Origin of the sequence: Streptomyces sp. NPDC050732 (genome assembly GCF_040654255.1) — a bacterium.
Taxonomy (GTDB): Bacteria; Actinomycetota; Actinomycetes; order Streptomycetales; family Streptomycetaceae; genus Streptomyces.
Genome location: NZ_JBFAHP010000003.1, coordinates 1 through 230,686, shown reverse-complemented (window position 1 = coordinate 230,686; position 230,686 = coordinate 1). Strand labels below are relative to the sequence as shown.

General features: G+C 70.3%; 186 protein-coding genes and 8 pseudogenes (1 of these 194 cut by a window edge). 87 read left to right on the top strand and 107 right to left on the bottom strand.

Annotated features, from left to right (window positions below):
- The 3 genes from AB0H82_RS04475 to AB0H82_RS04465 form a co-directional block, all read left to right on the top strand.
- On the top strand, positions 1-418 hold the final stretch of the coding sequence (locus AB0H82_RS04475; RefSeq protein WP_362988676.1) for a histidine kinase. It extends 794 nt beyond the left edge of the window; 418 of the gene's 1,212 nt are visible here — the last part of the coding sequence; the start codon falls outside the window, past its left edge; it ends in the stop codon at positions 416-418.
- 14 nt (positions 419-432) lie between these two features.
- Positions 433-1,095, top strand: coding sequence for a response regulator transcription factor (locus tag AB0H82_RS04470; protein ID WP_362988674.1), 663 nt, complete (start codon positions 433-435; stop codon positions 1,093-1,095).
- A 129-nt stretch (positions 1,096-1,224) separates the two neighbouring features.
- Positions 1,225-2,382 (top strand): ROK family transcriptional regulator, encoded by a 1,158-nt coding sequence (locus AB0H82_RS04465; RefSeq protein ID WP_362988672.1) that lies wholly within the window; start codon positions 1,225-1,227, stop codon positions 2,380-2,382.
- A 35-nt stretch (positions 2,383-2,417) separates the two neighbouring features.
- Here the strand turns inward: AB0H82_RS04465 and AB0H82_RS04460 are convergent, their stop codons facing one another.
- Together AB0H82_RS04460 and AB0H82_RS04455 are read right to left on the bottom strand one after the other, a co-directional pair.
- Positions 2,418-3,179, bottom strand: a complete 762-nt coding sequence (locus AB0H82_RS04460) for a GntR family transcriptional regulator (RefSeq protein ID WP_362988670.1) — start codon at positions 3,177-3,179, stop codon at positions 2,418-2,420.
- Between the two features lie 308 nt (positions 3,180-3,487).
- Positions 3,488-4,378: an RNA polymerase sigma-70 factor gene (locus AB0H82_RS04455; protein WP_362988668.1), complete on the bottom strand. Its 891-nt coding sequence runs from the start codon at positions 4,376-4,378 to the stop codon at positions 3,488-3,490.
- Positions 4,379-4,538: 160 nt separating this feature from the next.
- Between AB0H82_RS04455 and AB0H82_RS04450 the strand changes: the two genes are divergently transcribed.
- A complete protein-coding gene (locus AB0H82_RS04450; RefSeq protein ID WP_362988666.1) occupies positions 4,539-5,372 on the top strand; it encodes an alpha/beta hydrolase in 834 nt (277 codons plus the stop codon).
- Positions 5,373-5,411: 39 nt separating this feature from the next.
- On the opposite strand, the pseudogene AB0H82_RS04445 reads toward AB0H82_RS04450, so the two are convergent.
- A pseudogene (locus tag AB0H82_RS04445) lies at positions 5,412-6,248 on the bottom strand (DMT family transporter); the annotation flags it as partial.
- Positions 6,249-6,447: 199 nt separating this feature from the next.
- Between AB0H82_RS04445 and AB0H82_RS04440 the strand changes: the two are divergent.
- The gene (locus AB0H82_RS04440) at positions 6,448-7,908 is read left to right on the top strand and encodes a PLP-dependent aminotransferase family protein (protein ID WP_362988838.1); all 1,461 of its coding nucleotides are present in this window, start codon (positions 6,448-6,450) and stop codon (positions 7,906-7,908) included.
- Here the strand turns inward: AB0H82_RS04440 and AB0H82_RS04435 are convergent.
- Positions 7,866-8,276 (bottom strand): VOC family protein, encoded by a 411-nt coding sequence (locus AB0H82_RS04435; RefSeq protein ID WP_362988664.1) that lies wholly within the window; start codon positions 8,274-8,276, stop codon positions 7,866-7,868. The two genes, AB0H82_RS04440 and AB0H82_RS04435, sit on opposite strands and share 43 nt — an antisense overlap.
- 284 nt (positions 8,277-8,560) lie before the next feature.
- On the opposite strand from AB0H82_RS04435, the gene AB0H82_RS04430 reads away from it, so the two are divergent.
- Complete coding sequence (locus AB0H82_RS04430; protein WP_362988662.1) at positions 8,561-10,141, top strand: alkaline phosphatase D family protein; 1,581 nt, start codon at positions 8,561-8,563, stop codon at positions 10,139-10,141.
- 109 nt (positions 10,142-10,250) lie between these two features.
- Positions 10,251-11,699 carry a GNAT family N-acetyltransferase gene (locus AB0H82_RS04425; RefSeq protein ID WP_362988660.1) on the top strand — a complete coding sequence of 483 codons (1,449 nt, stop codon included), beginning with the start codon at positions 10,251-10,253 and terminating at the stop codon, positions 11,697-11,699.
- On the opposite strand, the gene AB0H82_RS04420 is transcribed toward AB0H82_RS04425, so the two are convergent.
- Positions 11,659-12,933, bottom strand: a complete 1,275-nt coding sequence (locus AB0H82_RS04420; protein WP_362988658.1) for a PLP-dependent transferase — start codon at positions 12,931-12,933, stop codon at positions 11,659-11,661. The two genes, AB0H82_RS04425 and AB0H82_RS04420, sit on opposite strands and share 41 nt — an antisense overlap.
- A 60-nt stretch (positions 12,934-12,993) precedes the next feature.
- Here AB0H82_RS04420 and AB0H82_RS04415 point away from each other — a divergent pair, with 60 nt between their 5' ends.
- From AB0H82_RS04415 to AB0H82_RS04405, 3 genes are read left to right on the top strand one after another with little or no spacing between them, the layout of a single operon-like run.
- Entirely contained in the window at positions 12,994-13,497 is a 504-nt protein-coding gene (locus AB0H82_RS04415; RefSeq protein WP_362988656.1) for an Lrp/AsnC family transcriptional regulator, read from the top strand.
- A 32-nt stretch (positions 13,498-13,529) separates the two neighbouring features.
- Positions 13,530-15,248, top strand: coding sequence for a DUF885 domain-containing protein (locus tag AB0H82_RS04410; RefSeq protein WP_362988654.1), 1,719 nt, complete (start codon positions 13,530-13,532; stop codon positions 15,246-15,248).
- On the top strand, positions 15,245-16,171 hold the full coding sequence (locus AB0H82_RS04405; RefSeq protein WP_362988652.1) for an ATP-grasp domain-containing protein: 927 nt from the start codon (positions 15,245-15,247) through the stop codon (positions 16,169-16,171). Before AB0H82_RS04410 ends, AB0H82_RS04405 begins: the two co-directional genes overlap by 4 nt.
- Positions 16,172-16,238: 67 nt before the next feature.
- Here the strand turns inward: AB0H82_RS04405 and AB0H82_RS04400 are convergent, their stop codons facing one another.
- From AB0H82_RS04400 to AB0H82_RS04385, 4 genes are all read right to left on the bottom strand, one after another.
- Positions 16,239-16,838 carry a YdcF family protein gene (locus AB0H82_RS04400; protein ID WP_362988650.1) on the bottom strand — a complete coding sequence of 200 codons (600 nt, stop codon included), beginning with the start codon at positions 16,836-16,838 and terminating at the stop codon, positions 16,239-16,241.
- 101 nt (positions 16,839-16,939) lie between these two features.
- Positions 16,940-17,581: a hypothetical protein gene (locus tag AB0H82_RS04395; protein WP_362988648.1), complete on the bottom strand. Its 642-nt coding sequence runs from the start codon at positions 17,579-17,581 to the stop codon at positions 16,940-16,942.
- Positions 17,582-18,074: 493 nt separating this feature from the next.
- On the bottom strand, positions 18,075-18,626 hold the full coding sequence (locus AB0H82_RS04390) for a hypothetical protein (RefSeq protein ID WP_362988646.1): 552 nt from the start codon (positions 18,624-18,626) through the stop codon (positions 18,075-18,077).
- A 324-nt stretch (positions 18,627-18,950) separates the two neighbouring features.
- On the bottom strand, positions 18,951-19,085 hold the full coding sequence (locus AB0H82_RS04385) for a hypothetical protein (RefSeq protein WP_362988644.1): 135 nt from the start codon (positions 19,083-19,085) through the stop codon (positions 18,951-18,953).
- A 135-nt stretch (positions 19,086-19,220) separates the two neighbouring features.
- On the opposite strand from AB0H82_RS04385, the gene AB0H82_RS04380 reads away from it, so the two are divergent.
- Positions 19,221-19,439 (top strand): hypothetical protein, encoded by a 219-nt coding sequence (locus AB0H82_RS04380; RefSeq protein ID WP_362988642.1) that lies wholly within the window; start codon positions 19,221-19,223, stop codon positions 19,437-19,439.
- 178 nt (positions 19,440-19,617) lie between these two features.
- Positions 19,618-20,349, top strand: a complete 732-nt coding sequence (locus tag AB0H82_RS04375) for a maleylpyruvate isomerase family mycothiol-dependent enzyme (RefSeq protein ID WP_362988641.1) — start codon at positions 19,618-19,620, stop codon at positions 20,347-20,349.
- Positions 20,350-20,400: 51 nt separating this feature from the next.
- Here AB0H82_RS04375 and AB0H82_RS04370 read toward each other — a convergent pair whose 3' ends face one another.
- The 15 genes from AB0H82_RS04370 to AB0H82_RS04300 form a co-directional block, all read right to left on the bottom strand.
- Positions 20,401-20,871 (bottom strand): YbaK/EbsC family protein, encoded by a 471-nt coding sequence (locus AB0H82_RS04370; RefSeq protein WP_362988639.1) that lies wholly within the window; start codon positions 20,869-20,871, stop codon positions 20,401-20,403.
- An 83-nt stretch (positions 20,872-20,954) separates the two neighbouring features.
- Entirely contained in the window at positions 20,955-21,767 is an 813-nt protein-coding gene (locus AB0H82_RS04365; RefSeq protein ID WP_362988637.1) for a hypothetical protein, read from the bottom strand.
- A complete protein-coding gene (locus AB0H82_RS04360; RefSeq protein WP_362988636.1) occupies positions 21,757-22,491 on the bottom strand; it encodes a hypothetical protein in 735 nt (244 codons plus the stop codon). Before AB0H82_RS04360 ends, AB0H82_RS04365 begins: the two co-directional genes overlap by 11 nt.
- Positions 22,422-23,765: an ATP-grasp domain-containing protein gene (locus AB0H82_RS04355; protein WP_362988634.1), complete on the bottom strand. Its 1,344-nt coding sequence runs from the start codon at positions 23,763-23,765 to the stop codon at positions 22,422-22,424. The genes AB0H82_RS04360 and AB0H82_RS04355 overlap by 70 nt, the downstream gene beginning before the upstream one ends.
- Before the next feature lie 3 nt (positions 23,766-23,768).
- Positions 23,769-25,298, bottom strand: a complete 1,530-nt coding sequence (locus tag AB0H82_RS04350) for a PqqD family protein (protein WP_362988632.1) — start codon at positions 25,296-25,298, stop codon at positions 23,769-23,771.
- Positions 25,277-27,907, bottom strand: a complete 2,631-nt coding sequence (locus tag AB0H82_RS04345; RefSeq protein WP_362988630.1) for a lantibiotic dehydratase — start codon at positions 27,905-27,907, stop codon at positions 25,277-25,279. Before AB0H82_RS04345 ends, AB0H82_RS04350 begins: the two co-directional genes overlap by 22 nt.
- A gap of 39 nt (positions 27,908-27,946) precedes the next feature.
- Positions 27,947-29,179 (bottom strand): MFS transporter, encoded by a 1,233-nt coding sequence (locus AB0H82_RS04340; protein ID WP_362988628.1) that lies wholly within the window; start codon positions 29,177-29,179, stop codon positions 27,947-27,949.
- 28 nt (positions 29,180-29,207) lie between these two features.
- A complete protein-coding gene (locus AB0H82_RS04335; protein WP_362988626.1) occupies positions 29,208-30,533 on the bottom strand; it encodes a hypothetical protein in 1,326 nt (441 codons plus the stop codon).
- A gap of 30 nt (positions 30,534-30,563) precedes the next feature.
- The gene (locus tag AB0H82_RS04330; protein ID WP_362988624.1) at positions 30,564-31,391 is read right to left on the bottom strand and encodes a methyltransferase domain-containing protein; all 828 of its coding nucleotides are present in this window, start codon (positions 31,389-31,391) and stop codon (positions 30,564-30,566) included.
- The gene (locus tag AB0H82_RS04325; protein WP_362988621.1) at positions 31,388-32,509 is read right to left on the bottom strand and encodes a hypothetical protein; all 1,122 of its coding nucleotides are present in this window, start codon (positions 32,507-32,509) and stop codon (positions 31,388-31,390) included. The genes AB0H82_RS04330 and AB0H82_RS04325 overlap by 4 nt, the downstream gene beginning before the upstream one ends.
- Positions 32,506-33,717: a GNAT family N-acetyltransferase gene (locus tag AB0H82_RS04320; RefSeq protein ID WP_362988619.1), complete on the bottom strand. Its 1,212-nt coding sequence runs from the start codon at positions 33,715-33,717 to the stop codon at positions 32,506-32,508. Before AB0H82_RS04320 ends, AB0H82_RS04325 begins: the two co-directional genes overlap by 4 nt.
- 33 nt (positions 33,718-33,750) lie before the next feature.
- A complete protein-coding gene (locus AB0H82_RS04315; RefSeq protein ID WP_362988617.1) occupies positions 33,751-35,124 on the bottom strand; it encodes a DUF6002 family protein in 1,374 nt (457 codons plus the stop codon).
- Positions 35,121-35,543: an aspartate 1-decarboxylase gene (gene panD / locus AB0H82_RS04310; protein ID WP_362988615.1), complete on the bottom strand. Its 423-nt coding sequence runs from the start codon at positions 35,541-35,543 to the stop codon at positions 35,121-35,123. The genes AB0H82_RS04315 and panD overlap by 4 nt, the downstream gene beginning before the upstream one ends.
- Positions 35,544-35,563: 20 nt before the next feature.
- Positions 35,564-36,304 (bottom strand): TauD/TfdA family dioxygenase, encoded by a 741-nt coding sequence (locus tag AB0H82_RS04305; protein WP_362988613.1) that lies wholly within the window; start codon positions 36,302-36,304, stop codon positions 35,564-35,566.
- A gap of 698 nt (positions 36,305-37,002) precedes the next feature.
- On the bottom strand, positions 37,003-38,247 hold the full coding sequence (locus AB0H82_RS04300; RefSeq protein ID WP_362988611.1) for an aminotransferase class III-fold pyridoxal phosphate-dependent enzyme: 1,245 nt from the start codon (positions 38,245-38,247) through the stop codon (positions 37,003-37,005).
- Positions 38,248-38,569: 322 nt separating this feature from the next.
- On the opposite strand from AB0H82_RS04300, the gene AB0H82_RS04295 reads away from it, so the two are divergent.
- The gene (locus AB0H82_RS04295; RefSeq protein ID WP_362988609.1) at positions 38,570-39,760 is read left to right on the top strand and encodes an MFS transporter; all 1,191 of its coding nucleotides are present in this window, start codon (positions 38,570-38,572) and stop codon (positions 39,758-39,760) included.
- Between the two features lie 17 nt (positions 39,761-39,777).
- Here AB0H82_RS04295 and AB0H82_RS04290 read toward each other — a convergent pair whose 3' ends face one another.
- A complete protein-coding gene (locus tag AB0H82_RS04290; protein ID WP_362988608.1) occupies positions 39,778-40,110 on the bottom strand; it encodes a type II toxin-antitoxin system PemK/MazF family toxin in 333 nt (110 codons plus the stop codon).
- Between the two features lie 177 nt (positions 40,111-40,287).
- Positions 40,288-40,593 (bottom strand): DUF1330 domain-containing protein, encoded by a 306-nt coding sequence (locus AB0H82_RS04285; protein ID WP_362988606.1) that lies wholly within the window; start codon positions 40,591-40,593, stop codon positions 40,288-40,290.
- Positions 40,594-40,781: 188 nt separating this feature from the next.
- On the opposite strand from AB0H82_RS04285, the gene AB0H82_RS04280 reads away from it, so the two are divergent.
- Positions 40,782-41,684, top strand: coding sequence for a LysR family transcriptional regulator (locus AB0H82_RS04280; protein WP_362988604.1), 903 nt, complete (start codon positions 40,782-40,784; stop codon positions 41,682-41,684).
- A 74-nt stretch (positions 41,685-41,758) separates the two neighbouring features.
- Here the strand turns inward: AB0H82_RS04280 and AB0H82_RS04275 are convergent, their stop codons facing one another.
- Both AB0H82_RS04275 and AB0H82_RS04270 read right to left on the bottom strand, forming a co-directional pair.
- Entirely contained in the window at positions 41,759-42,715 is a 957-nt protein-coding gene (locus AB0H82_RS04275; RefSeq protein WP_362988602.1) for a DUF4232 domain-containing protein, read from the bottom strand.
- A gap of 46 nt (positions 42,716-42,761) precedes the next feature.
- Positions 42,762-43,265: a MarR family transcriptional regulator gene (locus tag AB0H82_RS04270; RefSeq protein ID WP_362988600.1), complete on the bottom strand. Its 504-nt coding sequence runs from the start codon at positions 43,263-43,265 to the stop codon at positions 42,762-42,764.
- A gap of 259 nt (positions 43,266-43,524) precedes the next feature.
- On the opposite strand from AB0H82_RS04270, the gene AB0H82_RS04265 reads away from it, so the two are divergent.
- Positions 43,525-44,349, top strand: coding sequence for an SDR family NAD(P)-dependent oxidoreductase (locus tag AB0H82_RS04265; protein WP_362988598.1), 825 nt, complete (start codon positions 43,525-43,527; stop codon positions 44,347-44,349).
- 156 nt (positions 44,350-44,505) lie between these two features.
- On the opposite strand, the gene AB0H82_RS04260 is transcribed toward AB0H82_RS04265, so the two are convergent.
- From AB0H82_RS04260 to AB0H82_RS04235, 6 genes are all read right to left on the bottom strand, one after another.
- Complete coding sequence (locus AB0H82_RS04260) at positions 44,506-44,865, bottom strand: hypothetical protein (RefSeq protein ID WP_362988596.1); 360 nt, start codon at positions 44,863-44,865, stop codon at positions 44,506-44,508.
- Between the two features lie 93 nt (positions 44,866-44,958).
- On the bottom strand, positions 44,959-46,410 hold the full coding sequence (gene dctA, locus AB0H82_RS04255; RefSeq protein WP_362988594.1) for a C4-dicarboxylate transporter DctA: 1,452 nt from the start codon (positions 46,408-46,410) through the stop codon (positions 44,959-44,961).
- 127 nt (positions 46,411-46,537) lie between these two features.
- Positions 46,538-47,596 (bottom strand): tartrate dehydrogenase, encoded by a 1,059-nt coding sequence (locus AB0H82_RS04250; protein WP_362988592.1) that lies wholly within the window; start codon positions 47,594-47,596, stop codon positions 46,538-46,540.
- Between the two features lie 91 nt (positions 47,597-47,687).
- Positions 47,688-48,590 (bottom strand): LysR substrate-binding domain-containing protein, encoded by a 903-nt coding sequence (locus AB0H82_RS04245; RefSeq protein WP_362988590.1) that lies wholly within the window; start codon positions 48,588-48,590, stop codon positions 47,688-47,690.
- Positions 48,591-48,768: 178 nt separating this feature from the next.
- Positions 48,769-49,614, bottom strand: coding sequence for an SDR family oxidoreductase (locus AB0H82_RS04240; protein WP_362988588.1), 846 nt, complete (start codon positions 49,612-49,614; stop codon positions 48,769-48,771).
- A 99-nt stretch (positions 49,615-49,713) separates the two neighbouring features.
- Positions 49,714-50,235 carry a rhodanese-like domain-containing protein gene (locus tag AB0H82_RS04235; RefSeq protein WP_362988837.1) on the bottom strand — a complete coding sequence of 174 codons (522 nt, stop codon included), beginning with the start codon at positions 50,233-50,235 and terminating at the stop codon, positions 49,714-49,716.
- Positions 50,236-50,767: 532 nt separating this feature from the next.
- On the opposite strand from AB0H82_RS04235, the gene AB0H82_RS04230 reads away from it, so the two are divergent.
- The 3 genes from AB0H82_RS04230 to AB0H82_RS04220 all read left to right on the top strand — a co-directional run bounded on the left by AB0H82_RS04230 (position 50,768) and on the right by AB0H82_RS04220 (position 52,882).
- Positions 50,768-51,505 (top strand): trypsin-like serine protease, encoded by a 738-nt coding sequence (locus AB0H82_RS04230; RefSeq protein ID WP_362988586.1) that lies wholly within the window; start codon positions 50,768-50,770, stop codon positions 51,503-51,505.
- 121 nt (positions 51,506-51,626) lie between these two features.
- A complete protein-coding gene (locus AB0H82_RS04225; protein ID WP_362988584.1) occupies positions 51,627-52,073 on the top strand; it encodes an Lrp/AsnC family transcriptional regulator in 447 nt (148 codons plus the stop codon).
- A 131-nt stretch (positions 52,074-52,204) separates the two neighbouring features.
- Positions 52,205-52,882 (top strand): hypothetical protein, encoded by a 678-nt coding sequence (locus AB0H82_RS04220; RefSeq protein WP_362988582.1) that lies wholly within the window; start codon positions 52,205-52,207, stop codon positions 52,880-52,882.
- A 74-nt stretch (positions 52,883-52,956) separates the two neighbouring features.
- On the opposite strand, the gene AB0H82_RS04215 is transcribed toward AB0H82_RS04220, so the two are convergent.
- The 4 genes from AB0H82_RS04215 to AB0H82_RS04200 all read right to left on the bottom strand — a co-directional run bounded on the left by AB0H82_RS04215 (position 52,957) and on the right by AB0H82_RS04200 (position 58,516).
- The gene (locus AB0H82_RS04215; protein ID WP_362988580.1) at positions 52,957-53,505 is read right to left on the bottom strand and encodes a YciI family protein; all 549 of its coding nucleotides are present in this window, start codon (positions 53,503-53,505) and stop codon (positions 52,957-52,959) included.
- 60 nt (positions 53,506-53,565) lie between these two features.
- On the bottom strand, positions 53,566-56,658 hold the full coding sequence (locus AB0H82_RS04210) for an SMC family ATPase (protein ID WP_362988578.1): 3,093 nt from the start codon (positions 56,656-56,658) through the stop codon (positions 53,566-53,568).
- Complete coding sequence (locus AB0H82_RS04205; protein WP_362988577.1) at positions 56,655-57,818, bottom strand: exonuclease SbcCD subunit D; 1,164 nt, start codon at positions 57,816-57,818, stop codon at positions 56,655-56,657. The genes AB0H82_RS04210 and AB0H82_RS04205 overlap by 4 nt, the downstream gene beginning before the upstream one ends.
- Before the next feature lie 71 nt (positions 57,819-57,889).
- The gene (locus AB0H82_RS04200; protein ID WP_362988575.1) at positions 57,890-58,516 is read right to left on the bottom strand and encodes a YigZ family protein; all 627 of its coding nucleotides are present in this window, start codon (positions 58,514-58,516) and stop codon (positions 57,890-57,892) included.
- Between the two features lie 160 nt (positions 58,517-58,676).
- Here AB0H82_RS04200 and AB0H82_RS04195 point away from each other — a divergent pair, with 160 nt between their 5' ends.
- Entirely contained in the window at positions 58,677-59,330 is a 654-nt protein-coding gene (locus tag AB0H82_RS04195; protein ID WP_362988835.1) for a 4'-phosphopantetheinyl transferase superfamily protein, read from the top strand.
- Between the two features lie 109 nt (positions 59,331-59,439).
- Here the strand turns inward: AB0H82_RS04195 and AB0H82_RS04190 are convergent, their stop codons facing one another.
- The gene (locus AB0H82_RS04190) at positions 59,440-60,132 is read right to left on the bottom strand and encodes a transcriptional regulator (RefSeq protein ID WP_362988573.1); all 693 of its coding nucleotides are present in this window, start codon (positions 60,130-60,132) and stop codon (positions 59,440-59,442) included.
- Positions 60,133-60,281: 149 nt separating this feature from the next.
- Between AB0H82_RS04190 and AB0H82_RS04185 the strand changes: the two genes are divergently transcribed.
- Positions 60,282-60,737: a TerB family tellurite resistance protein gene (locus tag AB0H82_RS04185; RefSeq protein ID WP_362988570.1), complete on the top strand. Its 456-nt coding sequence runs from the start codon at positions 60,282-60,284 to the stop codon at positions 60,735-60,737.
- An 84-nt stretch (positions 60,738-60,821) separates the two neighbouring features.
- Here AB0H82_RS04185 and AB0H82_RS04180 read toward each other — a convergent pair whose 3' ends face one another.
- Both AB0H82_RS04180 and AB0H82_RS04175 read right to left on the bottom strand, forming a co-directional pair.
- Positions 60,822-61,754 carry a M56 family metallopeptidase gene (locus AB0H82_RS04180; protein WP_362988568.1) on the bottom strand — a complete coding sequence of 311 codons (933 nt, stop codon included), beginning with the start codon at positions 61,752-61,754 and terminating at the stop codon, positions 60,822-60,824.
- A 23-nt stretch (positions 61,755-61,777) separates the two neighbouring features.
- Positions 61,778-62,194 (bottom strand): BlaI/MecI/CopY family transcriptional regulator, encoded by a 417-nt coding sequence (locus tag AB0H82_RS04175; protein ID WP_362988566.1) that lies wholly within the window; start codon positions 62,192-62,194, stop codon positions 61,778-61,780.
- A gap of 166 nt (positions 62,195-62,360) precedes the next feature.
- Between AB0H82_RS04175 and AB0H82_RS04170 the strand changes: the two genes are divergently transcribed.
- Together AB0H82_RS04170 and AB0H82_RS04165 are read left to right on the top strand one after the other, a co-directional pair.
- Positions 62,361-62,936 (top strand): TerD family protein, encoded by a 576-nt coding sequence (locus AB0H82_RS04170; protein ID WP_362988564.1) that lies wholly within the window; start codon positions 62,361-62,363, stop codon positions 62,934-62,936.
- A 50-nt stretch (positions 62,937-62,986) separates the two neighbouring features.
- Positions 62,987-63,394, top strand: a complete 408-nt coding sequence (locus AB0H82_RS04165; protein WP_362988562.1) for a CoA-binding protein — start codon at positions 62,987-62,989, stop codon at positions 63,392-63,394.
- Between the two features lie 14 nt (positions 63,395-63,408).
- Here AB0H82_RS04165 and AB0H82_RS04160 read toward each other — a convergent pair whose 3' ends face one another.
- A complete protein-coding gene (locus AB0H82_RS04160) occupies positions 63,409-64,488 on the bottom strand; it encodes a helix-turn-helix domain-containing protein (protein WP_362988560.1) in 1,080 nt (359 codons plus the stop codon).
- Positions 64,489-64,628: 140 nt separating this feature from the next.
- On the opposite strand from AB0H82_RS04160, the gene AB0H82_RS04155 reads away from it, so the two are divergent.
- Entirely contained in the window at positions 64,629-65,069 is a 441-nt protein-coding gene (locus AB0H82_RS04155; RefSeq protein WP_362988558.1) for a nitroreductase family deazaflavin-dependent oxidoreductase, read from the top strand.
- Between the two features lie 61 nt (positions 65,070-65,130).
- On the opposite strand, the gene AB0H82_RS04150 is transcribed toward AB0H82_RS04155, so the two are convergent.
- From AB0H82_RS04150 to AB0H82_RS04140, 3 genes are all read right to left on the bottom strand, one after another.
- Positions 65,131-66,192, bottom strand: coding sequence for an LLM class flavin-dependent oxidoreductase (locus AB0H82_RS04150; protein ID WP_362988556.1), 1,062 nt, complete (start codon positions 66,190-66,192; stop codon positions 65,131-65,133).
- Positions 66,192-66,737, bottom strand: a complete 546-nt coding sequence (locus AB0H82_RS04145; protein ID WP_362988553.1) for an SRPBCC family protein — start codon at positions 66,735-66,737, stop codon at positions 66,192-66,194. Before AB0H82_RS04145 ends, AB0H82_RS04150 begins: the two co-directional genes overlap by 1 nt.
- Positions 66,738-66,855: 118 nt before the next feature.
- Positions 66,856-67,353, bottom strand: coding sequence for a helix-turn-helix domain-containing protein (locus AB0H82_RS04140; protein ID WP_362988550.1), 498 nt, complete (start codon positions 67,351-67,353; stop codon positions 66,856-66,858).
- 180 nt (positions 67,354-67,533) lie between these two features.
- On the opposite strand from AB0H82_RS04140, the gene AB0H82_RS04135 reads away from it, so the two are divergent.
- The gene (locus tag AB0H82_RS04135) at positions 67,534-68,403 is read left to right on the top strand and encodes a MoxR family ATPase (protein ID WP_362988548.1); all 870 of its coding nucleotides are present in this window, start codon (positions 67,534-67,536) and stop codon (positions 68,401-68,403) included.
- Positions 68,404-68,438: 35 nt separating this feature from the next.
- Positions 68,439-69,881, top strand: coding sequence for a VWA domain-containing protein (locus AB0H82_RS04130; protein WP_362988833.1), 1,443 nt, complete (start codon positions 68,439-68,441; stop codon positions 69,879-69,881).
- On the opposite strand, the gene AB0H82_RS04125 is transcribed toward AB0H82_RS04130, so the two are convergent.
- Positions 69,847-70,815: a tellurite resistance/C4-dicarboxylate transporter family protein gene (locus tag AB0H82_RS04125; RefSeq protein ID WP_362988546.1), complete on the bottom strand. Its 969-nt coding sequence runs from the start codon at positions 70,813-70,815 to the stop codon at positions 69,847-69,849. The genes AB0H82_RS04130 and AB0H82_RS04125 overlap by 35 nt on opposite strands.
- Before the next feature lie 135 nt (positions 70,816-70,950).
- Between AB0H82_RS04125 and AB0H82_RS04120 the strand changes: the two genes are divergently transcribed.
- From AB0H82_RS04120 to AB0H82_RS04110, 3 genes are all read left to right on the top strand, one after another.
- The gene (locus AB0H82_RS04120; RefSeq protein WP_362988544.1) at positions 70,951-72,264 is read left to right on the top strand and encodes an ATP-grasp domain-containing protein; all 1,314 of its coding nucleotides are present in this window, start codon (positions 70,951-70,953) and stop codon (positions 72,262-72,264) included.
- Between the two features lie 72 nt (positions 72,265-72,336).
- Positions 72,337-74,361 (top strand): CocE/NonD family hydrolase, encoded by a 2,025-nt coding sequence (locus AB0H82_RS04115; protein ID WP_362988541.1) that lies wholly within the window; start codon positions 72,337-72,339, stop codon positions 74,359-74,361.
- A gap of 167 nt (positions 74,362-74,528) precedes the next feature.
- A complete protein-coding gene (locus AB0H82_RS04110) occupies positions 74,529-76,082 on the top strand; it encodes an FAD-dependent oxidoreductase (RefSeq protein ID WP_362988539.1) in 1,554 nt (517 codons plus the stop codon).
- Here AB0H82_RS04110 and AB0H82_RS04105 read toward each other — a convergent pair.
- From AB0H82_RS04105 to AB0H82_RS04075, 7 genes are all read right to left on the bottom strand, one after another.
- Positions 76,077-77,306, bottom strand: a complete 1,230-nt coding sequence (locus AB0H82_RS04105) for a carboxylesterase family protein (protein WP_362988537.1) — start codon at positions 77,304-77,306, stop codon at positions 76,077-76,079. The two genes, AB0H82_RS04110 and AB0H82_RS04105, sit on opposite strands and share 6 nt — an antisense overlap.
- 91 nt (positions 77,307-77,397) lie before the next feature.
- Complete coding sequence (locus AB0H82_RS04100; protein WP_362988535.1) at positions 77,398-78,366, bottom strand: sensor histidine kinase; 969 nt, start codon at positions 78,364-78,366, stop codon at positions 77,398-77,400.
- Complete coding sequence (locus AB0H82_RS04095) at positions 78,363-79,256, bottom strand: MEDS domain-containing protein (protein ID WP_362988533.1); 894 nt, start codon at positions 79,254-79,256, stop codon at positions 78,363-78,365. The genes AB0H82_RS04100 and AB0H82_RS04095 overlap by 4 nt, the downstream gene beginning before the upstream one ends.
- Before the next feature lie 64 nt (positions 79,257-79,320).
- A complete protein-coding gene (locus AB0H82_RS04090) occupies positions 79,321-80,517 on the bottom strand; it encodes an XdhC/CoxI family protein (RefSeq protein WP_362988531.1) in 1,197 nt (398 codons plus the stop codon).
- Positions 80,510-82,639, bottom strand: coding sequence for a xanthine dehydrogenase family protein molybdopterin-binding subunit (locus AB0H82_RS04085; RefSeq protein WP_362988529.1), 2,130 nt, complete (start codon positions 82,637-82,639; stop codon positions 80,510-80,512). The genes AB0H82_RS04090 and AB0H82_RS04085 overlap by 8 nt, the downstream gene beginning before the upstream one ends.
- Positions 82,636-83,628 (bottom strand): xanthine dehydrogenase family protein subunit M, encoded by a 993-nt coding sequence (locus tag AB0H82_RS04080; RefSeq protein ID WP_362988527.1) that lies wholly within the window; start codon positions 83,626-83,628, stop codon positions 82,636-82,638. Before AB0H82_RS04080 ends, AB0H82_RS04085 begins: the two co-directional genes overlap by 4 nt.
- The gene (locus tag AB0H82_RS04075) at positions 83,625-84,170 is read right to left on the bottom strand and encodes a 2Fe-2S iron-sulfur cluster-binding protein (protein ID WP_362988525.1); all 546 of its coding nucleotides are present in this window, start codon (positions 84,168-84,170) and stop codon (positions 83,625-83,627) included. The genes AB0H82_RS04080 and AB0H82_RS04075 overlap by 4 nt, the downstream gene beginning before the upstream one ends.
- A 247-nt stretch (positions 84,171-84,417) precedes the next feature.
- Between AB0H82_RS04075 and AB0H82_RS04070 the strand changes: the two genes are divergently transcribed.
- The 4 genes from AB0H82_RS04070 to AB0H82_RS04055 all read left to right on the top strand — a co-directional run bounded on the left by AB0H82_RS04070 (position 84,418) and on the right by AB0H82_RS04055 (position 87,852).
- Positions 84,418-84,996: a TetR/AcrR family transcriptional regulator gene (locus AB0H82_RS04070; protein ID WP_362988523.1), complete on the top strand. Its 579-nt coding sequence runs from the start codon at positions 84,418-84,420 to the stop codon at positions 84,994-84,996.
- 174 nt (positions 84,997-85,170) lie between these two features.
- A complete protein-coding gene (locus AB0H82_RS04065) occupies positions 85,171-85,866 on the top strand; it encodes a type 1 glutamine amidotransferase domain-containing protein (protein WP_362988521.1) in 696 nt (231 codons plus the stop codon).
- A 4-nt stretch (positions 85,867-85,870) separates the two neighbouring features.
- Positions 85,871-86,431 (top strand): helix-turn-helix domain-containing protein, encoded by a 561-nt coding sequence (locus AB0H82_RS04060; protein ID WP_362988519.1) that lies wholly within the window; start codon positions 85,871-85,873, stop codon positions 86,429-86,431.
- A 77-nt stretch (positions 86,432-86,508) separates the two neighbouring features.
- On the top strand, positions 86,509-87,852 hold the full coding sequence (locus tag AB0H82_RS04055; protein ID WP_362988517.1) for an aldehyde dehydrogenase family protein: 1,344 nt from the start codon (positions 86,509-86,511) through the stop codon (positions 87,850-87,852).
- Here the strand turns inward: AB0H82_RS04055 and AB0H82_RS04050 are convergent.
- A complete protein-coding gene (locus tag AB0H82_RS04050) occupies positions 87,849-88,508 on the bottom strand; it encodes a M15 family metallopeptidase (RefSeq protein ID WP_362988514.1) in 660 nt (219 codons plus the stop codon). The two genes, AB0H82_RS04055 and AB0H82_RS04050, sit on opposite strands and share 4 nt — an antisense overlap.
- A 323-nt stretch (positions 88,509-88,831) precedes the next feature.
- Positions 88,832-91,960 (bottom strand): BTAD domain-containing putative transcriptional regulator, encoded by a 3,129-nt coding sequence (locus tag AB0H82_RS04045; RefSeq protein ID WP_362988512.1) that lies wholly within the window; start codon positions 91,958-91,960, stop codon positions 88,832-88,834.
- 235 nt (positions 91,961-92,195) lie between these two features.
- Between AB0H82_RS04045 and AB0H82_RS04040 the strand changes: the two genes are divergently transcribed.
- On the top strand, positions 92,196-92,822 hold the full coding sequence (locus AB0H82_RS04040) for a histidine phosphatase family protein (protein ID WP_362988510.1): 627 nt from the start codon (positions 92,196-92,198) through the stop codon (positions 92,820-92,822).
- 27 nt (positions 92,823-92,849) lie between these two features.
- On the opposite strand, the gene AB0H82_RS04035 is transcribed toward AB0H82_RS04040, so the two are convergent.
- The 3 genes from AB0H82_RS04035 to katG all read right to left on the bottom strand — a co-directional run bounded on the left by AB0H82_RS04035 (position 92,850) and on the right by katG (position 97,402).
- Positions 92,850-94,214, bottom strand: coding sequence for an FAD-dependent oxidoreductase (locus AB0H82_RS04035; protein ID WP_362988508.1), 1,365 nt, complete (start codon positions 94,212-94,214; stop codon positions 92,850-92,852).
- Positions 94,215-94,386: 172 nt separating this feature from the next.
- The gene (locus AB0H82_RS04030; protein ID WP_362988506.1) at positions 94,387-95,016 is read right to left on the bottom strand and encodes a TOPRIM nucleotidyl transferase/hydrolase domain-containing protein; all 630 of its coding nucleotides are present in this window, start codon (positions 95,014-95,016) and stop codon (positions 94,387-94,389) included.
- 160 nt (positions 95,017-95,176) lie between these two features.
- Complete coding sequence (gene katG / locus AB0H82_RS04025) at positions 95,177-97,402, bottom strand: catalase/peroxidase HPI (RefSeq protein WP_362988504.1); 2,226 nt, start codon at positions 97,400-97,402, stop codon at positions 95,177-95,179.
- Positions 97,403-97,697: 295 nt separating this feature from the next.
- Between katG and AB0H82_RS04020 the strand changes: the two genes are divergently transcribed.
- Positions 97,698-98,114, top strand: a complete 417-nt coding sequence (locus tag AB0H82_RS04020; protein ID WP_362988502.1) for a transcriptional repressor — start codon at positions 97,698-97,700, stop codon at positions 98,112-98,114.
- A gap of 19 nt (positions 98,115-98,133) precedes the next feature.
- Here AB0H82_RS04020 and AB0H82_RS04015 read toward each other — a convergent pair whose 3' ends face one another.
- On the bottom strand, positions 98,134-99,288 hold the full coding sequence (locus tag AB0H82_RS04015; protein WP_362988500.1) for an acyl-CoA dehydrogenase family protein: 1,155 nt from the start codon (positions 99,286-99,288) through the stop codon (positions 98,134-98,136).
- Between the two features lie 414 nt (positions 99,289-99,702).
- On the opposite strand from AB0H82_RS04015, the gene AB0H82_RS04010 reads away from it, so the two are divergent.
- From AB0H82_RS04010 to AB0H82_RS03990, 5 genes are all read left to right on the top strand, one after another.
- Positions 99,703-100,752, top strand: a complete 1,050-nt coding sequence (locus AB0H82_RS04010) for a cytochrome P450 (protein WP_362988498.1) — start codon at positions 99,703-99,705, stop codon at positions 100,750-100,752.
- A 99-nt stretch (positions 100,753-100,851) separates the two neighbouring features.
- Positions 100,852-101,919, top strand: coding sequence for a polyprenyl synthetase family protein (locus AB0H82_RS04005; protein WP_362988496.1), 1,068 nt, complete (start codon positions 100,852-100,854; stop codon positions 101,917-101,919).
- On the top strand, positions 101,916-102,851 hold the full coding sequence (locus AB0H82_RS04000) for a terpene synthase family protein (protein WP_362988494.1): 936 nt from the start codon (positions 101,916-101,918) through the stop codon (positions 102,849-102,851). Before AB0H82_RS04005 ends, AB0H82_RS04000 begins: the two co-directional genes overlap by 4 nt.
- Before the next feature lie 10 nt (positions 102,852-102,861).
- A complete protein-coding gene (locus AB0H82_RS03995; RefSeq protein ID WP_362988492.1) occupies positions 102,862-104,253 on the top strand; it encodes a cytochrome P450 in 1,392 nt (463 codons plus the stop codon).
- 55 nt (positions 104,254-104,308) lie between these two features.
- The gene (locus AB0H82_RS03990; RefSeq protein ID WP_362988490.1) at positions 104,309-105,664 is read left to right on the top strand and encodes a cytochrome P450; all 1,356 of its coding nucleotides are present in this window, start codon (positions 104,309-104,311) and stop codon (positions 105,662-105,664) included.
- 46 nt (positions 105,665-105,710) lie between these two features.
- On the opposite strand, the gene AB0H82_RS03985 is transcribed toward AB0H82_RS03990, so the two are convergent.
- Entirely contained in the window at positions 105,711-106,898 is a 1,188-nt protein-coding gene (locus AB0H82_RS03985; protein ID WP_362988488.1) for a cytochrome P450, read from the bottom strand.
- A 132-nt stretch (positions 106,899-107,030) separates the two neighbouring features.
- Between AB0H82_RS03985 and AB0H82_RS03980 the strand changes: the two genes are divergently transcribed.
- Together AB0H82_RS03980 and AB0H82_RS03975 are read left to right on the top strand one after the other, a co-directional pair.
- On the top strand, positions 107,031-107,738 hold the full coding sequence (locus tag AB0H82_RS03980; RefSeq protein WP_362988486.1) for a helix-turn-helix domain-containing protein: 708 nt from the start codon (positions 107,031-107,033) through the stop codon (positions 107,736-107,738).
- Entirely contained in the window at positions 107,735-109,015 is a 1,281-nt protein-coding gene (locus AB0H82_RS03975; RefSeq protein ID WP_362988484.1) for a condensation domain-containing protein, read from the top strand. The genes AB0H82_RS03980 and AB0H82_RS03975 overlap by 4 nt, the downstream gene beginning before the upstream one ends.
- A 38-nt stretch (positions 109,016-109,053) precedes the next feature.
- On the opposite strand, the gene AB0H82_RS03970 is transcribed toward AB0H82_RS03975, so the two are convergent.
- Entirely contained in the window at positions 109,054-109,476 is a 423-nt protein-coding gene (locus AB0H82_RS03970) for a secondary thiamine-phosphate synthase enzyme YjbQ (RefSeq protein ID WP_362988482.1), read from the bottom strand.
- A 102-nt stretch (positions 109,477-109,578) separates the two neighbouring features.
- Here AB0H82_RS03970 and AB0H82_RS03965 point away from each other — a divergent pair, with 102 nt between their 5' ends.
- From AB0H82_RS03965 to AB0H82_RS03940, 6 genes are all read left to right on the top strand, one after another.
- On the top strand, positions 109,579-109,662 hold the full coding sequence (locus AB0H82_RS03965; RefSeq protein ID WP_355809829.1) for a putative leader peptide: 84 nt from the start codon (positions 109,579-109,581) through the stop codon (positions 109,660-109,662).
- A gap of 179 nt (positions 109,663-109,841) precedes the next feature.
- The gene (locus tag AB0H82_RS03960) at positions 109,842-110,726 is read left to right on the top strand and encodes an ABC transporter permease (protein WP_362988479.1); all 885 of its coding nucleotides are present in this window, start codon (positions 109,842-109,844) and stop codon (positions 110,724-110,726) included.
- A complete protein-coding gene (locus AB0H82_RS03955) occupies positions 110,699-111,466 on the top strand; it encodes an ABC transporter ATP-binding protein (RefSeq protein ID WP_362988477.1) in 768 nt (255 codons plus the stop codon). Before AB0H82_RS03960 ends, AB0H82_RS03955 begins: the two co-directional genes overlap by 28 nt.
- Positions 111,467-111,548: 82 nt before the next feature.
- Complete coding sequence (locus tag AB0H82_RS03950; protein ID WP_362988475.1) at positions 111,549-112,610, top strand: ABC transporter substrate-binding protein; 1,062 nt, start codon at positions 111,549-111,551, stop codon at positions 112,608-112,610.
- 2 nt (positions 112,611-112,612) lie between these two features.
- Positions 112,613-113,821 (top strand): LLM class flavin-dependent oxidoreductase, encoded by a 1,209-nt coding sequence (locus AB0H82_RS03945; protein ID WP_362988473.1) that lies wholly within the window; start codon positions 112,613-112,615, stop codon positions 113,819-113,821.
- Between the two features lie 129 nt (positions 113,822-113,950).
- Positions 113,951-115,018: an NAD(P)-binding domain-containing protein gene (locus AB0H82_RS03940; protein WP_362988831.1), complete on the top strand. Its 1,068-nt coding sequence runs from the start codon at positions 113,951-113,953 to the stop codon at positions 115,016-115,018.
- A gap of 24 nt (positions 115,019-115,042) precedes the next feature.
- On the opposite strand, the gene AB0H82_RS03935 is transcribed toward AB0H82_RS03940, so the two are convergent.
- The 4 genes from AB0H82_RS03935 to AB0H82_RS03920 all read right to left on the bottom strand — a co-directional run bounded on the left by AB0H82_RS03935 (position 115,043) and on the right by AB0H82_RS03920 (position 119,972).
- Entirely contained in the window at positions 115,043-116,398 is a 1,356-nt protein-coding gene (locus AB0H82_RS03935) for a S8 family peptidase (RefSeq protein ID WP_362988471.1), read from the bottom strand.
- 157 nt (positions 116,399-116,555) lie between these two features.
- Positions 116,556-117,257, bottom strand: a complete 702-nt coding sequence (locus AB0H82_RS03930) for an antibiotic biosynthesis monooxygenase (protein ID WP_362988469.1) — start codon at positions 117,255-117,257, stop codon at positions 116,556-116,558.
- 119 nt (positions 117,258-117,376) lie between these two features.
- The gene (gene mltG, locus AB0H82_RS03925) at positions 117,377-118,189 is read right to left on the bottom strand and encodes an endolytic transglycosylase MltG (protein WP_362988467.1); all 813 of its coding nucleotides are present in this window, start codon (positions 118,187-118,189) and stop codon (positions 117,377-117,379) included.
- A 43-nt stretch (positions 118,190-118,232) separates the two neighbouring features.
- Positions 118,233-119,972 carry an ABC transporter ATP-binding protein gene (locus AB0H82_RS03920; RefSeq protein ID WP_362988828.1) on the bottom strand — a complete coding sequence of 580 codons (1,740 nt, stop codon included), beginning with the start codon at positions 119,970-119,972 and terminating at the stop codon, positions 118,233-118,235.
- A 163-nt stretch (positions 119,973-120,135) separates the two neighbouring features.
- Between AB0H82_RS03920 and AB0H82_RS03915 the strand changes: the two genes are divergently transcribed.
- The 3 genes from AB0H82_RS03915 to AB0H82_RS03905 all read left to right on the top strand — a co-directional run bounded on the left by AB0H82_RS03915 (position 120,136) and on the right by AB0H82_RS03905 (position 125,216).
- On the top strand, positions 120,136-120,579 hold the full coding sequence (locus tag AB0H82_RS03915) for a MarR family transcriptional regulator (protein ID WP_362988465.1): 444 nt from the start codon (positions 120,136-120,138) through the stop codon (positions 120,577-120,579).
- 71 nt (positions 120,580-120,650) lie between these two features.
- Positions 120,651-123,569, top strand: coding sequence for an FAD-binding and (Fe-S)-binding domain-containing protein (locus AB0H82_RS03910; protein WP_362988463.1), 2,919 nt, complete (start codon positions 120,651-120,653; stop codon positions 123,567-123,569).
- 165 nt (positions 123,570-123,734) lie between these two features.
- On the top strand, positions 123,735-125,216 hold the full coding sequence (locus AB0H82_RS03905; RefSeq protein ID WP_362988461.1) for a Gfo/Idh/MocA family oxidoreductase: 1,482 nt from the start codon (positions 123,735-123,737) through the stop codon (positions 125,214-125,216).
- A 71-nt stretch (positions 125,217-125,287) separates the two neighbouring features.
- Here the strand turns inward: AB0H82_RS03905 and AB0H82_RS03900 are convergent, their stop codons facing one another.
- A complete protein-coding gene (locus tag AB0H82_RS03900) occupies positions 125,288-126,901 on the bottom strand; it encodes a peptide-N4-asparagine amidase (protein WP_362988459.1) in 1,614 nt (537 codons plus the stop codon).
- A gap of 112 nt (positions 126,902-127,013) precedes the next feature.
- Positions 127,014-127,730 carry a L,D-transpeptidase family protein gene (locus AB0H82_RS03895; protein WP_362988825.1) on the bottom strand — a complete coding sequence of 239 codons (717 nt, stop codon included), beginning with the start codon at positions 127,728-127,730 and terminating at the stop codon, positions 127,014-127,016.
- 235 nt (positions 127,731-127,965) lie between these two features.
- On the opposite strand from AB0H82_RS03895, the gene AB0H82_RS03890 reads away from it, so the two are divergent.
- Genes AB0H82_RS03890 through AB0H82_RS03875 form a run of 4 tightly spaced genes read left to right on the top strand, consistent with a single transcriptional unit; the run spans position 127,966 to position 135,367 of the window.
- Positions 127,966-129,873 (top strand): ABC transporter ATP-binding protein, encoded by a 1,908-nt coding sequence (locus AB0H82_RS03890; protein WP_362988457.1) that lies wholly within the window; start codon positions 127,966-127,968, stop codon positions 129,871-129,873.
- On the top strand, positions 129,870-131,651 hold the full coding sequence (locus AB0H82_RS03885) for an ABC transporter ATP-binding protein (protein WP_362988455.1): 1,782 nt from the start codon (positions 129,870-129,872) through the stop codon (positions 131,649-131,651). The genes AB0H82_RS03890 and AB0H82_RS03885 overlap by 4 nt, the downstream gene beginning before the upstream one ends.
- A gap of 45 nt (positions 131,652-131,696) precedes the next feature.
- Complete coding sequence (locus AB0H82_RS03880; RefSeq protein ID WP_362988453.1) at positions 131,697-133,571, top strand: ABC transporter ATP-binding protein; 1,875 nt, start codon at positions 131,697-131,699, stop codon at positions 133,569-133,571.
- Positions 133,568-135,367: an ABC transporter ATP-binding protein gene (locus AB0H82_RS03875; RefSeq protein ID WP_362988451.1), complete on the top strand. Its 1,800-nt coding sequence runs from the start codon at positions 133,568-133,570 to the stop codon at positions 135,365-135,367. Before AB0H82_RS03880 ends, AB0H82_RS03875 begins: the two co-directional genes overlap by 4 nt.
- 41 nt (positions 135,368-135,408) lie before the next feature.
- On the opposite strand, the gene AB0H82_RS03870 is transcribed toward AB0H82_RS03875, so the two are convergent.
- Positions 135,409-136,203: a metal-dependent hydrolase gene (locus tag AB0H82_RS03870; protein ID WP_362988449.1), complete on the bottom strand. Its 795-nt coding sequence runs from the start codon at positions 136,201-136,203 to the stop codon at positions 135,409-135,411.
- Positions 136,204-136,264: 61 nt separating this feature from the next.
- On the opposite strand from AB0H82_RS03870, the gene AB0H82_RS03865 reads away from it, so the two are divergent.
- The 4 genes from AB0H82_RS03865 (at position 136,265) to AB0H82_RS03850 (ending at position 141,614) form a co-directional block, all read left to right on the top strand.
- Positions 136,265-138,838: a DUF3516 domain-containing protein gene (locus AB0H82_RS03865; RefSeq protein WP_362988447.1), complete on the top strand. Its 2,574-nt coding sequence runs from the start codon at positions 136,265-136,267 to the stop codon at positions 138,836-138,838.
- Positions 138,839-138,884: 46 nt separating this feature from the next.
- A complete protein-coding gene (locus tag AB0H82_RS03860; RefSeq protein WP_362988445.1) occupies positions 138,885-139,787 on the top strand; it encodes an acyl-CoA thioesterase II in 903 nt (300 codons plus the stop codon).
- A 37-nt stretch (positions 139,788-139,824) separates the two neighbouring features.
- A complete protein-coding gene (locus tag AB0H82_RS03855) occupies positions 139,825-141,006 on the top strand; it encodes a winged helix DNA-binding domain-containing protein (RefSeq protein ID WP_362988822.1) in 1,182 nt (393 codons plus the stop codon).
- Between the two features lie 134 nt (positions 141,007-141,140).
- Positions 141,141-141,614: a tetratricopeptide repeat protein gene (locus AB0H82_RS03850; protein WP_362988443.1), complete on the top strand. Its 474-nt coding sequence runs from the start codon at positions 141,141-141,143 to the stop codon at positions 141,612-141,614.
- 51 nt (positions 141,615-141,665) lie between these two features.
- On the opposite strand, the gene AB0H82_RS03845 is transcribed toward AB0H82_RS03850, so the two are convergent.
- Both AB0H82_RS03845 and AB0H82_RS03840 read right to left on the bottom strand, forming a co-directional pair.
- Positions 141,666-142,622 (bottom strand): DUF6397 family protein, encoded by a 957-nt coding sequence (locus AB0H82_RS03845; protein WP_362988441.1) that lies wholly within the window; start codon positions 142,620-142,622, stop codon positions 141,666-141,668.
- 112 nt (positions 142,623-142,734) lie between these two features.
- Entirely contained in the window at positions 142,735-143,148 is a 414-nt protein-coding gene (locus AB0H82_RS03840) for a roadblock/LC7 domain-containing protein (protein ID WP_362988439.1), read from the bottom strand.
- A 92-nt stretch (positions 143,149-143,240) separates the two neighbouring features.
- Here AB0H82_RS03840 and AB0H82_RS03835 point away from each other — a divergent pair, with 92 nt between their 5' ends.
- Complete coding sequence (locus tag AB0H82_RS03835) at positions 143,241-143,669, top strand: PPOX class F420-dependent oxidoreductase (RefSeq protein WP_362988437.1); 429 nt, start codon at positions 143,241-143,243, stop codon at positions 143,667-143,669.
- Positions 143,670-143,741: 72 nt separating this feature from the next.
- Here the strand turns inward: AB0H82_RS03835 and AB0H82_RS03830 are convergent, their stop codons facing one another.
- From AB0H82_RS03830 to AB0H82_RS03810, 5 genes are read right to left on the bottom strand one after another with little or no spacing between them, the layout of a single operon-like run.
- Positions 143,742-144,347, bottom strand: coding sequence for an ATP/GTP-binding protein (locus AB0H82_RS03830; RefSeq protein WP_362988434.1), 606 nt, complete (start codon positions 144,345-144,347; stop codon positions 143,742-143,744).
- Positions 144,328-144,741 (bottom strand): DUF742 domain-containing protein, encoded by a 414-nt coding sequence (locus tag AB0H82_RS03825; protein ID WP_362988432.1) that lies wholly within the window; start codon positions 144,739-144,741, stop codon positions 144,328-144,330. Before AB0H82_RS03825 ends, AB0H82_RS03830 begins: the two co-directional genes overlap by 20 nt.
- A gap of 18 nt (positions 144,742-144,759) precedes the next feature.
- Positions 144,760-145,194, bottom strand: coding sequence for a roadblock/LC7 domain-containing protein (locus AB0H82_RS03820; protein ID WP_362988430.1), 435 nt, complete (start codon positions 145,192-145,194; stop codon positions 144,760-144,762).
- Complete coding sequence (locus AB0H82_RS03815; protein WP_362988428.1) at positions 145,191-147,797, bottom strand: nitrate- and nitrite sensing domain-containing protein; 2,607 nt, start codon at positions 147,795-147,797, stop codon at positions 145,191-145,193. The genes AB0H82_RS03820 and AB0H82_RS03815 overlap by 4 nt, the downstream gene beginning before the upstream one ends.
- Positions 147,798-147,852: 55 nt before the next feature.
- Positions 147,853-148,626 (bottom strand): MHYT domain-containing protein, encoded by a 774-nt coding sequence (locus AB0H82_RS03810; RefSeq protein ID WP_362988426.1) that lies wholly within the window; start codon positions 148,624-148,626, stop codon positions 147,853-147,855.
- 152 nt (positions 148,627-148,778) lie between these two features.
- Here AB0H82_RS03810 and AB0H82_RS03805 point away from each other — a divergent pair, with 152 nt between their 5' ends.
- Complete coding sequence (locus AB0H82_RS03805; protein ID WP_362988424.1) at positions 148,779-149,378, top strand: methyltransferase domain-containing protein; 600 nt, start codon at positions 148,779-148,781, stop codon at positions 149,376-149,378.
- 28 nt (positions 149,379-149,406) lie between these two features.
- Here the strand turns inward: AB0H82_RS03805 and AB0H82_RS03800 are convergent, their stop codons facing one another.
- Positions 149,407-150,165: an alpha/beta hydrolase gene (locus AB0H82_RS03800; RefSeq protein ID WP_362988422.1), complete on the bottom strand. Its 759-nt coding sequence runs from the start codon at positions 150,163-150,165 to the stop codon at positions 149,407-149,409.
- Positions 150,166-150,300: 135 nt separating this feature from the next.
- Here AB0H82_RS03800 and AB0H82_RS03795 point away from each other — a divergent pair, with 135 nt between their 5' ends.
- Complete coding sequence (locus tag AB0H82_RS03795) at positions 150,301-150,834, top strand: PadR family transcriptional regulator (RefSeq protein ID WP_362988420.1); 534 nt, start codon at positions 150,301-150,303, stop codon at positions 150,832-150,834.
- On the opposite strand, the gene AB0H82_RS03790 is transcribed toward AB0H82_RS03795, so the two are convergent.
- Complete coding sequence (locus AB0H82_RS03790; RefSeq protein WP_362988820.1) at positions 150,811-151,716, bottom strand: oxygenase MpaB family protein; 906 nt, start codon at positions 151,714-151,716, stop codon at positions 150,811-150,813. The two genes, AB0H82_RS03795 and AB0H82_RS03790, sit on opposite strands and share 24 nt — an antisense overlap.
- A gap of 100 nt (positions 151,717-151,816) precedes the next feature.
- Between AB0H82_RS03790 and AB0H82_RS03785 the strand changes: the two genes are divergently transcribed.
- A complete protein-coding gene (locus AB0H82_RS03785) occupies positions 151,817-152,122 on the top strand; it encodes a hypothetical protein (protein ID WP_362988418.1) in 306 nt (101 codons plus the stop codon).
- A gap of 129 nt (positions 152,123-152,251) precedes the next feature.
- On the top strand, positions 152,252-153,070 hold the full coding sequence (locus AB0H82_RS03780; protein WP_362988416.1) for a hypothetical protein: 819 nt from the start codon (positions 152,252-152,254) through the stop codon (positions 153,068-153,070).
- A 40-nt stretch (positions 153,071-153,110) separates the two neighbouring features.
- Here AB0H82_RS03780 and AB0H82_RS03775 read toward each other — a convergent pair whose 3' ends face one another.
- Together AB0H82_RS03775 and AB0H82_RS03770 are read right to left on the bottom strand one after the other, a co-directional pair.
- The gene (locus tag AB0H82_RS03775; protein ID WP_362988414.1) at positions 153,111-153,293 is read right to left on the bottom strand and encodes a hypothetical protein; all 183 of its coding nucleotides are present in this window, start codon (positions 153,291-153,293) and stop codon (positions 153,111-153,113) included.
- Positions 153,294-153,451: 158 nt separating this feature from the next.
- A complete protein-coding gene (locus AB0H82_RS03770) occupies positions 153,452-154,504 on the bottom strand; it encodes an acyl-CoA desaturase (RefSeq protein WP_362988412.1) in 1,053 nt (350 codons plus the stop codon).
- Positions 154,505-154,805: 301 nt separating this feature from the next.
- Between AB0H82_RS03770 and AB0H82_RS03765 the strand changes: the two genes are divergently transcribed.
- The 3 genes from AB0H82_RS03765 (at position 154,806) to AB0H82_RS03755 (ending at position 160,447) form a co-directional block, all read left to right on the top strand.
- Entirely contained in the window at positions 154,806-157,619 is a 2,814-nt protein-coding gene (locus AB0H82_RS03765; protein WP_362988818.1) for a DEAD/DEAH box helicase, read from the top strand.
- On the top strand, positions 157,616-158,938 hold the full coding sequence (locus AB0H82_RS03760) for an SWF or SNF family helicase (protein WP_362988410.1): 1,323 nt from the start codon (positions 157,616-157,618) through the stop codon (positions 158,936-158,938). The genes AB0H82_RS03765 and AB0H82_RS03760 overlap by 4 nt, the downstream gene beginning before the upstream one ends.
- A gap of 156 nt (positions 158,939-159,094) precedes the next feature.
- The gene (locus tag AB0H82_RS03755) at positions 159,095-160,447 is read left to right on the top strand and encodes an esterase-like activity of phytase family protein (RefSeq protein WP_362988408.1); all 1,353 of its coding nucleotides are present in this window, start codon (positions 159,095-159,097) and stop codon (positions 160,445-160,447) included.
- Between the two features lie 20 nt (positions 160,448-160,467).
- On the opposite strand, the gene AB0H82_RS03750 is transcribed toward AB0H82_RS03755, so the two are convergent.
- Positions 160,468-160,749, bottom strand: a complete 282-nt coding sequence (locus AB0H82_RS03750) for a hypothetical protein (protein ID WP_362988406.1) — start codon at positions 160,747-160,749, stop codon at positions 160,468-160,470.
- A gap of 279 nt (positions 160,750-161,028) precedes the next feature.
- Positions 161,029-162,195 (bottom strand): xylose isomerase, encoded by a 1,167-nt coding sequence (xylA, locus tag AB0H82_RS03745; protein ID WP_362988404.1) that lies wholly within the window; start codon positions 162,193-162,195, stop codon positions 161,029-161,031.
- Between the two features lie 126 nt (positions 162,196-162,321).
- Between xylA and xylB the strand changes: the two genes are divergently transcribed.
- From xylB to adh, 6 genes and pseudogenes are all read left to right on the top strand, one after another.
- Entirely contained in the window at positions 162,322-163,776 is a 1,455-nt protein-coding gene (gene xylB / locus AB0H82_RS03740) for a xylulokinase (protein WP_362988402.1), read from the top strand.
- 14 nt (positions 163,777-163,790) lie between these two features.
- Positions 163,791-165,029 carry an ROK family transcriptional regulator gene (locus AB0H82_RS03735; protein WP_362988400.1) on the top strand — a complete coding sequence of 413 codons (1,239 nt, stop codon included), beginning with the start codon at positions 163,791-163,793 and terminating at the stop codon, positions 165,027-165,029.
- Between the two features lie 268 nt (positions 165,030-165,297).
- Positions 165,298-165,501: pseudogene (locus tag AB0H82_RS03730) on the top strand (hypothetical protein); the annotation flags it as partial.
- A gap of 145 nt (positions 165,502-165,646) precedes the next feature.
- Positions 165,647-166,246: a peptidoglycan recognition family protein gene (locus AB0H82_RS03725; protein ID WP_362988398.1), complete on the top strand. Its 600-nt coding sequence runs from the start codon at positions 165,647-165,649 to the stop codon at positions 166,244-166,246.
- Between the two features lie 74 nt (positions 166,247-166,320).
- Positions 166,321-167,601 (top strand): GAF domain-containing protein, encoded by a 1,281-nt coding sequence (locus AB0H82_RS03720; protein WP_362988396.1) that lies wholly within the window; start codon positions 166,321-166,323, stop codon positions 167,599-167,601.
- 189 nt (positions 167,602-167,790) lie between these two features.
- Entirely contained in the window at positions 167,791-169,314 is a 1,524-nt protein-coding gene (gene adh / locus AB0H82_RS03715) for an aldehyde dehydrogenase (protein ID WP_362988394.1), read from the top strand.
- A 161-nt stretch (positions 169,315-169,475) separates the two neighbouring features.
- Here the strand turns inward: adh and AB0H82_RS03710 are convergent, their stop codons facing one another.
- Together AB0H82_RS03710 and AB0H82_RS03705 are read right to left on the bottom strand one after the other, a co-directional pair.
- Positions 169,476-170,939 carry an integrase gene (locus AB0H82_RS03710; RefSeq protein ID WP_362988392.1) on the bottom strand — a complete coding sequence of 488 codons (1,464 nt, stop codon included), beginning with the start codon at positions 170,937-170,939 and terminating at the stop codon, positions 169,476-169,478.
- Positions 170,860-171,057, bottom strand: coding sequence for a helix-turn-helix domain-containing protein (locus tag AB0H82_RS03705; RefSeq protein ID WP_172387188.1), 198 nt, complete (start codon positions 171,055-171,057; stop codon positions 170,860-170,862). The genes AB0H82_RS03710 and AB0H82_RS03705 overlap by 80 nt, the downstream gene beginning before the upstream one ends.
- Before the next feature lie 439 nt (positions 171,058-171,496).
- Here AB0H82_RS03705 and AB0H82_RS03700 point away from each other — a divergent pair, with 439 nt between their 5' ends.
- A complete protein-coding gene (locus AB0H82_RS03700) occupies positions 171,497-172,036 on the top strand; it encodes a winged helix-turn-helix domain-containing protein (RefSeq protein WP_362988389.1) in 540 nt (179 codons plus the stop codon).
- Positions 172,033-172,581 carry a transposase gene (locus AB0H82_RS03695; RefSeq protein ID WP_362988816.1) on the top strand — a complete coding sequence of 183 codons (549 nt, stop codon included), beginning with the start codon at positions 172,033-172,035 and terminating at the stop codon, positions 172,579-172,581. The genes AB0H82_RS03700 and AB0H82_RS03695 overlap by 4 nt, the downstream gene beginning before the upstream one ends.
- Positions 172,582-174,294: 1,713 nt before the next feature.
- Here AB0H82_RS03695 and cas7c read toward each other — a convergent pair.
- The 3 genes from cas7c to cas5c all read right to left on the bottom strand — a co-directional run bounded on the left by cas7c (position 174,295) and on the right by cas5c (position 177,834).
- The gene (cas7c, locus tag AB0H82_RS03690; RefSeq protein WP_362988387.1) at positions 174,295-175,164 is read right to left on the bottom strand and encodes a type I-C CRISPR-associated protein Cas7/Csd2; all 870 of its coding nucleotides are present in this window, start codon (positions 175,162-175,164) and stop codon (positions 174,295-174,297) included.
- A 62-nt stretch (positions 175,165-175,226) separates the two neighbouring features.
- On the bottom strand, positions 175,227-177,059 hold the full coding sequence (cas8c, locus tag AB0H82_RS03685) for a type I-C CRISPR-associated protein Cas8c/Csd1 (RefSeq protein ID WP_362988385.1): 1,833 nt from the start codon (positions 177,057-177,059) through the stop codon (positions 175,227-175,229).
- 1 nt (position 177,060) lies between these two features.
- Positions 177,061-177,834, bottom strand: a complete 774-nt coding sequence (cas5c, locus tag AB0H82_RS03680) for a type I-C CRISPR-associated protein Cas5c (protein ID WP_362988383.1) — start codon at positions 177,832-177,834, stop codon at positions 177,061-177,063.
- Between the two features lie 155 nt (positions 177,835-177,989).
- Between cas5c and AB0H82_RS03675 the strand changes: the two genes are divergently transcribed.
- Together AB0H82_RS03675 and AB0H82_RS03670 are read left to right on the top strand one after the other, a co-directional pair.
- The gene (locus tag AB0H82_RS03675; protein WP_362988381.1) at positions 177,990-180,317 is read left to right on the top strand and encodes a CRISPR-associated endonuclease Cas3''; all 2,328 of its coding nucleotides are present in this window, start codon (positions 177,990-177,992) and stop codon (positions 180,315-180,317) included.
- Between the two features lie 3,937 nt (positions 180,318-184,254).
- Positions 184,255-185,595 carry a hypothetical protein gene (locus AB0H82_RS03670; protein ID WP_362988379.1) on the top strand — a complete coding sequence of 447 codons (1,341 nt, stop codon included), beginning with the start codon at positions 184,255-184,257 and terminating at the stop codon, positions 185,593-185,595.
- Positions 185,596-185,747: 152 nt separating this feature from the next.
- Here AB0H82_RS03670 and AB0H82_RS03665 read toward each other — a convergent pair whose 3' ends face one another.
- From AB0H82_RS03665 to AB0H82_RS03655, 3 genes are read right to left on the bottom strand one after another with little or no spacing between them, the layout of a single operon-like run.
- Positions 185,748-188,477: a TerD family protein gene (locus AB0H82_RS03665; RefSeq protein ID WP_362988377.1), complete on the bottom strand. Its 2,730-nt coding sequence runs from the start codon at positions 188,475-188,477 to the stop codon at positions 185,748-185,750.
- Positions 188,467-190,536, bottom strand: coding sequence for a DEAD/DEAH box helicase family protein (locus tag AB0H82_RS03660; protein ID WP_362988375.1), 2,070 nt, complete (start codon positions 190,534-190,536; stop codon positions 188,467-188,469). Before AB0H82_RS03660 ends, AB0H82_RS03665 begins: the two co-directional genes overlap by 11 nt.
- The gene (locus AB0H82_RS03655) at positions 190,533-191,129 is read right to left on the bottom strand and encodes a hypothetical protein (protein WP_362988373.1); all 597 of its coding nucleotides are present in this window, start codon (positions 191,127-191,129) and stop codon (positions 190,533-190,535) included. Before AB0H82_RS03655 ends, AB0H82_RS03660 begins: the two co-directional genes overlap by 4 nt.
- A 395-nt stretch (positions 191,130-191,524) precedes the next feature.
- Between AB0H82_RS03655 and AB0H82_RS03650 the strand changes: the two genes are divergently transcribed.
- Genes AB0H82_RS03650 through AB0H82_RS03640 form a run of 3 tightly spaced genes read left to right on the top strand, consistent with a single transcriptional unit; the run spans position 191,525 to position 197,374 of the window.
- Positions 191,525-191,956: a hypothetical protein gene (locus tag AB0H82_RS03650; protein ID WP_362988371.1), complete on the top strand. Its 432-nt coding sequence runs from the start codon at positions 191,525-191,527 to the stop codon at positions 191,954-191,956.
- A 2-nt stretch (positions 191,957-191,958) separates the two neighbouring features.
- Positions 191,959-195,834, top strand: a complete 3,876-nt coding sequence (locus AB0H82_RS03645; protein ID WP_362988369.1) for an AAA domain-containing protein — start codon at positions 191,959-191,961, stop codon at positions 195,832-195,834.
- A 55-nt stretch (positions 195,835-195,889) separates the two neighbouring features.
- Entirely contained in the window at positions 195,890-197,374 is a 1,485-nt protein-coding gene (locus AB0H82_RS03640) for a hypothetical protein (protein WP_362988367.1), read from the top strand.
- 142 nt (positions 197,375-197,516) lie between these two features.
- On the opposite strand, the gene AB0H82_RS03635 is transcribed toward AB0H82_RS03640, so the two are convergent.
- The 7 genes and pseudogenes from AB0H82_RS03635 to AB0H82_RS03605 form a co-directional block, all read right to left on the bottom strand.
- Complete coding sequence (locus AB0H82_RS03635; protein ID WP_362988365.1) at positions 197,517-198,491, bottom strand: hypothetical protein; 975 nt, start codon at positions 198,489-198,491, stop codon at positions 197,517-197,519.
- A 321-nt stretch (positions 198,492-198,812) separates the two neighbouring features.
- Entirely contained in the window at positions 198,813-200,132 is a 1,320-nt protein-coding gene (locus AB0H82_RS03630) for a nucleotidyltransferase (protein ID WP_362988363.1), read from the bottom strand.
- The gene (locus AB0H82_RS03625; protein WP_362988361.1) at positions 200,129-200,725 is read right to left on the bottom strand and encodes an SLATT domain-containing protein; all 597 of its coding nucleotides are present in this window, start codon (positions 200,723-200,725) and stop codon (positions 200,129-200,131) included. The genes AB0H82_RS03630 and AB0H82_RS03625 overlap by 4 nt, the downstream gene beginning before the upstream one ends.
- A gap of 405 nt (positions 200,726-201,130) precedes the next feature.
- Positions 201,131-201,517, bottom strand: a pseudogene (locus tag AB0H82_RS03620) (IS5 family transposase); the annotation flags it as partial.
- A gap of 135 nt (positions 201,518-201,652) precedes the next feature.
- Entirely contained in the window at positions 201,653-205,300 is a 3,648-nt protein-coding gene (locus AB0H82_RS03615; RefSeq protein ID WP_362988359.1) for a Z1 domain-containing protein, read from the bottom strand.
- A gap of 1,430 nt (positions 205,301-206,730) precedes the next feature.
- A complete protein-coding gene (locus AB0H82_RS03610; protein WP_362988357.1) occupies positions 206,731-207,171 on the bottom strand; it encodes an OsmC family protein in 441 nt (146 codons plus the stop codon).
- Between the two features lie 49 nt (positions 207,172-207,220).
- Positions 207,221-208,477: a DUF6777 domain-containing protein gene (locus AB0H82_RS03605; RefSeq protein WP_362988355.1), complete on the bottom strand. Its 1,257-nt coding sequence runs from the start codon at positions 208,475-208,477 to the stop codon at positions 207,221-207,223.
- A gap of 173 nt (positions 208,478-208,650) precedes the next feature.
- Between AB0H82_RS03605 and AB0H82_RS03600 the strand changes: the two genes are divergently transcribed.
- On the top strand, positions 208,651-209,949 hold the full coding sequence (locus AB0H82_RS03600; RefSeq protein ID WP_362988353.1) for a streptophobe family protein: 1,299 nt from the start codon (positions 208,651-208,653) through the stop codon (positions 209,947-209,949).
- Positions 209,950-210,006: 57 nt separating this feature from the next.
- Here AB0H82_RS03600 and AB0H82_RS03595 read toward each other — a convergent pair whose 3' ends face one another.
- Genes AB0H82_RS03595 through AB0H82_RS03585 form a run of 3 tightly spaced genes read right to left on the bottom strand, consistent with a single transcriptional unit; the run spans position 210,007 to position 214,267 of the window.
- Entirely contained in the window at positions 210,007-211,023 is a 1,017-nt protein-coding gene (locus AB0H82_RS03595; RefSeq protein WP_362988351.1) for a serine/threonine-protein kinase, read from the bottom strand.
- On the bottom strand, positions 211,023-211,889 hold the full coding sequence (locus AB0H82_RS03590; protein WP_362988349.1) for a hypothetical protein: 867 nt from the start codon (positions 211,887-211,889) through the stop codon (positions 211,023-211,025). The genes AB0H82_RS03595 and AB0H82_RS03590 overlap by 1 nt, the downstream gene beginning before the upstream one ends.
- 11 nt (positions 211,890-211,900) lie before the next feature.
- Positions 211,901-214,267, bottom strand: a complete 2,367-nt coding sequence (locus AB0H82_RS03585; RefSeq protein WP_362988347.1) for an FHA domain-containing protein — start codon at positions 214,265-214,267, stop codon at positions 211,901-211,903.
- Positions 214,268-214,492: 225 nt separating this feature from the next.
- Between AB0H82_RS03585 and AB0H82_RS03580 the strand changes: the two genes are divergently transcribed.
- A complete protein-coding gene (locus AB0H82_RS03580; protein ID WP_362988814.1) occupies positions 214,493-215,353 on the top strand; it encodes an alpha/beta hydrolase in 861 nt (286 codons plus the stop codon).
- Here AB0H82_RS03580 and AB0H82_RS03575 read toward each other — a convergent pair.
- Positions 215,347-215,588 (bottom strand): annotated as a pseudogene (locus AB0H82_RS03575) (endoglucanase); the annotation flags it as partial. The gene AB0H82_RS03580 and the pseudogene AB0H82_RS03575 sit on opposite strands and share 7 nt — an antisense overlap.
- Before the next feature lie 29 nt (positions 215,589-215,617).
- Here AB0H82_RS03575 and AB0H82_RS03570 point away from each other — a divergent pair.
- Positions 215,618-215,719: pseudogene (locus AB0H82_RS03570) on the top strand (integrase); the annotation flags it as partial.
- Between the two features lie 215 nt (positions 215,720-215,934).
- Here AB0H82_RS03570 and AB0H82_RS03565 read toward each other — a convergent pair.
- A complete protein-coding gene (locus AB0H82_RS03565; RefSeq protein WP_362988345.1) occupies positions 215,935-216,516 on the bottom strand; it encodes a snapalysin family zinc-dependent metalloprotease in 582 nt (193 codons plus the stop codon).
- A 359-nt stretch (positions 216,517-216,875) separates the two neighbouring features.
- On the opposite strand from AB0H82_RS03565, the pseudogene AB0H82_RS03560 reads away from it, so the two are divergent.
- From AB0H82_RS03560 to AB0H82_RS03545, 4 genes and pseudogenes are all read left to right on the top strand, one after another.
- Positions 216,876-217,064: pseudogene (locus AB0H82_RS03560) on the top strand (transposase); the annotation flags it as partial.
- Positions 217,065-217,560: 496 nt separating this feature from the next.
- Positions 217,561-222,144 carry a DUF6531 domain-containing protein gene (locus tag AB0H82_RS03555; protein WP_362988344.1) on the top strand — a complete coding sequence of 1,528 codons (4,584 nt, stop codon included), beginning with the start codon at positions 217,561-217,563 and terminating at the stop codon, positions 222,142-222,144.
- 24 nt (positions 222,145-222,168) lie between these two features.
- Positions 222,169-222,639: a hypothetical protein gene (locus AB0H82_RS03550; protein WP_362988342.1), complete on the top strand. Its 471-nt coding sequence runs from the start codon at positions 222,169-222,171 to the stop codon at positions 222,637-222,639.
- Positions 222,640-222,655: 16 nt separating this feature from the next.
- A complete protein-coding gene (locus AB0H82_RS03545; RefSeq protein WP_362988340.1) occupies positions 222,656-223,141 on the top strand; it encodes a hypothetical protein in 486 nt (161 codons plus the stop codon).
- 580 nt (positions 223,142-223,721) lie between these two features.
- On the opposite strand, the gene AB0H82_RS03540 is transcribed toward AB0H82_RS03545, so the two are convergent.
- The 5 genes from AB0H82_RS03540 to AB0H82_RS03520 all read right to left on the bottom strand — a co-directional run bounded on the left by AB0H82_RS03540 (position 223,722) and on the right by AB0H82_RS03520 (position 229,846).
- Entirely contained in the window at positions 223,722-224,369 is a 648-nt protein-coding gene (locus AB0H82_RS03540) for a response regulator transcription factor (RefSeq protein ID WP_362988338.1), read from the bottom strand.
- A complete protein-coding gene (locus tag AB0H82_RS03535) occupies positions 224,357-225,595 on the bottom strand; it encodes a sensor domain-containing protein (RefSeq protein WP_362988336.1) in 1,239 nt (412 codons plus the stop codon). Before AB0H82_RS03535 ends, AB0H82_RS03540 begins: the two co-directional genes overlap by 13 nt.
- Positions 225,596-225,666: 71 nt before the next feature.
- The gene (locus tag AB0H82_RS03530) at positions 225,667-228,186 is read right to left on the bottom strand and encodes an FtsX-like permease family protein (RefSeq protein WP_362988334.1); all 2,520 of its coding nucleotides are present in this window, start codon (positions 228,184-228,186) and stop codon (positions 225,667-225,669) included.
- Positions 228,183-228,929, bottom strand: a complete 747-nt coding sequence (locus tag AB0H82_RS03525) for an ABC transporter ATP-binding protein (protein WP_362988332.1) — start codon at positions 228,927-228,929, stop codon at positions 228,183-228,185. The genes AB0H82_RS03530 and AB0H82_RS03525 overlap by 4 nt, the downstream gene beginning before the upstream one ends.
- 269 nt (positions 228,930-229,198) lie before the next feature.
- A complete protein-coding gene (locus AB0H82_RS03520) occupies positions 229,199-229,846 on the bottom strand; it encodes a hypothetical protein (protein WP_362988330.1) in 648 nt (215 codons plus the stop codon).
- Positions 229,847-230,335: 489 nt separating this feature from the next.
- On the opposite strand from AB0H82_RS03520, the pseudogene AB0H82_RS03515 reads away from it, so the two are divergent.
- Positions 230,336-230,490 (top strand): annotated as a pseudogene (locus AB0H82_RS03515) (IS5/IS1182 family transposase); the annotation flags it as partial.
- Between the two features lie 101 nt (positions 230,491-230,591).
- Here AB0H82_RS03515 and AB0H82_RS03510 read toward each other — a convergent pair.
- Positions 230,592-230,686 (bottom strand): annotated as a pseudogene (locus AB0H82_RS03510) (IS5/IS1182 family transposase); the annotation flags it as partial.

Here is a 230,686-nt window from a genome sequence, read left to right as displayed (position 1 = left end):
GCGCGTGCTGCGGGAGGACGGGCGGCCCGCGAGCGCCCGGCCCACCCTCGCCGACGCCGAGCGCCTGCTGGACTCCGCCCGCGCCTCGGGGGCGAAGGTCGACGTCGAGGTGACGGGCCCGGTGGAGCGGGTGCCGGGGCCGGTGTCCCGCGAGGGTTACCGCATGCTCCAGGAGGCGTTGACGAACGTCCTGCGTCACTCGGGTCCGGTGCCGGTGCGCCTGCGGATAGCCGTCGACGACGTCCGTCTGGTCATGAACGTACGCAATGCGCTCCCTCCGAAGTCGGCGGGTGTCACCGGACGCGGCGGCAGCGGGCTGCGCGGTATCAGGGAGCGGGCCACCCTGCTCGGCGGGCGGGCCACGACGGGACCGCACGACGATGAATGGCAGGTGCACGTCGAACTGCCCCTGAAATGATCTACGCTGACCGGATGCCGGTCACAGTGCTCCTCGTCGACGACGAACCCCTCGTGCGCGCGGGCCTGCGCGCCGTCCTGGAGGCGCAGCCCGACATCCGGGTGGTCGGCGAGGCGGCGGACGGCGCGGCGGTCATCCCCCTCGTCCGCGAACTGCGCCCCGACGTGGTCGCCATGGACGTCCGCATGCCGCTGCTCGACGGCATCGAGGCCACGCGCGCGGTGCTGCGCACGGTGCAGGATCCGCCGAAGATCCTGGTGGTGACGACGTTCGAGAACGACGAGTACGTGTACGAGGCGCTGCGCGCGGGCGCCGACGGGTTCCTGCTGAAGCGGGCCAGACCCGCGGAGATCGTGCACGCGGTGCGGCTGGTCGCGGAGGGCGAGTCGCTGCTCTTCCCGCAGGCCGTGCGGCAGCTGGCCGGCGAGTACGGCGGGGAGCGCGGCAATCCGCAGGCGCGGGCCGCCCTGGAGAAGGCGGCGCTGACCGAGCGCGAGGCGGACGTGCTGCGCCTGATGGCGCGCGGGCTGTCGAACGCAGAGATAGCGGCCCGTCTGGTCGTCGGCACGGAGACGGTCAAGTCGCACGTCAGTGCCGTGCTCGCGAAGCTGGGCGCGCGGGACCGGACGCAGGCGGTCATCACCGCGTACGAATCCGGTTTCGTCTCTCCGGGGTGACGGGATGGGAGACGGGATCGGTCACGGGATGAGGGAGTCACGCGGTCCGCGGGCGGGCCCGGCACTCGCCGTCGAACCGTCGTGCGAGTACGATCCGGCCATCATGCGCACGAGCTGGGAGGACGGACGTTGGGGCGGCTGACCGGCGGGGACCCCTCTCTGTTGCGGCGGATCAACTCCGCGGTGGTGCTGCACGCGCTGCGCGCCGCGGACTTGGCGACGCTCACGGAGATCACCCGCGTGACCGGGCTCTCCCGGCCCACCGTCGAGGGGGTCGTCGAGGGGCTCATCGAGGCCGGGCTCGTGGTGGAGTCCGCGGCCGAGGAGGTCGGTGCCCGGCGCCAGGGACGGCCCGCGCGGAAGTTCCGGTTCCGTGCGGAGGCGGGTCATCTGCTCGGTCTGGAGATCGGTCCGCACCGGGTGGCCGCCGTCCTCTCCGATCTGGACGGCAAGGTTCTCGGCACGGCGTCGAAGGGCGTCTCCGAAGAGGCCTCCGCGGACGACCGGCTGGAACGGCTGCGGACCGCGGTCGCCGATCTGCTGCGCCGGGCGGGGATCGCCCGCAGTTCGCTGCGCGCCGTCGGGGTGGGCAGCCCCGGCATCCTGGACGCGGACGGCACGGTGCGGCTGAGCACGGCGCTGCCGGAGTGGACGGGGCTCCAGCTGGGCGAGCGGCTGCGCCGGTCGTTCAAATGCCCTGTCCTGGTGGAGAACGACGCCAACGCCGCCGCTGTGGCCGAGCACTGGAAGGGTGCGGCGACCGACACGGACGACGTGGTGTTCGTCCTGGCGGGGCTGAGCCCGGGTGCGGGGTCGTTGATCGGCGGTCGGCTCCACCGGGGCTTCGGCGGTGCCGCGGGTGAGATCGGCGCGCTGCACCTGCTGGGGCGGGAGGTCACTCCGGAGACGTTGCTCTCCACCACGGGCGAGCCACTGCACCCCCTGGACGAGCCGGCCGTCGCCGAGGTCTTCGCCCACGCGCGTGAGGGCGACGAGCGCGCGCAGGCGGCCGTCGAGCGCTTCATCCAGCGGCTCGTGCACGACGTGGCGGCGCTGGTGCTCGCGCTCGATCCCGAGCTGGTCGTGGTGGGCGGCTGGGCGGCGGGCCTGGACGGCGTCCTGGAACCCCTGCACCGGGAGCTGGCGCGCTACTGTCTGCGGCCTCCGCGGGTCGCCCTGTCCCTGCTCGGCGAGGCTGCGGTGTCGACCGGCGCGCTGAGGCTGGCGCTCGACCACGTCGAGGAGCAGCTTTTCGCCGTCGAGGGGACCGTCACCGCGCGGCGGTGAGGATCCCCTCGAAGGCGGCGGCCGGCGGCCGGACGTCAGGAGGCGTCGTGCTCCGACTCGTGGTGTATCTCCACGCCGCCGGTGTCTCCGAAGGTGAGCCTGCAGGTGTCGGCGCGGTACGTGGCGACGGACACCGCTGCCGTGCGCCCTTCGGCGAAGAAGCGGGTCGTCACGACGAGCACCGGCGCTCCGGGCAGGCGGTCGAGCGCCTTGGCGTCGTCGGCGCGGGCGGAGCCGAGTTCCACGGCCCGGTCCTGACCTTCGAGGCCGTGCCTGGCCAGCTCGCGCAGGACCACACGCGCGCGTGCCGCGCCGGACGGGGCGTCCATGCCGGTCAGTTCGGCGACCGATGACATGGGCACGTACAGCAGCTCGGCGGCTACCGGCTGACCGTTCGAGACGCGGGTGCGGCGCACCACGTGCACCTGCTCGTCCGCGGGGAGCCCCAGCATGCGGGCCACCTCCGCGGGCGGGGCCGCCGGGGCGCAGTCGGCGGGCTGCCAGGCGTCGCCGACCGCGCCCGGCCAGGTGCCCTGCGCGGATCCGACGGCCACACCCATCCGCGGCGGAGCGACGGTTGTGCCCACTCCACGGCGGCGCTGCAGCCTGCCTTCGAGTTCCAGCTGTTCCAGTGCCTGCCGGAGCGTGGCGCGGGCGACACCGAACCGGGCCGCGAGATCGCGCTCGTTCGGCAGGATCTCCCCCACGGCGAATTCGGAGTCGAGCGCCTCACTGAGCACCGTCTTCAGGTGCCAGTACTTCGGCTCCGGCGCCGTTTCGAGCTGCGTGGTCCCCACCCTGTCCTCCGCAATCGCCGTCGACCGGCGGCGTTTTAGCGCCCTTGTTTATTAAAGGTTCCTGCACTATCCCTGCGACCATAGGCCTGCACCCATCCTTGGTCAAGACCAATCCTCGATCCGTTACAGCCTGCACAGGGGTGATGCCACAGAGCATTCATGCGGAGTTCGCACGGGGCCAAGCAGGCGTAATCGGCCACGCGCGCGTGAACGGCCGGCGAAGAGCGCGCGACAGAGCCCCCGCCCTTGCCGGGCGGGGGCTCTGTACTGCGCGAATACGCTTCTGAGGGCGCTCCGGAACCCGGGTTCTACGGAGCGAGCGCCGTGAGCTTGTCCGGATTACGGACGATGTAGACGTCCTGGATGCGACCGTCGGCGACAGCGAACTGGAAGACGCTGTCGGGCTTGCCGTCGATGAGGACGAACAGGGACTCGGCGCCATTGACCTCGATGAAGCGGAATTCCAGCTCGGCCGCGTCCCTGAGCACCCGGGCCGCGGTGTGGTGCAGGAACCTGCCCACCTTGTCGGCGGTCTCCAGGACGCGCAGCGGAGCCTTCGTCTTGCCGCCGCTGTCGCCGACCAGCCGGACGTCCGGCGCGAGGAGGGACAGCAGCCCGTCCAGGTCTCCCTCGGTCGCCGCGGCGAGGAACCGTTCCGTCAGGTCGCGGCGCTCGGCGGGGTCCACCTTGTAGCGGGGCCGGCCCGCGTCGACGTGCTTGCGGGCCCGCCCGGCGAGCTGGCGCACGGAGGCCTCGCCGCGGTCGAGCGTGGCCGCGATCTCGGCGTACGGGAATCCGAAGGCCTCGCGGAGCACGAACACCGCACGCTCCAGCGGCGACAGGGACTCCAGGACCACGAGGACGGCAAGCGAGACGGACTCGGCGAGCACGGCCCGCTCCGCGGTGTCGGGGACCGTCGGCCCGAACTCGGTGACGCAGGGCTCGGGCAGCCACGGCCCCACGTACGCCTCGCGCCGGGACTGCAGGTGGCGCAGCCGGTCGATGGCGAGCCGGGTGGTGACGCGCACCAAGAAGGCGCGGGGTTCGCGCACTTGGTCGTGGTCGGACGCCGACCAGCGCAGCCACGCCTCCTGGACGACGTCCTCCGCGTCGACCACCCGGCCGAGCATGCGGTAGGCGACGCCCATCAGGACTGGTCGGTGCTCTTCAAAGACGTCGGTCATGCTGTCGGTAGCCACCCTCCCATCCCAGCTCACGGGAGCGCGCCTGTCCAGGCACCGCCTTCTCGAACCGGAGCCTCCTGCCTCTTGAACCCGGGGCTACCGAACGGTAATTGTTGCTGACAACGTGTCTAACGCATTCAGGGGCCGTCGCCCGGCGGCGGGAACAGGAGCAATCATGGCCACAGAGGTCTCCTTCGGCGTCGCGTCGCCCGACGGCCCGCACACCGCGACCATCTCCTACGAACGCGCGGGCGCGGGCGAGCCGTTGCTGCTGCTCCACGGCATCGGCCACCACCGGCAGGCCTGGGACCCGGTGTTCGAGATCCTGGCCGCCGAGTACGACGTGATCGCGGTGGATCTGCCGGGGTTCGGCCGCTCGCCCGTTCTGCCGGACGGGCTGGCGTACGGGCTCGCCACGATGGTCCCCGCGCTCGGTGCGATGTGCGAAGCGCTGGGGGTGGAGCGTCCGCACGTGGCGGGCAACTCCCTGGGCGGGCTGCTCGCCCTCGAAATGGCCCGCGAGAAGCTGGTCCGCTCCGTCACCGCCCTCTCCCCCGGCGGCTTCTGGTCACCCGCCGAGCGCCGGTACGCGTTCGCCACGCTCCTCGCCATGCGGCGGGGCGCGCGCATGCTGCCGGTTCCCGCGATAGAGCGGCTGTCGCGCAGCGCGGCCGGGCGCACCGCGCTCACGAGCACCATCTACGCCCGCCCTTGGCGCCGTTCACCGGAGGCCGTCGTCGCCGAGACGCTCGCACTGCGCGAGGCCGCGGGGTTCGCGGCGACACTGACGGCCGGGCGGGACGTCCTCCTCCAGAACGATGTGACGGGCCTGCCGATCACCATCGCCTGGGGCACACGGGACCGGCTGCTCCTGCGCCGGCAGGGAATCCGTGCCAAGCACGCCATCCCCGCCGCGCGGCTGGTCCGGCTCCCCGGCTGCGGACATGTCCCGATGCACGACGACCCGGCCCTCGTCGCCCGCGTCATCCTCGACACCTGCCGCCGCTGACCGGCGCCCGCCGACCACTCCGGAGCCCAGGGCCACCCCGGCACCGACCAGCACACTCCCGGCTGCCTGGGGCATCCCGTACGTGCCGGTGCCGACCAGCGGGGCAGTGCAGGCCGCCGCGACGGGAATGAGGCCGGAGAAGAGCGTGGCCCGCTCGGCACCGATGCGCTGGACTCCCGAGTACCAGAGCACGAATCCGACGACGGTCACGATGACCGCCTGCCACAACAGGGCCGCGCCCTCGGTGCGGTCCGGCCACCGCACGAAGCCGCCGCCGTCGACGGCGAGCCCCAGCACAGCCGATTCGACGGCGGCGACGGCACACACCGTGGTCGCGAGCAGCCTGGGCCCGAGGGGCCGCAGCACGGGGACGGCGAGCACCGCGAAACCGACCTCTCCGAGGAGCGCGCCCACCGAGAACAGGAGCCCCACCGCGTCCGTGCGGCCCCAGCCCTGCACGGTGAACGCCCCTGCGGCCACGAGCAGCGCGCCGTGCAGGACCACCCGCTGGGGCGTGCGCCCTTCCAGGAGCGGCATCAGGAGGGCGACGACGACTGGGGCGCATCCTACGAAGACACCCGGTACGGCAGGTTCCGCCGACCGTTCCGCGGCGAGGATCGCCAGGTTGAAGCCGACCATCCCCACGGCCGCGAGCAGTGCGAGGCGCCCCCACTGGGGACGCGACAGTCGGCGCAGCGCGGCGGTGCCGCGCTTGCCGAGCCAGGGCAGCAGGAGCAGGCAGGCCAGTCCGTAGCGCAGGAACTGGCCGCCCGCGTACGGGTAGTCGCCCAGCAGGCTGTTGGCGGTGAAGGAGCCGCCGACGAGAAGACAGGCGAGGGCCGCGAGGAGCGCCCCGCGTGAGGAGTTCGCGTTCATCCCCCGACGCTAGGAAGCGGGGGCGGTCCCCTTTAAGGTCCACTTCTGCGGCTGGTTAGGGGACCACTTCCGCGACCACCCCCGTGGACCACCTTCATAGACAGCGCTTCCGGAGAGGTGCATCGCACTGACACCAAAGACCCCACGGACAGCACAAGGCACCGACGACGACCGCGCGCCGTGGAGCGCTGCCTGGGAGCTGCTGCTGCCCGCCGCGTCCGCCCCCGCGCGCAGCCGTGGCCGCAGCCTGGCGTCGGCCCTGCGCGAGGCCGTCAGGTCGGGCCGGCTCACGGCGGGGACCCGGCTGCCCTCCAGCCGCGAGCTCGCCGCCGACCTGGGTGTCTCCCGTGGCCTGATCACGGAGGCGTACGAGCAGTTGACGGCGGAGGGCTATCTGCGCAGCGGGCGCGGGGCGGGGACGTGGGTGGGCGACGCGGCGCGGGCCGCCGTGCCCACGGTCCGCGACCTCGCGCCCCGGGACGGCCACGCGCGCGTGGACTTCCTGCCCGGCGTCCCGGACCTGTCCCTCTTCCCCCGCTCCGCGTGGTCCGCCGCCCACCGCCAGGTGCTCGCCGAACTGCCGCACCACGCGCTGGGCTACCCGGACCCGCGCGGCCTGCCGAGGCTGCGTACGGTCCTCGCGGACCTCCTGGCGCGGCGCCGCGGTGTGGTCGCCGATCCGGAGCGCGTCATCGTCTGCTCCGGAGTGGCTCAGGCCATGACGCTGCTGGCGCTGGCGCTCCGCGCGCGTGGGCACACGGCGATCGGTGTCGAGGACCCCGGCAGCCCCGAGCACGCCACGCTGCTCGCCGCGGCGGGCATCACACCGGTGGGCATACCGGTGGACGACGAGGGCGCGGATCCCGTGGCACTGCGGGAGCGGGGCGTACGCGCGGTCGTCACCACCCCCGCCCACCAGTTCCCCTCGGGCATCGGCTACTCGGCCGGGCGCCGTACCGATCTCCTGGAGTGGGCACGGTCCGTCGACGGGCTGATCATCGAGGACGACTACGACGGGGACTTCCGTTACGACCGCGCCCCGGTGGGTGCCCTGCAGGGACTCGACCCCGTACGTGTCGCCTACACCGGGTCGGTCAGCAAATCGCTCGCTCCGGGGCTGCGGCTCGGCTGGCTGCTGGTGCCGGACGGTCTCGCCGCCGAGGTCGTCGAGCGCAAGCGGGTGATGGACCTGGGCAATCCGGCCCTCGACCAGGAGCTCCTTGCCCGGTTCGTGGAACGGGGCGACTACGACCGGCAGTTGCGCCGCTGCCAGCGCGCCTACCGGGAGCGCCGGGACACCCTGGTGGCCGCCCTGCACGAGCACTTCCCCGGTGTGCGGGTCACCGGCATCGCCGCCGGCCTGCATGTCATCGCCCGGCTGCCGGGCCGCTGGGGGCCGCAGGACGCCTTCCTGGCGCGGGCGGCGGCGGCCGGCGTCGCGGTCCGGCCCCTGAGCGACTACGGCATGCCGACCCCCTCCCTCGACGGAGGCGGAGTCCCCGAAGGCGCCCCTGTCGACGGGATCCACCTGGTCCTCGGTTACGCGCACCTCTCACCGGCCCGGATCGCCGACGGGGTGCGCCTGCTGGCGGAGGCGGTCGGGAAGGCTCAGGGAGCTCAGGAGTTGGACCACGCGCGCGTGCAGAGCACCAGGCGGTAGCCGTCCGGGTCCTCGACGGTGACGCCCCACTCGTTCCAGTAGGGGTTGGGCGACAGGACCCGCTTTCCGCCCTGCTCCTCAAGGCTCGCCACCAGCTCGTCGGGAACCTCCCCGTCGACGTACACGACGAGCAGGTCCTCCTCGGTGGGGCTCGGCTGCACGGGAGCTGCCGCCTCGTGGACGAGTTCGAGGTGCCAGGACGCGTCGGGCCACCCCACCATGAGCAGGTCGTGCTCGCCAGGAGCGCCGCCGCCCTCCGCCCGGTACACCACGCTCAGCCCCAGCCCGTCGACCCAGAACCGCTCGGCGGCCGCCAGGTCACGGGACGGACGGGCGATACGGATGTGGCTCTGACCGTTGACCGGCACGGCACTCCCCCTTCGCTACGGCACGCCCGGTGACGTGCTCAGGTGCCGAGCGTAGGCAGTCGTGGATCTTGCGGCCATCGGTCGTACGTCCCGGCCCTCCGTCCCCGCGACGTACGACCGCGGCCCTAGGCCGAGACACCCCCCGCCTCGGTTCGTACCGTCTCCGCGCGGCGGTTCCCCTCCGCCCGTGGGGAGTTGTTCACTTGTGGTTCGCGTGGACGCTGTGGCGCGGTACCGGCCGGGCTCCCGCACACTGGTCGCACCCGTCAACTGGAGGCGCATTCATGTCGCAACGTCAGCCGAGCCCGTCCCCCCGCCGCCGCAGCGTGCTGCGCGGTTCGCTCGCCGTACCGGCGGCGCTCGCCGTGCCCGCACTGGCCGGGGCGGCTCCCTCGCTCGCGCTCTCGGGACGCCCGAAGGCCGCGTGGGGTGTGCAGGCAGGCGACGTGAGCGCTCACTCGGGACTCGTGTGGGTCCGCTCCGACCGTCCGGCGCGGATGATCGTGGAGACGTCGGCCACCGAGTCGTTCCGCAACCCCCGCCGATGGCACGGCCCGCTGCTCGGCCCGGACACGGACTTCACGGGGACGACACCGCTGCGCGGCCTGCCCGCGGGCGAGCAGATCCACTACCGGGTGCTGCTCACCGACCCCGACGACCCGCGTCGTGCGGGCAAGCCCGTCGAGGGCACGTTCCGCACGGCGCCCAGGAGCCGCAAGGAGGACGTGCGCTTCCTGTGGTCGGGCGACATCGCGGGCCAGGGCTGGGGCATCAACCCCGACCGGGGCGGCTTCCGCGTCTTCGAGGAGATGCGCGGGCGGCACCCGGACTTCTTCCTGTGCAGCGGCGACAACATCTACGCCGACGGCCCCATCCTGCCGAGCGTCACGCTGCCCGACGGCACCGTGTGGCGGAACGTCACGACGGAGGAGAAGTCCAAGGTCGCCGAGTCCCTGGCGGAGTTCCGCGGCGCGTTCCGCTACAACCTGCTCGACGAGAACGTCAGACGGTTCAACGCCCAGGTACCGTCCATCATCCAGTGGGACGACCACGAGGTGCGCAACAACTGGTACCCGGGGCAGATCCTGGACGACCCCCGGTACACGGAGAAGAACGTGGACGTCCTCGCGGGCCGCTCCTTGCGGGCCTTCAGCGAGTACTTCCCGATCTCGACCCTGCCGCCGGGCGACGAGGACGGCCGGGTGTACCGGGTGCGGCGGCACGGCCCGCTCCTGGACGTGTTCGTGCTCGACATGCGCACCTACCGCAACGCCAACTCGCCCAACCGGCAGCCCGACGACGCCACCGGCATCCTCGGCGCCCGCCAGCTGGCCTGGCTCAAGCGCGAGCTGTCCCGCTCCCGGGCGGTGTGGAAGGTCATCGCCTCCGACATGCCGCTGGGCATCGTCGTGCCCGACGGCAGGACGAACTTCGAGGCCGTGGCGCAGGGCGATCCCGGCGCGCCGCTGGGCCGCGAGCTGCAGATCGCCGACCTGCTGCGGCACATCAAGCACCGTAAGATCACGGGCACGCTGTGGCTGACGGCCGACGTGCACTACACCTCCGCGCAGCACTACGACCCGTCGCGTGCGGCGTTCAAGGACTTCGCGCCGTTCTGGGAGTTCGTGTCCGGGCCGCTCGCCGCGGGCGGTTTCCCCGCCACGAAACTCGACGCGACGTTCGGCCCCGAGCAGAAGTTCCGCAAGGCTCCGAGCCGGGCGAACACCTCGCCGGCCGAGACCCCGCAGTACTTCGGCGAGGTCGACATCGACGGCGGCAGCGGCGAGTTGACGGTGCGGCTGCGGCAGGAGGGCGGCGGCGTGCTGTTCAGCAAGGTGCTGCAGCCGGGTCGGGTGGGGCAGTAGCGCTGGCCCAATTGCCGCCAAAGGGGCAGATGACCTCTTTACCCATCAGTCACAGAGCGTTCGTGATCACGAAACACCGGTCCAGCACAGTGAACATATGAGAGCTGACATGCCTGACGTGACACGGACCAAGCACGGCCGCCCCGTCCATCACTGGCGGCGCGACGTGGTCGAGCTGGCGGCCCTGTTCACCGCCGTCGCGGTCGCCGACGCCGTGGCGAACATGGTGGGGCACGGGCCCGACGGCCCCGCCCTGCTGCTCGTGTCGGCCGTGGTGCTGCTCGCCACGGCCGGCTTCCACATCTGGTGGGCGCGACGCCACAACCACGCGCCGCCGCCGGCGCACGATACCGTCGCCCGGCCGCCCGCGGACGCGGAGCAGGCCGGGCGCACGACGACCACCCCGGCGCCTGCCATCGCACCATCCGCGGAACCGGTGCAGCCGGGCGAGACCATCCTGTGGCGCATGCGTACGACCGTGCGGGACGAGCCGGGCTCGCTGGCCTCGCTGTGCGTGACCCTCGCCGACCGCCGCATCGACATCCTCAGCCTGCAGGCCCACCCGCTGGCCGAGGGCACCGTCGACGAGTTCCTGCTGCGTGCGCCCGCCGAGCTGGCCGCCGCCGAGATCACGCGGTCGATCGCCGGGGCGGGCGGCACGGGCACCTGGATCGAGCGCGCCGACACCCACGACCTGGTGGACGCGCCCACCCGCATCCTCGGCCTCGCCACCCGCACCGCGCTCGACGCGGCCGAACTCCCCCTGGCGCTGCGCCACCTCCTGGGTCGCTGCACCATCCGCTCGCTGCCCGCGACGTCGCGGCCGAAGCCCCGGCAGGACGAGATCACGCCGCCGGACGGGACCCCGGTCGACGGCGTACTCGACGGGACCGTACTGCGTCTGAACGGCCCCGACGGCGAGGTCATCACCGTCGAGCGGCCCTACCTGCCGTTCACGCCCACGGAGTTCGCCCGCGCCCGGGCCCTCGTGGAGCTCGACACCCGGCTCGGCCCGCGCATCCCCCGGAGCCAGGACGTCCTGACCCTGCCGGAGGGCAACTCCATCACCGTGCAGCGGGCCGACACGTCGGACATCGAGGCCGCCAAGGCCATGCACGAGCGCTGCTCGCGGCGCACGCTGGACATGCGCTACCACGGTCCCGTGCACGACGCCGACCGCTATCTCAACCACCTCCTCAGCCCCCGGTTCGGCCGCACGCTCGCGGTGCGGACCGCGTCCGGGCGGATCGTCGGCATCGGCCACCTCCTCTGGGACGGCGACGAGACCGAGGTGGCGCTGCTCGTCGAGGACGACTGGCAGCGCCGCGGCATCGGCACCCAGCTGCTCGGCCGCCTGGTGACGATGGCGGTCGAGGCGGGCTGCGAGAGCGTGTACGCGGTGACGCGGGCGTCCAACACCGGCATGGTGGCCGCGATGCGCGGGCTCGGCCTGCCGCTCGACTACCAGATCGAGGAGGGCACGCTGGTGATCACGGCCCGTCTCGACCCCACGCCGGTCAGCTCGCGGCCGCCGTACGACCACGCGCAGCGCCCCTGAGGCCCTCGGCGGCCGTGGCGCTCGCGGTCCCGGTGGCCACCGGCGCGGGGATGGTGACCTGGGCGGGGCCGAGCGCCCGGTCCAGGTCGCGCCACAGGTCCTCGACGTCCTCCAGGCCGCACGACATCCGCAGCAGCCGGTCGCTCACGCCGGCCGAGCGCCGGTCCGCGGCGTCCACCACGCGGTGGCTGATGGACGCGGGGTGCTGGATGAGGGAGTCGACGCTGCCGAGGCTGACCGCCGGGGTGATCAGCCGTACGCCGGCGATCACCGCGTGCGGGTCGCCGCGCACTTCGAAGGCGACCATGGCGCCGCCGAGGCGCGGGTAGTGGACGCGGTCCACGCGCGGGTCGGCGGCGAGGCGGCGCGCCAGTTCCGCCGCGGTCGCCGAAGCGGCCCGCACCCGGACCGGCAGCGTGGCCAGGCCGCGCAACAACAGGTAACCGGCGAGGGGGTGCAGCACCCCGCCCGTGGCGAACCGCACCTGGCGCAGCCCGCGCGCGAGCTCCTCGTCGCACGCGACCACTCCCCCGAGGACGTCGCCGTGCCCGCCCAGGTACTTCGTGGCGCTGTGCAGCACGAGCCGGGCGCCGCTCTCCGCGGGACGCTGCAGTACCGGCGTCGCGAAGGTGTTGTCGGCGAGCAGCGGCACCGTGCCGCACGCGCGGACGACCTCGGCCAGGTCGAGTTCGGCGAGGGTGGGGTTGGCGGGCGACTCGACCATGACCAGGCCGGTGTCGGGGCGGATGGCGTCGGCGATGCCCTCCGGGTCCACCCAGGTCACCTCCGTGCCGACGAGGCCGGCGGTGAGCAGGTGGTCGCTGCACCCGTACAGGGGCCGGACGGCCACGACGTGGCGCAGTCGCGCCGATCCTCGTACGAGAAGCACCGCGGTCAGGGCCGCCATGCCGCTCGCGAACGCGACCGCGCTCTCGGTGCCTTCGAGCCGGGCGAGGGCGGTCTCGAAGCGGGCGACGGTCGGGTTGCCGAGCCGGGCGTAGACCGGCGGCCCGTCGTCGACGACGCCTTCGGCGGCGAAGGCGTCGATGCGGGCGGCCTCCGCCCGGCTGTCACGGGAGGGATAGGTCGTGGAGAGGTCGATGGGCGGGGCATGCAGACCCATTTCGGCCAGGTCGTCCCGTCCCGCGTGCACGGCTTCGGTGGCCAGAGCACGCGGTGGTGCCGTCCTGTCGACCGAGGGCTTGTGCGGTGCTTTCCCGGTGTTCGCTTCCATGCGGCACAGGCTGAACAACGACCGGGTGTGGTGGCCCAGGTCCCGTGCTACGTTCGGCCGATGGCCGATTCCGTCGCACTGGACCCGGTGGACCTCCACATCCTGCGTCTGCTGCAGAACGACGCCCGGACCACCTACCGCGAGCTCGCCGCGCAGGTCGGTGTCGCGCCGTCCACCTGCCTCGACCGCGTGACGCGGCTGCGGCGGTCGGGGGTGATTCTCGGACATCTGTTGCGGCTCGACCCGGCGAAGCTCGGGCGCGGGGTCGAGGCGCTCCTCTCCGTGCAGGTGCGGCCGCACCGCCGGGATCTCGTGGGCCCTTTCGTGGAGCGTGTGCGGGCGCTGCCCGAGTCCCTGTCCCTGTTCCACCTCACGGGGCCCGAGGACTTTCTGGTGCACGTGGCGGTGGCCGGTCCTGCGGATCTGCAGCGGCTCGTCCTCGACGAGTTCACCGCGCGGCGCGAAGTGGCGCGCGTGGAGACCCGGTTGATCTTTCAGCAGTGGTCGTGCGGTCCGCTCCTGCCGCCCGACGCCCCCCAGGATCCGCCGGAGGAATCATGGTGACGCGCACCCGTTCCTCGTACGAGGATGTCCGCATGTCAGCCACGAAGAACCCGCATCCGAACACCGGCCCCCTGCCCCGCGCCGTCGCCGACGCGTACGTCGACGAGCTCATCGCCCTCGACCCCATCACGGGCACCTATCTCGGAGTGAAGGAGAGCAACAGCAAGCTCCCCGACACCTCCCCCGAGGGCCAGGAGGCGCTGGCGCGGCTGGCGCGCACGACCCTGGCACGGCTGGACGAGGCCGAGGCGCGGCCTGGCGCGGACAGCGACGTCGAGCGCCGCTGCGGCCGCCTGCTGCGGGAGCGGCTCACCGCCCAGCTGGCCGTGCACGAGGCCGGGGAAGGGCTGCGCGCCGTCGGCAACCTGCACACGATGCCGCACCAGGTGCGGGAGATCTTCACCGTGTCCCCCACGGACACGGAGGAGGACTGGGTGGCGATCGCCGAGCGCCTGCGTGCCGTACCCGCCGCCCTGGAGGGCTACCGCGCATCGCTCGAACTCGGCCTCGACCAGAAGCTGTTCGGGGCGCCGCGCCCCACCGAAACCTTCATCGGGCAGCTCACCGAATGGGCGGGGGAAGCCGGCGGCGCCGCGAGCGGGCGCGGCTGGTTCGAGGACTTCGCGGCCGCGGGCCCCGACGCGCTGCGCGCCGACCTGGACGCCGCGGCGCTGGGCGCCACCGAGTCCGTCGTGGCGCTGCGCGACTGGATGCGCGACGTCTACGCGCCCGCGATCCAGGGCTCCCCCGACACCGTGGGCCGCGAGCGCTACGCCCGCCTCTCCCGTGATTTCAACGGCACCGATCTGGACCTCGACGAGGCGTACGCGTACGGCTGGTCGGAGTACCACCGACTGCTCGCCGAGATGCGGACCGAGGCCGAGAAGATCCTGCCCGGCGCGGCCACTCCATGGGTGGCGCTCGCCCACCTGGACGAGCACGGGGCGCACATCGAGGGCGTCGACGAGGTCCGGGTCTGGCTGCAGGAACTGATGGACGAGGCCATCGACGCGTTGGACGGCACTCACTTCGAACTGGCCGAGCGGGTACGGAAGGTGGAGTCCCACATCGCGCCGCCCGGCGGGGCCGCCGCCCCGTACTACACGGGCCCGTCCGAGGACTTCTCGCGCCCCGGCCGCACCTGGCTGCCGACGATGGGCGAGACCCGCTTCCCGGTCTACGACCTCGTCTCCACCTGGTACCACGAGGGCGTGCCGGGCCACCACCTCCAGCTCGCCCAGTGGGCGCACGTCGCGGAGAACCTCTCCCGCTACCAGGCGACCGTCGGCATCGTCAGCGCCAACGCCGAGGGCTGGGCGCTGTACGCGGAGCGCCTCATGGACGAGCTCGGCTTCCTGACCGACCCCGAGCGCAGGCTCGGCTATCTGGACGCGCAGATGATGCGCGCGCTGCGGGTCATCGTCGACATCGGCATGCACCTGGAACTGGAGATCCCCGGGGACTCCCCCTTCCGTCCCGGCGAGCGCTGGACGCCCGACCTCGCCCAGGAGTTCTACGACGCCCACTGCGGCCGCCCCACGGACTATGTGGCGAGCGAGATGACCCGCTACCTCACCATTCCGGGCCAGGCCATCGGCTACAAGCTGGGCGAGCGCGCCTGGCTGCTCGGCCGGGAGAACGCGCGGCGTCGGCACGGCGACGCGTTCGACGCCAAGGCATGGCACATGGGCGCGCTGTCGCAGGGCTCCCTGGGCCTCGACGATCTGGTCGCCGAATTGTCCGAGCTGTGAGCACCGCGTTCCTCTTCCCGACCGACCCCCTGCGCGCCGCGCGGCCCGACCCCGAGTTCGCACCGGAGGTCACGGCCGCGCGCGCGACCGGCGCCGAGGTCGCCCTCGTCGACCATGACGCGCTCATGTCCGGCGACATGGCTCGCGCCGTCGGACGGGTTCTGCGCGGGTCGGGCCCCTACTGGTACCGGGGGTGGATGGTGCCGGTCGCGCGCTACGAAGAGCTGGAGCAGGCTCTCGCGGCGCGCGGCTGCGCCCTGCTCACGGGATCCGGCGCATACGGTCGAGCCCACGAACTACCTGGCTGGTACGCCACATTGGAGCGGGCTTCACTCACGCCCCGCAGCGTCTGGTGCGCGGCGACTCCGGGCGAGCCGCCTTCGGCCGAGCGGCTCACGGAACTCGTGGCGCCGCTCGGCCCCGGCCCGGGCATCGTCAAGGACTACGTCAAGTCCCGCAAGCACGAGTGGGACGAGGCGTGCTTCGTACCCGAACTGGCCGACAGCACACGGCTGTCCGCGGTGGTCGACCGCTTCTTCGCACTGCAGGAGGAGACCCTCGCGGGCGGGTTGGTGGTACGCGCCTATGAGCCGTTCGTCGCGGGAGGCGAGGCTCGCGTGTGGTGGCTGGACGGAGAAGCGCTCCTCGTGACCGCCCACCCGGACACCCCGGACCGGACCCCCGCGCCCGAACTCGACGCCGTGCGCGAGGCGGTGGCGGCGCTCGCCTGCCGCTTCGTGACGACGGACCTCGCGCTGCACACGGACGGCCGGTGGCGGGTCGTGGAGGTGGGCGACGGGCAGGTCAGCGGGTTGCCGCGGAGGGCTGGGGCCGGGGCCGCCATGCCCACCGCCGCGCTGTACGCCGGCCTGGCGGGGGTCCCGGCGGGTCCGGTCGAGGACGTCTCACCGGGTCCGGGCTAGGGCGCACGGTCGTCTGCTGGGGGCGGCTCAAGGATCGCCCATGTGAAGCCGACGCGACAGCGCCTGTCTACAGCGAGGCCTTCCGCTCTTCGGGCTTGAGGCCACGGAGGGTCCAAAGCCCATACAGAGCCAGCAGCGGCTTGCCCATCAGCCACTCACCAGGACGGTAGTCATCCGCTCGCACGAGCCTCTCAGCGAGATCAGGGCGCTGCCGCCGCAAATACGCACGGGCTTTGAGCGCGTGAGCTGGTTGCGAGGCGATCTTGATGCGGTCGACATCCTCAAGCAACGGGATCACGTTCGAGATGTTCTCCCATGTCGTCGCGCTCCGGTCTTCGAGACGCACTGCGCCATCGAACCCGAGCGCCGACTTCGCGTAGTCAGCCATCAGCTGGGCTTCCGCAGCGGAGCTGCCGGTCGCACCACCGCTGAAGATCACGATAGTGCCTCGCACGCCGTCAGCGGCAACGGAACGGATTCCAGCACGAACGCGCCAGCGGTTGATGAAGTTCGCCGTCGATTGTGGGTTCCTGTAGCCCAATACGACCACGGCTTCTGATGCGCCCCCGCTGCTCCCCACAAGGGCTCGGGACCAGCGCCAGTTCAACCACTCGCCCCAGGCCAGGGCCGCGGCCCCGGCCATCGCCAGCCCCGTTCTTCGTCGCATGCGGCGACTCTAGGGCATCCTCGTATTGGGCAGCGGAGGAGGGAATGGTGGAGCACACGGACTCTGCCGATGACGACGGCTCACCGTGAACGGGTGGAGGGTCAGCCCTTCCTTCCCATTTTTCCACCGGCACCGAGGACCCCTGACACCGCCTCGCCCAAGCTGCCTCCGCCGCCCTTTTCCCGTTCCGCGGCATTGTTTGTCATGTTGGCGTGGATTTCTTTTTCCGGTTGGCCTTCGCTGTCGTAGGCTTCTTTCGCATCGGCCTGTTTGCGGTTCCACCATTCGCTGACATTCTGGTCGGCGTCCGCCAGGCCCGATTTCTTGTCCTTGAGCAGGCCGTCTACGCGCAGGGCTTCCTTCTCCGCTGCGGCTCCCGCCTCCCGGGCCTTCGCGCTGGCGGCCTTGATTCGGTCGGCGTCGCCCGATTCCAGTGCGTCGGCCACTTCCTGCACAGCCTTCTGTACCGCATTGATGGCAGCGGAAAGGGCGTCTTCCTCCCGTCGGACTGTTTCCTTGTCCTCGAAGGGCTCCGCCATGTCGTTCAACGACCCGAGGACCGTCCCCCGAGACATGCCTTTTTGCAGGCCAGCGGTCGACCAGTCGATTTGGGGGATTCGGGGCAGCGCCGTCATGACTACCTCGTCAGCCGCGTCCCGGTCGCCTCTGTCGGCCGCGTCGGCCGCCTTTCGGGCGTTCGAGGCAGCAGTGAGCGCGTCGTTGACGCTGTTCTTGAGGGGCATGGTCTGGTTCTCCTTCGGCCTGGGTCTCACACGGTTTCCAGGCTGGACCTCCTTTCTGTGGGGTGCGACTCCAGGAAGCCCACGCACGGGCCAAGTGGATGCCGTCGGGGGGCGGGTGGTGGCAGCCTCGACGCCGCTGCCGCGGATGCCGCGGAAGGCGCGGAAGGCGCGGAAGGCGCGGAAGGCGCGGACGACGGCAATGTCGCTCTGGGGGACCAGGCGGCAGGGGTGAGGCCCTCCAGGATGGCCTTGAGTTCGGCGACGCCGGTGCCGCGAGGAACGCGATCAGGTCGTGGTGCTGTAGGCGGTGCCGCGAATTTCGTACCGGCCGCTGCTGTGCGTGATGACTCTCCAACTTTCGCTCACTTGACCACGGCGCCCGCCCGTCGGCCGGCCGGGAACTCAATTGCCCCGGCCGGCTTTCAAGGGGGGCCGCTCCAGGGCGGGCAGAAGCTCATACTGCCCGTCCGTCGGCGGTTCGTGGGAGCGGGGTTCAGCAGGTGGTGCAGTCCGCGTTGCAGGCCGGGTCCTTCGGCGGCTTCGGGGGAACGACCTGGACGGGGTTGAGGTCACAGGGCTGGTCGCCGGGGTTCTCGCTGGGACGGAAGCAACCGCCGTTGGCGCCCGGGTTCTTACCCATGGGAGCGAGGTAGAGGTCCGGATGCAGGGCGGGAACCAGCAGCTGGCTCCACTGGTCGAACACCTCGACCGTCCACATCTGGGCACGAGCCTCCTTGGTCGTCGCGTCCGCGGCCTGCGGCTTGGCGAACTGGATGCCGTCTCGCGGGTTGTCCTTGTTGATGCCCATGGCCAGTCCGGAGCTGTAGTTCTTGATCTGGTAGAGGGCGTTGCCGGCCTTGTCGACCTGGATGACCTGGAAGACCCACAGAGCCGCCTTGTCCGGCTTGGCCGGGTCAAAGGCGTCACCGACCAGCTGGAGATCGCCGCCCTGCTTGAAGTGGCTGCCGCTGTGCTTGTGCACGATCAGCATCGGGTTGCCCGCACAGGCCGAGCGGACGATGCTGTTGATGGGGTTGTAGTACATGACTGTCCTCTTTGCGGTGGCCGGGGCGGCTTGGCCGTTCCCGGCGATGACGGGACCGCCCCGCTGGGCGGTCCCCGGTTGCCGGAATGTTTGCCGGACACCGGCCGGGTACGCGGCTGCGAGAGGAAGACGGGACAGTGTGGCCCAAGAGGCCCGCCGCACAGGGGGGTTAGTGACGCGGATACGGCGGGCCTGCCTGGACACACCCTGGTGAGCTGAGGCCGGCCAGTCGACGTCCAGACCACGGGCACCAGGTGGTGCCGATATGCTCATCCGTCGCGCGGAGGGAGCCGCCGCCAAAGCCATTTCGACGACCGCGGGCGCCTATTCACTGCGGATGAAGGGGACGACGCCGGACACGCTCAGCGGGCTCAACACGCTCGACATGGTGTTCACCACCGCAGGTACGTGCGCGGGCACGATGGGCAGGTCCCAGGCGGGTTCGATGCAGCTGGTCATCACTGACGACACGGTCTACAGGAAGTACGACGAAGCGATCCTGCGCGCCGTGGGTACCGAGTTCTGCGACCTCGACCTTCAGATGGCCGCATACGAGGACGCCGACACCTCCACGGCGCACAGGGATGCCAAGCCATGGTTGACGGCACTCCCGCGCTCAAGCTGTCCGGCGTCGACGGCAAAGACGAGTACACCCTGTACGTCGCCACGGAAGGCAAGCCCTACCTTTTGAAGGTGGTGCAGAAGTCCGGCGGGGGGAAGCCAGAAGCACTCACCCTCAGCGACTTCGACAAGCCCGTGAAGGCCGGGCCGCCCACCGGTGACATCCTCAACCTGGACCGTGCCCCGCGCTGATTGACAACTGGCTCACCAGAGTGTTGCCAGAACGGTGAACACGGTCAGTTTCACTTCGGGTCGCACGCGCTGCCGGCCGCCCCACCCCGTTGCCGCGGTAAGGCACCGCATTGACGCAGTGCACGGCGTCGTAAACCGGGCACGGATACAGCGATGTGTCGTCACCGATCGGAGGACCATGTCGCACGATGAGAAGGACAGTCCCGCCGCTCTGCTGCCCCTGCTGCGCACTTGCGTCGACCGGTTGCTCGCGACGGCGGGCGCGCTGTCGGATCAGGACGTACGGGGGCCCTCCCTGCTGCCCGGTTGGAGCCGGGGGCATGTCCTGACCCACCTTGCCCGCAGCGCCGACTCGCGTACCCGGTTGCTCACCGCCGCCCGTACGGGAGTCGACCTGCCGCAATACGCCGACGAGAAGGAGCGGGAGCGGGAGATCGAGGAGGGTGCCGGACGGTCTGCCCGTGCGCTCCTCGACGACATGGACACCGCGCTGCGCCGTTTTCTCTCCGCGGCCGACGCTCACCCGCCGAACGCCTGGGACGTGCCGGTGCGCTGGCTGGGGGGCGGTCTCCGGCCGGTGCGCGGGGCCGTCGCCAGCATGCTGCGCGAGGTCGAGGTGCACCACAGCGACCTGGACACCGGACACCGTCCGGTCCACTGGCCCCCCTCCTTCGTCGCCCGTGAACTGGAGGCGACCACCGCGAAACTGCGTAACGATCCCGCCGCTCCGCCCTTGACGCTGTGCGCCGACGAGGACCAGGTCCCGCGGGTGATCGGCGACGGGGCGGGGCCGCGGGTGACGGGTCCGGCGGCTGAGCTGTTGGGCTGGCTCACCGGACGAAGCGACGGGCATGCCTTGAGCGTCGAACCGCGAGGGCCCCTGCCGGCGCTTCCGGACTGGCGCAGTTGACGACCGTCATAGCTCTCGCTCACCGGCTGCGCTCCTGACCTCTGCCGCTGCTCAGGACAGCGGGAGGGGTGCGGGCTCGGTGATGGGCACCACCTCCGGCCGTGCCGCCGCCACGTAGTCGGCGGTGGCCAGCCGCAGGGACCGGTCGAGCCGGGCGGCGTTGAAGAACATCTCCCGCTGCTTCAGCAGTTCGGGGTCGACGAGCAGCGCGAGGGAAGGCTCGAAGGAGAACGGCGGGATCGCGCCGCTGACCGCCCCGGTCAGCTCCTCGGCCACCTCCCGGGCGGCGAACATGGCCTTCACTCCTTGGTAGTGGTTCCGAATCGCCTCGATGTCCACGCGGCTGTTCCCCGGCACGACGGCCAGCACGTAGCGGCCCTTCTTCTTGGTGACTCCGACACGCACGACGACGCACTTGGCCGCTTGGTCCAGGCGGTTGCCCCGCAGTGCGCTGACCGCCTCGGTGTGTCCTTGCGCAGGGTGCTCGATGACGCTGTAGCGGGCGCCGGCGGCGTCCAGCAAATCGATGATGCGCTGGTAGGTGGCGTTCCCGGCGGCCGCTGTCTCTGGTCCCCGCCGTGGGTCACGGCGGGCGTGTGTCCCCGTCATCCCCACGCCACGGCGTGGCTCAGGGTGTCGTCCGTGAAGCCGATGAAGAAGCCCAGCGTCATGCGGGTGGCTCCGTGGACCTCTTCGATCTCGTGGTAGTAGGTCGGGTTGATGAGGTAGATGTCCTGCGTCTGCGGCCGGAAGATGTGCCGTGGCGCGGTCGCGACGACCTCGCTCCGGTAGCCCAGTTCGCCCGGGACCTTCCACCGCTCGTCGCGCGGTTCCCATGGTTTTCTGTACGTGACCAGCTCGCCGCCCCAGTCGCACTCCTGGAGGCAGACGATGCAGCTGAGTTGGCCCACCACGTCGGCCACGGTCCAGGCCGTGCCGGTCGCGTCGCGGGCGATGTGGTCGTTGTGCAGGGGGTTGCGCACGCCATCGGCGTGCAGGCGGATGACGGCCTCGCCGTACGGGCGGCCGTCGGGTCCGCTCGCTGGTTCGAGGGCGGCGAGTTCGAAGGTCCGGCGCAGCGCGGCACGGACGCGGGTGGGCAGGTCGAAGCCGGCGCGGGCCATGTGCTCGTTGGCGCGGGTGGCGATGTCGAAGTAGCCCTGCGGGTCCTGGAGGTGGGCGGCCAGGTAAGGGCCGACGGTGGTCAGGGAACCATTGGTGTAGTTCACGGTCGAGGCGAGGCCCAGCAGATCGAGGGCCTGTCGGCGGGCTGCGTTCAGCTCCTTCTCCCCCACCAGGCCGCGTAGGCGGATGACCGGGGTCTTGCCGGCGATCAGCCAGCGAAGGGGTTCGAGCCCGAGGACGGTGCCGTCCGATATGTCGTAAGTGGCGCGGTCCCAGGTGGTGTCAAGCTGCACGGCGGGAGCTCCTCTCGTACGGGGTGAAGGGCAGTTCGATGACGGTGGCCGGTGCGAGCGTTTCCCAGCGGTCTACGTCGGCGAGCGCGGGGACGGGTTCGGAGGCGATGATCTCGGCCTCCGGCAGGCGGAGTCGGCGGAGTGTGAAGTACTGCTGGTAGGGGGCTTGCGGCGCGGTCCAGTGCACGACGTAGGCCCGTCGGGGGTTGAGCAGAAGGGCGTTGCCACTGGTGCCGCCGGGTGGGATGGCTCGTAACCGTGCCAGGGTCCGGTCGATGTCGAGTTCCTCTTCTCCCCGGGGCAGCAGGTAGTCGAAGTACTCGGCCGAGTCGAAGGCCGACATGTTGAGTCCGAGGCTCTGGTACACGGTGGGCAGGAAGCCGTTGTGCATGAAGTACCAGGGGCCGGAGTCGTCCAGGCGTTCCAGGGGGTGGGTGAAGCGCGGGCCGATCCGGTCCGGCAGGGTGGCGTGCCGGACGTGGACGGCGAGCATGTCGGTGTGCAGGGCGTCCATCCCGGCGTCCTCGCGGCTCTCGGCTAGGGAGCGGTGGTCCCGGTGCGTGGCCAGGGTGCCTGCGGCGGTGCGCCAGACCGCACCCCAGCCGTTGGGGTGGACGCGTGTGGGGACGTCGTCCAGGGCGGTGACGCCGGTGCTCATGCCGAGCGCGGCGTCCAGGACGGCGGTTGGGTCGAAGTGGCCTTGCGCGATGATGAAGCGGCACATGGGTCCTCTCCTTGAGCGGTGGCACAGTCGGTGAGCAGTCGCCGGGCGTCCTCACGCGTCCGTGCCTGGACGATGACGCGGCCCAGGACGACCGCGTGACGTTGCCGGTCGGAGGCGAGGACGGCGGCGTGCGCGGGGTCGAGGGAGGCCTCGTCGGGCACCGGGGCGGCCGGCAGTATGTCCACCGAGGCGCCGGTGCGGGCGAGTCGGGCGGCGTGGTCGAGTTGCGCCGGTCGGGTGCAGGCGAGTTGGCCGAGGAAGGGCCCCTGGTTGTCCGGGGGCGCCTGCAGGTCGGGGATGGATACCGCGCCGAGGTGGACGTCGAGCGCGAGGTCTGCCCAGCGGACGCCGAGGGCGCGTTCGGTGAGGGCCACCAGCCCTCCGCCCGACAGCCGGAAGCCCATCTCGACGAAGTGCAGGCCGCCGTCACGGGCGGCGATCGCGTCGAGGTGGAAGGGCCCGTCGTGGTAGCCGAAGGTTGTCAGGCAGGTCTGCGCGAGGGCTGCCAGGCGCGGGTCGGCCGTGGCCGGCGGCAGCACCAGGTGGCCCGCTTCGCGGAAGCCGCACAGCCCGTCCTCCGGGGCCGGTTCGAGCAGCACCAGCTTCTCGCAGACACTGAGTACGTGGGCGCGGCCGTGCCGGGCGACGCCCTGCACGGAGAACTCCGTGCCGGCCACGTACTCCTCGGTCAGCGTGCCGGTGAAGGCGCCGCCGCCGTAGTTTTCCGTCCGTGCCAGGACGCGCCGGGCGCGGCGCTCGTCCTCGGCGTTCCGGACGAGGTAGACGCCGAGTCCGCCTCCGCCGTCCACGGGTTTCACCACGCGCGGGTAGGGGATGGCGACCTGCGAGTGGTCCTGTCGGGTGAGTGCGTGGCGCGGCTGGCGGACCTGCGGTGCCGATCGGGCCAGTGCCGTGCGTTGGCCGGCCTTGTCCGGCGCGTGGAAGGGCGGCTGGTTTCCGGAGGCGGGGGGCACGGCCAGGGTCGCGGCGGCGTCGAAGGCGGCGGCCGCGTAGCGTTCGAAGCCCGCGAGCAGCACCGCGGGGCGTACGCCTGCGGTGTGCAGCGCGGCCAGGAGACGACGGGGGTCGTGCGGGTGTTCGACGGGGATTTCCTTGTCGAAGGGGGCGCGTCCCAGTTGTCTGCGCCATGCGAGGTAGCCGGGGGTCTCGACGAGTACGGTGGTCAGGCCGCGAGTGGCGGCGCCGACCCGGTAGGGGTCCAGGCCGTCCCGGGTTGCGCCCACCTGCACGAAGGCCGGAGCGGGGGCGGCCATGTCTCAGCGTCCCGACAGGAGTTCGTACACGACCGGTCCGTCCGCGCTGTGCCGCGTGCGTATCCGCTCCTTGTGCGGATCGTCCTGCAGGACGAGGTCCAGCAGTTCACCGGCTTGCGGCTGGTCGCTGGCGTACAGCTGCCGCAGCTGGGGGACCGACAGGCCGCTGATGTCCTCCAGGATCAGGGCCAGTTCGTCCACGGCGGCGTCCGGCCGGCTCGTGGGGGCGGACAGCAGGGCGCGGATCTCCGGCTCCCGGCCGGCCAGTGCCGGGTGTTCGCGCCGCAGGAAGCTGGTCAGGGTCTGGCCGCGGGCCGTGAAGGGGGCGTGGACGAGGCAGACCAGATGTGTGCCGGTGAGCCCGTACGCCTCCTGGGCGAAACGTTCCACCGCCTGCCGTACGGCTGTTCGTCCCGCTGTGCTCGCGTAACGGTCGGCCATGTGGTCGATGAGCCGCTGCGGGAAGTCCTTCTGCCGCATCAGCCGCAACGCGAAGGCCACGTATTCGTCCATGCCGTCGTCATAGGTACGGCCGTAGACGTGCTCACAGGTCAGGCCTCGCAGATGGGCCATGAGAGCGGGGTTGGCGCAGTCGGACTCGGTGAAGCTGAAGGCGAGGTCGTCGAAACGGAACCCGAGGAAGTCCGTGAGCAGGGTCCAGTGGCTGCCGGAGTCGTAACTGGTGTCGTCGAAGATGGAGAAGAAGGACAGGCCTGCGGGTACGTCGGCGTGGACGCCGCGGTCGTCGGTGGGTGTGTCCTTGCCGTGGACGGTCCGGGCGTAGGTGCGGCCGACGGCGTCCAGAGCGCCCAGGACCCGGGGAAAGCCCGACCGCCGCTGGGTGCGCGGGTCGTGGCCGACCTGACGGGCCAGGCGGTTGATCCACACCGCGTAGTCGCGTTGTTCCTCGCGTGAGTCACCGGTGACGATCAGGTCGGCTCCGCGGCCGTGCGCGGCGGCCAGGCCGAAGGAGTTCACCATGGACAGGTTGCATGCGTTGCAGAAGGTGGGACGGGCTTGCGCGGCGGTGCGGTGACCCGTCATCAGGATGTCGGCGCGGCTGCGGGCCGTCACCGCCGGCTCCGGCGGCCGGTCGGGGCGGAACGGATGGATCAGGTCGCCGTCGAGCAGGAGCAGTTCGCACGAGGGGTCGTCGTACATGCCCAGCGCGCGGTAGACCCGGTCGATGTTGTCCATCACGGCACGTGGCATGCCCGGGTGCCGGTTGGTCGCACTGCGCAGGGTGAAGAGGATTCCGTCCCGTTCGGCCAGGACCAGTTGGACCGCGCGGATGAAGGCGAGCGTGTAACTGCTGTCCTTGCCGCCGCCGTAGCCCACCAGGACGGTCCCGCCCGCCGCCGAGTCGTGCTGTTCCAGCGCTCCGCGGAGGCGGTCCGCGGTGGTCTTCGTCGCGGCGCGGTCCTGGTCGGACAGGTGGTCGAGGAGACGGGCGAGGACAGCGGAGCGGCCGGCCGTCGGAGGAGCGGGAGCGGAAGTGGGAGTGTGAGTGGTCAGGGTGTCGTGCAGGGACATGAGGCCTCATCGGGGTCGGAGTCAGGGGGGTTGCCGGAGAGTGGGCGCCGGGTGTGCCGGGTGGGGGTCGCGGTGCTGGTGAAGACGGCGTAGCGCACCTCGCAGGTGCGGCTGCCCGACTCGTCGCCGAACCACAGGTGGTCCGGGGCCGGGAGCATCTCGCTGATCTCCAGCGGTTCGCCCGCGGGCACGCCCGCCGCCATCCGGGCGAGTTGCCCCGCGAGCAGCGGGCTGTCCATGTCGCAGTAGACGGGCTTGGGTTCGCCGGGGCAGCGGACGTAGATGTGGCGTGGCAGGCCGAGCCGCTCCCGCAGCGCCTGCAGGCGGACGAAGGCGTCCGGCTCCTCGGCGGCGGTGGCCGCGGCGACGGCGGCCGGGTCCAGCCGCCACAGTTCGCGCTGGAGCACGACATCGCCGACCCGGACCCGCGGCACATGGGCACGGCCGGCGCCGTGGACGGCGCTGGCGTCGGTGGTCGTGGGAAAACCGAACGGTGCGAAGGGGTTGTGCCGCAGCATCGGCCAGGCCAGCGGCGGGAGGACGAGCCGCAGCCGGGTGCCGTCCGGAGCGGTCAGCCGTAGCCGGCCGTCCGTCAGCTCCACCGACAGCTCCGCCAGCCGCAGCCGCTTGTGCTGTGCCGCGCCGGACCGGTCGTGTGCCTCGATGTCCGGGCCGAGCGGGGTGATGCGGGGGAACGTCTTGTTCAGGTGGCACTGCGTCACGTCGGCGATCACCTCGTCCGGCTCCGCCAGGGCTGCGTACCGCTCCGCCATCTCTTGGCGGTAGCCGGGGAAGGCCTCGTCCACGAAGGGGGCGATGGAGCCGTGGCTCAGGTGGTCGTCCATCGCGTGCAGGTCCCCGATGACGAGCATCGCCTCACCGCGGGCCAGGTGTTCCGGGCTCGCCGCGGCGACCATCAGGTCGGGGTTGCACACGGCCGGCTCGTCGAGTCCATAGCGGTCGAGCAGGGCTGTGACACGGGACCGGTCCACGCGGTGTTCCTGGGCCGTGGAGCCGGCAGGGGGCAGCAGGGCCTCCTCCAGTTCGTCGGCGACGGCGCGCACATGTGCCTCACTGGCGCGGTAGTCACCTTCCAACGCGTCGAGGTCGGCGACGAAGGCGGTGAGGTAGTCGCCGGCCGCCACTCGGGCTCCCGGGCCGAAGCGCCGTTCGAACCACCGGGTCAGCAACTCGCGTTCCAGGCTCAGGCGTCGGCGCGGCCGCAGCAGGAACAGGTCGTAGAGCAGGCCAAGGTCGCCGCTCATGCGGCTGACCAGCGGCTGCCCCAGCACCAGATCGCCCGCGACACCCACGCAGTGCTCGTGGAACACGCTGTTGTCGCTGTAGAAGCCGTGCCGGGGCCGGTGCGACCGCTCACCGGTGATCTCGGTGAACAGCTCCTTGAGGGTGTCCAGTGCCTGCGGCCGTGCGTCGGGGCCGGCCGCCTGAAGGTCGGTGACTGCCTGGGCGAGGAGGGCGCACTGCCGCAGGGCGGGGTGGTCACCGCCCAGGGGCGCCAGGTGTGCGCGCAGCACCCCCAGGGCGTCCTCCTCTCCGTAGGGCAGGTCCGGGCCCTCGACCAGGGCGCCCGCCTTCTGCAAGGCGGTGATGTGCCGTTCGACCTCGTGGCCCGGCCGGCCGGTCAGGGCGGCGAGTTGCCCGATGTTGCGGTCCCCGTCGCACAGGGCGAACAGCCGGGCCGGCTCGGGGCGGAGGACTGTGGGCGGTACTGGGCGGACCGCCCCGCGCACTTCGGTGCTCATGCGCCGCTGGTCGAGGCGGACCAGGTGCACGGTGTCCCCCTTCAGCTGGGCTCCGGGGGCCCGGCGGGGACGTACGAGCAGCCGCACGTCCTCGTACTCACGGCTGAGGGCGGCGGCGACGGCCTCCACTGCCCAGCGGGACAGTTCTGTGTGGCGGTGCAGCGGGACCGGTTTCCACTGCACCCCGTCGCGGGTGGCGTCCAGGCGGGCCGGGGCGAGGGGCCCGAAGTGGCTGGTGGTGTCGTTCTTGGCGCATACGCGCTGCAGGTAGCGCACCAGGGTCATCAGGTTGTTGCGGTCATGTTTGCGCCAGGACGCGGAGCCCGGGTCGGCCCGCCACAGCCAGCGCACCAGACGGGAGTGGGCCGATTCGTTGGAGACCAGCAGCATGTCCCGCAGGGAAGGGGTGTCGCGGAAGAGGTCCAGGACCCGGTTGGCGCCGTTCACGGTCGCGTGGTGGTGGGCCGCCCGGTAGGCGCGTTCGGCGTCGTCACGACGGCGCAATGCCTGGGCGTACCGGTCATGCGTCTGGGCGAAGGGCGGGGACAGGGGCTCCTCTCGCGGTGGATAGGGGCGGCCGCGGCGCAGTGCGCGCAGCAGAGAGCGGTCCGCGGCGCCGGCCGCCTGCCGGTGCAGTTCTTCCGCCTCTCGGGCGAAGGCGTCGACCTCGCCCCGGGCGGCCAGGAGGTGGCGTGCGCGGTCGGCGCAGCCGGAGCCGTCCAGCGCGTGCAGCCAGGAGAAGGGGTAACCCGCCATCCGCAGGACGGCTACGGACGCCGGTTGCCAGGCCAGGGCGGAATGTCCGGTCGTGGGTCGCGCGGCGGTGTCGGGAAGGCCGGCAGTCATGAAGCTCCTCGGATGCTGCGGGTGGGTGCGCCACCGGTGTCAGGACACTGATTCGTGCTTGTCCGCCTGTTCCGACAGCGCGACGCGTCGGGGATCGCGCCGGGCCCACCGGGCCAGGGGGCCGACCGGTGCCGCGCTGAGCAGGAACAGCACCCCGAGCAACACCCACCCGGTCTCCCGCAACCCACTGACCAGGGCGGTGACCAGGGCAGGCCCCAGTGCGGTGGCGCCGGACTCGGTGGCCGCCGTCAGCCCCTGGTACTGCCCCTCGGCTTCCTTGACCATGAAGCCGAGGGACAGCCCCCACCGGGAGGAGACGTAGTACAGCTCGCCGACGATGTGGGCTCCCATTCCCGCCAGGACGATCAGAGTGGCGAGCAGCGGGTGCTCGGTCCAGGCCGCCGCGGCAAAGATCACGCAGCAGGCGGCGAGGGCCAGGGCGGAGATGCGGCTGGCGCGTACGGAGCGCGGGATGTTCACCGCCTGCCGGGTGACGCGCACCTGGAACAGGGCGATCGCGAGAGAGCTCACCGCGACGGCCAGGCCGGCGGTCCACAGTGGGGCGCTGGTCCCTTCCATGATCCACAGTGGCAGTCCGCTGGACAGCAGTGCCCAGCACAGTGCCAGCAGCGATGTGGTGCTCATCAGCGCGAGGTAGGGCAGGTCGCGCAGTACCGCGGTGCCCGAGTGCTGGCGTTCGGCGGGGGTCGGTGCCACCGAGGGGAGCGTCAGTGTCAGTGCGGCGGTGATGAGGAACGTGGCCGCGTTGACCAGGATCGACGCGATGAACACCCAGCGCCGGCCGTCCGCGAGTACCAGCATGGCGACACCGGCGCCTGCGGCGTAGGCGATGTGCTGTACGACGCGTCCCTGTGCCAGGACCCGCAGCCTGTCGTCCTTGTCGAGCAGTTGGTAGACCAGGCTGACCCGCACGCCCACGCCGGAGCTCTGCACCGCGGAGTAGCAGCACGAGACGATGAGGAGGGACCAGAAGTCGCCCGCGAAGATGTAGGCGACCGAGGCCAGTCCGCGCAGCACGATGACGACGACGAGGACCTCCCGCGGGCCGTGCCGGTCAGCTGCGGTGCCGACGGGCACGGCGGCGAGGAAGCCCGCCACACCGCCGATGCCGATGGCCAGGCCCATACTCTCGGCGGGGATGTCCTGCACCCGGGTGAAGAAGATCGCCCAGATGCTGAACCACAGGCCGTCGCCGAAGCCGTTGACGCCCTGTCCGGCCAGTAGCCGCAGGACGATGCCGCGCTTTTTCATCGGTGCTCCATGTCCTTCGTCCCGGTCCTCACGCCGCCACGGCGACGTTCTGCGCGGCTCCGTGCCGTTCCACACTGATCACCCCGTCCTGGCCGTCGTCGAAGTACCGCGCCAGGCAGCCGGCCGGCGCGTCACCGATGACGAACGGCCCCAGCACGGGCGCCACGCGGGACGTGTACACCTCGCCGTCGGGGGCCAGGGTGGACACCGGGTACCGCAGCGACTCGACCCGCTGCTGCGCGATGCTGTCCTGGCGGACGACGGCCTCGCGCACGGCCTGCGCCCAGGAGGCGGCGTCGCTGTCACGGCCCATGATCACCTGCTCCCCCTTCATGCCGGTGGCGCCCTTGAGTAGGAACTCCTCGGGCCGGGCGAGCAGCAGGTCCGCCAGCGGCCAGGTCCTGCCCCGGTAGACCACCTCGCGGTCGCCGGTGACGCGGGTCCAGGGAACGTAGTGGTCCACGAGCCGGCGTTCCTCCTCCGTCATGGCGCGGTGGCCTTCGGAGGCGACTCCCAGGAGCTTCTTGTTGAACAGCAGGGACGACGTCTCGGAGGCGACCAGCTGGCATCCGGCTTTGATGACCTCGCCCACCGGCGAGAAGTCCACGCCCAGTTCGGTCCACTCCTGAACGGTGAAGTGGCGCAGCCCGACGGGGTAGCGCAGTCGGCCGCCAGGTCCGATCACGCCCTCCACCAGGTCCTCGGGTTCGAGGAAGTCCGCCTCGAAGCCCCGCTTGCGCAGGTAGTCCACCTCGACGTCGAAATATCGGGTGCTGCTGACCCCGCGGACCAGGTCGGCCACGCTGCCCTGCAGGACGACCGCGCGCGGCACCCCTTCGGCCCGGCACATGTTGTCGAACATGTCGGCGCGCGCCGTGAAGGGGCGGTAGGCGAACAGGTGCTGGTCGCGGTAGATCGCGTCCACCCAGGTGTCGGCCAGCAGTTGAGTCTGCACCGCGGCGCCCACCCCGCCCCCGGCGTTGTACTCGATGAACTTCACGCCGTCGGCTGTGACGAAGGCATCCGGCCGGGCGATGCACGCGGCGTAGCGCCACTCCCACGCCTCGTCGGAGGTGAACAGGGGGCACTCGGCGGGGTCCACGCCGAGTGCCGCGAGCCGCTCGGCACGGTCGCCGCCGAGGTGGTACGCCACTTTCGTCAGTACGCGCAGCACCTGGGCGGCCGCCGTATGCAGTTCCTCGTAGACCGGACGGGGCAGCAGTACGGGTTGCAGGGGGGCGGCCCTGGGCGGGAAGGGCACGTCGCGCATCCCGTGGAACAACTGTTCACGGACCCCCTGCGCGGAGGAGGCCACGAGGTGGGTTCCGGCCGGCCGCAACGGTGTTCGGGGCATACGGGTTTTCCCTCTCCTGGACACGAGTGGTCAGACGGCGGGGTTCTGCGGGCGCCGGCCCCAGGCCTGGAAGAGCAGCGGATGGACGACCACGGTGCCGGGTTCCGCCAGGTGGCGGCGCAGCTCGGCGATGCGGCGGTCGAGCTCGTCGGAGGTGATCAGTCCACGGTCCACGAGGGAGTTCCGGCACAGCTCGGCCCGCTCCACCAGCAGCGTCTGGTAGGGGTGGTCCGGCTGGAAGACCCGGGCGGAGGCGTCCACCCGCACGTCCACGAGTCCGGCGCCGCGCAGCAGCCGCGGCAGTCGGCGGCCCAGGTGTACGTCCATGCCGTTGAGCCGCCACAGTTCGGAGACGACCTCGACCAGCCGTTCCCATGCCGGATGCGGCGGGTCGCACAGCCGGGTGACCCAGTCGACGTCCTGTACGGCGACGATCCCGCCGGGCCGTGTCAGCGCGATCATCTCTTGCAGGACGGCGTCGGAGTGGGGGACGTTCATCAGCACCAGCCGGGTGTGCACGAAGTCGAAGGTGGCCGGCGGCTCCCCGCTCTTCGCGGCGTCGCCGTGCACGAGCCGGACGTTGTCCAGGCCGCGGTCGGCGGTCTCAAGGCGGGCGCGTTCCACCATCTCCGCCTGCACGTCGAGTCCGACGACGTCGCCGTCCGCTCCGACGCGCTCGGCGAGCAGGTCGACGATGCCCAGCGGACCGCAGCCGACGTCGAGGGCTCGGGCGCCGGGGCCGGGGCCGCACCGCTCCAGCAGTCGCTCGGCCTCCGGGCGGAACAGCTCGCCCTGGAACAGCATGCGGTCCAGTTCGCTGGTGCCGGCACCCATGAGGTACCTGTCTGCCACGGTCACGGGGTGGCTCCTTGGAGTGAGGGTGTGGGGGGCGGCCCGGCCGGCGCGGGGACGGGCAGTGAACGCATTCGGTCCCTCAGCCGCAGCAAGTCGGCGCGCAGCCGGGTCAGGTCGGTCGGGGACCACTGACCGGGCGCGCTCGGCCAGTGGCGGCGCAGCGCGGCCAGTGCGGGTTCCTCCAGCCGGACGGTGCCGTCGGAGCCGACGGCGGTTCCGTCGAGCCGGCCGCGTTCGGTGTTCCAGGCGATCGCCTCGTCGCGTGTCAGGCCGGGCGGCAGCCGCAGGTCGACGCGCCGGTGTCGCACCGTGACCGGGTAGCCACCGGGGAGGCCTGCGGGTCCCGGGAGATGGCCGTGGTGGGTGGGGCCGGCGCCCACCAGGGCGGCCAGCGGTGCGGCGGCCGCCGCGGCGCCGACCTCGTTGAGGTGGGCGCGGTCGCGGCGGCGGAGCGATGTGAGCCGGCGGGTGAGGTCGGTGCTCCCGCCGTCCAGCCAGGCCCGTGCTTCATCGGCGGGGGACGCCGGTGGGTGCAGGTGGGCGTGGTGGGCCAGCAGGTGGAGGGGGCTCTGGTCAACGAGGTCCAGTTGGGCCGCGAGCACCGCGGCGAGGGTCGCCACGTTACCCAGTCCGCAGGTCACCGGGGTGCCGAGGGCGGTGAGCACGGGATTGACGGCGTCCGGGAAGCAGGCGTTGACCAGCAGGGTGTCGGGCGTGGCCCGTCGGCAGGCCTGGCCGTAGCGCAGCACGTGGGTGGCTTGCAGCGGCAGTGTCAGACCGAATCCGGTCTCCGCCAGCAGGGCGGTCCAGGCGGACGGCGCAGTCGTTCGCTCCGCCGGGCTGTGTTCGGAGGTGGAGACGACCAGGGCGTCGGCTCGCACCGTGGCCAAGAGCCGTTCCAGCTCGTCGGGGTGGTGGATGTGCACCTCGTGGGGCGTGCAGGTGACGGGTGCGCCGGCCAGTGCCGCGTGGTCGCGGCCCAGTTCGGCGAGGTCCGCGGCGCGTCGCGCGGCGGAGCTGAGGATGTGCAGGGACAGTGGTTGAGGGTGCCGCGCCAGCGCCCGGACCAGTGCTCCGGCGAATGCCCCGGTGCCCGCGACGGCGATGCTGGGCCGGGTCATGCGCACCCCCGGCTCAGGACGTCGAGGTCGAGGAGGCGCGGTTCGGGCAGTCCGGGGCAGCGCGCGCTGAGGTCCAGGCGCGGCGGCCGCTGGGCGTCTGTGAAGTAGGTGGGTACCAGCTGCCGGCCGCCGGGGCCGTTCTCCCAGCACAGCAGCGGATTGGCCACCAGCAGGTCCCGGACCTGCGGGGTGTCACGACGGATGTACAGGCGGATCTGCTTGTCCGCGAAGTGGTTGGGGGGCAGCACCACGCGGGGGGAGAACTTGCGCTTCCACTGGAAGATGCCCTTGCTGATGAACGCCTCCGTACCGAAGAAGTCCACCTGGGGGACGCCGCGTTCACGGGCCCACCGCAGCAGCAGGTGGTAGACGGCCTTGAACGCCCCGTCCGCGTAGTGCCGTTCGTCGCCGCCCAGGACACCGAGCAGCCGGGTGGTCAATGTGCGGCGGTCCGCGGACCAGTGGCACAGCACGCCGGCCACCCGCTGCCCGTCGGCGGTGGTGACGAACAGCAGGGTGCCGTGCGGGAGGATGGCGTGCTGTGCCGCCTCGGCGCTCTCGCTGCGGCTGCGGTCGCCGTGCCGCCGCTGCATGGTCGGCCGGTGCATGCGCCAGTAGAAGAAGGCGAGGGCTTCCGGTGACGGGTCCTCCTCCAGGCGCCAGCGGTGCGCACGCTGGTTGCGGTTGAACTCCCAGCGTTCGCGCTTGGAGATCTTCCGTTGCAACTCCTGGTCGTCGGCAGGTACGTCGACGACCAGGTGGACGCGGAAGGGAGCGGTGACGGCCGCGGTGCCCGGCAGCCGGCCGATGCGGTTGCTGTCGGCGCCGACCACCATGAGGTCGGCCTGCGGCCAGCTGCCGGTGGTCAGCCGCTGCCAGCTGACGCGCTCTCGCCTGCGCTGCGGTTTCGCGGCAGGTGCGCCGAGCCGGGCCCGTTGGTGTTCCAGGAGTTGCAGGATGTTGGCCTGCCCCTGGGGGAGGCCGAGGTAGGCGATGACGGGTTCCCCGGGCGGGCCGTGGGAGATGGTTGCCGTGACCGACCGGCCGGTGGCGTCGGCCAGTCGGCGCGCGGTGCGCCACCCGGTGTGCGGACTGTTGTTCCAGGTGTAGGCCAGCCGCGAGCGGAGCACCGCGAGATGGCGGGCCCGGCCGTCGGGTGGCGTCGGGGCGGGCACGGTGGCGTGCCGTGCCGAGGGGAGGGCGGTCACGGGTGTCCCCCTGGGGGCAGGAGCGGGCGAGGATCAGGCGGCGGCGGCCGTCCGTACCAGGGCGCGCAGGTCGTCGAACGAGTCGATCGGCTGGAGGCCGTGGGGCCGGGCGGGCAGGAAGTCCGCGGCGCTGTACGAACCGGAGGCGTGCACCAGGACGTCGGGGGCGGTGAGCAGTCCCCGGTCGATGGCGTTGAGTACGCCGGTGAGCGCCATGACGAGGGACCATTCCCGCAGGTCGCGGAGGTCGACGGGGAGGTGCACGCCGTGCGGCGCGAGCATCTCGCGGATTGCCGCGTAGCGCTGCAGGCACTCCGCGAGCGACACGACGATGCCACCGCCGCCCTGCCGGCGGATGATCTCGTTCATCCGGGGCGAGGTGACCGGGGTCCGGGTGTAGAACGTCGGGTCCAGCTGTTCGTCGGGGGCGTAGGCGGTGGACGGGAAGTGCGGGTCCTCGTCCTGGACCACGAGCCCGTCCCGGGCGGTCCAGCGGGGCCGGTAGTCGAACCGGTCGTGGTAGAGGCTGGCGACCATGTCCGGGGTGCCCAGATGCTGGACGAGGAAGTAGCCGGCGCCCTCGGCGGGCCACTCCTGCCCGGTGTGCCACTGCTGCCCGTGGAAGTGGCCGAGCAGCCCGTAGGCGCTGGAGACCGAGTGGGCGTGAACGCGCGGCCGGGTCGGCAGGGCGTCTCGCTCGAACAGGGCCCGCACGGCATCGGCGACCATGTAGTTGCCCAGGTCGAGGGTGTGCCACAGCCGCACCCCGTGGGCGGCGAGCAGGGTGTCGGCCTCCTCGTCGACGACTGCCCGTGCGAGTTGTTTGACCTGGCCGGGGGCCGTGGCGCGCAGCACGGCCACCGGGTTCGCGCGGCGCAGGTCCTCCTCGTGGGCCAGGGGTGAGTCCCAGACCTTGGCGACGGAGGCGGCGGGCACCACGGCGACGATGCGCAGCTCCTCCGGGGAGGCCAGGCCCGTCTCGTGTGCCCGCAGCACGGCGTCGCGCAACGCGGTGGCCTTGTTGGCGCTGGACGGCGTGATGATCATGATCGGTTCGCCGGTGCGCCTGATGTGGGCGACGGCACGGGCGACGATGACCAGGGACGCGAACGTCTTGGTCGTGCGGGTGCGCGGGTTGTGCATCAGGTTCAACAGGCTGATGTCGGTGCCCGCCCGCTGTCCGAGCCGATGGGCGCTCATGGTGGAGGGGGCGAAGAAGTCCACGAGCGCGGGGCCGGGCTCGGGCAGTTCCCAGCGGGGCGCGAACCCCGGGGCGGTCGAGCCGGCGGCGGCCGCCGCGAGGATCTGCCGCAGCTCCGCGTCGTAGCGGGTGAGCACGGCCGGGCAGACGGTCTCGTGCGCGAGTGTGGGGGCCGGGGCCTCGGCGGGACGCGTCGTGGTGGTCATCGGGCGACTCCTTGCAGCACGTCCCCGCGGGTCAGTTCCGCGCTCGGGGCCTCGGCCGGATCCTCCCCGACGGTCACCGGCCGGTTGCGCTGGTCGACGAAGACGATGTGCGGGTGGAGGGACCGTGCCTCGGCCTCGCTCACCATCTGGTAGCCGATGATGATGACGAGATCGCCAGGAGCGATCAGCCGGGCTGCCGCGCCGTTGATGCCGATGACTCCGCTGTCGCGCTCGCCCTCGATGACGTACGTGGTCAGCCGGTTGCCGTTGTTGATGTCGACGATGTCGACCTGCTGGCCGGGAAGCAGGTCGGCAGCTTCCATCAGCGTCCTGTCGATGGTCACCGACCCGACGTAGTGCAGGTCGGCCTGGGTGACGGTGGCACGGTGGATCTTGCTGTGGAACATGGTCCGGAACATGGTGGCCTCTGCAGGAGTCGTCAGTCGGCGATCTGGATGCGGCGCAGGTGTCGGCTGCGGTCGCTGAAGGCGTTGCGCGCGTGCAGCAGGCGCCAGTTGTCCCACACGAGCATGTCCCGCTCCCGGTACTCCACGGCGACATGGTCGCGCTCGAAGGTCTTGTGCCAGCGGACTTGCAGCTCCGCGGCCAGATCCTCGTCGTCACGTATGAGGTTGTTGCAACTGAACCTGACGATGGTGCCCTTGGGGTGTTCCTCCAGGATCGGGTGCTGCGTGTGCAGGTCGAGTCCGAGCCGCTGCACACCCTCGGTGGTCTTCCACTGGTACTCCGTGGTCAGGAAGTGCTGCCTTTCCTGGTCGGACAGCCCCTCCACCAGCGGGCGGGTGTCCATGAGCGTCGTCTCGCCGCCCGGGCCGTTGGCAGGCGTGATGCACCACAGGGCGATGTACCGGGGCGGGGTGATCGCGAAGTCGTAGCCCTCGGAGTGCGGGGTGAGCGGGCGCGTGTTACCGGCGTGGTAGACATCGTCCATGCCCGGTTCTGGCCGTACGTCCCCCACCACGGCGCCCGTGTAGTTGGGGACGAACTCGCCGAGGCCCCGGCAGAAGCGCACGGGCTCGAATTCCTCGGTCACGTTGCACAGGAGCACGTACCCGTGCTCGTCCATGAGTTGCTGGAACGTGCGCTGAAGCAGGTCCTCCTGCAGCGGCTGACCGTTGAAGTCGAGCTGCGACAGGATGCTGACGGGAGAATGCGCCATGAACTCCTCCGTGCCATAAGTGGGTTGTTGACCGTCGACGGCCGGTGGGCGCCTGCTTGCTGCGGGAGCGCCGCGCCTGGGCCGACTGAGGCCCTATTGAGTACTGCGCGCCATGCCGTCGGTGGTTTCTGTGACGTTCGGGCAGGGGTGTGTCGCCTGCACGGCATCGGTTGGGACAGGCGCCGAAAGTTCCGGCGCCTGATATCGATGGGAGGAGACCTTGGCAGAACTCCCCCAAGGCTGAATAGCCCGTCTCTCCCGCAACTTGTGTCCCTAACGGCTTAGTTCAAGCCGAAACCACAGATGTCCGCAGGGTTGTCGCCGGGCCGTAGGGCCAGCTCGGGCAGGGCGCCCCGGCGCCCGTGCCGCCTGCCACCGCCGCAAGGTCGTCCGGAATAAGGTGTTGCAGATGAGCCACTCCGGTGAAGGCTGCGGCACGCGGAGGTGGCTTTCTCGTCTTGTACGAAGGGATCGGCGACGGACGCCGCCCCTGGGCAACGGCGAGGTACGACGCGGCGATCCGGGCCCCGGCGGGCACAAGCGCGTTGTCCTCAGTCAGGCGGCCATACGCGCCCGCTGCAGCCTCCCACCTGATCCGGTCAGGGATCAGGCAAGACCGAGAGGCCGAGAGGACGAACAGGGCAAAGGGCACCGACCGGTACCGGTGACCGTGGTCGGCGCAAGCCTTCGCCGCTTTCTCAGCCGCGGGCCGCGGCGATCTCCGCCGCCCGGAATCCGGCCGCGGTGGCGTCGAGAGCGGTCTCGATGTCGTCGTGGGTCATCGCGGCACTGATGTACCAGTGGTGGTTGGGGTGGAACAAAATCCCACGACGCGTGGTCTCCGTGTAAAAGGCGTCCTGAATCCGGTGCTGCGTCTCCTCATCGGCGTGCCGAAAACGCATGAAGGGCATTTGCGGCACACCCAGCACGTGGGCGTCGAGCCCGGACCCGCCTATCTGGTCGGCCAGGCCGCGCTGCAGGGCCGCGCCGAGTTCCTCGATATGTTTCAGCGCGTCGGAATCACGAAGCCGGGTGATGGTCGCGACGGCCCCGGCCATTTCCGCACCGTTCACGTGGAAGGTCGACCCGATGTGCACTTCGCCGACGGCTCGCATGACCTCCTCGCGCCCCACCACCGCCGAGATGGGGTAGCCATTGGCCATCGCCTTGCTGAAGGTCACGATGTCCGCCTGCACCTCGTACCGCTCCTGCGCACCGCCCAGCGCGACCCGGAAACCGGACCGCATCTCGTCGAGCACGAACAGGGCTCCGTGGCGCCGGGCCAACTCGGCGGCGGCGGCCAGGAAGCCGTCAGCCGGGGGCTCCTCCTCGAACGGCATCATCAGCAGGCAGGCCACCTCGCCGGGATGGCGGCGGAACTCCTGCTCCAGACTGCTCAGGTCGTTGTACGTGAACGTGCTGACCGTCTGCTGAGCGGTCGGGGGCACACCCGCGGGCCGGTTGGCACACCAGTCGTGCCAGCCGTTGTACCCCCAGCGAATCACCCGCTCGCGCCCGGTGTGCGCCCGGCTCAACCGCACCGCCGCGCTCGTGGCGTCCGAACCGCTCTTGAGCAGGAACACCCGATCGGCGTGCGGCACCACCGAGATGAGCAACTCGGCGAGTTCGACTTGGACTTTCTTGCGGAGGGTTATGGCGAATCCGTCGCGTATCTCGCGGATGACCGCCTCGGACACCACCGGATCGGCGTGGCCGAGGATGATGGTGCCGTAAGCCAGAATGAAATCCACATAGCGGTTCCCGTCCACATCCCACACATGAGCGCCGGATGCCCGCTCTCCGTACAGCGGGTATTCGCCGTCCACCAGGCGGTCGCGGGCCAGTACATGGCCCGAGTAGGCCTGGGTGGCATCGACACGCGCCGCCCTTTCCAGCAACTGTCGGGATTCGCTCAAGTTCAGGGGCGGGTTTCGCTTGACCATTGCGTCTCCTCGGTGGGGGGAGGGGTGACATCTGCTCGTAGCTGTAAGGAGCCTGACGGGGTATCGGTCGGCCGCGCACCTGCGGGGCGTCAACCTGCCACCCCTTGGCGTGAACCCGCCACCGCAGCCGCCAGGAGTTCCGGCGAACCTACGCTCGGCTCCAGTTGTGTGACCCACACAGGTCTCCACAAGCGTGCCACGGCGCGCCAGGACGATCGCGACTCGCCCAGACCGGGCCCGGACGGAGCTGACAATGACACCCACCCCTCCGGGCCGAGCCGGCGGCAGGAACCCGGAAATCATCGCGATACTCGGCGCGTTCGTGCTCAACGGCGCACTGCTCGGCTCATGGGCCCCTCGGGTACCGGCGCTGGCCGCACAGATCGGTGCCAAGGAAGGGGCGCTGGGGCTGTCCCTGCTCGGTGCCAGCGTGGGCATGATCGCCGCTTCGCTTCTCGCCGGCCGGCTGTGCGCCGCCTTCGGGGCTCGCGTCGTGATGACGGTGTCCGGCGTCGCCGGCTCCGCGCTGCTTCCGGCGCTGGGGCTGGCGAGGTCGCCCGCGACGCTCGGCCTGCTGCTGATCGCACTCGGCGCCATGGTCGGCGGGATGGACGTGGCGATGAACGTGTCCGGCGTGACCGCGACCCGGCGGACCGGACGGGCGATCATGCCGCTGTTCCACGCGGCCTTCAGCGTCGGCACGCTGGCCGGTTCGGTCAGCGCAGCGGTCGCGGCCGGACAAGGGCTGGCCCCCAGCCGCCACTTCACCATCGTCGCGGTGATCTGCGGCGGCGTCACCATCGCCATTGCCCGCTGGATCCCCGTCGAGGAACGGCTGAGGGTACCCGCGGAGGGCGGGCACACCGGACGGGCGCCGTTCAGGCGGCCGGCGCTGTGGCTGCTCGGCGGCGTGGCACTGTGCGCCTCGATAGCCGAAGGAGCGACCGCGGACTGGTCGGCACTGTTCGGTGTGCAGGAGCGTGGTCTCAGCGAGGCCACCGGCGCCCTGATCTACTCGTGCTTCTCGATCACCATGGCGGCCACCCGCCTGTGCGGTGAGGCGATCCAGCGTCGCTGGGGCGCACCGCGCATGCTCATCGGGGGTGCGGCGATCGGCGGGCTCGGGCTGGCCACCGCAGTGGTCGCACCGTCGCCGGCGCTCACCTTCGCCGGCTTCGCCGTCGCTGGTGTCGGTCTCGCGTACGCCTCCCCCGTCGTCATGGAGTTGAGCGGTTCGGCCGGGCGACGGGCCGACGGGGGCGGCGGTGAGCGCGAGGTCGCGTTCGCGACGACCATCGCCTACAGCGGATTCTTGCTCGGCCCCCCGATGGTGGGCGGGATCGCCGAACTGACCAGCCTTCCGCTCGCACTTGGCGCTGTCGCGGTGCTCGTGCTGCTGATCGGCCCGCTGACCCTGGCCGCAGGCTCCTTCCGGCGCCGGGAGTTGTCGTCGGCCGAGGAATCAGCGACACATCAGGACCGAACCACTGCGAGCCGACGCAAGATGGGCTGATCTGCTTCCTTCTCCGCCTACCCGAGTCCACCGAGACGGAGGGCGTTCTCGATCTCGCTGAGTTTCGCGGAGGACAGAACGCCCGCTCGCTCGATCAGGTCGTCCCGGGACACGGTGGTCAGCCACGTGCACGGGGTAAAGCCCGGACGCGGCAACGCGAACCGCAGCACGCCTTCAAAGGGCAGTCCTTCCACGGCGCCTATTGCCACTTCGACGCCCAGACCGGTGATGTCGACACCCGCCCGAGCGACGACCTGCATCACCCGTATCCCGGACGCGTCATCTCCTGACAGCAGCACGACCGGCCGCCGCTCGTCGAACTCAACCCACCAGACTTCGCCACGTCGCACATGTCCTCCTGACACAGGAACGGCGGGCGGACGCCGCGCCACCCCGCCGCGCTGTGATCACGCGGTGGCCGCAGGTCACACCGTAGACCCCCACCCTGACCCGGGAGTCGTCGGCTGCGGATCCGCCGTAACCGCAGCAACGGCGAACTCGCCTACAGCGATGGCTGGGCCCGCCGGTCAGTCGATGCCGTCGATGATGCGGAAGTCGCGCACGACGCCATCAGGAAGGGCCGCCAGCGCCTTCTGGTATGCCTCGCTCTCGTAGGCCGCGACGGCCTGTTCAAAGCTGTCGAACTCGATCAGAACGACGCGTTGCGTAATGCCGGCCTTGTGGGCGACGACTCGACCGCCACGGGACGGGATCCGGGACAGGGTGCGCCCGCCCCCAGCCTGGACAGCCGGACCGGCCAGCTTGTCGTAGGCAGTCAGCCCCTCGGGGTCGGAAATGGCGGGGTAGACACTGACCCAGTAGCCCTTGGCCACGGAAACCTCCTCTATTCGGCCGGACACGTCCGACTTCGAATTGGCACTCAAATCGATCGATCCCGGAGACCGGCGCTTCGGCCGGCTGAATCGTCATATGCGCAGGCTAGGGCTTGATATGCGGTCGAGGGAAAGACCGGTACGGGATAGGCTCAGAACGGATCGTTATCAATCGGCGGGGAGGGCACGTGGCGCCGGACACGGTGAGCCTGCGGTATTTCCTGGTGCTGGCGCAGGAGTTGAACTTCACCCGCGCTGCCGCACGAATCGGTATCGCTCAGCCCGCACTCAGCGCCCGAATGCGGCGATTGGAGGCCGAACTCGGTACGGCCCTGCTGGTCCGCAGCACCCGTAGCGTCGCATTGACCACGGCCGGTGCCGCGTTGGCGGAGTCCGCGCCGTCCGCGCTCGCGGCGCTGGACCGGGCATGGGACACCGCCCGGAGCGCGGCGGCCGGTGAACTGGGCACGCTGCGCATCGGATACAGCCTCAGCGCCGGCGCCGAGACGGCACCGGCCCTGGTGGACAGGCTGATTCGCGGCAACAGCGGACTTGAGGTCGGCGCGGTCCCGATGGCGACACCGGAGATCTCCCCCGCGGTCGCCGACGGCCGCATCGATGCCGGGATCACCCGCGGTGAACAGCCGGGCCAGGGTGTACGCCGGTACCTGCTGCGACGAGCGCGCATCGGGGTCCAGCTGGCGCAGCACCACCCGCTGGCCGGACACCCGGAGATCGAGATCGCCGACGCGGCCGCGTATCCGCTGCGCCTCCCGGACCGTGCGGCCAACCCCGTGATCCACGATCAGCTGTCCGCACTGTTCCGAGACACCCGACCGCACCCCCGGTTCCACACGCCCGCCGTCTCTTTCGACATGTCCCAGCGCGACCTGCGCGACGGCGTCACCCTCGCCCCGGCCGGAGAAGCCGCGACCACGGCACAACCGGCCGGCCTCACCTGGCGACCGCTGCGGGGCGCGCCCAGCCTGACGATCCACCTGGTCCTCCCACGCGAGCAGTCGCCGCTGCACCGCCGCATCCGTGCCGTCGCCAAAACCCTGGCGCACGAGCTGCACTGGCTGCCGGACTGACGCCCAGCAGCTGTGAGGCTGCCGGGGACGACTCCGCGGTCAAGAACGCTGTCGCGCGGACCATCGGACAGCCCCTAGGGCTCCGCCTTCTGCCACGGTTTGACCCCGAGCTTTCCGGTGGTTCCGAGGTCCAGGTTCGGAGTCACTGTCACGGGAGCAGCGCCGGCCTGCGCCCGGACCCGCACGTACGGGACGTTCACCGGCGTACCGGACTGGGTGGTGTTGCGCCACACCAAGCCGGCGGTTGCCGATTCGCCGGGGCCGAGCGTGACAGGCCGGGGTTGCTCGTCGGGCCCGGCAGCGGTAGTGATCTCGCCACTGCCGTCGAGGATCCTGACGCCGTGGACCGGCTTGCGGTCCACGTCCAGGAGCTCCAGCAGCGGGTAGCCCTCGACGGTGTAGGGCCGCTTGCCACAGTTTTCGAGGTGCAGGCCGACGACGCGCAGCCCCATCGCCGCGTCGCCCCGATCGGCGCTGACACGGATCCCGGAGGCCGGGCATGTGCCCGCCTCGGCCGGCGCCTCACCAGCGGGGACTTTGGTGACTTCGAGCACCTTGGCCCGGGTCACCCGCGGCGTGGTGGGTGGGAGCACTCCGGCCCGGACCGTGCCCCTCACGGTCTTACCGGGGCCGACGTCGCGCACGGTCGCGGTTTGGTTGGCCATGGCCCCGCCGTCACGGTCCATGAAGGTGAAGATGATCGAGTACGTCAGGGTCTCGGCACCCTCATTGGTGACCTCGTAGGCGGCAGAGACGCCCGAGTCCGAGCCAAGGCCGTCGGCGGAGACAGGGGAACTACCGGTGGGCGCGGGGGAAGTTGACGCGAAAGTCAACGAGGTGACGCGTACGCCGTCCTTGCCCGGGTCGTCGACCTGCGCGGAAGACGACGGAACGGCCGTACTCGTGTCGGAGTGCCCTGCGTCCGCGCGCTCCGTCCCGCACGCAGTAAGCAACAGAGCCATCGCGGCGAAGGACACGGGTAAGGCCGCAGCCGCGGTGAGGGGCGGGCGGAGAGAAGCCGATCTGCTCATTCGGCCATCTCATCAGACCGCAAGGAGTTCTACGAGCTTCGCCGGCTCAGGGCCCTTGTGAGCTGTAGGCGCTGAGGTTGGTTTCGACCTGGCCCAGCAGGGCCAGCAGCTGCTGCCGCTGGGCCTCGTCAAGGCCGGCGAGGCTTTCCTGTTCCAGGGTGCTCCAGGCCCGGTCCACCTCGGCCAGCATGCAGGCGCCGGAGTCCGAGGGCTCCACCAGCACGGCCCGCCCGTCCGACGGGTCCGGCAGGCGTCGTACGTGTCCGGCCTGTTCCATCCGCTGGAGCGTCTTGGTGAGGGTGGAGGGCTCGACGCCGAGCAGCCGGACCAGGTCCGACTGGCGGAGGACCGGCCCGCTCTCCCACAGGTGCATCATCACCAGCTCCTGCCCCGGGTACAGCCCGAGATCGCGCAGCAGGGCCGCGGCCACCGTGCGGTGCAGCCGGGCCACCCGGCACAGCGCAAGGCTGACCGGCCCGCCACCGGTGGCAGCGGGCCGCGCGGCGAGCCCGGCAGCCTCCGTGGTCGCCGGCTCCTTGGTGGGCTTCATCACTGCTTCCGCGCCTCTCCGACCGTCCGCCCTTGGGGCACCGGAGGGTGTCCCGGCCACCCACTTTACTTGGTCGGCTAAGGATTGATGTACGGTGAATCCCGCCGAACTAGTTAGCCGACTAACTATTTACTTGGTCGGCTACCTATCCCTGTCGCGTGCCGTCGCTTTCCTGTGTGTTCCTGCGCGTTCCTGTCGCGCCGGGCGGTCGGCGGTCACCGCGCAGGCAGGGATCGATTCACTTTCTGGGAGCACCTCCATGAGCAAGATCTGGTTCATCACCGGCTCGTCCCGCGGCTTCGGCCGCCAGTTCGTCGAAGCGGCCCTCTCCCGTGGGGACAAGGTCGCGGCCACCGCCCGCGACACCGCCGCACTCGCGGACCTCGTCACCGCCTACGAAGACGCCATCCTGCCGATGGCGCTCGACGTGACGGACCGGAGCGAGGTCTTCGCCGCTGTCGAACGCGCCCACGCGCACTTCGGCCGCCTCGACGTCGTCGTGAACAACGCCGGATACGCCCTGTTCGGCATGGTCGAGGAGGTGAGCGAGGAGCAGATCCGCGACCAGTTCGAGACCAACTTCTTCGGCACCCTGTGGGTGACGCAGGCCGCCCTGCCGTTCCTGCGCGCCCAGGGCAGCGGCCACATCGTCCAGATCTCCTCCTTCGGCGGCGTCGCACCCTGGCCCAACATGGGCGGCTACCACGCCTCGAAGTGGGCCCTGGAAGGCCTCACCGACACCCTGGCCCAGGAAGTCGCCGGGTCCGGCATCAAGGTCACTCTCGTCGAGCCCAACAACTTCGCCACCGACGCGGCGGGAACCTCCGGCGCTCACGCCCAGCCCCTGCCCGCCTACGACGACGTACGCGCCGCGACGGTCGCCGCGTTCAGCGGCGCCCCGGCCGGTGACCCCGCCGCGGCCGGCCCGGCACTGCTGAAGATCGTCGACGCCGAGAACCCGCCGCTGCGGGTCTTCTTCGGCAGCGCTTCCCTCCCGGTCGTCAGCCAGGTCTACGCCGAGCGGCTCAAGACCTGGAACGACTGGGCCGAGGTGTCCGCCCTGGCCGAGGGCGCGCAGGCCTGACACGACACAACACCGTGCGGGTCGCGCGAGCATCGTGCGGATCGCACACCGCCGTAACTGGCGGCCGGGGCCCACGAAGCGCCGGCCGCCACGTTCTGGCAGACCTGGTCGCCGGCCGGTACCCCGCTCCCCCGCTCACCCGAGCAGGCCGCTCGGTCAGCCGGTGTAGGACCAGGACCAGAAGGCAAGGCCGGTGACAACCGGGCAAGCCACAACTCCCGCCAGGAATAGGCGGCTTGCCCACGGCAGACGGCGGATGCCGGGAGCGAACACCAGGGCGGTCAGGGCTGCGGCAGCACCGGCGACGATCACCACGTACTGCAGGACGAAGGCGCCGACGTCAACACCCTCCGCCGCACCCCAGAGTGCGACCAGACCCACGAGCAACGTGATCCAGGCCAGCGATGCCAGAGTGAGCGCCCACAGCACGCCTGCCACCACGAGGAGACCCCTGTGCCCGGAGCGCGGTGCGAGCTGAGCGGGGCCGTACAAGCGCGCGTAGGTGCCGGGGTTCATCGTCGAGTCCTTCCGTGATCGGTGTGCACGATCCTCGCCCCGTCCGCCCCGCCGCGGCATGGGCACGGATACTCATCTGCTCGTGGCCCGTACTCAGCCGTGGCTACTGCGGGAGGGCCCGGGTGTCGGGGTTGGTGGCCAGGCTTTCGTCGGCAGTTGCGCCGGCGGGTCGGCTGCTGTCTGTTCCTGCGCGGGCGGGGGTTGTTCCTGCGTGGGCAGGGGCTGGGGGGTCGGGTTCCCGGTGTGCAGAACTCTGTTGACGTGGGCGGTGTCGAGGGCGTTTTCCCAGCGGGCGACGACGAGGGTGGCGACCGCGTTGCCGGCGAGGTTGGTCAGGGCGCGGCATTCGGACATGAACTTGTCGATGCCGAAGACGAGCATGATGCCGGCGGCGGGAACGGTGCCGACGGTGGTGAGCGTGGCGGCGAGAGCGATGAACCCGGCGCCGGTGATGCCACCGGATCCCTTGGAGGTGAGGATCATGACGGCCAGCAGGCCGAGCTGCTGGCCGATGCTCAGGGGGGTGTCGGTGGCCTGGGCGATGTAGATGGCGGCCAGGGAGAGGTAGATGGAACTGCCGTCGAGGTTGAAGGAGTAGCCGGTGGGAACGGTCAGGCCGACGATGTCGCGACGGATACCGAGCCCTTCGAGTTTCTGCATCAGCCGGGGCAGGGCACTCTCGGAGGACGAGGTGCCGAGGACCAGGACGAACTCCTCGCGCAGGTGGCGCAGCAGCCGGAAGATGTTGATCCTGAGTGCGGCGGTCACCGCACCGAGGACGACGATCACGAAGAACGCCGAGGTGCCGTAGAACAGCCCGATGAGCCGGCCGAGGCTGGTCAGGGTGGAGAAGCCGTACGTGCCGATGGTGAAGGCCATCGCGCCGAAGGCGCCCACGGGCGCGGCCAGCATGACGTAGTGCAGGATCTTGAAGACGACGGCGCTCAGGCGCTGGACGCCGTCGACGAGAGGCTCGCCGACGGGCCCGACGGCCTTGAGGGCGATGCCGAAGAGGACCGAGAAGAAGATGACCTGAAGGATGTTGCCCTCGGCGAAGGCGCCGACGGCGCTGGAGGGCACCAGGTCGGTCAGGAAGTGCCACCAGGACCGGCCTTCGGCGTCCTTGACGTACTGACCGGCCTCTCCCGTCGGCTGGAGGTCGCCGGGGTGGGCGTGGACGCCGGCTCCGGGCTGGAAGACGTTGACCGCGACGAGGCCGATGAGCAGGGCGGCGAGGGTGCCCGCCTGGAAGTACAGCAGGGACTTCAGACCGACCCGGCCCACCCGGCCGAGGCTGTCGACGCCACCGATGCCGGCCACGATGGTCACGAACACGATCGGCGTGATCAGCATCTTGATCGCGGCGACGAAGGTGGTGCCCACGGGTTCCATCGCGGTGCCGGCCGAGGGCCACAGCCAGCCGGTGAGGACACCGGTGACGATGGCGGTCAGGACCCAGAAGTACAGCTGCCGGTACCACGGCTTCCTGGCCGCTTCGGCCGGGGACGGTGCGGGGACTGCGGGCGGCGGGGCGGATGCTGCCATGGCGTTTCTCCTCGTCGCGGAACGGGGGCGCAACCGGGACGCGGAAGCACCCTCCGGGGGGCGGTCCTCGGGGGGGAACGGGAGGGCCGGTGGGCGAGCGCGGCTCAGGAGCGAAAGGGGCGCGGGCTCAGAGGAGTTCGAGGAGCTTGTCGGTGAACTCGGCCGTGGAGGCGGTGCCGCCCAGGTCTTGGGTGCGTACGTCGGTCTTGGCCAGGACCGCGGCGATCGCATCGGTGATGTCCCTGGCCGCTTCCGGGTGGCCGAGGTGGTCGAGCATCATGGCGGCCGACCAGATCGCGCCCAGCGGGTTGGCGATGCCCCGGCCCGCGATGTCGGGGGCGGAGCCGTGAACCGGCTCGAACATCGAGGGGAACTCCCGCTCGGGGTTGAGGTTGGCCGCGGGGGCGACACCGATGGACCCGGCCACCGCGGCGGCGAGGTCACTGAGGATGTCTCCGAAGAGGTTGGAGCCGACGACGACGTCGAAGCGGGCCGGTTCGAGGACGAACTTGGCCGCGAGCGCGTCGATGTGCTCCTGGTCCCAGCTGACCCGCGGGAACGAGGCGGCCCGCGCGGCGACGAGTTCGTCCCAGAACGGCATGGTGTGCACGATGCCGTTCGACTTGGTGGCCGAGGTCAGCCGGCCCTTGCGCTGCCCGGCGAGCGTGAACGCGTAGTCCAGCAGCCGCGTGACGCCGGTCCGGGTGAACACGGCCTCCTGTACGGCCATCTCGTCCGGGAATCCCCGGTTGAGCCGCCCGCCGACCTCGCTGTACTCACCTTCCACGTTCTCCCGGACGACGACGAAGTCGACCTCGCCGGCCCGCGCCCCCCGCACCGGGCTGTCGATGCCCTCGAAGACTCGGATGGGCCGCAGGTTGACGTACTGGCGGAAGCCCCGGCGGATCGGGATCAGCAGCCCCCACAGCGAGACGTGGTCGGGCACCCCGGGATGGCCCACCGCGCCCAGCAGGATGGCGTCCTTGTCGCGCAGTTGGGCGAGGCCGTCGGCGGGCATCATGGCGCCCTCGCGCAGATACCGCTCGCACGACCAGTCGTCGTAGGACGTATAGGAAAGGGTGAAGCCGTGCCGGCGGCCGAGGATGTCGAGTACCTGCTGAGCGGGGGGCAGTACTTCGGTGCCGATGCCGTCACCGGGGATGAGGGCGATGCGGTGGTTCGTCATGCCTTCGATTCCAGCAACGTGCCCGGGCAGACGTCCAAGACCGAAACCGGATCTCCCTTATAGCGACCGCCTATCAGTCAGCGACCGCCTGTCAGTCAGCAGCCGCCTGCGAGTCAGTGCCGGTGGGGACGGCCATCCCCCAGAAGGCGGCGGCCGCCGGGGACAGGACACCCCGGCGGCCGATCAGTGCAATCTTCAGCGCGGTCGCGGGTTCGATGTCCAGCACCTCGGCCCCCGTCCGCCGGGCGATCTCCCGCCAGGAATCCGTCACGACCGCGAGCCCGACCCCGGCCAGCACCAGAGGCAGCAACGCGACCCGGTGCTCCGTCTCCGCCGCCACACTGAAGTCGATGCCCTGGTCACGCAGGGAGTCGACGTACGCCCGCATCCCCGTCCCGGGCTGTCCCACGATCAACCGCTGACCGGCCAGTTCCTCGCACGCCACCGCTTCCCGGCCGGCGAAGGGCCCGCCCAGCGGTACGACCAGCACGAACCGCTGCTCCCCCAGCACGTGCGCGCGGACCTCCGTGTCCGGCACCCTCCCGGCCGTCGCCAGCAGGCCGAGCTCCGCGGCCCCTGTCCGCACCGCGCCGACGACGTCCCGAGCCGTGAAGACGGCCCGGACCGCCACGGTCACGCCCGGATGACGCCGGGCGAAGGAACGGATCAACGACGTCAGAGGCTCGACGGCCTGGGACGGCATCGACGCCACATCGAGGCGGCCCTCCCGCAGTTCGTGCACGGACGCCACGCTCGCCCTGGCAACCTCCAGGCTCCGCACCGCCGCACGGGCCGGTTCGATCAACGCCCGGCCTGCGTCCGTCAGCACCGCGCGGCGCCCGATCCGATGGAACAGCTCCGTACCCAGGTCACGCTCCAGCGCACGAACAGCCTGCGACAACGACGGCTGCGACACATACAGCGCCGAAGCGGCCCGGTTGAAACCCCCGCGGTCGACGACGGCCAGGAAGTACTCCAACTGCCGGACATCCATGACTTCGGTCTTCGATCTTCAGTCTTCGGTCTTCGGTCTTCGGTCTGCACTGGCCAGGGAGGTGCCCTCCGCTGCGGGGCCCAGCCTGTGGGATCAGCATGCCGCCCGGCTCGGGTGAGGCCAAACTCCACTGCTCAGGACGGATTCCGGGTGTTGGTCGTCGTCGCGACGCGGGATGTCAGCGGCGACAGCCGCCCTCCGAGTCGATGACCTGCCCGGTGATCCACTCGGCCTCGTCCGTGGCGAGCCACGCGATGAGCCGGGCCGGGTCGTCCGGCATGCCCCACCGGCCGGCGGGGAACCGTGCGGCGATCGCGTCGTACGCGTCGCCGGTGAGGTAACCCGTGTCCACGGGGCCCGGGTTGACGCAGTTCACGGTGGTGGCGAGGTCGGCGAGCGCGGTGGCGAGCGTGCGGGTCGCCGACGCCAGCGCGCCTTTCTGCAGGCTGTACGCGATCTCGTCCGGCATGCCGCCCGCGATGTCCTGCCCCGACGTCATCATCACGACACGGCCGCCGGGGGTACGGTCCGGCAACCGCGCACGCAGCCGGGCGTACGCCTGGACGAGGAGGATCACGGAGCGGGTGTCGACCGCCCAGTGCGCGTCGAGCATCGCCGCGTCGATCGCGTCGAGTGGTCCGTCGCTGCCGCTCAGCGCGTGGTTGGCGACGAGGATGTCGATCCGGCCGCCGAGCGCGTCGGCGGCCGTGTCGATCAGGCGGGCCGGGGCGTCGGTCTCCGTCAGGTCACCAGGCCCCGCGTGGACGGGCGCGTCCGGGTCGCCGAGCGCTTCGCGCACCCCGGCGACGACGGCCTCCGGGGAGTCGGCGCCCCAGGGCATCGCCGCGTCGTGCGGGACGTGGTGGTGCAGATAGACCCCGGCGCCGTACGCGGCGAGCCGCCGGGCGACGGCGTATCCGATGCCGCCGCGTCGGCTGGCCCCGGTGACAAGCGCGGTGCGTCCGCGCAACGGCAGTGGGTCGCGGCGGAGTTGTGCGGGTGAGGGCTGCGGCAGGTGAGGCATGACAGACCATGGTGGACTCGCGGGCGCCGACGCGCACGCGGATTTTTCGCGGCCTTTTCGGCCCCCGGGCGCGCGAACGGGGTGGACGGGTGCGGCCGGTCAGCAGCCGCAGTCGACGGCTCCGGCGTCGACCGGCGCGGTGAGCGCGTCAGGAGCCTGCCGCTCGCGGCCCTCCCACGTCTCGTACGCGAATCCCTCGCGCACCCAGTACTCGAAGCCGCCCAGCATCTCCTTTACCTGGAAGCCGAGTTGGGCGAGGGCGAGGGCCGCGCGGGTGGCGCCGTTGCAGCCGGGTCCCCAGCAGTAGGTGACGACCGGCACCGACGTGTCGAGGAGCGCCTGCGCCTGCTCGGGGATGAGGGCGGTCGGCAGGTGGACGGCGCCGGGGATGTGTCCCTGGTCCCAGGAGGCGGTGGAGCGGGTGTCGACCACCAAGAAGCCCGGGTCGCCCCCGGCGGCGAGTGCGGAGGCCACGTCGGAGACGTCGGCGTGGAAGGCCAGACTGGCGCCGAAGTACGCGGCGGCTGCCGCCGGTGAGGCGGGAGGCACGCGCAGGACCGGGTTTCCGCCACCCTGGTTTCCGCCCGGATTACCCCCTGCAGCGGCGAAGGCCCCAGCCATGGCAGCCGGAGCGGGCGAAGGGGCGCTGAGCTGCGTGTTCGTGTTGTTCATGGCGAAAAATCTACGGGCGGCGGCGGGAAGTCTGAAGCGCCGAAGCCCGGCGTTCCGCCGGTGACGCCGTTGAATCCCCGGCAGATCGCGAGTATCGCGCGGGTTACGCGGGGTGGCTGCTCGGGCGAGTTCAACAGGGTTGTCGTGAAAGGGCGTTGCCAGGGCCGAGCCCTCTCCGCCGAGAATGCCGAGAAAGGTCCGGACCAGAAGTCGGTCCGGACCAGAAACCGGTTTGATCATGCGGTGGGCCGCAAGCCCACCCATGACACCGCGGCGACGCCGAGCGACCCGAAGGGCGCCGTCGCACAGGAAGCCCCGCCAGCCTCTTGCGCCGCACACAACTCCTCTGCCAGATTCACCTCTGCCACACATGGCATGCACGCGACAGAAGAACCCGCCTTCCGAGCGTGCCCTCGGGCTGCATACCTATGCGGTCCTGTCCTCATCCAGGACGCTGCACCCCCACACAATGGAGACGAACATGCGTATATCCAGACTCGTCCCCGCGCTCGCGGCCACCGCCCTCGCCGTTCTGGGGCTCGCCCCCACGGCAGTGGCCCAGACCGCGGCCCGCGCGGACGCCCCCGCCGTGGCATCCAGCAACGGACCCCAGCCGATCATCGGCGGCGGTTACGCCAGCAACGCGCCCTGGGCCGCCAGGCTCTTCTCCAACGGCCGGCAGACCTGTAGCGCCACGATCATCGCCCCGACCTGGATCCTCACCGCGAAGCACTGCGTCAGCGGCGGCGGCCTCTCCTTCCGCATCGGCAGCCTCGACCAGACGTCCGGCGGCACCACGGCCAACGGCATCAGCATCAGGAACCACCCGTCCTCGGACCTGTCCCTGGTCCAGCTGGACCGCTCCGTGGCGGGCACCTACGCGCGCCTCGGCAGCCCGGGCTCCGTGTCGGTGGGCCAGACCGTGCAGGTGTACGGCTGGGGAGCGACCTCCCAGTGCGGCTCCGAGATCAACTGCCAGTCCCGGCTCCTGAAGGTCGCCAACGTCGTGGTGACCGGCGGCTGCCGTGACGCCTACCAGGGCCAGGCCATCTGCGCCCGGCGCGGCGACGGCATCACCGCGGGCGGCGACTCGGGCGGCCCGATGATGGCCAACGGTGTGCAGGTCGGCGTCGCCTCCACCAGTGACCGCCAGACCACGACCGCGTACACGAACGTGACGGCGTACCGCTCCTGGATCCAGAGCATCGCGGGCGTCTGACACCCGCGCCGACACCTGCGCCGAGACCTGCACTGCCATCTGCACTGACATCTGCACTCGGGTGCAAACAATCCCCGGCCGCCTCTTGAACGGCCGGGGATTTCCCTGTTACCTCTCGGGGATGACCGGATATTCCACGGACGCCACCGACTGGCGCATACTCGACGTCCTCCAGCGGGAGGGCCGCGCCAGCTACGCCGAGTTGGCGCGCGCCGTCTCGATGTCCGCGAGCGCCGTGACCGAACGCGTACGGCGCCTGGAGGAGGCGGGTGTGATACAGGGGTACGCGGCGGTGGTGGACCCGGACCGGCTCGGCCTGCCGATCCTCGCGTTCGTCCGGCTCCGCTACCCGAACGGCAACTACAAGCCTTTCCACGACCTGGTCGAGGCGACCCCGGAGATCCTGGAGGCCCATCACGTCACGGGCGACGACTGCTTCGTCATCAAGGTCGCCGCCCGCTCGATGCAGCACCTGGAAGAGGTGTCGGGCAGGATCGGCTCACTCGGCTCGGTGACGACCAGCGTCGTCTACTCCTCCCCGCTGCCCCGCAGACCACTGGGACGCTGACCGCGACGCGAACCGGGCGCGGACGACCGGCCGACCGGCCGATGACATGCCTCATGGGCGCCGAGAGGAGAGCGTGGTAACGTCGCTCTCTTCTCCGGTCCCCGGCCGGACGGAGTCCAGTCAGGCATCCCATGACCGACCCGCACCAGCGCCTCCAGAACGCCCTCGACGCCCTGGACGTCGCCTTCGCCCCGCTCTCCGACCTGCCGTTCCCGGTGAGCGGCTGCACCTACTGCTACGCCGAGTCCGATCTCGAAGCCGTTGCCGGGCCCGTGCACCTGGTGCCGGAAGACCTGATCCCGTACGTCGCCCACGAAGCCACGAACCACTGGGACGACTTCCCCGGCCTGTACCGAAGACTGACGCCCCGTATCGTGCGGGCGCTGACCGAGGGCCAACTCCTCCACGACATGGTCGCCTCCCGCTTCCTCGCCGCGGGCTGGCGGGACTGGCCCGCGCCCGAGCGAGCGGCCCTGGAGGAGGTCTGGCACGCCTGGTGGCGCTCGGCCCTGCACACGCACCCCGACACCACGAACATCCGTGACGTACTGGAAACGCTCTCGGTCACCACGGGCACCCTGACCCCCTGGCTGACCGAGTGGGGGGCGACCCGCACCGAGACGTCCGACCGACACCTCGCGGACGCCCTCGACACCTGGCTCATCGAGGACGACATCGCCGACCTGCAACTCGGCTTCTACGACGAGGTGTACGCCGCACCCGAACTGCTGCGCTGGCTCTGCTCCCTGGAGCGGGGCCGCATCAACGCCGCCCAGCTCAGGGAGATCGAGCGCATCGTGTGCGGCTGAAAGAACGCCTCCCCTCGGGCTCTGTTCGCCGGCGCACCGGCGGTGCGGCCGACCCGAACGCCTCCTCCGGTTCATCACGACCGCCCTCCGAACTGCCAGTTGTGGACCTCGATGTCGGCGTACCGGTCCGGGGTCAGGACGGTCCGTGCCGTGTCCGGGTCCGGCGCCCTGACCAACGCCGCCGTCCCCAGCCAGACGGCTCCGCTGTCGGACAGCAGCGGTCCGTAGGCGATCAGCTCGTCCCGGCCGGGCGGCACCGCGACATCGGCGGCGTGGCCCGTGCCGAGGCCGAGCACCAGGTACCGGTTGCCGCCGGTCCGGCCGCCGGGAAAGTCCCACATGGTGCGCCCCAGCACGTTGCGCCACCGCCGCAGCAGCACATCCCGGTAGACACCGGCCTGGTAGTTCGGCTCGTCGAAGGCGAACGCGCGGGCAGCGGCGGGATCGGGCAGGTCGACGATGTGCAGGCTTCCGGTGGGTGTGTCACCGTCGTCGGAGAAGGTCGGGCCCCGGGCGATCATCTCCTTCGCGTACCGGTCCATATAGGACCAGTGCTCTTCAAGCAGCTCGTCGCGCAGCGGTAGGGAGCCGGGCCGGTCGCGGTGATAGCAGAGGAACTCCATGCCAGAGGATCTCTTCCGCAGGCGGCCAGGTCCAGCGGTTCCCCACGAAGGCCTGAGCCCTCAGATCGCACCTCGCTGCCGCACGGTCGACCCAGCCCGCCCCTTCACCACCTCCAACTGCGCGTGCACGCGGCGTCGCAGGTCAGCGACGTGGCTGACGATGCCCACGCTGCGGTCCCGCTCGCGCAGCGAGTCCAGGACGTCGAGGACCTCGTCGAGGGTCTGGTCGTCGAGGCTGCCGAAGCCCTCGTCGATGAAGAGGGTGTCGAGTCGGACACCGCCCGCCTCGTCCGTGACCACGTCGGCGAGGCCCAGTGCGAGGGCGAGCGAGGCGAAGAACGTCTCCCCGCCCGACAGGGTCGCCGTGTCGCGTTCGCGGCCCGTCCAGGCGTCGACGACGTGCAGGCCGAGGCCCGAACGGCCGCGGCCCGTGCGGTCGTCGGAGTGCACGAGGGTGTAGCGCCCGGACGACATGCGTCGCAGTCGTACGGTCGCGGCCGCGGCCACCTGTTCCAGGCGGGCGGCGAGCACGTACGACTCCAGGCGCATGCGGCGTTCGTTGTCCGCCGAGGTGCCCGCGGTGAGTCCCGCGAGCCGGGCCACCCGGTCGTACGCGGCCCGCAGGGGGGCCAGCTTGCGCATCGTGGCGAGCGAGCGGGCGGAGAGCCGGTCCAGTTCGGCGCAGCGCCGTGCGGCGGCGTCCCGCGCGGAGGCGGCGTCCCGCAGGCGCCGGCCCGCCACCTCGGCCGCGGCCTGCGCGGTCGCGAGGTCGGCTGGTGACTGCTGCGCGGCGGCGGCCGTGTCCGGCTCGGCGAGGACGGAGCGCACCGCCGCTTCTTCGTTCCGCCAGGCGTCGATGCGGTGCTGGAGCTCGCGGTACCGGGCATCGTCGAGCAGGGCGGCCGCCGCTGCCGTCGGCGTGTCGAACCCGGCGCGGAAGGCCGCGTCGGCGAGTCGCGCGTCGGCATCCTTCAGGCGCTCGGCGGTGTCGTCGGCGGTGCGGACGGCGTCGGCGGCCTCGGTGAGCAGCGCGGCCTGCCGCTCCAGCTGGGCGGCGCGTGCGGCGACGCTGTCCGCGGTGCCCCGCGCGCGGGTCAACTCCGCTTCGAGCGCCTGCTGTTCGCGTTCCAGCGCGTCCCGCAGCGTCGTGCGGGACGCGGCGCGCCGGGCGGCCTCCTGCTGCTCGGTGAGCCTGCGGTCGTACTCGCGCTCCGCCTGCGCCAGCGCCTCCCGGGCGGCGTGCAGACCGGACGCACGGTCTCGGGCCTCTGCGTATGCCTGCCGCAACTCTTCGACGGCCGCGGCGAGTTCGTCGACCGTGGAGTGGGCGTCGGGGGCCGGCTGCCTGGAGTCGGTCCTTCCGGCGGCGGTCGCCTCGTCCGGTTCCGTCACCGGGCCGCCTCTGGCGGCGGCCGTCGCCGCGGCCAGGGATTCGCGTACGTCTCCGAGAGCGCGCTCGGCGGCGGCGCGGGCCTCGTCCGCGCGGCGGTGCTCGGCGAGGGCGGCCTCCTCGGTGTGGCGGTCCACGTGCCCGGCGATCTTCCGGGCAGGAGCGGGGTGCTCCGTGGCGCCGCACACCGCGCAGGGTTCGCCGTCGGTCAGGTGCGCGGCCAGTTCGGCGGCGATACCGGTGAGGCGTTGCTCCTTGAGGGCGAGCCAGTGTTCGTGCGCGGCGGTGGCGGACTCGCGGGCGGTGAGGGCGCGTTCCTGTGCCGCCGCCGCGTCCTGGGCGAGCCGGTCGCGGCGGCGGGCCGCGTCGAGGCGGGCCTGGGCCGGTTCGAGCCGGCCCGCGAGGCGCTCGGCGCGGGTGGCGGCTTCCTGGGCGGACTCGATGCGCTCCTGGAGCGCGGCCCGGGTCGTCTCCCAGCCGTCGAGCCAGCCGGACGCGTCCTGGAGCAGTTCGTCGTCGGCGCGCTCCTGGCGGTCCAGCGTCGCGCGTTCCGCGCTGATCTCGGTGGTCCGCCGCTCGGCACGCCGGGCCGATGTGAGGCCGCCCAGCTCCTCGGCCGCTGTGCGCGCGGCGGCGGCGAGACCCGCCGCGCCGGAGGAGGCGAACGTCGCGGGCAGCAGGGCACGCGCGCGTGCCTCCGCCTCCGTGGCGCGCCGGTGTTCGGCGTCGACGGTGTCGCGCAGGCCGAGCGCGGGCGCGACCGTCTCGGCCTTGCGGGCCCGTTGCAGACGCTCTTCGAGGTCGCGCTGTTCGTCCACGCGCGCGTGGAGCTGCGCGGCGCGTGACTGCGCTTCGGCGAAGCGGCTCTGCAGCCGGTGCAGTTCGCGTACGTCGCCGAGCCGGCGCTCCGCGGCTGCCTGGGCGGATTCGGCGGCCGTGAGCGCGCGGTCCGCGACGGTGAGGCGCTCCCGCGCGCTCGTGCGGGCGACGGCCGCCCAGGTGAGGACGGCGTCCGCGAGGCCGGGGTCGCCGGGCGCGAGGTCGGGCAGGGGCAGTTCGGCGTCGTGGCCGTCGTCGTCCGCGGCCTGCTGCATGCGGTGCGCGTCGGCGAGGAGCGCCGCGTCCCCGTCCTTGACCTCGGCTTCGGTGGTGCGCCGCTGCTCGGCGAGCCGCTGTTCCACGGCGGCGAACCTGCGCGTGTCGAAGAGCCGTCCGAGCAGCTTGCCCCGCGCCTCGGCGTCCGCGCGCAGGAACCGGGCGAAGTCGCCCTGGGGCAGGAGCACGACCTGGCAGAACTGCTCCTTGCTCATGCCGAGGAGCTGCGTGATCTCCTCGCCGATCTCCTGGTGGGACCGGCTGAGGTCCTTCCAGGCGCCGGGGGTCGCCGCGGCGTCGTACTCGCGCAGCCAGCTCTGTGCCTTCTCCGTGGTGGTGCCCGTGCCGCGCTTCTTGGGGCGCGCCCACGGGGGCTGGCGGGTGATCTCCAAGCGGCGCCCGGCCACGGTGAGTTCGAGGCACACTTCCGTGCGCGTGCCCTGCTGCGCGTGGTCGCTGCGCAGCGTCATGCCCTGCCCGCTGCCCTGCCGGGCGCCCGGTACCGAGCCGTAGAGGGCATAGCACACGGCGTCCAGGACGGAGGTCTTGCCGGCGCCGGTCGGGCCGTGCAGCAGGAAGAGTCCGGCGGCGCTGAGGTCGTCGAAGTCGATGTCCTGGGTGGTGCCGAAGGGCCCGAAGGCGGTGATGCGGAGCCGGTGGAGCCTCATCGGGCGACCTCGTGCAGCGTGGCGTCGGTGCGGACGGCGTCGAACGCCGAACGCAGCACTTCCTGTTCCTCCTCGTCGGGCCCCGCGCCGCGCACATGGGTCACGAAGTCCTCGGCGACCTGCTGGTCGCTGCGGCCCTGGAGGCGCTGGGCGTACGAGACGTCCGGGTCGTCAGGGGCCCGGTCCGGGGCGAAGACGAGGCTGAGGGTGTGCGGGAACCGCTCGCAGAGGCGGGCCATCGGGTCGTCGGGGCGGACCGCGTCGGTGAGGGTGGCCTCGACCCACGCCTCTTCGTGGCGGGCGAGAGCGGGGTCGCCGAGCAGGTCGTCGAGGGTGCCCCTGATGCGGGCGAGCGGGCGCGGCACGGGGCAGTCCACGCGCTCGGCGTCGATCTCCCCTTCGGGGCCGAGGTCGACGAGCCACATACTCTTGTGGTGGTCGGCCTCGGAGAAGGAGTACGGCAGGGGGGAGCCCGAGTAGCGCACGCGCGTGGAGAGGGTCTGGCTGCCGTGCAGGTGGCCGAGGGCTGCGTAGTCCACGCCTTCGAAGACTCCGGCGGGCACGGCGGCGACCCCGCCGACCGTGATGTCCCGCTCGCTTTCGCTGACCTGGCCGCCGCTGACGAAGGCGTGGGCGAGGACGACGGAGCGGGTGCCCGGCGGGCGGGCGGCGAGGTCGGCGCGCACCCGGTCCATGGCGGCACCGAGGACCGCCTCGTGCCCTGCCCTGGCCACTGCGAAGGTGTCCTTGACGAGTGCGGGTTCGAGATAGGGCAGGCCGTAGAACGCCACGTCTCCGTGGCGGTCGGTGAGGATCACGGGCTCCGCGCAGGCGGCCGGGTCGGTGCGCAGGTGGATGCCGGCGCGGTCGATGAGGCCCGCGCCGACGCCGAGGCGGCGCGCCGAGTCGTGGTTTCCGGAGATCATGACCGTCGGCACGCCGAGGTCCGCGAGCCGGTGCAGGGCGTCGTCGAAGAGCTCGACGGCGGCGAGCGGCGGCACCGCCCTGTCGTACACGTCCCCGGCCACCACGACGGCGTCCACGTCACGCTCGCGGACGGTCGCCAGCAGGTGACCGATGAACGCGGCCTGGGCATCGAGCATGTTCACGCGGTGGAACGATCGCCCCAGATGCCAGTCGGACGTGTGCAGAAGCCTCATGATTCCCGAGACTATCGGGCGGGTCGGACATCACGGGTGGCCACTCCCGTAACTCCTCCTGGCCGGGCCCGTCAGGCGTCTCCGTACGCCTCTCCCCCGAGCTCCAGAACGGCGCTGCCCGCGGTGGCGTCGGCCAGCCAGCCGCGGAAGGCGTCCACGTCGGCGTCGGGCAGGCCGATCTCGATCGTCACGGCGTCGCCGTAGCGGACGTCGCGCACCTCGCGGCCCGCCGCCCGCAGATCGTTCTGGACCTTGCCCGCGCGCTGGTGGTCGACGGTGACGGTGGCGAGGCGGAAGCGGCGGCGGGTGACGGTGCCGAGGGTGTCCAGTGCCTCGCCGACGGCTCCTCCGTAGGCGCGGATGAGTCCGCCCGCGCCGAGCTTGACCCCTCCGTAGTAGCGGGTCACGACCGCGGCGACGTACCGCATGTCGCGGCGCATCAGCATCTGCAGCATCGGGACGCCCGCGGTGCCGCCGGGCTCGCCGTCGTCGCTCGCCTTCTGCACGGCGGCGTCGGCCCCGATGACGTACGCGAAACAGTTGTGGCTGGCGGTCGGGTGTTCCTTGCGGACGCGCGCGACGAAGTCCTGGGCCTCCCGCTCGGTGGCCGCGGGTGCCAGGGCGCACAGGAAGCGCGAGCGGTTGATCTCGGTCTCGTGCACGCCCTCGCGGGCCACTGTGCGGTATTCGTCCTGCATCACGCCAGCGTAGGCGCTCCTCGGGGGCCGACCGCGCCGGGAGGGGTGCCGGGTGGCGTAGGCCACAGCACGCGTTCCGGCGCGGGCCGCGCCGGTACCGTGATCCCTCGTGACGTCACCTTCGACAACCGTGCCCCAAGTCCCGGACCCGACGGGCCCCTTGGCATCCCTGCTCACCGGCGTGCCCGTCACCGTCGTCGAGACCCACGACGACCCGGCGGACGCCGTCCTCTTCCCCGAGGAGGAGGCGGTGGTCGCGAACGCGGTGGCCAAGCGCCGCAACGAGTTCACCACCGTGCGGCACTGCGCCCGCACCGCGCTGGCCCGGATCGGTGTGCCGCCCGCGCCGATCCTGCCGGGGCACCGGGGCGCGCCCGGCTGGCCGGCCGGCGTCGTCGGCAGCATGACGCACTGCGCCGGGTACCGCGCGGCGGTCGTGGCCCGCGCGGGCGAGGTGACCTCGCTCGGCATCGACGCGGAGCCCGGCGAGCCGCTGCGCGATCCGGACGTCCTGAACCTGGTGGCCGACGAGACGGAGCGTGCCGCGCTGGCCGCGCTCGGCTCCCGTCACCCGGCCACGCCCTGGGACCGGCTGCTCTTCAGCGCGAAGGAGTCCGTCTACAAGACGTGGTTCCCGCTGACCGGGCGGTGGCTCGGCTTCGAGGAGGCCCGGGTGCAGCTGGAGCCGGACGGCACGTTCACCGCGCGGCTGCTGGTCGAGGGGCCCGTGGTGGCGGGCGTCGAGCTGAAGGTGTTCGCAGGTCAGTGGGTGGTGCGGGACGGGATCGCCGCCACGGCCATCGTGCTGCGCTGACGCCCGGGCGCTCGCTCTCCCCGGCCCGTACTGAGCGGGCCAGGTGTCCGGCACGCGCGCGTGGCGCATGCCCACCAGGTCGCCCGCGCGCGGCGCGGCGGCTCTGCGGCTACGCCTTGCCGCAGCCAGCGGCCGCCCCGTCCCCATCGGCGAGCGTCTTCCAGAACATCTCCTCGTACTGCCCCAGCAGGCGGCCGTAGCGCAGGTGTGCCGTCGTGATCCGGCCCCGGTCGAGGCCGGCCTGCACCGCGGCGAGTGCCTGCCGGTCGAGGTCCGGCGCGGGCTCCGCGAAGAAGTCGAAGAACCCGCAGGCCTCGTCGTCGAAGCCGTAGTGGTCGCGCAGCGCGCGGGCGACGGTGGCGCAACTGGCGCCCCAGACCGCGAAGTTGGCGGTGAGCGCGAGGACGACGTCGGCCGGTTCGCCGTTCAGGGCGAGCCATGCCACGTACGCCGGGTAGGTCTGGCAGCCTGCCTGTGGTTCGTACGTCGCCGCCTCGTTCCTGCTCACCCCGCAGGCGTCGAGCAGCGGGGTGAGGCGTTCCCTGGCGAGGCTCTCGCCGTCGGCGAGGGTGTCGAAGAACGCGGCGGATTCGAGGTCCTTGGCCTCGGCGGCCCGCCTGGTCAGGTGCTGGAAGGAGCGCCGGTCGGCGGGGATGACGTGCCGCTGCTCCAGCGCGAGGACGGCGATCGTCCGCGCCCGCGCCCGGCCGTCGGCGATGCGCGGCACGAGGGGGTGGGCGGTCGGGTCGGGGGCGAGGCGGGCGGCCGTGGTCCGCAGGAGCTCATGTGCCGTCGGAGTCATCACGCGCACCTTCCGCTGGGCGGGAACTTCTCGGCCCGGCTGCTAGTTTCTACTCTGTTGTAGAAATTGGCGGGGGCCCGGACTTGCGCGCAGCGTACCGGGACCGCGTCGGACACCCCTGATTCATCGATACGTTTATGGAGTTCCCCATGGCTCTGTGGGACCGCGTCAAGGAATCCGCATCGACGATGCAGACCCAGCTGATGGCGAAGAAGAACGACCTCAAGAGCGGCGCCTTTCGCGACGCCAGCATGGCGATGTGCGCCCTGGTGGCGGCCGCCGACGGCACCGTGGACCCGTCCGAGCGCCAGCGCGTCGCCCAGCTCATCGGCACGAACGAGGTGTTGCAGAACTTCCCCGCGGACGACCTGCGCCGCCGCTTCGACGCATACGTGGACAAGCTGACCGCGGACTTCGCGTTCGGCAAGGTGAGCGTGCTCCAGGAGGTCGCCAAGGCGAAGAAGAAGCCCGCGGAGGCCCGCGCGGTGATCCAGATAGGCATCGTGATCGGCGGGGCCGACGGCGACTTCGACAAGGACGAGCAGGGCGTGGTGCGCGAGGCGTGCTTCGCGCTCGACCTGCCGCCGCACGAGTTCGACCTCTAGCTCCGGTCACGCCTGCCGGGCCGGCCCCCGCGGCCGGCCCGCCCACGGCGTCGCGGGCCCCTGGCAGGGCTCAAATGGCAGGGCTCAGAGCGGCGTGGCCGCCCGCAGGATGAGGACCATCGTCACGGCGGAGTTCGCCGAGGACATCGCGGACACGGCGGTGCCGACCGCGGCGGACCACAGTGCGAGCCCCACCGCCGTGAACACGGAAGGCCGGGTGCGGGCGGCCGGCGCCGGGGCGAGGAGCGCGGCGACGCGGCGCGGCACCGGTCCCGGCGCCGCGAGGCCCGCGAGGGTCGGCGCGGGCACGCCCCGGGAGACCATGGCCGCCTTGCCGATCGCGCGGGCGACGGTCCGCCGGTCGCGCACCGCGCCGGCCGCCGCCTCGTCGGCCCACCGCTCGGCGGCGTAGGCCACGGAGGTGCGCAGCGGCCGCAGGAAGGGGTTCGCGCGCGCCGCCAGCTGCGTGACGAGCAGGTGCCGGTGGTGCCGTGCGGAAAGGTGGGTCCGCTCGTGGGCGAACAGCGCGCGGCGCTCGGCGGACGCGAGCCGGGCCAGCATGCCCGTGGTGACCACCACACGGCCGCCGGCGCGGGTCGGCAGGGCGTAGGCGTACGACGCCTCGTCGGTGAGTACGGCGACGGAGCCGCCGCGCACCCCTTCGAGAGCGCGGCGCCCCCGGCGTCGTACCCGCGCGTGCCGCCGCAGTGTGCGCGCGCACGCCGCGCACACGGCGAGCAGCGCGGGGATCGCGGCCTTTCCCGCGACCTCGTCATAGGGGACGGCCGCCCGCACCTCGGGGTCGGACCAGCCGTCCGGCAGCGGGTTGCCGGGGAGCTGGGCCGTGCCGACGACCATCAGGAGCGCCAGGCAGAGCGTGCTGCACACGGCCATCACGCCGGCGACGGCGGTGAGCAGCCGGGTCGCGGTGCGCGGGTGGAGGTGCTGCTCGGCGAGGCGGGCGATCGGCCACGCGGTCAGCGGCAGCACGAGGGGCAGGAAGACGAAGACGCCCATCAGTGGAGAACCCCCATCGGGCGTCAGTCGTCGGCCTCGGCGCCCGCCTGCCCGAGCAGACCGCGCAGGAGCTCCTCGTCGTCGGGCGTGAGCGTCGTGACGAAGCTGGCGAGCACGGCCTCGCGGTCGCTCTCGCCGTCGAGCACCTTGCGCATGCGGAAGGCGGCGAGTCCGGCCTCGTCCGACGCGGGCAGCCATGCGAACGACCGGCCAGCGCGCTCGCGGGTGACCACGTCCTTCGCGAGGAGGCGGGTCAGGATCGTCATGACGGTGGTGTACGCGAGGTCGCCGCCGATCCGCTCCTGCACCCAGGCGGCGCTCACGGGCCCGCGCGCGGCGTGCAGCGCGGCGAGGACCTGCGACTCCAGTTCGCCCTGTGCGCGGCGGCGCAGTCGCGGCTGCCGCGCGCCCTGCCCCTCGTGCTCGTCGGCATGCGTCATGCCCGCGATCCCTCCAGCCTCTTTGTGCTCCACGGCGGACGGGGAGCGTCTTATCGTAACGGGGCACCGCCGCACCACCCACTTCTACACTCCTGTAGATTTCGGGGAGCCAGAAGCCGGATCGAGCAGTATCCGGATCGCAGAACTCGGACCGTAGGAGGACATCGTGGGAGTTTCCCTGGCCAAGGGCGGCAACGTCTCGCTCAGCAAGGAGGCGCCGGGCCTCACCGCCGTACTGGTCGGCCTGGGTTGGGATGTGCGCACCACGACCGGCACGGACTACGACCTCGACGCCAGCGCGCTGCTCTGCGACGACTCCGGCAAGGTCGTCTCCGACCAGCACTTCGTCTTCTACAACAACCTGACGAGCCCGGACGGCTCGGTCGAGCACACCGGCGACAACCTCACCGGTGAGGGCGAGGGCGACGACGAGGCCGTGAAGGTGAACCTCGCGCAGGTGCCCGCCGACATCTCGAAGATCGTCTTCCCGGTGTCGATCCACGACGCCGAGAACCGCGGCCAGAGCTTCGGTCAGGTCCGCAACGCGTTCATCCGCGTGGTGAACCAGGCGGACGGCGTGGAGATCGCGCGCTACGACCTCTCGGAGGACGCCTCCACGGAGACCGCCATGGTCTTCGGCGAGCTCTACCGACACGGCGCCGAGTGGAAATTCCGTGCGGTCGGCCAGGGTTATGCCAGTGGGCTGCGCGGCATCGCGACGGACTTCGGCGTGAACGTCTGACCGAGCGCGGCTCCTACGGCATCCGGCCGCGACTTTCGAGGAGGCAGGTCATGTACGGCGACCAGGAGACGGTGCGCAGGATCCTGACGGAGCTCGGCGACACCTGGGCCGTCGTGGGCCTGTCCAACAACCGCGACCGGGCGGCGTACGGCGTCGCGGCCGTCCTGCAGCGCTTCGGCAAGCGCGTCGTGCCGATCCACCCCAAGGCGGAGACGGTCCACGGCGAGCAGGGCTACGCGTCCCTGTCCGCCGTGCCGTTCCGGATCGACGTGGTGGACGTGTTCGTCAACAGCGCGCTGGCGGGCCAGGTGGCGGACGACGCGGTGGCCGCAGGCGCGCAGGCGGTCTGGTTCCAGCTCGGCGTGGTCGACGAGGCGGCGTTCGACAGGACGCGCGCGGCGGGCCTGGACATGGTCATGAACCGCTGCCCCGCCATCGAGATCCCACAGCTGGGCTAGGTCGACGTCCCCGTTCAGAACGGCTGGTCGGGCCAGTCCAGTAGGCGGGCGCCGATCACTGCGGTCTGGAGGGTGTAGCGGTGCACGGGGTCGGCCGGGTTGGCGCCGGTGAGCTTGTGTATGCGCTCCAGACGGTACGTCAGGGCGCGCACGCTCAGGGAGAGGCGGCGGGCCGCCTCCGCCGCGACGCAGCCCGCGTCGAAGAACGCGGCGAGCGTGTCGATGAGCGGCTGCGCGCCGCCGCGGGCCTGCCGCAGCGGGCCGAGCGTATGGACCACCAGGTCGGCCATGGCCTGCCGGTCCCGGGTGAGCACGGGGTAGACGAGCAGATCGGCGGCGCGCAGCACGGGCTCGTCGAGTTCCAGGCGTTCGGCCAGGTCGAGGGCGTTGAGCGCTTCCTCGTACGACTGGACGACGCCGCCCGGGCCCGGCTGCGAGCGGCCGATGACGACGCGGCCGCCCTCTACGGCGGCGTAGGCGTGCTTGGCGAAGAAGGCGAGAACCTCACTCTGGTCGCCGGGGGCGATGCACACCAGCCGGCCGTCCTTGGTGGTGAGCAGGATGCTGCGGTCGCCGAACCGGCCGGTGAGGGCGCGCTCGACCTCGCGGGGCACCGCGTCCCCCTCCTCGTATCCGCTCGCCCCCTGGGCGACGGCGACCGCGTGTTCGTAGGAGAGGCGCAGCCCGAAGCGTTCGGCGCGCTCGGCGAGCAGGCCCAGGTCGCTGCGTCCGTGGAGGAGGTCGTCGATGAACTCCCGCCGGGCGGCCTCCTCCTGACGGACCGCGAGGCGCTGCGCGCGTTCGTACCCCTCGGCGAACGCGTCCACGGCCTGCTCGACGGCGGCCAGCGCGCCGTCCGTGGAGACCGTCCGCGCGGCGGGCCAGTGCTCGCGGGCGGCCGCCAGGTGCGCGCCCACCAGAGCCCGCAGCCCGAGCCCCGCCTCGGCCGCCCGCTCCCCCAACGCCCGCCGCGAGTCCAGCTCGTCACGGTTCAGCCTGCGCCCGGTCGCGGCCGCTGCGGCCAGAATGCGGGCATAGCCGTCGAGGTACTCCCCGGGCACGCCGTACCCCTCCCTACCTGCTCCGTCCACCATGCCCGCCCCCGACGCCGTGGTGGACCGCTGCCACCGTACTGAATGATTTGATGCCTTTTTAACGCATACGGAGTCGGTGGTCGGCGACCGGGTCGGCGTCGGGGCGGAACAATCGGCGGCCCCTCTCCGTTGAAGCCGATATGCCTCTGACTGGTGAATACGAGCCCGGTACGTGGGACTGGGCGAGCAAGCAGGCCCAGCTGTACGAGAGCTCCGGCGGCACCGACGGGACGACCATGCAGGGAAAGCCGGTCATCCTGCTGACGTCGGTCGGCGCCAAGAGCGGGAAGCTCCGCAAGAACCCCCTGATGCGCGTCGAGCACGACGGGGAGTACGCGGTGGTCGCGTCGAAGGGCGGCGACCCGGCGAACCCGTCCTGGTACCACAACCTGATCGCGCACCCGCACGTGGAGCTGCAGGACGGCCCGGTGAAGAAGGACTACCGCGCGCGGGTCGCCTCCGGTGAGGAGCGGCGGCTGTGGTGGGAGCGGGCGGTCGCGGTCTGGCCGGCGTACGACGAGTACCAGAAGAAGACGGACCGGGAGATCCCGCTCTTCATCCTGACCCCGTTCGAGTCCTGATTCCGTACGAGTCCTGGTCTGTTCAGGGCCTACCGCTCCCGCCGGGCGCGGTAGGCCCTCGTCAGTTCCCCTCGTCTCCCGTCACCTCCCGTACGAGCCCGATCGCCCGGCCCAGCGTGCTCAGCCGCGCGTCGAGCGTCGCGCCCGCCGGATAGAGGCGGACCGTGTCGACGCCCGCGGCGCGCCAGACCCGCAGCCGTTCGCGCACCATCTCCTCGGTGCCGATCAGGGTGGTCGCGAGGACCATCTCGTCGCTCACGAGACCGGCCGCCCCGTCCCGGTCGCCCGCCTGCCAGCGCTCGCGGACCGCCGCGGCGACCTCGGTCCAGCCCTGCCTGCTGTAGGCGGCGTTGTAGAAGTTGGTGGTGGCGGAGCCCATCCCGCCAAGGCTGAACGCGAGTTCCTTCTTGCGGCCCGCGACCATCGTGCGCAGGGCGTCCTCGTCGTCCGCGAACGCCACTTCGGCACCCTGGCAGATGTCGAGGTCTGCGCGGGTACGGCCGGCCGCGGCGAGGCCCGCGTCCAGGTGGTCGAAGTACGCCTCCTTGGCGCCTTCCGGGACGAAACTGGTGCCGAGCCAGCCGTCCGCGACCTCTCCCGTGAGGCGGAGCATCTTCGGGGAGAGGGTGGCGAGGTAGATCGGCAGGTCGTGCTCGGTGCGCAGCGACAGGCGCATGGGCCGGGCCTCGCCGCCGGGCAGCGGGACGGTGAACTCCCGCCCCTCGTGCACGATCTTCTCGCCGGAGGCCGCCCGCCGGACGATGTCCACGGTCTCCCGCATCCGGGAGAGCGGGCGCGCGAACGGCACGCCGTGCAGCCCTTCGATCACCTGCGGCCCCGAAGGTCCGAGGCCCAGCAGGAACCGCCCTTCGGAGATGTGCGCGAGGGTGAGGGCGGCCCGGGCGATGGCGACGGGGCTGCGGGTGCCGAGCTGGATGATTCCCGAGCCGAGCAGCATCCGTTCGGTGCGGGCCGCCAAGTAGCCGAGCGGGGAGGGTGCTTCGGAGCCCCAGGCCTCGGCCACCCAGCAGATGTCCATGCCCAGCTTCTCGGCCTCGGTGACGAAGTCGACCGTCTCCCGCCAGTCCGCCCCGGACGCCTCGATCGTCGTTGACGTACGCATCAGATCCGCGCCCCTTCCGCGGCCGGCGTGCCGGTCGTGCCCTCGGCCAGCGCCTTGATCGCGTCGACCGTCGCGGTCATGCTCCGCTCGAACTCCCTCAGCCGTACGAACACGATCTTCTGCTCCTTCTCCGGCATCCGCTCAATCGCGTGGCTGAGTCCCGAGCGGCCGGGCCCAAGCCGCATCCACTGCGTCAGGAGCGTGCCCCCGTCGTCCTGCGCCGCGAGGCCGAACCTCCACAGGGCGCTGGGGTGTTCGGGGTCGCTCACCGCCCACGCGAACTCGCGCGGCGCCTCGCACGCCACGACGTACGACGTGGTCTCCCACTCCCCCAGCGACGCGTGCCTGCTGCGCCCGGTGAAGCGCGCGCCGAGCGCGGGGCCGCTCGCTCCGTCCAGCCATGCGACCGACTGCAACTCCGCGCTCAGCGAGGGCAACAGGCCGATGTCGGAGACGAGCTCCCACACACGTTCCGGTGACGCGGCGATCCGCCCGCTCACCTCGACCGTCGGCCCGTCCACGTAACGCGCGCCCGTCCACTCCATCGAAGACCGCCCTCCAAGTCACTGCAGCGCCTTTGAGTCTGCGACCTTGAGAGTTGCGTAGATAGACTCACTCGTCAAGGGTCGCGCCCCGTCGTGCGCACGCGGCTGCGCGGCGCCTTCAGCGGTTGAACCGCGCCTGCACGTCCGGGCGTTCGGCGAGGCGGGGCGGGTAGCCGGGGCCGAGCCGCGGGCTCGTGTTCGCGGCCGTCATCGGTTCCCCGCAGTCGGCGCAGACGACTTCGGCGTGGCTGTCATGGCCGCAGCGGTCGTGGTGGAACACGATCGGCGCGCCTTCCTCCCCGCTCAGCCAGCGGTCGCCCCAGCTGTTCATGGCGGCGAGGACACCGAAGAAGTCGCGGCCCTTCTCGGTGAGCAGGTAGTCGTAACGCACCGGGTCGCGCTGGTAGGCCCGCTTCTCCAGAAGGCCCTCGTCCACGAGGCGGCGCAGCCGGTCGGTGAGGGTGTTGCGGGCGATGCCCAGCTCCCGCTGGAAGGCGTCGAAGCGCTTGATGCCGTAGAACGCCTCGCGCAGGACGAGCGGTGTCCACCAGTCGCCGAGCAGGTCCATCGTGCGGGCGATGGAGCACGGCCAGTTCGCAAAGGAAGTCCGCCTCATGACGCCAGCATACGAAGGTCGGTCTCAGCATGAGACCCAGCAGGGAGGAACCGTGCCCGGGGACGTGACGTTCGACGCAAACGGCGCCCGCCTGTTGTGAGCGGGCGCTTGGAGCTGATCAGGTACGAGGACCGGGCCCCCGCGTGGACCGGCCGAGCCGAGCAGTCAGGAGAACTCCCCATGACGACCGGGTACTTCACATCCGTCGACGACGTCTCGGCACGCCTGGCCACGACCGGCTATCTGGCCTCCCCCGCCGTCGCCACGACCGTCTTCCTGGCGGACCGGCTCGGCAAGCCGCTGCTCGTGGAGGGCCCGGCCGGAGTGGGCAAGACGGAGCTGGCGAAGGCCGTCGCCGAGGTCGCGGGCGCCCGGCTCGTCCGGCTGCAGTGCTACGAGGGTGTCGACGAGTCCCGCGCGCTGTACGAGTGGAACCACGCCAAGCAGCTGCTGCGCATCACCGCGGGCCGCGACGAGTCGTGGGACGAGACGCGCACCGACATCTTCAGCGAGGAGTTCCTGCTCTCGCGCCCGCTGCTCACCGCGATCCGCGGCGACGAGCCGAAGGTCCTGCTGATCGACGAGACGGACAAGGCCGACGTCGAGGTCGAGGGCCTGCTCCTGGAGGTCCTCAGCGACTTCCAGGTCACGGTGCCGGAGCTGGGCACGATCAGCGCCGGGCGCCGCCCGTTCGTCGTCCTCACCTCCAACGCGAGCCGCGAGCTGTCCGAGGCGCTGCGCCGCCGCTGCCTGTTCCTCCACATCGGCTTCCCCGAAGAGGAACTGGAGCGGCGCATCGTCCGCATGAAGGTGCCCGGACTCGACGAGGCGCTCGCCGCGTCGGTGGTGCGGGTGGTCGGCGCCCTGCGCGCGATGGACCTGCGGAAGGTGCCGTCGGTCGCGGAGACCATCGACTGGGCGCGTACGCTGCTCGCGCTCGGCGCCGACACGCTGGACGAGACCGTCGTGCGCGACAGCCTCGGCGTGGTCCTCAAGCACCAGGACGACGTGCTGAAGGCCGTCGCCAAGCTGGACCTGGACGCCGTGTGACACCCCCGCAGACCGAGGCCGGACCCGACGCCCCCGTGCCCGGCTCCCCCGCCCCCGGCATCACCGGCCGCCTCACCGGCCTTGTCGGCACTCTCCGCTCGCACGGGCTGCGCATCGGCCCGGGTGAGACCGTCGACGCCGCGGCCGCCCTTGAGGTGCTCGGGCTCACCGACCGGGAGCGGGTCAGGGAAGGGCTCGCCGCCGCGCTGCTCCACCGGGAGGATCAGCGCGCGGTCTTCGACCCGGTCTTCGACCTGTATTTCCCGCTGGGCGTCGGTGCGCCGGACGACGGGAGCGACCGCGTGCACGAGGGCGGCGGTGACGCCGACCGGGACGCGCTGCGGGAACGGCTGGTCGCCGCGCTCGCCGCGAACGACCAGGCGCTCCTCGGCCGGTTGGCGGCTGAGGCGGTGGACGGCTTCGGTGGCTACGGCTCCTCGTCTTCGGGCGCGGACGGCTCCTCCTCGTCGGGCGCGGACGGCTGGTCGTCGTACCAGACGCTGAGCCGGCTGCGTCCGGAGACGCTGCTCACCCGTGTCCTCGCCGCCCTCCGCGCGGGCTCCGCCGGGCAGGACGGGCAGGGCACCGGCGAGGCGGCGTTCACGGACCGCCTTGAGGCCGACGAGGTGCGGCGCCGCATCGAGGGGTTCCGTGAGCGGGTCCGCACCGAGGCGCGCCGCCGGGTCGCCGAGCGGCGCGGCACGGAGGAGATCGCCCGCCGTGCCGTGGCGACCACCGCCGACCGCGTCGATTTCCTGCTGGCGGGCCGCGCGCACCTGGACGAACTCCGCCGGGCGGTGCATCCGCTGGCGCGCAGGCTCGCGACCCGGCTTGCCGCTCGTCGCAGGCGGGCCGCGCACGGCAGCATCGACCTGCGCCGCACGCTGCGCGGATCGCTGTCGACGGGCGGGGTGCCGATGCGCCCGGTGCTGCGCCGTCGCCGTCCCGCGCGCCCCGAGCTGGTCCTGCTGTGCGATGTGTCCGGTTCGGTGGCGGGCTTCGCGAACTTCACGATGCTGCTGGTCCAGGCGTTGCACGACCAGTTCAGCAAGGTACGCGTGTTCGCCTTCGTCAACCGCGTGGACGAGGTGACGGGGCTGGTCGCGCGCGGCGCCGCCGACCCGGGGGGCCTCAGCGCCCGGATCCTCGGGAAGGCCACCGTGACGGGCCGGCACGGGAGCAGCGACTACGGCACCTCCCTGGGCGAGTTCGCCGAGCGGTACCTCGACGCGGTCGGCCCGCGCTCGACGGTCTTCGTCCTCGGCGACGCCCGGACCAACATGAGCGATCCGAACCTGCCCGCGCTGCGGCACATCGCCGAGCGGGCCCGCCGGGTGTACTGGCTCAACCCGGAGGGGCGCTCGCAGTGGTCGACCGGGGACTCGGCGGCGTACGCGTACGCCGAGCTGGTCGAGATGTACGAGTGCCGCAACGCGCGGCAGCTCAGCGGACTGATCGCACGCCTGCTGCCCGTCTGAGCATCCCCGCGAACGCGCACAGCCAGGCAGCCACCGCGACCCACAGCAGCACCCTGCCCGGCTCCCGGAGCCAGGAGATGTCCGCCGTCGCGCTCACCGAGAGCGTGGCGACGGCCGTCATCCCCATCGGGAAGACCGTGGCCCAGCGCCGCACGTCGTAGTGCGGCCTCGGCCAGCGCACCTCGGCGGCCAGCAGGACGAGGTACCAGGCGAGGTCCAGCGCGAGGACGATCAGCGTCACCGTGCGCAGGACGTCGTGCCAGGCCCCCGTGAACAGGGGCGCCGCCACGAGCTTCGTCCCTGCGAGCGCGGAGATCGCGAGGGCGCCGCCCGCCACCCACTGGTCTCCCGCACCCGTACGCAGGCCGGCGAGGTCGAACCGGGCGAAGGCCGCCGCGTACAGCACCAGGCCGAGGCAGAAGAAGACGAGCGCGACACCGGAGAGCGGGCGCGCGGGCAGGGCGATGGCCAGGGCGCCGCACAGCACCGCGATCCCCTGGGTGGCGACGCAGACGAGGAAGACCGCGCCCGGCATGCGGTGCCCCCAGTGGCGCACCACAGCGGGCAGCAGGACCGGCCAGAGGACGGCGGCGATCACCAGCAGGGTCACGGCGAGCGGCTGCCGGCCGAGGAGCGACAGGCGGGTGCCCAGTACGCAGGTGGCGGCGACGGCGGTGAGCGCGGGCGGCGTGTCCGCCTCCGCCTCCCAGCGCGAGCGCCGGCGCGTCAGGCGGAACGCGAAGTCCGCGGCGAGCGCGATCCAGGCGGCCGCGGCCAGCACCAGTGCCACGCGGGAGAGGGTCTCGTGGCCGAGGAGGTGCAGGCCCACGGAGATGATGCCGGTGGCCATCACCGCGGACCCCGCTGCGGGCGGCAGCCCCGTCCACCAGGCGGTGAACCGGGCCTGGCGCGTCATCGGCGGGCTGGGTGTCATGGCCCCAGGATCGGCGCCCTGGCCCGGGTCCGCTGGCCGGGCGGGGCCGATCGGGATCTTCCCGCGCCCCACCTGACGTGTGCCTTTTCGAGCCACGGGTACCCGGCCGCTCCGACGACGACTGGAGGAGAATCCGTGGCTGCACCCCGCAAGAACGTCTTTGTGCTCGGTCTGGACGACGCCAATGTGCCCACCTTGAACAGCATTCCCGGCGCGGCGAACTACCGCTTCCACCCGCTGCTCACCGTCGAGGAACTGCAGGGCGGCGAGGTCTCCGTGCCGGAGCTGCTCGACAAGGCCCAGGGCATCCTCGACTCGTTCGACGGCAGCATCGACGCGATCGTGGGCTACTGGGACTTCCCCGTCAGCACGCTCGTCGCGATGCTCGGCGACCGCTACGGCACCCGCAGCACCAGCCTGGAATCGGTCGTCAAGTGCGAGCACAAGTACTGGAGCAGGCTGGAGCAGCAGAAGGTCATCGACGAGCACCCGCGCTTCGGCCGGGTCGACCTCGACGCCGACGATCCGCGGCCGCCCGAGGGCGTGCGGTTCCCGATGTGGCTCAAGCCCGCGCTCTCGTACTCCTCCGAGCTGGCCTACAGCGTCAAGGACCAGGACGAGTTCCGGGAGGCCTGTGCCCGGATCAAGGAGGGCATCAGCCGGGTCGGGCGCCCCTTCGAGTACATACTCCAGCAGCTCGACCTGCCGCCCGAGATGGACGGGGTCGGCGCCCAGGTCTGCCTCGCCGAGGAGGCGATATCGGGCGTCCAGGTCGCCGTGGAGGGGTATGTGCACCGGGGCGAGGTGACCGTCTACGGCGTCCTCGACTCCATCAACTATCCCGACTCCTCCTGCTTCCTGCGCCACCAGTACCCGTCCGGCCTGCCGGAGCCCGTGGTGCGGCGGCTGCACGACGTGTCGAAGCGGGTGATCCGGCAGGTCGGCATGGACTCGGCGACGTTCAGCATCGAGTACTTCTACGACCCGGGCACGGACGCCATCAACCTGCTGGAGATCAACCCCCGGCACTCCCAGTCGCACGCGGAGCTCTTCGCGTACGTCGACGGCGTCCCCAACCACCACTGCATGGTCAGCCTCGCCTTCGACGAGGACCCGGCGCTCCCGTATCGCGAGGGCCCGTACGCGACGGCGGCCAAGTGGTACTACCGGTGGTTCGCCGACGGCGTGTCGCACCAGGTGCCGACCCCCGAGGAGGTCGAGCGGATCGAGCGCGAGAACCCGGGCGTTCACATCGATGTCCTCGCCGAGGAGGGCAGGAAGCTGTCCGAGGTCACCGATCAGGACAGCTACAGCTACGAGCTGGCCCACATCAGCACCGGCGGCGACAGCGAGGAGGACCTGCGGCGCAAGTACGACCGGTGCGTGGCCGCGCTGGGTCTCGCCTTCGACGACACCGAGCCCGGCGGCCGCGACCTCACCAACGACTAGCCCGCATCCCGAACCACCCCGCACCACCCGTCGGCCCCGGCGGGAAAGCAACTGAGAGGACGGCCCCGCACCATGCGTTACGTGGGCAATCTCCCGTACGCGACGAAAGAGGAAGAGCACGTCGTCATCCCGATGTCCGACGGCGTCCGGCTGTCGGCCCGCGTCTGGCGGCCCACGGCATCGGACGACGACCCGGTGCCCGCCATCCTGGAGTACATCCCGTACCGCAAGCGCGATCTGAGCTCGCAGCGCGACTCGATCCACCACCCCTACATCGCGGGGCACGGCTACGCGTGCGTGCGGGTCGACCTGCGCGGCACCGGCGAGTCCGAGGGCGTGCTCACGGACGAGTACCTGGAGCAGGAGCAGACCGACGCCGAGGAAGTCCTCGCCTGGCTGGCGGCGCAGCGCTGGTGCGACGGGACCACCGGCATGATGGGCATCTCCTGGGGCGCGTTCGCCGCCCTCCAGGTCGCCGCCCGGCAGCCCGAGAGCCTCAAGGCGATCGTCATCTCGTCGTTCACGGACGACAGGTACGCCGACGACATGCACTACATGGGCGGTGCGATGCTGTCGGACAACCTCGCCGAGGCGGGCACCATGTTCGCCTACGCCACCTGTCCCCCGGACCCCGCGGTGGTCGGCGACCGCTGGCGCGAGATGTGGCGGGAGCGGCTCGACCACGCCCGGCCCTGGGTCCTGGAGTGGCTGCGCCACCAGCGCCGCGACGCGTACTGGAAGCACGCCTCGGTCTGCGAGAACTACCAGGACGTGCGCTGTCCCGTCCTCGCCTCCAGCGGCTGGGCGGACGGCTACTCCAACGCCGTGACCCGGCTGCTCGGCCACCTCGACGTGCCGCGCAAGGGCCTCGTCGGCCCCTGGTCGCACAAGTATCCGCACCTGGGTGAGCCCGGCCCCGCCATCGGCTACCTCCAGGAGGTGGTGCGCTGGTGGGACCACTGGCTCAAGGGCGAGGACAACGGCGTGATGGAGGGCCCGATGCTGCGGGCCTGGATGCAGGAGAGCGTGCCGCCCTCCACCTCGTACGAGGAGCGCCCAGGGCGCTGGGTCGGCGAGCCGGACTGGCCCTCGCCGCACATCGAACAGGTCAGCCACCCGCTGGCGCGGCACCGCATCCTGCCAGCGGGCGAGGCGGAACCTGGCGAGGCGATGACCGTGCAGTCCCCGCTCTCCGTGGGCCAGTTCGCCGGGAAGTGGGCGTCCTACAACGCGCCGCCGGACCTGCCCTACGACCAGCGCGAGGAGGACGGCGGCTCGCTCGTCTTCGACTCGCCGGAGCTCACCGAGACCGTGGAGATCCTCGGCTCGCCCTCCGTCGAACTCGATCTGTCGGTCAGCGAACCGGTGGCCACCGTCGCCGCCCGCATCTCCGACGTCGCCCCCGACGGGCGCGCCACGCGGGTCACCTACGGCGTGCTCAACCTGACCCACAGGGACGGCACCGGCGAGCCCGAACCGCTCGAACCGGGCCGCCGCTACCGCGCGACCCTCCAGCTCAACGGCGTCGCGCAGTCCTTCCCGCCCGGCCACCGCATCCGGCTCTCCCTGTCGACGTCCTACTGGCCGCTGGCCTGGCCGCCGCCGCGCCCTGTGGTGCTCAGCGTGTACGAGGGGTCCAGCGCGCTGCGGCTTCCGGTGCGCCCGACGGCGGAACCGGACAACGCGCCCCAGCGGCCCTTCGGCGAACCCGAGGGCACCCCGCCGCTCGCCACCACCCAGCTCTCTCCGCCGGAACAGCGCTGGGAGGTCAAGCGCGACCTGGTCGGATACGACTCCTCGCTGGAGATCGTCAAGGACCGCGGCACCGTGCGCTACGACGAGATCGGCCTCGACGTCGGCTGCCGGGCGTACGAGCGGTACACCGCGACCGGGGACGACTTCACCTCGGTGGGCGGCGAGTCCGACTGGACGATGCGGTTCCGGCGGGACGACTGGGACGTCAGCGTGCGGACCCGCACGGTGCTGAGGTGCGACGAGGACAACTTCTTCGTCGACGCGACCCTGGACGGCTACGAGGGCGAGCGGCGCGTCTTCTCCCGCACGTGGAACGAAACCCTGCCGCGCGACTCGCTCTGACCTTGACCGCCCGACCCGGCCGCACCTGCGAAAAAGCCGCCGGCCCGTCCTCCGCCTGGCCGTGACCGGCGGCGCGGCGGCCGGGTTTGGCGCACGGGCCGGGGGAGACTCGCACTCACGCACGCCGAGACCTTGGAGGCCGCCATGTACACCTTCACGGATGCCGCATGAACGACATGAAGACACCCGGTGCGCTGCCGGGCCGCCCCGAGTCGTACTGGATGGAGACCAGCGCGTCGACGTCCCACCCGCCCCTGGCCGAGGACATCGAGGTGGACGTCGCCGTCGTCGGCGGCGGCGTCGCGGGGCTGAGCACGGCGTGGGAACTGGCCCGCGCCGGGCGGTCGGTCGCCGTCCTGGAGGCCGACCGGATCGCCGCCGGCGTCACCGGCTACACCACCGCCAAACTCACCGCGCTGCACTCCCTCGTCTACGAACGGCTGCGCCGCACGCGCGGCCCCGAGGGCGCCCGCCTGTACGCCGAGTCGCAGCAGCGGGCGGTGGAGCACGTGGCGGCGGTCTCCGCCGAGCTCGGCATCGACTGCGACCTGGAGCGCACACCGGCCTTCACCTACACGACCCGCGCCGAGCGCACCGACGAGCTGCGGGCCGAGGCCGCCGCGGCCCGGGAGGCCGGCCTCGCCGCCACCTACACGGAGGAGACCGGCCTGCCCTTCCCCGTGGCGGGCGCGGTGCGCGTCGAGGACCAGGCGCAGTTCCACCCCCGCTCCTACCTGCTCGCGCTCGCCGACGACCTGCTGGCGCGGGGCGGTGTCATCCACGAGCGGACCCGGATCACCGGTCTGCGCGAGGGTTCGCCGTGCACGGTGACCGCCGAGTCCGGGCACACGGTCACCGCTCGGGACGTCGTCATCGCCACGCACTACCCGGTCTTCGACCGCGCCCTGCTCTTCGCCCGTCTCTCCCCCCGCCGCGAGCTCGTCGTCGCCGCTCCCCTGGCGGCCGGCCAGGACCCGGGCGGCACGTACATCACCCAGGACGAGGGCAAGCGGTCGGTGCGCACCGCGCCGTACGGCGGTGACGGCGGGCGGCTGCTCATCGTCACGGGTGACAGCTTCACGCCGGGCACCGGCGACCCCGCCGCGGGATTCCGCACCCTGGACACGTGGATGCGGGAACGCTTCGACGTCGGGGAGACGGCCTACCGGTGGGCGGCCCAGGACAACGACGTCACCGACACCGTGCCGATGGTCGGCCCCTTCCACCCCGGCGCCCGGCACACCTATGTGGCGACCGGGTTCGGCGGCTGGGGCATGAGCGGCGGCGTCATGGCGGGGCAGCTGCTCACCCGGCTGATCCGCGGCGAGAAGTCGCCGTGGGCCGAGCTGTACGATCCGCGCCGGCTGTGGAGCGCCGTGCGGGAGATGCCGTCCCTGCTGAGCACGCAGGCGGAGGTCGCACGGCACTTCATCGGGGACCGGCTCCGGCCGACCCACGTCGACTCCGTGGACGAGATCCCCGCGGGGTCCGGTGCGGTGGTGCGGGTCGAGGGGCGGCGCTGCGCGGTGCACCGGGACGAGTCGGGCGCGCTGCACGCGGTCTCCGCCCGCTGCACCCACCTCGGCTGCCTGGTCTCCTTCAACGACGCCGAGGCGACGTGGGAGTGCCCCTGCCACGGCTCCCGGTTCGCCACCGACGGGTCGGTCCTCCAGGGTCCCGCGACCCGCCCGCTGGAGCCGCGGCAACTGCCCGGTTCATGAGGTCCTGGACGGTGTGCCCCCGGTCAGGGGCGCGGGCAGGTCGCCGGGCGTGCCCGTGCGGGCGAAGGTGAGCCACGCGGAGCGCAGCGCGCTGCCGAGCCGGTCGGTCTCCTCCCACGGCGTCCCGCCCAGCATGGGTGCCGACCGCCACGCGTCGCGCGTGCCGAAGAGCAGGGGCAGTTCGAGGCAGTGGGTGGCGCCGAGCGGGGATCCGGCGGGGCGCCAGTCGATGCGGTACGAGTGCACCCGGGACCCGGCCCGTGCCAGGCGTTCCCCGTAGCGGGACAGCGGCTCCTCGTACACCTCGCGGGTGCGCACCGCCGGGTCCTCGCCCTCGCCGAGGAACGCGGTCATGTCGTCGGCGTTCCAGCCGTACAGGACGTCGAGGCCGCGGACGTTGTCGTCCGACGGGGTGCCCGGGGGCGGGAGGGGGGCGACTCCTTCCACGGGGATGAAGGCGGGCTCCATCCGCCGGCCCGCCGTGCGCAGGTGAACGGCCGCCGTCTCGCTCTGTGCCGCCAGGACCGCGGGCACGTCGGCCGTGCGCGGATCCGTGCCGAGAGCGTCGGCGAAGACCTGCCCGAGCGCGAGGGACTCCTGGTGGGGGCGGGCGGTGATCTCCAGCGGGGCGCTCTGCAAAACAGCCCGGCGGAACAGGCCACGCGCCTCGGGGAGTTCCATCAGAAGGCGGACGGAGATGCCACCGGCGGACTGGCCGATCACGGTGACGTTCGCGCGATCGCCGCCGTAGTCGGCGATGTGCGCGCGCACCCAGCGCAACGCCTCCACCTGGTCGTACAGACCGAGGTTGCCCTCGCTCACCCCGTCGAGGCAGAGGTAACCGAAGGCTCCCAGACGGTAGTTGACGCCGACGACGACCACGTCGCCCTCGGCCGCGAGGACTCTCCCGTCGTACCAGTCCATGAGGCCCGCGCCGGTGACGAACCCGCCGCCGTGCAGCCACACGAGCACCGGCCTGGCGCCCGCGTCCCGGGCCGGTGTGGCGATCGACAGGTTGAGGCAGTCCTCGCCCTGCGGGTGGGTGTCGGCGGGCGGGCCCATCACGAAGTCGAGCCTGGAGGAGGGTTGCGGACAGATCTCGCCGACGGCGGGGCGCGGGTCCCCGTCAGGTACCGGCCGGGGCCGGGCGAAGCGTTCGGCGGTGGCGTAGCGGATCGGTCCCGTACGGATCACTTCCGTACCGGACGGCGTGCTGGCGCTCATGCTTCCGCCCCTTCCGTGGTGACTACACTCATCACGGCGAAGTCTCCGTCACCGGAGGGAAACGCGCCACCAGTTCCACCCGGGCGTGCGGTCAGCGGCGGAAGTGGACGCGTACGGTCGATCCTTCGGCGGCGAGGCGTGCGGTGACCAGGTCGCTCAACTGCCGTACGGTCCACAGGCCGTGGCCCTTCGCGGCCCGCGGGTCGGGCGGTACGTGCCCCAGATAGCCCGTGTCCCGGGCCTCGGCGGTGGGGCGCCCGCCACCGGCGTCGGCGATCTCGCAGACCACCCAGTCGGGGTCACTCCACAGCCGCAGCACGCCCCGGCCGCCACCGAACCGCACGGCGTTGGCCACGGCTTCGTGCACGGCCGCCGCCATGTCGCGGGCCCGGTCGTCGGTGAGCCCGCAGCGTCGGGCGTACTCGGCGACGGCGATCCGGGCGGCCACCGACTCACCACGGGTGAAGGAGACCCTCCGGGGTGCGTGCGGCGGTGCGAGCACCTCGGGTGAGGTGCGCGCGAGTGCGTCGCACTCGGCGTAGAAGGCGCCCGGGTCCGCGTACCGGCCGGTGTCGGCCGACCCGTCGCCCGGGACGACCTCGGGGTGGGTGCGCCGGGCGTCGGCGAGGACTCCTGCGGGCAGCACGCGGGTGTCGTAGGGGCATAGGACCCAGTGGCCCGTGTCGGCGAACGCCACGTTGATCAGGGATTCGTAGCGCGTCCATTCGCGGGTCTCGAAGGCGGTCCGCCCCGTCCACACCGGCTCACCGATGACGCGGACGCGCCGGTCGCCGCCCTCCTCGCGCTCCGTGCAGTAGGCGCTGTACCGGCCGAGCGTGCGGGACGGGTAGTGGTACCAGTCCAGGGCGTCGACGAAGTCGACCTCCCGCGCGGCGCCGTCGAGCGCGTCCCGCAGCAGGGCGACGTTGTCGCCGCGGACTACGGCGAGCACCGCGTCGCCGGCGGTGAGACCGTCCCGGACGAATCCGACCGTGCCGGACAGGAACTCCTCGTCCGAGGAGTAGCGGAGTGCCTGGTGGACGAAGCCGGTCCGCGTCATCGCTCCTGGTGCCCCCTTCCCAGGTCCAGGCCGGGAATGCGGTCCCAGCCGGTGGCGTGCATGACCCGGCGCACGTGCGGGGCGACGCCGTCGAGGACCAGGCCGCCGCCCAGCGCGTACAGGCCGAGGCCCGTGAAGACGAACAGGCGCAGCGCGCACACGTCGATGAAGGTGAGGTCGCGCAGGTCGAGGCGGGCGCGGTACTGGTCGTCCGTCCGCCCCGCGGCCCGCTCGGTCTCGGCGCGCAGCGCGCGGGCCACCGCGGTGAAGTTGCTGTCGTCGACCTCGCCGCACAGGGCGAGACCGGGCGGCGTGAACGTCCGGGTGATGCGCAGCAGTTCGTCCTGCCACACGTCGTCGGCGACCACCCTGCCCTGGTGCAGGGCGTCGAGGGCGGCCAGATCGTCCGGGCCGAAGAGGCGGCGGTCGTACTGGCACAGGCCGAGCACGGGCAGCGTCGCGAAGAGGGGACCAAGGCGCCGCTCGGCGTCGCAGAGCCCCTCGGGCACCCCGGTGTCCGTGCGCGGCGCCACCTCGAAGGCGATCCGCAGCCCGAGGAAGCCGTCGGCCTCGGCGGCCGCGGCCTCGCGGCGCACCAGTTCCGCGAGGTCCCGCAGCCCGCCGGGCTCGCTCAGCCGGGAGCTCGTCCGCAGCCGGCCCTCGGCGAGCGCGCCCGGCACGTCGCACCCGTGGCTGCGCAGAAAGCCGAGCAGGTCGGCGGGCGGCTCCTCGGCCGAGGTCAGCAGCAGTCCGCGCTGGCCGCAGGCCAGGGCGTCGAGGAGGTACGCGGCGAGCACCGCCTCGCGCTCCTCGTCCGTCCGGTGGCCGAGGAGGAGATGATCTCCCGGCCGCATCTGCCCGACGGCTCGCAGGGCCGGCGTGGTGTCCATCGCACGCACCCCCTCCGCACAGCGCCCGCCGCACCGCTACCCGATGTGGCTGGACGACTACACGTTACGCATATGCGGCGCCCTCCGTGACGCGCCTCGGTGTTCCCCACCCTGCCGGGGCGTCACCCGGCACATCGTGGTGGATCGGTGTCCGGGAGCCGGTCAGCGGCAGGCCGGTGCCGCCCTGCCGGGCCGCGACGATCTCCGCCGCGATGGACAGGGCGGTCTCCTCCGGGGTGCGGGCCCCGAGGTCGAGGCCGATCGGCGAGTGGAGCGCGGCCAGTTCGTCCTCGGTGACGCCCTCCTCGCGCAGTCGGCGGTTGCGGTCCTCGTGGGTGCGGCGTGAGCCCATCGCGCCGACGAACGCGACGGGCAGCCGCAGCGCCGCCGCGAGGAGCGGCACGTCGAACTTGGCGTCGTGGGTGAGCACGCACAGGACGGTGCGGCTGTCCGTGGCGGTGCTCCGGAGGTAGCGGTGCGGCCACTCGACCACGACGTCGTCGGCCTCGGGGAAGCGGGCCGGGGTGGCGAAGACGGGGCGGGCGTCGCAGACTGTCACGTGGTAGCCGAGGAACTTGCCCGCGCGGACCAGGGCCGCCGCGAAGTCGACGGCACCGAAGACGATCATCCGGGGCGGTGGCACGCTCGACTCGACGAGGACCGTCACGGCGCTCCCGCAGCGCGTACCGCTCTCGGAGACGACGAACTCACCGGTGCGGCCGGCCGCCAGCAGGGCACGGCTCTCCCCCGCCGCCGTACGGTCCAGCTCCGGATGCCCGCCGAGTGTCCCTTCGTACGCCCCTTCTCTCCCCTCCTCCCCCTCCGGGGCCACCAGGAGGGGCCTGCCGAGGAGTTCGGCGGGGCCCTTGTGCACGCGGGCCAGGGCCACGGCTTCGCCGCGGACGGCGGCGGACAGGGCTGCGGCGAACACCGCCCTGTCCGGCGCGTCCGCGGCCACCGGGGTGACCAGGACCTCGATGACCCCGCCGCAGGTCAGCCCGACGGCGAAGGCGTCCTCGTCGCTGTAGCCGAACCGCTCGACGGCGGCTTCGCCGTCCTGGAGGGCCTGGACGCACAGGTCGTAGACCGCCGCCTCGACGCAGCCGCCGGAGACCGAGCCGATGACGGTGCCCCCGGCGTCGACGGCCAGCGCGGCGCCGGGACCCCGCGGTGCGCTGCCGCCGACGCTCACGACGGTGGCGACGGCGAAGTCCCGGCCCTCCTCGACCCAGCGGTTCAGGTCGTCGGCGATGTCAAGCACGGGCCGCGGTTCCCGCCAGCAGGACGCGGTCGGGGCGGATCGGGAGGGACCGGTGGCGGACGCCCGTCGCGTGCCAGACCGCGTTGGCGACCGCCGCCGCGGCGCCGACGATCCCGATCTCCCCGACGCCCTTGATGCCCACCGGGTCGTCCGCGTCCGGGTCGGCCACCCAGTCCGCCTCGACGTGCGGCACGTCGGCGTGCGTGGCGATGTGGTAGCCCGCGAGGTCGGGGCCCACGAGACCGCCCGACGCCGCGTCCCGGACCGCCTCCTCGTGCAGTGCCATGGACAGGCCCCAGGTCATGCCGCCGATCAACTGGCTGCGCGCGGTCAGCGGGTTGACGATCCGTCCCGCGGCGAAGATCCCGAGCATGCGCCGCACCCGCACCTCGCCGGTGGTGACGTCCACGGCGACCTCGGCGAACTGGGCGCCGAACGCGTGCCGTTCCTTCTGGCTGAGCGCGCCGATGGCCTCGCTGGTGTCCGACCGTGCGGTGATCCCCTCCGGTGGGATGTCCCCGCCGGGGACCAGCTTCTCGCGCAGTTCACGCGCCGCGAGCGTGATCGCCCAGCCCCAGGAGCGGGTGCCCATGGAGCCGCCCGCGATCATCGCGGGCCCGAAGTCGCTGTCGCCGATGTGGACACGGACGCGGTCCGTGGTGACTTCCAGGGCGTCCGCGGCGATCAGGGTGAGCGCCGTCCGCGCTCCGGTGCCGATGTCCGCCGCGGTGATGCGCACGGTGTAGGTGCCGTCGGCCTCCGCCGTCACACTCGCGGTGCTCGGGGCGACGAGCACCGGGAAGGTGGCCGCGGCCGTGCCGGTGCCGAGCAGCCAGCGTCCCTCGCGGCGCAGCCCCGGACGCGGATCGCGGTCCGCCCAGCCGAACCTGCGGGCGCCCTCGTCGAAGCAGGCCAGCAGATTGCGGCTGCTGAACGGCAGACCGGAGACGGGGCCGACGTCCGGTTCGTTGCGGGTCCGGAGCGCGATGGGGTCCAGGCCGCACTTCTCGGCCAGTTCGTCGAGGGCCGACTCCACCGCGAAGGAGCCGGGCGCCTCGCCGGGTGCGCGCACCCAGGTCGGTGTGGGCACGTCGAGGCGTACGACACGGTTGACGGTGTGGTGCGCGTCGGCGGCGTACATCGAGCGGCCGAACCCGGCGCTCTCCTCGACGAATTCGTGAACGGTCGACGACAGGCTCTGCGCCTGGTGGTCGAAGGCGAGCAGCCGCCCGTCGGGCTCGGCGCCGAGCCGGACGCGCTGCGTGGTGGGGCTGCGGTAGCCGACGAGGGAGAACATCTGGCGGCGCGTCATGACGACGCGGACGGGCCGGTCCAGGGCGGTCGCCGCCATCACGGCGAAGACCTGGTGGATCCGCAGCCCTTTGGACCCGAAGGCGCCGCCGACGTGCTCGGACCGCACCCGCACCGAGGCCGGGTCGAGGGAGAACAGCTTCGCCAGTTCGTCCGCGACCCAGGTGCTGCCCTGGTTGGAGTCGACGATGTCGAGGCGGCCGTTGTCCCAGCGGGCGGTCGCGGCGTGCGGCTCCATCGAGCTGTGGTGCTCTTCGGGCGTGCTGTACTCGGCGTCCACGACATGGGTGGAGGCGGCGAGCCGTGACTCCAGGTCGCCCTTCTCCGTGCGCATGCCGTCGCCGTCCGGCGTGTACGTGCCGGGGCGCCCCGCGGAGAACTCGACGTCGTGCGGCTCCTGGTCGTAGTGGACCACCAGCGCCTCGGCGGCCTCCCTCGCCTGTTCGGGCGTCTCGGCGACGACCAGCGCCACCGGCCAGCCCACGAAGGGCACCCGGTCGTGCTGGAAGGCCTCGACGATCGGGTCGGGCCGTCCGAGCATGCCCACGTAGTCCGCGTCGACGCGCGGCGCGTTCCCGTGGTGCAGCACGGCGAGGACGCCGGGCATCGCGAGGACGGCCGCGGAGTCGATCGAACGGATGCGGCCGCGGGCGATCGTGGAGAGTGCGAGCCAGCCGTGGGCGAGGTCGGTGAAGGGGATCTCCCCGGCGTAGCGGGCCGCGCCGGTGACCTTGTCGCGGCCCTCGATGCGGGTGTGCGCGGTGCCGACGGCGCCGGTCGCCGCGGTGGTCGTCGTGGTCGTCGCGGTCATCCGGTTGCCTCCTCGGTGAGTTCGGTCAGCAGGGCCACGACGAGGTTGCGCGTGAGCGTCACCTTGTAGCCGTTGTCGGGCAGCGCGCGGGCGGCGGCCAGTTCGGCGTCGGCCGCGGCGGCGAAGGCCTCGGCGCTCGCCGGGCCGCCGGTCAGCACCCGCTCGGCCTCCCGGGCCCGCCACGGCCGGGACGCGACCGCGCCGATGCCTATGCGCACGTCCCGTACGACACCGTCCCGTACGTCGAGGGCGGCGGCGATCGAGCCGATGGCGAAGGCGTACGAGGCGCGCTCGCGCACCTTGCGGTAGCGGGAGACGGTCGCGACCGGGGCGGGCGGCAGGGTGACGGCCGTGATGAGCGCGCCGGACGGCAGCGCGGTCTCCAGGTGCGGGGTGTCGCCCACGGGCAGGTAGAAGTCGGCGATCGGCAACTCGCCGGGCCCGTCCGCCGATTCGTAGTGGACGACGGCGTCGAAGGCGGTGAGGGCCACGCCCATGTCGGAGGGGTGGACGGCCACGCAGTGCTCTGTGGCGCCGAGGATCGCGTGGTTGTGGTGCACGCCCTCGATGGCGGAGCAGCCCGTGCCGGGCTCGCGCTTGTTGCAGGGCTTGGTCAGGTCGGTGAAGTAGCCGCAGCGGGTGCGCTGCAGGAGGTTCCCGCCGACCGTCGCCATGTTGCGCAGCTGGCCGGAGGCGCCCGCGAGGACGGCCTGCGCCAGCGCCGGGTAGCGGCGGCGCACGTCGGGGTGGGCGGCGAGATCGCTGTTGGTGACGGTCGCGCCGATGCGCAGCCCGCCGTCCTCGGTGGTCTCGATCCGGTCCAGGGGCAGTTCGCGTATGTCGACGAGGAGCGCGGGCCGCTCCACGCCGGTCTTCATCAGGTCGACGAGGTTGGTGCCGCCGCCGAGGTAGCGGGCGTCGGGGTCGGCGCCGAGCACGGCGACCGCGCCGGACACGTCATGAGCGCGCTGGTAACCGAAGTCCCTCATGCGGTGGCACCTTCCTCGGCGCTCGCGGCCTTCGCGACGGCCTGCACGATCGATACGTACGCGCCGCAGCGACAGAGGTTGCCGCTCATCCGCTCGCGGATCTCCTCGGCGGTGAGCTCGGGCACGCCCGCCTCGGGCCGCACGTCGGTGGTGGCGGCGCTCGGCCAGCCCGCCGCGTGCTCCTCAAGCACACCGAGCGCGGAACATATCTGCCCCGGCGTGCAGTAGCCGCACTGGTAGCCGTCGAGGTCGAGGAAGGCCTGCTGGACGGGGTGCAGCCGGTCGCCGTCCGCGACGCCCTCGATGGTGGTGATCTCGCGACCCCCGGCGGCGACCGCGAGCTGCAGACAGGAGACGGCCCGGCGGCCGTCGATCAGCACTGTGCAGGCCCCGCACTGGCCTTGGTCGCAGCCCTTCTTGGTGCCGGTCAGATCGAGTCGCTCGCGCAGCGCGTCGAGCAGGGTGGTGCGGTGGTCGACGGTCAGTGTGTGCTTCTCACCGTTGATGTTCAAGGTGAGGGCACTGGACGTCGATGGAGCCATGAGCAGCCTTCTTTCGCGAATCGCGTCGAACGAGGCGGTCCCGGCGGGAGGTGCGGGAGGAAATGGCGCTGTACAGGGAGGGAGACCCGGCCGCTCCGACAGCGGGGGTCCCCAGTGGCCGTGACTGCCGCTATGGTGACCCTAAGCGGACAGCCGTCCGTTAACCGTCGAACTTAGCGGACAGTTGTCCGCTCAGCAAGGCACAACCAGGCCGCGATGCGCCGCGTGAAGGTCGAAGGAGAGCGAAATGGGCCGGCACAAGGACGCGCCCTTGCGCTCGGACGCGCAGCGCAACCGCGAGCGCATCCTCGAAGTGGCCCTCGCGGAGCTGACGCGGGCGAGCGACGCGCCGCTCAGTGCGATCGCGAAGAAGGCCGGCGTCGGACAGGGCACGTTCTACCGCAACTTCCCCAACCGGGAGTCGCTCGTCCTTGAGGTGTACCGCTACGAGGTCCAGCAGGTCTCGGACGCCGCCTGCCAGCTGCTGGCGACCCGCGCCCCGGACCGGGCCCTGCGGGAGTGGATGGACCGCCTCGTCCGGTACGCGATGGCGAAGGCGGGCCTCGCCGACGCGATCCGCAAGGCCACGAGCACGCTCGGCAGCCTGGCCGGGGTGGGCCCCGGCCCGCTGACCGAGGCCGTCGCGCACCTCCTGCGGGCGAACGAGGAAGCGGGCACCATCCGGCCGGGCGTCACCCCCGACGACTTCCTGCTCGCCATCGCCGGCCTCTGGCACATCGACCCGCACAGCGACTGGGAGGCGCGGGCCGGCCGCCTCATGGATCTCGTCATGGACGGACTGCGGGCGGGCGCACCCGGCCGCTGAGCGCCGCCCCACGCCGCCTCTCGCCGCCCGGCATCGGTTTTCCGATACCTGCCATCGGTTTCCTCATTGGAAACCTATGTCGGAACGATTTACCGTCGGGAACATCACCGCGCTGACGGTCTGCATCCAGAACGTCAGCCTGTCCGGACGTAAGCACTTACCTCGGAGAGCCCCATGTCGAAGATCCTGTTCGTAGTCACCGGCGTCGATCACTGGACGCTGGCCGACGGCACCCGGCATCCGACCGGCTTCTGGGCCGAGGAGGCCGTCGCCCCGTACGAGGCGTTCAAGGCCGCGGGACACGAGGTCGTCGTCGCCACCCCCGGCGGCGTCGTGCCCACCGTCGACCGGGGCTCCCTCGCCCCGGAGGCCAACGGCGGCCAGGAAGGTGCCGACCGGGTCGCCGCCTCCCTCGCCGCGTTCACCGAGCTCCTGCACCCGGTCACGCTGGCGGAGGTGGACCTCGACGACTACGCCGCCGTCTTCTACCCGGGCGGTCACGGCCCCATGGAGGACCTCGCCGTCGACGCCGACTCCGGCCGGCTGCTCACCCGCGCCCTGGAGAGCGACAAGCCGCTCGGCATCGTCTGCCACGCCCCGGCCGCGCTCCTGGCGGCCGTCTCCGCCGACGGCACCCCCGCCTTCGCGGGCCGCCGCCTCACCGGCTTCACCAACGCCGAGGAGACCCAGGCCGGACTCGCCGACCGGGCCGTGTGGCTGCTCCAGGACCGTCTGGTCCAGGGCGGCGCGGACTTCCGGGAGAGCGAGCCCTGGGCCCCGCACGTCGTCGTCGACCGCAACCTCGTCACCGGCCAGAACCCGGCGTCCTCCGCCCCGCTCGCCGACGAGCTGCTCAAGAAGCTGGCCTGAACCCATGGGCACCGACCGGCTCGACGAGGTCCTCGACGCCGCCTACGACTGCCTCACGCGGTACGGCGTGCGACGCACCACGATGGACGACATCGCCACCGCCATGGGCGTGTCCCGGTCCGCTGTCTACCAGTACGTCCGCGGCAAGGACGACGCCTTCCGCAGGCTCGCCGGACGCCTCCACGAGCAGGCGCTCCGGCGGGCCGGGGAGGCCGCCGCCGCCGACGCGCCGTACGCGGACCGGCTGCACGGCGTCCTGGCCGCCAAGCTCGACCTGGTGCTCCAGCTCGCCGGGGACTCCCCGCACACCGCCGAGCTGATCGACGAGAAGACCCGCCTCTTCGGCGACATCTGCACGTCGTTCACCGGTGACCTGCGCTCCCTGCTGACCGGCCTCTTCACCGAGGCGGGCACGGTCGCGGGGGTAGGTCCCGAGCAGGCCGCCGACATCTGCATCGCCCTGGTCGTCGGCCTGGAGTCGGCGCCCGACCCGCGGAGCCTGCTGCCCCCGGCCACGGACGCCCTCGCGGCCGGCCTGCTCGGCCCGGACGCCGCCCCGGAGTGACAACCTCCTGCACCCCACCCCTCACCCCTCGCACCAACCGCACCATCTGTACCGCACCCCCTGAGGACTCCCCCCCCATGACCACCGAAGCCACTGATGTCACCCTCAACGAGCAGACCGCGGCCCTCGTCGCCCGTCTGCGCGCCACCTTCGCCACCGGCCGCACCCGGCCCCTCGCCTGGCGTCAGGAGCAGCTGACCCGGCTGCGCGCGCTGTTCACCGAGAACCGCGAGGCCATCGCCGACGCGCTGCACAGCGATCTGCGCAAGCCCCGCCCCGAGGCGTACGGCGCCGAGGTCGACCTGCCCGTCCACGAGATCGACCACACGCTGGCGCACCTCGCCGAGTGGCTCGCTCCGCAGCCGCTCGACCAGGCGTCCCTCGCCGGACTGCCGGCAGGCTCCACGGCGGGCACGCAGTACGAGCCGCTGGGCACCGTGCTGGTCATCGCGCCCTGGAACTACCCGGTGCAGCTGTCCCTCGTGCCGGTCGCGGGCGCCCTCGCCGCGGGCAACACCGTGCTCCTCAAGCCGAGCGAACTCGCCCCGGCCACCTCGGCGCTGATGGCCGACCTCGTACCCCGCTACCTGGACCCGGAGGCGGTCGCCGTCGTCGAGGGCGGCGTGCCGGAGACCACGGCGCTGCTCGCCCAGCGCTTCGACCACATCTTCTACACCGGCAACGGCACGGTCGGCCGCATCGTGATGCGCGCCGCCGCCGAGCACCTCACCCCGGTCACCCTCGAACTGGGCGGCAAGTCCCCGGTGTTCGTCGACCGCGACGCGGACGTCACCGTGGTGGCCGCGCGCCTCGCCGACGCCAAGTTCCGCAACGCCGGACAGACCTGCGTGGCCCCGGACTACGTCCTGACCGACCCGGCCACCGCCCGCGCCCTGGAAGTCGCGCTCGCCGAGGCCGTGGAGCGCCTCTTCGGTGCCGACCCGCAGTCCTCCCCCGCGTACGGGCGGATGGTGAACGAGCGGCACTTCGACCGCGTGTCCGCACTGCTCGGTTCCGGTACGACGGCGTTCGGCGGCCGCACCGACCGGGACGACGTGTACATCGCGCCGACCGTCCTGACCGGGGTGACGGCGGACGACCCCGTCATGCGGGAGGAGATCTTCGGCCCGGTGCTGCCCATCGTGGAGGTCGAGGGCCTGGACGAGGCCATCGCCTTCATCAACGACCGCGACAAGCCGCTCGCCCTGTACGGCTTCACGGAGAACGAGACGACCCGGCGCCGCCTCGCCGCGGAGACCTCGTCCGGCGGGCTCGGCTTCGGACTGCCGATGGCCCATCTGCGCGTGTCCGAGCTGCCGTTCGGCGGTGTCGGCGAGAGCGGCATGGGCAGCTACCACGGCCCGCACTCCCTCGCCACGTTCAGCCACCGCCGCGCCCGCCTCGACGTGCCGCTGGGTTAACCGCTCCGGAAGGCGACCGCTCCGTAGTGGGCCTTGGGGGCGCTGGTGGCGAGGGCCCAGTAGCGGTCGCCGTAGGACCAGTGCCACCACTCGGTGGGGTAGTTCACCAGGCCCGCCGTGGCCAGGGCCGCGACAAGAATGCGGCGGTTGCGGCGGGCCGCGGCGGAGATGCGGTCGGTGTCCGTGTAGCAGGCGCCGCCGCTCTCCTCGGGGCTCGCGTTCACCGGTGTGCCCAGGTCGAGTTCGGTGCCCCGCGCGGTGCACAGGGTGATGTCGACGGCGGCGCCCGCGACGTGCGGGGCCACCTCGGGCGGTGACAGGGACCGGCTCGCCTGGTGGTGGAGGTGGTCGTCCGACCAGTCGGGGTGCGCCCGCCGGAGCTCGGCGGCGTACTCCTCGAAGTACTTGACCTGCAGGTCGATCGGCCGGTAGCCCTCGGTGATCAGCAGGCGGAGGCCTTCGGGCAGCAGCCGGGCGGCGCGGGCGAGCCGCCACGTGACGCCCTCGCGCAGCTGGGCGTAGGCGCCGGCCGAGTCGGCGAGGCGGTCGTCGACGACCACGAAGGGCAGATGGCGCAGGTCGACGAGGGCTTCGCCGCAGTCGTGGACGGGGATGTCGACGACACGGGGATCACTCATGAGGATGATCGGCGGCATGCTCGGCTCCCTCTGTCACGGAAGTCTTCGCGGCGGGCACAGCTCCGGGGACGGGCTGCTGCCCGCCCCCGGAGTCCCCCGGTCCTGTGGCTCCACCGCGCCCTTGCCGTGGCTCCACGCGCCGCGGGCCCATACGGCCGACTGCCTCGGTCGTATGGGCCGTGAGCGCAACAGTGGCCTTTCCCCCGATAGTCCCCCGTTGTTTCCCCCGTTGCTGTCGGCCTCACTGCGCCGCCGACACGTAGAGCCTGACGCACACCGCTGCAAGTTCTCTGCAATTCCGCGCCAAGTCGGCTTGTGGTGCGGGTGGTGCGGGTGTCCGGTCAGTTCTCGTTGCGCTCGCGCGCCTCGTACGCCGTGAAGACCTCCCGTGCCTCCGCGCGCAGCGCGAGCCCCTCCTCCCGCGCGCCCGCGGCCTCCCGCGCCGCAGCGAGACCGCGCAGCGTGCGGGCGCGGGCCAGCGGGAGACCGAGGGCCTCCCACAGGCCGGCCGCCTCGGTGAGGAACTGTTCGGCGGCGGCGACGCGCCCTGCGGCGAGTTCGCACTCGCCGATGGTGCGCAGGGCGAGCGCCTCGCCGAAGCGGTCGTGGTGTGCCCGGCAGGTGTCCAGGACGCCGCGCAGCTCGGCGGCCGCCTCGTCCGGACGGCCGAGCCGCATCCGGCACTTGGCCCTGGCCTGCACGGCGTACGCCGACATCAGCGAGTCCCCGATGGAGGACAGGAGCGTCACCGCCCGGTCGGCGAGCCGCTCGGCCTCCGCGTACGCGCCGAGTGCGCGGTGCACGAGGCTCAGCGACCGCAGGGTGAGCGCCTCGCCGCGGCGGCTGCCGAGCCTCCGGTAGGCCCGCAGGGAGTCTTCGAGGAGCGCGAACGCCTCCTCGTGCTCGCCCAGTTCGAGGTGCACGGTGCCCGCGAAGCGGCAGGAGAGGCCGAGGCCGGGGTCGTCGCGGAGTTCGCGGAAGCCGTCGACGGCCCGGCCGAGGACGTCCAGCGCGGCGCGCAGCCGTCCCGCCTCCCGCAGGGCGCTGCCGAGCCCGGCGAGGGCGGCGGCCCGGCCGCGGACGTCCCCGAGGTCGGCGCAGAGCCCGGCCGCCTGCCGGAAGTAGTCCTGCGACTCGGTGAATCTGTCCTGTTCATAGCGGAGTTGGCCGAGACCGATCAGCAGCAGTGCCTCGCCCGAGCGGTCCTCCGCGCGCCGGGCGGCGGCCAGGGCGGCGTCGTGGCTGCGCCACCAGGCCTCGAAGCGGTTGCCGACGGCGTACGCGGACGAGCACAGGGCGGCCGCGGCCTCGCAGGCCAGGGTGTGCAGGTCGAGGGCGGCGGCGCGTTCCACGGCGGCGGCGAACGCGTCGGCCTCGGCCTCGAACCAGGCCGCCGGGTCGGCGAGGGCCCGCCGGGTGGCCGCAGGGCCGACGGGCCGCACGAGGTCCCGCAGGGCGCCGGACGCCGAGCCCGCGGGCCCGCTGGAGTCCAGGAAGCCGCGGTGCAGTTCGACCGCTCCGGAGGGGGTGGCGGACGCGACGCGGCCGGTCAGCCAGAGCCCGGCGCCGAGGGCCCGGCCGACGGCGGCGGAGCGTTCGGCGGGGGTGTCCTCTGCCTCGGCGCGTTCGGCCGCGTACACGCGCACGAGGTCGTGCGGCCGGTAGCGGGGCTGGCCCGCGCGGTCCACGAGGGTGCAGTGCAGCAGCTGGGCGTCGATGAGCTGCTCCACGACGCGTTCCGCGTCGGCCTCCGGCACGTCGAGCAGCGCAGCGACCACCCAGGACGCGACGTCGGGGGCGGCGAGCAGGCCGAGGCGGCGCAGGGCGGTCCTGGCCGGGACGTCCAGGGCGCGGTAGCTCAGGCCGAGGCCCGCACGGACCTCCAGGTCGCCGACGGCGAGCTCGTCGAGGCGGTGGTGCTCGTCGGCGAGCCGGTCGGCGAGCGCGCGCGCCGACCAGTGGCTGCGGGTCGCGAGGCGGGCTCCGGCGATGCGCAGGGCCAGCGGGAGTCCGCCGCACAGCTCCACGATGCGGCGGGCGGCCGCGGGGTCCTCGCGCACCCGGCGTTCGCCCGCGACCTTGGCCAGCAGGTCGGTTCCGGGTGCCGTGTCGAGCACGTCGAGGTCGGTGCGGTGGGTGCAGGGCAGCGCGCCGAGGCGGGCGCGCGCGGTGATCAGTACGCCGCAGGTGGCGCTGCCCGGGAGCAGCGGGCGCACCTGGGACTCGCTGCCCGCGTCGTCGAGGACGAGCAGGACGCGGCGGCCCGCGACGAGGCTCCGGAAGAGGTCCCTGCGTTCGGCGTCGCCCTCCGGAGGGGTGGCGCCGAGGGCGCGCAGCAGGCGGCCGAGGACTTCGCCGGGGGCCACGGGGTCGGTGGCGCCCCGCAGTTCGGCGTAGAGCTGTCCGTCGGGGTAGGCGTCGGCGGCGCGGTGTGCGGCCGTGACGCCGAGGACGGACTTGCCGATGCCGCCGGGCCCGGAGATGACGACGACGGGCACGGCCTGCCGGGGGCCGGGGGCCGTCAGGGCGGCCCGCACCTCGCTGAGCTGTGTCTCGCGTCCGGTGAAGTCGCCGATGGCGGGCGGCAGGAGGGCGGGGGGCGGGCGGGTCGCCGTGGGGCCGGAGTCGGGGGCGTCGTCGGGGGCGGCGCCTTCGGAGGCACGGGCGCCCTGCGCCGCGGGCTCGGCGGCGCGGGTGGCCGCTGTCGTCCGCGTCGGGGCGGGCAGCAGGGACGCGTCCGCCCGCAGGATCGCCTCGTGCATCGAGCGGAGTCCGGGCCCGGGGTCGAGTCCCAGCTCCTCGGCGAGTACGTCGCGCCCGTCGGCGTACACCGCGAGCGCGTCGGCCTGTCGGCCCAACCGGTAGAGGGCGAGCATGAGTTGGGCGCGCAGGCGTTCGCGGGTGGGGTGGGTGGCGACGAGGGCGGTGAGTTCGCCGACCAGCTCCGTCTCGCGGCCCGCCTGCGCGAGGTTGGCGGCGATCCGCTCCTCCAGGGCGGCCTGCCTTGCCTCCTCCAGGTGGTCGGCCATGGCGCGCAGCGTCTCGCCGATCCCGCCGAGTGCGGGGCCGCGCCACAGCGCGAGGGCGTCGCTGAGCAGCCGCGCCGCCCGGGCGTGGTCGCCGGCGGCCGCCGCCTGCCGGCCGCGCGCCGCGAGCTGTTCGAACGCGACGCGGTCGACGACGTCGGCGTCCGCGTGGATCAGATAGCCCGGCGGCTGTGTCTCGATGACGTCGGCGGACAGCGCGCGGCGCAGCGCGGAGACGTACGACTGGATCAGCGACCGCGCGGTGTCCGGCGGCCGGTCACCCCAGATCACGTCGATCAGCGCCTCGGCGGAGACCACGCGTCCGGGCTCCAGGAGCAGTGCCGCGAGCAGTGCGCGGGGCTTGGGGCCGCCGAGGGCGAGGCGACGGCCCGCGCGCCACGCTTCGACCGGCCCCAGCAAGCGGTAGTGCATGTCCCTGTTCACGCCCAGCTCCATGGGTCCTTGCCCCGCACCGCCCCCGCTCCACGATCTCCACCCTTGGTCCGGCCCGCCCCGCCCCCGCCCCGAAACCGGCTCACCGATCGACAGGTCATGTTACGACGGCACGCCGTCAACTCGCCTGCGCACGCGGCGGATCAGGCCAGCTCCGCGACACGGCATCATCTTCCGCGGAGCCACTCGGTTGCCGCGGTGCCACTCGACGGAAAGGCTGGAACTGATGCGGAGCATGTACGTCGTCGCCCACCCGGAGGCGACCCACCATGTCGAGAAGGTGGTCGGCGGGTGGCACGACTCGCACCTCACGGCGGCGGGCCGGCGCGCGGCGGCAGCCATCGCGCGGGCGCTGCGGGCGGAGATCCCGGACGGCACGGAGGTCGAGGTGGTCTCGTCCGACCTGTGGCGGGCCCGGGAGACGGCGGACGAGATCGCCGGAGTGTTCGGCGTGACGCCGGTCCTCGACCGCAGACTGCGGGAGAAGTCCTACGGAGAGGCGGAGGGCCGCCCGCAGGAGTGGCTGGACCGGCGCTTCGTCCCGCCGCCGGCCGACGGCGACCGGATGGGCCACCACGAGGGCGTGCGGGGCGCCGAGACCAGAGGGGAGTGCGCGCGGCGCGTCCACGCCGCCATGGACGACCTTGTGGCGCGCCCCCGCACCCACCAGATCGTCGTGACGCACGGTTTCGCCCTGACGTTCGTCGTGACGGCCTGGATCAAAATGCCGTACGAGTCACTGGGCTCGGTCAGTTTCCGGGCGCCTTCGGGCAGCATCACCGAGCTGCGTGAGGACGACTTCTTCCACAACCGGCAGGTCGTCAGGCTCGGCGCCACGGGGCACCTCGGCTGACGACCTGCGTCGGTGGTCCAACGGGCCTTACGCGCCGCTCGCCTTGAGCATGTCCTCACGCTCGACGATCTTCACGCGGTCGCGGCCGTGCGGCTCGCCCAGCGCCTTCTCGGCGGCGTCGAGGCGGTACCAGCCGTCCCACGTCGTGAAGCGGACGTTCCGCTCGCCGAGGAAGGCGTCGACGGCCTCGGGGTCGGGCGAGGCCGGGGTGTGCAGCCGGCCGTTCTCGCGGTCGTCGAGGAGGCTGGCGACCGTTTCGTTGGCGTCGCCCTTGGTGTGGCCGATGAGGCCGACGGGGCCGCGCCGGATCCACCCGGTGACGTACGTCGACTGAAGGTGCTCGCCCGACTCCTCGATCACGCGGCCCGCCACGTCCGGGACGGTGCCCGTCGCGACGTCCCAGGGCAGCTTGGGCAGTTCGTCGGAGAGGTAGCCGACGGCGCGGTAGACCGCGCCGAGGTCCCAGTCCTTGAACTCGCCGGTGCCCTTGACGTTGCCGGTGCCGTCGAGGGCGGTGCGCTCGGTGCGCAGGCCGACGACCTTGCCGTCCTCGCCGAGGATCTCGACCGGCGACTCGAAGAAGTGCAGGAACAATTTGTGCGGGCGGTCGCCGACGTCGCGGATGGCCCAGTTCTCCAGGGTCTTGGCGACCATGTCGGCCTGCTTGTTGCCGCGCCGGGTCGCGATCGACCCGTCGTCGTAGTCGATGTCCTCGGGGTCGACGATGACCTCGATGTTCGGGGAGTGGTCGAGCTCCCGCAGCTCCATGGGGCTGAACTTCGCCTGGGCGGGGCCGCGGCGGCCGAAGACGTGGACCTCCAGCGCCTTGTTGGCCTTGAGGCCGTCGTACACGTTCGCCGGGATCTCGGTGGGCAGCAGTTCGTCGGCGGTCTTGGCGAGGATGCGGGCCACGTCGAGCGCGACGTTGCCGACGCCCAGGACGGCGACCTTCTCGGCGTCCAGCGGCCACGTCCGCGGCACGTCGGGGTGTCCGTCGTACCAGGAGACGAAGTCGGCGGCGCCGTGCGACCCTTCGAGGTCGATGCCGGGTATGCCGAGCGCGCGGTCGGCCGTCGCACCCGTGGAGAAGATCACCGCGTCGTAGAACGTGCGCAGGTCGTCCAGGCTGATGTCGCGCGGGTAGTCGACGTTGCCGAAGAGGCGGATCTGGGGCTTGTCGAGCACCTGGTGCAGGGCCGTGATGATGCCCTTGATGCGCGGGTGGTCGGGGGCGACGCCGTAGCGGATCAGGCCGAAGGGGGCCGGCATCCGCTCGAAGAGGTCGATCGACACACCCGGCTCGACCGCCACTGCGGACTTGAGCAGCGCGTCGGCGGCGTAGATTCCGGCGGGGCCGGCTCCGACAATGGCTACCCGCAGAGGGCGAGGCATGTTGAGGTTCCCTTCGAGCGGTGATGGAGTGACTCAAGGGAAAGCCTAAGCTAAGGCAAGCCTAAGTAAGTAGGCGGGTCTGCTTTATGACCCCATAAGGCTGCCTTATGAGCCACATCGGCCTCACCGGACCCCATCGCCGACGCTCATGCCGGTCATGCCGGTGATGCGGTCACAGGCTCGCGAGGAGGTCGTCGAGCGGGGCCGGGGTCCGGTCGGAGGGCAGGGCCGCCACCAGGAGGTGACCGTAACGGATCTTGCGCCCCTTCTTCGTGCCGAGGAAGCGCCGCAGCTGCTGGTGCCGGGGCCTTCCCTGATGGGCGGGCTGGCGCTGGAGGGTCTGCCAGGCGCGCAGGTCGCCCTCCGCCCGGACGATCTCCTCGACCCCCGCCGTGCCCAGCGCGCGGATGAGCTCGTCCTCCAGGTCGGCCGCGCACACGAAGACGCCCCGGCGCGACGCGCCCGCCCGCTCCAGGCCCCGGTCGTAGAAGCCCTGCTCGCGCTCGTCGCACAGCCCGGTCAGGCGCAGGCCGAGGCCGGGCGGGCCGAGCAGACCGGCGTAGCGTCCGACGCTCATCGCCCCGCCCATCGGGACGACGCACACACCCTCGGCGGCCAGGTCCCTGCCGCGCCGCGCGGCCAGCGCCTCGACGGCGGCGAGGTCGCTCGGCCCCTCCAGCAGGACGGCTGTCGTCAGCCCGAGCTGCCCGGCCAGCGACCTCGCTTGCCCGGCCGGCTCCCCCACGGGCCCACCGGCCGCCCACCGACTCACCGCGTCCCGGAAGGCCCACATGTCCGCCATGCGACGAGTCTGCACTCCCGCCCCCGGTCACGGCACTGCATTTTGTGTCCGTGACCACGCCCATGGCCCTCCCTGATCTCCGCGCGGTGGGCAGCGGAGCACGTGAGGGCCCCCGGGCCCGGGCCGGCCCGTGCGGGTCGGCCCGGACGCCGGGTCCGGATCAGACGAGGTCGAACCGGTCGAGGTTCATGACCTTCACCCACGCAGCGACGAAGTCGTGCACGAACTTCTCCTTCGCGTCGTCGCTCGCGTACACCTCGGCGAGCGCGCGCAGTTCGGAGTTGGACCCGAAGACCAGGTCGGCACGGGTGCCGGTCCACTTGACCGCGCCCGAGGCGTCGCGCCCCTCGAACGTGTCCTGGGCCTCCGACGTCGACTTCCACTGCGTACCCAGGTCGAGCAGGTTGACGAAGAAGTCGTTGGTCAGGGTCCCGGGCCGCGTGGTGAGGACGCCGTGGCCGGACCCCTGGTGGTTCGCGCCCAGCACGCGCAGGCCGCCGACGAGGACCGTCATCTCCGGGGCGCTCAGCGTGAGCAGGTTGGCCTTGTCGACGAGCAGGAACTCGGCCGGCAGGCGGTTGCCCTTGCCGACGTAGTTGCGGAATCCGTCGGCGGGCGGCTCGATCGCGGCGAACGACTCCACGTCGGTCTGCTCCTGCGTCGCGTCGACGCGGCCCGGTGTGAAGGGCACCTCGACGTCGCAGCCGGCGTCCTTGGCGGCCTGCTCGACGGCCGCGCTGCCGGCCAGCACGATCAGGTCGGCGAGCGAGACCTGCTTGCCGTCGGTGCGGTCCGCGTTGAAGGACTCCTGGATGCCCTCCAGGGTGCGGAGGACCGACGCGAGCTCGTCCGGGTCGTTGACCTCCCAGTCGCGCTGCGGCTCCAGGCGGATGCGCGCGCCGTTGGCGCCGCCGCGCTTGTCGCTGCCCCGGAACGAGGAGGCCGCCGCCCATGCGGTCGACACGAGCTGGGAGACCGACAGGTCCGAGGCCAAAATCTGCGCCTTCAGCGCGGCGACGTCCTGCGCGTCGACGGTCTCGTACGTCGCCTCGGGCAGCGGGTCCTGCCACAGCAGTGTCTCGCTCGGGACCTCGGGGCCGAGGTAGCGGACGATGGGGCCCATGTCGCGGTGGGTCAGCTTGTACCAGGCCCGCGCGAAGGCGTCCGCGAACGCGGCGGGATCGTCCTTGAAGCGGCGCGAGATCGGCTCGTAGACCGGGTCGAAGCGGAGGGACAGGTCGGTCGTCAGCATCGTCGGGGCGTGCGTCTTCGACGCGTCGAAGGGGTCGGGGACGGTGCCCGCGCCCGCGCCGCCCTTCGGCCGCCACTGGTGGGCGCCCGCGGGGCTCTTGAAGAGCTCCCACTCGTACCCGAAGAGGATCTCGAAGAAGCTGTTGTCCCACGTCGTGGGGGTGTCGGTCCAGATGCCCTCCAGACCGCTGGTGATGGCGTCGGCGCCCACGCCGGTGCCGTGCGTGCTCTTCCAGCCGAGGCCCATCTGCTCCATCGGGGCGGCCTCGGGGTCGTCGCCGACCGCGTCGGCCGGTCCTGCGCCGTGGGTCTTGCCGAAGGTGTGCCCGCCCGCGATCAGGGCGACCGTCTCCTCGTCGTTCATCGCCATGCGGCGGAACGTCTCCCGGATGTCGCGGGCCGCCGCGATCGGGTCCGGATTGCCGTTGGGACCTTCGGGGTTGACGTAGATGAGGCCCATCTGGACCGCGCCGAGCGGGTTCTCCAGCTCGCGGTCGCCGGTGTAGCGCTCGTCGCCGAGCCAGGTGGTCTCGGGGCCCCAGTAGACGTCCTCGTCGGGCTCCCACACGTCGGCGCGGCCGCCGCCGAAGCCGAAGGTCTCGAAGCCCATCGTCTCCAGGGCGACGTTGCCGGTGAGGATCAGGAGGTCGGCCCACGAAAGGGACTGGCCGTACTTCTTCTTGACCGGCCACAGCAGCCGGCGGGCCTTGTCGAGGCTGGCGTTGTCCGGCCAGCTGTTGAGCGGGGCGAACCGCTGCTGGCCCGCGCCGGCGCCGCCGCGGCCGTCACTGATCCGGTAGGTGCCCGCGCTGTGCCACGCCATGCGGATCATGAACGGGCCGTAGTTGCCGAAGTCGGCGGGCCACCAGTCCTGCGAGGTCGTCAGCACCTCGGCGATGTCCCGCTTCACCGCGGGCAGGTCGAGGGACTTGAACGCCTCGGCGTAGTCGAACTCCTCGCCGAGCGGGTTGGCCACGGCGGGGTTCTTGGCGAGGATCTTCAGATTGAGGCGCTCCGGCCACCACTGCCGGTTCCCGCCTCCCTGCGTCGGGTGCGGCGCGCGGTGCGCGACGGGGCAGCCGCCCGCCTCCTCCGGTTTGGGGTCGGTGACGATCGCGTCGTGGTTCTCGGTCATGGGAATCCTTCCGGAGAGGGCGGATCGCGGTGCTCACGAGCGGAGGGTGGTGGAGCGGGCGCACGCACGGGCCGGAAGGCGCCCCGGATGTGGTGAAGTCCCGTGTTGTTGCCTGCCGTTGCCCGGTCCCTTGGCTGTCAGCCGGATCCGATCCTACGATGGACGAAATCCAAGTCAATACGGAAGACAGGCGCACGCGGATTCATTCGTACGCGCCAGGCATGACCGGGCGCGGGCCAGGTACGGGCCAAGGGACGGACGAGGCACCGACTATGCACAGTGAGGGCTGGTGGTCATGAGTGACCTGCTCCAACGGCTTCGCGGACGCGGCTGGCGGCTGACCGCCCAGCGCCGCGTGGTCGCCGAGGTGCTCGACGGCGAACACGTCCACCTGACCGCCGACGAGGTGCTCGCCCGGGCGACCGCCCGCCTGCCGGAGATCTCCCGCGCCACGGTCTACAACACGCTCGGCGAACTCGTCTCCCTAGGCGAGGTGGTCGAGGTCACCACGGACGGCCGCGCCAAGCGGTACGACCCGAACGCCCACCGCCCCCACCAGCACCTGGTGTGCTCGGGCTGCGGCACCATCCGCGACGTCCACCCCGTCGGCGACTTCCTGGCCGAGCTGCCGCCCGGCGAGCGCTACGGCTTCAGCGTCGCCACGGCCGAGGTGACCTTCCGGGGCCGGTGCCCGGACTGCGCCCGCACCTGACCGGCCGCCCCTCACGGAGTCACAGGCCCATCGATTTGGCGACGATCGTGCGCATGATCTCGTTGGTGCCGCCGAAGATCTGGCTGGCGCGGATGTCGGCGTACAGGCGGGCGATGGGGTACTCCGTCGTGTACCCGTAACCGCCGTGCAGTTGAAGGCAGGCATCGACGATCCGGGCAGCGGCGGGCGCGCAGTACAGCTTGGCGGACGCGGCCTCTTCCGCGGTCAGCTGTCCGGCGTCGAAGGCCTCAAGCGCCCGGTCCACGACCGCTTGGAGCGCGTCCACTCGCGCCTTGCAGTCGGCGAGGGTGAACTTGGTGTTCTGGAAGGCCGCCACCGGCTTGCCGAACGCGGTGCGCTCCTGAACGTACTCGGTGGCGAACCGCACCGCCGCGGCGGCGTGCGCGTACGAGCCGACGGCGATCCCCAGCCGCTCCTGAGGGAAGATGTCCGCCAAGCAGGCGAAGGCCTTTCCCTGCTCACCGACCACATCGGTGACCGGGACGCGCACGTCGGTGAAGGTCATCTCGACGATGTCGGAGGAGCGCAGGCCGATCGTGGCCTGTTCGGCGCTGACCGTGACACCCGGGGCGTGAGCGTCCACGGCGATCAGCGAGAGCCCGCCACGTCGGTCGTCCTGCTCCGAACCGGGGGTGCGGCAGGTGACCAGGACCAGGTCCGCCTGGGCGCCACCCGAGACGAACGCCTTGACTCCGTTGAGCACAAGGTGCTTGCCGTCGGCGGAGGGCTCGGCAGTCGTCTGTATGCCGGCGACGTCGGAGCCGGCCCCCGGCTCGGTGATCGCGATGGCCGTCATCAGCTCGCCCGAGACGAATCCGGGCAGCCACCGCCGCTTCTGCTCCTCGGTCGTGTACTTCACAAACGTCGCCGGAAGCGCCAGATGGGCACTGGCGCCACCGAAGGTCACACCCGCCCGGGCACACTCCTCGGCGATGACCGCGTTGAACCTGAAGCCCGTCTCTCCCGCGCCACCGTACTCCTCCGGAATACCGAGACCCAGGATGCCGAGCTTGCCCAACTTTCGGTAAAATTCACGGGGCACGCATCCCGCGCTTTCCCACTCGCCGTAGACCGGTACGACTTCCGTCGCGATGAACTCCCGCAGGACCGACCGGAACGCCTCGTGGTCCTCGTCAAAAACAGTTCGCTGCATCGTGGTGTCCCCCTGTGGTGCAAGACGGCGTTTTCGTCGAACACGCCGAACCTAGGACGCGATTGAGGATCTGTCTAGCGCGGGATGCAGCGGGGCAGTTCGTACGCAACGCCGCAGTCGGCGGCGTCGGCGGAACCTGAAACTCCTTGTGGTCGCAGGTTGTTGTGTGCTTAGTATCTGATCGTCGGGGTCGGCGCCGGTACGGCGGACGCCCCGACGCTGCACTGCCGCTATCAGGGGGAGATAGAGATGGATTCCTTAACGCGCGACGTGCTGTTCAATGCACGGGATCCGCGCCTGCAGAGCGACCCCTATCCACTCTACAAGCGCGTGCGCGAAGTGGAGCCGATACACCTTACGCCCTACGGACATTGGGTCATTTCCGGATATGACGAAGCCTCTTCCGTCATCCGCGTGAATCGGCTCAGCAGCGAGTATCCGAAGGACCCCAGGTGGTCCGAGCAGCGGGGCGGCCGGAACAGTCCGATCGTCGAGGCCACGCGCAGTTGGATGCTCATGAGGGACGGCACGGCACATCGCCGGCTGCGCGGCCTCGCCAACCCGGTCTTCACGGCCAAGGCCATTCGGGAGATGGCTCCGCGCGTCACCGGCATCGTGCACCGGATCATGGATGAGATGGGCAGCGGCCACGACATCGACCTCATCGGCCGACTGGCCTGCCAGGTCCCGGTGACCGTCTTCTGCGGGCTCGGCGGCCTGCCCGTGGAGGACCGCGATCTCTGCCGCAAGTGGACCGACGCGCTCGGCCATGTCATCGACCCGTCGGTGGACGAGACGACGCGCCGCGCGATGAACGACGCGGCCGCGGAGTTCGGTGACTACATCGCCGAACACCTGGCGAGGCGGCGGGCGAACCCGCAGGACGACCTCCTCTCCCGCCTGCTTCTCGCCGAGTTCGACGGTGAGAGGCTGAGCGACGGCGAGATCATCGCCAACGTCATGATGTTCTTCATGGGCGGCCACGAGACCACGGTCAATCTGATCGGCAACGGCATGCTCGGCCTGCTGCGCCACCCCGACCAGCTGCGCGCCCTGCGCGAGGACCCCGGTCTGATCGATGACGGGATCGACGAGCTCCTGCGGTACGACGCGCCCATCCAGCTCGTGGCACGCATCGCCACCGAGGACATCCAGGTCGGCGACAGAACCATCCCGGCCGGAGCGAAGGTGATGATCCTGCTGGGGGCCGCGAACCGGGATCCACGCCGCTACACCGACCCCGACCGCCTGGATCTGCGCCGCCCGGACGTACGCCCTCTGTCCTTCGGCGGTGGGCCCCATTACTGCATCGGGGCCCTGCTGGCGAAATCCGAAGCCCGCCTGGTCTTCTCGGAACTGGTCCGCAGATACCGCGACATCACTTTGTCGCACGAGGACGTCGTATGGCGCCCTCAGGTCAACATCCGCGGTCTCAGCGAACTCCGCGTGGACCTCATGTCCTGACGTCGGCTGCTCACCGTACGTCCATTTTCAGGCCCTTGAGGCCTCGCCGCGGTGTGCCCGCGGAGCCGAAAGGGCCGCACGAGGGGATGAACAACGAACATGAGGACGCAGATCGCGGCTCCTGAGAATTTCGAGGCCGAGGTGGTGATAAAAGCCGTCGACGTCACCCTGGAAGGTTTCCTGGAGAGCAAGAAGAACGTCGCAGAGCAATCGGGTATGGGCCACTTGCTCAAACTCTTTGCCGAGTTCCTGGCGGACGGGAAACGCATTCGTCCCGTACTGACCGTACTGGGGTGGCAAGCAGCCGGCGGATATGAGGACAGCGACAGTGTCGTGCGTGTCGCCGCAGCACTGGAAATGTTCCATGCGTTCGCCCTCATTCACGACGACATCATGGACGAGAGCGACATCCGACGAGGCCGCCCCACTCTCCACCGGGCATTGGCGGAAGAGGAGGGACCGGACCGGTCAGAACATTTCGGGGTCAGCGCCGCGCTCCTCCTGGGGGACCTCGCCTTCACATGGTCCGACGAACTCCTGCACACGGCGGATCTCACCCCGCGGCAATTCAGGGCGGTGCTTCCATTGGTGACCGAAATGCGCAGCGAGGTGATGTTCGGTCAGTACCTGGATCTGCGGGCCACCGGTGAGCTGACGGACGACGTCGACGCCACGATGACAGTGAACCGCTACAAGACCGCCAAGTACACCGTCGAGCGCCCGCTGCACATAGGCGCGGCGCTCGCGGGCGCCGGCCCCGAGGTGATGGACGCATACAGCGCCTATGCCATTCCCCTCGGCGAGGCGTTCCAGCTCCGCGACGATCTGCTCGGTGTGTACGGGGACGTCGGGGACACCGGCAAGTCTCGCCTGGACGACCTGCGCGCGGGCAAGAACACCACCCTTGTCGCGCTCGCCCTGCGCGCCTGTGACGCGGCACGGGCCGCCCGTCTGCGCGCGCTGATCGGCGATCCCAATCTTGAGGAGGCCGGCGCGGCGGAGGTGCGCGATGTGTTCGCGGCCACCGGCGCCCGGGAGGCCGTCGAGCACATGATCGACGATCGCTACCGACAGGCCCTGCAAGCGCTGGACGCGGCCCCGTTCGCGGCCGGGGCCACCACCGCTCTGAAACATCTCGCCCGTACAGCCACCAGGAGGAACTCATGACCACGGACCTCACCGAATCCGCCCCCCTCGACGCGGCCTCGCCCGCGGTCCCGCCGGGGATGACGCGTTACTGGCAGGAGTGCACCGACCGGTTCACTGAGCTGTTCGCCCGGCACGTGGGGTACGAGGCGCAGAAAGTACCGATGTCGGAGACCGAACTGCGGGAAGTCATCGACGCCTGCAACCGGGCGGTGGCACCGCTGGGCGCGGTGGTCTCCGACAAGCGCTGGGTCTCGTACATGGACGTGGTGCGGTGGTCCCAGAGTGCGCGCAACATCAAGGACATGGAGGCGTTCAAGGCCGTCTGCATACTCAACTGCGTGACGTTCGTATGGGACGACATGGACCCCCGGCTGCACGACTTCGACGTCTTCCTGCCCCAGTTGCGCGCCGTGTGCGAGCGGTATTACGCGCCGGATGACGCGGCGTTCGCGTACGAGGGAGCCCGTGCCTTCGTCACGAGCGATCACATGTTCCGTGACTCTCCGATAAAGAAGGCGCTCTGCACCACCTCGCCCGAACAGTACTTCCGTTTTCGGGTCACGGACGTCGGCGTGGACTTCTGGATGAAGATGTCCTACCCGATCTACGGACAGCCGGAGTTCACCGAGCACGCCAAGACAGGCCTCGCCGCACGCATGACCACCCGCGGCCTGGCCATCGTCAACGATTTCTACTCCTACGACCGGGAAGCGGCGCTGGGGCAGATCACCAACTGCTTCCGGTTGTGCGACGTGACGGACGAGACCGCCTTCCGGGACTTCTTCCGTGCCCGCCTTGACGACATGACCGAGGACTTGACCTGCATCGCGGCGTTCGACGAGACCACCCGTGACATCCTGTTCGACCTCGTTCAGGGCAACTTCGTCTGGACCACCCGCGACCGGCGCTACCAGGCCGCCGTGAACGACGTCAACGCCCGCATCCAGTGAGGGGACGGTCATGACCTCCGCCAATCCGTCACCCTCCGCCTCCCCACCGGCGAGACCGGTTCCGGACCGTGCCTGGCGGTTCGGCACCGCCCCCGGCGGTCTCCCCCTGCTCGGACACGTGCTGTCCCTGTGGCGCCGACCGCTGGACTTCCTGGCCTCGCTGCCCGCCCACGGGGACCTGGTCGAGGTACGGCTCGGCCCCCGGCGCGCCTATCTCGCCGCCCACCCCGAGCTGGTCCGGCACGTACTGCTGCAGCCTCGCGTCTTCGACAAGGGCGGTGTGTTCGACAAGGCACGTCAACTGCTGGGCAACAGCCTGTCGGTGTCCCGCGGGGAGGAGCACCGCTTCCAGCGGCGCCTCATACAGCCGGCGTTCCACTCGGCGAAGATCGCCGAGTACACCACGGCCGTTGCCGACGACACCCGCACGGTCACCGATGCCTGGCGGCCGGGAGAGACCCGCGACATCAGTGACGCCATGCACGCGCTGCTGATGCGGGTCGCCGCACGGACCCTGTTCTCCACCGGCCTCGACGACGAGGTGGTCGAGGAGGCCCGGCAGTGCCTGCGTGTGGTCTCGCACGGCATCTACAAGCGGACGACGGCGCCTCTGGGCATCAAGGAGAAGCTGCCTACGCCCGGCAACCGCGCCTACGACCGGGCCAACGCGCGGCTGCGGCAGATCGTGGCGGAGATGATCAGCGCACGGCGCGAATCCGGTACCGAAAGCGGTGACCTGCTGTCGGTCCTGCTGCACGCGGAACACCCGGAAACCCATGAACGCCTCAAGGATCATGAGGTGTTGGACCAGGTCGTCACCTTCCTCGTCGCCGGCAGCGAGACCACCGCCTCCACCCTGGCCTTCGTCTTCCACCTGCTGGGCACATTGCCCGCTGTGGAAGCCAGGGTGCACGCGGAGGTCGACGAGGCGCTCGGCGGCCGCACCCCCACCTACGAGGACCTGTCCGCACTGCCGTACACGCGCAACGTCATCACGGAGTCCCTGCGCCTGTACCCGCCCTCTTGGATGGCGATGAGGGTGGCGGCTCAGGACGTCGACTTCGGCGGGCGCACCGTCCCCGCCGGCACGATGATCCTCTACAGCGCGTACGCACTCCACCGCAACCCGGACCTCTTCCCCGACCCCGACACCTTCGACCCCGGGCGCTGGGAGGCGGATCGGGCCCGGCAGGTCCCCCGTGGTGCTCTGCTGCCGTTCGGCGCGGGAAGTCACAAGTGCATCGGTGATGTGCTGGCGCTGACCGAGACCGCCCTGATCGTCGCGACCATCGCCGCGCGCTGGCGGCTCCGGCCGGCACCCGGGACGCAGTTGCGGCCGGAGCCCAAGGCCACCCTGGAGGCCGGTCCCCTGCCGATGGTCTGCGAGCGCCGCCGACCGTGACTCCTCCGGTAGACGTCCTGCTCCACTCACCCTGCCACCGAAGGACACCCGACGCATGACTACCACTGCCGACACCGCCGAGCGCGCCTGGCGAGTGGCCGCGGCACCCCGCCGACTCCCGCTGGTGGGCCACGCGCTGAGCATGGGGCGCCGCCCGCTGGAGTTCCTCGGCTCCCTGCCCGAGCTCGGGGACCTGGTCGAACTGCGGATCGGCAGCAGGCCCGCCTTCCTGCCCTGTCACCCCGAGCTGGTGCAGCGGGTCCTGCTGAACGCACGGGTCTACGACACCGGAGGCCCGGTGAAGGAGAAGGCCCGCCCGATCCTGGGCAACGGGCTGATCACGTCCGACTGGTCCGACCACCGTCGGCAGCGGCGCCTGGTGCAGCCTGCCTTCCACAAGGCACGTATCGCCGCCTACGCCGAGGTCATGCAGGAGGAGTGCGCGGCGCACGCCGCGTCCTGGGAAGCCGGGCAGCCGGTCGACGTCAGCGACGCGATGCAGGGACTGACCGCCCGGGTGACGGCTCGCGCGCTGTTCTCCACGGAGATGGCCCCGGACGCGGTCGTCGAGATCCAGCGCAGCCTGCCCGTGATGGTACGGGGCGCCTACCGCAGAGCGGTGGACCCCACAGGGCTGCTCGCCCGGCTGCCGCTGGCCGCCAACCGTGAGTTCGACCGTGCGCTCGGCCGACTGCACGCACTCATCGACGGCATCATCAGCGGTTACCGGCAGGCCGCGGAGGACCGGGGCGACCTGCTGTCGGCGCTGCTGAACGCACGTGACGAGGACGGGAGCCGATTGTCGGACCAAGAGGTCCATGATCAGGTGATGACCCTGCTGCTGGCCGGAGTGGAGACCACGGCTTCCGCGCTCACGTGGGCCTGGCATCTGCTGGCCGGACATCCCGAGGTGGCCGCGCGGCTGCACGCGGAGGTCGATGAGGTGTTGGACGGCCGGACGCCCACGTATGCCGACATACCGCGGCTCAAGTACACCCAGCGGGTTTTCACGGAGACACTGCGGCTGTATCCACCTGCGTGGATGTTCACCCGGGCGGTCACCGAGGACACCGAACTCGGCGGGCACCGGCTGCCCGCCGGGACCGACGTGCTGATCAGCCCGTACGTCATTCACCGCACCCCGGGGCTCTTCGCCGACCCGGAAACGTTCGAACCCGACCGGTGGCTGCCCGAGCGCGCGGCGGAAGTGGCCCGCGGCGCCTACCTGCCGTTCGGCGCCGGCAGTCGCAAGTGCATCGGGGACGTCTTCGGGATGACGGAGGCGACACTGGCGCTGGCTGCCCTGGCCTCCCGCTGGCGGTTGCTGCCCATGCCCGGCCACGAGGTCCGTGCCCACGCCGGAATGAGCTTGACGACCGGGCCGCTGCCGATGATCCCCGAGCCACGCTGACGGCCGGCCGCCGCCCCGGGCGCACTCGGCCCGGGGCGGCGGACTGTCAGCCGAAGGCGACCGGCAGCTGGTGCAGACCGCGCAGCATCAGGCTGGGGCGCCAGGCGAGCTCGGCCGGGTCGGTGTCCAAGGCCAGGCCCGGGCACCGTTCCAGGAGCGTGCGGAAGGCGATGGCGCCCTGCATCCGGGCCAGCGGGGCGCCCAGGCAGTGATGGATGCCGTAGCCGAACGCCAAGTGGCCGCGGGCTTCGCGGCGGATGTCGAAGCGGTCGGGCTCGGCGAACCTCTCGGGAGCCCGGGACGCGGCCCCCAGGACGACGGCCACGGACTCGCCGCGTGCGAGCGTCCGGCCGCCGAGGTCCATCGTCTCCTTGACGTAGCGGAAGGCCGTTGTCTCCACGGGTCCTTCGTAGCGGAGCATTTCCTCCACCGCGTTGGTCAGCAACGACCAGTCTGCGCGCAATGCCGTCAACTGGTCGGGGTGGCGCAGCAGTGCGAAGGTGCCGCTGGAGATCAGGTTGGCCGCTGTCTCATAACCGGCCACCAACAACAGGAAGGCCATGCCCAGCATTTCCTCGGTGGACAGGCGATCCTCCTTGTCGGCCATGTTCCGGGCCAGAGCGCTCAGCAGGTCGTCCTCCGGCGTGCGCTGCTTGGCGGCTATGAGGTCGGCGAGGTATCCGGTCATCGCCTGCGCCGCGGCCGCTGCCGCCTCGGGCCGGGAGAAGTCTGTGCTTTCCAAGTACCAGTCATGGAAGGCCTTGCGGTCGGTGACCGGCACACCGAGGAGCTCGCAGATCACCGCCAGGGGCAGCGGCAACGCGAATGCCTCGACCAGGTCCGCCCGACCCATCGGCAGCATGGCGTCCACGAGTTCGTCGGCGATCTGCTGGATCCTCGGGCGGAGCGCCTCGATTCGCCGGGTGGTGAACTCCCGGGCGACCAGCTTGCGCAACCGGGTGTGCTGCGGCGGGTCGGTCTGCACCATGTTCAGGCCGATGGAGTTGCCGCCGTCGTCCGACCAACCGGTCGAATGCCGGATGTCGTTGGACAACCGGAGGTTGGTGAGCGCCGCACGTGCCTCCTGGTATCCGACAACCAGCCAGAACTCTCCGGAGGCGACCGTGCGAACCCGATGCACGGCTCCTTGGGAACGAAGACGTGCGTACACCGGATGCGGGTCGTCGACGAAACTCTGGCCGAGCGCTGACAGGTCCTCAAAAGGTGCTTCCACTATGGCAGTTCCTCGTGGTCGTACAGCCCGGTGCCGGTAGCGGCAACGAGGCCGGGAAGATCCCCGGTCGCATCCGTCGCGACCCTAACAACGAAGCGGGGAGCAGTCCACGGTTGGTGTTAAGGTGCGGCCATGCCGAGCAGTGACGACGGTCTCGCCCCTTTGCGCAAGGATGCACGGCACAATCGTGAACTGCTGATCCAGGCCGCCCGGGAGATCTTCGCCCGGCGCGGCGTCGATGCCCCGCTGGACGACGTCGCTCGCGGGGCAGGTGTCGGTAACGCCACTCTCTACCGCCACTTCACCGGCCGCGCCGACCTGCTGGAAGCCGTCTTCCGTGACTCCCTCACCGCGCTCCTGCACACGGCGCGGCACGCCAGAGACGAACCTGACGCCTGGCAGGCCCTCACCTCCTATCTCGATCACGTCTTCGCACTGCTCGCCGCCGACCGCGGCGCCAGCGACATCATCACCACCGGCATTCAGGGCGTGCCCACCCTCGACACCTTCCGGGAGGACCACCGGCGGACTCTCGACATCCTGCTGCGCCGCAGCCGGGGCCAGGGTGCCGTCCGTGCCGACCTCACCGTCGATGAACTGCTCTTCCTGCTGGCCGCGCTCGGCCGGGCCGTGCCGGCCGCGCCCATGTCCTGGCGCCGCCATCTGACCATCCTCCTGGACGGGCTGCGGCCTCTCGCCGTCCGCCCGCTGCCCGCACCGCCGCTCGACCCGGGCCGGCCCGACGCCGAGTGCACGACATCAGCACTCCGCCACGGCCGGACACCGGCTGTCACCGATTCACCCGGACAACCCCGCACATCGGAGAAACCCATCCCATGACCAGCCAACGCCCTGTCTCGCCGTTCGAGAGCATCTATTTCGTCGAGGCCGCCGGACTACCGCTGTGTGACATGCCGGCCTACGTCGAGTCGCTGGTGGAAGGCCGGCTGCGCCCCGACCTGATGTCCCGGGCCCTCCGTCAGCTGATCGACCGTCACCCGATGCTGCGCACCGAGGTCGTGGCCGGTGACACAGGACCCCTCCTCCGCGTCCGCGACCACGTCGAACCGCCCTTGACCGTGCTGGACGGCATAGAGGACTCCTTCGCCGGGCTGATCAACTCCCGGCCCGACTGGACCGAGAGCATGCTGCATGCCTGGCTGCTCACCGACGGCCTACGCAGCCAAGTCGTTCTCGGCGTCCACCACGGACTGGCCGACGGCCGCTCCGCCTTTGCCCTGCTGGACGAGTTCTGGCGGCTCTACACCGGGCTCGCCGCCGGCGCGGATCTCGCGTCCGAGCGTCGCGAGACGTTGCCCGAGGCCATCGACAGCCGGCTGGCCGGAGCCTTTCCGGCCGACGAACTCGATGCTCTGATCGACACGCTTGTCCAGGGAGCGGACGAATTCAAGCCCGCCACCCTGCCCACGGAGGGTGTGGGCCGCGCGGACCGTGCGATCGCGGATCGGCGCTTCGTCGTCGACCGGCTGGAGTTCGACACCGCCACCACCGACGCCGTGACCGCCGCGGCGCGCGCCCGGGGCGTCACCGTCAACAGCCTGGTCACCGGTCTGGTGCTCAGCGCCGTACGCGCCCAGCTCGCACCGGAGCACGGCCCTCTCCCGATGGTCTGCGGCCACGGCGTCGATCTGCGCACCAGGCTGACCCCGCAGGTACCGCTGACTACCGTGCTCAACTGCATCACAGGGCTGCAGACTCCGCTGTCCGTCTCTCCCGAGGACCGGGTGGAGGACATCGGCCAGGAGGTGTCCGCACAGTTCGCCGACGCCCTTCGCCGACGCGCTCCGGAACGCCTCCTGCTTGCCGCGCTCCGAGCGGGCGCCCGTGGCACGGCACTGCCGGCCCCGGTCGTCAGCTACGGCATATCCAATGTCGGCCGTATCCCCGCCCACCCGGTCCCGGCCGGGACGCGCCTGCTGCGCTTCGGAGGCACCGCCAACGCTCCAGGCATGCCACCGAAGATCGGCGCCGCGAGCTTCGGCGGCCATCTGCTCGTCCAGAACGAGTACGACAGCTGGACCTATGGCACTGACCAGATGGACCGCCTGCGGGAAACCCTCCGGTCCTCCCTCGAAGCTCTGGCTCTACCACGCTGACCCGGTGGCCACCCGGGTCGCCCCAGGTCACCGCCCGGTCAGCCCAGGAAGCTCAGCCGCACCTTGCGCTCCGGATTGTCGACGTTCGTGTCGACCAGGCACACCGACTGCCACGTGCCCAACTCCAGGCTGCCGTCCACGACCGGCAGCGTCGCGTGTGGAGGGACCAGGGCGGGCAGGACGTGGTCGCGGCCGTGTCCTGGGCTGCCGTGGCGGTGCTGCCAGCGGTCGTCGGCGGGGAGCAGGGTGTGCAGCGCCGCGAGCAGGTCGTCGTCGCTGCCCGCGCCCGTCTCCAGGACGGCGATGCCCGCCGTGGCGTGCGGGACGAAGATGTTGAGGAGGCCGTCGCGGCCGCCTGCCGCCTCTCGCAGGAAGGTCTCGCAGTCGGTGGTGAGGTCGACGACCACCTCGCTCGAACCGGTGGTGACCTGCAGGACTCGGGTGGTGAATGCATCGGACATACGCCCATCTTCCCCCACGCCCTCTCCCGATCACTGATACCGGGAGTCCGCCTTTCGAGACGCCATTGACCGTGCGTGCACGATCTGGCTACGTTCTGCGGCATGTTGCGTTCAGCCCTGCTCACCACGCGCGGTCACATCGACCTGCTGCGGGTGGCCTCCTCCGCGTGTCGCCGCGGCTGCTGACGCCCTTTCACCCGCTTTCGCGTTTCTCTCCGCCGGTTCCGGACGGTAGGTGCCCGGGCCGCGCGCTGTCCGCGCATGCCCGCATGTGCGGTCTGAGCCGCGGGTCCGGCCTCGGGCCGAGTTCCCTCCGCACCGGCTGCCGGTAACCCCTTTCTCCGTCCTCTCCCCCTGGAGCGCTCGTGCGCGTCAGTCATGCCCCGCCGCATGCCCCATCGACACCCGATATATCCCTTAAATCATCAGTCGCTCCTGCGTCAGGTCCCGAACTCGTAGCCCTCGTCCCCTCCTCCAGCCGCCGCGCCCGCGTCCCCCGCTGGGTGCGCCGCACCTCGGGCCCGCTCGCGCTGCTCGCGCTCTGGCAGATCCTCAGCGCCACCGGCGTGCTGACCAGTGACGTGCTCGCCTCGCCCGGGACCGTGGCCCGGGTCGCCGGTGACCTCATCGGGGACGGGTCCCTGCCCAACGCCATGGGCGTCTCGCTGCAGCGCGTCGCGCTCGGACTGCTGTTCGGCACCGTCGTCGGCACGGCGCTCGCCCTCGTGTCCGGGCTCTTCCGCATCGGCGAGGACCTCGTGGACGCCAGCGTGCAGATGCTCCGCACCGTTCCGTTCGTCGGGCTCATCCCGCTGTTCATCATCTGGTTCGGCATCGGCGAGGCGCCGAAGATCGCCATCATCACGCTCGGCGTGTCGTTCCCGCTCTATCTGAACGTGTACGCCGGTATCCGGGGCGTCGACGCCCAGTTGATCGAGGCCGGGGAGTCGCTCGGCCTGTCGCGGTGGGGGCTCGTACGGCACGTCATCCTGCCGGGCGCGCTGCCCGGGGCCATGACGGGACTGCGCTACTCACTGGGCATCTCCTGGCTCGCCCTCGTCTTCGCCGAGCAGGTCAACGCCGACGCCGGGATCGGCTTCCTCATGGTCCAGGCCCGCGACTTCCTGCGTACCGACGTGATCGTCGTATGCCTGGTCGTCTACGCCTTCCTCGGCCTGACCGCCGACTTCGTCGTCCGAACCCTCGAAAGGCTGCTGCTGCAATGGCGACCGACGTTCACCGGCCGGTGACCACCGCCCCCACCGGGGACACTGCCCCGTCCGCCGTACGCGTCGACGGGCTCACCCGCACCTTCGACGGGCGCGCCGTCATCGACGACCTGCACCTCGACGTACGACAGGGCGAGTTCGTGGCACTGCTGGGCCGGAGCGGCTGCGGGAAGTCGACGTTGCTGCGCATCCTCGCCGGGCTCGACCGCGACATCGAGGGCACCGTGCTCGTGCCGCGCCGCAAGGCCGTCGCGTTCCAGGCGCCGCGGCTCATGCCGTGGAAGCGGGTGTGGCGCAATGTGCTGCTCGGGCTGCCGGGCCGGCCCGACCGGGGCGTCGCGGAGCGGGCGCTGGCCGAGGTGGGCCTGAAGCACCGCACCACGGCCTGGCCCAAGACGCTCTCCGGCGGCGAGGCCCAGCGCGCCTCGCTGGCCCGGGCCCTGGTGCGCGAGCCCGATCTGCTGTTGCTGGACGAGCCGTTCGGCGCGCTCGACGCGCTCACCCGCCTCAAGGCTCAGCGGCTCGTCGACGAACTGTGGCAGCGGCGCGGCTGCGCGGTGCTGCTCGTCACGCACGACGTGGAGGAGGCGGTGCTCCTCGCCGACCGGGTGCTCGTCATGGACGGCGGTGTCATCGCCTACGAGAAGGAGATCGGCCTGGAGCGGCCGCGCGGCATCTCCGACCCCCGCTTCGGTGAGCTGCGCGCGGAGCTGCTCCAGCGCCTCGGCGTCGAGGCGCCCGCCGAAGCCCCCGCCGCCTGAACAGAACCCACAGAACCCCTGACCGCTGACCCACACACCCCGTCCCCACGTACCGAAGCGATTCGAAGCGAACGGAACCGTCATGCGACGACCACGCCCAGCCCCCGCCGCCCCAGCCCTCGCCACCCTCCTGCTCCCCCTTGCCCTGCTGCTCGCCGCCTGCTCCGGCACCTCGTCCGCCGGCACATCGATCGGCGGTGGCGGCGGCGGCACCGACGGCAAGGGGTCGTTGACCTTGAACGTCGGTGACCAGAAGGGCGGTTCGGAAGCCGTGCTGCGTGCGGCCGGAGAGCTCGACGACCTCGACTACAAGATCCGCTGGTCCACCTTCACGTCCGGCCCTCCCCTGCTGGAAGCCATCAACGCCAAGGCCGTCGACATCGGCGGCGTCGGCAACACGCCGCCGGTCTTCGCGGCGGGCGCGGGCTCGAAGATCTCCGTGGTGGCCGCGAGCCACGGCACGGCGGCCGGGGACACGATCCTCGTGCCCAACAGCTCGGCGTTGAAGAAGACCCGGGAGCTGAAGGGCAGGTCCGTTGCCGTGGCGCAGGGTTCGTCGGCGCACTTCCAGCTGATCGCGTCCTTGAAGAAGGCCGGGCTCGGCTTCGAGGACGTCGACGTCAAGTATCTGCAGCCCGCCGACGCACTCGCCGCGTTCACCAGCGGGAAGGTGGACGCCTGGGCCGTCTGGGACCCGTACACCTCCCAGGTCCTGCGCGGCAAGAAGGGCCGCGTCCTGACCGACGGCGACGGGGTGGTGAACGGCCTCGCCTTCCAGGCCGCGGCGCCCGGCGCGCTCAAGGACAAGAAGAAGACCGCGGCGATCTCCGACTATCTGAAGCGGCTTCGCAGGGCGCAGGACTGGGTCCACAAGCACCCGGAGGCCTGGGCGAAGGTCTGGGCGAAGGACACAGGGCTGCCCTACGAAGTGGCGCTCGACGCGGTCAAGCGCACCAACGGCACCCGCGTGACGGTGGCCGTGGACAAGAACGTGGTCAGGTCCGAGCAGGAGATCGCGGACACCTTCGCCGAGCTGAAGCTGATCCCGCGCCGCATCGACTTCGGCGACTTCGTCGACACCCGCTTCAACGGCGATCTGCCGCCCTCCACCACCAAGCCGCGCACGTACCGCAAGGAGTCCTGACCATGACCGTCCACCTGCACTGGTTCCTGCCGACGGGCGGCGACGGCCGCACTCTCGTCGACCGGCACGCCTACACCGACGGCGGCATCACGCGCTCCCGCGTCACTCCGGTGAGCGGCGTCCGCGCGCCCGACATCGAGTATCTGGCCCAGATCGCCAAGGCCGCCGAGCAGTTGGGCTTCGAGGCGGTGCTCACGCCGACCGGCACGTGGTGCGAGGACGCCTGGCTGACGACGGTCGCGCTCGCCCAGCACACCGAGCGCCTCAAGTTCCTCGTCGCCTTCCGGCCCGGCGTGCTCTCCCCCGTGCTCGCGGCGCAGATGGCGGCGACGTATCAGCGCATCACCCGCGGCCGGCTGCTGCTCAACGTGGTGACGGGCGGCGACTCGACCGAACAGCGCCGGTTCGGCGACCACTTGGACCACGACCGCCGCTACGCCCGCACCGACGAGTTCCTCTCGGTCGTACGAGGGGTGTGGAGCGGCAAGCCGTACGACTTCGACGGCGAGCACTTCCAGGTCGAGGGCGGTCTGACCGCGCTGCCGCCTGACCCGCTGCCGGAGATCTTCTTCGGTGGGTCGTCGGCGGCCGCCGGACCCGTGGCCGCGCGGCACACGGATGTGTATCTGACGTGGGGCGAGCCGCCGGAGCAGGTCAAGCAGAAGATCGACTGGATTCGCGGGCTCGCCGAGAAGGAGGGCCGTACGGTCCGCTTCGGCATCCGGCTGCACACCATCTCCCGCGACTCGGCCGCGGAGGCGTGGGCGACCGCGAACCGGCTGCTCGACGACCTGGACCCGGACACCGTCGCCGCCGCGCAGGAGGCACTCGGCCGCAGTGAGTCGGTGGGCCAGCAGCGCATGCTCGCGCTGCACGGCGGCTCGCGGGACAAGCTGGAGATCGCGCCGAACCTGTGGGCCGGTGTCGGCCTGGTGCGCGGCGGTGCGGGCACGGCCCTGGTCGGCAGCCATGCCGACGTCGCCGACCGGATCGAGGAGTATCACGCCCTCGGCGTCGAGCACTTCGTGCTGTCCGGCTATCCGCACCTGGAGGAGGCGTACTGGTTCGGCGAGGGCGTCATCCCCGACCTGGCCGCGCGCGGTCTGCTGCCCCGGATTCCGGCGTCTCCGCTGACGGGTGTGCCCGCGGCGAACGGCCGCCCCGCCTCCGCCCCGGGCGGCGCGCCGCTGCTGGTGGCCGGAGGACGCTGAGAAATCCGACTCGGCGGGAAGATCCCGGACCTCGACGAAGTTAGTAGAAACGTGAACGACATCGGGGTACGAGACGCGGCCGCCCCGGCGGCGGTACGGGAAGCGGCGCCGGAACCGGCGGACGACGCGGTGCACGACGTGGACGTGGTCGTCATCGGCGCCGGGCAGGCGGGCCTGTCCAGCGCCTACCACCTGCGGCGGGCCGGCTTCACGCCGGACCGGGACTTCGTGGTCCTCGACCACGCTCCCCGGCCCGGCGGTGCCTGGCAGTTCCGCTGGCCTTCCCTGACGTACGCGAAGGTGCATGGCATGCACGCGCTCCCCGGCATGGAGCTGACGGGCGCAGACCCCGCGCGTCCGTCGTCGGAGGTCGTCGCTGAGTACTTCGAAGAGTACGAGCGCCGCTTCGACCTGGGGGTTCGGCGGCCCGTCGACGTGCGCCGGGTCCGCGAGGGCGACGGCGGCAAGCTGCTCGTCGAGACGTCGGCGGGCACCTGGTCGACGCGGGCGCTGATCAGCGCGACGGGCACCTGGGACCGGCCGTTCTGGCCGCGCTACCCGGGCCAGGACACGTTCCGCGGGCGGCAGCTGCACACGGCCGTCTACCCCGGGCCCGAGGCGTTCGAGGGGCAACGGGTGATCGTCGTGGGCGGTGGCGCGTCCGGCACCCAGCACCTCATGGAGATCGCCCCGTACTCGGCCGCGACGACCTGGGTCACCCGGAGTGAGCCTGTGTTCCGCGAGGGGCCGTTCGACGAGAACTGGGGGCGTGCGGCCGTCGCCATGGTCGAGGAGCGCGTGCGCCGGGGCCTGCCGCCGCGGAGCGTGGTGTCGGTGACGGGGCTGCCGGTGAACGACGCGATCCGGCGGGCGCGGGCCGACGGCGTCCTCGACCGGCTGCCGATGTTCGACCGGATCACGCCGACCGGCGTCGAGTGGGACGACGGCCGACGTGTCGACGCCGACGTGATCCTCTGGGCGACGGGCTTCCGCCCGGCGGTCGACCACCTGACGCCGCTGCGGCTGCGCGAGCCGGGCGGCGGCATCCGGCTGGAAGGCACCCGGGCCGCCGCCGACCCGCGCGTCCACCTCGTGGGATACGGGCCGTCGGCCAGCACGATCGGTGCCAACCGCGCGGGCCGTGCGGCGGTGCGCGACATCCGGCGATTGCTGGCAGCGGCGCCGGTCGCGGCGTGACCCGCCTTAGGGCGGTACCCCGTTCTAGGGCAGGTACAGCGTGTAGAGGAGCTTGTCGGGTGTGACGGGTGGGGTGCCCTGCAGCACCCCCGTGGTGGCGTTGTCGACCAGGCCTCGCTTGACCTGCGCCGGGGTGTCCGTGGGCCGGAAACCGAGGTGGAGCGCGGCGGCGCCTGCCGCGTGCCCGCTGGCCATCGACGTGCCGTTGAGAGTCGCGGTCGCGGTGTCGCCGTCCTTCCATGCGGAGGGAATCTGCACGCCGGGCGCGAACAGGGACACGCAGTTGCCGTGGTTGGAGGAGGAAGCCCGGCGGTCGCTCCGGTCGCTGGCGCCGACGCTGATCGTCTCGGCCACCCGTGAGGGCGAGGTGCTGCAGGCGCCGCCCGCCTGTCCGGAGCTGCCCGCCGCGACGGTGTAGGTGACCCCGGAGCGGATGGAGCGCCGCACCGCGCTGTCCAGGACGTCGCTGGCCGCGCCGCCGAGGCTCATGTTCGCGACCGCGGGCCTGGCGCCCTTCCCCGTCACCCAGTCGACGCCCGCGACGACGCCCGAGATGGTGCCGGAGCCCTGGCAGTCGAGGACCCGTACCGCGACCAGGCGGGCCTGCTTCGCCACGCCGTACGTCGCGCCCGCGGCGATGCCTCCCACGTGGGTGCCGTGGCCGTTGCAGTCGTTGCCGTTCCGGCCGTCGCCCACGGTGTCGGTCCCGACCGAGGCCCGGCCGCCGAACTCCGTGTGCGTGGTCCGCAGCCCGGTGTCGATGACGTACACGCTCACGCCGGGAGCGGTGGTGCGGTAGGTGTACGTGGTGGACAGCGGGAGGCGCCGCTGGTCGATGCGGTCCAGTCCCCAGGGCGCGTCGGGCTGGGTCTGTTCGCGGGTGGAGACCCCGTCGGCCGCCGTCCGGGGCGGGGCAGCAGGTGGGGTGTCGATGCGGACCCGGGTGTCCTGGCGGACGTAGGCGACGCGGGGGTCGGCGGCCAGCTCGGCGGCCTGTGCACGGCTCATCCGGGCGGAGAAGCCGCGCAGCGCCGCCTGGTAGACGTGCCCGAGCCGCGCCCCTTCGGCCCGGCCGACGAGCTCGCGCGCCACGCCGGGCACGGCGGAGGAGCCGACCGCGGCGCCCCTGTTCCCCGACCCGGGTTCCTTCAACACGACGATCCAGCCGTTCGGCACGGCATTCTCCGAGCCGCTCGCAAGCCGCAGTTTCTTGCCGGGGGTGGTGGAGCCGACGGAACCGGCGGATCCGACGGAGTCCCCGGACGCCTCATGAGTGGCGGACGTGACGGAAGTGGCGGGAGTGGCGCCGAGCAGGCCGGTGGCGGTCAGCGCGGCGGACAGCAGCACCGCTGCCTGTCGCCGACGGGAGGGCATTCTCATTCCCGGTGCACCTGAACCTTTCGTTGACCAGAAGGGGTCGGATCATGTGCGGTGCGCGGTGCGGTTGTTGCCCGTGGTTCTGCGGGGAGCGCATGCCAGCCTCTCGCGCCGCTCAGCGCGGCACAAGAGGTCGGACGGCGGCTCCGGGAGCGGCGGTTCAGGGTGCGGCGACGTTCACCAGGCTCTTGTACGGGAGGTAGCGCGGCACGCTGGGCTGGGTGGGGGCCGGAGTGACGCCCTCCAGGCCGTCGATCATCACGCCCAGCTCGACGGTGCCGCCTCCCTCGGTGAAGCGCCGCCAGGCCGACATGTCCCGCCACTCCCCGTGGTTGAGCACCAGCCGGCCGTCCTTGCTCGTGTGGAAATGGGCCGCGAGGAGACCGGGCGGGCGGGTCCGCTCCAGGATCGCCACGACGCCGTCGATGAAGGCGCGCTGCCGGTCCGGGCCGTCGGTCTCGAAGATGGGGGTGACCAGTGCGCCGGGGGTGCTTTCCGCCCTTTCCTCGGTCGCGTAGCTGCGATAGAGGGAATAGCGCACCTCCCCGGGCCGCTCGATGCCCAGGACCATTCGGTCGACCCTGCTCATGTCCTCGCTGTTCTGGGCCGCACGTGCCCACTCGCGGTGGGAGTCGTCATCCGTCCACTGCGCGTAATTGAGTACCTCACGGCCGTTCTCACTGAGGAATGTGGTGAACGACAGCATCGCCGCCGGGCGTTCCTGGTGTTCCCACTCCTCGATCACCAGGTCCGCGGCCTGCTTCTGGACCCCCGGGGCCGGCAGGGTCCACGAACTGACGAGGATCGTCCCGGCGTCGGCGCGCCGGACGTCGGGAAAGGCGCGTGATATCGGTGCGGCCATGGTCGGCTCCTCCTGCATACTGAGCGGTACGGTTGAGAAAAGCGTTGTACCTGAACCACGGTTGAGGTCAAGGAGAAGCCGATCCCCGGCGAGTCCCCCTGACTCGCCCTGGCCTCCTGCTACTTCTCCTTGTTGAACTCCCCCACGTTCTTCTGGTGTTCCTCAAAGCTCGCCGTAAAACGCGTGTCCCCCGGCTTTACCGTCACGAAGTACAGCCAGTTCCCCGGAGTCGGGTTGATGGCCGCCCGCATCGCCTCTTCTCCGGGGTTGCCGATCGGCGTGGGCGGCAGACCCATGCGTGCGTAGGTGTTGTACGGGCTGCTGATCTTGGTGTCACGTTCACTGGTCGCCAGTGTGGAGCGGTTGAGCGCGTAGTTGATGGTGGAGTCCATCTGCAGCGGCATGCCCTGGTCAAGGCGGTTGTAGATGACCCGGGCGACCTTGCCCATCTCCTCCTTGGAGCCCGCCTCGGCCTCGATCATGCTCGCGATGGTGACGGTTTGGTAGAGGTTGACGGCATTCCGCTCTGCGCCCGCCGTGACCTGGCCGGCGCCGAACTTCTTGTTCGCCGTGTTCACCATGTACGACAGGACGGATGCCGGAGTCGACTGGGAGTCGATCGGATACGTCGCCGGGAAGAGGTACCCCTCGGGGTTGCCACCGGCATCGCGGGGGAGTTTGAGGCCGGCCTTCGGGAGAGCCTTCTTCGTGGTGCCGGCGGGCACCCCGAGGGCCTTGTCCACGGCCGCGTACACCTGCCCCGAACGCCACCCTTCCGGGATGGTCAGGGTCTCGGTCTGTGCGTCGTCGTCAGGAAGCAGCAGCGGCACCGCCACAGCGGCTGCCGCGACGGCGGCTCCGGTCGCGATCAGGACGATCCGGCCCCGGCGCGTCAGTTGAGTCGTGCCCCGTCTCGGAGTCTTGGTCTGCATGCGGGCACGGTAACCCGCAAATGCTCATATTCCTGGCATATCTTCACGTCACCGGCTCCAGTTGGGCGTCTCTTCGGACGAGGGCGGCGTAACGGCCGTCGCGCTCCATGAGCTCCTCGTGAGTGCCGCGCTCCGCGGTGCGACCGGCGTCCAGGACCACGATCTGGTCGGCGCCGCGGACGGTGGAGAGGCGATGGGCGATGGTGAGGGTGGTCCGGCCCGCGGACAGCGCGTCGATGGCCTCCTGCACGGCTCGCTCCGTGCGGGTGTCCAGGGCGCTGGTCGCTTCGTCGAGGATGAGGACCGGCGGGTCCCGCAGGAGGGTGCGGGCGATGGCCAGGCGCTGCTTCTCGCCGCCGGAGAAACGGTGGCCGCGCTCGCCGACGACCGTGTCGTACCCGTCGGGGAGGGATGCGATGTGGTCGTGGATCTGGGCGGCGCGGGCGGCGGTCGCGAGCTCCTCGTCGGTGGCGTCGGGCTTGGCGAAGCGGAGGTTGTCCGCGACCGAGGCGTGGAAGAGATACGTCTCCTGGGAGACGACGCCGACGGCACGCGCGAGGGTGTCGAAGTCGAGGTCGCGCACGTCGACCCCGTCGAGGGTGACGCGTCCTGCCGTGACGTCGTAGAGCCGGGGCACCAGATGGCTCAGGGTCGACTTGCCGGAGCCGGTCGGCCCGACCACGGCGAGGCTGCCGCCCGCGGGTATGACGATGTCGATGTCCTGGAGCGTGGGGCCCGACTTCTCGTCGTAACGGAACTCGACCTTCTCGAAGCGGACCTCGCCCTTGATCTTGTCGAGGTGCACCGGCTTCTCCGGCTCGGTGATGTCGATGGGCAGATCGAGGTACTCGAAGATGCGCTGGAAGAGTGCGAGCGACGTCTGGATCTGCACACCGGTCGAGAGCAGGCTCACGGTCGGGCGGAACAGGCCCTGCTGCAGCGAGACGAAGGCGACGAGCGTGCCGATCGAGACCGTCGGGCCGCCCGTCCGGAAGGCGATGCCCGCGGTCCAGTAGATGACGGCGGGCATCGCGGCCATGACGATCGAGATGACGGCCATGCGCCACCGGCCCGCCATGTTCGACCGGATCTCCAGGTCGACCAGTCGCTCGGACTCCGCAGCGAAGGACTGGGTGAGGGAGTCGGCTCGCCCCATGGTCCGGCCGAGGACGATGCCGCTCACCGAGAGCGACTCGGTGACCGTCGCGGCCATCGCGGCCATCTGCTTCTGGCGCTGTGTGGCGATCTTCTTGCGCTCACGGCCGACGCGGCGGCTGATCCACACGAAGACGGGCAGCAGGAGGAGCGAGACCACCGTGAGCCGCCAGTCCAGGGCGAGCATGGCGACGACGGTCGCGATGACACTCGTGAGGTTCGAGACCAGGGACGTGGCGGTGGAGGTGACCGTCGCCTGCATGCCGCCGATGTCGTTGGCGATCCGGGACTGGACCTCGCCCGTGCGGGTGCGGGTGAAGAAGGCCAGGGACATGCTCTGCAGCCGGCCGTAGACCGCGGTGCGCAGGTCGTGCATGACGCGCTGGCCGACGGATGTGCTGATCAGGGTCTGCAGGACGCCGAAGATGCTCGTGACGACCGCGCTGAGGATCATGCCCAGCGCGAGCAGGCTCAGCAGGCCCGTGCGCCCCTGCGGCAGGGCGGTGTCGAGGATCTCCTTGAGCAGGAACGGGGTCGCCACCGAGACGAGCGACGCGGCGCAGACCAGCAGGCCCACGATCGCTAGGCGGCCTCGGTACGGCCGGAAGAGGCGGAGGATGCGGCGCATCTGGCGCGGCTGCGGCTCCTCGCCGGGGACGGGGGGCTGCGGCGTCCAGGTGGGGTCGTCGTGACGCATGGGCTCCTTCGGGATTTCGGACGACGATGACTCAGGGAGCATAGCTCACTGTTACCTATACTCACAATGCACAAGGTCCTGATAATGTTCCCGCATGAACACCCCGGACCCAGACGGCCTGCTCGCCGAACAGTTGCTGCGGCTGACCCGCAGGCTGCAGCGGATCCAGAAGCGTCATCTGGTGCCGATCGGCATCACGCCCGCCCAGTCCCGCCTGCTGCGCACCCTCGCGCATTACGAGACCCCGCCGCGCATGGCCGACCTCGCCGAGCGCCTCGAAGTCGTGCCGCGCGCCGTGACCACCCTGGTCGACGGCCTGGAAGCCGCCGATCTCGTGCGACGCGCACCCGACCCCACCAACCGCCGGGTGATCCGCATCGAACTCACCGACGCCGGGCTCAAGGCCCTCGGCGAGCTGCGCGGCGCGCGCCGCGCGGCCGCTGAGGACATCCTGGCTCCATTGGACACCGAGCAGCGCGCCCAGCTGGGCGTCCTGTTGAACGCGCTGTTCGACGTGCCGGACGTCCGTCGCTGCTGACACCGTCCGCCGCCGGGCGCCGAGCACACGGCCACATACGCCGAGCACGCCGCAATCGTCGAGGAGAGCTCATGCCACTGCTGGAGCCCGAGCCGGACGCCCTGCGCCCCGATCCCGCGTCGCGCGCGGCGTCGCACGACCGCGTGCCGGACCTGCGGGACGGCGGCACCCCTGAGCCGCTGCGCTCCGAACTGACCGCGCTGCTCGGCGCGGACAAGGTCCTCACGAAGATCTCCGACCTCGTGAAGTACGCGTCGGACGCCAGCCCCTACCGCTTCGTGCCCCAGGTCGTGGTCGTCCCCGAGGACATCGACGACGTGTCGGCCGTCCTGTCGTACGCGCACGGCAAGGGCCGCGAAGTCGTCTTCCGCGCGGCGGGCACGTCGCTGAACGGCCAGGCGCAGGGCGAGGACATCCTCGTCGACGTGCGCAAGCACTGGTCGGGCGTCGAGGTGCTCGGCGAGGGCGAGCGCGCCCGCATCGGTCCTGGCACGACGGTCGTGCGCGCCAACACCACACTGTCCCGGTACGGCCGGGTGCTCGGCCCCGACCCGGCGAGCGCGATCGCCTGCACCGTCGGCGGCGTCGTCGCGAACAACGCGTCGGGCATGACGGCCGGCACCACCCGCAACTCGTACCGCACGCTCGCCTCACTGACCTTCGTCCTCCCCTCCGGGACGGTCGTGGACACGGCCGAGCCGGACGCCGACGAGCAGTTGGCGCACGCGGAACCGGCGCTGTGCGAGGGCCTGCTGGCCATCAAGCGGGAGATCGAGGCGGATGCCGAGCTCGTGGCCCGCATCCGCGCCAAGTACGCGATCAAGAACACCAACGGCTACCGCCTGGACGCCTTCCTCGACGGCGCGACGCCCGTGCGGATCCTGCGCGGCCTGATGGTCGGCTCCGAGGGCACCTTCGGCTTCATCTCCGAAGTCGTCTTCGACACGCTGCCTCTGGACCGGCACACGACGACCGCCCTGCTGTTCTTCCCCTCGCTGCCCGCGGCCGCCGCCGCGGTGCCGTTGTTCAACGCGGCAGGCGCGCTCGCCGTCGAGCTGATGGACGGCAACACTCTGCGCGCATCGGTCAGCGTGCGGGGCGTGCCCGCCGACTGGGCCGGCCTCCCGAAGTCCACGGCCGCCCTCCTGGTGGAGTTCCGCGCCCCGGACGAGGCCGCGCAGGAGGTGTACGAAGCTGCGGCCACCCAGGTCCTTCAAGGGCTCGAACTGGTCGCGCCCGTCCCCTCGGTGACGAACGCGTTCACCCGTGACGCGAAGACGATCGGCGGCTACTGGAAGGCACGCAAGGCGTTCGTCACCGCTGTCGGCGGCTCCCGCCCTTCGGGGACGACGCTGATCACCGAGGACTTCGCCGTCCCGCCGGGGCGGCTCGCCGAGGCCTGTGAAGCGCTGCTCGACCTGCAGACGCGGCACGGCTTCGACGCCGCCGTCGCGGGCCACGCGGCGCACGGCAACCTCCACTTCCTGCTCGCCTTCGACGCGGCGGTCCCCGCCGATGTGGAGCGCTATGCCGCGTTCATGGACGACTTCTGCCACCTGACGGTGGAGCGTTTCGACGGCTCCCTCAAGGCCGAGCACGCCACGGGACGCAATATCGCGCCCTTCCTGGAGCTCGAATGGGGCCCCAGGGCGACCGAGTTGATGTGGCGCACCAAGCAGGTCATCGACCCGGACGGTGTGCTCGCGCCCCGCATCGTCCTCGACCGCGATCCGCAGGCTCATCTGCGTGGCCTGAAGACCATCCCCAAGGTGGAGCCGATCGCCGACCCGTGCATCGAATGCGGCTTCTGTGAACCGACGTGCCCCAGCGAGGACTTGACCACGACACCGCGCCAGCGCATCGTGCTCCGCCGCGAGATGATGCGCCAGCCCGCGGGCTCCCCCGTCGAGGACGCCCTCGTCGAGGCGTACGGCTACGACGCCGTGGACACCTGCGCGGGCGACTCGACCTGCGCAATCGCCTGCCCGGTGGGCATCGACACGGGGGCCCTGATGAAGGACTTCCGGCACGCGCGGCACTCGCCCCGCGAGGAGAGGATGGCCGCTCTCGCCGCGAGGAACTTCAAGGCCGTCGAGGCGTCCGCGCGGCTGGCGGTGGCCGCCGCCGACAGGATCGGCGACCGACTGCTGACCGCGGTGACCCGCACCACCCGCAAGGCCGTGCGTCCGGACCTGGTCCCCGAGTGGCTGCCGCAGATCCCGGGGGCCGCCGCACGCGAACTGCCGCACACCGCACGCGTCGGCGCCTCGGCCGTCTACTACCCGGCGTGCGTCAACCGCATCTTCGCCGGGCCGGGCGACCGTTCCCTGGCGGAGGCCGTGGTCGCCGTCTCCACGCGCGCGGGGAAGTCGGTTTGGATTCCGGACGATGTCGCGGGGACGTGCTGCGCGACGATCTGGCACTCCAAGGGGTACGACACCGGAAACAGGGTCATGGCCAATCGCATCGTCGAGGCGGTCTGGGGCTGGACGGCAGGCGGCCGCCTGCCGCTGATCGTCGACGCCTCCTCCTGCACCCTCGGCATCGCGCACGAGGTCGTGCCCTACCTGACCGCCGACAACCGCGAGCTGCACCGGGAGCTGACGGTCGTCGACTCGATCGTCTGGGCCGCCGACGAGCTCCTCCCCCACCTGACCGTGCACCGCAAGGTCGGCTCCGCCGTGCTGCACCCCACCTGTTCCATGCAGCACCTCGGAGACGAGCCGCAGCTCCGGGCCGTAGCCGAGGCCTGCGCGGACGAAGTGGTCGTGCCGGACGACGCGGGATGCTGCGCCTTCGCGGGCGACCGCGGCATGCTCCACAAGGAGCTCACGGAATCGGCCACACGCAAGGAGGCGGCGGAGGTCACGTCCCGCCCCTTCGACGCGCACCTTTCGGCGAACCGCATGTGCGAGGTGGGCATGGACCACGCGACGGGTCGCGGCTACTACTCCGTACTCCTGGAGTTGGAGCGCGCGACGCGTCCGTGACCGGCATCTCCCGCACTCCCTGCTACCCCTCTCGATACCTTTCGATGCCTCTCGATAAGTCCAACTCTTCGGTACCTCCTGTCTCTTGCGTCCCGGCCGGGCCACCACCAGGGTGGCTTCCGCCCCAGTGGTAGAGACCAGCCGACATTCAGCTACGGAGGTCCGATGCACGACGAGAACGCCACCCCGACCCCTGACGGCACCACCCCCGACGACGGCACCGGGAGCACGCCGGGAGACGGCCACTCCCGCCGCACGGTGCTCCGCACCGCGGGCCTCGCCGGCGCGGGGCTCGGAGTCGGCGCCTTCGCGGGCGGCACGGCACACGCCGACACCCCCGCCGCCCCGGCCGCGGCAGCCCCGGCCTCGGACACCGCGACGGCCGAGGCTCCCGCCCGCAAGGGCGACACCATGATCGGCGTGCCGTTCGAGCGGCGCTCCACGGTGCGGGTCGGGATCATCGGGCTCGGCAACCGCGGCGGCAGCATGATCGACCTGTTCCTCGCGATACCGGGCGTCCGTGTGGTCGCACTCTGCGACCCGGTCAAGGACAAAACCGCGGCCGCCGCGAAGAAGGTCACGGCAGCGGGCCAGCCCGCCCCCGCGACGTACACCAAGGGCGAGCACGACTACGAGAACCTGTGCAAGCGCGGCGACATCGACTTCGTGTACGTGGCGACGCCCTGGGACCTCCACTTCGCCATGGCCAAGTCGGCGATGGTGAACGGCAAGCACGTCGGTGTGGAGTGTCCCATCGCCATGCGCCTGGACGAGCTGTGGCAGCTCGTCGACCTGTCCGAGCGCACCCGCAGGCACTGTATGCAGCTGGAGAACTGCTGCTACGGCAAGAACGAGATGCGTGTCCTGCGCATGGCGCACGCGGGCAAGTTCGGCGAGCTGCTGCACGGGGCGGGTGCCTACAACCACGACCTGCGCGGTCTGATGTTCGACCCCGACTACTACGAAGGGCCGTGGCGGCGCCTGTGGCACACCCGGCTGCGCGGCGACCTCTACCCGAACCACGGCTTCGGCCCGGTCGCCAACTACATGGACGTCAACCGCGGCGACCGCGTCACGCACATCTCCAGCTTCGGCACGCCCGCGCTCGGCCTCGCCGAGTACCGCAAGGCGCACATGCCCGCGGGTGACCCGAGCTGGAAGGAGACGTACATCGAGAGCGACCGCACCATCAGTCTCGTCCAGACGGCGAAGGGGCGGGTGATCCGTCTGGAGCACGACGTCTCGACACCCCACCCCTACAGCCGCATCAACAGCCTCGGCGGCACGAAGGGCGTCTTCGAGGACTACCCCGCCCGGATCTACATCGAGCCGGACCACACGAACGACCAGTGGGCCGACTTCTCCAAGTACGCCGACTTCGACCACTGGCTGTGGAAGGAGCACTCCAACCCGCCCGGTGGGCACGGCGGCATGGACTACCTCATGATCTTCCGGCTGATGCAGACCATGCAGCTCGGCCTGGTGCCGGACTTCGATGTGTACGACGCCGCGACGTGGACGGCGCCCGTGCCGCTGAGCCATCTGTCGATCAAGGCGAAGGGCGCGCCGCAGGCGATCCCGGACTTCACTCGCGGACTGTGGAAGAAGGCACGGCCGGGAGTGGACTCGGAGAAGCCGAAGGCGTGAGGGGCTTGGGCGGGCTCGGTGGCGGGGTTCATGTCACCGAGCCCGTCACCGGGCCTGAGGGGCTTCTCCGGTCAGCAGCGCCGGCGGTCCTCCGTCAGGGTTCCCTGGACCGTGGAGAGGGTCCGGTCGTAGCAGCCCGTGTCGCCGACCAGCCGGTAGCGTTCGCGCGATGTGCCGACGGCGTGCCGCTGATCGCGCGGGACGTTGGCGGTGTACGTCGCGTCGCCGTCGTAACGGTCGTCCAGCACCGACCAGCCGGTGCGCCGGCCTCCCCGTTCCGTGACCTTCTCGGCGCGGTCCCCGAGGGAGATCGCGGTCCGCAGCCGGTCGCCGGCCCCGAGCGTGGTGGTGCCGTCCATGGTGTACGTCCGGTCGGTGCGCGTGGCGCGACGGCCCGTCGTGACCGTCTCGCGGTCGGTCCATGTGGCCTTGAGCGCGTCCGTCGACTCGCCGTCGGTCCAGCGGTGGACGGACGTGTTCGCGAGGGTGCGCGTCACGGTCGTCGCCACGCGGCCGTGCGACGTGTTCACATACCCCGAGACGCTGAGCCGGTGGCCGCCCTCCGTGTCGAGCCGGTGCGCCTCGTCGCCCGAACCGGGCGTGTAGGTCGACTTGTTGGCGAGGTCGCCCTCCTTGTGGCGGGTCAGCCCGCCCGTGACGTGGTCGCTCTTCTCGTCCTGCCAGACCAGAACATTGACCGGCGTGCTCCAGCCGGTCTGTGCCTCGGGTACGCCGACGACGGAGACCTCCACCCGGTGCGGGCGGCCGTCGTTGAGAGTGCCCACGAAGGGGGTCAGGTCGTACTCGATGGGCTTGATGTCGAAGGCGCGCGGTCCTGGGATCACGTACCAGAGGAAGGGGTTGGACCAGCCGCCGGTCCACACGGTCGGGAACGGCGCGGCGATGCCCGCGAGCCGGCCGTCGACCTTGACCTGCACCTCGCGGTAGGGGCCGTTGTCAGCCTTGCAGGAGTAGGGCGCGGCGTCGGGCACGGTCAGGTACCAGTACTCCTCGCAGCCTCCGCCGGAGCCTGTGGCGTACACCTCGGCGACGACGCGTTCGCTGTTGCGCGGGGTGGTGAGGGTGGCGCCGGTGGCGCCCTCACCGAGGGGGATGATCCGGTCAGGTGTCTCGCGGGCGGCGGCAGCCGCCTTCGGCTGCTGGTAGAACGTCAGCTTCACCTTGACGTCGATGATCCCGGTATAGGTCTCGTTGACGACGTTCCCGATGAGCATCTCGACCTGTTGGGCGCGGGCCAGGGTGTCGCTGTAGCGCGTCACGTCCTTCTCGACGGACCAGGTGATGCCGTCGACGGACGGCTGCGGAGTCGACGTGCGGAAGACTTCGACGCCGCCGATGCGGAGGTAGCCGAGACGGTCGTACTGGCGCCCTTTGACCTTTCCGTCGAGCCGCAGGACCACCTTGCCCCAGTCGCCCTTGCCGCACTTCTCCGGAGGGGCGTAGTCACCCCTGTACGGCGTGAAGTCCCTGAACTGCGCTTCGGCCACCGTCACTTCGCAGGACTTGGTATGCGGTTTCGGCACGGGCGGCGCGGCGGTGACCGGGTCGTGCCAGTCGTTCCCGAACTCCGGTGGGGGCGTGGCGGCCGCGGCCGGGCCGGTGCCGAGGAGGGCGCTCGCCGCGAGGGCCGCTCCGGCGAGCATGGACATGACGCGTCTTCTCATGGACGCTTTCTATGGGGCAGTCGCCGATCACCGCAATGGTGCTGCCCCGCCGCCCGCTCTCGGGCCGTCCCGCTCTCCGGTTCCCCGGTTCTCCGGTTCTCCGGCGTCCTGCTCAGGCCTGGAGGTGCGCCCTGTCACCCATCACCACAACCGGGTGCTGCTTCGGGTCGAGCGTGCGCAGCAGGTACTTCATGCCCGCCTTGGACAGGCTCACGCAGCCCGACGTCCCGCTGCCGTGGTCCATGTGCAGCCAGATGCCGCCGCCCTTGGCCTGGCCCTGCGGCCGCGTGGGGTCGTTCGGCGGGGTGCCCTTGGCGCGGTTGTAGTCGATGGCGATGACGTAGTCGAAGTCGTGCCAGTGCGTCTTGGGCCAGTAGTGCGGGGCCTGCATGGACACCGACTCCGTGTACGGGAACCTGGCCCCCGGATCCGCGAGGACGCCGCCCGCGTCGGTGAGCGTGAACACGCCCACCGGGCTGCGCTTGTCGTTCTCGCGGTGGTCGGTGGTCCAGCCCTTCTTGCCGTTGTGCGCGGGCCAGCTGCGGGCCTTCTCCCAGGTGGTGTCCTTGGTGCCCGACTTCGTGTAGAGCACGACGGTCGACTTCGCCGAGTCCTCACCGTCGCCGTAAACCGCCACGACCTGACGGGAGTTCCGAGGGATCTCGGACTGCAGACGGTCGCCGACGTCCGGAATGCGCCGGGGGTCGCCGGCCCCGGCCTGGGCGCTCTCGCCGTGCTCCGCGCCGGCGGCACCCTTCCGCGGACCGTCGTCGTTCCCACTCGCGCAGGACGTCAGAAGAACACCGCAGGCCGCTGCCGCGACCACCATTCGTACCCCACCGGCTATTCGCATCCGTCCATGGTCGCACCCGCTCCGCACTCCCCCTGTCCAGCGCCACGGCGCTCACCGGGACCGGGCCGATTCTTTACCCCTGGGCGGAAAACCGTTTGCTTCCGACCACCGGGCGAGGCGAATCTTTCACGGTTTGTAACCGCCGTCCGCTCCTTCGGGTTCCTCGTCGGAGCGACGCCGCCGCACCTAGTCCACCTAGTCCTGGGACATCATGCAGATTCGCGACCTTCCGTATCCCGACCCCGGTGTGCCCGATGTCCGGTCGGGGCCGCGCTTCCTGCTGTGGCTGGGCCGCAACCAGCTCGGCGGGCAGCTCAAGTCTCTCGCCTGGGGCCTGCTGCACTTCAGCTCCATCGCGGGCCTGCCCTACATGGTCGGCGTCGCCGTCGAGGCCGTGCTCGACCGCTCCGGCGGACGACTCGCCCTGGCGGGCGCGCTGATCGGCCTGCTCGGCGTCGGCATCGCGGTGGGCGACACCATGCTGCACCGCACCGCGGTCACCAACTGGATCACAGCCGCGGCGCGCGTGCAGCAGTTGCTCGCCCGCAAGACCGCCGCGCTCGGCTCCGCGCTGACCCGGCGCGTCGCCGCCGGTGAGGTCGTGGCCGTCTCCACCGGTGACGTCGAGAAGATCGGCTGGTTCGTGGAGGCGCTGTCGCGGTTCGCGGCGGCCGCGCTCACCGTCGTCCTGATCTGCGTCGGTCTCGTCATCTACCAGCCCGCCCTCGGTGTCGTCGTCGCTGTCGGCATTCCGGTGCTCGCGATAGCCGTGCTGCCGCTGCTGCCCCGCGCCACGCGCCGGGCAGACTTCCAGCGCGAGAAGGCGGGGCGGGCCACCGAACTGGCGTCGGACACCGTCGCCGGGCTGCGGGTGCTGCGCGGCATCGGCGGCGAGGAACTCTTCCTCGACCGCTACCGCCGTGCCTCGCAGGAGGTCCGCACGGCCGCGGTGCGCAGTGCCCGGATGTGGGCCGTCATCTCGGCGATCCAGATCCTGATGCCGGGGCTGCTGCTGATCGCGGTCGTCTGGCACGGCGTGCACCTTGCTCGCGAGGGCCGCGTCACCGTGGGCGAACTCGTCACCGTCTACAGCGCCATCATGATGCTCAACTACCCGCTGCGGCACTTCGAGGAGATCGCCATGGCGTACTCCTTCTCCCGCCCCTCCGCGAAGCGAGCGGCCCGGGTCCTCGCCCTGGAACGGACGGCGCCGAAGGGTGCGGGCTCCGGGGATATGGACTCTTCGGCAGATCCTTTGTCGGCGTCTGCGGCGGAATCTGTGGCGGAGGCTGCGGCGGACTCTGTGGCGGGTGGCTCGCCTGCGCCTTCCGGTGACCTGTACGACCCGGCGACGGGCCTGCTCGCCCCGGCGGGCCGCCTGACCGCCGTGGTGTGCGGCGACCCGGACGAGGCGGGGCGGCTCGCCGAACGGCTCGGCGGGCACCCCACGTTCGACGATGCCGCGGGCCTGCCGTCCGTGCGTCTCGGAGACGTACCGCTGGACGACCTGCCGCTGGCCGCCGCCCGCACCGCCGTGCTGGTCCAGGACAAGGACCCGGTCCTGCTCTCCGGCACCCTTCGCGCCCTCCTCGACGTACCGGCGTCGGGCGCGGTCAGCCCCGAGGAGGCACTGGCCGCGGCGCAGTGCTCCGACGTCCTGGACGCGCTCGCGCAGGCGTCGGTGGACGACGGCCCCATGGCCGCCTACCTCACCGAACGCGGCCGCTCCCTCTCCGGAGGCCAGCGCCAACGCCTCGCCCTGGCCCGTTCACTGGTCACCGACCCCGAGGCGCTGGTACTCGACGAGCCGACGTCCGCCGTGGACTCGCACACCGAGGCCCGGGTCGCCGACGGCATCCGGCAACTGCGCCGGGGACGCACCACCGTGGTGCTCACCTCGTCACCCCTGCTCCTCGACCGTGCCGAGCGTGTCGTCTTCCTGGCCGACGGCGAGGTCGCGGCAGTAGGCGCACACCGCGAACTCGTGCACAGCGAACCGCGATACCGCGCGGTCGTGACCCGCGAGACGGAGACCGAACACACCGAACGCGTCGCCGCGGAGGCCTTGACGGGCTCCTCGGAAGGCCGGACGAATTTCGACATCGAGGAGACGGCATGATCGGCCTGGCGCCCCCGGCATATGATCCGGCGGCCCCCACGACGGCGGAGACCCTGCCCGTCGGCTCGGCCACGACCGTGCGCGACTACGTTCGCGAACTGTTCCAGCGCCACCGCCGGTCCTTCCTCCTCCTCATCCTGGTGAACACGCTCGCCGTCATCGCTTCGATGGTCGGCCCCTATCTCCTCGGCGGCTTGGTCGAGAAGGTCTCGGACGACGCACGGGATCTCCACCTCGAACTCACCATCGGGCTGTTCACGGTGGCCCTCCTCGTGCAGGCCTTCTTCGTGCGCGAGGTGCGGCTGCGCGGTGCGATGCTCGGCGAGCGGATGCTGGCGGATCTGCGGGAGGACTTCCTCGTGCGCTCCGTCGGGCTGCCGCCCGGCGTCCTGGAACGGGCCGGTACCGGCGACCTGCTCTCGCGCATCACCACGGACATCGACCGGCTGGCCAATGCCATGCGGGAGGCCGTGCCGCAGCTCGCCATCGGCGTGGTGTGGGTGGTGCTGCTGCTCGGCGGCCTCGTCGTGACCGCGCCGCCGCTGGCACCCGCCGTGCTCGTCGCCGTGCCCCTTCTCGTCGTGGGCTGCCGCTGGTACTTCAAGCGGGCTCCCTCCGCCTACCGTTCGGAGGCCGCCGGATACGCCGCCGTGGCCGCCGCCCTCACCGAAACCGTCGACGCGGGGCGCACGGTGGAGGCCCACCGCCTCGGCCGCCGCCGCGTCGAACTGTCGGAGCGCCGTATCGCGGAATGGACCGCTTGGGAGCGGTACACCCTCTACCTGCGATCGGTCCTCTTCCCGGTGCTCAACCTCACCCACACGACCGTGCTCTGCTCGACACTGATGATCGGCGGAGTCTTCGTCCTCCAGGGCTGGATCGGCGTCGGCCAGCTGACCACCGGCGTCCTGATCGCGCAGATGCTCGTCGACCCGCTGGGGATCATCCTCAGGTGGTACGACGAACTGCAGGTCGCCCAGGTGTCCCTGGCCCGGCTCGTCGGCGTGCGCGACATCGAGCCGGACGCGGGCGACCCCTCCGTGACTCCGGAGGGACGGCATGTCCTCGCGGACGACGTCCACTTCGGCTACCGCGCGGGCGTCGACGTGCTCCGCGAGGTGTCTCTCGCCGTCGAACCCGGCTCGCGGGTCGCGCTGGTCGGCCCGTCGGGCGCGGGCAAGTCGACCTTGGGCCGGCTTCTCGCCGGGATCTACGGACCTCGCACCGGCCACGTCACCCTGGGCGGCGCCGCGCTGTCGGACATGCCCGCGGAGGCGGTACGCACCCATGTGGCCCTGGTCAACCAGGAACACCACGTCTTCGTGGGCTCCCTGCGCGACAACCTCCTCCTCGCCAGGACCGGAGCGCGGGACGCCGAACTGTGGGCGGCGCTCGGCGCGGTCGACGCGGCCGACTGGGCGCGCGGCCTCGACGAGGGCCTGGACACCGAGGTCGGCTCGGGCGGGTTCGCACTGACGCCCGCACAGGCCCAGCAGATCGCGTTGGCGCGACTGGTCCTCGCCGACCCGCACACGCTGGTCCTGGACGAGGCGACCTCGCTCCTCGACCCGCGCGCGGCCCGGCACTTGGAGCGCTCCCTCGCCCGTGTCCTGGACGGCCGCACGGTCGTGGCGATCGCCCACCGGCTGCACACCGCACATGACGCCGACGTCATCGCGGTGGTCGAGAGCGGCCGGATCAGCGAACTGGGCAGCCACGACCAGCTGGTGGCGGCGGACGGCGCGTACGCGGCGCTGTGGCGGTCCTGGCACGGGTAGGAGGGGCTCTGTTCGCGCCGAAGCAGTAGTAGTTAGGGTTCGTGGATGGCTGCATCGTCCACGGAACCTGGCGTCCCCGATCGGCGCGGGCCGGCCCGCTACCTCTGGTGGGTGACCGTCAGCCAGCCTCGCCGTGTGGCCGCCGGAGCTGTGTTGGGCAGCGCGTGGATGGTCTGCCTGACGCTCCCCCCGTACGTCCTGTCGCGCGCCATCGACGAGGGCCTGCGGGCGGGTGACCGGTCCGCTCTGGTGGGTTGGTGCGCGGCCCTGTTCGGCATCGGAGTCCTGAACGCCTGGCTCGCGATCATGCGGCATCGCACGATGACCCGGATCCGGCTCGACGCCTACTTCCGTACCGTGCGAGTCGTGGTCGACCACGCGACCCGGCTCGGCGCCGCGCTGCCCCGCCGCATCTCGGCCGGTGAGGTCGTCACCATCGGCCACTCCGACGTCGGAGTGATCAGCCAGACCCTCACCGTGACCGGGCCGGGCGTGGGCTCTGTGGTCGCCTACTTCGTAGTGGCCGCGCTGTTGCTGTCCGTCTCCACGTTGCTCGCTGTGGTGGTGCTGGTCGGCGTGCCGCTGCTCGCCGTGTTGATCGGCCCGTTCCTCAGCCGCTTGCAAGGCGCCGAGACGGCCTACCGGGAGCGCCAGGGCGCACTCGCCGCGACACTCGGGGACCTCGCGGGCGGACTCCGCGTCCTCAACGGCCTCGGGGGCAAAGGGGTATTCGCGGCCCGCTACCGCGAGGGCTCCCACCAACTGCGGGACGAGGGCTACCGGGTCGGGTCGAGCATGAGCTGGATCCAGGCCTTCGGTCTCGGCCTGCCCACCCTGTTCCTGGCCGCTGTGACGTGGCTCGCCGCCCGCATGGCCGCTCAGGGCACCATCACTGTTGGCGAGCTGGTGGCCATCTACGGCTACGTCGCCGTCCTCGTGGTGCCGGTGACGTTCTTCATCGAGGGCAGCTACGACATCGGCCGGGGCCTCGTCGCCGCGCGTAGGGTCGTCGACTTCCTGAATCTGGAGCCGCAGTGCTGGGAGAGCGAGAATTCGGAGAATACGGACTCGAAGGGGCAGCAGTCGGAGGAGCCGGGCTCGCAGAAGCCACGTTCCAGGACTGTGGTCCCCAGCCCCAGCCCCAGCCCCAGCCCCGAGAAACCGTCCCTGCTGCGCGATCCCGTGTCCGGCGTCGAGGTCGCCCCCGGTCTCCTCACCGCGCTGGTCTGCGCCCAAGCGTCCGACGGCACGGAGATCGTCGATCGGCTCGGCCGGTTCGCTCCCTCCTCCGTCACATGGGGTTCGGTCCGCCTCGACGCAGTCGCACTGGACGAGGTGCGGGCCCGGATCCTGGTGGCGGACAACGAAGCGGACCTCTTCGCCGGTACCTTGCGTGCCGCCATTTCCGGCCGGTGGTCTCCGGACGAGGCGGCCATCGCCCGCGCGGTCGAGGCGGCCATGGCCCGCGACATCGTCCTCGGCCTCCCGGACGGGCTCGGCGCCCTCCTCGACGCACAGGGCCGCAACCTCTCCGGTGGCCAACGCCAGCGCGTCCGCCTTGCGCGGGCCCTCCTCGCCGACCCCGAGGTGCTCTTGGCGGTCGCCCCCACCTCGGCGGTCGACGCCCACACCGAGGCGAACATGGCGTCCCGTCTCCGCGCCGCCCGCAACGGTCGCATGACCCTTGTCACCAGCACGTCTCCCCTCGTCCTCGACCAAGCCGACGCCGTGTACTACCTGGTGGACGGCCGCGTGGCCGCCGTCGGCCGCCACGCCGACCTGCTGGCAGGTCACCCGGGCTACCGGCGCCTGGTGTCGCGCGGGATCGAAGAAGGCGACGAGGCGGAGAAGCAGCACACACCACAGGGACAGAAGCGCTCCGGGCCCCCCGCCGAGCCGACTCATGAGGCCCTCCGATGACGCCGGCCCGCCGCGAGAACGCGGCCGATCCCGTGACCGGGCACCTGCCCGTGGCCGACCGCCGCCAGGTCCGACAGGCCGCCCTCCGGCTCATCCGACAGGACACCGGCGCCTTCATCACGATGATGGTCTTCAATGCGCTTGCCGCGGCAGCGGGGCTCGCCGGCCCCTGGCTCCTCGGGCGCATCATCAACACGGTCCGGGACGGCGGAGGCGTCGACACCGTCGACCGCCTCGCCCTCGGCATCCTCATCGGCGCCGTCGCCCAGCTCCTTCTGGCGCGCCACGCCCGCTACCTCGCCCACCGCTTCGGCGAGCGGACCCTCGGCCGCATTCGTGAGCAGTTCGTCGACCGGGCCCTCGCCCTGCCGGCCTCCGTCGTGGAGCGGGCCGGAGCAGGCGACCTGACGGCGCGCGGCACCACCGACGTCGCGACCGCCGGGCAGATGCTGCGCGACACCGGACCGGATGTCTTCGTGGCGGCCGTGCAGGCGTTGTTCATCCTCGGCGCGGTCTTTCTGCTGGATCCGCTGCTCGGCGTCTGCGGTGTGGTCGGCCTCACCGGCATCTGGTTCGCCACCCGCTGGTACCTGCGCCGTGCGCACTCCGCCTACCTCAAGCAGGGCACGGCCCACTCCGCACTGGCCGAGGTACTCGCGGCCACGGCCTCCGGGGCCCGCACCGTAGAGGCCCTGCGTCTGCGCCAGCGTCGTGTCGCGGACAGTGAGGCGGAGATCGGGCGGTGCGTCGCCGCCCACGACCGGACACTGTTCCTGCGCAGCGTCCTCTTCCCCTCCATCGACATTGCGTACACCGTCCCGGTCGTCGCCGTGCTGCTCCTCGGCGGGATCCTGCACGACCAGGGCTCCGTGAGTCTGGGCACGGTGGTCGCTTCGGTCCTCTACCTGCAGCAGCTCTCCCAGCCGCTGGACACGATCCTGCAGCAGGTGGAACAGCTGCAGAGCAGTGGCGCCTCCTTCGCCCGGGTCGAGGGCCTGGCCGCCGCACCCACGGGTCCCACCCCTCCCCTTCTCCCCCATGACGGCGCCCCTGAGGACGACCGCATCGAGGTCAACGGCGTGCGCTTCGCCTACAGCGGCTCCGCCGACGTCCTGCACGGCGTGGACCTCTCCGTACAACCCGGTGAGCGCCTCGCGATCGTCGGGCCCTCGGGGGCGGGCAAGAGCACGCTGAGCCGACTTCTCGCGGGGATCGACGCACCGGTCGAGGGCACGGTGACCGTCGGCGGTGTACCGATCGCCGATCTTCCTCCCGATCGGCTTCGTCGTCAGGTCGTCCTCGTCACCCAGGAGCATCACGTCTTCCTCGGCACGCTCCGGGACAACCTCGTCATCGCGGCGGAGTCCGCCACCGATGTCGAGCTGAAGGCCGCCCTCACCGCGGTGGGCGCCGACTGGTCCGACGGCCTGCCGGACGGTCTCGACACCGAGATGGGGCCTGGGGGCCATCGCCTGCACGGAGCGCAGGCACAGCAGCTGGCCCTGGCCCGCGTCGTGCTCGCCGATCCGCACACGCTGATCCTGGACGAGGCCACCGCGCTTCTGGACCCGGCGACAGCGCGGCACACGGAACGAGCCCTCGCCGCCGTCCTTCACGGACGCACCGTCATCGCCATCGCCCACCGGCTGCAGACGGCCCACGACGCGGACCGCGTGGCGGTCATGGAGGACGGCCGGGTGACCGAGCTCGGCACCCACGACGACCTCGTGACGGCCGGCGGCGCCTACGCCGCGCTCTGGCACTCCTGGCACGGCGAGCAGCCGCCGACGGCCTGAGCCGGCGTGCGCGTGAGCGGGCTGCGGACGGGAGTCGTTCCTCAGATGAAGTTGAGCGCGGCCGCGCCGCCCACTCCCCCGAGCAGCATGAACACCGGCATCAGCACCTTGAGCTCGATCCAGCTCCCGGCCCGGAACCGCATCGCCTTCGGCGGCCCGATCGGATACCAGCGCTTGCGGCCGATCGGGATGGGCCACAGGATCGGGCACCCGGAAACGGTCAGCGCGTCCCCGATGTCGTGCACCAGTGCGCCGAGCACGATCGGCAGCCCCAGCCACAGGTACTCCTGGCCGGGTGCGGTGAACATCCAGTCGGAGCCGTTGCCCGGCTTGTCCAGGATACCGGCGAGGATCCAGGCGCTCGTCGCGGCGAGCAGCCAGACCAGGACATCGCTGCTCGACCCGCGGGCGGCCCGCCACAGCAGGCCTTCGATGGCGAGCACCATATGGACGAAGAGGATGCCGAGCACCGCCCAGCGACCGCCGAAGATCGCCAGGGCCGACGCGCCCGCTCCTATCAGCACTGCCCACAGCCAGGTGTGCGTGAGTGTGCGGTGCCCGCCCGAGCGACGCGGGTCCCCCTGCTTGCGGGTCGCCTTGTAGACGGCGTACGAGAGTTTGTCGACGATCTCGCAGAGACCCCGGGAGAGCGGTCCGAAGGCCCGCGAGATGGTCGCCGACTTGTGGTCGAGGTCGGGCGCGAGTGCCGCTCCGGCGCAGATCAGCGCGCCGACGAGGAGGACCGGCCAGGGCATCGTGTGCCCCGCGGCCGCTGCCGCGGCACCGACCCCGAGCCAGGCCGCCGCCCCCGACAGTGAGTGTGCCGGTCCCATCATTGGTGTCGCCCGCCCCATTTCGATTGTTCTGACGCCCCGTTGGCGACACAGCGTAGCGTTCGTGATCTTCGTGGATACCTCCGGTTCCGTGATCGGGCAGGAAGGAAGGCAAGATGGGGGTGTGACCCTTATCGATCAGCTGCCGCCGGACGCCGACCCAGATGCCCTCTTCGAAGCCTTCTCGTCGTGGGCCGAGGACCAGGGCATCACCCTCTACCCGGCCCAGGAGGAGGCACTGATCGAGGTGGTCTCCGGGGCGAACGTGATCTTGTCCACGCCGACCGGCTCCGGCAAGAGTCTGGTCGCCGCGGGCGCCCACTTCACGGCGCTGGCTCAGGACAAGGTCACCTTCTACACGGCGCCGATCAAGGCTCTGGTGTCGGAGAAGTTCTTCGATCTGTGCAAGCTCTTCGGCACCGAGAACGTCGGCATGCTGACCGGTGACGCGTCGGTCAACGCCGACGCTCCCGTCATCTGCTGTACCGCCGAGGTTCTCGCCTCGATCGCGCTGCGTGACGGCAAGCACGCCGACATCGGCCAGGTCGTGATGGACGAGTTCCACTTCTACGCCGAGCCGGACCGCGGCTGGGCCTGGCAGATCCCGCTGCTCGAACTTCCGCAGGCGCAGTTCATCCTCATGTCGGCGACGCTTGGCGACGTCTCCATGTTCGAGAAGGACCTGACGCGCCGCACGGGCCGCCCCACCTCGGTCGTCCGGTCCGCGACGCGGCCGGTGCCGCTGTCGTACGAGTACCGTCTGACACCGATCACCGAGACGCTCACCGAGCTCCTGGAGACCAAGCAGGCGCCGGTCTACATCGTCCACTTCACCCAGGCCCAAGCGGTCGAGCGCGCACAGTCGCTGATGAGCATCAACATGTGCACGCGCGAGGAGAAGGACAAGATCGCCGATCTGATCGGCAACTTCCGCTTCACCACCAAGTTCGGCCGCAACCTCTCGCGTTACGTGCGCCATGGGATCGGCGTGCACCACGCCGGCATGCTGCCCAAGTACCGCCGTCTGGTGGAGAAGCTCGCCCAGGCGGGCCTTCTCAAGGTCATCTGCGGCACCGACACCCTGGGTGTCGGCGTCAATGTCCCGATCCGCACCGTGCTGTTCACCGCCCTCACCAAGTACGACGGCACTCGTGTCCGCACTCTGCGCGCTCGGGAGTTCCATCAGATCGCCGGGCGCGCCGGGCGTGCGGGCTTCGACACGGCGGGGCTCGTGGTCGCCCAGGCGCCCGAGCACGTCATCGAGAACGAGAAGGCGCTCGCGAAGGCCGGCGACGACGCGAAGAAGCGCCGCAAGGTGGTCCGCAAGAAGGCCCCCGAGGGCTTCGTCGCCTGGTCCGAGAGCACCTTCGAGAAGCTGATCGCCTCGGATCCTGAGCCGCTGACCTCCCGGTTCCGGGTCACGCACACCATGCTGCTGTCCGTGATCGCCCGGCCCGGCAACGCCTTCGAGGCGATGCGACACCTCCTTGAGGACAACCACGAGCCGCGCAAGCAGCAGCTGCGGCACATTCGCCGGACCATCGCGATCTACCGCTCGCTCCTCGCCGGCGGCGTCGTGGAGAAGCTCGACGAGCCGGACGCGACGGGCCGCATCGTGCGTCTGACCGTCGACCTGCAGCAGGACTTCGCGCTCAACCAGCCCTTGTCGACGTTCGCCCTCGCCGCCTTCGAAGTCCTCGACCCCGAGTCCCCTTCGTACGCCCTGGACATGGTGTCCGTCGTCGAGTCCACTCTCGACGATCCGCGTCAGATCCTCGCGGCCCAGCAGAACAAGGCGCGGGGCGAGGCGGTGGCGCTGATGAAGGCGGACGGCGTCGAGTACGAGGAGCGGATGGAGCGGCTCCAGGACGTCACGTACCCGAAGCCTTTGGAGGAGCTGCTCTTCCACGCGTACAACACGTACCGCACGAGCCACCCGTGGGTCGGCGATCACCCGCTGTCCCCGAAGTCCGTGGTCCGCGACATGTACGAGCGGGCACTGTCCTTCACGGAATTCACGTCCTTCTACGAACTCGCCCGCACCGAGGGCATCGTCCTGCGCTACCTCGCGAGCGCGTACAAGGCTTTGGAACACACCATCCCGGACGACTTGAAGTCCGAGGACCTGGAGGACCTGATCGCCTGGCTCGGCGAGATGGTGCGCCAGGTCGACTCCAGCCTCCTCGACGAGTGGGAGCAGCTGGCCAACCCCGAGGTCATGACGGCGGAGGAGGCCCAGGAGAAGGCCGACGAGGTCAAGCCGGTCACGGCCAACGCCCGCGCCTTCCGCGTCCTGGTCCGCAACGCGCTGTTCCGCCGGGTGGAGCTGGCCGCCCTCGACCACGTCGAGGAGCTGGGCGAGCTGGACGCCGAGTCCGGTTGGGACGCGGACGCGTGGGGTGAGGCCATGGACAAGTACTGGGACGAGTACGAAGATCTCGGCACCGGCCCCGATGCCCGCGGGCCCAAGCTGTTGCTCATCGAGGAGGATCCTGAGCACGGTCTGTGGCGCGTCCGGCAGACGTTCGCCGACCCGAACGGCGACCATGACTGGGGCATCAGCGCGGAGGTCGATCTCGCGGCTTCCGACGAGGAGGGCCGCGCCGTCGTCCGGGTCACGGACGTCGGCCAGCTCTGAGGGCCCCGAGGATCCGTGTGTCCCGGACAGGAGTCGAGGAACTGTCATGAACAATCCCGCCGACCGACTGGTCGACCTGCTGGACCTTGAGCAGATCGAGGTCAACATCTTCCGGGGCCGCAGCCCGAACGAGTCCTTGCAGCGGGTGTTCGGCGGGCAGGTCGCCGGACAGGCCCTGGTGGCGGCGGGCCGGACCACCGAGGGCGACCGCCCGGTGCACTCGCTGCACGCGTACTTCCTGCGCCCGGGGCGCCCGGGCGTGCCCATCGTGTACCAGGTCGAACGGGTCAGGGACGGGCGCTCCTTCACCACGCGCCGCGTCACCGCCGTCCAGCAGGGCCGCACCATCTTCAACCTCACCGCCTCCTTCCATCAGCCCGAACAGGGCGCCTTCGAACACCAGCTGCCGCCGCGCCTCGCGGCTCCCGATCCGGAGTCGCTGCCGACGGTCGCCGAAGAGATCCGGGAGCACCTCGGCGCGCTCCCCGAGCAGTTGGAGCGCATGGCCCGGCGCCAGCCCTTCGACATCCGCTATGTCGACCGGCTGCGGTGGACCGCCGAGGAGACCAAGGACGCTGAGCCGCGCAGCGCGGTGTGGATGCGCGCCGTCGGCCCGCTGGGCGACGACCCGCTCGTGCACACCTGCGCGCTCACCTACGCGAGCGACATGACGCTTCTCGACGCCGTACGCATCCCGGTGGAACCACTGTGGGGGCCCCGCGGCTTCGACATGGCGTCGCTCGACCACGCCATGTGGTTCCACCGGCCCTTCCGCGCCGACGAGTGGTTCCTCTACGACCAGGAGTCCCCCATCGCGACGGGGGGCCGCGGCCTCGCCCGGGGCCGTATCTATGACCAGGAGGGCCGCCTGCTGGTATCAGTGGTGCAGGAAGGGCTGTTCCGCCCGTACGGGGAGCGCCACATGGACGGTCCGACAGCCGGCGCGTAACCGGTGAAGGGCCTGGAGGGGAGGCGCGGTGCGACGGATCGACGCGGTGGAGCGGCGGGCGAGACTGGCACTGCGCCACCGGCTGACGGTGGACACCAGGACCGACGATCCGGTCGAGGTGGCACGGTCTCTGCTGGCCCTGCACAGCACCGACCCCTCGTCCGTGTACGTCGGCGCCTGGGCCCGCATGCGGGACGGCCAGGTGGCGGACGTGGAGCGCGCGCTGTACGAGGACCGCTCGCTGATTCGCCTGATGGGCATGCGGCGCACGGTTTTCGTGACGTCCCTCGATGTGGCGCCGGTGTTGCAGGCCGCGTGCTCGCGGGCGGTCGCCGCGCGGGAACGTCGCCTTCTCCTGGGGATGCTGGCCGAGTCCGGTGTCGCCGACGACGCGGCCGGGGTGGAGGCGTGGCTGTCGCAGACAGAAGAGGTGGCGCTGCGCGCGCTCAAGGAACGGGGCGAGGCGACCGCCGCGGAGCTCGCGAGTGACGACCCCCGGCTGGCCACCGAGTTGGTCATGTCGCGTGGCAAGAGCTACGAAGGTCGGCAGAAACTGGCCAGCCGACTCCTTCTGCTGCTCGCCGCCGAGGGACATGTGGTGCGGGGCAGACCGCGTGGTACATGGACTTCCCATCAGTACCGCTGGGCGTCGCTGACGGACTGGTTTCCCGGTGGCCTCGCCGACTGGGACACCCGCGAGGCCGAGACGGAGCTCGCCCGGCGCTGGCTCCGGACGTTCGGTCCGGCCACCCCGGATGATCTGCGGTGGTGGGCCGGGTGGACCAAGACCCAGACCAAGCGGGCCTTGACCGAACTGCGCCCCGTCGAGGTCGACTTGGACGGGCTGCACGGGCTGTTGCTCCCCGATGACCTGGAGGAGACCTCCCAGCCGGAGCCTTGGGCGGCTCTGCTGCCGGCGCTGGACTCCACTCCGATGGGCTGGCAGCACCGCGGTTGGTTCCTCGGGGAGCACGGCCCGCGCCTCTTCGACAGAAACGGCAACATCGGCCCGTCTGTGTGGTGGGACGGCCGCATCGTCGGTGGATGGGCCCAGGACAGCAGTGGCGAGATCGTGTGCCGGTTCCTTGAGGACGTCGGTGCGGACGCGCGGAACTCGGTGCGAGCCGAGGCGGAGCGACTCGCCACGCGCCTGGGCGGCGTGCGGCTCACTGCTCGTACCCGGGGGCGTACGTGGCTGGAGGAAGAACTGGCCGCTTGACGGCCGGTGGGCGGGCGCGGGACGGGTTCCGAAAGGCATCTCTGCCTCCGTTCGGGATAGATTCCGGATTCGGACGCGAGCACGAAGGGGACGGGGCGTTGAGCGTTAATCCGAGTGAGGACAGGGATCGGCTGTTGTCGGACGCCGTACGGCTCCGCGAGGAGGGCCGACGCGAGGAGGCCAGGGAGCGGCTCCTCTCCCTGGCGGCAGAATTCCCGCACGATGCGGAGGTCGCGTACCAGACGGCTTGGGTCCACGACACGCTCGGGCTTGAAGCCGAAGCGGTGCCGCACTACGAGCGCGCGCTCAAGGGAACTGGCCTGTCGAACGACGATCGTCGCGGAGCTCTTCTGGGGCTCGGCAGTACCTACCGGGTTCTGGGGCGCTATGAGGAAGCCGTGGCCACACTCGGTCAAGGAGCGGCCGAGTTCCCGGAGGACGGCGGTCTCAAGACGTTCCTCGCCATGGCCCTGTACAACACCGGCCGGACCCACGACGCAATGCAGGTGCTTCTGACGCTGCTCGTGACCACAAGCAAGGACCCTGACATCGCGGGCTATCGCCCCGCCATCGAGGAGTACGCCAAGGACCTGGACGCGACGATGTAGCAACACCGACGATCACCCCGCCCCCGCGTCCGATGCCGTGGTTTCGGCGGACTACGGCCTCCTGCGGCGCAACCACTGCATCAAGCCTCGCGCCTCCTGCACCGAAGCCTCGGCCGATTCGGCGGTCGGCGGCTCCAATTCCGGGACGCGAGCGCCTGCTTCGGGAGTGGGAGGGGAAGCGGGAGCGGGCTGTGGCGTCGGTCGAGGCGCTGGGCGCTCCGCGCGGGCCTGGACGAGGCCGATCAGCAGGCTGGAGCGCAGCCACCGGATCTCGTCGGGATGATCCGCGATCGTGATGGTCTCCACGATCCGGACCGCAGGCGACTCCGGTCCGCCCTGGGTGCGGGACACGGGCTTGAGCCGGCTGAGATAGGCGCGTTCATAGGGGTCCCGGACGATCTCCGCGATCTGTACCGGATCGAGCAGCGAGGCCATCGTGGCGGCGCGCTCCCATGCGTCTTCGGCGTGGCGCAGCAGGGATTCCGCGTACCGACCCCGCCAGTTGCGGGCCCGCAAATCCTGCCCTTCTTCGAGGCGTCCTCGAATCGTCTCCGGCATGCGCCCCTTGAGCAGGACGGCATTGATCTCGGACCCGGCGAAATGACGCAGCTCTTCGGCGAGATAGAGCCAGACAACCACCCTGTAACGGTTGAGGTAGAACTTCACGGGTGTCAGAACACCGGCGCGTGCGAGACGGGTGAAGCGGGCCGTGGTGATCTGCATGAGCTTCGCGCCCTCGGTGGTGCCCACGGCTCTGACGCTCTCTCGCAGCGCCTCGGGGAACCCCTCGCCCCCGCGCACGCGCTCGATCTCCTCATGGGTGACGCGCCGCCGGCCACCGGGCACCTCAGCGACGGTACGGATGCGGCCCAGCATCACGGCCAGATCGAATTCACCCCGCTTCAACCCCAGTTCTTTCGCTGCCCAGGTCGGCGTGACCGTCGGTCGGGTGGTCGTCGTGCCAGTGGATTGCGTGGTGGTGGATTGCGTGATGGTGTCACCGGTCATGGTGGATCCCCCGTGAGATGTGCTTGCTTGCTCTCGGGAAAAACCGTAGCCCGACCACCACGATCCTCGCTTGGCCTGTGGATAACTCTTGACGTGGCAGCGTCAGCGCAGGTCAGAGGTCTACGACTGGCGTGCGTTCGGGTTTCCGTGCGTCCACGGCCAAGTGCTCCCCGACACGGTTCACGAGCAGCGTCATCTCGTACGCGACCTGTCCGATGTCGGCCTCCGCGGAGCTCAGAACGCACAGGCAGCTGCCGTCGCCCGCCGCCGTGACGAAGAGGACCGCGTCGTCGAACTCGATCATTGTCTGGCGCACATTGCCGGCGTGGAAGTGGCGCCCTGATCCCTTGGCGAGGCTGTGCAGTCCGGATGAGACCGCGGCCAGATGCTCCGCGTCCTCCCGCTTGAGGTCCGTGCTCGCCCCGGTCACCAGACCGTCGTTGGACAGCACCAGCGCGTGCCGTACGTGTTCCATCCGCTGGGTCAGGTCGTCCAGCAGCCAGCCGAGCCCCATGCTCTGGCCCATGTTCCCATCTCCCCGTGTCCTCTCCCCCTGGCTGGAGGATCTGACCTGCCAGCCTTCACCACGACCGGCCGCCCGGCAAGCATGATGGGAACATGGCACAGAAGATGACCGACGACCAGTGGCGGGCCTTCGTCTCGCACGGCACCCGAACCGGCAAGCTCTCGACCGTCAGTGCGGACGGCAGTCCGCACATCGCACCGATCTGGTTCCTGCTCGACGGCGACGACCTGGTGTTCAACACGGGTAAGGAGACCGTGAAGGGACGCAACCTCGCACGGGACGGGCGTGTGGCCCTGTGCGTCGACGACGATCAGCCGCCGTTCGCCTTCGTCGTGCTCCAGGGACGCGCGGAGCTCAGCGAAGACATCGAGCAACTCCAGCACTGGGCAGCCCGGATCGGCGCGCGCTACATGGGCGAGGACCGCGCCGAGGAGTTCGGCAAGCGCAACGGCGTCCCCGGGGAACTCCTGGTCCGCGTGCGGATCGACAAGGTGCTCGCGTACGCCGGGGTCTCCGACTGACGGCACACACGGAGTCTCCCGGCTGTGGCTGTGGCTGTGGCTTACCGAGAGTTCCACAGGCTCGCTGGCAGCTCAGCCCACGGAGTCGAGCAGCCGGGCGGTATGAAATCGCCCGGCATACTCGACCAGCCGTATCAGCACCTCCTTCCCCGAATCGCGATCCCGGGCGTCGCACAGCACCACGGGCGTCCCGCGGTCGAGGTCCAAAGCCCGTGACACTTCGAGCGCCCCGTAGGTACGCGCGTTCGTGAAGCAGTTGACTGCCACGACGAACGGGATACGACGGTGCTCGAAGTAGTCCACGGCGGGGAAGCAGTCCTCGAGCCGCCGGGTGTCCGCGAGGACCACGGCACCGAGGGCACCCTGAGACAACTCGTCCCACAAGAACCAGAACCTGTCCTGGCCCGGGGTGCCGAACAAGTACAGCGAAAGGCCCGCGCGGATGGTGATGCGACCGAAGTCCATGGCCACGGTCGTCGTGGTCTTCCGGTCGACCCCCTCGGTGTCGTCCACCGACTGACCCGCCTCGCTCAACAGCTCTTCGGTGCGTAGCGGACGGATCTCGCTGACAGCGCCCACCAAGGTGGTCTTGCCCACCCCGAAGCCGCCCGCGACCAGAATCTTCAATGCCATGGCAGAGGTCTCGGCGCCCGTGGCGTCAGAGTGCTCGGAGCCCATCGATCACCTCTCGGAGGATCTTTTCGTCGGGAAGCTGTGCGGGCGGAACGGGCCGACTGATCTTCACCCGGCTCGCCTCCAACAGGTCGCCCAGGAGCACGCGGACCACGCCCACGGGCAGATCCGCGCCAGCGGCGAGCTCGGCGACGGACTGTGTCTCGACACGGCACAGTTCGATGAGCGCCCGGTGTTCGGGCCCGAGCCCGGTGGTGTCGTCATGCTCCTGAACAGTGTCGTCGAGCGTCACGAGGGCGATCAGGTCGAAGCGGACGCCCCGCGGTCCTGGTCTGGTGCGTCCGCCCGTCATCGCATAGGGCCGTACAAGAGGCCCGGCTTCGTTGTCGTACCACTGGCTGCCCGGCTGGCCCGGGGTGCCGCTCGTGTCCTCGGTCATGGGTACCGGCCGCCCTCATCATCCGAGGTTCGGTGGCTGCTCGGCGAAGCGCGCCGGGGTGTGGAGGTGCTCGCCCACCCGTTTGACCATGCGTGCCATCTCGTACGCCACGAGGCCGATGTCGGCCGTCACAGCGGTGAGAACAGCGAGGCAGGATCCGTCGCCCGCAGCGGCCACGAACAGGAAGGCATCGTCCATCTCCACCATCGTCTGGCGCACTCCCCCGGCTCCGAAGTGCCGGCCCGCCCCCTTGGCGAGGCTGTGGAACCCCGAGGCCACCGCAGCGAGATGTTCGGCATCCTCGCGGGTGAGAGCGGTCGACGCGCCGACCGGGAGCCCGTCGGTGGACAGCACCACCGCGTGCCGCACCTCCCCGACGCGCAGCACCAAGTCGTCCAACAGCCAGCCGAGCTCGCCGGTCCGACCGGTGGGGATGCTCTGGTCCTGGATCATGTGCGATCTCCTTCGCTGCTTTCCCTGCCCGGTACGGCTCCCGGCGTGCCGATGCCCGGGAGCCGGCCGCCCCCGCGTGCCCAGCCGTCGCGGTAGGCAGCCATACGGTCGCGTACCTGCTCCGGGCTGCGCTCGTCCTCAGCTCCGGCGCCCTCTGCCGCGGCGCCACCACCTGTGGGGCGTTCCCTCAGTTGAGGGGCGAGGCTCGCTTGGCGTACGCGGCGCGGCAGTTCCTCCGAGGCGTCCTGTGAGTCGGCGTCGGCGACATCAAGAGCGTCGATGGTGTCGGGGTGCATCTCCGGGGTGTCGCGAGCGCCTTGTCCCTGGTGCAGCCGGAGCGCGGTGACGCCGGGCGGGGGCGGCGCCTCGGCCGCTGCGGCCAGTGCAGGGAGTGTGGCCGAGGCCGGAACGGAGTTGTTGTTCATGTGGTGCCGTGGTGCTCCGTGCACGCCTGCGTGCTCCTTGTCCAACCTGGCCCTGGGCGCCGCCGGGGCGGGCTCAGCAGCATGAGTCTCCGTGCTTCGCACCGTGCCGCTGTGCAGAAGTGCGGTAGGTAGCAGTACGACGGCGGTGGTCCCTCCGTAGGGGGAGGTGCGCAGATGTACTTTGATGGCGTGGTGGGCAGCGAGCCTGCTGACTACGAAGAGGCCGAGTTGGTCGCTGTCGAACAGATCGAGTGCTTCGGACTGTTCGATACGACGGTTGGCCTCCGCGAGCGTCTCTTTGCCCATGCCGAGCCCTCGGTCCTCGATCTCCAGGGCATAGCCGTTGCCGACTGGTTCGCCGCTGATCCGCACCTTGGTGTGGGGCGGCGAGAACTGGGCGGCGTTCTCCACCAGTTCGGCGAGGAGGTGGGTGAGGTCGGCCACCGCCGTCCCGAGGACCGACGCGGCGGGGAGTTGTCGTACCTCCACGCGCGCGTAGTCCTCGACTTCGGAGACTGCCGCGCGCACCACGTCGGTCAGGGAGACGGGCATGCGCCAGGCGCGGCCGGGTGCGGCTCCGGAGAGGATGATGAGGCTCTCCGCGTGGCGCCTCATCCTGGTCGTCAGATGGTCGAGCCGGAAGAGGTCGCTGAGCTCGTTGGGGTCGTCGGACCTGCGCTCCATGCTGTCGAGGAGGCTGAGCTGGCGATGGACGAGGATCTGGGTCCTCCGGGCGAGGTTGACGAACACCCCGGAGATGCCGCTGGCCAGCTCCGCGCGCTCGATCGCCGCGCGCAGGGCCGCTCGATGGACGGTACCGAGCGCTTCGGAGACCTGCCCTGTCTCGTCCTCCGCCGGTGGCCCAGCGGGCGCCTCCGCACGGATGTCGATCTCCTCACCGGCACGCAGCCGTCGCATGGCCTGCGGGAGTTTGCGGCGTGCGATCTCCAGGGCTCCGTTACGGAGACTCACGAGCTCGATGACGAGACCTCGCCCGATGCGTACGGAGATGACCAGTGAGGCGCAGACGGCGACCAGCCCGAGGAGGACGGCGGCGCCTACCGGAGTGCGTACCCCGTGGGCGAGCGGGTCGGTGCGGTCGGCGGCGCTGCGATCCGCTCTCTCCTTGATCGCACGGAGCTCGTCCCGCACGACCGCATAGGCGTTGTCCCAGGCCCCCGCCGGGGCCGCGGCGAGTGCCTTGCGGCCTGGTTCGGCCACCAGGACCTTGTCCTCGGCGGCGCGTACGTCTCCGTACGCCTTGCCTTGCTCAAGTGCGCGCCAGGCGGACCTCTCGGGGCCGCGCAGGTCCGCTGTCGCTGTCTCGGTCAGGGTGCGGCGAGTGTCGACGGCCCCGGTGAACAGCCGCAGTCGCGCGCCGTCCAGTACGCCGTCCAGCCGGGCCGCGGCGAGCATGGTGTGCTCGCGGGCCAGCATTTCGCCGGCCGTCGAAAACTCAAGCAGCACGCGCGCGTGGGAGCCGTGTTCGGTGTCCTGCATTCCAGTGAGGGCGCCCACTATTGCGAACGCCTGGGAGATCGTCTTCGTGTACTGGCCGTACGTCGCGTCCCAGCGCGTGCGTCGGTCCAGCACCTCGGCGCGCAGGGAGCGCAGTTCTTCGGCACTGGTGACGAACGTTTCGAGCCGGTCGGCCGCACCATCAGGGAGCCCCGCGCCGTCGGCGACGGTCCGTTGGTCGCCGAGACGCAGCTCGGCCACGGCGCGGTCGGTCCGTGTCGCCTGCCTTTCGAGTGCGCCGCCACGGTCGGCGCCGGGCTCGACCGCGTAGCGAACAGCCGCGACTCGTTCGGCCTGGAGCGCGGACACGGCGGCCTCGACCGGGGACCGTACATCGGCATCAGCGCGCTGCACCTGGCGCAGGCGGGCCACATCTTGCGCGGTGCTGACGGTCGCGTACCCCCACAGCGCGAGCAGCGAGACGACGGGCACCATCAGGAGGCACACGATCTTGGCGCGCACGGTGCGTGGCCTTATGCGCCACCAAGCCACGCCCGTGGGCGCCCTGTAGGCCGATGGATCGGTGAACTCGTCGTTTGCGCCAGGTGGTTCGACGGCGGGCGGGCCCGCGTGGGCGCGACGTCCGCGCGCCGGGTGGCGCTCCGGAGGCGGTGGCGTCGTGCTCGCGGCCGGATCGGTAATGCTTCGCGGGGTGTCCATGGCCTCCTCGCTCGGATGGTCGGTGTGTGTCGCCCGGTCGGCGCGGGAGGCGCCTCTAGGAGGCGACACCGTCCATCGGTCGCTGGGCCGACACAGATGCCGCACGCTCGCCGGTGGTCGGGGACAGCGCGACGAATGCCGAGGTCAGGAAGAGGTAGGAGCCGAGGCCGACGGCAAGGGGGAAGATGAACTGCATGGTCGTGGCGCCGGGCAGCGCGGCTTCGGAGGGGGCCACCCGGACGCTGACAGCCAGCATCCCGGTGTAATGCATGCTCGTCACCGCCCCGCCCATGACCAGCGACGCCACCGCGACGGCGATCGGGGACTTGATGTTGAGGCCGGCCCACAGGGCGGCGGTCGCCGCGACCACTGCGATGACTACGGAGAGCCCGACCAGCACGAGGTCGTACTCCACGTCGCCGTGCAGGCGCAGCGCCGCCATACCCAGGTAGTGCATGCTCGCGACGCCGAGCCCTGTGGTGAGTCCGCCCAGCGCCAGCGCGCGCCCACGATCACGGCCGTACCCGACGACGAAGACGCCGACTCCCACGACGGCCATCGCGACGAGAAGGCTCAGGAAGGTCAGTGGCACGTTGTAGTGGATCTCGGTGCCGGTGACTCCGAAGCCGAGCATGGCGACGAAGTGCATCGTCCAGATGCCGGTGCCGAGGGCGGAGGCGGCGGTGATGAGCCAGTTCCGGCGTGAGCGGCCCGAGGCGCTTAGCGCGCGGACGGTGCAGCGCAGCCCGAGGGCGGCACCGATGCAGGCCATCGCGTACGACAGCACGGGGGTCAGCCAGCCGAAGGTGGCGTGGTCCAGGTGTCCCATGGCCCCGGGACGCTAGTCCGACAAGCGGCGCACAACGGGGGCGCAGTTCGAAAGCTGCCGGAAGATGACAGAGAGACGATGCTGAACGATCGCGTCACGCTCGAACGAGTGCACCCAACGCGCGTGCGACCTTTTGCGGGATCATGGGTCGCATGAGCGACGACCACACGAAGGTCCAAGAATTCTTCACCGCCCGCGCCGCCGACTGGGACACCCGATTCCCCGATGACGGGCCCGCCTACCGGGCCGCCGTCGCCGAGCTGTCGCTCGCTGCGGGTTCCTCCGTGCTCGACGCCGGGTGCGGGACGGGGCGGGCGCTGCCCGCGCTCAGGGACGCCGTAGGGCCTTCGGGCGTGGTGCTCGGCGCCGATCTGACTCCGGCCATGCTGGAGGCCGCGACACGCGCGGGCAGGGGCCACGACGGCCGGCTCCTGCTCGCCGACGTGGCGCGTCTGCCGTTGCGTGCGCGGTCACTCGATGCCGTTTTCGGCGCCGGGCTGATCGCGCATCTCCCCGAACCCGCGGAGAACCTGTCGGAGTTGAGGCGGGTGGTGCGCCCTGGTGGATTGCTCGCGCTCTTCCACCCCATCGGCAGGGCTGCGCTCGCGGCACGGCAGGGACGACAGATCACTCCGGACGACCTGCGGGCAGAGGCCAACCTCCGCCCGCTCCTCGCCCGTTCGGGGTGGCTCATGACGTCGTACGTCGATGAGGACGCGCGCTTCCTCGCTCTGGCGGTACGCCAGGACTGAGCGCGGGCCGTCCGGTCCGGGCGAGCGGTCAGAGGCGACCGGCGATCGCCGCCGTAAACGCGTCCGCGTTGTCGAACATGATGTTGTGGCCCGCTTTGGGCACCGTCACCACGCGCACTCCGGAGGCTGTCAGTTCGCCGTGCCCCGGGAGCTCACCGCTCGAAGCGCCCTGCAAGTAGACGCGATCGATGGGCAACTCCATGAGCATCCGGCGCATCGTGGGCCGGGTGCCCGCGATGAGACCAGTGGCGCTCCGGTGCAGCGCCAGGGGGTCCGCGAGACGCATCGTGGCTGCCCATGTGGCGCTGATCTTTCCCAGCACGCGCACGTAGCCCCCACCGCTGACGAAGTCGTCCTCCGAGTACATGGCGATTCCGCTGCTGCCCGCGGTGGCGGGCGGGTTCGGGTCGAGGTTGGCCTCCGTGAGGACCAGCCTCGTCACCAGGTCGGGCCGTCGGCACGCGAGCACGATGGCGACGGATCCGCCCATGCTGTGCGCCACGATCTCCGCGCCGACCACTTGAGCCTGATCCAGAGCCGCGGCCAGCGCGTCGGCATGGTCCTCCAGGCTGTACCCGAAATCGGCGGGACGGTCACTTAGGCCGTGCCCCGGGAGATCCACGAACAACGAGCGGCGGCCGGCCAGTTCGGGCCTGGCCGCTATGTGTGCGTGGTAGACCGTGGAAGCCGCGCCGAGTCCGTGCACGTACACCCGCGTCGGCTCGGCCCCGTCCACCTCGGTCCACCGCACACGGCTGCCCCGAGCATCGAACCGTGCTTCCTTCATCGCCGCACCCCGTATCCCTCGTCCTGCCGTCCGCTGCCACTCGTCGTCAGCGGACTCCGAAGACAATACATCGGCGACGATGTATCTCGCGTCGGATGTACACCTGCCACGGGATGGTGCGGCAGAATGCAAGCCATGCTCGAACTGGCCATCCTCGGATTCCTCTACGACGCCGCTCTGCACGGCTATGAGCTGCGCAAGCGCATCTCGGCCCTGACCGGGCATGTGCGCCCTGTCGCGGAGAGCACGCTGTATCCCGCCATCAAGCGACTGGAGAGGGGAGGGCTGCTCGCCAGGGAGACCCAGCCCGGTACCGGGGCGGCGCCCCGCCACGTCCTGAGTCTCACACCGGCCGGCAGGCAGGAGCTGCGCAAGCGGCTCGCGGAGCCGGCTCAGGGGGACATCAGTGACGAGAACCGCTGGTTCACGCTCCTCGCGTTCCTCCGCCATCTGGACGACGAAACGGCCCAAGCGGCAGTGCTCCGGCGACGGCTGGCTTTCCTTGAGGAACCCGCCAGCTTCTTCTACGACGGCGAACGCCCCCTGCGCGCGGAGGAGCTCGACGACCCCTTCCGGCGCGGCATCCTCACGATTGCCCGCGCCACCAGCCAGGCCGAACTCACCTGGCTCCGCGCCACCTTGACCTCACTCGGCGGGAGCGGTCGCTGATCTGTCCTTGTGCGGCACCGGGCACCCGCGCACGCCCGGCACGGGGAACGAGCCGAGCTCGGCGACCTCGTAGCCGTCGGGGTAGCCCTTGATCTCCCGGTTCTGCCGCGCGTAATGCGGTGCCCTACGCGGCGGCATGAGGCGCACCGCGCGCCCGCGGAGCCGCACCACGCCCCGGACCACCGAGCGGGTGGCCGCACCCGGCTGTTCGTACCGGAACGCCCGCAGCAGGGGCTCGTCCAGCAGCGCGAGGGTCGCCTTGCGCAACAGCGGTGCCATGGGCCGCGGATACCACGAAGCCATCAGGTCCAGGGTCGCGTCGGATACCTCACGCGCTCCCGGGTCCCAGCCGAAGTTGGCCTCTTCGTAGGCGTCGAGGCAGTCTTCGAACTCTTCGAAGGATCCTGGGATCTCCTTGATTCCCATGTGCCGGCCGAGAGTGCGGTAGTACGCGGCAGCCGCGGCCGTTTCGTGACGCGAAAGCCTGCGCCAGCCATAGGTGTCGATCCACCGCTTCGGCACCACCACGAATGTGCACAGTACGTACCGCATATCGTCGTTGCTGATGTCGTAGCTGCGGTGCATTTGGTTGATGCGCCGGATGGCGGTACGGCCCTCGTCGTCGTCGAAACCGTGCTCCACGACGGTGTCGAGAAGCAGAGCGGTGTCGTCGTATCTCTTCTGCGTACGCTCTGTCAGTTCCGCTGTCTGTGCCAGCAGACGGCCGATACTGGGGACTGCGTAGGTGCGATAGAGCGCGAGTTCCAGTGCGCGCGTATGGTCCCACGGGAATTCGAATGCCGTGGTGAGCCGGTAGATCTCAAGGAAGTCCCGCTCCGGGTCGAGTCGCATGATCTGCTCGAGCCGCTCGAAACGCTTCACCGCGTGATCCCCCTTCTCGTACCGGAACAACGACTCTACGTTGACCATAGGCGGATGAGGGTTCAATGGTGGTAGCCGCACCCGGGGGAAGGTGGACCACATGTTCGACGGACTCCGCAAGTTCTGGCAATCCAACAGGCCCGCGCGGGACGAGAATGAGCCCGCTCGCGACCGGGGCAAGCACCAGCGCCCGCACAACATCTTCGAGGCAGCCGCCGTCTATGTGGCGGCGTGCGCGGAGGACGATCAGGCCGAGATGGATGAAGCCTCCGGATGGGTTTCTCCCGAGGCACTGTCATTCGGGGTCAACGAGCTCGCGTGCCGCGCTGTCATCGCCCTCGCACGCGAACGGGACGAGTCCCCGCGGGACGTGGCCAGGTCCCTTCTGGGGCTGCCCGCAGCCTGAGCCTGCGAGCGCACCGGACCGGTGGCATGAGGCGGTCCGTCGGCGGTTTTCCTGCTCCTCGCCCCCTCGACGATCTCTGGGGCGAGTGGTTAGGGTGCGCCGACGGATGAAGCGATCGGGGAGGCTGGCATGGCCGGGACGGACGACGCCGCCGACGACGACGCGCTGTACGTGCTGACGGCGGTGCTCTTGACACCCGCGAAGTTCCCCAGCGTACTGGGCGACGACTATCCGGAGGCGTGCGCGGCGCTCGGCCTCGCGCCGCTCGCCGCCGGATACGGGCTGGTGCTCGGCCAGGACGGTGAAGGCGCGCGCTGGACGGTCGTCGTCGACGATGTATCGCTGGTGGCCGTGGCGATCGCCTCCTGGGACTGCGGCATGGAATACGACCTGTCCCCCGAAGAGCACACGGTGGTCGCCGCGTTGCCCGGATGGCCTTTGGCGGTCGCCGTGGCGGCTCCCGGCGTGCCCGCTCCGCACGATCCGGAACCTGGCCCCGACGACGCCGGCCGCCCGCCACTCGCGCCGCCCCCGTCCGACACCTGGGGCCCGGCGCAACGGCGGCTGGGCGCCGACGAGATAGCACTGCAGTGGGCGGCCTGGCGGGCGCAGATCGACGACGAGGAATTCGCGCCGGACGGGCCCGCGGTGGAGTCTCAGGAAGACGCCGAGGTCACGCCTCTGACCAGCGTCCGGCGCGTCCTGGCGGAAGCGCGTGCGTACGTGGACACTCCGCCGCCGTTGGGGAGAGTGCGGTCGTCCTTCGCCTCGGGGGACGCACGCACCCTGCGGGCCGACGGTCCTGGCTGGTCCATGGTCGCCAGGACCGACGACATCGCGTTCGTGCTGCTGGACGAGGAACCGGGAGAGGTGATGCCGGTGGGCCGTGGAGCAGAGCTTCCCGCACTGCTGGAGGCCCTCGACAAAATGGCGGTTCGCCCTTCCTGAGCACGAGCGCCAGAACTCACTGCCGCATCATGCAGACGCCTCAGTGACCGATCTCCTTGCGTGTGACACGGCGCAGCCTGCGCCGCTGGCCGGAGTCGAGCGTCAGATAGGCCGCCGCGGGGACTCCGAGCACGATGAGGAGTGCGGCCCACCAGGGCAACCAGAACAGCAGAATGACTCCGGCTGCCACACCTCCTGCGGCGATCTTCGCCTTCTTCGACATGTGCGTCGCCTCCTTCGCGGCGTGTGCCGCTCTCTGCCTTGGAAAACGGGATCGGGTGTCGCACGGTTCCTGACTGCGACCCTGAGACATCCCTGAGCCTTGTCCCCTACTGGTCCCTGACTTGCTCGCCGCCTCCCGGGGCTACTCGGTCTCCCGGCCTACTCGGCCCGGAGGGGCTCACCGACTTCGTACATGTGGCGCAGCACCTGGCGGTAGGAGTCGACGAATCCCGCCTCCGTGTAGGGCATCCCCATGGCGGCACAGTGGGCACGCACGATGGGTTGGGCGACTCGCAGGTGAGGGCGCGGCATGCTCGGGAACAGATGGTGCTCGATCTGGTAGTTGAGTCCGCCGAGGAACCAGTCCGTCATGAGACCGCCGCGAACGTTGCGCGAGGTGAGTACCTGGCGCCGCAGATGACCCCATCGTTCGCCGTCCGGGTCGGGCATTTCCATGCCTTTGTGGTTGGGCGCGAAGGCGAGCCCGAGGTGCAGGCCGAACAGCGCCTGGTGAAGCGCCGCGAAGGCGAGCGCGTGGCCGAGGGGCATGGCCGAGAGCAACAGCGTCACATAGCCGACGAGATGGGCGACCAGGAGAAGGCCTTCCACGACGCGCTCGCGCCGATCCTGCCGCCGCAGGTCCTGGAAGCCGTAGATCTTCATGGCGACTCCCTGGAGGAGCGTCAGCGGGAAGAAGAGCCAGGCCTGGTTGCGGGTGAGCCAACGCCGGAAGCCCAGACGGACCTTGGCCTGCCTGCTGGTCCACACGAGGACGTTCGCGGCGACGTCGGGGTCCTTGTCGACATGGTTGGGGTTGGCGTGGTGCCTGTTGTGCTTGTCGTTCCACCAGGCCGAGCTCATCCCCAGCAGGAGGTTGCCGTGCACGAGGCCGATCGCGCGGCTGACGGATCGGTTCCCGGTTATCTGCGAATGGCCCGCGTCGTGGCCGATGAACGCCGTCCGGGCGCACAGGACGGAGAGCACAGGAGCAAGCAGCAACACCCACCACGACGTGCCGAGCAGAAACATCCCGGTCCCTATGGCCGCCAGTGCGAGGGCGTTGATCCCGATGGTCCGCGCGTACCAACCTGTACGGCGGTCCAAGAGCCCCTGCTCCTTGACCGCACGCAGGAGGGGTGCGAAATCACTGCCGGCGGAGCGTCTGCCGGTGTGGGCTGGGGAGCGTTCCGCGACTGCGGCGGCCTGGGGCATGGTGGGTCTCCGTCTGGCGATGAGGGGCTGACCTCATAGAACGTACGGATCCGTGACCTTCGGCGACCATGACGGCACCACCCGTCTTGAACCGGGGGTCAGCCCCGGACGGCAGGGGGGCTGACTACACCATGTGATTGGGATCACCACAGAAGCCCACCCACGAAGCCCTTGCTTTCCTGTACTCTCGGCCGCTCCGGCCACAGTAGTCAAATTTGAGGAATGCGTTATCGCTGTGCACAGGCTCTCCGTCGTGTCCCCTGCCGAGCTCTCCGAACTGTCACGCTGTTCCGCCCTTTTCATGCCCGCCGACCCGCCCCGCGACGGACGCGTCGCCTTCTGGCACAGCGACGGCACCGAGCCACCGGACACAGCTGCCGGTGCCTACGAAGAACTGTCCCTCGCAGTACCGGGGGACGACGGGATCGACCTTGCCACCGTGCCCGCGGTGCTTCTCCCTGTCCGCACCGCACTGCCGGTCCTCACACGCGCGCGTGCCGCGACGGGAACACACCCGACGGCCGCATTCTGGGGAACGGCCGGAGTGCTTGCCCTGCAACTGGCGGCTCGCGGACTCCTGCTGCCGGGACTGACTGCCACTAATCACGACGCATGGCGCACCGGCCCACTGAGCACCGAGGACCTGCAGCGACTGCGTGAGCTGTCCGCGGCGATGCCACCGGCCGCCCACGCGCGCCCGTTGGACGACAGCCTGCCGCTGCGACTGCCCGAGCCCGAGAAGTTGCTGCGTCAGTTCCTCGACGCCGTGGCCGACACGCTTCCGCGCTCCCCCGCCGCGCCCCTGGCGTCGGGCGGCACAGTCTTCGCCGTAGCGGAGCCCCAGCGCGTACCCGAGCAGCGCGCCTGGGCCCTCGACGTGGCGGCAGGGCACGACGCCGGCGTACGGATCTCACTACGCGTCGAAATCCCGGGCCTCGCCTCCGTAGCGGAGGACGGCACTCGGCTGCCGTTCCGCGCCGTACTGCAACTGCACAGTGTCAGCGACCCCTCGCTCGTCGCGGACGCTGCCGAGGTGTGGGCCGGTTCCGGGGCTTCGGGACAGTCCTTCGGACCGCGTGCACGCATGGACGCCCTGCTCGCATTGCGTCGTGCCACGCGCGCGTGGCCGCCTCTCGCCCCGCTGCTCTCGGCCACCGTGCCGGACGCCATCGAGTTGGCCGACGAGGACGTCACCGCGCTCCTTGGCGAAGGCGCCCGAGCTCTGGCTGTCGCGGGCGTCGACGTGCACTGGCCGAAGGAACTGGCGCGCAGCCTCACCGCGCGCGTGGTGATCGGCCCTCCGGATGAGGGACAGGAGGACGACCGGAAGGGGCCGAGCAAACTCGCGTCGGATACACCGTCCTTCCTCTCCGCCGACGCCCTGCTCGCCTTCAACTGGCGCTTCGCGCTGGGCGACCAGCAGCTGACGCGGGCTGAACTGGACCACCTCGCGGAGGCCAACCGTCCGGTGGTGCGCCTGCGCGACCAATGGGTACTGGTCGATCCCGAAGAGGCCCGCCGCGCCCGCGACCGCCAGGATCACAAGGTCACCCCGATCGACGCCCTCAGTGCCGCCCTGACCGGCACGATCGAAGTCCAGGGGCGACGTGTCGACGTACAGCCGACGGGATGGCTCGCCACCCTGCGCGAGCGACTCGCGGACCCCGAGGGCATGGAGCCCGTCGGGCAGCCCGAGGCGCTTGCCGCCGAGTTGCGCGATTATCAGTTGCGCGGCCTGAACTGGCTGGCACGGATGACTTCACTGGGGCTCGGCGGCTGCCTCGCCGACGACATGGGCCTCGGCAAGACGATCACGTTGATCTCGTTGCATCTGCACCGCCAGACGCAGGAGGAGACCCCGGGCCCCACGCTGGTGGTCTGCCCGACGTCTCTGATGGGCAACTGGCAGCGCGAGATCGAGAAGTTCGCGCCCGGCACACGGGTACGCCGCTTCCACGGCGCCCAGCGCAGCCTGGAGGGCCTGACGGACGGCGAGTTCGTCCTCACCACCTACGGCACGATGCGACTCGACACGGAGAACCTCGGGCAGACCTCCTGGGGCATGGTCGTCGCCGACGAAGCGCAGCACGTCAAGAACCCGTACTCGGCCACGGCCAAGCAGCTGCGCACCATCGGGGCACGCGCGCGTGTAGCACTCACCGGCACGCCCGTGGAGAACAACCTCTCCGAGCTGTGGGCCATTCTGGACTGGACCACTCCCGGCCTGCTCGGCAGGCTCGCCACCTTCCGGACGCGGTATGCACAGGCCGTCGAGGGCGGTACAGATCCCGGCGCCGCCGAGCGGCTCGGGCAGCTCGTGCGCCCCTTCCTGTTGCGTCGGCGCAAGTCGGATCCGGGGATCGCGCCCGAGCTGCCGCCGAAGACGGAGACCGATCGCGCCGTCTCGCTCAGCGCGGAACAAGCAGGCCTCTACGAAGCCGTGGTGCGGGAGACGCTCGCGGAAATCTCCGGTGCCGACGGAATGGCGCGCAGAGGGCTGGTCGTCAAGCTCCTCACCGGCCTCAAGCAGATCTGCAACCACCCCGCCCAGTACCTCAAGGAGGACAAGCCCCGGATCCCCGGCCGCTCAGGAAAGCTGGAACTGCTGGACGAGTTGCTCGACACGATCCTCGCCGAGGGTGCGAGCGTGCTCGTCTTCACGCAGTACGTCCAGATGGCGCGCCTCATCGAGCAGCATCTGGCGGCCCGCGGGGTCCCCTCTCAGTTCCTGCACGGCGGCACACCCGTAGCGGCGCGAGAGGCCATGGTGCAACGCTTCCAGGACGGTGACGTCCCGGTGTTCCTGCTGTCTCTGAAGGCGGCGGGCACCGGCTTGAACCTGACGCGTGCCGAACACGTGGTGCACTACGACCGCTGGTGGAACCCGGCTGTCGAGGCGCAGGCCACCGACCGTGCGTACCGCATCGGACAGACACAGCCGGTGCAGGTGCACCGCCTGATCGCTGAGGGAACGATCGAGGACCGCATCGCCGACATGCTGCTGCGCAAGCGGGAGTTGGCCGATGCCGTCCTCGGCTCGGGCGAGGCGGCTCTGACCGAGCTGACCGACGCCGAACTGTCAGATCTGGTTGAGCTGCGAGGGGGCGCGCGATGAGTGACATCCATGACGAGACGTACGGTGCCGTGGACGATGACACGCGTGCGGGCGCGCAGGCGGACGAGCGGACGTTCGCGGCACTGCCGCCCGCACATGGACGCGGCTTCGCGCAGAGCTGGTGGGGTCAGGCCTGGTTGAAGGCCCTTGAGGACACGGCGCTCGACACCCAGCAGCTCAAGACGGGGCGCAGGCTCGCCCGGGCCGGCGCGGTGGGCGCGGTGTCCGTGCGCCCGGGCCGCATCACGGCGCTCGTCATGGACCGCGACGGCACACCGCACCGTTCCGACGTCCTCCTGCAGGAACTGGGCCCGGAGGAATGGGACCGCTTCCTGGGCATGACCATCGAGCGGGCCGGGCACATCGCAGCGCTCCTGGACCGCGAGATGCCACCGCACCTGGTGGAGGATGCCGCGGCGGCCGGTGTCGAGCTGCTGCCTGGGATCGGCGACCTGGAGCCCGAGTGCGACTGTGACGCATGGGATCACTGCGGGCATACGGCCGCGCTCTGCTACCAGATGGCGCGCCTGCTCGACGAGGACCCTTTCGTGCTGCTGCTGATGCGGGGGCGCGGGGAGCGGATGCTCCTCGACGAGCTGCAGGTGCGCAGTGTCGCGCCAGTTGGTCCCCAGGAGCCTACGGAGGGCACTCAGGGCGCCCCTCCAGAGGGTGTCAGTGCCGCGGAGGCGTACGCGGACGGTGCCATCCTCCCGCCGCTGCCCGTCCTGCCTCCGCTGCCCGCGGAGCCGGGTCTGCCGCCGACGCTCGACACGGAGGCGGAGCCCGCGCCGGGACTCGATGTGTCGGCAGTCGAGTTCCTGGCCGCGCAGGCGGCCGCCGAGGCGTACCGACTGCTGGCCGACGTGCTCACCCCGGGGCACGAACGCTCTCCTGTCGAGGCTGAGTTGACTGTTGCCGAGGATGCCGTTCGGCTGGCAGCCGCTCAGCCCGGTGCCGCGATCGAAGCGCGGCTCGCGGCGGCATCCGAACGCGGCCGGGACGGCATGGCGCTCGCTGTGCGGGCCTGGGGGTACGGCGGCCGGGCGGCGCTCCACGTACTCGACGAGGAATGGACGCCTCAGGACGAGGCACTGGCACGCGCGCGTGCCGCACTGGACGCGGCCTGGGACGAGGACGAACGGCCTCGGCTTCGCGCGGCCCACAACCGATGGACCGTGGTCGGCACGAACGCGCAGCTGCGCCATGGGCGTGACGGTCGCTGGTGGCCCTACCGGAAGGAGCGGGGCCGTTGGGCCCCGGCGGGCCCGGCGGCCCATGACCCGGCGACAGCGCTGGCCATGGCCGTCGGCGGGGAGTAACGCCGCACATCTGGCAGACCGGGCTCATCAGCCTTCTGCCGCTCGCGGGAGGCGCCGTCGGCACGTCTCCCGCTGTTCACCCGGTGGCCCTTTCGTGTTCGTGGCGGCGGCGAAGTCTGGCCGCTGTCACCGAACACATGCCCCAGGAGGCCCCCGATGTTCCCGCACGCAGTCCGTGAGGGGCGCGTCCGCCGCTCCATAGCCGCCGGTATACCGCTCGCCATGATTGCCGCTCTCACGGCGGCCGGCACCGCGTCGGGCGGGCAGGCGAGCGGCGGGCACGGTGACGTGAGGATCACCGCAGCCGCGACGCTCGGGGACATTCCTCTTGGCTCTTTCAGCAACGCGCTGCTCCCTGGGACGGTGAAGAACGATCGCGGTGTCGATCTCGGCGGCATAGGCAGCGATCTCTATCCGGCGGGCCGCAAGGGCGAGTTCTGGGCGGTGACCGACCGCGGGCCGAACGGTCAGATCAAGGTTGACGGAAAGAAGCGCCGCACTTTCCCGGTCCCCGGCTTCGACCCGGCGATCGTGAAGATCCGGGTGCAGGAGGGCAAGGTCAAGGTCGTTTCCGCGCTGCCGCTCACGACGTCCTCCGGAAAGCCCGTCACAGGCCTGCCCAACCAAGGAGGACGTGACGAGGCCCCGTACACGTATGACGCGAAGGCCCCCGTCTCGTACGACCCGAACGGCCTGGACACGGAAGGCATCGTGCGGGCCGCGGACGGCAGCTTCTGGTTGGCCGACGAGTACGGTCCTTCGCTGATCCATGTCTCCGCGCGCGGGAAGGTCATCAAGCGCTATGTCCCCCGGGGGCTGAAGCTGCGCGGCGCCGACTACCCGGTGGTCGAGGCGCTGCCGGGTGTTCTGCTCCACCGGAAGACGAACCGCGGTTTCGAAGGCCTCACCCGACTCCCCGGCGGTGACCTCGTGATGGCCGTGCAGAGCCCGCTGGCCCTCCCCGACCAGGACGCGGGTGACGATTCGCGCACGACACGGCTGCTGCGCTTCTCTCCGGCGAAGCAGAGGGTCACCGCCGAGTACGCCTACCGGTTCGACGCCGTGGGCGTCGTGGACCCCGGTGAGGACGACACCTCCGAACTGAAGATCTCCTCCGTAGTAGCCATCGGGCGCGACCGGCTCCTCGTACAGGAGCGGACCGACAAGGCTGCGCGGCTCCAGGCCGTGACTCTGGACCGCAGGTCGGACATCCTCGGTGACAAGTGGGACAGGGCCACGACCAGTCCCTCCTTGGAGCAGCTCGACGATCCCGCCGTCTCCGGAGTGCCCGTCCTCCGCAAGCGTCTGCTGGTCGACCTCGGGACCGTCGACGGCGTGCCCGGCAAGATCGAGGGGGTTGCCAAGGTGGACAGCCTCACCCTCGCGCTGATCAACGACAACGACTTCGGGATGAGCGACGGGCCCGAGGCCTTCGACGAGCGCGGGCGACTGGTCGACAGCGGTGTGGAGACCACGGTGACGTACGTCCGGCTACCGGAAAAGTACTGACTCTTCGCGGCGACGTCCTGTCAGGACAGTGGCTTGATGTACGGAACTTGGCCATCCGCGGACGAGGAGGGCAGGAGGGAGTTCAGGTCGCTCGGGAAGTCGGTGGGCAGCGACGGGAAATCCGTGGGCAGAGAAGGGATGCCGCTGGGCAGACCAGTGGGCAGCTCGGTCGGAATCTGCGACGGGACGCTGAGCGACGGCGTTGGTTCCGGTGTGGTGTTCTCGCTTGTCTCGGCGGGTTCCTTCTTGTCGTCGCTGTCGTCGCCGGTGGCCACGAGGACCACGGCGACGACGGCTCCCACCGCCACGATGATCGCCAGCAGGACGAGCAGGCCGTTACGCCGCCCTGAAGGCCCGCCGGGGGGCGGGGCCGACGGCCGGCCCCCACTGTCAGGAGGCGGCCCGTAACCGCCTCCTGGCGGCGGGCCGAACCCGCCTCCGCCTGATGGTGGGCCACTGGGCGGTGGCGGAGGGGGCTGCGGAGGTACGGGCGGCACGGTCATGCCATCAAGAGTCGCCTCCAACCGGTTACAAGGCGACCCCCGCGCACCAGTTGACGGAGCGTCGGCTGTGGAGCGCGCTCAGCTTCGAGCCGCCAGCAGGTGGTCCATCGCCAGTTGGTCGAGCCGTTCGAAAGCCATCCCGCGCGCTGCGGCCGCCTCCACGTCGAACGCCTCGAAAGCGTTCCTGTCGGCGAGCACGCCGGCCAGTCCGTCCTCGGCGGTCGGGACCGCCAGTTCGTCCAGACGTGCGGCGCGCAGCGCCTCACGCACCTCGGGGTCGGCCCGGAACGCGGCCGCCCGCTCCCGCAGGATCAGGTAGTTGCGCATGCACCCCGCGGCCGACGCCCACACACCTTCGAAGTCCTCCGTTCGCGGCGGCTTGAAGTCGAAGTGCCGAGGACCGTCGTAACCGCCCCTCTCCAGAAGGTCGACCAGCCAGAACGCGCTACGTAGATCCCCCGCGCCGAACCGAAGATCCTGGTCGTACTTGATGCCCGTCTGACCGTTGAGGTCGATGTGGAAGAGCTTGTCCGCCCACAGCGCCTGGGCGATGGAGTGCGGGAAGTTCAGGCCCGCCATCTGCTCGTGGCCCACTTCGGGGTTGACGCCGAACAGTTCGGGCCGTTCCAGGCGCTCGATGAACGCGAGGGCGTGGCCGACGGTGGGCAGCAAGATGTCGCCGCGGGGCTCGTTCGGCTTCGGCTCGATCGCGAACCGCAGGTCGTAGCCCTGCGTGGTCACGTATTCGGCGAGGAGGTCGAAGGCCTCCTTCATGCGGTCCAGCGCATTGCCCACGTCCTTCGCCGCGCCGGACTCGGCGCCTTCCCTGCCTCCCCACGCGACGTAGGTGTATGCGCCCAGCTCGGCCGCGAGGTCGATGTTGCGGATCGTCTTCCGCAGCGCGTAGCGGCGTACGTCGCGATCATTGGCGGTGAAGGCGCCGTCCTTGAAGACGGGGTGTGTGAAGAGGTTCGTGGTGGCCATCGGCACGACGAGACCCGTCGCATCGAGCGCCTGCCGGAAGCGCTTGATGTGGCCTTCCCGTTCTGATTCGGATGATCCGAAGGGGATCAGGTCGTCGTCGTGGAACGTCACTCCGTAGGCACCCAGTTCAGCGAGGTGCCGTACCGAGTCCGCCGGGTCGAGCGCGGCCCTGGTGGCGTCCCCGAACGGGTCCCTGCCCTGCCAGCCGACGGTCCACAGACCGAAGCTGAACTTGTCCTCGGGAGTGGGCTGGTAGTTCATGTGCGGCTCCCTCACCTATTTCGTCATGGCCCTTTACAAATTAGTATCCGAGCACGCCGCTGGGAAGGTCGTGGAAGAAAACTCCGGTACACCTCTCCGGAGACAGCCGCAGGAACGGAGACCGTCATGTCATCAGCGCCCGCAGCCCAGGGGCCCCTCGTGGTCGGCGTGGACAGTTCCACGCAGTCCACCAAGGCCCTGGTCGTCGACGCGGCCACCGGCCGGGTCGTCGCGAGCGGCCAGGCTCCGCACCGCGTGAGCACGGGCGAGCGCCGCGAAAGCGATCCCCAGGAGTGGTGGGACGCTCTGTGCGCGGCTCTCGAACACTGCGGCCCAGCCGCCCGGGAAGCCTCCGCGGTGTCCATCGGTGGCCAGCAGCACGGGCTCGTCACGCTCGACAAGGACGGCAGGCCGGTGCGGCCGGCTCTGCTCTGGAACGACGTGCAGTCGGCGCCGCAGGCCCGGAGCCTCGTCGAGCGTCTCGGCGGCCCCAAGGTGTGGGCCGACCGGGTCGGCAGCGTCCCTGGACCGTCCTTCACCGTGACGAAATGGGCCTGGCTCGCCGAGCACGAGCCCGCCGCGGCCCGCGCCACAGCCGCGGTGCGTCTGCCCCACGACTACCTCACGGAACGCCTGACAGGTCTCGGCACCACCGACCGCGGAGACGTCTCCGGAACGGGTTGGTGGGCCTCGGGAGCGGAGCAGTACGACGAGGGCATCCTCGACATGGTGGGCCTCGATCCGGCGCTGCTGCCCCGTGTCGCACGCCCCGGTGAAGTCGTCGGAACGGTACGGGACGGCGCCGAACTGCCCTTCTCCAAGGGCACACTGGTCGCCCCCGGCACCGGCGACAACGCGGCGGCCGCCCTGGGGCTCGGCCTGCGCCCCGGCACGCCGGTGCTGAGCCTCGGCACCTCTGGCACCGTGTACGCGGTCTCACAGCGCCGTCCCGCGGATCCGACCGGCACTGTCGCGGGCTTCGCCGACGCACGCGGCGCGTGGCTGCCGCTGGCCTGCACCCTCAACTGCACGCAGGCCGTCGACCGAGTGGCCGCGCTGCTCAGCCTGGAGCGCGAAGCCGTGGAACCGGGCGGCTCGGTCACGCTGCTGCCCTACCTGGACGGCGAGCGCACGCCGAACCTGCCCCACTCCTCCGGAGTGCTGCACGGTCTGCGCCACGACACGTCACCCGGGCAACTGCTCCAAGCGGCGTACGATGGGGCCGTGCACTCGCTGCTCGGCGCGCTCGACCTGGTCCTGGACCCCGACGCCGACCGGTCGTCCCCCCTGCTGCTCATCGGAGGCGGAGCACGCGGCACGGCCTGGCAGGAAACCGTCCAGCGCCTCTCCGGACGTCCCGTTCAGGTCCCGCAGGCGCAGGAGCTCGTCGCGCTCGGCGCCGCGGCACAGGCGGCGGGCGTGCTGACCGGTGAGGACCCCAGCGCGATCGCGCGACGCTGGGGCACGGCCCAAGGGCCCGTGCTCGACCCCGTGGAGCGGGACGAAGCGACGCTCGCCCGGATCTCCGGGGTACTCTCCGACGCGGCGCCGCTCCTGGACAGGGCGCCCCATGGGGAGTGAGGACTGACCGAGGCATGACCGCACCGCTGCACGAAGAGCACCGGGGTACGTCCGGCGCGCGGCTCCCCGACACCCAGCAGGCGATGCGCCGTCGCAACCTGTCCCGGGTGATGCACGCCGTGGCGGCGCACGGCCCCCTGTCCCGTGCCGCCGTCGCCTCCCGCATCGGGCTGACGCGGGCCGCCGTTTCCACGCTGGTGGACGAGCTGATCCGCTCCGGGCTGCTGGACGAGCTGGGCCCCGAGCGGCCGGGTCGGGTGGGCCGTCCGGGGTCCGCCCTTGCGGTCAGCGCCCAGGGGCCTGTCGGCATCGGCGCCGAGGTGGGTGTCGATCACCTTGCGGCGTGCGCCGTCGATCTGCGCGGGGAGGTCCGTGCGCGCGCTGTGCGGCGGGCCGGAAATCGTGGACGCTCACCCGTGCCGGTGCTGGAGGAACTCGCCATTCTGGTGGACCGGGTGAGCGCGGAGGCCCGCCGGGCAGGCCTGTCCCCCGCGGGCCTCGCGGTGGCCGTGCCCGGGCTCGTCGCCCGCGACACCCGAACGGTCGTGCGCGCTCCCAACCTCGGCTGGCACGACATCGATCTGAGCCGGCTTCTCCCCACAGAGCTGCCGCTGTCAGTGGACAACGAGGCCAACTTTGGTGCCCTCGCCGAGTTGTGGCTCGGCGAAGCATCGCCCCAGGACTTCCTGCACGTCTCCGCTGAGATCGGCATCGGCGCCGCACTCGTCGTCGACGGACGGCTGCTTCTCGGAACACATGGATTCGCGGGCGAGTTGGGGCACGTGCCCGTGCACCCCGACGGGCCGGCCTGCCCCTGCGGGGGCCGCGGCTGTCTGGAGCAGTACGCGGGAGAGGAGGCGGTCCTGCGCGCGGCAGGCCTGGGCCACGGTGAGGAACGGGGGAAGCTCCTGGCCGACCGTGCCGCCGCGGGCGACGAGACAGTGCGGCGAGCGCTCCGCGGCGCCGGAACAGCCCTGGGCATCGCCCTCACCGGCGCGGTCAACCTGCTGGATCCGCAGGCTGTGGTGCTGGGCGGCGCGCTGTCGCGCCTCGCGCCGTGGCTGCTGCCCGCTCTTCAGCAGGAACTGGTGGAACGCACTGCCGGCCGGGCCTGCGGAATCACGGTGTCCGGGCTCGGGCCGGACGGCCCGTTGCTGGGAGCAGCGCACTCGGTGGCGCGGGCAGTGCTGGACGATCCAGCGGGTGTGAGCGTCGGTGCCGATGGGAGCGGGCGGGCAGACGTAGGGCGGTAGGGAGCGCGGGGCTGCGCTCCCCCGGGATTCCCCGATCGGGCGGCCGAGAGGATTCCCCCGAACGGGTGGCCGAGATATCCACAATCACGCCGCTATGCACAGATTCAAGCGATGCCCTTCCGCCCCAACCGCCGAGCGCCGTAACGTAATTCACGCGGGGCGCCGATGCCACGGTTGCAGCGCAGTTTCGACAGCCGACAACGTCGGGAGACACGAAGTGGACAGCTACGGTGTCGCCGGCCTGCCGCGTCATCCACGCGGAAGGGGCCAGGTCGCGTTCCGAATATCCCAGCTCGACCTGGTGCAGTGGCTGGTTCGCGATTACGGATTCCGCGAGGAGTGGCTGCCCGCACGCGAGACTCACCGCGGCCTGCACGCACGCCTGCGCCAGGTGTCCGCCGCACTACCGCTGTACGCCTCACTCCCACTGTCCTCCTCACGATCACGTGGGTCGGACCACCTTCCCTCCTGAGAACCAGCGCCTTTCGCCAGGGCGGCCACTCCCGTCCGGAGACCGGCGCTGCGTCTCTCAGCCGCAGTCGAGCTCACCACCCCGATGAGCTCCTCAAGTACAGCGCCAGTCAAGCCGTTCCCCCACCGAGAGGCAGGCCCCCGTCATGGATCGAGTAAGACGCTCCCCGAGCAGGCGTCGGCTGTTGCAGGGCGCGATGGCCGCAGCCGTACCCGCCGCGCTCCTGCCCGCCACCCGCGCGACGGCCGGAGCCCGAGCGGTCGACTACCCCTTGGCCGAGTGGGTGCCGGCCAGCACCTCCAACTACACGGCGTCCAACCGCCCCACCAGCTACCCCATCGACTATGTGGTCATCCACGTCACGCAGGAGACGTATGCGGACACACTCACCATCTTCCAGAACCCCGCGAAGAAGGTTTCGGCCCACTACGTGGTGAGGTCCAAGGACGGCCACATCGCCCAGTGCGTCCGCGAACGCAACATCGGTTGGCACGCGGGGAACTGGACCTACAACACACGCAGCATCGGTATCGAGCACGAAGGGTGGGTCGACAAACCCGAGTACTTCACCCACGCGATGTACGAGCGGTCCGCAGCGCTGACCGCCGCCATCTGTGGGAAGTACGGCATCCCGAAGGACCGTGAGCACATCATCGGTCACCATGAGGTCCCCGGTTCGGACCACACGGATCCCGGGCCGCATTGGGACTGGTCGCGCTATCTCCGTCTTGTGAACTTCGCCTGAGGCAACGCGTCCTTGTCGGCTTCCGCCTCCGGGGCGACGATGGCAGCACCGCATCGCCGTCCCGGGAGGCCGAGTTGACCGATCCATGGGTGGCCCTGGAGCCGGGCACTGACCCCGTCGAGCGGGTGCGGGTGCTGCGCCGGGCCCATGAAAGGTTCACTGACGTGGGGGCGATCTCCCGTCCCGTGCGTTCGGTGGTGGCCGAGTCGTGGCGGCGGTCGGCCAGGGCGCGGGTGAGTCCGGAGGCCACCGGCGCCGCGGTGGAACTCACCGACGGCGACCTCAGGGCATACCGGGCGGAGCATCCGTTGGCGAAGGTGATGCCGCTGTTCCGTGAGTTGATGGGCAGCTTCGCGACGGACGGGGAGCACCTTCTCGCCGTGTGCGACGCACAGGGCAGGTTGCTGTGGGTCGAGGGCCACGCGGTGACGCGGCAGCGGGCGGGACGGATGAACTTCGTGCCTGGCGCGCGGTGGACGGAGTCCGCCATGGGGACGAACGCGCCGGGGACGGCGGTCGCCGTGGACCGGCCGGTGCAGGTCTTCGCCACCGAGCACTTCATGCGGCGCGTGCAGCCGTGGACGTGTGCGGCGGCACCCGTGCACGATCCGCGGACGGGGCGGCTGATCGGCGCGGTCGACATCACCGGCGGTGACGGGCTCGCGCACCCACACAGTCTCGCCTTTGTGCAGGCGGTCGCGCGGGCCGCCGAGTCCCATCTGGCGTTGCTGGCTCCGCCTGCGGGAGCAGGCGAAAGGGTGGAACTGGCCGCTCTGGGCCGTGATGAGGCGCTGCTGCTCGCGGGTGGGCGCAAGGTGCGGCTGAGCCGGCGGCACAGCGAGATCGTCGTGCTGCTGGCCCGCCATCCGGAGGGCCTGACAGGAGACGAGTTGCTGTATGCGTTGTACGAGGACGAGTCGGTGCCGCAGGTGACGTTGCGGGCTGAGATGGCTCGGCTGCGACGGGTGCTTGGAGGTGAGTTGCTGCGGTCGCGGCCGTACCGGCTGGCGGTGCCCGTCGCGTGTGACGTCGACACGGTCGAGCGTCGGCTGGGTGCGGGGGCGGTGACGGCGGCCGCGGCCGCGTATGCCGGTCCGTTGCTGCCGCAGTCGCAGGCCCCCGCACTTGTCCGGCTCCGCCGCAGACTCGCCGACCAGTTGCGCGCGGCGCTCGTCGACCGCAACGACCCCGATCTGCTCGCGGACTGGGCGCACACTCCATGGGGGGAGGATGACCTGACGGTGTGGCGGTCGCTGGCCGCGCTGCGTCCGACAGCGCCGGTTCTGGCCCGCTTGAAGGAGCTCGACGCCGAGTTGACGTCACCGGGATGCGAGCGCCCGCGGGCCACCCGCTAGCCCCTCCCCCGCGTTCACGTAAGGGCCTCGGAGCCCAGTACTCAGTCCCTCGACCCCTCACCCCGCACCCCACGCCAACGCGGGGAACGTACGACGAAAGGTTCGCAACGTCGATGCAACGTCCGGGCTTCTACCCTCCGGGCGAGAGCTGCCCAACGGCGGGCAGCCTGCCACGGGAGGCCAGCCAAGATGACCCGTTACGCAGCGCCCGGCACCGAGGGCGCGATCGTCTCCTACGAGTCGCGCTACGACCACTTCATCGGCGGCGAGTATGTGGCGCCGGCCCGTGGCCAGTACTTCGAGAACCCGAGTCCGGTCAACGGCCGGACCTTCACCGAGATCGCCCGGGGCACCGCGGAGGATGTCGAGCGAGCGCTGGACGCGGCGCATGCGGCGGCGCCCGCGTGGGGGCGTACGTCCGTTACCGCGCGTGCGGACGTGCTGTTGAAGATCGCCGACAGGATGGAGGCCAACCTCGAACAGCTCGCGGTGGCCGAGAGCTGGGAGAACGGCAAACCGATCCGCGAGACGCTGGCTGCCGACATTCCGCTCGCCATCGACCACTTCCGGTACTTCGCGGGCGTCATCCGTGCGCAGGAGGGCTCGCTGAGCGAGGTCGACGAGGACACCATCGCGTACCACTTCCACGAGCCGCTCGGTGTCGTCGCGCAGATCATTCCGTGGAACTTCCCGATCCTGATGGCCACGTGGAAACTGGCGCCGGCGCTCGCCGCCGGGAACGCCGTCGTCCTGAAACCCGCCGAACAGACCCCGGCCTCCATCCACTACTGGATAAGCCTGGTCGCCGATCTGCTGCCGCCGGGGGTCGTCAATATCGTCAACGGTTTCGGGGCTGAAGCGGGAAAGCCGCTGGCGTCCAGTCCGCGCGTCGCCAAGGTCGCCTTCACCGGGGAGACCACCACGGGGCGGCTGATCATGCAGTACGCCTCCGAGAACATCAAGCCGGTGACGTTGGAGCTGGGCGGCAAGTCGCCGAACATCTTCTTCGACGACGTGTGGGCGGCCAACGACGACTTCAGGGACAAGGCTCTCGAAGGCTTCACGATGTTCGCCCTCAATCAGGGTGAGGTGTGCACCTGCCCGTCGCGGGCGTTGGTGCAGCGCGGTCACTACAGCGAGTTCCTGGAGGCGGCGATCGCGCGCACCGAGCAGATCAAGGCCGGGCATCCCCTCGACACCGACACCATGATCGGAGCGCAGGCTTCCAATGACCAGTTGGAGAAGATCCTCTCCTACCTGGACATCGGGCAACAGGAGGGCGCCAAGGTCCTGACGGGTGGCCAGCGCGTCGAGTACGAGGGCGAGTTGGCAGGGGGCTACTACGTCCAGCCGACGATCTTCGAGGGCAATAACCGCATGCGGATCTTCCAGGAGGAGATCTTCGGGCCGGTCGTCTCGGTCGCTTCGTTCAACGACTTCGACGACGCCATCAAGATCGCGAACGACACGCTCTACGGCTTGGGGGCGGGTGTGTGGACGCGTGACATCAACACGGCGTACCGGGCGGGCCGCGCGATCCAGGCGGGCCGCGTCTGGACGAACTGTTACCACGCGTACCCGGCGCACGCGGCGTTCGGCGGCTACAAGCAGTCAGGCATCGGCCGTGAAACGCACAAGATGATGTTGGAGCACTACCAGCAGACGAAGAATCTGTTGGTGTCGTACTCGGCGAAGAAGCTCGGCTTCTTCTAGGAGCACGAAAGAAGGCGCCTGACCTGGGCGTTTGCCCGTCAGGCGCCTTCCACTCGGCCCGCTCAGCGCAGAGCCCAGTTTGCGTTGTAACTCCCAGTTTCTCCCTCCGCTATCGCGTTCCTGACCAGCTCTTCCGGTCTATTTCCGGTCCAGATCCCGGCTCACCCGGCAGACGCCCCGCCCTGGCTGACGCGGTCCCACTCCGCCATGGACTGCTCGATGAGGCGGTTGGCCTGCTCCCGGACGCCGTCCAGGAACTGGGCGTAGTGGCGGAAGAGGACCTCGATGCTCTGGCCCGCGCGGCGAGCGCATTCGGCAGGGTCCACACCGGAGTACAGCCAGAACAAGATCCCGGCGTGCCGCAGATCGTAGGGCCGCTTGGCCAGGCCGGAGGCGAGTTCCGTGCGCGTCAGGACGTACTTCCGTGCCCGCGCCCACGTCGTGCCGTACGCGGCTGCGTCCACGTAGTTGCCGGCCTGGTTCCGGAACAGCCGACCGTCCCGCGCCACACCGAAACATTCGATGTGTGCGAGGAGCATGCGCACGAACTGCGGCGGGATGGGCACCGGCCGGGTTGCAGTAGCCGCACGGCGCTTGAGCGAGTGCACCTCGTGCACCGCGCCGTCGTCCGTCCACTCCTTTCCTGCGGTGACGACGCCACCCGAAAGGTTAAGCATCCCCCACCCGGTCTCGGGCAGATGGCACTGCTCGAGCCGAAGGTGGATGACCTCCGCCGGTCGCATGGCCGCGTAGTATATGCAGCCGAAGAACGCCTCCAGGTGAGGACCGCGCCCACGCAGCTCGGCGACCGCCGTGAGCAGGCGGGCGACCTGGGCCGGATTGGGGACGGCAGCCGGGTCCACTTCCTCGTTGACGGCCGGAGCGTTCCACCTGAGCCCGTTGAGGGGGTTCTCCGTGAAGTAACCTTTCTCCACAGCGGTGTTGAGCACTTCGTTGAACGCAGCCCGCTTGCGCCGCGCCGTCTTGGCCGCAGCGGCCTTGCCGTCCACCTTGCGGCACAGAGCGTCCAATGCCCGCCGCAGTACATCGGCTTCCGCAAGAGTGCTGACCGGCAGGGAGTTCCGCCTGATCCAGTCCAGTGCCTTCCGCCACTCCTCGGTCGGCTCCTGGGCCCACGCGTTCTTGTTGAACGCCCACGAGTACAAAGCACGCCGCAGCACCCGCGGCTCCGGATAACTTGCGCCCCGGTGCACCAGAGCAGGCGTAATCGTGGCGAATGCGTCGGCCAGGGTGCGGCGGGTGTTTCCCGGCGTGCGGTCCCACCGCTGGTCGAGGTATTCGTGGGCAAGGTCGTACCACGTCGTCCGCTGCTTGATAGCCCGCAGCTCGGACGCCGGCAGGCCCGTGTGCTCGTCGAACGGCTCGCCATCACGCGCCGCCGTCATGAGCTTCGCATGCCTGCTCTCGGCGAGCCCGACAGTGCTGAACGATTCTGAATTCTCGCGCCCGTTGACCGTCCACCGCACCTGGAAGCGGCTGCGCCGGCCAGGGCGCTCGCGTATGTCCCAGAGCGGACGTTGTAGCTCATCGCCAAGTGTCAGAATCTCTCTCGCATGCTTCCCACCAGGCGTCCAGGTCTGCGCGACGGCACCGGAGTTCACCATTGGGCAACTTGATCATGTGGGGTGCTTGCCCGCGAGCGCGCATTCGGTAAAACGCTGACGGACTCATGCGGATCTCCGCCAGAACCTCGGCTAGCTTCAGCGCGGGAGGGCGAGCCATGCAATATCACCTTCATGTGCGTTAAGGCTTCATGCCGGAAATCCAGGCCCACATACGCAGCACAGCTCCCCAGCTCTGCACGGCCACACCTCATGGAGCGGACGGGAAGAGGCAGCGAGGCATCGAGGGTCGACGCGGCGCGGTTTTCCTCACGACACTCGGGCGAGCGGCCCGGAGGGAGAACTTGCGTAGCGGGCAGCCATAGCCGTGGCATGAAAGCGCGGTCATTGACGTGCCAGCAGGTGGCAACATCCGCGCTACTGCCTCCTCACGAATGCGTTGCGGCGCTGCCAACTGCGTCCGCCACGGCTCCACCGCCAAGCGCAGCCGGGTGCGAACAACTTCAATGCTCTGGAGAATCCCCGGTTTCGCTACTGAGCTTTCGGGCGTGGTGTCGTGGAGGGCTGACGTGAGCTGATCGTTGCGGTATGCCCGAAGCATGAGGTATCCGCAAGGCGGTGGCTTGACCGACGAAGGGCGGGCATTTCGCGAGCGCATCCGCATGGAGGCGGTCGAGATGTTCGCCGCCGGCCAGGACAACATGATGGTGGCGAAGCAGCTGCGGGTCAGTGTGCGGTCGGTGCAGCGTTGGCGCCAGGCCTGGCAGCACGGTGGCACGCAAGCACTTTGCTCCCGGGGGTCGGCGGCACGTCCCAAGCTGAGTGAGACCCTGTTCGCCGTGCTGGAACAGGAGCTGGCCAAGGGGCCACTCGCGCACGGCTGGCCGGACCAGACCTGGACCCTGGCAAGGATCAAGACACTGATCGGGCGCCGGTTCCACAAGACCCTCGCGCTGTCGACCATCATGGAGATGCTCCGCAGCCACGGATACAGCCATCAGGTCCCGGCCCGGCGTGCTGTGGAACGTGACGAGGAGAAGGTCGCCGGCTGGGTGAAGGACACGTGGCCGCAGGTGGAAGCACCGCGGCGGCGCTCGGAGCCTTCATCGTCTTTGAGGACGAGGCCGGATTCTCGATGACGCCGCCCACCTCCCGCACCTGGGCCCGACGCGGGCACACACCGGTAATCCGGGTGCGAGGACGCTCCCAGCGCCGCTTTTCCATAGCGGCCCTGACCTGCTACAAACCCGGCGAACGTTCCCGGCTGATCTTCAGACCCAAACGGCACCCGGACCACAAACACAGTGGTCGGCGCAGCTTCACCTGGACCGACTACCGCGACCTCCTGATCGCCGCCCACCGACAACTCGGTGCCCCGCTCGTCCTCATCTGGGACAACCTGAACGTGCACCTTGACGCCCGGCTCCGCACCTTCATCGACTCATGCGACTGGATCGTCTCCTTCCAACTACCGCCGTATGCACCCGATCTCAACCCCGTCGAAGGCATCTGGTCACTCGTCCGCCGCGCAGGTCAGAACAACATCGCATTCACCGACCCGGACCACCTCATGCGCGCCCTGCGGCGGACTCTCCGAGCAACCCAATACCGCAGCGACGTCATCGATGGATGCCTCGCCGCAACCGGACTCACTTTCACGACACCCAGACCGAAAGCTCAGTAACCGCCGCCCGCGTAGCCGCCGATCGTCTTCGTGTTGCGATCCTCAATCGTCTCGGAGGACGACCACCACAGGAGCTGTCCGCAATGTTGGGCTCGGCAGCCGGATTGTTGCGATCCTCGGCCGTCTCGAAAGACGACCACGAGGCGGCACTCCGAGCATACGGGCGATCTCGGTGACTCGGTTGCGATCACCAGTCGTCCGGAAGGACGGCCGCCATGTGGCAAATGCGCGGCCCACTCGCCCGATGTACTCAAGGTTGCGATCCTCGGTTGCGGCGGACGCCCGTCAACGGTCCAAGCCCGGTCAGCCGTGTCGACCCACTGATAGCTGCGATCCTCGGCCTTCCCGGAGGACGACTGCCAGGCCCGACACCCTGTCCTGAGGAGAGAGCCCGTGGAGTTGCGATCCTCGGTCACCCCGAAGAACGCCCGCTGCTCCGTACATGTTGTCAGCCTGCTCGTCGACTGGGGCGTTGCGATCCTCGGCCTCCTGAAAGGGGAGCCACCACAGGCTTTGATGATTCCCTTATCTTCCACGGTCTCAATGTTACGATCCCCCGGTCACCCCAGAGGACAACCGCTATGTCCACATCCAACTTCCGGACGTTTGTGAAGTACTCGTTGTTGCGGTGCTCGGCCGTCCAGCAGGACAGCCGCCACCGCGTACTTGACACCTTCGATCATCCGAGTGTTGATGTTGCGATCCTTGGCCGCCCTGAAGGGCGACCGGCACACGCCCCGGTGTTGGCCCAGGGTTTCGACGTCGAAGACGTTTCGATCCTCAGCCACTCCGATAGATCGGGTCTAGTGTAAACAGAGCTGCACCCAGGTCTTCGGCTTTGGTGCCATTGCGATTCTCGGTTACTCCCGAGGGCAACCGCCAGTCGGACGGGAACGGCAGGTTTTTCTGTCGCCAGTAGTTGCGATCCTCGGCCGTCCCGAAAGACGGCCGCCACCCTCCCTGTTAACTCTCTCTTCCCGCCCGGCGATCAAGTTGCGGGCGATCGTTGCCACCCCACCGCCGTAAACATTGCCATTGCGATCCTCGGCCTCCTACAGGGCGACCGCCACGGCTTAGCTTATCCACGATGGGGCCGGCCACTATGTGGTTGCGATCCTCGGTCGCCTTGAAGGGCAACCGCTAGCCGGAATTCCAGCTCGCCCGCGGTGGTCTGCGCTATTGGTTGCGACGCTCGGCCGTCCCGGAGGACGACCGCCACGTAGGGGTCGGTGAGATAGTTTCCCCGGCTATGATGTTGCGACTCCTGGCTGCCCTGGAAAACGACTGCCACGTGGTCCCGGGCGAGCACGGAGGCGAGACCAATGCGTTGCGATCCTCGAGCGCCCTGGAGGACGACCGCCACCTGAGCAGTGTTTCGCGGTGCTCTGAGGAAAAGGGGCGTTGCGACCCTCGGCTGTCCCGGGGAACGACCGACGCCCGTCGCCCTGCTCGGCGGCGAAGACGAATGGGCGCTTGTGATCCTTGGTTGTCCCAAAGACAACCGCAACTCCCATCGGAATGGGAAGCGCGCACCGCAGTTGTCGACGTTGCGATCCTCGGCCGCCCAGACGACGACCGTCATTAATCCGCCCCGGGTCCTCGGCCAAGAGGTTGTGATCCCCGACCGCCCTGACGGGTAACCGTCATTAATCTTCCAATTATGTCACACCAGGTGGCTTAGATGTTGCGATTCCAAGCAGCCGGCAGGTGAGTTCAGTCGATTAGTCGGGTCAGGGTCACCCCGGCGGGCACGTTGTCTTCGTCGATGGTGATCCGGTCGGTGTAGTCGTCCCAGGATCGTGCCTCGCTATGGCCGAGGGGCTTGATACGGATCAGGTCGAAGAGCTTATGGGCGGGGGCTCGTCCGTAGGCGTCGGCGTGGGAGAACACGTACAGGCCGCGGATGGCCATTTCGCCGCGGGAGGATGCCCGGTCGTGGTCGAACATCATAGTCAGGGCCTGCCAGTAGGCTGCAAGGTCTTCCGGGGCGACTCGGGCTTTGGCGCCGAGGGCTCCGGAGTAGAAGCCGTGGCCGCGGTAGAGGCCGTAGGGGACGTAGTGCTTGTTGCCCATCTCGGTGACCTTGCCCTTGGCCAGGTCCTCGGGCTTGTTCGGGGCGACACGGGTGATGCCAGCCTCGAGTGGGGTGACGGGGTCGATGGAGCGGGAGAAGGTGAGCTGCATGGGTCCGCGGGCCCTGCCGGCGTGCTTCTTCTGGTCGCCCACGGACATGACGGCTCCGAACAGGCGCACGTCCCAGAAGTTTCGGATCATCCATTCTTGCGCGGTGGCGGTTTCGCCTTCCTTGGCGCCCCCTTCGATGTAGGCGCGCTGGATCTGCGGGTTGAGGGCGACACCTTGCTCTACGTACATCTCGAAGCCAGGCTTGCCCTGGTGGACGAGGGTAATGGTGTTGCGGATCTTGCGCTTGAGGGCGACGTCGGTAATGAGGCCCTGACCGGTGACGGGGTCGGTGCGGGGCATGCCTCCGGCGTCGGGGTCACCGTTGGGGTTGCCGTCCTTGACGTCGATGAGGAAGACGTAGTCGTGCTTGCGGGTGGGGTCCAGGTGCGCGTCGGTCATGGTTGTGCTCGGTGTCCTTCCGGGGCTGTGGCGTCGTGGCGAAGCTGGCGGCGGGGCGTCCGTCACCAGAGGGTGTCGTCCGAAGCGTCGGCGTCCTCGACGGCGGCTTCGGGAAGGGCGTCCGCTTGCTGTTCTGCGGCGAGTTCCTTGCCGGCTTCCCGCGCCTTGATGGCTTGTGCCGCAGCGCGTGCGGAGTGGGCTCGCTGGTGGTCGTAGCCGAGGATGAACAGGGCCTGCTGCTCGGCGCTCAGGTGCGCGGGAATGGTGTCGAGCAGGTCGAAGACGTCTCGCAGTCTGTTGTCCATGGCCTTGGCTGCGGGTTCGCTGGCCCGGGCGATGGTGCGCAGGTGCGGGCGTGCTCCGATACGGAGGCGGGTGAGGACGGCTCGGGGGGAGACTACGGCGGTGCTCAGGTACTTGTCGGTGATAGTGGTGTTGACCTTGGGCATGGCCTTGCGCTGAATCGCTTCGAGCATGGCCATGATCCGTCCGCATACATAGCCGGGCTCGGTCGACTGGGGGTTCAGCTGGGGCACACAGAGCTCCTTGTGGCGGGTGGTGGTACGGATCAGGGCGAGGCGCAGCAGGGCGAGGCGGGGCCGGTCGAGATGATGGTCGGCGCGGATGCGTTGCAGGAGGACCGGCAGGAGATGGGCTGGTGGTGCGGCGCCGTGGAGTGCGGCTTTCGTGAGGTCGGCCTGGAGGTGCTTGGGGACAGTGGTGTCGATGTATTTGTTCCTGTGCTTGTCCCAGCGGGCGCAGGCGAGGGCGAGTCGCCAGACCGACCAGTAGGTGTTGGCGTTGTTCCAGCCGTCCCAGGTCTGTTGGTCGGCGAACCAGGTCCCGAGTCTCTGTTTCAGTTCGGGGACGGGGATGGTGATCCAGTCGGCGACGATGACCCTGTTGGTGTTCACCCGCAAAGTGAGGGCGTGGAAGGCATCCTCATCGAGGACCGTCAGCGCATCTTGCCCCCTTTGGGGGTGGCGGAGGCCGGCGACGAGCTGGGCCACCTCCTCGGGCTGGGGGTCGCGCAGGGTCCACATGGATGTGTCGGCGTCGGGATCACGGGTCCACCAGACGATGGCGGAGTCGTCGGCATAGGCGCGGTGTTCGGGGGATGCGAGCAGTGTGTTCAGGGCGGTGGCGGACTTGGTTCCGCAGTCGACGCAGATGGGGGTGGCACCGAGTTGTTTGGTGCCGGCCCGGAAGTGGGCGGGTTGATTGAGGCAGACCAGCTGGGTGTTCATTCCGGAGTTGGGGATGCCCTTGATGGGGACCGGGAGCGTGGACAGCAGGGGCATGACGTGTCCGCACACGAGGCAGAGTCCCTGGTTCGCTTTGCCCGTCTTCCCGCTCTTGGCTTTCTTGACCGTGTCGGCCCACCAGCTCTTGGCTTCCGGCAGGTCGTGGATCCACTCGCCGTCCACGCTGATGGCGATGAGGTGGTCCTTGTCCATCTCCAGCGGCCATACGGTCGACAGCTGGTTCTTCAGCCACGCGGATACTGTCTGCGCCTGGAGGAGATGCGGGTGGTCGTCGCACCAGGAGGTGACCAGGTCACGGTAGGCGGCGTGCCGTGTTCTCGCCTTGGCGATGTCGGCAGAGTTGGTCGAGAGGATCTTTTCCCCGTCCGATCCTTTGATCATGCCGGGGTGGGCGAGCGCGAACTGTGCGGTGTCGGCTAACAGGATCGGTGTTGGTTTGGACCCGGAGCGGCCGGTGTACGGGGCGGTGATCTTCCGCTCTTCCTGACGCAGGTCGATGACCAGCGGTTCGGTGCTCCCCGTGCCGGTTCCGGAGAGGTCGATCTGCCACATGACCCGGCGTGCAAGATAGTACTCGGGGGTGTCGTCCTGGCGGCTGTCGGCTTGCCGGACGAGGCTCTGGAGCAGCATTTTAGGCCACCTCCTCCGCGGAGGCGCGGCCCTCGGCGCCGGGCATGCCTCTGACTTCGACTGGGGCGAGCGGGCGGTGGGGCACGTGAAGAACTCCGCGCTTGAGGCTGGCCCGGAACCAGTGGTAGCGCTCCTTGCCCTTCGGGAGGTACTCGATGTGGTGGAGCATCAAACCGAGTTCGTCGATGGGCGGAATGCCAGCCTGGTCGATGGGGGTAACCGCTCCGGTTTCCTCCGCCGATCCGTGGGGCCCGAAGAAGGCTGCGAACTCGCGGCAGCCGAAGTGGGGTTGCTCGTAGCAGGCGCCCCGTGCGAGCCGGCGGTCGAACTGGTCGCGGTACTTCGGCAGGGGCGCGGTGCATAGGTCGGTGGCGTGGATGGTCGCGTGGATGCGGTAGGCGACATCGCTCAGGGCGACGGTGACCCGCTGGCCGCGGTCTTCGGCGACGTCGTAGTAGTAGCCGTTGTTGGCCCGCAGGCTCTCGTAGGCATTCTTGGTGATGATCGAGTTGTTGACCTCGTTGCGCCGGAAGCGGGTCCACCTCACCGGCTTGAGCTGTTCGATCCGTTCGATGCGGTAGGTCATCTCCGGCTTCCAGAAGATGGCCTCCAGGAGTCCCCTCGCCGCGGAAGGGGTCATGGTCGGATAGGAAACACGTTCGACTTTGAGTTCCGGACGGGTGAAGCAGGCCAGCGGTCCCCATACCTCCACCTGGACATGAAGTGGCCGGTCATCCCTCTCCTCGCGCTGCTTTCGGGGACGTGACGCAGTCATGTACTTGTTCCCTTCCCTGCCTGCTGGCGCAGGCCGTTGTCAGTGCCTGCGGATAGCTTCCCTACGTCGCGCGACCCCGAGGTCTGCACTGTGCGCTTCGAGGGGTATACGGCGATCCGGTCGGATCTCAGCGTATAACTGATGGAAAGTCAAATATGCTTGTTAGTAGTAGAGTTGATGTGTTAGCTGACTCAATACCGACCCACGAGGGCAGGCTCGTGGCCCACTCACCGGGCCATCAAGGGACATGGCACTCGTACGAAGACCACGCCTGCGGGACGGGCGAGCTGGCTCGTCAGTTCGCCGAGCCATGGGGAGGCGGGGACCTTGCTTACCGGCTCGGACGCGACCACGACACGGGCAAAGGAGCCTGCGCTTGGCAGGAGGGGTTGATCGAGGAAGTCACCACCGGTCGCAAGGTCAGACGGCCCTCGCACAACGGCGCCGGGACGCTCTTGTTCGGCCGGGCGGCCGAGCAGGTCCCCGTTCTGCTGCCCTGTGCCAGTGTGATCGAGGGACACCACACCGGCCTGTCCGCGTGGTCGGAAGTCCGGCTCCGACTGAAAGCCCTGATGGCTGACTCCAGTGAGGTAGACGAAGCCATCCATCGTGTCGCCGCGGTCATGCCGGAAATCCTGGACGGCTCATGCCCGGCCGCCCCGGACTGGCTCGACCCACGCGACAAGGTCGCTGTGGAAATGCTGGTCCGCATGACCTACTCGGCCGTGGTTGATGCCGACCGGCTCGACACCACCGCCCACTTCAGGCCCGGCACACACATCAGGCCACACGTCGGGATGCATGGACTGTGGGAACGCTACGAAACTCGCCGGCAGGAGGCAATCGGCGAGCGCCAGCGCTCCAAGGGAACCTCCTGGCTGGACAAGCTCCGCGAGAACGTCTATCAGGAGGCTCTTGAGGCCGCCGCCGGCAATCCTGGCGTGTACCGGCTGCACCTTCCCACCGGCGCCGGAAAGACGTTCACTGGCGGAGGCTTCGCCCTCCGCCACGCTTCCCTGCACGGACTGCGGCGCGTCATCGTCGCAGTCCCGTTCATCTCGATCACGGAGCAGAACGCAGCGGAGTACCGAAGCCTCCTGGACCCGGAGCGAGGACCATCGGTGGTGTTGGAACACCACTCTGCCGAAAATGTCGAAGCACGGCAGTCCGCCGCCCCCTCGACGAACGTGCGCCACGGCAAGAAGCCTGGTCGGCCGAACCGGTGGGCGAAACTGGCGACCGAGAACTGGGACGCCCCCTTCATCGTCACCACCACCGTCCGTCTGATCGAAACGATCTTCGGAAACACCTCCTGGGCCGCTCGTCGGCTTCACCGACTCGCCAACTCTGTAATCGTCCTGGATGAGGTCCAGGCTCTTCCCGACGGGCTCCTGACGCCGATCCTCTCGGGCCTGCGGGAACTCGTGGAGCACTACGGTGTGACCCTCGTGCTGTCATCGGCCACCCAGCCGGAACTCGCCGCACTGAATCCCTGGCGCTCCGGCCTCCCACAGCGCAACGTCGTCGCCGACCCTGCGCCGCTCTTCGAACAATTGCGTCGGGTCAGGTACGAATGGCGGACCGGCCCGAACGTGACCCTCGCAAGCATCGCCGCCGAGGCGGCCGAGCACGATCAGGCCCTCGTCGTGGTCAACGGGACCAAGGACGCCAGCCGGATCCATCGCCTCTGGTGCACTACGAACCGCGACGAAGACCCAGGCATCTTGCACCTGTCGACCCGCATGACCGGCGGCCACCGCCGAGAAACCATCCAGGCGACGAAACAACGTCTGGAGAAGGGCCTGAAAACGCTCCTCGTGTCGACCTCTCTCATCGAAGCCGGCGTCAACCTCGACTTCCCCTGCGGATACCGCGCCAGATCAACACCGGAGTCCGAACAGCAGGCCGCCGGACGGATCAACCGCGAGGGCAAGCGCCCCGCGAAGGACAGTGTCATGACCGTCTTCGACCCTCAAGACGGCCTCAAACCGGAGATGGTCTACAATACGTGCGCCATCGCAGCAGCCTCCCGCCGCTTCGGCGACGGTCTGGCTGATCCCGACGATCTGGACGCCCTCCGCTCGTACTACCAGCACCGCTACCGCCTCCAGGCAGGACAACACTCCAAGGACCCAAACGGAGCCACCGGGGAAGTCATCGAGGCGCTGCGAGCGAAGCTGCAGTACCCGGAGGTCGCACACAGAATGCGGATGATCGCCAACGAGCACTCCGTGGCTGTAGTCGTCATCCGTCCCCACCTCGAAGTAGAAGCCCGACAGGCCGCCCAGAAGGCAATCGACCAGCTCCGCCGCGGCCTCCCAACGCCAGCGACCTACCGAGCCCTGCAGGAACACATGGCATCCATTCCCAAACGGGAACTGGAACTGGCGATCAACACCAGCTACGCCATCGCAATCGCCGGTGACCTGCACCAGTGGGTCGGCTCCTACCACTCCCAACGAGGCATCGAACCTCCCACATGACCATTCAGACCACCGAGTAGCCGCTCAACCAGTACGCTTGCGTTGCGACGCAGTGATCGTTTCTCATGCGGCCAAGGATCGCAACAGCTTCCGCTCGGGCTGGTACTTGGACGCCTCAGTCATGGCGGTGACCCGTCGGGAGGCCGAGGATCACAACGGCGTCAGCCGCCGGACCGCCGTCAGGCATGACGGTCGCTCTTCGGGGCGGTCGAGGATCGCAACCACTGCTTGTACGTGGCGACCTGCAGGGCGCACCCGGATGGCGGCCGCCCTTCAAGGCGGCCGAGGATCGCAACAAGGACCGAGTCGTCACAGGTGAGACGATCACCTCAATGGCGATCGCTCTTCGGTGCGGCCGAGGATCGCAACGACGGCCTCGACAAGGCCCTCACGGGGGTGAGCACCGAATGGCAGTCGCCTTTCGGGGCGGGCCGAGATCGCAGCCGTGGGAGCGGGCACGAAGTCGGCGTCATTCACGCAGATGGCGGTTGCCCTTAGGAGCGGCCGAGGATCGCAACAACCGATCGGTCGCCGACGAGGCGATCGAGGCGCAGCTTGGCGGTGGCCCTTCTGGGCAGCCCAGGATCGCAACACCGTGAAGCCGTGCTTGCGCCCGAGCTTCGTCAGATGACGGTCGCTCTTCGAGGCGGCCGAGGATCGCAACACGTTCAACGCGGGCTATCGGCTCGCCTTCGAGCACGGATGGCGGTCGCCCCTCGGGGCGGCCGAGGACCGAAACTACGTCCCCGACGGCGAGATCTCCGAACGCGGCGACGTATGGCGTCGTCCTTCGGGACGGCCGAGGATCGCAACGAGGCCAAGCTCGCGGCCGACACACAGGGCCTGCTTCTGTGGAGGTTGCCCTTCGGGGCGGTCGAAGATCGCAACCGCACAGGTCAGCCACCTGCACATGAGTCTCCAGCCAGATGGCGGTCACCCTTCGATGTGGCTGACGATCGCAACGTCCACCACTCCGGCGGGCGCACCTGCGTCGCTCGGATGGCAGTCGCCCTTCGGGGTGGCCGAGGATCACAACCGGTTCCAGTGATGAACAGGACCGGAGGGAGGTCGGATGACGGTTGTCCTTCAGGGCGGCCGAGGACCGCGACTGCTGTGGGTGCCGTAGATGCTGGCCAGCAGGCCAATGGCGGTCGTCCTTTGTAGCAGTCGAGGATCGCAACACCTCCAGCCCGAGCCAGTGAACGCAGACCCAGAGTGGCGGTCGCTCTTCGGGGCAACCGAGAATCGCAACTGGATCAGAAGGCCCTGAGGCACTTCACGGGTCACGGGTGGCGGTCGCCCTTCGGGACGACCGAGGATCGCAACATCGAGGACGTACTCGGAGAGTCGATCTGGATCCGTATGGTGGTCGTTCTTTGGGGCGGTCGAGGATCGCAACTACCGCAAGCTGCTGGCCGCCGCGCCCGAGGAGGCGGATGGCGGTCGCCCTTCGAGGCGGCCGAGGATCGCAACGGCACATTGATGGTCGCCTGCCCCGCCGGCCTCCTGCGGCGGTTACTCTTGGGGAGGACCAAGGATCGCAACTCCAGTAAGACGAGACGCGGTCGTATGACGCGAATAGCATGGCGGTCGCCTTTCGGGGCGGCCGGGAATCGCAACCTGAACCCGGCCTACTTCGGGAAGAAGGTGCGCCAATGGGCGAGCGCCCTTCGGGGCGGCCAAGGATCGCAACTGCTCCGAGACCCGCCAGGTCCCGGACCCGATCGTATGGCGGTCGCCTTTCGGGGGTGGCCGAGAATCGCAGCCACATCGTCGCCGGCCCCATCGTGGATAAGCTCAGCATGGCGGTCGACCCTCAGGGCAGCCAGGAACGCAACGTCCGCTACTCATGCAGAGGCGTGGTTCTCGCCATATGCCGGTTGCTCTTCGGAGCAACCGAGAGTCGCAACATCGAATACATCGCCCAAGTCGGCCGCGCGCTCTCCAATGCCGGTCGCCCTTTGGGGCGACCGAAGATCGCAACGGGCCTGGTCGATCCGAGGCGTTCGCGCGGATACGGCAGGGCGTTCGCCCTTTGGGGCGACCGAGAATCGCAACTCGTGCGAGGCCGGCGGCATGCTGACCGCAGGCTTCGATGGTGATCGTCCTTCGGGGCGGCCGAGGATCGCAACCTCTGAAGCGCGTCGGCGATAGTTCGGACCCGACAAATGACGGTCGCCCTTCTAGGCGGCTGAGGATCGCAACAGCGTGACGGCTGCCGTCGGCGACATCCCTATCCCGGATGGCGGTCGTCCTTCGGGACGACCGAGAATCGCGGCCCGGGCGTCTGCCAGAAAGCGCCGAACCACACCGACAATCTGGCGCCAATCCTGCGCGGCTGATGTCCGTACGGCCCCACCCCCCAAACTCCGCCTATCCATCCACCCCGCACACCCTCACCGGCCTTGACTTGAACCCTCGTGGGCGCGGCGGGCACCAAGATCCGGACCATTTCCGGACCAGTCGCGTCCAACAAGCCGTAGGCACCGCAGTTTTCGCTGGTCAGCGTGCGTGCGACGGCTGTACCACCAGCAGACGAAGAACGTTTTGGTTTCATACAGCCCGAAGAAACTTGGGTTCTTCTAGAGTCTCAAGTCGGTTGCCTGGAGGTGCCGATGCGCTCCAGGCAGCCCGACACGACAGCTACCCAATGCAATCCGTTGGTTTCTTCCAGTCGCTCTCTGGCGCCCAGTGAAGATCCACTCGGACCAGTCGCGGACCAATATATGCCGGAGGACGTTACCCCCCGCGAACCGCCCGCCCACAGGCGCAGCGACCCGTCCAATGCCCGGAGGCAGCACCCGAACCGCCGAGAGGGGACAGCAGAAGTGGCCGGGCGGAAGGCCGCCGCGAAGTCGGCCCGCCCCCCCCCAGCGTGAACAAGGCCGTTGTCAGTGCCACATGCGATCCTCCCTCGGAAGTGAACAATGCAGGGGGAGGCTGAGTGGCGACGGGACGTCCGCGGAAGGATCCGCGCGATCCGGTGTTGATCATGCGGGAAGCCGGGCTCGAACCGCTGGAGCCCTATCCAGGCAGTGATAAGCCCTGGCGTTGCCGCCATGAAGCGTGCGGGAGAGAAGTGACACCGCGGCTGGGCAACATCGCTTCGGGCAGACAGGGCGGCTGCCGCTACTGCTCAGGCACTGCGCCGGTTCCTCCAGAGGAAGCTGTGGCGTTGATGCGCTCGGCAGGCTTGGAACCGCTTGAGCCGTATCCCGGTGCGACACCGCCTTGGCGCTGCCAGCACGTGCCGTGCGGTCGCGAGGTCAAGCCTCGCTACTCGTACATCAAGCGCGGAGGGGGGCCGTGCCGATGGTGCGCGCCGAACGCTCCGGTCGATCCCGACCAGGCCGCTGCCCTCATGAGGTCGGCGGGTCTGGAGCCGTTGGAGCCCTATCCCGGCACCGACATCCCCTGGCGTTGCCGCTGCACAAACTGCAGCACCGTCGGGACGCCCACTCATGGGTCGGTCAAGCGCGGACAAGGGGGCTGCGGCCCGTGCGGGCGAAAGAATGCAGGGCAGGGCATCAGCCGGGCATGGTCACGTCGCCGCGAAATGCCGCGCACGGACGGCGACCAAGCCGCAGTCGAGGCCAAGGATTTCGGCCTAGAGCCGCTGGAGTCCTACCCAGGACCGAGCGGCCTATGGTGTTGCCGCCACCTCGCGTGCGGCCGTAGCGTCGAAATCAGGTTGAGCAACCTCAGACGCGGCCTTCGGCCCTGCCCGTACTGCCCTCCTTCCCCAGGTGGCCGACGCCGTTGGCCCGCGGACGAAGCCGAGGCCCTCATGCGTGCCGCTGGCCTGGAACCGCTCGAACCGTATGGCGGGCGTCGCGACAATGCGTGGCGGTGTCAATGCAACGGCTGTGGGCGTGAGACGTCACCGAGTCTGGGCGGCATTCTGGCGGGCCAGGGCGGCTGTCGGCACTGTGCCGACATGAGGACCGCAGCGGGCAGAAGGACCGACCCGGACATCGCGGTGACTGCCATGCGTGCCGCCGGGCTGGAGCCGCTGGAGCCCTATGCCACCTCGATGACTGCGTGGCGATGCCGCTGCACAACCTGCGGCAACGAGGTCTCCCCGACGCTCATGAAAATCCGTACCGGTGGCGGATGCAAGTTCTGCGCCACCCACGGCATCGATCTGGCACGACCATCGAAGGTCTACGTGATCACCCACCGCGAGTGGCAAGCCGTCAAGATCGGCATCGGTGCCTGCACCGGCTACACCTCGCGCCTCATCCAACACGAACGCCAAGGCTGGCAACTGCATCAGGCCCGTGAATACGCCACCGGCGCGGCTGCCTACGACGTCGAGCAGGCCGTGCTGGGCCGCCTGCGCCAGGCCGGACTCATTCCCTTCCTCACGAGCGACGTCATGCCGAACGGCTGGACCGAAACCTGCTCCGCGGCCCGCGTCACGGCGGCCGAGGTCTGGACCATGGTCGACGAGGAAACCCGGAACTCGGCGGACCCCTATGCGCCCCGAGTCGGTGACCGACCTCGTGCCGCAGTCCTCATCGACGCGGAGGCCGCAGCCGCAGAAATGCGGGCCTGCGGATACGAACCACTCGTTCCGTATCCCGGCCGCACCAACGCGACTTGGCCCTCGCGCTGCATGACCTGCGGGCACGAGGGACGTCCGACGTTCAACGCCATCCGCAACGCGGGCCAGCGCTGTCGCATCTGCCGGGCGAAAGAAACTCAGGCAAAACGCACCGCCACGAGTGCACCGAAGGCCGGCGAAACCATGCGCACGGCCGGACTCGAACCGCTGGAACCCTACCCAGGCAGCAGTACACCATGGCAGTGCCGCTGCACCACATGCGGTCGCGAAACCAGCCCCACCTACTCCAACGTCAACAGCGGTTCAAGGGGCTGCCGGTTCTGCGCCCTCAACTCGGCCACCGACGAGCGGGCGTCCGCGGAAATGCGAGCGGCCGGGTTCGAGCCGCTAGAGCCGTACCCCGGCCGCACGACGGACCATTGGCGCTGCCGCTGTTCCTGTGGAAACGAAGTGGCGACGCGCCTGCCCTCCATCCGGTCGGGCACCACCGGCTGCAAGAAGTGCCCCCGATCCGGCGGCCGAACCGATCCGGCGGCAGCCGCCGCAGAGGCGCGCTCCGCCGGGATCGAGCCGTTGGAGCCCTATCCAGGGAAGACCACCGACCGGTGGCGCTGCCGTTGCAGGTGCAGCACGGACATCACACTCACGCTGACCAGCATCAGAGGAGGCCGTGCCGCGTGCGGCACGTGTTCCCAAGACCCGACTCGGTAACCACCGGTCACAACGTGCCAAAGACAAGCGGCACACCCAGGCCGTCATAGCGCTTTCCCGCCGCCAGGGTCAACGCCTACTGGGCTCACCTGCGCGACAGACGATGCTGCGAGCTCACACCGCCAATGGCCCGAGCAGCTTGACAAACGGCACTAGGAATCGACGTTGATGCCGTAGTCCGCGGCCAAGCCCGCCAGCCCGGTCTCGTAGCCCTGGCCGACAGCACGCACCTTCCAGCCCGAACCATGCCGATAAACCTCCACAGCGATGGCGACGGTCTCGCCCGAAACGAAGGGAGGTGCCTCGAAGGACAATCTTTCACCGGAGGGTTGGGTGATGTCCGCGCGCCATGTGGAGTGCTGGTCGAAGACGGCCATGGGCTGGGATTCGAGGTCGATGCTGGCGATGACCGCCACCATGTGGATGTCGTCGGGAATCTCGGGCAGCTCCGCGGTGATGGTGTCACCGTCGGTGCGGACTCCGTCGTGGTGGGGATGGTTGTAGAAGACGAGGTCCTGGTCGCTGCGGACCTTGCCGTGGCGGGTGAGGAGGACGGCGGAGACATCGACGGGCGTACCGGTGGCGGTGACGCGCACCATGACCCGCTCGGATGCGAGATGCGCATTCGCGCCCTTGCCTAGCACGTTCCTGGCGTCGTGCTGTGGCTCTGGGGCAGCCTTGACCGCATCCGCGTCGGATGCCTCTGCGGGTCGGCTGGTACCGGTCAGCGCGGCGAGAGTGTCCTGGAAGAGGGGCCAGCCTTGGGCTTCTTCACCAGGCCAGGGCCAGCCCAGGCGGTGAGCGCCGAACTGTTTAGGTGTAGGCGGATGTCCGAGGGCCTCGTAGAGCTGCAGATAGCGCAGGCTTTCCCCGGCCAGGCGGCTGAGCTGCCACTGCCGTTGGGCTTCTTCAGGCTGGTTCATGCGGAGGTCGTTGTCGACGGCAGTGCCGCCGAGCGCGGTGTAGACCCGCTGGGCGAAGACGTGGCCGTCATTCGGCAGTAGACGAGCCGGACGCTGTTGCTGGGCGGCAGCAGGCTCGCCGATCGCGGTGTACAGGGCGCTGAGGTCACCGCCGGTCCATTGGTTGGCCGCGCTGGTGGCGAACTGGGCGAACTGGATCAAGGTTGGCGGCTTGCCCTTCGCGGCCACGAACCGGTGATGGGCACGGGCAACGTCTTCCAACGCGACGCGCCACCGCCCCTGCAGGTAGGCGTCGAGATACTGCTCCGTCCACGCACGGCGATGGCGGGTGACGATGTCACGCACCCGCTCGAAGCCTTCGCGGCGGCTGCCGCCGCTGTGACTCATCGTCAGGGTGAAGGAACCGATCTCGGTGTCCACCGGTAGCTCCCTGCGCTCCCGGACGATCTCCTCCTCCGGCCCCAAGTGCCGCTCAGCAATGCGCAGTTCCTTGAAGAGATCCGGCGAGACAGGACAGTCAGCGGCATGCAGCGCGGTAAGGGGGCGACTGTAGTAGTCGTCCACACCGGACAGAGGAGCGCGGGAGTAGGGTCCTTCGCACACAAACCAGGCGGTCAGCGCGACACCGTGCCAGAACTCCAAGGCGGGGCCGAGCGTTTGGGCCATCACCTGGTGGGGCCGGGGATTGCTGACGACGCTGCGGGGGTGGCGCTGTAGCGTCACCGACTGCCACAGGCGGTCCACCTGCTCGTTGACGGAGTCGGGCAGTACCTGCCGGTACAGCTGCTGGGTGATGCCGTGGTCGTCCTGCCAGGCGAAGGACATGAGCTCATTGTCGACGAGTCCCCATAGCGGCCGCATGCCGGGGCTTTGGACAGCATGGGCGTGGTCGAAGGCTGTCCACCAGTCGCGCAGGGCTGCAGCGCGTTCTTCGACGGGGGAAAGGGAAGTCGGGCCACCGAGGAAGGCCGCGAGCATGGCATGGATTTCGTCCTCCGGGATGCCCGCCTCGGCGGCCATGCCAGCTGCCTGGGCGGACATCCCCACGTACAAGCGCGGCTCGGGCAGCGCGGTGATGACTTCCTCATCCGGGTGCGGTGGCGCCTGCAGGTAGTCCAGTACTGTCAGCCAGCTGCCGGCGAAGTAGCCGGAGACCACTGGCTGCAGCGCCCGGGTCAGGACCCGCCTGGCCAGGGCAGTACCAGCCTTGGCCTTCTTACCAAAGCCGGCCATCAGGGCCTGCGTCTGCTGGATACGGTGACGGGTGACTAGCTGTAGAGGATCAGTGGCGGAGAGGGTGTCCAGGAGCCGGAGCCGGGCGCGTTGCTGGCCGCGTCGGTCCAGGCGGTGCCAGCCACCGCCGAAGCGGAACTCGTCGAGCGCATCCTGGCCCAGGCCGAGCAGACGGTAGCGTTCCTCGATACCGCACCACTGTTGCTGTTGGTCTTCGACGGTCCCGGTCGGTCCCGTTGCCCGCACCCGGACCGGCTCCAGCAACGTCTCGAACAACGGCACCAGCAGCGCCCACAGCAGTACCGTGTCCGCGCCCCCTGCCACGCTGACCCGGGCGGTGTCATCGGTGGCCAACGTCACCGCGTGGGCGGCGCGTTCGCGCAGCAGATGGGGCAGGTTGACTGCTCCTGCCTTCACGGAGAGCTTCTGCGGCAGGTACCACGCACCGCGTTGCTGTTGCTCCCGCACTCCGAACTTCTCAGCACACCAGGCCTTCTCCGATGCGCTGAGCCCAAGCACTTCAACGCTGTCCGCAGCCTGTGGTCCTTGGCCTCTGATCACCGAGGCCACTCGCTGGCCTCTCAGTGCAGCGGCCAGCAGCCGGGCCGTGAGCGCGTCGAGCTCGGCGAAGCGCTGGTGCTGCCCGGCAGCCGCCTCCAAGGCAAGCCCCTCGTCGGGGCATGCGCCGGTGACAGGCTGCCACCAGCGCGGCTCGTCACTGGCCACCGGTCAGCCTCCGCATGTACTCGACGAACTGTTCAAACGGCATCGGCGTCGCCGTGTTTTGTGCGTAGACGGCGTAGCGCTGGGCCATCAGCTGCATCTCCCGCTCCGCCCGCCGAGCTTCCACCCGGCCCAGATCGTGCACCACCCGCTGTTCGACACGCCCCTGCTCGTACAGCACGAACGCCTCAACCCCGCCCGGGACTGCGCCGTCAGGGGCCGCGTCTCCCGTGCCGTCACCGTCCTGTACCGGTTCGAGGGTGGTGGGGTCGATCAGAGGGACGTCGAGCAACACTGCTGGATCCATGTCGTTGTCCGCGCACATGGCCTCCAGATGGTCCTCCAGGCCGAGTTCGGCATGGCAGACCACGTCCAGGTACTGCTGATCGACAGCCAGGCCGGAATGCCTCAGTACGCGCACACCACGCCCGATGAACTGGTAGAACTCGCCGAAGCTGCCATAGGGGCGCACTGGCACCACGACGGTGATGGGCGGGAAGTCGTAGCCCTGGCCGAGCATCCGCAGCTGCACGATGCCTTGCAGGTCTCCCGCGTCGGACTCGAAACGCCGCCGGGTGGCTTTGATCGTCGAGGCGGACATGCTGTGGTGCAGCGTGCCGCAGGGGATGCCGTGCTCTTCGGCGATCCGGGCGATCTGCCGCGCATGGGCCTCGCCCATTGCCGCGAACAGCGCCCGGGGTTTGACCGGGGCCAGCAACTTGGCCTGGGCATCCAGACAAGCCCGCGTAACGGTCATCACGTGCCGGATCGACGCCTCGGACTGCGCTGTGATGCGAGGCATCTTCCGCTCGTCTCCCAGGGCGGCCAGCAAGGCATCACGGCCCACGATCTGTTCGCGGCGCCCGTCGGGCCACACCGCCTCGTAGACCGTCGTCGCCACTTCCGGGGCGAACCGGTGCACACGCAGATTCTTCGCCGAGCCGTCCGCGACGGAGTCCACCAGCCGGTAGCGGTAGACGACATCGGCGTCGATGGGTTTACCGTCCAGGCGCTGGAAGCACGCTGACATAAGCAGGGTGCGTGCTCCCTCAAAGTGAGCGAACAGCCGCTGGTAGGAGGCACTGGCCGCGATGTGTGCCTCGTCAACGACGATGAAGTCGACATCCTCGGGCTCCAGCTTGGCCAGGAGGTCCCCGTCCTTGTCGCCGGTGCCCAGCGCGTGGAAGTTCGTGACCAGCACATCCGCGGCCAGCAGCCGCTGCCGGCTCACCCGGCTGATCTGCCCGTCGTCCCTGTCCAGGACCAGCGTGGCCGGCGGGCGGGCGCCCGGCAGCAGCGGACCGCCCGTCAGCCCGTACAGAACATTGCCCGGCATACCCGGATCGAGTGCCTTCGCGAACGTGCCGCGGATGACCGAGCCCGGAGTCACCACCAGCGCCCGCCGCCTGCTGAAGGACAACGCGGCCGCTACTCCCAGCGCGGTCTTGCCGGCCCCGACCGCCATCACCGTGGCCGCATGCCCTCCTCCGGACGCGTAGTAGTTGGACAGCGCGGCCAGAGCCTCGTCCTGGCACGCCCGCAACGGCTCCCGGGCCACCGAAGCGCGGGCACCGGCGAAGTAGGACCCATCGGCCGGCGGCTGAACGCCCAGAGGCGGATCGGCCGCTCGCAAGGCATCCCCCGCCATCTCCGGGACCACGATGCGTGGTTCGGCGACCACCAGCGGTGCGAGCGCCGCATCCTGGCGCAGCATCGCCTGTAGCTGGGCAACGCAGCGCGCGGTATCCAGGCGCACCGCGTCATAGGAAAACCGCAGCACCGTCAGCCCCGTAGCGGCGAGGTCGTTCTGCCGTAGACGGTCGTAGGTGAAGGCGCCCCGGTCGCTGTGAAAGGTGACCCCGTCCAACTCGACGGCCAGTTGCAGCGACTCGCCTGAGATCAGGTAGTCCAGCCGGTAGGTGCGTTCATTGACCGTCACCGGATGCTGGCTGCGCACGTGCGCCACGATGCCCCGCTCCGCAGCCGGAGTGAGCACCCAGCGCAGGAACGCCTCTTCCAGATAAGAGGCCGAAGGGATCAGCTGGTGCAGTCCCGTGCTCATGCAGCCCCGCCAACCGCAGCCTCCTGCAGCAACGCACCGACCTTCTCCGACAGCCGGGCCACCGCGTCCTCGCCTTGTCCGAAACGGGCCAACCGCTGTGCCACGCTGAGAGCTTCTTCGAGAGCTCCTTCGCGTTCCAGCAGCGAAACGAGCCGCGACACCGACGTCGCATGCACGAACGACTCCGGGACGGGACCGGTGTCGAAGGACACCGCCTGCGGGGCTGCCTCCATCAACTCCAGGTCCAGCAGCGCGAACACCTCAAACAACTCAAGCCCTTCAGGATAGGAGCGCCGGCCGCTCCACAAACGGTCGACCGCCCCCTGCAGGACGAAGTGGTAGTCCATCGCCCCACCGGGAAGCTCCAGCGCCTCCCAGACCTGGGTGACCAGGTCCGCTCCGCCGGCCTCTATGGGCACATGCCGACTGGCCGGCGTTGCCGACGTAGTGCCCTCAGTAGTCGGCCACATGGGTGATCCGTACGACACCTCCGGACGGACTCGCGCCTCGGGCAGCGCCTCGCGAACGACACCAGGGCTACCGGGGAAATGCATGCCAGGAACCGCCGCCATCCGCTCGTACCACGTCGCCACGTGCCTCGCTCTTCCCGCTTCCGCTGCGTCAGCCGTCAGGTAATTGCCATACCACTGCTGGGCATCCCCCGGATGGCACGTCTCCCGTGCCCCGCCAAGGTAGTGCCGCCTTGCGAACCATATGGCCGCCAGCCGAAGCAAGTGGCGATATCAACGATCGGCTCGCGTTCTGCTCGTTCCATTCCGACCTGGTCCTTGCCCTGACTGGTCCACGGTGTTGGGGGGAGCCTGGTCGGCCGAAGGCGCCATCGTCCGCCGGTTGATGATGTACGCGAGGGCGAAGTAGCTTTCGCGTCAACTAACGGCAGATTCCGGAAAGTTCACGCTTCTACACCCGCCTCGTCAGGTACTTTCCCTAGGCATCTGAGGCGACAGCTGACAGCGCAGGGGGACGCGTGAGCAATGACGGCAAAGGCCTGCCGCGCCTGTTGATCGCCGTGATCGACGATGATCCGTTGCGGTCTCGCAGCGACGCCCGCGAACTGCTGGCCGAAGTGTCGGAGTCCGATCCGGCTGCCTCCCTGCACTTGCCCTCGGCCGGCCCCTCGGTGAGCACCGACAAGGGCGGCGACGTTTCGGAGGTCGTCGGCCTGGTCCTGAGTGCCGGTTCGTTCGCGGCAGCCTGCGTCCAGGTATGGCTGGCCAAGGTCCCCCAGCGCACCATCATCGCGACCCGCCCGGACGGGGCCACCCTGCGCATCACAGGCCGCGAGGCGCGTGACGACGACGCACGCCTCGAACGGTTCCTTGCCGAGGGATCCCTGCCGTCGGACGGGAGTACCGCGCACGGCGCGCCGGGCCAGGACGACACGTCCACGGTGCACTGACAGTGCGAAACAACGATCGATACGCCCTCCTGATCGGCGTCTCCACGTACGACAGCGAGCAGTATCACGACCTTCCGGCGGTCCGTGCCGATCTGCACTACATGCAGGCTGTTCTGCAGAGCACGGAGATCGGCCAGTACAACGACTGCGAGATGGTGGCGGACCCGACGCGTGCGGAAATGCTGCATGCCATCGAGTCGTTCCTCGAAGAGCGCCAGCAAAGTGAGAGTGCCCTGCTGTACTTCAGCGGGCACGGGGAGTTCTGCGAGGCCGACAACCAGCTGTACTTCCTCACCCGCGACAGCGACCCGGCCGATCTTCCCCGTACGGCGGTGTCTGCAGATTTCCTGGAACGGACTCTCCAGTCCTGTCGCGCCGCGTCCAAGATCGTGCTACTCGACTGCTGCGCCAGCGGTTCCGTCGTCCAGGGCTGGCACGCCAAGGGCCGGGAGAGTCAGGAATCGGACGAGGCGGGGCGCAGCACCCTGCTGCGCCCCACCGGCGTGTACTTCATCACCGCCTCGGACGCGCTGCAGGCCGCCTCCGCCATGGCTCCCGAAGGATCGACGCTCGGCACTTCGCGGTTCACCGGTGAAATCGTCGAAGGACTGCGGAACGGGCGGATCAAGGACAGCGGCTGGATATCGCCGGAGGATCTCTTCGAGTATCTGACCGCGCAGATGGTGCGCAGAAGTGTGCCGGAGGAGCAGCGGCCGACCAAGTCGACCATCCGTGCCACCCACACGCTGCACTTCGCCCGGTCCGTGGCCCGCCCGGTCCATCTCCCCGCTCCGCCCCATGAACCGCCCCCGCCGTCGGTGGCTCACCTCAAGGCTCGCGAGCGGGTCGCGGCTGACCGTGAGAACGCCAACGACTGGCAGCGCCTGCTGCGCTACTACGCACAGTGTCTGAGCGCTCAGGCCGCGGCGAGCATGCTGCCCGACCGGCGAGCGGGACGGAACTCGCAGTACTTCCTGGTAGACGAGGGGCCCGAGACCGTTCAGTCCGGTCTGAGCCCAGCGCTGCCGGCCCCCAAGAACCTGCCCGGTGCGCACGGCTCAGGCGGCAGCACGGCGAAGAATGGGGCAGGGCGCGCTGCCGACCAGCACGAGTACTGGTACGGGTATCCCGCCATCACGCTCCCTTCCCGCGGCGAGGGCAGCCGGCGCACGGACGTGGGCATCGCCCCGCTGCTGATTCAGCAGATGGAGTTGGCTCCGGACGAGAGCGGTCGCGCGGTGCTCCGTCCGAGCGGGGTTCCTTCCCTGCACACCAAGCTGGTGACCGAGCTTCTCTCCGAGGACGAGGCCGCCCAGCTGCTGGCGCGCTGGCAGCCGACGTGGCAGCACGGCAATGACGCACAGATGATCAAAGCGGTACGGGAGTTGCTCAACGTCCTGGGTCTTCCGGAGCTTGAACCGCTCGACGCCTCCGCCTTGAGTGCGGACTCGGTCAACGAGGCCCTGCGCCCTGGCGCGCACAACGCCGCCGTGCTCCTGGCTCCCTCGAGCGTGGAGCGGTTCGCCACCGATGGCGTTGTGGAGAACCTCCTGGCCATCTCCACCCGCACGGACGAGATCCCGGGTACGGCACTGGACGCGCTCCTGAACGGCGGCACCCCCGCACCGGCAACCGAGCCCGTGCTCGTGGTTGCGGCCGGGCCCTCCAACGAGAGTCAGGAGCGGGTGGTCGTTTCCGCGATGACGCAGCCGCTGACCGTGGCCACCGGTCCGCCCGGGACGGGAAAGAGTGAGGTCGTCACCTCGGTGGTGGCCACCTGTGTCGCGGCCGGTGAGTCGGTTCTGGTGGCGTCGACCAACAACGAGGCAGTGAACGTCGTCGCCCAGCGTTGCGACGACATCGCTGCCGGCCTGCTGATGCGTACCGGCAACGTCGAGGCCTTGGTCAAGGAGGCCGAGAAGCTAGAGCAACTGCTGTCCGCACCGCCTGACCAGCCCGGGCGCAGCTCCGCCACCGTGGCAGGCGAACTGCGCAACCTGCGCTCACGCGCCGCCGCCCTGCGCGACCAGGCCGCACGCCAGGTCGAGGGTGAGGTGCGGCTGGCCCAGGTGCTAGCGGAGCGCGCCGAGTTGACCGGAAAGGTCGAGCTCGCGGTGCCGCTCCTGTCACGGTTGTGGCAACCCGGCGACCTTTCGGCACTGGCCCGCTGGGAAATGAGGGCCCGCCGGACAGCAGCCGCGGGCGGCTGGTGGGGGCGCTGGCGCCGGTCGCGCGCCATGAAGGCCTTCGTCGCGGCTGCCGGTACGGATGCAGCGCTGCAACTGCCCCCATGGGTAGGGGAACGGCCCGTTGTCGCGGACCTTCTCGACGACCTGGCGGATCTGACCGGCCTGGAGCGCCAGGTTCGTGACCTCACTCCGGCTCAGCTCGCCTACGACGAGGAGACCGTGCGCCAGGCCCGCTCAGGCTGCGCCACGAGCCGGGCTCAGCTGTCCGCAGAGCTGTGCGAGGCCGTATCGGCGGAGGTGCTCGACCGCGGGCGATCACTGCTGGACCAACGCCTTCAGACGCTGCGTCAGCGCAAGGGGACCCAGCGAAGCCAGCTGAACCTGCTGGCCCACCTGAAGGGATGGGCGATCACCACCCATGCGGTGCGCCAGCTGAGGCCTGATCCGAAACTCTTCGACCTGGTCGTCATCGACGAGGCCAGCCAGTGCTCCATCGCGGCGGTACTGCCACTGCTGTTCCGCGCCCGCAGGGCCCTGATCATCGGGGACCCCATGCAGCTGACGCACATCCCCGGCATCTCGCCGGAACAGGAACGTCAGGCCCGCGTCAGGGTGGGGCTGAGCGCGGCCTGGCTGGAAGACCGGCGGCTCACCTACCACGTCCACTCTTCCTACCACGCGGCCGCGCAGAACGGCGAGAGCGCACTGCTGCTCGACGAGCACTACCGCTGCCACCCGGAAATCGCCGACATCGTCAACGGCCATTGCTACTCCGGCTCACTGGAGGTCATGACCGACGTGCGCCGGCAGGTACCCGCGGTCGATCTCATGGACACCGGGGAAGCAGCCCCTGTACTGGCCTGGGCGAATGTGCCCTCCGGCGAGTCGGCGCGCGGCCCGGGAGGAAAGTCCTGGCGCAACCCGTCCGAGGCCGCCGCTGTCGCCGACATCGTGCGAGCACTGCTTCACCGCCTGCCCGAGAGCGCAACCGTGGGCGTGGTGACACCATTCCGTGCGCAGAAGGACGCCCTGGAGAGCATGATCGGCAGCGACCGGGTCCGGGTGGGAACGGTGCACGCCTTCCAGGGTGGTCAGCGCGACGTAATGATCCTCAGTCCCGTGGCCACCGCCAACACCCCTCAAAGAACCGCCCACTGGGTGTCGAGCCAGGTCAACCTCTGGAACGTCGCGATCACGCGCGCCAAATCCCAGTTGATCACGGTGGGCAACCACGTCTACTGGCAGCAGGAGACAGGGCTCCCCCACCTGCTGTCCTCACGCTCACTCCGGTGGGACCCGGCACAGCCCACCAGCACGCAGCCAACTCCCGTACCGGAGCCGCGTCTGCGGCAGGACCGGCGCCGCAGAGATCTCACCGACATCGTGCAGCAGGCCCTCGCCTCGCGACGTGTGGTCGAGCTGGAACGCGATGCGATGGTCGGTGGACAGCGCATCGACCTGCTGTTCACCGCGTCCGGCGGCAACACCGCGGTAGTCGTCGACACCGGCCCCGGGCCGGACCGTGATCCGGCACGACACCTTCGGCTGGTACACGAACGAGCCGACCTGCTCATCGGGCTTCCCTCCGGCGGTCGGGGTGCGAAGGCCGGTCCTGTCACGAACGTGGTCCGTATTCCCGCCTGGCGCATCCTCGCCGACCCGAACGCACTGACGCCGCTGTTCGACTGAGTGACCGATCGACCATCGGTGGTCGACCGGGACATCCGACGTGGGGAGGGCAGTCGTGGCAAGCACTCCGAAGACTGAAGAGGTCCTGAACAGTCTCAGGCAGCAGGTTTCCGTGTCGGTGCACTCGACGCGGGAGCTCGTGGGCAAGGTTGACGAGGCTGCCGCCGACAAGGAACGGGAGCGTCGCGAGACGTTCGAAAAGCGGCAGGAGGAAGGCAAGACCAAGACGGGAGAGACCTACGAGCCGCTGCGGCGCAAACCAGGCCTGCGCCCGCTCCCGGGCACGGAGGTCGGCCTGTCCGTGACGTTGACGTTCTGGGACGTCCTGCACCACCTGGGCCGCGGGCTTGCACTGTCCCAGCGCGGTGCATCACGCGGACTGGCCGAGCACTGGGGCAGCCTGAAGTACTGCCAGGCGCTCAGTGCCCATACCGAGACCCAGCTCGGCCTGACGCATGAGGGCAACCTGCTCGGCCTGTCCGACGAGGGCAAGCGAATCGCCATGTACTACAAGGCGCTGCAGTCGGAGGAGTTGGGACACGCCTTCGCACTCGCCGTCAGCGAACAGATCCTCACCCGCCGCTATCCGGAGCACAGCATCTCGTTCGTCCGTGCCGACACCGCGCTACGGGCCGGCTGGACGCTGACCAGTCGCGACAAGGCCAAGACAAAGACCGTCGGCTACCCCTACCGTCCTCAATTCTTCGCCGAGGTCTGGAAGCCGGGCGAGTCCTCGCGCGTCATCCCCATCGCCTGCAAGGGCAACCACAGCGACCGGCAGAAGGCTTACGAACAGCTGGCCTCCGCAGCCGTCCACGCCGACGGAGTACACATCGGAGCCTGGAACGAAACCCCGGCCCTGCTCTTCAGCACAGAGATCGCCCTGACCGACCCGCTCACTGTCCACGTCCTGCATGCCGACGGCCCCGGCGGCTGGTTGCACATCCCCGACGGAACCCCCGCCGCCGACATCGGCCTAGACCTAGGCAACGAGCAACCAGGCATCGGCATCCTCAAACCAGGACAAGGCAAGGACCCCGACTCCTCCGAGCCCGGATGCCAAGTCGGCCCCAAAGACCCCAAGGACTACGAGTGGTTCCAGCGCGTCTTGGCCCGCGTGGGAGCCGCTGGTCTGACGGCCTTCGCCGGGGACGGCGAATCCACCGCCGCGCTCCTCACCACCCGCCAAGGCAGCGACTTCTTCCAGGGCTTCGCCCACGCCGCCTCCGGCAGCGTCCAAGACCAGGACTACATCCTGCTCGGCGAGAAATTCGAGGGCACAGACCACGTCTTTCGTCTCAACGGCAAACGAGTACAAGCATTCTCCGGCGTCGCCGCCGACGTCCTCGGTTCCCTCATCACCAGGCAAGATCCCCCAAAACGGCAGGCCGATATAGCCACCTACCGACAGCAGGTCCATGCGAGAAGGGCCAAGGAGAATGGGACGTTCTGGGACCACACCTGGGCTGGCGTTGTCTCGATCGGCCGGGACGGCACAGTGCTGGCCATGCGTCAGATCCCGCCTTTCCGAGACGAGTAGCTCCCGTCATCGACTCCGCGGTCAGCATGACGCTCCGCGGCGTTTGAGCTGCTCACGCACTCCCCACTCAGGGCGGCGCCCACCTCAAAGACCGGCAGCGACCTCAGGGCTTCCTGCCCCACAGAAGTGGGACGGACCGTTCTCAGACCTCCCGGGGATCGTGCTGGTCGAGCGCAGCCAGTACGGACGTCGGATCGTCGACCAGATCGAACAGGCCGCTGGTCCGTCGCGCCCAGCGCTCTGGATCTTCTCCTTCCGCGAACACCGCGGCCGACCTGAACTGGTTCCGGAGATTGACCGGCAGTCTGTCAGCCAGGGACGCACCGAGCTGTCGGCCCAGGACGGCGCGCGCCGATGGCGGCCGCATGCAGAGGGCCAGCTTGCCGGTCGCCGGGAGGGCGGTATCGCTCACGCCTTCAAGAGCCGCGACGGCATCGCGCACCCAGCCGCCATCCTGGGTGTCGGGGAGCGGAACCGCGATCCGCTGAACGCTGGCGATCGCGTTCCTCCCCAGTGCGAGCGAGAACCCTCCCGGATCCTCGTGGTAGTTCAGGTAGCGGGCGACATCGACGCCTGGCGGGCAGACCTCGTCAAGCACGACGTCGCCGACGAAGTTTGCGGGGTCGACGAGCCACCCCTCCCGCACCACAACGGATGGCTTGAGACGGACCCGATACAGATAGAACTGGCTGTGCTGGTCGGCCTGGTCATGGATCCGACGCAGCATGTTGTGGGCAGCGGCCTCGTACGTGCCGACGTGGAGGGCCTTCGCCCGCTGGCTCGCGACCCACGCGGAAACCCGCTGCTCTCCGCCCATCCTCCTGCGCGTCTCGGGAGTCAAGATGGCTGACGGATCGAAGTCCCGCGTCGGCCAGTCCGCCTGCGTAGTGGTGTGGTACCAGAAAAACTGCGCGACCCTGTCGTCGTCGAGTGCCGGGTCGCAGGAGTCGAGCGTCACCCGAGGCGAATCCTCATGCTCGCAGGTCATGCCGCAGCCGGGGCAGGTCTCCTGCGCCTGCTCCCACCGATCGATCCAGTCCAAATCGACACGCCACCGATGATCGCAGCGCCCACAGCACATCTGCCGCTCTCGCCAGAAGTCAATCCGCCGTTCCACGGCACCATTCTCCAAGCGTCTGACGGAGAACCAGCCTCAGCCGAGATCTCGAACCCGCCGGAACTCCGCTGCTGCGGCATCTGCTTCGCCGCTGAGCAGATCGACGATCTACTCAGCGGACCTGCCGGGACCCCCGGAATGCAGCTCAGCCGGACGGCGGGCAGCATACCGCTTCCGCGGAAACCAGCTCCGTGTTGAGCATACACTCGGACATGACAGCCAGTGAGCTGCTCATGCTTCAGCCCTAGGAGCGGATGCGTCTGATGTGACGAGACCCCGACAGATTCGTCGGGGCCTCGTCACGCCCCGAGGATCGGTTCCCTACAAGGCGTTCGCCCTCTTGACGCTTGTGTTGCCGATCGGCACGTCGATCCGGTCCCGAGCGACGACGACCCCGTCCTTGACTACGTAGCACTCGACGACGTGCTCACCTTTGAAGTCCGAGTGCTCGATGCGGGCTCCCCGCTTGCTCGAGTCGACGATCTGGCCGCGGATCTCGTCCCGCCGCTCGGCTTCCGGACCACGATTGAGCACCTTCCACTTCAGCGTGTAGGGCTCCTCGACCGAGCAGCTGGTGACCACGAACCTCAAGCTCTTGTCGGCCTTGAGCAGGATCCCGCCGTGACGCATCGCGCGAAGCCAGGTCGGACGCCATCCGGCCTGCGTGACCTCGCAGTCAATGGACACAGTCTCGGACACGTCGACCGGGAACGCATCCTCGATGAACTCCTCGGTGTCCCTGAACGACCGGGACGACTCGCTCGCGCTCTGCGCCAGCGGAACCGACGTGCCGAAGACCTCGCGCCACCCCTTGTTGGCGGACGTCTTGCCTTCGTCGGCGATCGCCTCGAGGCATCGGTTGTACGCCTTCTTCGCCTTCGGCTGGAACTTCGCCTTGACGTGGACCCGCTGTCGGCTGCCCAGCGCCAGGTAGTACTCCTGCTCTGGCTGATCTTTGAGGAATTCGAAGAAGTCGCGGGCCATGAGGTCGAACGAGCCTGTGCCCGCTGCGTCGTAGTCGTCGGTCTGGTCGAAGAAGTTGTAGACGAGGGTGTCGATGAGCAGGCCGCCCATGTTCACGCCGTTCGCGTTCTTCCATGCCCGTGCCATCCGGGCGAGGTGGCGCATGTTCGTCGAGGTCCGGTCGTTGCACTCCTTGGTCGCGGCGATCTCCTTGCGCGGTTTGGTGACCTTCCAGCCCTCAGCCTTCGTGTCCGGGTAGTCGAAGCTGCCGTCGGCGTTCTCGAATGCCGGCTGGACCTCGAACGTGAAGGCGTTGGACGTGAACCGCACTCGGACGACACACTGGTCGACGCGTATCTCCGTGTTCTTGTACCGCGCCTTGAGGTCGTCCCGAACCCTCTCGAGAATTCTCCGCGGGCCGGTGTCCCCCTCGTAGCTTGACCGGATCTCGGGCGGGAGGATGAAGATCATGTCGAGGTCGGACACTCCCTTGATCGCGGTGTGCCGACCGAACGATCCGACCATCAGCTTGTAGTCGGTGCAGCCGTCCTTGTCGCGGAAGTCCTTGTTGAGCGCCTTCGTGATCTCGTCCCGCCGTGAGGCGACCGTCGTGGCCGTCTCCCCGACCTTCAGGTTCTTCAGCAGTGTTTCGAAGATCTCTGAGGTCTTCATCGTCATGCCTCGCCTTCGCCGAGCCGGAGCGCCTCCGGGAGGAAGAGGTCGATCTCGCGCGAGGTGAACGTCATCTCCTCGTTGTTCTGCAGCCCGCCCTGGGCGCGCGCGAACGCCCTGCTGCTCGTCCTGGGCGCGTCGGCGTAGGCGGCGCGCGCGGCCTGCTGCAGCTCGTCCCGCCGCTCTCGGCCCTCCGCGTTGGAGACGGTGCCGGACATCAAGTCGGCGATGAGGGAAATGTAGGACTCTCGGACGTCCCACAGCCGAGAGGCGATGCCGCGGTGGGCCTCGGACTCCTCCTCGAACTTGAAGGTCTTCGTCCCAAGGCTCATCCAGCTGACCAGGAGCGCGATAGAAGAGGTCGCGAGGCTCGTCAGCACTGCGTTGCCGAGCAGGCCGACCACCGCGGCAAGGAAGGTGCCCGAGCTGATCGCGGTGAGAGCAATGAGGACGCCCTGCTGCCACCGGTGCTTGGTGAAGCAGATGTCCGCCTGCTTCTCATGGGTCTTGTGGCTGTAGACCACGCGCCCGAAGGCCTCTCGCATCTGCGCCAGAAGGTACGGGTCGCGGTCAGGCACCGCGTCGCTCTCGGGTGTCAATTGGTTCCTACTCGGTCGAGGACTCCTGGACATGCGCCTGAAAGTCAGTTGCACATCTTCTGAGTATGGCGGCGACCACTGACACTCCGACCGACTTGAGCTACCTCCCGTCCAGGCCGCGCTCGACCCCGCCCGCCCTGCGGCCCTCTCCTGCTTCGCGCAGGTAGACGCCTTCCATACCGCATCCCTCGACCTCGCATTCAGTTGACCCGCCAATCCGTCAACCTGCGGGCGGCACCGTCGCTAAGGTCGGTCACGGGGTGGCCATCCGGGCCTTGCTCCTGGCCCGCGCACAGGCGATTCTGCAGGCCCTGATCATGGCGGAAGCCATCGTGGCCATCGGGGCTACCCCACACCAGCGCATCACATGGTCAAGACACACCTTCGCCGACCGTTACATACGTGCTCGGTCGGCTCGGCTGGGCCCGCTTTTGGGCCCCGCCGAGCCGCGCGGACGTGCGAGGAGTCGATCACCGCCCGGGACCAGTCCAGCTTGCCCTTCGAGCGCAGCTTCTCCAGCAGCAGCACATGGAGTTGGTCCCAGACGCCAGCCTCGTTCCAGGCCGCCAGGCGGCGCCAGCAGGTCATGCCGGATCCGAAGCCCAGTTCCTGCGGCAGGTATTCCCACTGGATGCCGGTGCGCAGGACGAAGAGGATCCCGCACAGTGCCTGCCGGTCCTGCACCCGAGGTCTGCCCTCGACCAGCTTCGGACCCGGTCCGGGCAGCAACGGCTCGATCGGCGACCACAGTTCATCCGACACGATCCACGGCCGCGACTGACGGTTCGCCACAACCAGACCAACGAGCAGACAAGCCAACAGTCACATGATCAACAACTTTTGTTAGAGCCAGTTACCCGGAGCTGAGACGGCAAGCCACTGACCGCGGACCGTCGGGACGGCCTGAACCGCACAAGACGCTTTCGCCTACCTGTCGATGATGGGACGATCGGGCAACGAGGAGTTCTTGGCGCGGAATCGGACCAGAGGAGCTTGCGGAGCCGCTTCTTCCTTCGAGTCGCCAGGCGGGAGCAGGGTGAAAGCAAGGGACACCTGGGACGGGTCGACCGGTGTGCCGGGCAGGTACGCGGTGTGTTGGTAGGCGTCACCCGCCTCCAGGACCGGGTAGAGCAATGCGATTCCCCTGCGAACCGGAAGGCTCGCTCCAAGAGCCTGGGCAGCCAGGCGATGCGCGGGGCCACTGATGGTGCCGAAGAGCGGCCCCCTACGCCGACTTCGGACGAAGAGTGAGAGCTCCGGGGACCCCAGCACAGATCCGGCCCGGCGCTGCGGCGGAGCTAGCTGAGGGGCGAGGATCAGCCAATCCTCGATGCCTGCCCCCGTCGTGCTTGCGTTCTGCAGATAGGCGAGGTGCGGTGCGAAATTGCCAGGGGCCAGCCACTCCAGCCTGCTGAGCACCTCAAGGAGCTGCGTGTGTCCGATGACAGCCGTGTACGCGGAGAAGGAGGTCTCCTGCCGGCTGCCGTCGGCCGGCACGGAGACGGGGATCAGGGGGCTCTGGAAGGCGCCAAGGATCGCACGCCACCGCTCCGTATTTCGGCGCTTCGCGCCGATCTCCAGAGGGTAACCCGACGGTTCGATCCACCTCCCCGGTGACCGAACCTCCACGAGTTCGGCGTTGTACATCTTGGTGGGACTCGTAGGCTTGAGCCAGGGCAAGTACTGGGCCACCAATGGCGGCAGTTGAGCCGGAGTGATCATCGGCTTGCCGTCCACCAGGTGTGCGTAATCGGCGAGTTGAGACCGGAACTCCTCCTCATCGCGGCACATCGCTGCGAACGCCTCGTAGAGATCGATCTCTTTGTTCCCAGCAGCTTCACCGCGGCTGATGTAGAGCCGGACCAGGTCGGCATATCCTTCGCGGAAGCCGAACCAGCGGCCCATCTGCATCAGCGTGTCCGCCTGTGAGGCGGCCCGGCGGTAGTAGCTGATGGTGAGACCCTCGACGGTGAAGCCTCGGGCGAGCTTGGCGCCCCCGACAAGGATCTTCCATACGGGGCGCTGGTCGAAGTCCACGCTGGCGCGCTCGATATCCCTGTCACCATTGACGATGATCACCGGCTTCTCTGAGCCGTCACCGATGCGGGCACGCGCGGCATCGATATACGGGATCAGCTCGTCGAACGAGACAGGGCGTGCGAGGTCTTCGGCCCGGTGGGCGGATACGGGGGCAAAGTCCAGGTCGTGGAGCGCCCTCAACCGATGAAGCGCCTCGGCCTCGAGGGGGCCGGGGACGTACCAGAGCTTAAGGAGACGATCCATGAGCTCGCGGTGGTCGGCGATGCGCACGGACTCGTGGACCAGCATGGTGTGGTGACGGTAAGCGACACTTCTCGGGTCGAGGGCTTCGCGGTACAGCTTGATGGCGCCCGACAGGACAAAGGCATCGAGGGCCTGCTGCAGAGAGGAGTCGTCGCCCGGTTCTGCTTCGTGGATGGCGCGGACATGGGCCACCTCCTGGGAGTTGGCGACCGTTCGCTCCTCAGGAGGAATGGCAGAGTCCACGTCGTGGAAGTCGCGCGCCCCCATGTACCCAGCCGGGCGGGGCAACGAGAGCACGAAGTCCTTTGGGAAGACGTCCTCCGCATCATGCGGATCAATGAGGACATTGGCGAACGGCGTAGCCGTATACGCCACGTACTGGGCTCGGGGAAGCAGGCCAAGCAGTTCGGAGAGGAGTCCGTTGATGGCGCTGCGCTCACGGCCTTCACGTTGATGCCCAGGGTGCAGCGTATTGACCGATCCGTGGTCGGACTCGTCGTCCACGATCAGTGCCGGAATCTCCTGCAACTGGGCACCGAGTCTACGCAAGTCCCTGATAACCGAGCCGAGCACGGCCCTGTTCTTCTTGACCACCACAAGCCGGGCGGCCGTGCGATGCAGGTTGGCCGGGTGGTACAACGGCAGCGTGGGATCGCGCTTCTCGAACTCAAGCGCGGTGATCCCCTGCTGCAGGGACTGGTAGTCGCTGTTCAGGGTCGTGAGTCGGAGAACATCGAACGCTCCGTGGAGGGATGGAAGCCCGCCGTGAGTCAAGAACTCTCCCGCCCTCCACTCCGGGTCCAAGGCGTACTCGCAGTCCTCTTCGAGGGCTCCGCGCAGAATGTTCTCGCGACCGACCAACTCCTTGTCGATCCGCCGTTGTGTCTGGGCGCGGAGGATGTTGAGAGAGCCACTGAGGATGATGACCAATCGGTAGCCGGCATCGACGGCCTTGGCGACGACCCCAGTAATACTGGCGGTCTTCCCGGACTGGACGTAACCGATGACCAAGCCCTTGGACTGGTAGGCGGCAGCATCGGTGGGGTCCGCGAGACGCGCGACCACTTGGGCAGCGCTCTCTCCCACGGTGGCCACGGCCTCGGCGGTCCATCCCTTGATTTGCGCCAGGTAGCGCTCGTAGGCGGGCCAGTACCAGGGGCGGCCGGGCTGGTGAGTGGGCGTGTACCACGGGGTGAACTCGCTACTGATGATGATCGGTCCTTCAGCGAAGGAGATCGGGATCAGCTCCGTGAGCACTCTGCGGGTCGCGGGCTCCAGTGCGAGGCGCTCATACACCGCGATGCGGCGCTCGGCAGTACGGGATGGGGTGGATGTCCAAGCAGGCCGTTCTGCGTGGTCCCATTCGGTGAGGCTCCGTTGCCACAGAGCCAGGAGCGGGGCAGCGGTTGCGCCTGACGCCAGGTGATTGCGGAAGGTGAACTGGCTCGCGTCCAGAGCACCGGCGCCCGGTGCAGACGGATGGTCCTCGGACCAGTATTCGAGGGCGCGTGCGAGCGGTCGGGGGCCGTTGGCGTGCATGGCTCCCAGCGTGAGGGAATGCACCTCGAGCGTGACGTCATCGACAGCGGCGTCGCCGACGACCTGTAACGGCACGAGTTCGTCGAGCGCGTCGCGATGCAGCTGATCCAGTCCCAGCCGCTGATAGCTGGCCACGCGGCGCTGGGGGGTGCACGGTCCGGTGTCCGTCCAAGTCAAGGCCGGGGCGCGATCGTATTGGTTCAGCGCGGCGCGCCAGCGGCGATGAGTGTCAGGTGAGATGGAGGTGACGGCATCGCGTGCACCCGCCGCGCGAAGCGCGGCGTACCGCTCCAGTTCGCTGAGGAGGTCATCGGAGGTGTCGGCCAGCGGTCCGATGGAAAGGCGCAGCTGAGTCTTCAGCCTGCGGCTCTTCGCTTGGGCCCGATCCAAGGCGCCCATCGTGGCCAAGTGCTGGCGGGTCGCCGTCTCGTACTGCGCTTTCTGATTGAGCATGCGCGCCGTCAATGCCCGAATGCTGCCATCTACATGCTCCGCCTTCTCCTCGGCCCGCTGGCTGTGGAGGCTCCGCAAAGTGGTGGCGTCTTCCGCGGTGAGACGGGTGCCGGCCAGCTCGATGGTCTTCTCGATGAAGTCTTTGGACGGAAGACGGTTCCCGCTCAGATATCGACTCACCACCGACACGCTCAGGTGATGTCGCCCGGCGTATTCCCTCAAGGTGATCTGCATGACCTCGAACGCACCGCGTAGGACATTGGCCAGGGCTCGATGGAGTTCAGGCAGCTCCTTGCTCAACTCGCGCAGGTTTCCGCCTGCCCAGTGTTCTGACGGCACCAGACAGTCCTACCGGTTGTTGGGCTGACTCGTGTCTGTTGCCCGAGATTTGGCAACAGACCTGGCCTGTTGCGTTTCGATCCGGCAACGCGTTGCCACGGGTGCATCAGCGTCCCGTGCGAAACGGTCGGGGCTCGGCCATGCCCGTGGCCCTGACCCGATGTGCGCGTCACGCACGTGAGGAAGGCGACCGATGCGAAAGCGTCCAAGGAAGTCGAAGATCTCCCCCCGGGATTCCCGACGTGCGCGTCGGATGATCCGCCGGGCCTGGTTGCTATTCGGCCGGTTCGTGCTCCGCGGTGCAGCGACCGCATTGGGCGCCACGCTGACAGCATGGCTCACCTGGTGGGTACGAAGCCGTTGATCGGGGCTTCACCACATGGGCCTCGGCACGCGACTTCATGGAGCGCGATCTGGTCTCAGCGCGCCACCGCCCAACTGCATGCAGTACCCGGCATCTTCAACGAAGCCGGGCACCGTGCGTTAAAGGCTCTACATTCTGCCGCTCGCGTTCAGGAACTTGCTGCAGAGACCCCCGCCAGATCAAGCCGACGGGGGTCCACATCGGTCACATCTGTCACGCACGTGTCACCAACAGCGTCGACGCTCCTGAGCCACAAGGCCCTGACCAGGTCAAACACTCCCGACTTGGACCACGTGGACACCAGAAGACGGATCGGACTACCTGCGCCATTTCGCACCGCTGGACTCGCACGCAAACACCACAAATCACGGACCAAGATCCGGACCAGGTGCGGACCAACTCGGCTCAGCAGCAGACTATTCCACCCTTTACCGCAGGTCAGAGGCGGCGGTGAACGTGTACCGCCAGCAGACGAAGAACCTCCTGGTGTCGTACTCACCCAAGAAGCTCGGCTTCTTCTAGACGCACGAAAAAAGGCGCCTGAACTGGGCTTTTACCCGTCAGGTGCCTCTCGCCCGGCCCGTTCAGAGCAGGCGCCGGTTGATGCCATACCTCCCCTTTCCTCCCACTGTTATCCCCCTCCTGACCAGCTCTTCCGGACCAGTCACGGACCAAACCTCCAGTCACCTACGTGGACGCGTCTGCGTATGGCATTACATGGGCGCGTGCACGGAAGTACGCCCTGACCCGCACGGAACCCGCCTCCGGTCTGGCCAAGCGGCCTTGCGATCGGCACGCCGGGATCTCGTTTCTGGTTGTACTCCGGTGCGGACCCACCAGGCTGCCAGGAACTTGGCGTAGTGCCGGAAGAGGACCTAGATGCTCTGACCCGCGCGACGAGCGCATTCGGTCACCGGCCGGGTCGCGGTAGCCGCACGGCGCTTGAGCGAGTGCGCCTCGTGCACCGCGCCGTCCCTGGCGGCCTTCGTCGAGCACATGGCGAAGGCGCTGCGCGCCTGACGGTGTGTCAGGCGTCGCCGGTGCCGTCGGAGACGGTCACGGTGACCGGGGTGCCCGCCTCGACCGTGCGGCTGACCGTACACAGCCGGTCGTGCGACGCCTTCACGGCCCGGGGCAGGATGGTGCGGGCCCGCTCCCCCGACGGACCGTCCGGGAACGTGACGTGGAAGGCGACCCCGAGGTCCGACATCCGGTTGCCGCCCTCGTCCTCGACCTTGGTGCCGGTCACGGTGACGGTGAACGCGGCCGGTTCCTCATGACGGCTCGTGGCGACCTCCACGTCGGCCGCGCTGCAACCGCCGATCGCCGCGAGGAACAACTCGACCGGCGTGAAGTCGGCACCCCCGCCGGTGCCGAAGGCCAGCGTGCTCCCCCGGGCGTTGGTCGCGGTGAACCGGCCGGGGCCTGCCCGTTCGACGGTGACGGAACGCAGCGCATTGTCAGTCATGCGAAGAGAGTACTGTCCCGCCGTTGCCGGCCCGGCGACATCCGCTTGCTCACGGGCTCCCGTCCGCCTCGGGGGACGACGGCGGTGGTACGGGCTCGGACGCGGGCGATTCTTCCTCGGCCGAGGAGGGCGGCTGCGTGGCGGGCGAGGAGGGCGGCAGGACCGACGAGGGCGGACACGAGCTTGCCGGGGGCGCCCCGGGGGACCGCGCGTCGCACGGCGGCGTACTGGCCGTCGAGGTCGACTCGTCGGGGGACTGGGTGTCCGGGTGCCGTGAGGGAGGCCTGGTCGCCGGAGGCTTCGTCTTCTTGTCGCCGGTGCCCGTGTCGCCCTTGCCCCGGGTGAACCAGTCACCGCTGTCCGGGTCGTACACGACGAACTGGTTCACGACCTGGGTGGCGGGCGCCACGACCACGACGTTCGAGGGCCGGTACCCGGGCCACGCGTCGCCCGTCTGCCGCGGTGCGCTCTTCTGCGCGACGGGCGGCAGCAGCGGGTTGCCGCAGGCGCAGCGCACCCGCGGCACGCCGTGGTCGTCGACCAGTACCGCGGTGCCGGTCTGCAGCACGGCCTGGTAGCCGGTGGCACGGCCGTCGCGGTAGCCGTGGTTGGTCACGCGGGTGTCCAGCCGCAGGTGCACGGGCGTGAGCGAGCGCAGGTAGCGGGGGACGGCGGACGCTTCGATGTCGAGGACGGAGGCGAACGCCTCGTTCTTCGCCGGGTCCTTCTGGAGCGCGCCGACCTGCTTCTCCACGTCGCAGCTGCCGACCTTCCGCGTCCCGCCGTAGAGACCGGGCGCCGCGCCGTCGACGCCGCGCGTCACGTTGGCCGAGGCGGACGAGCTGGGCAGCTCGCTCGGGGAGGGTGGTGTGGAGCCCTCGCGGGCCGTCGACTGGGTGAAGGGGTCGGGCCCCGACTTGCCCGCGGGCTGGAGGAGGACCTCGCCGCCCGACTCCGACGAGCCCTCGGGGCGGGTGAGGACGACGGCCAGGATCACCGCGGCCACCACCGCGGCGGAGATCGCCGCGACGCGGGGCGCCGACTTCCACCACGGGCGACCTCCTCCGCGACCGGCACCGGGACCGCCCCCGCCCGGGCCGTCGGACCCGCCGCCGCGACCCCCGCCACCGGCCGGACCGCTCGGCGGGCCCGAGGGCCGCGCACCACCCGGAGGCGGCGTCGAACCGGCGGGGCTCGCGCCCGCCTGGGTCTCGCCCGGCCCCGAGGGGCTCGGCTGCGAAGGACCCGAGAGCGGGCCCGAAGGGGGTCCTGTGGGGCGTCCTGACGACGGCGGTTCGACGCTCACGAACACTTCCCTGTGTAGGGGGGGGTCGGCGACGTACCTTCTATCCCGGTACGCGCCTATTGTGTGCCCCGACGTCCGGGGGCCCGCAAGCCGACGCCGGTCGGCCTTCCCGTAAGCCCTCCCGAAGTCCCTCTCGAAAGGCGGACCGGTCCCGCGCTGCTTAGCGTGGCACCGTGAGCGAGCAGACACCGCGGCGGCGGGCCGGGGCGCAACGCGCGGAGCAGAGCCGACGGGCCCCTCATGGCTGGCCCCATGCCCTCGCGGTCGTGCTCGCCTCCTGGGCGGCCATGGCCGTCGTCGCCGGGCTCGGCCTGTGGGCCGCGGGCGCCGCCGACCTGCCCGGCGGGGCGTTCCCGAGTGTCGTCGCGGCCGTCGTCGTGATGGCGGTCGGCGGCTCCGTCGGGCTCTCCGGCGACGCCGGGATGATCGCCGAGACGAACGCGGGGCTCTCCGTGCTCCCGCTCTCCGTCAGCCTCGTCGGCGCTCTGGTGGTCGCCGCCGGGTTCCTCCGGCCGCTGCGGCACCGGGCCGTGGCCGACGTGCGGGAACTCGCCGGCTGGGCCGCCCGGATCGCGGTGCTGTGGGTGCTGCTGCTCACCGGCCTCGGTCTGCTGGCCCGGCACCGCTTCGCGATCGCGCTCGGCGACGGGCCCGCCGGGGAGATCGGCGATCTGCTGGACTCCTCGCCCGAGGTCGGATTCAAGACGGACGTGCCGCTGACCCTCGTCTTCGGACTGCTGTGGCTCGCGGGCGTCCTCGTCGTGGCACTGTCCGTCTCGCGCGGCGCCCCGCTCCCCGCCCGCCTGCTGCGCTTCCAGGAATCGGTGCGTCCCGCGGCGTACGCCATGGTGTTCCTGCTGCTGTCGTACGCCGCCCTGGGGCTCGCCGCCGGCCTCGTCGTGGCGGCGACCCGCGGCCATGCCGCCGAGACGTTCGCGGTGCTGCTGCTCGGGTTGCCCAACCTCGTCTGGCTCGCCTTCACCCTGGGGCTCGGCGCGTCCTGGGAGGGCCGGGTCGACGGGCCGTTCGGGCTGCCCATGCCGCGGGTCCTCGACGAGGTGCTGCGTACGCCGGCCGATTCCACGCTCAGCTTGCGGACTCTCGCCGAGCACGACGGGCGCGTGTGGTGGCTGCTGGTCGTCGCGGCGGTCCTGGTGCCGACGGCGGCGTTCCTGATGGCGGCCCGCTCCCCGGCACGGATGCGGGCCTGGCAGCACGCCGCGCACATGGCGGTGGCGCTGGCCCTCACCGTGCTCGCCGTCTGTCTCCTGGCGGGCGTGTCGGCCCACTACGGGCTCTCGCTCCTCGGCATCGGGGATCTCGGCGGGGGCCTGTCCGGCCGCGTGGAGCTGCGGCCGCACCTCTGGAAGGCGCTGCTCCTGGCCGTTGCCTGGGGTCTGGTCTCGGGGTTCCTCGGCGGGGTGCTGGCACGGCGGGTCCATCGGCGGGGCGAGGTGCGGCCCGGGGCCTGACCTGGCGCGGGCTGCGCGGTCGGCCGTCGGGAGACCGGCCGCTCTAGACCGGCCGCTCTATTCGGTCAGCCGCCGGAAGACCGGCTGGGCCCAGCGGGGTGGGTCGGGGGGCGCGTCCGGATGGTCCGGGACTTGCTCGACGCGGCGGTCCACCCGCGTCGGGGGGTGGCCGTCCGTACTGCTGCCCATGGCCGCGGCCCGCATCGCGGCGGCGAGTTCCAGGCACGACCCGTACCGGTCCTCCGGGCTCTTGGCCAGCGCCTTCGCGAGGATCCCGTCGAGGCCGGGGGCAACACCCGGCCGCTTCTCCGTCAGGCGGGGCGGCCGGTCGTACTGATGGGCCCAGAGGAGGGCGATGTCGTCGTCGCGCTGGAACGGCGGCCCGCCCGCCATGGTCTCGTACACGACGCAGGCGAGGCTGTAGACATCGCATCGGCCGTCCACCGGGCGGCCCGATATCTGCTCCGGCGCCACGTAGTCGAGGGTCCCGACGAACTGGCCCACGGTCGTGAATCCGGTCAGCGACAAGGACTTCTTCGTAAGGCCGAAGTCCGTGAGGTAGGCGTGCTCGGGGTGGTCGCTGTCCGTGCCCTTGGCGATGAGAATGTTGCCGGGCTTGACGTCCCGGTGGACCAGGCCGTGGTCGTGCGCCGCGTCGAGCGCGGACGCGATCTGGGTGGCGATGCGGAGCGCGGCCGTGACGGAGAGCGGGCCGCCGCGGTCGAGCAGGTGGCGCAGATCGCTCCCGGGAACGTACCGCATGGCGATGTAGAGCACCCCCTCTGTCTCGCCGGCCTCAAAGACGGGCACGATGTGTGGGTGTTCGATCGCGGCCGCGACGCGTGACTCGTGCGTGAAGCGCCGCCGGAAGGTGTCGTTGCGGGCGAGTTCGGGGGCGAGCAGCTTGAGGGCGACGGTCCGGTCGAGGCGCAGGTCCCTGGCGCGGTAGACCACGGCCATGCCGCCGCGGCCGATCTCGCCCTCGACCCGGTAGTCCGCGATCCGCTGCCCGATCAGCTCGGAGGGCCGCCCGGAGTGCGGCCTCGGGCCGCCCTCGCCCGGCGCGGCCGCCATCAGGCGTCACCGGACCGGAGCGGCTGATGGGGTTCGTCCCCCTCGGGCGGGAGAAATGGAGCGGGGTGTCCGCCGTGCGGCGTGTGCAGTTCATCGACCACCTGAGTCTCCCCCGGCCCTACCGCCTCGCTCACCACCCGCGTCGGCTCAGGCCCTACCGCCTCGCCCACCACCCGCGTCGGCTCAGGCCCTGCCACCTCGCTTACCACCTGCGTCTCCCCCGGCCCCATCCCGGCGGTCGAACGGTTGGTTCCGTCGGTCGGTTCCTGCGCGGCGGGGACGAGGCGGGTCGGTTCCCCGTCAGGCGGAGGGGAAGCGCCGGGGTCGGCGGCGGCTGCCCGTTGGGGTTCGGCGGCCTCGTGGTCATCGCCGTGCCCCTCGGTGGCGGGCCCTTCCGTCGCCGCGTACGTACTGAGCCTCGTTCCGTCGCAGTACACCCACCGCTCGTGGTCGGCGTCGTAGAGCCACACCGATTCGCCCTCCACGACCACGCCCACCCGCAGCCCGTGCGTCCCGCGCCGGAAGGACTCCCCGTCGCCGCCGCCCGCCAGTTCCTCCGCCGCACTCCGGTAGCGGCCGAGGGCGTCCTCGGCCCTGGTCAACAGCGGACGCGGGTCCGCCGTGCGGGTCAGGGGGCCGCTCGCGCCCGGTGGATCGCGCGGCACGGCGAGCAGGAGCCGGCCGTCGACCCATGCCGACCAGCCGTTGGCACACACGATCCGGCCCCAGTCGCCGAGCCGGTCGACCAGCTGCACGGGCAGCAGCGCGTCGAGGGGGGTCGTCGGACGCTCCACGTCGGGTGCCTCCCAGGCGGGCAGTCCGTCCTGGGGAACCACATGGGTGGGGCGGAAGTCCGCGGGGGTCATCGCCGGCGCTCCTACTTCCGCATCACGGCGGGTTCATGGCGGCGCAGCAGCCTGGCGACCACGTATCCGAAGACGGCCGACAGGACCACCAGCATCCCCATGTTGAGCAGCCAGACACCCGCGGAGTGCCGGAACAGCGGGTCGGTGGTCAGTTCGCCCGGGACGATCCTGCCGAGGCCGATGGTGCCCGCCATGGCGCCCAGCGCCCAGCGCGAGGGCACCAGCCACGCCAGTTGTTCGACGCCGGGCACGCCGTTCAGCTTGAGGAGTGCGCCGCAGAAGACCACCTGGACGATGGCGAGGAACACGAGCAGCGGCATCGTCACCTCTTCCTTGCGCACCAGCGCCGATACGAGGAGGCCCAGCATCATGGCGGTGAACGCCAGCAGGGCCACCGCGAGGGTGACTTCCACCAGCGGTGGCAGCAACACCCCGTCGCCGCCGGGCGCGTTGAGGTCGACGCCGAGGAGAGCGACGAGGGTCAGCACTACGGCCTGGAGCACCGTGACCGTGCCGAGGACGACGACCTTGGACATCAGATACGCCGATCTGGAGAGCCCCACCGCCCGTTCCCGCCGGTAGATGACGCGTTCCTTGACCAGTTCGCGCACCGCGTTGGCGGCACCGGTCAGGACTCCGCCGACGCAGAGGATGAGCAGCGCGTTCATCGCCGTCTCCTGCGTGAGCCGGCTTCCGGCCAGCGCGCGGGCCATGGCGCCCATCACGAACGGCAGGGCGATCATGATGACGAGGAACGTGCGGTCCGAGCCGAGCGCGGCCGCGTACCGCCGCACCAGCGTGCGCAGTTGGGATCCCCAGCTCTGCGGCTTCTGAGGCGGCGCGAAGGAGCAGGGCGTGGCCGTGCCGTCCTGCGGGAGGGGCCTCGGGAACGGCTGCGCGGAGGAGTTGACGATGTAGCGCTGGTGCAGCGGCGAGAGGTGGTAGTCCCGTGCCCAGTCCCGGTCACGGTCGCCTTCGAAGGCCTCGAACGCCTCCGGCCACTGCGGGAAGCCGAAGAACGGCAGCGCGTCCCGCGGCGGCCCGTAATAGGCGATCTTCCCGCCCGCGGCGAGGACGAGGAGCCGGTCGCACACGTCGAGGCTGAGCACGCTGTGCGTGACGACGATGACCGTGCGGCCGTCGTCGGCGAGGCCGCGCAGCATGTGCATCACCGAGCGGTCCATGCCGGGGTCGAGCCCGGACGTGGGCTCGTCGAGGAAAAGCAGCGAGGGCTTGGTGAGCAGTTCGAGTGCGACGCTCACGCGTTTGCGCTGGCCGCCGGAGAGGCTGTGGATGGGCTGGTCGGCGCGCTGTTCCAGACCCAGTTCGCGGATGACCTCGTCGACTCTGGCCCGGCGTTCCGCCCGCTCGGTGTCCTGGGGGAAGCGGAGCTCGGCGGCATAGCCGAGGGCGCGGCGCACGGTCAGCTGGGCGTGCAGGATGTCGTCCTGCGGTACGAGGCCGATGCGCTGGCGCAGCTCCGCGTAGTCGCGGTAGAGGTCGCGGCCGTCGTAGAGGACGGTGCCGCCGTCCGCGGGGCGCAGCCCGGTGAGGGCGTTGAGCAGGGTGGACTTCCCCGCGCCGCTGGGCCCGACAACGGCCAGCAGGCACTTCTCGCCGACGGGGAACGAGACCTGGTCGAGGAGTGTCTTGCGGCCCCGGTCGACGGTGACCGTCAGGCCCTGGACGTCGAGAGACACCTCGCCCGTGTCGACGTACTCCTGCAGCTGGTCGCCGACGAGGCAGTACGCGCGGTGGCCGACGCCGACGATGTCCCCCGGCGCCAGAGGGGCGCGGTCCACCGGCTGGCCGTTGAGGTAGGTGCCGTTGTGGCTGCCGAGGTCGACGATCTCGTACGTACCGTCCGGGAGGACCCTCAGTTCGGCATGCCTGCGGGAGACGACCAGGTCGTCGATGACCACGTCGTTGTCGTCGGCGCGGCCGATGCGGACGGTGCGGGTGGGCAGCGGACGCACGGTCGTCGGCTGCCGGAAGGTGCCGGTGGCCGAGGGCGTGCTGACGGAGGAGGGGCGTTCGGGAGCGCGGGGTTCGGGCGGAGTGCGGCCGACGACCACCGCGCGCGGGCCGTCGGTGACGCTGCCGAAGCGGATGACGCTACCCGGTCCGATCTCCCCCTCTTCGACGCGCCGCCCGTCGGCGTACGTTCCGTTGGTGCTGTGCTCGTCCTCGATGGTCCAGTGATCGAGCTGGGCGTGGAGGACGGCGTGATGCCACGAGACGCGGGCGTCGTCGATGACGATGTCGCTCAGCGGGTCACGGCCCACGTGATAGTCCCGGCTCGGACTCATCACCGTGGAGCCGGTGTCGGTCTCCAGCAAGAGTTCGGGCGCAGTCGGCGCCACAGGCCGCTTCCCCATGCCAGAATTCTACCCATTCGCCCGAATCTCCGCCTGAGGTCGCCACCACCGGCCTCCGCCGGGCCGGTGAGCACGAGGGCGATCAGCGCATGGGCGATGAGTTCGGGCAGTGGATCGGGTCTGCCCGGGCATGACGCGAATCCTTGCGGTGGCTGCCGCGCCCGACCTCGACCGCGCGACGTGGCCGTCCTACGACGACGTACTCCCGGAGATCCGATGACCACTGTGACCACGGTCCACGCCAATGGGGTCGCCATCGGCATCGAGTCGTTCGGTGACGACGACGCACCCCTCGTCCTGCTCGCGGGCGGGACGACGATGCTTTCCTGGCCCGACGCGCTGTGCGAGCGCCTCGCCGCCGGCGGGCGCCGCGTGGTGCGCTACGACCTGCGCGACAGCGGGGAGTCGACCGGCGCAAACCCGCAGGCACCCGCCTACACCCTGCGCGACCTCGCCGCCGACGCGGCGGCCCTCGCCGGCGCGCTCGGCGGGCGGCCCGCGCACCTCGCGGGGATCGGCGTCGGGGGGATGGTCGCGCAGGTGGCCGTGCTCGACCATCCGGCCGTGTTCTCGGCGCTCACGCTGGTCGGCACCCGCGCGGTGGCCCCCGGCCCGCCCGACGCCGACCTGCCCGACCATGACCGGGCGACGATGAGCCGGCTGTTCGCCCGCCCGCAGCCCGACTGGACCGACCGCGAGGCGGTCGCGGAGTTCGCCGCCGCCGGCGCGGAGATCCGGGGCGACGACCCCGTTGCCGCGCGCGAGATCGCCGCGCGCGTCTGGGACCGCACGCCCGACACCACGCCGCCGGTCCAGACGGCCAACCAGCTGGGCGTCGTGTTCTCCCGGCTCGACTGCACCCCCCGCTGGCGCGAGCGCCTGCCCGGGATCGACATCCCGACGCTCGTCGTCCACGGCCGCCGCGACCCGTTCTTCCCCGTCGGCAACGGCGAGGCGATCGCGCGCGAGATCCCCGGGGCGCGGCTGCTCGTCCTCGAGGAGGCCGCCACCGCGATCCCCGGGGCGGCGGCCGGTGAGATCGCCGAGGCGATGCTCATCCTCGGACAAGGGTCCCCGGATCAGTAGCCGCAGATCATCTTGTAGGCGACTACGGGGAGGAACTGCCCGGCCGAGGAGCCGGTTCCGACGCCGCAGTTGCCGTCGGACTCGCCCGGGGCCTTGATCCACAGGAGCATCTCGGCGCCTCCGCCCAGTTGGGTGGGTGCCGATGCGGCGGGCCGAGGGGTTCGGTGTTCTCGGCCGTGGTCAGGTAGTTGGAGACGTTGAGGGAGAAGCCGTGGGCCTGCCGGAGGCCGGCCTCGGGGCCACCGCGCATCCGACGGCGTCGGGACCTTGAGCTGGAACCAGCACCATCTGCTACACGCGCTACGTGAGTTCGAGCAGTTCCACAACGGGCACCGCCCTCACCGGACGCTCGGCCGAGCCGCGCCACCATCGAGCACCCGCAGTGTCCCGCGTGCTCTGTGGTGGCGCGCCATGCCGCTCAGGGGTGGGGGCCATCGCGGCAGGTCGGTCCGGCCGCCTTGTCGCCGCTTCAAGCTGTCGACGGAGACATGATCGCTTACCGCCGCACACGCGCGGGTGACGATGCCTGACCGCTATATAGCTGGGTTCAGGCATCGTCACGTCGGGGTGGCCCTTGCCGACTAGGGCGCGTCCACCAGCACGCGGCCGCCGGTCCGGGTGTGTGCCGCGGCGCCGCCCGCGTACGCGTTCTCGACTCGCGAGCGCTCGGCCGCGTCGGGCACCGCGTTACGGCAGCTCGTACCGGCGCTGGAGCCCGACATCAGCTGCGAACAGGGGCCGGGCTTGGTGTCCGGCAGGCCCAGGTTGTGGCCGAGTTCGTGGGCGACGATGCGGGTCTTGTCGTAGCCCTGGGAGACCGCCTGGCTGCCGAGTTCGACCCGTGCCCGGCCGCCCGGCCGGACCGGTCCGAGTGTGGCCTGCGGCCAGCCGGTGGTGGCCACGATCTGGATCTCCGCTCGGCTACCAGGGGCGGCTTTGACCAGCTTGACATTGCCGACGTTGCCGTTCCATGAGGCGACCCCGGCAGAGATCGCCTGCTCCCAGCCTGCCGCTCGGCTGGCGTCGTAGCGGAGCGTGACCTGCGCGGCCACGTGCTTCGGCATGGTGGGCTCGGCCGCGGACACGGCGTGTGCCGCCGGGACCGCGGTCAAGAGCATCCCTGCCGCGGCACCGGCTATACCCAACCGTAAAAAGTGCACCATCACTGTCCTCTCACACGTGGGGGCTCTCGGACCCTTGGGGGACCGAAAGAGGAGACCAAGACGAGTGTCGCGAACATGCCAACCGTGTCAACTGGTTGGTTGATGGCCCGTGACGACGACGCAGTGCCGAGCCAAGGCGGCGGCGCAGGCTTACCCGCTGTCTGTCGTCAGCCGTTGGGGGCGGCGGACTGTATCCAGTTGGTGTACGCGGCGGTGGCCGTGTAGTGCGACTTGGACTGCCGGTCGCTGGTGGAGGCGACATCGAGCAGGGTGCCGCCTACCCTCGCGGGCCGGCCGGAGCAGTCCGTGGTCAGGAGGCCAGCTCAAGATCGAAGAGCGTGCCGGGGCCCTAGCCGAACGCAAGACGGGGCGAACCGCACGGCACCGGCCTGGGCGTCTTCCGCTACGTCGTCGAGCGCACCATCGCCTGGCTCCACGGGTTCCGCCGCCGGCGCATTCGCTGGGAAAGACGCGACGACATCCACGAAGCATTCCTCGGACTCGCCGTCTGTCTGATCACGCACCGCCACGTCCAACGGCTCTGTTAGCGCCTTTCAGGGGGTGGGGACGGTGCTGACCACCCCGGTTGCTGAGGCAGGCTCACCGGGGCGACGTGCGCAGCGTGTATGCGGAAGGTTCTCGGAGACAATCCCGCGATGCTGCGCATCCTGTCCCTCGTCGGGGAGTGGTGCCGGGAAGTGGACAGCGGGGTGAACTCGCTGAGCATTCCCGTGCTCCCCGACGTGGCATCTTCTTGAACGTCGCCCGCGGGATCAGTTGTTGCCGCAGTAGTTCCGTACGAAGTTGGCGGGGGACGCGGTCCAGCTTGAGCTCCACCGCCCACGCATCGCTCGCGCCGAGCACACGCCTCCGACCACACGCCCCCGACCACACCCCCCGCACCGTCACGGAGCCGTGACCTTCGTCTTCCAGCCACGACCTACGTCGTCCAGTCGTGACACTGTCGAATACCCGACAAGCGCCATGACCTTGTACGTTCACGTGTCGGAGCAGTTGACGAGTGCGCGTGACAGGGGTTGCAGTATGGCGGGGGACCGACCTCGGGATTGGCATGTCCTTGATCTGGACAAGGATCCGACGCCGGGTGATCCGCAGCGAGTCCGCGGTCTCGCGAAGAACCTGCACGACTTCGCCGACGACGTGGGCAGGGTCCTCCGTGACATCAAGGGGATGGCCGGCGACGAGGCCATCTTGAAGTGGGTGGGCAAGACCGCCGACGCGTTCACGGAGAAGTTCGAGGACGCCCCCAGTAAGCTGAAGAAGCTCCGTAAGTCCTACGAGATGGCGGGCGACGCGCTGTCCGCGTACTGGCCGGAACTGGAGCGCGCGCAGACCCTGGCCGACAAGGCGCTGGTCAAGGGCCGCGAGGCCCAGGCCGACCTGAGCAGCGCCAAGTCCCGTCTCTCCTCCGCCGACTCCTGGGTGGAGAAGGCGGGCAAGGAAGCCGACAAGTACAAGGACAAGCCCGGCGGCGGCAAGGACGTCCCCAAGCCCGACGAGGACAAGGTCCGCGCCGCCACCCGCAACGCCCACTCCGCCGAGAAGGCCCAGAAGTCCGCCCAGGGCGACGTCGACGCCGCCAAGAGCGCGCTGGAAGCGGCGAAGAAGATGGCCGCCGACGCGCGCAAGATGCGCGAGGAAGCCGCCGGCACGGCGAAGAAGAAGATCGACGAGGCCTCCGACGCGGGTATCCCGAACCGCAAGTGGTGGGAGGAGGTCGGCGACTGGGTCTCCGACAACTGGGACACCATCGTCGCCGTCTGCAAGGTCGTCGTCGCCGTCGTCGGCATCATCGCGATCATCATCGGCGGGCCCATCCTCGCCGCCATCGTCATCGTCGCGGGCGCCATCGTCCTCGCCGACACCTTGAGCAAATACGCAAAAGGCCAAGCCACCCTCATGGACGTGGCCTTCGCGGCCATGGACTGCATTCCAGGCGCCAAGGGCATCACCACCGCCGCCAAGCTCGCCAAGGGGATGAAGGGCCTAAAGGGGATGGGCAAGGGCCTCAAGAACGGCCTGCGGCGGGGCGCGGACGACGTGGGGACCAGTAAGCCCGTCAAGAGCCGCTGCAGGAACGGCGACCCCATCGACATGGTCTCCGGCGAGATGATCATGACGAAGACCGACGTCGAACTGCCGGGCCTGCTTCCGCTGGTGCTGCGCCGCACCCACCTGTCGAGCTACTTCTCGGGCCGCTGCTTCGGCCGCTCCTGGGCCTCCACGCTGGACGAGCGCCTCGAACTCGACCACGAGGGAGCCCTCTTCGCGGCCGAGGACGGCATGATCCTCCTCTACCCCGTGCCCTCACCCGGCTCGTCCGTCCTGCCCGTGGCAGGACCGCGCTGGCCGCTGGACTGGGACGGCGCACCGGGTGCGCCCATCCGCATCACCGACCCCGACACCGGCCACACCCGCCACTTCGCGCCGACCCACCGCCCCCCGGCGGCCGACGAGGCGTTCACCATGCCGCTCGCCGCGGTGACCGACACCAACGGTCAGCGCATCGACTTCGACCGGGCCTCCGACGGCACCCCCGTGGCCGTGCGCCACTCCGGCGGATACCACATCGACGTCGACACCGAGGGCGGCCGGGTGACAGGTCTGCGCCTGCGCGATCCGGAGGCCGGACCCGACGGCACGACCCTCCTGCGGTACGGCTACGACACCGACGGCAACCTGAGCGAGATCCGCGACTCCTCCCCACTGCCCTACCAGCTCGGCTACGACCAGCACGCACGCGTGACCTCCTGGACCGACCGCACCGACCAGTGGTTCCGCTTCACCTACGACGAGGAGGACCGCTGCGTGCGCGGCGAGGGCGCCGACTCCGCCCTCGACTGCGTCATCGCCTACGACTCCGACCTCCGCGTCACCCGTTACACCGACTCGCTCGGCCACACCACGGAGTACCACTACGACGAGCGGCTCCACCTCACCCGTGTCGTCGATCCGCTCGGCTTCACCGTGCACACCGAGTACGACGCCCGCGGCGGTCTGCTGTCCCGTACCGACGAGCTGGACCGCACGACCCGCTTCACCCTCGACACGTACGGCCAGCCGCTGCGCATGGACCGCCCGGACGGCACGAGCGTCACCCTGGAGTACGTGGACGGTGTCCTTCCGGCCGCGATCACCGAGGCCGACGGCGCGCGCTGGGAGGGCTCGTACGACGAGCGGGGCAATCTGCTCACGAGCACCGACCCGCTGGGCGCGGTGACGTCGTACGGCTATGACGAGCACGGGTTCCGGATCACCGAGACGGACGCACTCGGCAACACCATCCGGTACGAGTACGACGGGGCCGGCCTTCCGGTGCGGGTCACGGATCCGCGCGGCAGCGTCGTCACCATCCGCAGGGACGCGTTCGGACGCGTGGTGGAGATCCACGACGCGGTCGGCGGGACCATCCGCCAGGGCTGGAACACCGAAGGGTCACTGCTGTGGCGGGAACGCGCCGACGGCGGCCGGGAGTCGTGGACGTACGATGCGGAGGGCAACGTCACGGAGTACCGCGACGCCGCCGGGGCCACCACCACCTTCGAGTACGGAGCCTTCGGCCTGCCCAGCGCGAGGACCGACCCGGACGGCACCCGCTACCGTTTCGCGCACGACACCGAGCTACAACTCACAAGCGTGCGCAACCCGCGCGGCGACGAGTGGAGCTACCGCTACGACGCGGCGGGCACGCTGATCGGCGAGACCGACTTCGACGGCCGCACCCTCACCTACCACTGCGACCCGACGGGTCAGCAGGTCGAGCGGTCCAACGGCACCGGTCAGACGGTACGGGTGACCCGGGACGCCGCGGGCCGGGTGGTGACCGCGCGGACCGACGACGGCACACTCACCTCGTTCCGCTACGACCCGGCCGGACGGCTCCTCGAAGCCACGAGCCCGCTCAGCAGCGTCGCCTACGCCTACGACCTGGCCGGTCGGATCGTCGCCGAGACCGTCGACGGCCGGACCGTGACCAGCGCCTACGACGCGCTGGGCAGGCGCGTGCGGCGCACCACGCCGTCCGGCGCCACCTCACACTGGTCGTACGACTCCGCGAGCCTGCCGGCCTCGCTGGTCACCGCGGCGGGGGAACTGACCTTCGCCCATGACGCCGCGGGGCGGGAGACCACCCGTGGCCTTGGCGCTGCGGCGACCCTGACGCAGTGCTGGGACGCGGGGCACCGCCTCGTCGAGCAGGTCGTCAGAGCGGGTGGGGCGGGCAGGGCGGGCATCAGCGGCGAGGGGCAGGCCGTGCGGCAGTCCCGCTCGTACGCCTACCGGGCGGACGGTCACCTGACCGGGGTGAAGGACCGGCTGTCCGGCGCCCGGACCTTCGCTCTCGACCCGGCCGGCCGCGTCACCCGGGTGTCGGCCGCCACCTGGACCGAGACCTACGCCTACGACGACCTCGGCAACCTCACGGCCGCCGAGCACCCGGCCCCCGCCGGCCAGGATGCGCAGGGTCCGGCACATCACTCCGGGACACGGGTCACCGCCGCGGGCCGTTCGACGTACGAGCACGACGCGCAGGGGCGCCTGGTACGGGTGATCCGGCGGACGCTGTCCGGCCTCCGCCGGATCTGGACGTACGCCTGGGACGCCGATGACCGGCTCGCGCGGGCCGAGACGCCGGACCGCGGAGTGTGGGCCTACCGCTACGACGCACTCGGCCGCCGAACGGCCAAGATGCGCCTGGCCGACGACGGTTCGGTCGCCGAGGAGACCCTCTTCACCTGGGACGGCGCCAACCTCGCCGAGCGGCAGTCGACGCGGGATGGCGTGGTGGAGACCGACACCTGGGACTGGGAGCCGGGTACGCACCGCGCGGCGGCCCAGGTGCGCAGCCGGTGGCGTACGGCCGACCCGGACGAGGTCGACAGGCGGTTCTACGCGATCGTCACCGATCTCGTCGGCACGCCGAGCGAACTGGTCGGGGAGGACGGCGAGATCGCCTGGCGGTCCGCCACCACCCTGTGGGGAAGGCGGCTGGGCGGGGACGACCGGGACGACTGGGACGACGACGGCCTGTGCCCGCTGGCCTTCCCCGGCCAGTACCGCGACCCGGAGACGGGCCTGCACTACAACCTCTCCCGCTACTACGACCCGGACACGGCGAGCTACCTCACCCCCGACCCGCTCGGCCTGCTCCCCGCCCCCAACCACCACGCGTACGTCGACAACCCGCTGCGCTGGAGCGACCCGCTCGGCCTGGAGGGCGACGAGCCGACCCGCATCTACGACGACTCGACCTACGACAAGCACGGCTCGGGCAGCAGCTCGTCGGCCAAGGGCGAGATCGGGCGAGCACCCGCGAACGGACAGGCGGCGCTGGACCGGTCGATTCCGTTGGGCGACGGGGACAACCCGGATAAGTTCCGGCGCATCGGCGTGGACCACGTGAACAACGAGATCGTGGTCCTGGACCGGCACGAGTACCGCACCGACAAGAACGGCAAGATCGTGAAGGAGATCTACCATGGCCACGTGCAGGCGTCCTACCCGTCGAAGAGCGTCGGCGAGAACGACCTGACCAAGCTGGTACGGGCCAAGATGATCAACAACAAGAAGAAGCAGAAGGTGCTTCCGCCGCCCGCGTGCGACGGCTGACGGGTGCGGGAAGGAAGAGTGGCCATGGCGGCCGAGTGGAACTGGGAGACCGGAGAAGGTCTGCTGGGAGTCGACGACCCCGCGGACTGGGACGCGGCGTACGAGCGCGGTGAGAACGGTCTGGGTACGGCGGCCATCGGCCTGGCCCGCAACTGCCCGCTGGCCGCGGCCTCGCCGCGCATCATCAAGGCGATGCGGCTGCCGGACCGCGGCCAGCGCGGCTTCGCGTACACCGCAGCCGGCACCGCGGCCCGGCTGAACGGCACCCTCACCCCCGAGCTGTACGCCGCCCTGCGGGCGGAGGGCCACCGCGGCCTCGCCGAAACCGCCGTCGACGACACCCTCGACTACGTGCCGTTCCGCGAACTACCCCTGTGGTTCAAGTGGCGCACGGTCGCATCGAAGGTAGCGGACAAGCTGAAGACCTGGCGCCTGAACATCACCTACGCGGCCGAGGACGCGCGCGCGGCCCTCCGCCGGGTGCGGCGCCCCTGACGCCAGGGGTACGGCGATGGCGACGGACTGGGACCGGCCGGGCGAGGAGAGCCCCCTCCGTTTCGACGACCTCGCCGCGTGGGACGCGGCGTACGAGCGCGGCGAGGGCTCGCCGGGCTCCGCCGTGATCGGCCTGGCCTTCCACTGCACCCTCGGGGAAGCCTCGCCGCGCATCATCAGGGCGATGCGGCTGAGCGACCCGAACCAGCGGGGATTCGCCTTCACCGCGGCCGGGACCGCTGCCCGACTCCACGGCCGGCTGACCCCCGAACTCTACGAGGCCCTGCGGGCGGAGGGCCCGGGCGGTTTCGCCGAGCACGCCATCAGGGACACGCTGACGTTCGTTCCGTTCCGTGAGCTTCCGCCATGGTTCAAGCGCCGGAAGATCGTCACCGGGGTGCGCAACAAACTGGAGAGATGGTGGCTGCGCTCCACGGAGCCGATCAGCGATGCCGTGTCGGCCCTGCGCCGGCGCCGCTCCCGAGGTGACCGAGCCCGGTAGTTGGCGACAGATGACACCCGCACCAGCGGGTGACACCACCCATGCGCGTAGGGACCGTCAGCGCTGGAGGAAGAGTGGCCATGACGGCCGAGTGGAACTGGGAGACCGGAGAAGGTCTGCTATGCGTCAAGATATCGCCCGTAACGCACACAACGTCCATAATGCACACCAGGCGAAACCGCAGGTCAGCGGCCCTTCTCGGCGGGCTCAAGGATCGCGACGCATTCAACATGATGCGTCATCGGGAACAACTGCGGGCCCTGCACCTCCCCTTCCTTTCCTCGGAGAGCGCCAATGCCGAGGACGCCGAGTCCACACCCTGAAGCCGGTCTCGGGCTGGAGTGGACCGCGGTGTAGCGGCAGCCAGGGGCCGGGTAAGGGCCAAGCCGTTGTCGGCGTGGCTCTCACGCGAACTTGTCGTTGAGGGGGTGCTTCGCCCGTTGGACGAGGCGGCTTCGGGATAGGCGTGAAACCCCTGGTCTCAGGGGTGCTGGCGGGATTCCCGTGTCGATCTCGTCGAGGGAGGCGGCATGAGCGAAGATCGCGAGTCACTTGTCGCGGCAGTCGCGTGTCAGACGGATCAGGCGTTGAGGTAGGTGAGGACGGCCTGGACGCGCCGGTGGGTGTCGTTGGTGAGGGGGAGGTCGAGTTTGGCGAGCAGGTTGGAGATGTGCTTTTCGACGGAGACCGGCGCGAGGACGAGACGTTCGGCGATGGCGGAGTTGGACAGGCCCTGGGCCATCAGGGCGAGGACTTCGTGTTCGCGGGGGGTCAGACGGGCGAGGCCGGTGTGCCGACTGTTGCGGGCGAAGATCTGTGCGACGACGTCGGGGTCGAGGGCGGTTCCGCCGGCGGCGACGCGTTCGAGGGCGTCGAGGAACGCGTCGATGTCGGTGACGCGGTCTTTGAGGAGGTAGCCGACGCCGCCCTGGCCGTCGGCCAGGAGTTCGGCGGCGTAGGTGCGCTCGACGTACTGCGACAGGATGATCACCGGCGGAGCGGGGGTGTGTCGGGCGCGGACTTCGATCGCGGCGCGCAGTCCTTCGTCGCGGAAGCCGGGCGGGAGGCGCACGTCGATGAGGGCGAGGTCGGGGCGGTGGGCGTCCATGGCGGCGATCAGGTCGGGGCCGGAGTCGACAGCGGCCAGGACCTCGTGGCCGGTGGCAGTGAGCAGGCGGATGAGTCCTTCGCGCAACAGGAGCAGGTCTTCGGCGATTACAAGGCGCATGGGATCTCCGCGTGGACGGTGGTGGGGCCGCCCGTGGAACTGGTCAGGGTGAGGGTGCCGTCGAGGGCTTCGATGCGGCGGCGCAGTCCGGTCACGCCGGAGCCGTTCGGGTCGGCTCCGCCGTGTCCGTCGTCGGTGACGGTGACGGTCAGGGTGCCGTCGGAGCGGATGTGGACGGTGACGGTGACGGTGGTGGCGTGGGCGTGTTTGGTGATGTTGGTGAGGGCTTCGGCGATCAGGAAGTAGGCGGCGGCCTCCAGTGGCGGTGCCAGACGGTGGGGCAGGCGGATGTCGGAGGTGATGGGCAGGGGGTGGTCGGCGAGGAGGGCGGTCAGGGCGCCGTCCAGGCCGCGGTCGGTGAGGATCGGGGGGTGGATGCCGCGTACGAGGTGGCGTAGTTCGTCCAGGGCGGTGTTCACGTCGGCGCGGGCCGCGGCCAGGTCGGCGCGGGCCTGGTCGGCGGCGGGGCCAAGGGTTTTGAGGCGTCGCTCCGCCAGGGCCAGGGTCATGCCGAGCGCGACGATGCGGGCCTGGGCTCCGTCGTGAAGGTCACGTTCGATACGGCGCAGTTCGGCGGCTTGGGCGTCGATGGCGCGGCTGCGGGTGCGGGTCAGGTGGTCGGTGCGTTCGGTCAGTTGCTGGGTGCGGCCGGGCGCGAGCAATTCGGCGGCCAGGTGGGCCTGGCCGGTGGCCAGGGCGCGTACGACCCACGCGACGCCGGGCAGCAGGACCAGCCCGGCCAGCGCCGTCACGGCCTGTCCCCCCGGTGAGGCCACCGTCATGAACCCCGGATCGCCTCGGCGCTCTACAGGCAGCGCCCAGGCCCAGGCCGGTGAGGTGAGGGCCGCCAGGTCCACGGCGAGGGCGACCACGGCGATGACGGCGCAGAGGACGGTCAGCGGGAAGAGGATCGTCAGCCAGGCCATGTCGCGCCAGGTGGCGGGATGGGCAGCTCGTTTCCGGGCCCGGCCGGAGGCGACGCTCGCTTCGGCAGCAGGGTAGGGAGTGGGAATCCGGGTGGGCAGGATGAGGGCGGCGCGGCGCCGTTCGAGTCCGGCGAGCCGGCGCATCGCGGAGGTGGTAGCCAGGAAGGCGGGGGCGCCCAGGTGGGTGACGGCCAGGACCGCGCAGCCGGTGACCCCGGCCACGACGGTCACCAGCGCTCCGATGCCCGCGGCCAGGCCCAGCAGCAGGTACTGCAGAGACCGGACGGTGCGCTGGACCATGTCCCGCACTCTACGAACCTCCGGTTGCGCAGCAGTGGCACGGGGGGCGGCCGCCGCCTGGCGTGTCGGCTTCACTGCTCGCTCCGTCCGCCACCTGCCGACGCGGTGCGCAGGGCCAAGCGGGTGGGCAGGGCGGCGGCGGCCAGACCGAGAAGGCCGGTACCGGCCAGCAGTCCTGTGTACCAGAGGGGGTCGACGATCATGCGCCACTGACCGTCCTGGGCGTTGCTGAATGTGCCCACGACCACTGCGGCGATCCCCGCACCGACGACGAGGCCGACGGTGACCGTCAGTACCGCTTCGCGCGCGGCCATTCCCCTTATCTGTCGGGCCGTGGCGCCCAGAAGTCGCAGAGCGGCGTACTCACTGCGGCGGCCGAGGGCGGCCATGGCGAAGGTGTTGAGGACGGCGACGGCGGTGAAGACGATGGAGATACCGGTGAGCAGGCGCAGCGCTCCCTGCTGGGAGGCGGTTTCGGCGTCCTGACGGCTGTCCGCCGTGCTGCTGTTTGCGGACAAGTTCGGGAAGTGTGCCCGCAGCTTCGTGACAGCTGCCGTGCCAGGGTTCTGGCCGAGGTGGACGGCGGACAGCAGGGGCCTGGCAGTGTGTGCGGAGGCCAGCGGGCCGGGCAGCAGCATGTCGCCGAACCCGGCGGAACGGGCGTACAAGGCCACCACCGGCCGGGAGACGTGAGTACCGTCCGGCAGCCACAGCCCTGCCCTCTGTCCCACCTGCCAGTGCTGTGCTCCGGCGAGGTCCGTACTGACCGCCACACCGTCGGCGAGCCCGTCCAGGGAACCGCCGGTGATCTCCAGATCCAGTACACCGTCTCCGGTGCGGTACAGGCCCTGGGCGGGATAGTGCTGCGGCTTGCCGCCCTTGCGGACCACGACCTCGGTCGGCACGGTCGCATCAACGTCCCGTACTCCCGGCGTCTTGACCGCCTTCTGGTAGGTGCCCAGCGGGAGACCGGGGCCGCCCGCAGCGGTCAGGGTCTGGCGGGCGGGTGCGAGCCGGGCATGGGCGGCTTGGTCGGTGAGGTCGCTGAGCAGGGTGGAGTTCAGCAGCATGGTGGCGTTGAGAGCGAACAACAGGGCCAGCGGCATCGCCGCCCCCGCCGCCCGCACGGGAAAGCGCCTGGTGTTGGCGGCAGCCAGACGGCCGGTCGCTCCCGGGAGGAGACCTCCCAGGGCGGCAGCCACCGTCCGCACCAGCCACGGTCCCAGGGCGGCAGCGGCACAGATCAACAGTGAGCACCCGATGAAGCCCATCCCCACGCCGATTCCGCCACGCATCGGTGTGAACATCAGCACCGCCGCCGCGCCCGCGACCAGCACCATCCCGGTCACCACGCGCCAGATGCCGCCGCCCGCCGGAGCCGTGGCCGACTCCCGCATCGCCTCCGCCGGAGCAATCCGGGCCGACCGCCTACCGGCGAAGTACGCTGCCAGCCGCGCCACCCCCACCCCGGTCCCGGCCGCGATCAGCAGCGGCAACACACCACCGTCTACCTGGAGAGAGGCGGGGACGGCACCGGTGGCCACGAACCGGTCGGCCATCCAGCTCGCCAGCCACCGTCCGAGCGGAGCCCCCACCACGGCGGCAGCCACGCCCACCGCCCACGCTTCCAGGCCCAGCAGCCTTCGCACCTGGCGTGGTGTGGCGCCCAGGGTACGGAGCAAGGCCAGCTCCCGAAGGCGCTGACGGGCGGCGAAGGCGATGGTCCCGGCAATGACGAACAGGGCGGCGAAAACGGTGATACCGGCCATCGAACCGAACACCCCGACCGCGCCCGTATAACTGACCAGCACGGTCGGCGCGTCGGCCCGCACCCGCTCCCCGCCGGTGAGCACACGTACGTCCGGTCCGGCGGCCGACCGCACCCTGTCCAGCACTTCTTCGGTGTCGGCCGCAGGAGCGAAGCGCAGGGCGAGCGCGGTCGCATCGCCCGGCTGGGCCAGGCGCCCCGCATCCGCAGGGGAGAAGAACACCGCGCCCTGTGAGGAGAGCTGCGGACTACCGGGGGAAGCGACGACGCCGCCGAGGCGGAAAGAGGACACCTGTTGTGACAGGGCCATTCGCACCCGGTCCCCGGGCTGCACACCGGTACGGCGGGCCAGACCCGCGTCGAGCACCACCTCACCACCACCGGGCGCATGACCCTCGACCAGCCGGAAAGGAGTCAGAGCCGCGGACGACCAGGGATGCCCCATCACCGGCGCCGTGCCCGAACCGCCCCCCACCGGCCTCCCGCCGGCCGTGAGCGGCTGAGCGTGGAACGACACATCCTTCGTCACCTGCGCCACTCCGGGCACAGCGGCCAGGCGGCCGGCCAGGCCGTCGGGGAGCGCCGGCGCACCTGACAACGGGCGGCTCTTGGTGTTGTCCCCGTCCCGCACGGACACCTGACGCTGGGCGCTCACCACGGCATCAGCGGCTGTGTACCGGTCGGATCCCGCCGGGGAGGACAGTGCGGAGAACAACAGCGTGCCGCAGGCGGCGACCAACGCCACCGCAAGGGCCGTGCCGGCGAAGGTCCCGGCGAAAGACCACCAGCGATGGCGCACAGTGGCGAGAGCGAGACGAATCATCGGGCACTCAGCTCCGTCATCACCGCGGCGATCCGCACGGCAGAAACGTCTTGGAGGGAGGAATGGACCTGGCCGTCGGTGAGAAAGAGGACCTGGTCCGCCCAAGCGGCGGCCGCCGGGTCATGCGTAACCATCACCACCGTCTGACCCAGCTCATCCACCGCCTGCCGCAGCAGCGCCAACACCTCATGCCCGGCAGCCAGATCCAGCGCGCCGGTCGGCTCGTCGGCGAACAGCACCTGCGGGCGTCCGGCCAGTGCCCGCGCGACCGCAACCCGCTGCTGCTGACCCCCCGAGAGCTGATCAGGCCGAGCATGCTTACGCCCGGACAGCCCCACACGTGCCAGTACTTCGTCCGCCCAACGCCGGTCCGGCCGCACTCCGGCCAGGCGCTGCGGCAGCAGCACGTTCTGCCACACCGACAACGCCGGGACCAAGTTGAACGACTGGAACACGAAACCCGTCCGGCGACGGCGCACCCGCGTCAACGCCGGCTCACGCAGCGCACTGATGTCTTCTCCAGCCAACTGCACACGCCCCTCGCTGGGCCGCTCAAGCCCCGCCGCGCAGTTCAACAGCGTCGACTTACCGGACCCGGAAGGACCCATCACCGCCGAAAACGTCCCCGCCGCCAGCCATGCACCCACTCCCCGCAGGGCAGGCGTCCCGCCACCACCGGGATACGTCTTCGACACATCTTCCAGCTCGACCGCAGCCGCCACTGAATCACTCACGAGGTCCATGCCCCCAGCCTCGCCAGAACGAGACCGCTCGCCTACATGGCCCACTCGTAACCTCAAGGTAGGGATAGCCCTACCTTGCGAGCGGAGCGCCAACCGACAGCCGAAAGGACAAACCCCTCACTGCACCGCTGACCGGTCGCGCATGACAACGGCTACCCAACCTCCCCCTGAGTGTGGGACTACCGGTGTTCTGTGCTGCGACCAAGGAACACGGTTACGGCCGACCAGACCCGGGGTCGCCGTGCAGGTGCAGGCGGTCGGCGAGGACGTCACGGGCGGCTAGGAGCAGGGACATGTTGTGGCTGAAGGTGTGGGCGCGCAATAGGAGCAGGGGGTGGCTGGGGGGGAAGGCCGAGCTGGGAGGTGAGCATGCCGGCGGCCTGGTGGACCTCGGCACGGTGGAGGTCCATCGTCTCGACACCCTGGCCGGGCCCGGCGGGACCCGTTTGGGCGCCGATGAGCAAGAACACCGCCAGGGCATCACTCACCGTCAGCGCGTCATCGAGCGCCCGCTGCGACAGCGAACCCGCACCGGACCTGTGGCAGACCAGAGCACCGGCCCGCGCCGCCCCCAGGGACAGCGGCAGAGCAAAGACGGCCCGCACTCCCTGCGCCAGAGCCTCCGCGATGAAGGCGGGCCAGCGCGTCGCGGGGGCGCGCTCCAAGTCGGGCAGCAGCAGACTGCCGTCGCGCGCGGCGTCCAGGGTCGGCCCCTGGCCCAGCGTGTACTGCACATCGTCCAGACGGGCACCGGCCTCGGCGCTCGACCACAGCAGCTCCGGGCCGTCCAGCCAGAAGGTGACCGTGGCACCGTCCACCGCCAGCAACGCGGCCAGGCGTCCGCACCACCGGTTGGAGGGTCCCGGCCCTCCCGGCTGCAAGTCCCTGACCAGTTCTCTCAGCGTGCTCTCCGCCATCGCGGTCTTCCTGTTTTTGACCTGACGTGCCGATGCCGACCACTTGCTGCGCGCGGGTGCTACCCAGCATTGTGCCCCCATGACGCCTCAGTAGCCTGCCCTTCACCACGACGCCGCCCCGACGGCTAGCCGACACAACACTGGCCGGACGACTCGTCGGAGGTCACCTCTTGCGCACAGGAGAGCACAACTACGCATCGACGCGCGCTGCCGCCCGCCACGGCTCCCCCGCGAACGCGCGTACCCCTGCCACACCTTCACCGGGCACCCGAGCACGGGCATGTGACAACATCCCTATTTGACCCTGATTTCCGCATAGCTACGACGCAGCGGCTTACAGCAAAGTCTGCTGTCCAGGGCGACGGGATCAGACGCGGGTCCTGACGGCACGCCATTTTCCGCCAGGAGCCCCCCGTCGAATCGCGGCTCGCGGGCCTGCCTCCAGCCAAAGGGTGCCGCAGAAGGAGCGCTGGTGGGTATTTCCGGCGTATGGGCCAGGTGTTGCGAGTTGAGCCAGGCGGGTGGTTAGATTCACGGGCTTGTGGGTCGACCTGCTGGTGAACGTGGTGCGGGAGCGGGGTGGGAACGGGCCCGGTGGTGGCCGTCCCGGGTGTCTGCCGTTGGTTGAGCAGGCGCTGCTGGTGGTGTACCGGGGCGAGTGCGGGGCTGGGTTACGACCATGCGGGGCACCCGCTCGCTTCTATCCCGCTGAATGGCTCTGCGACGACCACCGGCCTTAGAGGCCCTAACAAAGGCGTTGGACGTGGCGGTGGGTGATGAGGCAGGCGGCGAGGCCGAGGAAGGCTTCGTGGATGTCGTCGCGTCGTTCCCAGCGGATGC

Coding starts and splice junctions, on each gene's coding strand:
- AB0H82_RS04470 (WP_362988674.1), top strand. CDS start 433: ATGCCGGTCACAGTGCTCCTCGTCGACGACGAACCCCTCGTGCGCGCG.
- AB0H82_RS04450 (WP_362988666.1), top strand. CDS start 4,539: ATGGCCACAGAGGTCTCCTTCGGCGTCGCGTCGCCCGACGGCCCGCAC.
- AB0H82_RS04430 (WP_362988662.1), top strand. CDS start 8,561: ATGTCGCAACGTCAGCCGAGCCCGTCCCCCCGCCGCCGCAGCGTGCTG.
- AB0H82_RS04425 (WP_362988660.1), top strand. CDS start 10,251: ATGCCTGACGTGACACGGACCAAGCACGGCCGCCCCGTCCATCACTGG.
- AB0H82_RS04420 (WP_362988658.1), bottom strand. CDS start 12,933: ATGGAAGCGAACACCGGGAAAGCACCGCACAAGCCCTCGGTCGACAGG.
- AB0H82_RS04415 (WP_362988656.1), top strand. CDS start 12,994: ATGGCCGATTCCGTCGCACTGGACCCGGTGGACCTCCACATCCTGCGT.
- AB0H82_RS04410 (WP_362988654.1), top strand. CDS start 13,530: ATGTCAGCCACGAAGAACCCGCATCCGAACACCGGCCCCCTGCCCCGC.
- AB0H82_RS04400 (WP_362988650.1), bottom strand. CDS start 16,838: ATGCGACGAAGAACGGGGCTGGCGATGGCCGGGGCCGCGGCCCTGGCC.
- AB0H82_RS04395 (WP_362988648.1), bottom strand. CDS start 17,581: ATGCCCCTCAAGAACAGCGTCAACGACGCGCTCACTGCTGCCTCGAAC.
- AB0H82_RS04390 (WP_362988646.1), bottom strand. CDS start 18,626: ATGTACTACAACCCCATCAACAGCATCGTCCGCTCGGCCTGTGCGGGC.
- AB0H82_RS04385 (WP_362988644.1), bottom strand. CDS start 19,085: ATGACCAGCTGCATCGAACCCGCCTGGGACCTGCCCATCGTGCCCGCG.
- AB0H82_RS04380 (WP_362988642.1), top strand. CDS start 19,221: ATGGTTGACGGCACTCCCGCGCTCAAGCTGTCCGGCGTCGACGGCAAA.
- AB0H82_RS04375 (WP_362988641.1), top strand. CDS start 19,618: ATGTCGCACGATGAGAAGGACAGTCCCGCCGCTCTGCTGCCCCTGCTG.
- AB0H82_RS04360 (WP_362988636.1), bottom strand. CDS start 22,491: ATGTGCCGCTTCATCATCGCGCAAGGCCACTTCGACCCAACCGCCGTC.
- AB0H82_RS04355 (WP_362988634.1), bottom strand. CDS start 23,765: ATGGCCGCCCCCGCTCCGGCCTTCGTGCAGGTGGGCGCAACCCGGGAC.
- AB0H82_RS04350 (WP_362988632.1), bottom strand. CDS start 25,298: ATGTCCCTGCACGACACCCTGACCACTCACACTCCCACTTCCGCTCCC.
- AB0H82_RS04345 (WP_362988630.1), bottom strand. CDS start 27,907: ATGACTGCCGGCCTTCCCGACACCGCCGCGCGACCCACGACCGGACAT.
- AB0H82_RS04340 (WP_362988628.1), bottom strand. CDS start 29,179: ATGAAAAAGCGCGGCATCGTCCTGCGGCTACTGGCCGGACAGGGCGTC.
- AB0H82_RS04335 (WP_362988626.1), bottom strand. CDS start 30,533: ATGCCCCGAACACCGTTGCGGCCGGCCGGAACCCACCTCGTGGCCTCC.
- AB0H82_RS04325 (WP_362988621.1), bottom strand. CDS start 32,509: ATGACCCGGCCCAGCATCGCCGTCGCGGGCACCGGGGCATTCGCCGGA.
- AB0H82_RS04315 (WP_362988617.1), bottom strand. CDS start 35,124: ATGACCACCACGACGCGTCCCGCCGAGGCCCCGGCCCCCACACTCGCG.
- panD (WP_362988615.1), bottom strand. CDS start 35,543: ATGTTCCGGACCATGTTCCACAGCAAGATCCACCGTGCCACCGTCACC.
- AB0H82_RS04305 (WP_362988613.1), bottom strand. CDS start 36,304: ATGGCGCATTCTCCCGTCAGCATCCTGTCGCAGCTCGACTTCAACGGT.
- AB0H82_RS04300 (WP_362988611.1), bottom strand. CDS start 38,247: ATGGTCAAGCGAAACCCGCCCCTGAACTTGAGCGAATCCCGACAGTTG.
- AB0H82_RS04275 (WP_362988602.1), bottom strand. CDS start 42,715: ATGAGCAGATCGGCTTCTCTCCGCCCGCCCCTCACCGCGGCTGCGGCC.
- AB0H82_RS04270 (WP_362988600.1), bottom strand. CDS start 43,265: ATGAAGCCCACCAAGGAGCCGGCGACCACGGAGGCTGCCGGGCTCGCC.
- AB0H82_RS04265 (WP_362988598.1), top strand. CDS start 43,525: ATGAGCAAGATCTGGTTCATCACCGGCTCGTCCCGCGGCTTCGGCCGC.
- AB0H82_RS04260 (WP_362988596.1), bottom strand. CDS start 44,865: ATGAACCCCGGCACCTACGCGCGCTTGTACGGCCCCGCTCAGCTCGCA.
- dctA (WP_362988594.1), bottom strand. CDS start 46,410: ATGGCAGCATCCGCCCCGCCGCCCGCAGTCCCCGCACCGTCCCCGGCC.
- AB0H82_RS04250 (WP_362988592.1), bottom strand. CDS start 47,596: ATGACGAACCACCGCATCGCCCTCATCCCCGGTGACGGCATCGGCACC.
- AB0H82_RS04245 (WP_362988590.1), bottom strand. CDS start 48,590: ATGGATGTCCGGCAGTTGGAGTACTTCCTGGCCGTCGTCGACCGCGGG.
- AB0H82_RS04240 (WP_362988588.1), bottom strand. CDS start 49,614: ATGCCTCACCTGCCGCAGCCCTCACCCGCACAACTCCGCCGCGACCCA.
- AB0H82_RS04235 (WP_362988837.1), bottom strand. CDS start 50,235: ATGGCTGGGGCCTTCGCCGCTGCAGGGGGTAATCCGGGCGGAAACCAG.
- AB0H82_RS04230 (WP_362988586.1), top strand. CDS start 50,768: ATGCGTATATCCAGACTCGTCCCCGCGCTCGCGGCCACCGCCCTCGCC.
- AB0H82_RS04225 (WP_362988584.1), top strand. CDS start 51,627: ATGACCGGATATTCCACGGACGCCACCGACTGGCGCATACTCGACGTC.
- AB0H82_RS04220 (WP_362988582.1), top strand. CDS start 52,205: ATGACCGACCCGCACCAGCGCCTCCAGAACGCCCTCGACGCCCTGGAC.
- AB0H82_RS04215 (WP_362988580.1), bottom strand. CDS start 53,505: ATGGAGTTCCTCTGCTATCACCGCGACCGGCCCGGCTCCCTACCGCTG.
- AB0H82_RS04210 (WP_362988578.1), bottom strand. CDS start 56,658: ATGAGGCTCCACCGGCTCCGCATCACCGCCTTCGGGCCCTTCGGCACC.
- AB0H82_RS04205 (WP_362988577.1), bottom strand. CDS start 57,818: ATGAGGCTTCTGCACACGTCCGACTGGCATCTGGGGCGATCGTTCCAC.
- AB0H82_RS04200 (WP_362988575.1), bottom strand. CDS start 58,516: ATGCAGGACGAATACCGCACAGTGGCCCGCGAGGGCGTGCACGAGACC.
- AB0H82_RS04190 (WP_362988573.1), bottom strand. CDS start 60,132: ATGACTCCGACGGCACATGAGCTCCTGCGGACCACGGCCGCCCGCCTC.
- AB0H82_RS04185 (WP_362988570.1), top strand. CDS start 60,282: ATGGCTCTGTGGGACCGCGTCAAGGAATCCGCATCGACGATGCAGACC.
- AB0H82_RS04180 (WP_362988568.1), bottom strand. CDS start 61,754: ATGGGCGTCTTCGTCTTCCTGCCCCTCGTGCTGCCGCTGACCGCGTGG.
- AB0H82_RS04175 (WP_362988566.1), bottom strand. CDS start 62,194: ATGACGCATGCCGACGAGCACGAGGGGCAGGGCGCGCGGCAGCCGCGA.
- AB0H82_RS04165 (WP_362988562.1), top strand. CDS start 62,987: ATGTACGGCGACCAGGAGACGGTGCGCAGGATCCTGACGGAGCTCGGC.
- AB0H82_RS04160 (WP_362988560.1), bottom strand. CDS start 64,488: ATGGTGGACGGAGCAGGTAGGGAGGGGTACGGCGTGCCCGGGGAGTAC.
- AB0H82_RS04155 (WP_362988558.1), top strand. CDS start 64,629: ATGCCTCTGACTGGTGAATACGAGCCCGGTACGTGGGACTGGGCGAGC.
- AB0H82_RS04150 (WP_362988556.1), bottom strand. CDS start 66,192: ATGCGTACGTCAACGACGATCGAGGCGTCCGGGGCGGACTGGCGGGAG.
- AB0H82_RS04145 (WP_362988553.1), bottom strand. CDS start 66,737: ATGGAGTGGACGGGCGCGCGTTACGTGGACGGGCCGACGGTCGAGGTG.
- AB0H82_RS04140 (WP_362988550.1), bottom strand. CDS start 67,353: ATGAGGCGGACTTCCTTTGCGAACTGGCCGTGCTCCATCGCCCGCACG.
- AB0H82_RS04135 (WP_362988548.1), top strand. CDS start 67,534: ATGACGACCGGGTACTTCACATCCGTCGACGACGTCTCGGCACGCCTG.
- AB0H82_RS04125 (WP_362988546.1), bottom strand. CDS start 70,815: ATGACACCCAGCCCGCCGATGACGCGCCAGGCCCGGTTCACCGCCTGG.
- AB0H82_RS04115 (WP_362988541.1), top strand. CDS start 72,337: ATGCGTTACGTGGGCAATCTCCCGTACGCGACGAAAGAGGAAGAGCAC.
- AB0H82_RS04110 (WP_362988539.1), top strand. CDS start 74,529: ATGAACGACATGAAGACACCCGGTGCGCTGCCGGGCCGCCCCGAGTCG.
- AB0H82_RS04105 (WP_362988537.1), bottom strand. CDS start 77,306: ATGAGCGCCAGCACGCCGTCCGGTACGGAAGTGATCCGTACGGGACCG.
- AB0H82_RS04100 (WP_362988535.1), bottom strand. CDS start 78,366: ATGACGCGGACCGGCTTCGTCCACCAGGCACTCCGCTACTCCTCGGAC.
- AB0H82_RS04095 (WP_362988533.1), bottom strand. CDS start 79,256: ATGGACACCACGCCGGCCCTGCGAGCCGTCGGGCAGATGCGGCCGGGA.
- AB0H82_RS04085 (WP_362988529.1), bottom strand. CDS start 82,639: ATGACCGCGACGACCACGACGACCACCGCGGCGACCGGCGCCGTCGGC.
- AB0H82_RS04080 (WP_362988527.1), bottom strand. CDS start 83,628: ATGAGGGACTTCGGTTACCAGCGCGCTCATGACGTGTCCGGCGCGGTC.
- AB0H82_RS04075 (WP_362988525.1), bottom strand. CDS start 84,170: ATGGCTCCATCGACGTCCAGTGCCCTCACCTTGAACATCAACGGTGAG.
- AB0H82_RS04070 (WP_362988523.1), top strand. CDS start 84,418: ATGGGCCGGCACAAGGACGCGCCCTTGCGCTCGGACGCGCAGCGCAAC.
- AB0H82_RS04065 (WP_362988521.1), top strand. CDS start 85,171: ATGTCGAAGATCCTGTTCGTAGTCACCGGCGTCGATCACTGGACGCTG.
- AB0H82_RS04060 (WP_362988519.1), top strand. CDS start 85,871: ATGGGCACCGACCGGCTCGACGAGGTCCTCGACGCCGCCTACGACTGC.
- AB0H82_RS04055 (WP_362988517.1), top strand. CDS start 86,509: ATGACCACCGAAGCCACTGATGTCACCCTCAACGAGCAGACCGCGGCC.
- AB0H82_RS04050 (WP_362988514.1), bottom strand. CDS start 88,508: ATGCCGCCGATCATCCTCATGAGTGATCCCCGTGTCGTCGACATCCCC.
- AB0H82_RS04040 (WP_362988510.1), top strand. CDS start 92,196: ATGCGGAGCATGTACGTCGTCGCCCACCCGGAGGCGACCCACCATGTC.
- AB0H82_RS04035 (WP_362988508.1), bottom strand. CDS start 94,214: ATGCCTCGCCCTCTGCGGGTAGCCATTGTCGGAGCCGGCCCCGCCGGA.
- AB0H82_RS04030 (WP_362988506.1), bottom strand. CDS start 95,016: ATGGCGGACATGTGGGCCTTCCGGGACGCGGTGAGTCGGTGGGCGGCC.
- katG (WP_362988504.1), bottom strand. CDS start 97,402: ATGACCGAGAACCACGACGCGATCGTCACCGACCCCAAACCGGAGGAG.
- AB0H82_RS04020 (WP_362988502.1), top strand. CDS start 97,698: ATGAGTGACCTGCTCCAACGGCTTCGCGGACGCGGCTGGCGGCTGACC.
- AB0H82_RS04015 (WP_362988500.1), bottom strand. CDS start 99,288: ATGCAGCGAACTGTTTTTGACGAGGACCACGAGGCGTTCCGGTCGGTC.
- AB0H82_RS04005 (WP_362988496.1), top strand. CDS start 100,852: ATGAGGACGCAGATCGCGGCTCCTGAGAATTTCGAGGCCGAGGTGGTG.
- AB0H82_RS04000 (WP_362988494.1), top strand. CDS start 101,916: ATGACCACGGACCTCACCGAATCCGCCCCCCTCGACGCGGCCTCGCCC.
- AB0H82_RS03995 (WP_362988492.1), top strand. CDS start 102,862: ATGACCTCCGCCAATCCGTCACCCTCCGCCTCCCCACCGGCGAGACCG.
- AB0H82_RS03990 (WP_362988490.1), top strand. CDS start 104,309: ATGACTACCACTGCCGACACCGCCGAGCGCGCCTGGCGAGTGGCCGCG.
- AB0H82_RS03980 (WP_362988486.1), top strand. CDS start 107,031: ATGCCGAGCAGTGACGACGGTCTCGCCCCTTTGCGCAAGGATGCACGG.
- AB0H82_RS03975 (WP_362988484.1), top strand. CDS start 107,735: ATGACCAGCCAACGCCCTGTCTCGCCGTTCGAGAGCATCTATTTCGTC.
- AB0H82_RS03970 (WP_362988482.1), bottom strand. CDS start 109,476: ATGTCCGATGCATTCACCACCCGAGTCCTGCAGGTCACCACCGGTTCG.
- AB0H82_RS03965 (WP_355809829.1), top strand. CDS start 109,579: ATGTTGCGTTCAGCCCTGCTCACCACGCGCGGTCACATCGACCTGCTG.
- AB0H82_RS03955 (WP_362988477.1), top strand. CDS start 110,699: ATGGCGACCGACGTTCACCGGCCGGTGACCACCGCCCCCACCGGGGAC.
- AB0H82_RS03950 (WP_362988475.1), top strand. CDS start 111,549: ATGCGACGACCACGCCCAGCCCCCGCCGCCCCAGCCCTCGCCACCCTC.
- AB0H82_RS03945 (WP_362988473.1), top strand. CDS start 112,613: ATGACCGTCCACCTGCACTGGTTCCTGCCGACGGGCGGCGACGGCCGC.
- AB0H82_RS03935 (WP_362988471.1), bottom strand. CDS start 116,398: ATGAGAATGCCCTCCCGTCGGCGACAGGCAGCGGTGCTGCTGTCCGCC.
- AB0H82_RS03930 (WP_362988469.1), bottom strand. CDS start 117,257: ATGGCCGCACCGATATCACGCGCCTTTCCCGACGTCCGGCGCGCCGAC.
- mltG (WP_362988467.1), bottom strand. CDS start 118,189: ATGCAGACCAAGACTCCGAGACGGGGCACGACTCAACTGACGCGCCGG.
- AB0H82_RS03920 (WP_362988828.1), bottom strand. CDS start 119,972: ATGCGCCGCATCCTCCGCCTCTTCCGGCCGTACCGAGGCCGCCTAGCG.
- AB0H82_RS03915 (WP_362988465.1), top strand. CDS start 120,136: ATGAACACCCCGGACCCAGACGGCCTGCTCGCCGAACAGTTGCTGCGG.
- AB0H82_RS03910 (WP_362988463.1), top strand. CDS start 120,651: ATGCCACTGCTGGAGCCCGAGCCGGACGCCCTGCGCCCCGATCCCGCG.
- AB0H82_RS03905 (WP_362988461.1), top strand. CDS start 123,735: ATGCACGACGAGAACGCCACCCCGACCCCTGACGGCACCACCCCCGAC.
- AB0H82_RS03900 (WP_362988459.1), bottom strand. CDS start 126,901: ATGAGAAGACGCGTCATGTCCATGCTCGCCGGAGCGGCCCTCGCGGCG.
- AB0H82_RS03895 (WP_362988825.1), bottom strand. CDS start 127,730: ATGGTGGTCGCGGCAGCGGCCTGCGGTGTTCTTCTGACGTCCTGCGCG.
- AB0H82_RS03890 (WP_362988457.1), top strand. CDS start 127,966: ATGCAGATTCGCGACCTTCCGTATCCCGACCCCGGTGTGCCCGATGTC.
- AB0H82_RS03885 (WP_362988455.1), top strand. CDS start 129,870: ATGATCGGCCTGGCGCCCCCGGCATATGATCCGGCGGCCCCCACGACG.
- AB0H82_RS03880 (WP_362988453.1), top strand. CDS start 131,697: ATGGCTGCATCGTCCACGGAACCTGGCGTCCCCGATCGGCGCGGGCCG.
- AB0H82_RS03875 (WP_362988451.1), top strand. CDS start 133,568: ATGACGCCGGCCCGCCGCGAGAACGCGGCCGATCCCGTGACCGGGCAC.
- AB0H82_RS03870 (WP_362988449.1), bottom strand. CDS start 136,203: ATGATGGGACCGGCACACTCACTGTCGGGGGCGGCGGCCTGGCTCGGG.
- AB0H82_RS03860 (WP_362988445.1), top strand. CDS start 138,885: ATGAACAATCCCGCCGACCGACTGGTCGACCTGCTGGACCTTGAGCAG.
- AB0H82_RS03845 (WP_362988441.1), bottom strand. CDS start 142,622: ATGACCGGTGACACCATCACGCAATCCACCACCACGCAATCCACTGGC.
- AB0H82_RS03840 (WP_362988439.1), bottom strand. CDS start 143,148: ATGGGCCAGAGCATGGGGCTCGGCTGGCTGCTGGACGACCTGACCCAG.
- AB0H82_RS03835 (WP_362988437.1), top strand. CDS start 143,241: ATGGCACAGAAGATGACCGACGACCAGTGGCGGGCCTTCGTCTCGCAC.
- AB0H82_RS03830 (WP_362988434.1), bottom strand. CDS start 144,347: ATGGGCTCCGAGCACTCTGACGCCACGGGCGCCGAGACCTCTGCCATG.
- AB0H82_RS03825 (WP_362988432.1), bottom strand. CDS start 144,741: ATGACCGAGGACACGAGCGGCACCCCGGGCCAGCCGGGCAGCCAGTGG.
- AB0H82_RS03820 (WP_362988430.1), bottom strand. CDS start 145,194: ATGATCCAGGACCAGAGCATCCCCACCGGTCGGACCGGCGAGCTCGGC.
- AB0H82_RS03815 (WP_362988428.1), bottom strand. CDS start 147,797: ATGGACACCCCGCGAAGCATTACCGATCCGGCCGCGAGCACGACGCCA.
- AB0H82_RS03810 (WP_362988426.1), bottom strand. CDS start 148,626: ATGGGACACCTGGACCACGCCACCTTCGGCTGGCTGACCCCCGTGCTG.
- AB0H82_RS03805 (WP_362988424.1), top strand. CDS start 148,779: ATGAGCGACGACCACACGAAGGTCCAAGAATTCTTCACCGCCCGCGCC.
- AB0H82_RS03800 (WP_362988422.1), bottom strand. CDS start 150,165: ATGAAGGAAGCACGGTTCGATGCTCGGGGCAGCCGTGTGCGGTGGACC.
- AB0H82_RS03795 (WP_362988420.1), top strand. CDS start 150,301: ATGCTCGAACTGGCCATCCTCGGATTCCTCTACGACGCCGCTCTGCAC.
- AB0H82_RS03785 (WP_362988418.1), top strand. CDS start 151,817: ATGTTCGACGGACTCCGCAAGTTCTGGCAATCCAACAGGCCCGCGCGG.
- AB0H82_RS03780 (WP_362988416.1), top strand. CDS start 152,252: ATGGCCGGGACGGACGACGCCGCCGACGACGACGCGCTGTACGTGCTG.
- AB0H82_RS03775 (WP_362988414.1), bottom strand. CDS start 153,293: ATGTCGAAGAAGGCGAAGATCGCCGCAGGAGGTGTGGCAGCCGGAGTC.
- AB0H82_RS03770 (WP_362988412.1), bottom strand. CDS start 154,504: ATGCCCCAGGCCGCCGCAGTCGCGGAACGCTCCCCAGCCCACACCGGC.
- AB0H82_RS03765 (WP_362988818.1), top strand. CDS start 154,806: ATGCCCGCCGACCCGCCCCGCGACGGACGCGTCGCCTTCTGGCACAGC.
- AB0H82_RS03760 (WP_362988410.1), top strand. CDS start 157,616: ATGAGTGACATCCATGACGAGACGTACGGTGCCGTGGACGATGACACG.
- AB0H82_RS03755 (WP_362988408.1), top strand. CDS start 159,095: ATGTTCCCGCACGCAGTCCGTGAGGGGCGCGTCCGCCGCTCCATAGCC.
- xylA (WP_362988404.1), bottom strand. CDS start 162,195: ATGAACTACCAGCCCACTCCCGAGGACAAGTTCAGCTTCGGTCTGTGG.
- xylB (WP_362988402.1), top strand. CDS start 162,322: ATGTCATCAGCGCCCGCAGCCCAGGGGCCCCTCGTGGTCGGCGTGGAC.
- AB0H82_RS03735 (WP_362988400.1), top strand. CDS start 163,791: ATGACCGCACCGCTGCACGAAGAGCACCGGGGTACGTCCGGCGCGCGG.
- AB0H82_RS03725 (WP_362988398.1), top strand. CDS start 165,647: ATGGATCGAGTAAGACGCTCCCCGAGCAGGCGTCGGCTGTTGCAGGGC.
- adh (WP_362988394.1), top strand. CDS start 167,791: ATGACCCGTTACGCAGCGCCCGGCACCGAGGGCGCGATCGTCTCCTAC.
- AB0H82_RS03710 (WP_362988392.1), bottom strand. CDS start 170,939: ATGGTGAACTCCGGTGCCGTCGCGCAGACCTGGACGCCTGGTGGGAAG.
- AB0H82_RS03705 (WP_172387188.1), bottom strand. CDS start 171,057: ATGGCTCGCCCTCCCGCGCTGAAGCTAGCCGAGGTTCTGGCGGAGATC.
- AB0H82_RS03700 (WP_362988389.1), top strand. CDS start 171,497: ATGAGGTATCCGCAAGGCGGTGGCTTGACCGACGAAGGGCGGGCATTT.
- AB0H82_RS03695 (WP_362988816.1), top strand. CDS start 172,033: ATGACGCCGCCCACCTCCCGCACCTGGGCCCGACGCGGGCACACACCG.
- cas7c (WP_362988387.1), bottom strand. CDS start 175,164: ATGACCGACGCGCACCTGGACCCCACCCGCAAGCACGACTACGTCTTC.
- cas8c (WP_362988385.1), bottom strand. CDS start 177,059: ATGCTGCTCCAGAGCCTCGTCCGGCAAGCCGACAGCCGCCAGGACGAC.
- cas5c (WP_362988383.1), bottom strand. CDS start 177,834: ATGACTGCGTCACGTCCCCGAAAGCAGCGCGAGGAGAGGGATGACCGG.
- AB0H82_RS03675 (WP_362988381.1), top strand. CDS start 177,990: ATGCTTGTTAGTAGTAGAGTTGATGTGTTAGCTGACTCAATACCGACC.
- AB0H82_RS03670 (WP_362988379.1), top strand. CDS start 184,255: ATGAGGACCGCAGCGGGCAGAAGGACCGACCCGGACATCGCGGTGACT.
- AB0H82_RS03660 (WP_362988375.1), bottom strand. CDS start 190,536: ATGAGCACGGGACTGCACCAGCTGATCCCTTCGGCCTCTTATCTGGAA.
- AB0H82_RS03630 (WP_362988363.1), bottom strand. CDS start 200,132: ATGACGATGAAGACCTCAGAGATCTTCGAAACACTGCTGAAGAACCTG.
- AB0H82_RS03610 (WP_362988357.1), bottom strand. CDS start 207,171: ATGACTGACAATGCGCTGCGTTCCGTCACCGTCGAACGGGCAGGCCCC.
- AB0H82_RS03595 (WP_362988351.1), bottom strand. CDS start 211,023: ATGGCGGCCGCGCCGGGCGAGGGCGGCCCGAGGCCGCACTCCGGGCGG.
- AB0H82_RS03590 (WP_362988349.1), bottom strand. CDS start 211,889: ATGACCCCCGCGGACTTCCGCCCCACCCATGTGGTTCCCCAGGACGGA.
- AB0H82_RS03585 (WP_362988347.1), bottom strand. CDS start 214,267: ATGGGGAAGCGGCCTGTGGCGCCGACTGCGCCCGAACTCTTGCTGGAG.
- AB0H82_RS03565 (WP_362988345.1), bottom strand. CDS start 216,516: ATGGTGCACTTTTTACGGTTGGGTATAGCCGGTGCCGCGGCAGGGATG.
- AB0H82_RS03555 (WP_362988344.1), top strand. CDS start 217,561: ATGGCGGGGGACCGACCTCGGGATTGGCATGTCCTTGATCTGGACAAG.
- AB0H82_RS03550 (WP_362988342.1), top strand. CDS start 222,169: ATGGCGGCCGAGTGGAACTGGGAGACCGGAGAAGGTCTGCTGGGAGTC.
- AB0H82_RS03545 (WP_362988340.1), top strand. CDS start 222,656: ATGGCGACGGACTGGGACCGGCCGGGCGAGGAGAGCCCCCTCCGTTTC.
- AB0H82_RS03540 (WP_362988338.1), bottom strand. CDS start 224,369: ATGCGCCTTGTAATCGCCGAAGACCTGCTCCTGTTGCGCGAAGGACTC.
- AB0H82_RS03535 (WP_362988336.1), bottom strand. CDS start 225,595: ATGGTCCAGCGCACCGTCCGGTCTCTGCAGTACCTGCTGCTGGGCCTG.
- AB0H82_RS03530 (WP_362988334.1), bottom strand. CDS start 228,186: ATGATTCGTCTCGCTCTCGCCACTGTGCGCCATCGCTGGTGGTCTTTC.
- AB0H82_RS03525 (WP_362988332.1), bottom strand. CDS start 228,929: ATGGACCTCGTGAGTGATTCAGTGGCGGCTGCGGTCGAGCTGGAAGAT.
- AB0H82_RS03520 (WP_362988330.1), bottom strand. CDS start 229,846: ATGGCGGAGAGCACGCTGAGAGAACTGGTCAGGGACTTGCAGCCGGGA.